At 70.5% G+C, this 230,686-nt stretch carries 197 protein-coding genes, 2 pseudogenes and 1 riboswitch (1 of these 200 cut by a window edge); of the genes and pseudogenes, 78 read left to right on the top strand and 121 right to left on the bottom strand.

The annotated features are described in order from the left end of the window. The 6 genes from ybeY to hrcA form a co-directional block, all read right to left on the bottom strand. Positions 1-109: the beginning of an rRNA maturation RNase YbeY gene (ybeY, locus tag HQQ88_RS00990; RefSeq protein ID WP_111085740.1), read on the bottom strand. Its footprint begins 353 nt before the window's first position; the window shows 109 of its 462 coding nt (coding positions 1-109); the start codon lies at positions 107-109; the stop codon falls past the left edge of the window. Then, on the bottom strand, positions 106-1,167 hold the full coding sequence (locus HQQ88_RS00985) for a PhoH family protein (RefSeq protein ID WP_228510585.1): 1,062 nt from the start codon (positions 1,165-1,167) through the stop codon (positions 106-108). The genes ybeY and HQQ88_RS00985 overlap by 4 nt, the downstream gene beginning before the upstream one ends. Positions 1,168-1,237: 70 nt before the next feature. Next, positions 1,238-1,591, bottom strand: a complete 354-nt coding sequence (locus tag HQQ88_RS00980; protein ID WP_123292550.1) for a histidine triad nucleotide-binding protein — start codon at positions 1,589-1,591, stop codon at positions 1,238-1,240. 40 nt (positions 1,592-1,631) lie between these two features. Then, positions 1,632-2,369 (bottom strand): 16S rRNA (uracil(1498)-N(3))-methyltransferase, encoded by a 738-nt coding sequence (locus tag HQQ88_RS00975; RefSeq protein ID WP_132100562.1) that lies wholly within the window; start codon positions 2,367-2,369, stop codon positions 1,632-1,634. Next, entirely contained in the window at positions 2,369-3,481 is a 1,113-nt protein-coding gene (gene dnaJ, locus HQQ88_RS00970) for a molecular chaperone DnaJ (protein ID WP_111085744.1), read from the bottom strand. Before dnaJ ends, HQQ88_RS00975 begins: the two co-directional genes overlap by 1 nt. Before the next feature lie 49 nt (positions 3,482-3,530). After that, entirely contained in the window at positions 3,531-4,553 is a 1,023-nt protein-coding gene (gene hrcA / locus HQQ88_RS00965; RefSeq protein ID WP_123340397.1) for a heat-inducible transcriptional repressor HrcA, read from the bottom strand. 88 nt (positions 4,554-4,641) lie between these two features. Here hrcA and HQQ88_RS00960 point away from each other — a divergent pair, with 88 nt between their 5' ends. Further along, positions 4,642-5,049 carry a DUF4870 domain-containing protein gene (locus HQQ88_RS00960; protein ID WP_254066817.1) on the top strand — a complete coding sequence of 136 codons (408 nt, stop codon included), beginning with the start codon at positions 4,642-4,644 and terminating at the stop codon, positions 5,047-5,049. Between the two features lie 9 nt (positions 5,050-5,058). Here HQQ88_RS00960 and hemW read toward each other — a convergent pair whose 3' ends face one another. Further along, the gene (hemW, locus tag HQQ88_RS00955; RefSeq protein WP_131920530.1) at positions 5,059-6,300 is read right to left on the bottom strand and encodes a radical SAM family heme chaperone HemW; all 1,242 of its coding nucleotides are present in this window, start codon (positions 6,298-6,300) and stop codon (positions 5,059-5,061) included. A gap of 28 nt (positions 6,301-6,328) precedes the next feature. On the opposite strand from hemW, the gene HQQ88_RS00950 reads away from it, so the two are divergent. After that, positions 6,329-7,021 (top strand): HAD family hydrolase, encoded by a 693-nt coding sequence (locus HQQ88_RS00950; RefSeq protein ID WP_173168389.1) that lies wholly within the window; start codon positions 6,329-6,331, stop codon positions 7,019-7,021. A 79-nt stretch (positions 7,022-7,100) separates the two neighbouring features. On the opposite strand, the gene HQQ88_RS00945 is transcribed toward HQQ88_RS00950, so the two are convergent. After that, positions 7,101-7,748: a DUF1990 family protein gene (locus HQQ88_RS00945; protein ID WP_111085748.1), complete on the bottom strand. Its 648-nt coding sequence runs from the start codon at positions 7,746-7,748 to the stop codon at positions 7,101-7,103. 168 nt (positions 7,749-7,916) lie between these two features. On the opposite strand from HQQ88_RS00945, the gene HQQ88_RS00940 reads away from it, so the two are divergent. Then, on the top strand, positions 7,917-8,417 hold the full coding sequence (locus HQQ88_RS00940; protein ID WP_173168388.1) for a hypothetical protein: 501 nt from the start codon (positions 7,917-7,919) through the stop codon (positions 8,415-8,417). A 128-nt stretch (positions 8,418-8,545) separates the two neighbouring features. Here the strand turns inward: HQQ88_RS00940 and lepA are convergent, their stop codons facing one another. Beyond that, positions 8,546-10,393, bottom strand: a complete 1,848-nt coding sequence (lepA, locus tag HQQ88_RS00935; protein ID WP_111085750.1) for a translation elongation factor 4 — start codon at positions 10,391-10,393, stop codon at positions 8,546-8,548. A gap of 267 nt (positions 10,394-10,660) precedes the next feature. Next, on the bottom strand, positions 10,661-11,827 hold the full coding sequence (locus tag HQQ88_RS00930; protein ID WP_123292543.1) for a pyridoxal phosphate-dependent aminotransferase: 1,167 nt from the start codon (positions 11,825-11,827) through the stop codon (positions 10,661-10,663). 200 nt (positions 11,828-12,027) lie between these two features. Here HQQ88_RS00930 and rpsT point away from each other — a divergent pair, with 200 nt between their 5' ends. Further along, positions 12,028-12,288: a 30S ribosomal protein S20 gene (rpsT, locus tag HQQ88_RS00925; RefSeq protein WP_111085752.1), complete on the top strand. Its 261-nt coding sequence runs from the start codon at positions 12,028-12,030 to the stop codon at positions 12,286-12,288. Positions 12,289-12,510: 222 nt separating this feature from the next. Here the strand turns inward: rpsT and holA are convergent, their stop codons facing one another. The 13 genes and pseudogenes from holA to HQQ88_RS19300 all read right to left on the bottom strand — a co-directional run bounded on the left by holA (position 12,511) and on the right by HQQ88_RS19300 (position 29,654). After that, the gene (gene holA, locus HQQ88_RS00920) at positions 12,511-13,530 is read right to left on the bottom strand and encodes a DNA polymerase III subunit delta (protein ID WP_173168387.1); all 1,020 of its coding nucleotides are present in this window, start codon (positions 13,528-13,530) and stop codon (positions 12,511-12,513) included. A 622-nt stretch (positions 13,531-14,152) separates the two neighbouring features. Next, positions 14,153-15,226, bottom strand: a pseudogene (locus tag HQQ88_RS20020) (ComEC/Rec2 family competence protein); the annotation flags it as partial. A 750-nt stretch (positions 15,227-15,976) separates the two neighbouring features. Further along, entirely contained in the window at positions 15,977-16,675 is a 699-nt protein-coding gene (locus HQQ88_RS00910) for a helix-hairpin-helix domain-containing protein (protein ID WP_367916958.1), read from the bottom strand. Positions 16,676-16,859: 184 nt separating this feature from the next. Then, positions 16,860-19,400, bottom strand: a complete 2,541-nt coding sequence (gene leuS, locus HQQ88_RS00905) for a leucine--tRNA ligase (protein ID WP_123938283.1) — start codon at positions 19,398-19,400, stop codon at positions 16,860-16,862. 50 nt (positions 19,401-19,450) lie between these two features. Beyond that, positions 19,451-21,157, bottom strand: coding sequence for a thiol reductant ABC exporter subunit CydC (gene cydC, locus HQQ88_RS00900; RefSeq protein WP_173168385.1), 1,707 nt, complete (start codon positions 21,155-21,157; stop codon positions 19,451-19,453). After that, positions 21,154-22,809, bottom strand: coding sequence for a thiol reductant ABC exporter subunit CydD (gene cydD / locus HQQ88_RS00895; RefSeq protein ID WP_367916957.1), 1,656 nt, complete (start codon positions 22,807-22,809; stop codon positions 21,154-21,156). Before cydD ends, cydC begins: the two co-directional genes overlap by 4 nt. A 10-nt stretch (positions 22,810-22,819) precedes the next feature. After that, positions 22,820-23,824, bottom strand: coding sequence for a cytochrome d ubiquinol oxidase subunit II (cydB, locus tag HQQ88_RS00890; RefSeq protein WP_123340389.1), 1,005 nt, complete (start codon positions 23,822-23,824; stop codon positions 22,820-22,822). A 1-nt stretch (position 23,825) separates the two neighbouring features. Beyond that, a complete protein-coding gene (locus tag HQQ88_RS00885) occupies positions 23,826-25,238 on the bottom strand; it encodes a cytochrome ubiquinol oxidase subunit I (RefSeq protein ID WP_123292497.1) in 1,413 nt (470 codons plus the stop codon). A 274-nt stretch (positions 25,239-25,512) separates the two neighbouring features. Then, on the bottom strand, positions 25,513-26,433 hold the full coding sequence (locus HQQ88_RS00880) for an ABC transporter substrate-binding protein (RefSeq protein WP_173168383.1): 921 nt from the start codon (positions 26,431-26,433) through the stop codon (positions 25,513-25,515). Further along, complete coding sequence (locus HQQ88_RS00875; RefSeq protein WP_111085762.1) at positions 26,430-27,158, bottom strand: ABC transporter permease; 729 nt, start codon at positions 27,156-27,158, stop codon at positions 26,430-26,432. Before HQQ88_RS00875 ends, HQQ88_RS00880 begins: the two co-directional genes overlap by 4 nt. Then, positions 27,155-27,871 (bottom strand): ABC transporter permease, encoded by a 717-nt coding sequence (locus HQQ88_RS00870; RefSeq protein WP_123292494.1) that lies wholly within the window; start codon positions 27,869-27,871, stop codon positions 27,155-27,157. The genes HQQ88_RS00875 and HQQ88_RS00870 overlap by 4 nt, the downstream gene beginning before the upstream one ends. Further along, entirely contained in the window at positions 27,868-28,791 is a 924-nt protein-coding gene (locus HQQ88_RS00865; RefSeq protein WP_123292493.1) for an ABC transporter ATP-binding protein, read from the bottom strand. Before HQQ88_RS00865 ends, HQQ88_RS00870 begins: the two co-directional genes overlap by 4 nt. A 215-nt stretch (positions 28,792-29,006) precedes the next feature. After that, entirely contained in the window at positions 29,007-29,654 is a 648-nt protein-coding gene (locus HQQ88_RS19300) for a TetR/AcrR family transcriptional regulator (RefSeq protein ID WP_185003108.1), read from the bottom strand. A gap of 139 nt (positions 29,655-29,793) precedes the next feature. Between HQQ88_RS19300 and HQQ88_RS00855 the strand changes: the two genes are divergently transcribed. Both HQQ88_RS00855 and HQQ88_RS00850 read left to right on the top strand, forming a co-directional pair. Continuing rightward, entirely contained in the window at positions 29,794-30,858 is a 1,065-nt protein-coding gene (locus tag HQQ88_RS00855; RefSeq protein ID WP_111085765.1) for an App1 family protein, read from the top strand. A gap of 97 nt (positions 30,859-30,955) precedes the next feature. Further along, entirely contained in the window at positions 30,956-32,887 is a 1,932-nt protein-coding gene (locus HQQ88_RS00850; RefSeq protein WP_173168382.1) for a glycoside hydrolase family 15 protein, read from the top strand. A 102-nt stretch (positions 32,888-32,989) separates the two neighbouring features. On the opposite strand, the gene HQQ88_RS00845 is transcribed toward HQQ88_RS00850, so the two are convergent. From HQQ88_RS00845 to HQQ88_RS00820, 6 genes are all read right to left on the bottom strand, one after another. Continuing rightward, positions 32,990-34,363 carry a glucose-6-phosphate dehydrogenase gene (locus HQQ88_RS00845; protein WP_123292491.1) on the bottom strand — a complete coding sequence of 458 codons (1,374 nt, stop codon included), beginning with the start codon at positions 34,361-34,363 and terminating at the stop codon, positions 32,990-32,992. Between the two features lie 233 nt (positions 34,364-34,596). Then, entirely contained in the window at positions 34,597-35,013 is a 417-nt protein-coding gene (locus HQQ88_RS00840; protein ID WP_111085768.1) for a cytochrome c oxidase subunit 4, read from the bottom strand. 4 nt (positions 35,014-35,017) lie between these two features. Further along, on the bottom strand, positions 35,018-36,754 hold the full coding sequence (ctaD, locus tag HQQ88_RS00835; RefSeq protein WP_173168381.1) for a cytochrome c oxidase subunit I: 1,737 nt from the start codon (positions 36,752-36,754) through the stop codon (positions 35,018-35,020). An 11-nt stretch (positions 36,755-36,765) separates the two neighbouring features. Beyond that, complete coding sequence (gene coxB / locus HQQ88_RS00830; RefSeq protein ID WP_111085770.1) at positions 36,766-37,668, bottom strand: cytochrome c oxidase subunit II; 903 nt, start codon at positions 37,666-37,668, stop codon at positions 36,766-36,768. Between the two features lie 268 nt (positions 37,669-37,936). Next, complete coding sequence (locus HQQ88_RS00825) at positions 37,937-38,308, bottom strand: iron-sulfur cluster assembly accessory protein (protein ID WP_111085771.1); 372 nt, start codon at positions 38,306-38,308, stop codon at positions 37,937-37,939. 58 nt (positions 38,309-38,366) lie between these two features. Beyond that, positions 38,367-39,794: a dipeptidase gene (locus tag HQQ88_RS00820; RefSeq protein WP_173168380.1), complete on the bottom strand. Its 1,428-nt coding sequence runs from the start codon at positions 39,792-39,794 to the stop codon at positions 38,367-38,369. A gap of 53 nt (positions 39,795-39,847) precedes the next feature. Between HQQ88_RS00820 and HQQ88_RS00815 the strand changes: the two genes are divergently transcribed. Continuing rightward, on the top strand, positions 39,848-40,423 hold the full coding sequence (locus HQQ88_RS00815) for a DUF3043 domain-containing protein (protein WP_235035956.1): 576 nt from the start codon (positions 39,848-39,850) through the stop codon (positions 40,421-40,423). Positions 40,424-40,823: 400 nt separating this feature from the next. Here HQQ88_RS00815 and HQQ88_RS00810 read toward each other — a convergent pair whose 3' ends face one another. The 3 genes from HQQ88_RS00810 to hisD are packed head-to-tail and all read right to left on the bottom strand — an operon-like array spanning position 40,824 to position 43,718. After that, positions 40,824-41,900 carry a quinone-dependent dihydroorotate dehydrogenase gene (locus tag HQQ88_RS00810; RefSeq protein WP_123292489.1) on the bottom strand — a complete coding sequence of 359 codons (1,077 nt, stop codon included), beginning with the start codon at positions 41,898-41,900 and terminating at the stop codon, positions 40,824-40,826. Continuing rightward, positions 41,897-42,397, bottom strand: coding sequence for a transcriptional regulator NrdR (nrdR, locus tag HQQ88_RS00805; RefSeq protein ID WP_132100573.1), 501 nt, complete (start codon positions 42,395-42,397; stop codon positions 41,897-41,899). Before nrdR ends, HQQ88_RS00810 begins: the two co-directional genes overlap by 4 nt. 13 nt (positions 42,398-42,410) lie before the next feature. Further along, a complete protein-coding gene (hisD, locus tag HQQ88_RS00800; protein ID WP_173168379.1) occupies positions 42,411-43,718 on the bottom strand; it encodes a histidinol dehydrogenase in 1,308 nt (435 codons plus the stop codon). A 52-nt stretch (positions 43,719-43,770) separates the two neighbouring features. Here hisD and HQQ88_RS00795 point away from each other — a divergent pair, with 52 nt between their 5' ends. From HQQ88_RS00795 to HQQ88_RS00780, 4 genes are all read left to right on the top strand, one after another. Next, on the top strand, positions 43,771-45,201 hold the full coding sequence (locus HQQ88_RS00795) for a hypothetical protein (protein WP_173168378.1): 1,431 nt from the start codon (positions 43,771-43,773) through the stop codon (positions 45,199-45,201). Further along, on the top strand, positions 45,198-46,667 hold the full coding sequence (locus HQQ88_RS00790; RefSeq protein WP_173168377.1) for a glycosyltransferase family 2 protein: 1,470 nt from the start codon (positions 45,198-45,200) through the stop codon (positions 46,665-46,667). Before HQQ88_RS00795 ends, HQQ88_RS00790 begins: the two co-directional genes overlap by 4 nt. Beyond that, entirely contained in the window at positions 46,667-49,297 is a 2,631-nt protein-coding gene (locus tag HQQ88_RS00785) for a glycosyltransferase (RefSeq protein WP_173168376.1), read from the top strand. The genes HQQ88_RS00790 and HQQ88_RS00785 overlap by 1 nt, the downstream gene beginning before the upstream one ends. Before the next feature lie 101 nt (positions 49,298-49,398). Next, positions 49,399-49,554 carry a hypothetical protein gene (locus HQQ88_RS00780; RefSeq protein ID WP_165918845.1) on the top strand — a complete coding sequence of 52 codons (156 nt, stop codon included), beginning with the start codon at positions 49,399-49,401 and terminating at the stop codon, positions 49,552-49,554. Positions 49,555-49,636: 82 nt separating this feature from the next. On the opposite strand, the gene HQQ88_RS00775 is transcribed toward HQQ88_RS00780, so the two are convergent. Both HQQ88_RS00775 and HQQ88_RS00770 read right to left on the bottom strand, forming a co-directional pair. After that, positions 49,637-50,206 carry an SGNH/GDSL hydrolase family protein gene (locus HQQ88_RS00775; protein ID WP_254066855.1) on the bottom strand — a complete coding sequence of 190 codons (570 nt, stop codon included), beginning with the start codon at positions 50,204-50,206 and terminating at the stop codon, positions 49,637-49,639. 102 nt (positions 50,207-50,308) lie between these two features. Beyond that, the gene (locus HQQ88_RS00770; RefSeq protein ID WP_173168374.1) at positions 50,309-50,989 is read right to left on the bottom strand and encodes an SGNH/GDSL hydrolase family protein; all 681 of its coding nucleotides are present in this window, start codon (positions 50,987-50,989) and stop codon (positions 50,309-50,311) included. Positions 50,990-51,060: 71 nt separating this feature from the next. Between HQQ88_RS00770 and HQQ88_RS20015 the strand changes: the two genes are divergently transcribed. Beyond that, positions 51,061-52,176: a glycosyltransferase gene (locus HQQ88_RS20015; RefSeq protein WP_173168373.1), complete on the top strand. Its 1,116-nt coding sequence runs from the start codon at positions 51,061-51,063 to the stop codon at positions 52,174-52,176. A gap of 43 nt (positions 52,177-52,219) precedes the next feature. Continuing rightward, positions 52,220-53,068 carry a DUF6270 domain-containing protein gene (locus tag HQQ88_RS00760; protein WP_131878979.1) on the top strand — a complete coding sequence of 283 codons (849 nt, stop codon included), beginning with the start codon at positions 52,220-52,222 and terminating at the stop codon, positions 53,066-53,068. Positions 53,069-53,088: 20 nt separating this feature from the next. Here the strand turns inward: HQQ88_RS00760 and HQQ88_RS00755 are convergent, their stop codons facing one another. Together HQQ88_RS00755 and HQQ88_RS00750 are read right to left on the bottom strand one after the other, a co-directional pair. After that, positions 53,089-54,792 carry a glycosyltransferase family 2 protein gene (locus tag HQQ88_RS00755; protein WP_173168372.1) on the bottom strand — a complete coding sequence of 568 codons (1,704 nt, stop codon included), beginning with the start codon at positions 54,790-54,792 and terminating at the stop codon, positions 53,089-53,091. Next, positions 54,789-56,321 (bottom strand): glycosyltransferase, encoded by a 1,533-nt coding sequence (locus HQQ88_RS00750; protein ID WP_173168371.1) that lies wholly within the window; start codon positions 56,319-56,321, stop codon positions 54,789-54,791. Before HQQ88_RS00750 ends, HQQ88_RS00755 begins: the two co-directional genes overlap by 4 nt. 153 nt (positions 56,322-56,474) lie before the next feature. On the opposite strand from HQQ88_RS00750, the gene HQQ88_RS00745 reads away from it, so the two are divergent. Further along, a complete protein-coding gene (locus tag HQQ88_RS00745) occupies positions 56,475-59,204 on the top strand; it encodes a CDP-glycerol glycerophosphotransferase family protein (protein ID WP_173168370.1) in 2,730 nt (909 codons plus the stop codon). Here the strand turns inward: HQQ88_RS00745 and HQQ88_RS20010 are convergent. From HQQ88_RS20010 to HQQ88_RS00730, 3 genes are read right to left on the bottom strand one after another with little or no spacing between them, the layout of a single operon-like run. After that, positions 59,138-59,836 carry an acyltransferase gene (locus tag HQQ88_RS20010; protein WP_173168369.1) on the bottom strand — a complete coding sequence of 233 codons (699 nt, stop codon included), beginning with the start codon at positions 59,834-59,836 and terminating at the stop codon, positions 59,138-59,140. The two genes, HQQ88_RS00745 and HQQ88_RS20010, sit on opposite strands and share 67 nt — an antisense overlap. Before the next feature lie 26 nt (positions 59,837-59,862). After that, positions 59,863-60,543, bottom strand: a complete 681-nt coding sequence (locus HQQ88_RS00735; protein WP_110892815.1) for an ABC transporter ATP-binding protein — start codon at positions 60,541-60,543, stop codon at positions 59,863-59,865. A 44-nt stretch (positions 60,544-60,587) separates the two neighbouring features. Then, positions 60,588-61,409: an ABC transporter permease gene (locus tag HQQ88_RS00730; protein ID WP_123292474.1), complete on the bottom strand. Its 822-nt coding sequence runs from the start codon at positions 61,407-61,409 to the stop codon at positions 60,588-60,590. Between the two features lie 168 nt (positions 61,410-61,577). Here HQQ88_RS00730 and HQQ88_RS20005 point away from each other — a divergent pair, with 168 nt between their 5' ends. Together HQQ88_RS20005 and HQQ88_RS00720 are read left to right on the top strand one after the other, a co-directional pair. Continuing rightward, positions 61,578-62,948 carry a glycosyltransferase family 4 protein gene (locus HQQ88_RS20005; protein WP_173168368.1) on the top strand — a complete coding sequence of 457 codons (1,371 nt, stop codon included), beginning with the start codon at positions 61,578-61,580 and terminating at the stop codon, positions 62,946-62,948. Beyond that, positions 62,945-64,399 carry a glycosyltransferase family 2 protein gene (locus tag HQQ88_RS00720; protein ID WP_173168367.1) on the top strand — a complete coding sequence of 485 codons (1,455 nt, stop codon included), beginning with the start codon at positions 62,945-62,947 and terminating at the stop codon, positions 64,397-64,399. Before HQQ88_RS20005 ends, HQQ88_RS00720 begins: the two co-directional genes overlap by 4 nt. Before the next feature lie 53 nt (positions 64,400-64,452). Here HQQ88_RS00720 and HQQ88_RS00715 read toward each other — a convergent pair whose 3' ends face one another. The 23 genes from HQQ88_RS00715 to HQQ88_RS00605 all read right to left on the bottom strand — a co-directional run bounded on the left by HQQ88_RS00715 (position 64,453) and on the right by HQQ88_RS00605 (position 91,166). Beyond that, positions 64,453-65,289 (bottom strand): phosphotransferase, encoded by an 837-nt coding sequence (locus tag HQQ88_RS00715; protein ID WP_173168366.1) that lies wholly within the window; start codon positions 65,287-65,289, stop codon positions 64,453-64,455. Then, positions 65,286-65,636, bottom strand: a complete 351-nt coding sequence (locus HQQ88_RS00710; RefSeq protein ID WP_173168365.1) for a DUF2200 domain-containing protein — start codon at positions 65,634-65,636, stop codon at positions 65,286-65,288. The genes HQQ88_RS00715 and HQQ88_RS00710 overlap by 4 nt, the downstream gene beginning before the upstream one ends. Before the next feature lie 13 nt (positions 65,637-65,649). Next, positions 65,650-69,183 (bottom strand): DNA polymerase III subunit alpha, encoded by a 3,534-nt coding sequence (gene dnaE, locus HQQ88_RS00705; RefSeq protein WP_159573274.1) that lies wholly within the window; start codon positions 69,181-69,183, stop codon positions 65,650-65,652. 460 nt (positions 69,184-69,643) lie between these two features. After that, positions 69,644-70,573, bottom strand: a complete 930-nt coding sequence (locus tag HQQ88_RS00700) for an RluA family pseudouridine synthase (RefSeq protein WP_123938308.1) — start codon at positions 70,571-70,573, stop codon at positions 69,644-69,646. Further along, positions 70,570-71,238 carry a signal peptidase II gene (gene lspA / locus HQQ88_RS00695; RefSeq protein ID WP_254066814.1) on the bottom strand — a complete coding sequence of 223 codons (669 nt, stop codon included), beginning with the start codon at positions 71,236-71,238 and terminating at the stop codon, positions 70,570-70,572. Before lspA ends, HQQ88_RS00700 begins: the two co-directional genes overlap by 4 nt. Positions 71,239-71,240: 2 nt before the next feature. Beyond that, positions 71,241-71,927 carry a DivIVA domain-containing protein gene (locus HQQ88_RS00690; protein ID WP_165900993.1) on the bottom strand — a complete coding sequence of 229 codons (687 nt, stop codon included), beginning with the start codon at positions 71,925-71,927 and terminating at the stop codon, positions 71,241-71,243. 198 nt (positions 71,928-72,125) lie between these two features. Further along, complete coding sequence (locus HQQ88_RS00685; protein WP_111085780.1) at positions 72,126-72,422, bottom strand: YggT family protein; 297 nt, start codon at positions 72,420-72,422, stop codon at positions 72,126-72,128. Positions 72,423-72,493: 71 nt separating this feature from the next. Continuing rightward, complete coding sequence (locus tag HQQ88_RS00680; protein ID WP_123292468.1) at positions 72,494-73,072, bottom strand: cell division protein SepF; 579 nt, start codon at positions 73,070-73,072, stop codon at positions 72,494-72,496. 43 nt (positions 73,073-73,115) lie between these two features. After that, the gene (locus HQQ88_RS00675; RefSeq protein WP_173168364.1) at positions 73,116-73,841 is read right to left on the bottom strand and encodes a YggS family pyridoxal phosphate-dependent enzyme; all 726 of its coding nucleotides are present in this window, start codon (positions 73,839-73,841) and stop codon (positions 73,116-73,118) included. A 7-nt stretch (positions 73,842-73,848) separates the two neighbouring features. Beyond that, entirely contained in the window at positions 73,849-75,009 is a 1,161-nt protein-coding gene (ftsZ, locus tag HQQ88_RS00670) for a cell division protein FtsZ (protein ID WP_111085783.1), read from the bottom strand. Between the two features lie 145 nt (positions 75,010-75,154). Continuing rightward, a complete protein-coding gene (locus HQQ88_RS20000; protein WP_173168363.1) occupies positions 75,155-76,417 on the bottom strand; it encodes an FtsQ-type POTRA domain-containing protein in 1,263 nt (420 codons plus the stop codon). Continuing rightward, the gene (gene murC, locus HQQ88_RS00660) at positions 76,414-77,817 is read right to left on the bottom strand and encodes a UDP-N-acetylmuramate--L-alanine ligase (RefSeq protein WP_123672599.1); all 1,404 of its coding nucleotides are present in this window, start codon (positions 77,815-77,817) and stop codon (positions 76,414-76,416) included. The genes HQQ88_RS20000 and murC overlap by 4 nt, the downstream gene beginning before the upstream one ends. Beyond that, positions 77,814-78,953: an undecaprenyldiphospho-muramoylpentapeptide beta-N-acetylglucosaminyltransferase gene (gene murG, locus HQQ88_RS00655; protein WP_243650002.1), complete on the bottom strand. Its 1,140-nt coding sequence runs from the start codon at positions 78,951-78,953 to the stop codon at positions 77,814-77,816. The genes murC and murG overlap by 4 nt, the downstream gene beginning before the upstream one ends. Continuing rightward, entirely contained in the window at positions 78,950-80,209 is a 1,260-nt protein-coding gene (gene ftsW / locus HQQ88_RS00650; protein ID WP_123938312.1) for a putative lipid II flippase FtsW, read from the bottom strand. The genes murG and ftsW overlap by 4 nt, the downstream gene beginning before the upstream one ends. Further along, a complete protein-coding gene (gene murD / locus HQQ88_RS00645) occupies positions 80,178-81,707 on the bottom strand; it encodes a UDP-N-acetylmuramoyl-L-alanine--D-glutamate ligase (protein WP_173168362.1) in 1,530 nt (509 codons plus the stop codon). The genes ftsW and murD overlap by 32 nt, the downstream gene beginning before the upstream one ends. Positions 81,708-81,711: 4 nt before the next feature. Further along, on the bottom strand, positions 81,712-82,815 hold the full coding sequence (gene mraY / locus HQQ88_RS00640; protein ID WP_173168361.1) for a phospho-N-acetylmuramoyl-pentapeptide-transferase: 1,104 nt from the start codon (positions 82,813-82,815) through the stop codon (positions 81,712-81,714). Beyond that, complete coding sequence (gene murF, locus HQQ88_RS00635) at positions 82,812-84,320, bottom strand: UDP-N-acetylmuramoyl-tripeptide--D-alanyl-D-alanine ligase (protein ID WP_123292462.1); 1,509 nt, start codon at positions 84,318-84,320, stop codon at positions 82,812-82,814. Before murF ends, mraY begins: the two co-directional genes overlap by 4 nt. Then, positions 84,317-85,975 carry a UDP-N-acetylmuramoyl-L-alanyl-D-glutamate--2,6-diaminopimelate ligase gene (locus HQQ88_RS00630; RefSeq protein WP_173168360.1) on the bottom strand — a complete coding sequence of 553 codons (1,659 nt, stop codon included), beginning with the start codon at positions 85,973-85,975 and terminating at the stop codon, positions 84,317-84,319. The genes murF and HQQ88_RS00630 overlap by 4 nt, the downstream gene beginning before the upstream one ends. Before the next feature lie 14 nt (positions 85,976-85,989). Further along, entirely contained in the window at positions 85,990-87,759 is a 1,770-nt protein-coding gene (locus HQQ88_RS00625) for a penicillin-binding protein 2 (RefSeq protein WP_123292460.1), read from the bottom strand. A gap of 49 nt (positions 87,760-87,808) precedes the next feature. Then, on the bottom strand, positions 87,809-88,525 hold the full coding sequence (locus HQQ88_RS00620; protein WP_173168359.1) for a hypothetical protein: 717 nt from the start codon (positions 88,523-88,525) through the stop codon (positions 87,809-87,811). Between the two features lies 1 nt (position 88,526). Continuing rightward, positions 88,527-89,492: a 16S rRNA (cytosine(1402)-N(4))-methyltransferase RsmH gene (gene rsmH, locus HQQ88_RS00615; protein WP_123292832.1), complete on the bottom strand. Its 966-nt coding sequence runs from the start codon at positions 89,490-89,492 to the stop codon at positions 88,527-88,529. 106 nt (positions 89,493-89,598) lie between these two features. After that, positions 89,599-90,030, bottom strand: coding sequence for a division/cell wall cluster transcriptional repressor MraZ (mraZ, locus tag HQQ88_RS00610; RefSeq protein WP_071254530.1), 432 nt, complete (start codon positions 90,028-90,030; stop codon positions 89,599-89,601). A gap of 734 nt (positions 90,031-90,764) precedes the next feature. Then, a complete protein-coding gene (locus HQQ88_RS00605; protein ID WP_123292458.1) occupies positions 90,765-91,166 on the bottom strand; it encodes a DUF3040 domain-containing protein in 402 nt (133 codons plus the stop codon). Positions 91,167-91,297: 131 nt separating this feature from the next. Here HQQ88_RS00605 and HQQ88_RS00600 point away from each other — a divergent pair, with 131 nt between their 5' ends. Then, complete coding sequence (locus HQQ88_RS00600) at positions 91,298-92,395, top strand: polyprenyl synthetase family protein (RefSeq protein ID WP_235036036.1); 1,098 nt, start codon at positions 91,298-91,300, stop codon at positions 92,393-92,395. Positions 92,396-92,465: 70 nt separating this feature from the next. Here the strand turns inward: HQQ88_RS00600 and HQQ88_RS00595 are convergent, their stop codons facing one another. Then, positions 92,466-92,822: an Rv2175c family DNA-binding protein gene (locus HQQ88_RS00595; RefSeq protein WP_111085815.1), complete on the bottom strand. Its 357-nt coding sequence runs from the start codon at positions 92,820-92,822 to the stop codon at positions 92,466-92,468. Between the two features lie 171 nt (positions 92,823-92,993). Here HQQ88_RS00595 and HQQ88_RS00590 point away from each other — a divergent pair, with 171 nt between their 5' ends. Both HQQ88_RS00590 and pknB read left to right on the top strand, forming a co-directional pair. Further along, positions 92,994-94,301: a LysM peptidoglycan-binding domain-containing protein gene (locus HQQ88_RS00590; protein WP_173168358.1), complete on the top strand. Its 1,308-nt coding sequence runs from the start codon at positions 92,994-92,996 to the stop codon at positions 94,299-94,301. 82 nt (positions 94,302-94,383) lie between these two features. Further along, positions 94,384-96,450: a Stk1 family PASTA domain-containing Ser/Thr kinase gene (gene pknB, locus HQQ88_RS00585; protein ID WP_173168357.1), complete on the top strand. Its 2,067-nt coding sequence runs from the start codon at positions 94,384-94,386 to the stop codon at positions 96,448-96,450. 308 nt (positions 96,451-96,758) lie between these two features. Here the strand turns inward: pknB and HQQ88_RS00580 are convergent, their stop codons facing one another. The 3 genes from HQQ88_RS00580 to HQQ88_RS00570 form a co-directional block, all read right to left on the bottom strand. Beyond that, positions 96,759-98,144 carry a class II 3-deoxy-7-phosphoheptulonate synthase gene (locus HQQ88_RS00580; protein WP_123340362.1) on the bottom strand — a complete coding sequence of 462 codons (1,386 nt, stop codon included), beginning with the start codon at positions 98,142-98,144 and terminating at the stop codon, positions 96,759-96,761. A 93-nt stretch (positions 98,145-98,237) separates the two neighbouring features. Then, on the bottom strand, positions 98,238-98,963 hold the full coding sequence (locus HQQ88_RS00575; RefSeq protein WP_123292455.1) for a 1-acyl-sn-glycerol-3-phosphate acyltransferase: 726 nt from the start codon (positions 98,961-98,963) through the stop codon (positions 98,238-98,240). 61 nt (positions 98,964-99,024) lie between these two features. After that, positions 99,025-99,978, bottom strand: a complete 954-nt coding sequence (locus HQQ88_RS00570) for an ROK family glucokinase (protein WP_111085799.1) — start codon at positions 99,976-99,978, stop codon at positions 99,025-99,027. A 122-nt stretch (positions 99,979-100,100) separates the two neighbouring features. On the opposite strand from HQQ88_RS00570, the gene HQQ88_RS00565 reads away from it, so the two are divergent. Further along, the gene (locus HQQ88_RS00565; RefSeq protein WP_367916956.1) at positions 100,101-101,996 is read left to right on the top strand and encodes a long-chain fatty acid--CoA ligase; all 1,896 of its coding nucleotides are present in this window, start codon (positions 100,101-100,103) and stop codon (positions 101,994-101,996) included. A gap of 110 nt (positions 101,997-102,106) precedes the next feature. Here the strand turns inward: HQQ88_RS00565 and HQQ88_RS19765 are convergent, their stop codons facing one another. The 3 genes from HQQ88_RS19765 to HQQ88_RS00555 form a co-directional block, all read right to left on the bottom strand. Beyond that, complete coding sequence (locus HQQ88_RS19765; protein WP_260095359.1) at positions 102,107-102,238, bottom strand: hypothetical protein; 132 nt, start codon at positions 102,236-102,238, stop codon at positions 102,107-102,109. A 125-nt stretch (positions 102,239-102,363) separates the two neighbouring features. Next, positions 102,364-102,867: a peptide deformylase gene (locus tag HQQ88_RS00560; RefSeq protein WP_123292453.1), complete on the bottom strand. Its 504-nt coding sequence runs from the start codon at positions 102,865-102,867 to the stop codon at positions 102,364-102,366. A gap of 1 nt (position 102,868) precedes the next feature. After that, positions 102,869-106,279 carry a pyruvate carboxylase gene (locus HQQ88_RS00555; protein ID WP_173168356.1) on the bottom strand — a complete coding sequence of 1,137 codons (3,411 nt, stop codon included), beginning with the start codon at positions 106,277-106,279 and terminating at the stop codon, positions 102,869-102,871. A 60-nt stretch (positions 106,280-106,339) separates the two neighbouring features. Here HQQ88_RS00555 and HQQ88_RS00550 point away from each other — a divergent pair, with 60 nt between their 5' ends. Continuing rightward, positions 106,340-107,161 (top strand): ParA family protein, encoded by an 822-nt coding sequence (locus HQQ88_RS00550; RefSeq protein WP_123292451.1) that lies wholly within the window; start codon positions 106,340-106,342, stop codon positions 107,159-107,161. A 329-nt stretch (positions 107,162-107,490) separates the two neighbouring features. Here HQQ88_RS00550 and HQQ88_RS00545 read toward each other — a convergent pair whose 3' ends face one another. The 5 genes from HQQ88_RS00545 to HQQ88_RS00525 all read right to left on the bottom strand — a co-directional run bounded on the left by HQQ88_RS00545 (position 107,491) and on the right by HQQ88_RS00525 (position 111,562). Then, positions 107,491-108,051 carry a MerR family transcriptional regulator gene (locus HQQ88_RS00545; protein WP_111085817.1) on the bottom strand — a complete coding sequence of 187 codons (561 nt, stop codon included), beginning with the start codon at positions 108,049-108,051 and terminating at the stop codon, positions 107,491-107,493. Between the two features lie 184 nt (positions 108,052-108,235). Further along, on the bottom strand, positions 108,236-108,940 hold the full coding sequence (locus HQQ88_RS00540; protein WP_123312968.1) for a MerR family transcriptional regulator: 705 nt from the start codon (positions 108,938-108,940) through the stop codon (positions 108,236-108,238). Then, positions 108,940-109,419, bottom strand: a complete 480-nt coding sequence (locus HQQ88_RS00535) for an FHA domain-containing protein (protein WP_123292449.1) — start codon at positions 109,417-109,419, stop codon at positions 108,940-108,942. The genes HQQ88_RS00540 and HQQ88_RS00535 overlap by 1 nt, the downstream gene beginning before the upstream one ends. Before the next feature lie 113 nt (positions 109,420-109,532). After that, positions 109,533-110,531 carry an iron ABC transporter permease gene (locus HQQ88_RS00530; RefSeq protein WP_173168355.1) on the bottom strand — a complete coding sequence of 333 codons (999 nt, stop codon included), beginning with the start codon at positions 110,529-110,531 and terminating at the stop codon, positions 109,533-109,535. Then, entirely contained in the window at positions 110,528-111,562 is a 1,035-nt protein-coding gene (locus HQQ88_RS00525; RefSeq protein WP_123939178.1) for an iron ABC transporter permease, read from the bottom strand. The genes HQQ88_RS00530 and HQQ88_RS00525 overlap by 4 nt, the downstream gene beginning before the upstream one ends. Before the next feature lie 160 nt (positions 111,563-111,722). Between HQQ88_RS00525 and HQQ88_RS00520 the strand changes: the two genes are divergently transcribed. Then, a complete protein-coding gene (locus HQQ88_RS00520) occupies positions 111,723-113,261 on the top strand; it encodes a S1C family serine protease (protein ID WP_243692476.1) in 1,539 nt (512 codons plus the stop codon). Here HQQ88_RS00520 and HQQ88_RS00515 read toward each other — a convergent pair. After that, positions 113,258-114,421, bottom strand: a complete 1,164-nt coding sequence (locus HQQ88_RS00515; protein ID WP_132100597.1) for a hypothetical protein — start codon at positions 114,419-114,421, stop codon at positions 113,258-113,260. The genes HQQ88_RS00520 and HQQ88_RS00515 overlap by 4 nt on opposite strands. 224 nt (positions 114,422-114,645) lie before the next feature. After that, entirely contained in the window at positions 114,646-114,903 is a 258-nt protein-coding gene (locus tag HQQ88_RS00510) for a hypothetical protein (RefSeq protein WP_367916955.1), read from the bottom strand. Positions 114,904-114,936: 33 nt separating this feature from the next. On the opposite strand from HQQ88_RS00510, the gene HQQ88_RS00505 reads away from it, so the two are divergent. Beyond that, the gene (locus HQQ88_RS00505; RefSeq protein WP_123292446.1) at positions 114,937-115,299 is read left to right on the top strand and encodes an RNA-binding S4 domain-containing protein; all 363 of its coding nucleotides are present in this window, start codon (positions 114,937-114,939) and stop codon (positions 115,297-115,299) included. Between the two features lie 9 nt (positions 115,300-115,308). Here HQQ88_RS00505 and HQQ88_RS00500 read toward each other — a convergent pair whose 3' ends face one another. The 3 genes from HQQ88_RS00500 to HQQ88_RS00490 all read right to left on the bottom strand — a co-directional run bounded on the left by HQQ88_RS00500 (position 115,309) and on the right by HQQ88_RS00490 (position 118,205). Beyond that, on the bottom strand, positions 115,309-116,274 hold the full coding sequence (locus HQQ88_RS00500) for a DnaJ domain-containing protein (RefSeq protein WP_123939180.1): 966 nt from the start codon (positions 116,272-116,274) through the stop codon (positions 115,309-115,311). Positions 116,275-116,370: 96 nt separating this feature from the next. Next, positions 116,371-117,462: a winged helix DNA-binding domain-containing protein gene (locus HQQ88_RS00495; protein ID WP_173168354.1), complete on the bottom strand. Its 1,092-nt coding sequence runs from the start codon at positions 117,460-117,462 to the stop codon at positions 116,371-116,373. Next, on the bottom strand, positions 117,459-118,205 hold the full coding sequence (locus tag HQQ88_RS00490) for a phosphotransferase enzyme family protein (protein WP_123292443.1): 747 nt from the start codon (positions 118,203-118,205) through the stop codon (positions 117,459-117,461). The genes HQQ88_RS00495 and HQQ88_RS00490 overlap by 4 nt, the downstream gene beginning before the upstream one ends. A gap of 139 nt (positions 118,206-118,344) precedes the next feature. Between HQQ88_RS00490 and HQQ88_RS19995 the strand changes: the two genes are divergently transcribed. After that, positions 118,345-118,986: a GntR family transcriptional regulator gene (locus HQQ88_RS19995; RefSeq protein ID WP_133938183.1), complete on the top strand. Its 642-nt coding sequence runs from the start codon at positions 118,345-118,347 to the stop codon at positions 118,984-118,986. Then, positions 118,983-120,236: an MFS transporter gene (locus tag HQQ88_RS00480; protein ID WP_216833879.1), complete on the top strand. Its 1,254-nt coding sequence runs from the start codon at positions 118,983-118,985 to the stop codon at positions 120,234-120,236. Before HQQ88_RS19995 ends, HQQ88_RS00480 begins: the two co-directional genes overlap by 4 nt. On the opposite strand, the gene HQQ88_RS00475 is transcribed toward HQQ88_RS00480, so the two are convergent. Then, entirely contained in the window at positions 120,233-121,171 is a 939-nt protein-coding gene (locus HQQ88_RS00475) for an NUDIX hydrolase (RefSeq protein ID WP_173168353.1), read from the bottom strand. The genes HQQ88_RS00480 and HQQ88_RS00475 overlap by 4 nt on opposite strands. Positions 121,172-121,281: 110 nt before the next feature. Continuing rightward, a riboswitch (TPP riboswitch) is annotated at positions 121,282-121,377 on the top strand. Between HQQ88_RS00475 and thiM the strand changes: the two genes are divergently transcribed. The 3 genes from thiM to thiD all read left to right on the top strand — a co-directional run bounded on the left by thiM (position 121,366) and on the right by thiD (position 124,522). Further along, the gene (thiM, locus tag HQQ88_RS00470) at positions 121,366-122,238 is read left to right on the top strand and encodes a hydroxyethylthiazole kinase (protein WP_173168352.1); all 873 of its coding nucleotides are present in this window, start codon (positions 121,366-121,368) and stop codon (positions 122,236-122,238) included. It overlaps the preceding riboswitch by 12 nt. After that, the gene (gene thiE / locus HQQ88_RS00465; protein ID WP_173168351.1) at positions 122,235-122,984 is read left to right on the top strand and encodes a thiamine phosphate synthase; all 750 of its coding nucleotides are present in this window, start codon (positions 122,235-122,237) and stop codon (positions 122,982-122,984) included. The genes thiM and thiE overlap by 4 nt, the downstream gene beginning before the upstream one ends. Then, positions 122,981-124,522, top strand: coding sequence for a bifunctional hydroxymethylpyrimidine kinase/phosphomethylpyrimidine kinase (gene thiD, locus HQQ88_RS00460; protein ID WP_173168350.1), 1,542 nt, complete (start codon positions 122,981-122,983; stop codon positions 124,520-124,522). The genes thiE and thiD overlap by 4 nt, the downstream gene beginning before the upstream one ends. Before the next feature lie 66 nt (positions 124,523-124,588). Here the strand turns inward: thiD and HQQ88_RS00455 are convergent, their stop codons facing one another. From HQQ88_RS00455 to HQQ88_RS00440, 4 genes are all read right to left on the bottom strand, one after another. Further along, positions 124,589-125,098, bottom strand: coding sequence for a YfcE family phosphodiesterase (locus HQQ88_RS00455; RefSeq protein WP_173168349.1), 510 nt, complete (start codon positions 125,096-125,098; stop codon positions 124,589-124,591). Continuing rightward, the gene (locus HQQ88_RS00450; RefSeq protein ID WP_123939187.1) at positions 125,095-125,565 is read right to left on the bottom strand and encodes a MarR family winged helix-turn-helix transcriptional regulator; all 471 of its coding nucleotides are present in this window, start codon (positions 125,563-125,565) and stop codon (positions 125,095-125,097) included. Before HQQ88_RS00450 ends, HQQ88_RS00455 begins: the two co-directional genes overlap by 4 nt. 82 nt (positions 125,566-125,647) lie before the next feature. Then, positions 125,648-126,109, bottom strand: coding sequence for a VOC family protein (locus HQQ88_RS00445; RefSeq protein ID WP_123292436.1), 462 nt, complete (start codon positions 126,107-126,109; stop codon positions 125,648-125,650). 22 nt (positions 126,110-126,131) lie between these two features. Further along, entirely contained in the window at positions 126,132-126,428 is a 297-nt protein-coding gene (locus HQQ88_RS00440) for a GNAT family N-acetyltransferase (protein ID WP_131879026.1), read from the bottom strand. 76 nt (positions 126,429-126,504) lie between these two features. Here HQQ88_RS00440 and HQQ88_RS00435 point away from each other — a divergent pair, with 76 nt between their 5' ends. Then, positions 126,505-127,140 carry an NAD(P)-binding domain-containing protein gene (locus tag HQQ88_RS00435; protein WP_173168348.1) on the top strand — a complete coding sequence of 212 codons (636 nt, stop codon included), beginning with the start codon at positions 126,505-126,507 and terminating at the stop codon, positions 127,138-127,140. 124 nt (positions 127,141-127,264) lie between these two features. Here HQQ88_RS00435 and HQQ88_RS00430 read toward each other — a convergent pair whose 3' ends face one another. Further along, positions 127,265-128,233, bottom strand: coding sequence for an aldo/keto reductase (locus HQQ88_RS00430; protein WP_131846278.1), 969 nt, complete (start codon positions 128,231-128,233; stop codon positions 127,265-127,267). A 155-nt stretch (positions 128,234-128,388) separates the two neighbouring features. Here HQQ88_RS00430 and HQQ88_RS00425 point away from each other — a divergent pair, with 155 nt between their 5' ends. After that, complete coding sequence (locus HQQ88_RS00425) at positions 128,389-129,489, top strand: hypothetical protein (protein ID WP_173168347.1); 1,101 nt, start codon at positions 128,389-128,391, stop codon at positions 129,487-129,489. A gap of 38 nt (positions 129,490-129,527) precedes the next feature. On the opposite strand, the gene HQQ88_RS00420 is transcribed toward HQQ88_RS00425, so the two are convergent. Beyond that, positions 129,528-130,385 (bottom strand): LysR substrate-binding domain-containing protein, encoded by an 858-nt coding sequence (locus HQQ88_RS00420; protein ID WP_123292823.1) that lies wholly within the window; start codon positions 130,383-130,385, stop codon positions 129,528-129,530. A gap of 135 nt (positions 130,386-130,520) precedes the next feature. On the opposite strand from HQQ88_RS00420, the gene HQQ88_RS00415 reads away from it, so the two are divergent. Then, positions 130,521-131,843, top strand: coding sequence for an MFS transporter (locus tag HQQ88_RS00415; RefSeq protein ID WP_173168346.1), 1,323 nt, complete (start codon positions 130,521-130,523; stop codon positions 131,841-131,843). 175 nt (positions 131,844-132,018) lie between these two features. Here the strand turns inward: HQQ88_RS00415 and HQQ88_RS00410 are convergent, their stop codons facing one another. Further along, a complete protein-coding gene (locus HQQ88_RS00410; protein ID WP_173168345.1) occupies positions 132,019-132,666 on the bottom strand; it encodes an NAD(P)-dependent oxidoreductase in 648 nt (215 codons plus the stop codon). 112 nt (positions 132,667-132,778) lie between these two features. Between HQQ88_RS00410 and HQQ88_RS00405 the strand changes: the two genes are divergently transcribed. Both HQQ88_RS00405 and HQQ88_RS00400 read left to right on the top strand, forming a co-directional pair. Then, a complete protein-coding gene (locus HQQ88_RS00405; RefSeq protein WP_173168344.1) occupies positions 132,779-133,141 on the top strand; it encodes a helix-turn-helix domain-containing protein in 363 nt (120 codons plus the stop codon). 158 nt (positions 133,142-133,299) lie between these two features. Continuing rightward, positions 133,300-134,331, top strand: coding sequence for an NADPH:quinone reductase (locus tag HQQ88_RS00400; protein ID WP_173168343.1), 1,032 nt, complete (start codon positions 133,300-133,302; stop codon positions 134,329-134,331). A gap of 70 nt (positions 134,332-134,401) precedes the next feature. Here HQQ88_RS00400 and HQQ88_RS00395 read toward each other — a convergent pair whose 3' ends face one another. Together HQQ88_RS00395 and HQQ88_RS00390 are read right to left on the bottom strand one after the other, a co-directional pair. Continuing rightward, positions 134,402-134,587: a hypothetical protein gene (locus HQQ88_RS00395; protein WP_123312988.1), complete on the bottom strand. Its 186-nt coding sequence runs from the start codon at positions 134,585-134,587 to the stop codon at positions 134,402-134,404. Positions 134,588-134,628: 41 nt separating this feature from the next. Continuing rightward, positions 134,629-135,438, bottom strand: coding sequence for a GAF domain-containing protein (locus HQQ88_RS00390; protein WP_123939195.1), 810 nt, complete (start codon positions 135,436-135,438; stop codon positions 134,629-134,631). Positions 135,439-135,551: 113 nt separating this feature from the next. Between HQQ88_RS00390 and HQQ88_RS00385 the strand changes: the two genes are divergently transcribed. Both HQQ88_RS00385 and HQQ88_RS00380 read left to right on the top strand, forming a co-directional pair. After that, positions 135,552-136,448 carry a patatin-like phospholipase family protein gene (locus HQQ88_RS00385; protein WP_131922578.1) on the top strand — a complete coding sequence of 299 codons (897 nt, stop codon included), beginning with the start codon at positions 135,552-135,554 and terminating at the stop codon, positions 136,446-136,448. Beyond that, positions 136,445-138,505 carry an alpha/beta fold hydrolase gene (locus HQQ88_RS00380; protein ID WP_173168342.1) on the top strand — a complete coding sequence of 687 codons (2,061 nt, stop codon included), beginning with the start codon at positions 136,445-136,447 and terminating at the stop codon, positions 138,503-138,505. Before HQQ88_RS00385 ends, HQQ88_RS00380 begins: the two co-directional genes overlap by 4 nt. Positions 138,506-138,617: 112 nt before the next feature. Here the strand turns inward: HQQ88_RS00380 and HQQ88_RS00375 are convergent, their stop codons facing one another. Further along, positions 138,618-139,811, bottom strand: coding sequence for an acyl-CoA dehydrogenase family protein (locus HQQ88_RS00375; RefSeq protein ID WP_173168341.1), 1,194 nt, complete (start codon positions 139,809-139,811; stop codon positions 138,618-138,620). A 47-nt stretch (positions 139,812-139,858) separates the two neighbouring features. Between HQQ88_RS00375 and HQQ88_RS00370 the strand changes: the two genes are divergently transcribed. Both HQQ88_RS00370 and HQQ88_RS00365 read left to right on the top strand, forming a co-directional pair. Next, positions 139,859-140,467, top strand: a complete 609-nt coding sequence (locus HQQ88_RS00370; RefSeq protein WP_123939198.1) for a QsdR family transcriptional regulator — start codon at positions 139,859-139,861, stop codon at positions 140,465-140,467. Continuing rightward, entirely contained in the window at positions 140,464-140,907 is a 444-nt protein-coding gene (locus HQQ88_RS00365) for a thioesterase family protein (RefSeq protein ID WP_123292423.1), read from the top strand. Before HQQ88_RS00370 ends, HQQ88_RS00365 begins: the two co-directional genes overlap by 4 nt. Positions 140,908-141,077: 170 nt before the next feature. Here HQQ88_RS00365 and HQQ88_RS00360 read toward each other — a convergent pair whose 3' ends face one another. From HQQ88_RS00360 to HQQ88_RS00350, 3 genes are all read right to left on the bottom strand, one after another. After that, a complete protein-coding gene (locus HQQ88_RS00360; RefSeq protein ID WP_173168340.1) occupies positions 141,078-141,227 on the bottom strand; it encodes a hypothetical protein in 150 nt (49 codons plus the stop codon). Between the two features lie 47 nt (positions 141,228-141,274). Continuing rightward, positions 141,275-141,715 carry a VOC family protein gene (locus HQQ88_RS00355; RefSeq protein WP_123292422.1) on the bottom strand — a complete coding sequence of 147 codons (441 nt, stop codon included), beginning with the start codon at positions 141,713-141,715 and terminating at the stop codon, positions 141,275-141,277. 157 nt (positions 141,716-141,872) lie between these two features. Then, on the bottom strand, positions 141,873-145,331 hold the full coding sequence (locus HQQ88_RS00350) for a bifunctional proline dehydrogenase/L-glutamate gamma-semialdehyde dehydrogenase (RefSeq protein ID WP_173168339.1): 3,459 nt from the start codon (positions 145,329-145,331) through the stop codon (positions 141,873-141,875). Positions 145,332-145,436: 105 nt separating this feature from the next. Between HQQ88_RS00350 and HQQ88_RS00345 the strand changes: the two genes are divergently transcribed. The 4 genes from HQQ88_RS00345 to HQQ88_RS00330 all read left to right on the top strand — a co-directional run bounded on the left by HQQ88_RS00345 (position 145,437) and on the right by HQQ88_RS00330 (position 150,968). Next, complete coding sequence (locus HQQ88_RS00345; protein ID WP_111086860.1) at positions 145,437-146,339, top strand: LysR substrate-binding domain-containing protein; 903 nt, start codon at positions 145,437-145,439, stop codon at positions 146,337-146,339. A gap of 136 nt (positions 146,340-146,475) precedes the next feature. Continuing rightward, on the top strand, positions 146,476-148,308 hold the full coding sequence (locus HQQ88_RS00340) for a hypothetical protein (RefSeq protein ID WP_173168338.1): 1,833 nt from the start codon (positions 146,476-146,478) through the stop codon (positions 148,306-148,308). Between the two features lie 221 nt (positions 148,309-148,529). After that, on the top strand, positions 148,530-150,176 hold the full coding sequence (locus tag HQQ88_RS00335) for a putative Ig domain-containing protein (protein WP_173168337.1): 1,647 nt from the start codon (positions 148,530-148,532) through the stop codon (positions 150,174-150,176). Between the two features lie 159 nt (positions 150,177-150,335). Beyond that, positions 150,336-150,968 carry an NAD(P)H-dependent oxidoreductase gene (locus HQQ88_RS00330; RefSeq protein ID WP_173168336.1) on the top strand — a complete coding sequence of 211 codons (633 nt, stop codon included), beginning with the start codon at positions 150,336-150,338 and terminating at the stop codon, positions 150,966-150,968. A 17-nt stretch (positions 150,969-150,985) separates the two neighbouring features. Here HQQ88_RS00330 and HQQ88_RS00325 read toward each other — a convergent pair whose 3' ends face one another. After that, positions 150,986-152,029 (bottom strand): MBL fold metallo-hydrolase, encoded by a 1,044-nt coding sequence (locus tag HQQ88_RS00325; RefSeq protein ID WP_173168335.1) that lies wholly within the window; start codon positions 152,027-152,029, stop codon positions 150,986-150,988. 169 nt (positions 152,030-152,198) lie between these two features. Here HQQ88_RS00325 and HQQ88_RS00320 point away from each other — a divergent pair, with 169 nt between their 5' ends. From HQQ88_RS00320 to HQQ88_RS00310, 3 genes are all read left to right on the top strand, one after another. Further along, positions 152,199-153,242 carry an ATP-dependent DNA ligase gene (locus tag HQQ88_RS00320; protein WP_123292418.1) on the top strand — a complete coding sequence of 348 codons (1,044 nt, stop codon included), beginning with the start codon at positions 152,199-152,201 and terminating at the stop codon, positions 153,240-153,242. A gap of 138 nt (positions 153,243-153,380) precedes the next feature. After that, complete coding sequence (locus HQQ88_RS00315) at positions 153,381-153,542, top strand: hypothetical protein (protein WP_159573681.1); 162 nt, start codon at positions 153,381-153,383, stop codon at positions 153,540-153,542. Then, positions 153,539-153,682 carry a hypothetical protein gene (locus HQQ88_RS00310; RefSeq protein WP_173168334.1) on the top strand — a complete coding sequence of 48 codons (144 nt, stop codon included), beginning with the start codon at positions 153,539-153,541 and terminating at the stop codon, positions 153,680-153,682. The genes HQQ88_RS00315 and HQQ88_RS00310 overlap by 4 nt, the downstream gene beginning before the upstream one ends. A 20-nt stretch (positions 153,683-153,702) precedes the next feature. Here HQQ88_RS00310 and ligD read toward each other — a convergent pair whose 3' ends face one another. Beyond that, the gene (gene ligD, locus HQQ88_RS00305) at positions 153,703-154,722 is read right to left on the bottom strand and encodes a non-homologous end-joining DNA ligase (RefSeq protein ID WP_173168333.1); all 1,020 of its coding nucleotides are present in this window, start codon (positions 154,720-154,722) and stop codon (positions 153,703-153,705) included. A 32-nt stretch (positions 154,723-154,754) separates the two neighbouring features. Between ligD and HQQ88_RS00300 the strand changes: the two genes are divergently transcribed. Next, on the top strand, positions 154,755-155,612 hold the full coding sequence (locus HQQ88_RS00300) for a DUF429 domain-containing protein (protein ID WP_173168332.1): 858 nt from the start codon (positions 154,755-154,757) through the stop codon (positions 155,610-155,612). On the opposite strand, the gene HQQ88_RS00295 is transcribed toward HQQ88_RS00300, so the two are convergent. Continuing rightward, complete coding sequence (locus HQQ88_RS00295; RefSeq protein ID WP_173168331.1) at positions 155,594-156,193, bottom strand: Fic family protein; 600 nt, start codon at positions 156,191-156,193, stop codon at positions 155,594-155,596. The two genes, HQQ88_RS00300 and HQQ88_RS00295, sit on opposite strands and share 19 nt — an antisense overlap. Continuing rightward, positions 156,190-156,381 (bottom strand): antitoxin VbhA family protein, encoded by a 192-nt coding sequence (locus tag HQQ88_RS00290; protein ID WP_131846296.1) that lies wholly within the window; start codon positions 156,379-156,381, stop codon positions 156,190-156,192. Before HQQ88_RS00290 ends, HQQ88_RS00295 begins: the two co-directional genes overlap by 4 nt. A gap of 76 nt (positions 156,382-156,457) precedes the next feature. On the opposite strand from HQQ88_RS00290, the gene HQQ88_RS00285 reads away from it, so the two are divergent. Continuing rightward, entirely contained in the window at positions 156,458-157,660 is a 1,203-nt protein-coding gene (locus HQQ88_RS00285) for a glycosyltransferase (RefSeq protein ID WP_123292415.1), read from the top strand. Further along, complete coding sequence (locus HQQ88_RS00280) at positions 157,657-158,283, top strand: uracil-DNA glycosylase (protein ID WP_173168330.1); 627 nt, start codon at positions 157,657-157,659, stop codon at positions 158,281-158,283. The genes HQQ88_RS00285 and HQQ88_RS00280 overlap by 4 nt, the downstream gene beginning before the upstream one ends. Positions 158,284-158,305: 22 nt before the next feature. On the opposite strand, the gene HQQ88_RS00275 is transcribed toward HQQ88_RS00280, so the two are convergent. Then, positions 158,306-158,734, bottom strand: a complete 429-nt coding sequence (locus tag HQQ88_RS00275; RefSeq protein WP_123292413.1) for a hypothetical protein — start codon at positions 158,732-158,734, stop codon at positions 158,306-158,308. Between the two features lie 98 nt (positions 158,735-158,832). Here HQQ88_RS00275 and HQQ88_RS00270 point away from each other — a divergent pair, with 98 nt between their 5' ends. Continuing rightward, complete coding sequence (locus HQQ88_RS00270; protein ID WP_123292412.1) at positions 158,833-160,287, top strand: APC family permease; 1,455 nt, start codon at positions 158,833-158,835, stop codon at positions 160,285-160,287. Between the two features lie 267 nt (positions 160,288-160,554). After that, positions 160,555-161,175: a hypothetical protein gene (locus HQQ88_RS00265; protein WP_123340324.1), complete on the top strand. Its 621-nt coding sequence runs from the start codon at positions 160,555-160,557 to the stop codon at positions 161,173-161,175. Positions 161,176-161,203: 28 nt separating this feature from the next. On the opposite strand, the gene HQQ88_RS00260 is transcribed toward HQQ88_RS00265, so the two are convergent. From HQQ88_RS00260 to HQQ88_RS00250, 3 genes and pseudogenes are all read right to left on the bottom strand, one after another. Beyond that, on the bottom strand, positions 161,204-161,641 hold the full coding sequence (locus HQQ88_RS00260; RefSeq protein ID WP_123292410.1) for a hypothetical protein: 438 nt from the start codon (positions 161,639-161,641) through the stop codon (positions 161,204-161,206). A 281-nt stretch (positions 161,642-161,922) separates the two neighbouring features. Beyond that, positions 161,923-162,441 (bottom strand): annotated as a pseudogene (locus HQQ88_RS19270) (DUF6264 family protein); the annotation flags it as partial. Next, positions 162,408-162,788: a hypothetical protein gene (locus tag HQQ88_RS00250; protein ID WP_123292408.1), complete on the bottom strand. Its 381-nt coding sequence runs from the start codon at positions 162,786-162,788 to the stop codon at positions 162,408-162,410. The pseudogene HQQ88_RS19270 and the gene HQQ88_RS00250, both read right to left, overlap by 34 nt. Positions 162,789-162,864: 76 nt before the next feature. Between HQQ88_RS00250 and HQQ88_RS00245 the strand changes: the two genes are divergently transcribed. After that, positions 162,865-163,200: a hypothetical protein gene (locus HQQ88_RS00245; RefSeq protein ID WP_173168329.1), complete on the top strand. Its 336-nt coding sequence runs from the start codon at positions 162,865-162,867 to the stop codon at positions 163,198-163,200. Between the two features lie 6 nt (positions 163,201-163,206). Here the strand turns inward: HQQ88_RS00245 and HQQ88_RS00240 are convergent, their stop codons facing one another. Beyond that, on the bottom strand, positions 163,207-163,698 hold the full coding sequence (locus HQQ88_RS00240; protein WP_123292406.1) for a DUF427 domain-containing protein: 492 nt from the start codon (positions 163,696-163,698) through the stop codon (positions 163,207-163,209). 81 nt (positions 163,699-163,779) lie between these two features. Here HQQ88_RS00240 and HQQ88_RS00235 point away from each other — a divergent pair, with 81 nt between their 5' ends. After that, positions 163,780-165,207 carry an amino acid permease gene (locus HQQ88_RS00235; protein ID WP_123292405.1) on the top strand — a complete coding sequence of 476 codons (1,428 nt, stop codon included), beginning with the start codon at positions 163,780-163,782 and terminating at the stop codon, positions 165,205-165,207. A 12-nt stretch (positions 165,208-165,219) separates the two neighbouring features. Here HQQ88_RS00235 and HQQ88_RS00230 read toward each other — a convergent pair whose 3' ends face one another. Continuing rightward, positions 165,220-165,417 (bottom strand): hypothetical protein, encoded by a 198-nt coding sequence (locus HQQ88_RS00230; RefSeq protein ID WP_123292404.1) that lies wholly within the window; start codon positions 165,415-165,417, stop codon positions 165,220-165,222. A 127-nt stretch (positions 165,418-165,544) separates the two neighbouring features. Here HQQ88_RS00230 and HQQ88_RS00225 point away from each other — a divergent pair, with 127 nt between their 5' ends. After that, on the top strand, positions 165,545-168,991 hold the full coding sequence (locus tag HQQ88_RS00225; RefSeq protein ID WP_173168328.1) for a DEAD/DEAH box helicase: 3,447 nt from the start codon (positions 165,545-165,547) through the stop codon (positions 168,989-168,991). 68 nt (positions 168,992-169,059) lie between these two features. On the opposite strand, the gene HQQ88_RS00220 is transcribed toward HQQ88_RS00225, so the two are convergent. Further along, a complete protein-coding gene (locus HQQ88_RS00220; RefSeq protein ID WP_216833873.1) occupies positions 169,060-169,839 on the bottom strand; it encodes an aldo/keto reductase in 780 nt (259 codons plus the stop codon). A 56-nt stretch (positions 169,840-169,895) separates the two neighbouring features. On the opposite strand from HQQ88_RS00220, the gene HQQ88_RS00215 reads away from it, so the two are divergent. From HQQ88_RS00215 to HQQ88_RS19265, 4 genes are all read left to right on the top strand, one after another. Further along, positions 169,896-170,810 carry an HNH endonuclease family protein gene (locus tag HQQ88_RS00215; RefSeq protein WP_254066812.1) on the top strand — a complete coding sequence of 305 codons (915 nt, stop codon included), beginning with the start codon at positions 169,896-169,898 and terminating at the stop codon, positions 170,808-170,810. Positions 170,811-170,886: 76 nt separating this feature from the next. Beyond that, the gene (locus tag HQQ88_RS00210) at positions 170,887-171,552 is read left to right on the top strand and encodes a GPP34 family phosphoprotein (RefSeq protein ID WP_173168327.1); all 666 of its coding nucleotides are present in this window, start codon (positions 170,887-170,889) and stop codon (positions 171,550-171,552) included. A 77-nt stretch (positions 171,553-171,629) separates the two neighbouring features. Further along, positions 171,630-172,433, top strand: coding sequence for a glucose 1-dehydrogenase (locus tag HQQ88_RS00205; RefSeq protein ID WP_173168326.1), 804 nt, complete (start codon positions 171,630-171,632; stop codon positions 172,431-172,433). 104 nt (positions 172,434-172,537) lie between these two features. Further along, positions 172,538-172,954 carry an SseB family protein gene (locus HQQ88_RS19265; RefSeq protein WP_173168325.1) on the top strand — a complete coding sequence of 139 codons (417 nt, stop codon included), beginning with the start codon at positions 172,538-172,540 and terminating at the stop codon, positions 172,952-172,954. Between the two features lie 106 nt (positions 172,955-173,060). Here HQQ88_RS19265 and HQQ88_RS00195 read toward each other — a convergent pair whose 3' ends face one another. Further along, a complete protein-coding gene (locus tag HQQ88_RS00195) occupies positions 173,061-173,924 on the bottom strand; it encodes a nuclease-related domain-containing protein (protein ID WP_173168324.1) in 864 nt (287 codons plus the stop codon). A 197-nt stretch (positions 173,925-174,121) separates the two neighbouring features. Beyond that, positions 174,122-177,616, bottom strand: coding sequence for a TM0106 family RecB-like putative nuclease (locus tag HQQ88_RS00190; RefSeq protein ID WP_173168323.1), 3,495 nt, complete (start codon positions 177,614-177,616; stop codon positions 174,122-174,124). Positions 177,617-177,845: 229 nt separating this feature from the next. Here HQQ88_RS00190 and HQQ88_RS00185 point away from each other — a divergent pair, with 229 nt between their 5' ends. The 3 genes from HQQ88_RS00185 to HQQ88_RS00175 are packed head-to-tail and all read left to right on the top strand — an operon-like array spanning position 177,846 to position 182,361. Then, positions 177,846-180,290, top strand: coding sequence for a phosphotransferase (locus HQQ88_RS00185; RefSeq protein ID WP_173168322.1), 2,445 nt, complete (start codon positions 177,846-177,848; stop codon positions 180,288-180,290). Beyond that, positions 180,287-181,000, top strand: a complete 714-nt coding sequence (locus HQQ88_RS00180; RefSeq protein ID WP_173168321.1) for an ATP-binding cassette domain-containing protein — start codon at positions 180,287-180,289, stop codon at positions 180,998-181,000. The genes HQQ88_RS00185 and HQQ88_RS00180 overlap by 4 nt, the downstream gene beginning before the upstream one ends. Further along, a complete protein-coding gene (locus tag HQQ88_RS00175; protein ID WP_173168320.1) occupies positions 180,997-182,361 on the top strand; it encodes a hypothetical protein in 1,365 nt (454 codons plus the stop codon). The genes HQQ88_RS00180 and HQQ88_RS00175 overlap by 4 nt, the downstream gene beginning before the upstream one ends. Here the strand turns inward: HQQ88_RS00175 and HQQ88_RS00170 are convergent. After that, the gene (locus tag HQQ88_RS00170; RefSeq protein WP_173168319.1) at positions 182,334-182,579 is read right to left on the bottom strand and encodes a DUF1653 domain-containing protein; all 246 of its coding nucleotides are present in this window, start codon (positions 182,577-182,579) and stop codon (positions 182,334-182,336) included. The two genes, HQQ88_RS00175 and HQQ88_RS00170, sit on opposite strands and share 28 nt — an antisense overlap. Before the next feature lie 47 nt (positions 182,580-182,626). On the opposite strand from HQQ88_RS00170, the gene HQQ88_RS00165 reads away from it, so the two are divergent. From HQQ88_RS00165 to HQQ88_RS00150, 4 genes are all read left to right on the top strand, one after another. After that, entirely contained in the window at positions 182,627-183,226 is a 600-nt protein-coding gene (locus HQQ88_RS00165) for a TMEM175 family protein (RefSeq protein ID WP_173168318.1), read from the top strand. An 18-nt stretch (positions 183,227-183,244) separates the two neighbouring features. Continuing rightward, positions 183,245-183,616, top strand: a complete 372-nt coding sequence (locus HQQ88_RS00160) for a hypothetical protein (RefSeq protein ID WP_131879074.1) — start codon at positions 183,245-183,247, stop codon at positions 183,614-183,616. Positions 183,617-183,946: 330 nt separating this feature from the next. Continuing rightward, a complete protein-coding gene (locus HQQ88_RS00155; protein WP_173168317.1) occupies positions 183,947-184,411 on the top strand; it encodes a thioredoxin family protein in 465 nt (154 codons plus the stop codon). Then, a complete protein-coding gene (locus tag HQQ88_RS00150) occupies positions 184,408-184,884 on the top strand; it encodes a DUF4395 domain-containing protein (protein ID WP_173168316.1) in 477 nt (158 codons plus the stop codon). The genes HQQ88_RS00155 and HQQ88_RS00150 overlap by 4 nt, the downstream gene beginning before the upstream one ends. A gap of 181 nt (positions 184,885-185,065) precedes the next feature. On the opposite strand, the gene HQQ88_RS00145 is transcribed toward HQQ88_RS00150, so the two are convergent. Continuing rightward, on the bottom strand, positions 185,066-186,007 hold the full coding sequence (locus HQQ88_RS00145) for an ADP-ribosylglycohydrolase family protein (RefSeq protein ID WP_173168315.1): 942 nt from the start codon (positions 186,005-186,007) through the stop codon (positions 185,066-185,068). Between the two features lie 91 nt (positions 186,008-186,098). Between HQQ88_RS00145 and HQQ88_RS00140 the strand changes: the two genes are divergently transcribed. From HQQ88_RS00140 to HQQ88_RS00120, 5 genes are all read left to right on the top strand, one after another. Continuing rightward, on the top strand, positions 186,099-186,743 hold the full coding sequence (locus tag HQQ88_RS00140; protein WP_173168314.1) for an NUDIX hydrolase: 645 nt from the start codon (positions 186,099-186,101) through the stop codon (positions 186,741-186,743). A gap of 123 nt (positions 186,744-186,866) precedes the next feature. After that, positions 186,867-187,454 carry a hypothetical protein gene (locus HQQ88_RS00135; protein ID WP_173168313.1) on the top strand — a complete coding sequence of 196 codons (588 nt, stop codon included), beginning with the start codon at positions 186,867-186,869 and terminating at the stop codon, positions 187,452-187,454. Between the two features lie 187 nt (positions 187,455-187,641). Further along, positions 187,642-188,538, top strand: a complete 897-nt coding sequence (locus tag HQQ88_RS00130; RefSeq protein WP_173168312.1) for a MurR/RpiR family transcriptional regulator — start codon at positions 187,642-187,644, stop codon at positions 188,536-188,538. Positions 188,539-188,546: 8 nt separating this feature from the next. Further along, on the top strand, positions 188,547-189,470 hold the full coding sequence (gene murQ / locus HQQ88_RS00125; RefSeq protein WP_173168311.1) for an N-acetylmuramic acid 6-phosphate etherase: 924 nt from the start codon (positions 188,547-188,549) through the stop codon (positions 189,468-189,470). A gap of 60 nt (positions 189,471-189,530) precedes the next feature. Then, positions 189,531-191,039 carry a PTS transporter subunit EIIC gene (locus HQQ88_RS00120; RefSeq protein WP_173168310.1) on the top strand — a complete coding sequence of 503 codons (1,509 nt, stop codon included), beginning with the start codon at positions 189,531-189,533 and terminating at the stop codon, positions 191,037-191,039. A gap of 824 nt (positions 191,040-191,863) precedes the next feature. Here HQQ88_RS00120 and HQQ88_RS00115 read toward each other — a convergent pair. Continuing rightward, positions 191,864-197,344, bottom strand: a complete 5,481-nt coding sequence (locus HQQ88_RS00115) for a DUF3320 domain-containing protein (protein ID WP_173168309.1) — start codon at positions 197,342-197,344, stop codon at positions 191,864-191,866. A gap of 451 nt (positions 197,345-197,795) precedes the next feature. Here HQQ88_RS00115 and HQQ88_RS00110 point away from each other — a divergent pair, with 451 nt between their 5' ends. Then, entirely contained in the window at positions 197,796-199,895 is a 2,100-nt protein-coding gene (locus HQQ88_RS00110) for a DUF262 and DUF1524 domain-containing protein (protein WP_173168308.1), read from the top strand. 30 nt (positions 199,896-199,925) lie between these two features. On the opposite strand, the gene HQQ88_RS00105 is transcribed toward HQQ88_RS00110, so the two are convergent. After that, positions 199,926-200,606 (bottom strand): hypothetical protein, encoded by a 681-nt coding sequence (locus HQQ88_RS00105; protein WP_173168307.1) that lies wholly within the window; start codon positions 200,604-200,606, stop codon positions 199,926-199,928. A 115-nt stretch (positions 200,607-200,721) separates the two neighbouring features. Continuing rightward, a complete protein-coding gene (locus HQQ88_RS00100) occupies positions 200,722-201,459 on the bottom strand; it encodes a hypothetical protein (RefSeq protein WP_216833870.1) in 738 nt (245 codons plus the stop codon). 128 nt (positions 201,460-201,587) lie between these two features. Between HQQ88_RS00100 and HQQ88_RS00095 the strand changes: the two genes are divergently transcribed. Genes HQQ88_RS00095 through HQQ88_RS00085 form a run of 3 tightly spaced genes read left to right on the top strand, consistent with a single transcriptional unit; the run spans position 201,588 to position 207,588 of the window. Then, on the top strand, positions 201,588-203,048 hold the full coding sequence (locus tag HQQ88_RS00095; RefSeq protein WP_173168306.1) for a class I SAM-dependent DNA methyltransferase: 1,461 nt from the start codon (positions 201,588-201,590) through the stop codon (positions 203,046-203,048). Further along, a complete protein-coding gene (locus tag HQQ88_RS00090; protein WP_254066811.1) occupies positions 203,045-204,211 on the top strand; it encodes a restriction endonuclease subunit S in 1,167 nt (388 codons plus the stop codon). The genes HQQ88_RS00095 and HQQ88_RS00090 overlap by 4 nt, the downstream gene beginning before the upstream one ends. Beyond that, positions 204,208-207,588: a DEAD/DEAH box helicase family protein gene (locus HQQ88_RS00085; RefSeq protein WP_173168304.1), complete on the top strand. Its 3,381-nt coding sequence runs from the start codon at positions 204,208-204,210 to the stop codon at positions 207,586-207,588. Before HQQ88_RS00090 ends, HQQ88_RS00085 begins: the two co-directional genes overlap by 4 nt. Positions 207,589-207,794: 206 nt before the next feature. Here the strand turns inward: HQQ88_RS00085 and HQQ88_RS00080 are convergent, their stop codons facing one another. Next, positions 207,795-208,730: an NADP-dependent oxidoreductase gene (locus HQQ88_RS00080; protein WP_173168303.1), complete on the bottom strand. Its 936-nt coding sequence runs from the start codon at positions 208,728-208,730 to the stop codon at positions 207,795-207,797. 290 nt (positions 208,731-209,020) lie between these two features. On the opposite strand from HQQ88_RS00080, the gene HQQ88_RS19255 reads away from it, so the two are divergent. From HQQ88_RS19255 to HQQ88_RS00055, 5 genes are all read left to right on the top strand, one after another. Then, entirely contained in the window at positions 209,021-209,860 is an 840-nt protein-coding gene (locus HQQ88_RS19255; RefSeq protein WP_173168302.1) for an ABC transporter ATP-binding protein, read from the top strand. Beyond that, complete coding sequence (locus tag HQQ88_RS00070) at positions 209,857-210,666, top strand: ABC transporter permease (RefSeq protein WP_173168301.1); 810 nt, start codon at positions 209,857-209,859, stop codon at positions 210,664-210,666. Before HQQ88_RS19255 ends, HQQ88_RS00070 begins: the two co-directional genes overlap by 4 nt. Positions 210,667-210,695: 29 nt before the next feature. After that, complete coding sequence (locus HQQ88_RS00065) at positions 210,696-211,898, top strand: sensor histidine kinase (protein ID WP_173168300.1); 1,203 nt, start codon at positions 210,696-210,698, stop codon at positions 211,896-211,898. Beyond that, positions 211,895-212,527, top strand: coding sequence for a response regulator transcription factor (locus HQQ88_RS00060; RefSeq protein WP_173168299.1), 633 nt, complete (start codon positions 211,895-211,897; stop codon positions 212,525-212,527). The genes HQQ88_RS00065 and HQQ88_RS00060 overlap by 4 nt, the downstream gene beginning before the upstream one ends. 76 nt (positions 212,528-212,603) lie before the next feature. Beyond that, positions 212,604-214,256, top strand: a complete 1,653-nt coding sequence (locus HQQ88_RS00055; RefSeq protein ID WP_173168298.1) for a DHA2 family efflux MFS transporter permease subunit — start codon at positions 212,604-212,606, stop codon at positions 214,254-214,256. A 204-nt stretch (positions 214,257-214,460) separates the two neighbouring features. On the opposite strand, the gene HQQ88_RS19990 is transcribed toward HQQ88_RS00055, so the two are convergent. The 6 genes from HQQ88_RS19990 to HQQ88_RS00025 are packed head-to-tail and all read right to left on the bottom strand — an operon-like array spanning position 214,461 to position 222,093. After that, complete coding sequence (locus tag HQQ88_RS19990; protein WP_173168297.1) at positions 214,461-216,581, bottom strand: glycoside hydrolase family 36 protein; 2,121 nt, start codon at positions 216,579-216,581, stop codon at positions 214,461-214,463. After that, entirely contained in the window at positions 216,578-217,471 is an 894-nt protein-coding gene (locus HQQ88_RS00045) for an ABC transporter ATP-binding protein (RefSeq protein WP_173168296.1), read from the bottom strand. The genes HQQ88_RS19990 and HQQ88_RS00045 overlap by 4 nt, the downstream gene beginning before the upstream one ends. Continuing rightward, positions 217,468-218,340: an ABC transporter ATP-binding protein gene (locus HQQ88_RS00040; protein ID WP_173168295.1), complete on the bottom strand. Its 873-nt coding sequence runs from the start codon at positions 218,338-218,340 to the stop codon at positions 217,468-217,470. The genes HQQ88_RS00045 and HQQ88_RS00040 overlap by 4 nt, the downstream gene beginning before the upstream one ends. After that, complete coding sequence (locus HQQ88_RS00035; RefSeq protein WP_159573964.1) at positions 218,337-219,371, bottom strand: ABC transporter permease; 1,035 nt, start codon at positions 219,369-219,371, stop codon at positions 218,337-218,339. The genes HQQ88_RS00040 and HQQ88_RS00035 overlap by 4 nt, the downstream gene beginning before the upstream one ends. A 12-nt stretch (positions 219,372-219,383) precedes the next feature. Next, complete coding sequence (locus HQQ88_RS00030; protein ID WP_111086984.1) at positions 219,384-220,373, bottom strand: ABC transporter permease; 990 nt, start codon at positions 220,371-220,373, stop codon at positions 219,384-219,386. A gap of 34 nt (positions 220,374-220,407) precedes the next feature. After that, complete coding sequence (locus tag HQQ88_RS00025) at positions 220,408-222,093, bottom strand: ABC transporter substrate-binding protein (protein WP_173168294.1); 1,686 nt, start codon at positions 222,091-222,093, stop codon at positions 220,408-220,410. Between the two features lie 117 nt (positions 222,094-222,210). Here HQQ88_RS00025 and HQQ88_RS00020 point away from each other — a divergent pair, with 117 nt between their 5' ends. After that, the gene (locus HQQ88_RS00020) at positions 222,211-224,859 is read left to right on the top strand and encodes a glycoside hydrolase family 2 protein (protein WP_173168293.1); all 2,649 of its coding nucleotides are present in this window, start codon (positions 222,211-222,213) and stop codon (positions 224,857-224,859) included. Between the two features lie 261 nt (positions 224,860-225,120). Here the strand turns inward: HQQ88_RS00020 and HQQ88_RS00015 are convergent, their stop codons facing one another. From HQQ88_RS00015 to HQQ88_RS00005, 3 genes are all read right to left on the bottom strand, one after another. Beyond that, entirely contained in the window at positions 225,121-227,283 is a 2,163-nt protein-coding gene (locus HQQ88_RS00015) for an alpha-galactosidase (RefSeq protein ID WP_367916954.1), read from the bottom strand. Then, positions 227,280-229,295 (bottom strand): beta-galactosidase, encoded by a 2,016-nt coding sequence (locus HQQ88_RS00010; protein WP_173168292.1) that lies wholly within the window; start codon positions 229,293-229,295, stop codon positions 227,280-227,282. The genes HQQ88_RS00015 and HQQ88_RS00010 overlap by 4 nt, the downstream gene beginning before the upstream one ends. Before the next feature lie 92 nt (positions 229,296-229,387). Next, entirely contained in the window at positions 229,388-230,518 is a 1,131-nt protein-coding gene (locus tag HQQ88_RS00005; protein ID WP_173168291.1) for an ROK family transcriptional regulator, read from the bottom strand. Between the last annotated feature and the right edge of the window lie 168 nt (positions 230,519-230,686).

The following is a 230,686-nucleotide window of genomic DNA, read 5'->3' as shown; positions in this document are numbered from 1 at the left end:
GTTCGGCGTCCGCGTGCACGTGCATCGCGTCGAGGGCGAACGCGGCGAGGCGCTGGATGGCTGCCTCGTCCACCTCGACCCCGGACTCGTTGTTGAGCTCGATGCTCACCGGTTGCCTCCTCGGGCGTCGTTCTGGGGGTACGGGGGTCGCTGGCGGTCCTGCGGCGGCCGTCCACGGCGCTCGGCACGGTTGGCGCCGTCGGGGTTGCCGACCGGCGCGGTGCCCCGGCCACCGGGACGGTGACCGGCCTGCTCGGCGAGGCGTTCCTCGTCGTAGACGGTGTAGGCGTCGACGATGCGACCGACGAGCGTGTGCCGCACGACGTCCTCGCTGCCGAGGCGGGCGAAGTGGATGTCCTCCACCGTCTCGAGGATCCGCGTCACGAGCCGGAGTCCGGAGACGTTGCCCGGCAGGTCGACCTGGGTGATGTCACCCGTCACGACCATCTTCGAGCCGAACCCGAGACGGGTCAGGAACATCTTCATCTGCTCGGGCGTCGTGTTCTGCGCCTCGTCGAGGACGACGAACGAGTCGTTGAGCGTCCGGCCGCGCATGTACGCGAGCGGCGCGACCTCGACCGTGCCCGCAGCCAGCAGCTTCGGGACCAGCTCGGGGTCCATCATCTCGTTCAGGGCGTCGTACAGCGGCCGCAGGTAGGGGTCGATCTTGTCGGTGAGCGTGCCCGGCAGGAACCCGAGCCGCTCGCCGGCCTCGACCGCGGGACGGGTCAGGATGATCCGGGTGACCTCGCGCCGCTGCAGGGCCTGGACGGCCTTCGCCATCGCCAGGTACGTCTTGCCGGTGCCGGCGGGGCCGATGCCGAACGTGATGGTGTGCTCGTCGATGGCGTCGACGTAGGCGCGCTGCCCGTCGGTCTTCGGCCGCACGGACTTGCCGCGGCTCGACACGATCGGCGTGCCGAAGGTGTCGGACGGCTTGCGGTCGTCGTCGAGGATCCGTGCCGACATCGGGATGTCCGACGGGCCGATGTCCTGCCCGCGCTTGACCATGCCGACGAGTTCGTCGACGAGCGCCTTCGCCCGCGCGACCTCGCGCTCGGGCCCGGTGAGCGTGACCTCGTTGCCGCGGACGACGACCTTGACGCCCGGGTACTGCCGTTCGACGGTCTTCAGCAGGCGGTCCTGGGGACCGAGGAGCTGGACCATGGCGATGCCGTCGACCTGGAGGGCGACGGAGACGACCTGGTCGTCGTCGGTGGTGGGCTGTGCTGGTTCGTTAGCCGGCAAGGGTGCCTTCCTGCAGTTCACCTGCGAGTACGTGCGCGTGCACGTGGAACACGGTCTGACCGGCGGCTTCGCCGGTGTTGAAGACGAGACGGAACTGGCCGCCGGCGCGCTCGTCGGCGATGCGCTGCGCGGTGGCGACCAGGTGGGCGAGGAGGTCGGGGTCACCGGCCGCGAGTTCGGCGACGTTCGCGTACTGCTCGGTCTTGGGGATGACCAGCACGTGGACGGGTGCCTTCGGGGCGATGTCCTCGATCGCGATCACGCGGTCGTCCTCGGCGACGACGGTCGCCGGGATCTCGCGCGCGATGATCTTGCTGAAGACGCTGGGCGTGCTGGTGCTCATGACTCCATCGTAGAACGCAGGACCGACCTCGGGCCTTCCCTCACCAGCGCCCGAGTCCGGCCTGCAGGATCGCGAGTGCCGCGGGGCCGGCGGTCGAGGTCCGCAGCACGCTGTCGCCGAGCCGGACCCTGATCGCTCCCGCGGCCTCGAGCCGCTCGAGCTCGGAGGCGTCGATGCCGCCCTCCGGCCCCACCACGAGGGCGATCTCGTCGAGGTCCGCCGTCGGTTCCCAGGTCGCGAGCCGCACGGTCGCGGTGGGGTCGAGCACGAGCACCGCAGCACCGGCACCGAGCGCGGGGACGAGCTGCGCCGTCGTGACGAGCGGCCCGACCTCGGGCACTCGCGACCGGATCGCCTGCTTCGCGGCCTCGTGCGCGATGGCCGTCCACCGCGATCGACCCTTCTCGACCTTCGGGCCCTCCCACCGGGAGACGCTGCGCGCGGCGGACCACGGCACGATCCGGTCGACGCCGATCTCCGTCGACGCCTGCACCGCCATCTCGTCGCGACCGCCCTTGGCGAGGGCCTGCACGAGCGTCAGCGACGGGACCGGCAGCGGGTCGACGGACAGCGATGCCACGGACAGCACCAGCGAGTCGCGGTCGACGGATTCCACCGCACCGGACACGACGGTTCCCCGTCCGTCCGAGAGCCGCAGCGTCTCACCGACCCGCACGCGCGAGACGGTCACGGCGTGCCGCCCCTCTGCCCCGTCGAGCGTCACGGAGCCACCGACGGCGACCCCGTCGAGCGACTCCACGACGTAGAGCGATGCCATCAGAAGTTGAAGAAGCGGTCGCGGAGCTTGCCGAACATGCCCTGCTGGAACCGTGCGAGCTGCGGCGCCGACGCCTTGTGCGACTTCGCGAGCTGCTCGACGAGCTGGCGTTCCTTGTGCGACAGCTTCGTCGGGGTGACGACCTGCACGCCGACCCGGAGGTCGCCGCGGCCGCTCCCGCGCAGCTTCGTGATGCCGCGGTCCTTGATCACCAGGACGTCCGCGCTCTGCACCCCCGGACGGATCTCGAGCTCGACGGGCCCGTCGAGTCCGTCGATCGTCGTGGTGGTGCCGAGCACGGCATCGGTCATCGCGACCTCGAGGGTGGCGAGCAGGTCGTCACCGTCGCGGCTGAAGACGTCGTCGTGCCGGACCCGGATCTCCAGGTACAGGTCGCCGGAGGGGCCACCGGCGGGGCCGACCTCGCCCTGGCCGGGCATCTGCAGGCGCAGGCCCGAGTCGACGCCGGCGGGGACGTCGACCGGCACGGTGCGACGGGCGCGGACGCGGCCCTGACCCTGGCAGGTCGGGCAGGGGCTCGGGATGACGGTGCCGTAGCCGCGGCAGGTGCCGCACGGGGCGCTCGTCACGACGTTGCCCAGCAGCGAACGCACCTGGCGCTGGATGTTGCCGGACCCGCCGCAGATGTCGCAGGTGCGCGGGCTGGTGCCGGGTGCGCAGCACGACCCGTGACAGGTCTCGCACAGGACGGCGGTGTCGACCTCGACGTCCTTGTGGGTGCCGAAGACGACCTCGTCGAGGTCGACGTCGATGCGGAGCAGGGCGTCCTGCCCGCGCTCGGCACGGCTGCGGGGACCACTGCCCCGGCCGCCACCACCACCACCACCGAAGAAGGCGTCGAAGATGTCGCTGAACCCGCCGGCGCCGCCACCGAAGGGGCTGTCGGCCTGGGGCCCGGCGTCGTACCGGCGCCGCTGCTCCGGGTCGCTCAGGACGTCGTACGCGTGCGTGACGTCCTTGAACCGCTCGGCTGCCTCTGGGGCAGGGTTCACGTCCGGGTGGAGCTCACGCGCCAGGCGGCGGTAGGCCTTCTTGATGTCGGCATCGGAGGCGTCTCGCTGGACGCCGAGGACGTCGTAGTGGTCTGCCACGTATCCCTCAGTCGGTTGTGTTCGGTCGGTCGGTCGGTGTTGCAGTCGATCAGTGTTCGCCCAGGAGCTTGGACAGGTACCGTGCGACGGCCCGGACGGCAGCCATGTTCGTGCCGTAGTCCATCCGGGTCGGTCCCAGGACACCCAGGCGTGCCACCTCGCCGCCACCGGCGAGGTACCCGCCGGCGACGATGCTCGTGGCGTCGAGCCCGTACTCGGCGTTCTCGACGCCGATGCTGGCCGCCACCGCGATGTCGTCCACCTGCATCTCCCCGAACAACCGGAGCAGGGTGACTTGTTCCTCGATCGCTTCGAGCACCGGGAAGAGGCCGCCGGAGAAGTCCTGCTCGCTCTTCGCCAGGTTGGCGGCGCCGGCCATCACCAGGCGGTCCTGACGGTTCGCCGCGACCTGCTCGATGAGGGTCGCCACGACGACCCCGCCGAGCGCCTGGGCGTCGGGCCGGAGCTGTTGCGGGACCGCACGGAGCGCGGTGGGCACGTCCTGCAGCAGGAGCCCCACGGCCGCGCCGTTCAGCACGGTGCGGAGTTCGGTCAGCAGCGGCTCGTCGAGCGCGACGTCGGTCTCGACGACGCGTTGTTCGACCCGGGCGGTGTCGGTGATGAGCACGACCATGAGCCGGGCGTCGCCGAGGCGCACCAGCTCGACGTGCTGCACCCGGGCGCGCACCATCGAGGGGTACTGCACCAGGGCGACCTGGTTCGTGAGCTGGCTGAGCAGGCGCACGGTGCGGCCGAGGACCTCGTCGAGGTCGTTCGGTGCCCCGAGGAAGGTCTCGATGGCGTGCCGCTGGGCGCTCGTCAGCGGCCGGGCTGCGGCGAGGTGGTCGACGAACAGCCGGTAGCCCTTGTCGGTCGGCACCCGGCCGGACGAGGTGTGCGGCGCGACGATGAGCTGCTCGTCCTCGAGCAGGGCCATGTCGTTGCGGATCGTGGCGGCACTGACGCCGAAGGCGTGCCGCTCGACGATCGTCTTGGAGCCGACCGGTTCGCGGGACGCCACGTAGTCGCGCACGATGGCCTTCAGGACCTCGAGGCTGCGTTCACTGACCACGAGCGCTCCTTCCTGGTCGACCTGGCACTCGGACGTGTCGACTGCTGATCCTACGCCCGCACGACTGCACCCCCGATACGCTTCCGGCATGACCCACGGACAGCAGCCCGGTGGCCCGCAGAACCCCAACGGGCCCCAGTACCCGGGCGGGTACACCCCGCCGCAGCCGATGAGCCCGGAGGACCAGCGCCTCTGGGCCACGCTGACCCACATCGGCGGGATCTTCTTCAACTTCGTCGCCCCGCTCGTGGCGTACCTGGTGCTGCGCGACCGCGGCGGCTTCATCCGCGAGCACACCCGGGTCGCACTGAACTTCCACATCACGATGGGCATCGCCTACGTGGTATCGGGGATCCTCACGCTCGCGCTGATCGGGGCACTGTTGCTCCCGATCATCGCGATCCTGACGATCGTCTTCGGCATCATGGCGGCGGTCGCCGCGAACCAGGGCCAGTTCTACCGCTACCCCCTGTCGATCGAGTTCATCAAGCAGTAGGGACGCCGGTCAGTCCAGCAGCTCCCGCACCACCGCGTCGGCCAGCAGGCGACCCTGCAGGGTCAGGTCGATGCGTCCCCGCACCGCGGCCGACCCGTCCACGAGACCCCGTGCGATGAGTCCCGCGACCCGGCCACGGGCCTCCTGGCGGATCTCGCTCGTCGCGAGCTCCCCGCGGACGCGTGCGGCGAGGAGCAGGCGCTCGACGTAGCGGGTCTCGTCGTCGATGACCTCGCGCCCGGCGGCCGGCGACTCGCCGGACAGCACCCGGTTCGCGTACGCGGCCGGGTGCTTCACGTTCCACCAGCGCGTGCCGGCGACCGCGGAGTGGGCGCCGGGGCCGACACCCCACCAGTCGTGGCCCTTCCAGTAGGACAAGTTGTGGCGACTCGCGTGCGCGTCGCCGCGCGCCCAGTTCGACACCTCGTACCAGGAGTACCCGGCGTCGCCGAGCACCTGGTCGGCGAGCTCGTACATGTCGGCGGCCAGGTCGTCGTCGGGGGCCGGGAGCTCCCCGCGCGCCACCATGCGGCCCATCGCGGTGCCGTCCTCGACGATGAGCGAGTACGCCGACACGTGGTCGGGCTCGCAGGCCAGCGCGGCGTCGAGCGAGGTGCGCCAGTCGTCGAGGGACTCCCCCGGTGTCGAGTAGATGAGGTCGAGTGAGACGTCGAGCCCCTGCTGCTTCGCGAGGTCGACGACGACCGGCACGCGGAGTGGGTCGTGCGTGCGGTCGAGGGTCGCGAGGACGTGCGGGACCGCGGACTGCATGCCGTAGCTGATCCGGTTGAAGCCACCCTCGCGCAGTGTCTGCAACGAGGACGCGTCGACCGAGTCCGGGTTCGCCTCGGTCGTGACCTCGGCACCGGGCAGGATCCCCCACGTGTCGTCGATGGCCCGCAGGATCATCGCCAGGTCGGACGCCGGCAGCATCGTCGGAGTCCCGCCGCCGAAGAACACGGTCGACACGGGCCGGCGCGGGACGCCGGAGCGGTCGAGCACGGTCGCGGCCCACTCGATCTCCCGCACGGCGTGGCCGGCGTAGTCGTCGCGGCGCACGCCGCGGAGCTCGGACGCCGTGTACGTGTTGAAGTCGCAGTAGCCGCAGCGCACCCGGCAGAACGGCACGTGGACGTAGACCCCGAACGGCACGGCCGCCGGGTCGGTACCGGCGGCGGAGCCCGCCGCGGCTCGCGGCACGATCAGTCCGTCAGCGGGTGCCGGATCGGCGATCGGGAGAGCACTCGGCATGGAGTCCATTGTCCGTCATGATGGACGCATGGAGCACCACCCCGTCCCCACCACGGTCCTGTGGGACATCGACGGCACCCTCGTGATGAACGCGTCGTCCCCGGGCAACCTCTACCACCTCGCGCTCGAGCGTGCGGTCGGCCGCGACCTCACCCTGCGCGTCGGGCACCAGCACGGTCGGACCGATGCCGGACTCATCGCCGAGCACGTCCGTGCCCACGCGTTCGAGGACACGATCATCCCGACGGTCAGCGGCCACCTGCGCGACCTCACCGCCGAGCGGCACGCCTCGGGCGACCACCGGTCCCCCGTCCCCGGTGCCACCGCGCTGCTCACCCGCTTCGCGGAGCTCGGGTGGCGGAACGGCCTGCTCACCGGCAACTCCGAGTACCGCGCCCGCGTCAAGCTGGCCGGTGCCGGGTTCGACGAGGGCCTGTTCGACTGGGACCACTCCTACTTCGGCGACACCGAGGTGGAGCGTGCGGACGTCACCACCCGCGCGGCGTCGGAGCTCGCCGGCACCCGTGCCGTGATCGTCGGCGACACCCCGCGTGACGGCGAGGCCGCGGACGCCGCCGGCATCCCCTTCCTGGCGGTCGCCACCGGGGTGTTCGACGTCGAGGCGCTGCGGGTCACCAACGCGGTCACGGTCGCGCGGGACTGCCGGGTCGACGCCGCGCTGATCGAGGACGCCATCGCGGCGTTGCCGCCACTGCGCTGACCCAGCGCGCGAGCGCACAAAGCGCACGCACGCACACGCAAGCACGCGCACGCAAGCGCTCGCAAGCACGCGCTCCCCGCTAGTCGCCCCGCAGCGCCGCCAGGTACTGCTCCGCCATCACCTTCTGCTGCCGACGCAGCAGCGGCGCGACGAACTGCCACTTCCGGCTCGACGGCTGCGAGAACTGCCGGATCTGCAGCCACACGGAACCGTCCGACGTGCGCTCGACGACGAACGACTCCTCGCCGGAGAGCGGGTGCCCCTCGAGCGTGCCGTACGCGAAGCCCTTGCGGTCGTGCTCGTCGATGATCGACACGACCCGCACGGGCGCCTGCACGGTCCGCCCGAAGGCGTGCATCGTGAGCGTCGCCGACGTGCCAGCGGTCACCAGCGGGGTGCCGTCCGGCGCGAACTTCTCGACCCGGGGCGTGCCGATCGAGGCCGGGGCGATCGGGACGCCGTCGTCGTCGAACGTCACCGGGTTGTACCGGACCTCGTCGTCGTCGGGCTGTTCCTCGACGCGCACACGGATGCCGCTGCGCTCCTGGATCTGCCACGTCAGGGCCTGCGTCACCGCGGTCTCGAACCGCTGGTCGCCATGCCCGATCCGGGCACGCGACTCGGTGGGGGTGAACCCCTCGGGCGGGTACGTCATGAGGTCCGACGCCTGGGTCGCCCCCACCGCGCCGTAGGTCAGGGCGGTCCGGTAGCTCCCGCGGATGCTCATGCCGTCAGCCTACTTGCGCCTGCCCCGTCGGATCGAACCGATCACCGCTCAGGTCGCGTCGGCCAGGTCGCGTCGGCCGGGTCGCGTCGTCCGGGTCGCGTCGTCCGGTTCGCGTGCACCCCGAACTGGAGGCCCGACACCCGCCTGCCCCGCCCCTATCGTTGCAGCGTGCCCCGCTCCACCCCCGCGCCCTGGCGGTCCGTCGACCGTCGGACCGCGACGCTCGCCGCGCTCACGCTCGTCGCCTTCGGCGCCGCCGCACTCGCGCGTGTCCTCGTCGACGCGACGACGGCGAGCATCGGCTCGTCGACGCGGTACGTCGCCGTGCCGGCCGCGCAGTGGGACGCCTTCGACACCGCCAACGTGATCGCTGGCGTCGGTGCGTGCTGCGCCGGGACGGGTGTCCTGCTGTTCGGGGCCACCCTGGTCGTGGCGGTCCGTCGGCACCGCGCGGCGCGACTGCCGCGCCTGCTCGCCGCCGTGACGCTCACGATGGTCGTCGGTGCCGTGCTCGCCGGGATCGCCGGGATCGCCGCGGGGGCGCAGGACGACTTCGCCGCGGCTGCGGGCTGGACCATCCTGCGGACCGCGCTGGCGGGACTGGCCGCCGCGAGCCTCCCGGCCCTCTGTCTGGCCGCCTTGCGGACCCGCGCCGCGCGCCTCCGCTGACGGCGCCCGACCGCGGCCGCCGGCGCCGACCGGCCCGGGCGAACCTTCGCGCCCAGCGACACTTCACGGCCGCCCCGGCGCGTGCGGTGTCGCTCAGCGCGAAATGTCGGAACCCGGCGCGACGCGCGCTACTTCTTCTTCTCTTCCACGTCGCCGGAGAGCGCGGCGATGAAGGCTTCCTGCGGGACCTCGACCCGGCCGATGGTCTTCATGCGCTTCTTGCCCTCCTTCTGCTTCTCGAGGAGCTTGCGCTTTCGGGTGATGTCACCGCCGTAGCACTTCGCCAGGACGTCCTTGCGCATCGCGCGGATGCTCTCGCGGGCGATGATCCGCGCGCCGATGGCCGCCTGGATCGGGACCTCGAACTGCTGGCGCGGGATGAGCTTGCGCAGCCGCTCGGTCATCAGCGTGCCGTAGGCGTAGGCCTTGTCGCGGTGCACGATCGCGCTGAACGCGTCGACCTGGTCGCCCTGCAGCAGGATGTCGACCTTGACGAGGTCGGCCGCCTGGTCGCCGATGGGCTCGTAGTCGAGCGAGGCGTAGCCCTGCGTCTTGCTCTTCAGCTGGTCGAAGAAGTCGAACACGATCTCGCCGAGGGGCATCTCGTAGCGGATCTCGACGCGGTCCTCGCCGAGGTACTCCATGCCGAGCAACGAGCCGCGACGCGACTGGCACAGCTCCATGATCGCGCCGACGTAGTCCTTCGGGGCGAGGATCGCCGCGCGGACCATGGGCTCGCGGACCTCGACGATGCGGCCGCCGGGGAACTCGGACGGGTTCGTGACCTCGGTCACGGAGTTGTCCTCGTTCGTGACCTCGTAGATCACGCTGGGCGCAGTCGTGATGAGGTCGAGGCCGAACTCGCGCGAGAGCCGCTCGGTGATGATCTCGAGGTGCAGCAGGCCGAGGAACCCGCAGCGGAAGCCGAAGCCGAGCGCCACGGACGTCTCGGGCTCGTAGACCAGCGCTGCGTCGGAGAGCTTGAGCTTGTCGAGCGCGTCACGGAGGTCCGGGTAGTCCGACCCGTCGATCGGGTACAGACCCGAGAACACCATCGGCTTCGGGTCCGTGTAGCCGGGCAGGGCGTCGGTCGCGGGCTTCTGCGCGCTCGTGACGGTGTCGCCGACCTTGGACTGGCGGACGTCCTTCACGCCGGTGATGAGGTACCCGACCTCGCCGACGGAGAGCCCCTTCGTCGGGATCGGCTCGGGGCTCGACACCCCGATCTCGAGGATCTCGTGCGTCGACTTGGTCGACATCATCTGGACCTTCTCGCGCGGCTTGATCGAGCCGTCGATCATCCGGATGTACGTGACCACGCCGCGGTAGCTGTCGTAGACCGAGTCGAAGATCATCGCGCGGGGCGCGGCCTCGACGTCGCCGACCGGTGCCGGCACACGCCGGACCACCAGGTCGAGGAGCTCGGGGACACCGACGCCGGTCTTGCCCGAGACGCGCAGGACGTCCTCCGGCTTGCCGCCGATGAGCTGCGCGAGCTCGGCCGCGTACTTCTCGGGTTCGGCTGCCGGCAGGTCGATCTTGTTGAGGACCGGGATGATCTCGAGGTCGTTCTCGAGCGCCAGGTACAGGTTCGCCAGCGTCTGCGCCTCGATGCCCTGGGCGGCGTCGACGAGCAGGATCGCGCCCTCGCACGCTGCCAGGGAACGCGAGACCTCGTACGAGAAGTCGACGTGCCCGGGGGTGTCGATCATGTTCAGGGCGAAGGTCTCGCCGTCGAGCTCCCACGGCATGCGGACGGCCTGCGACTTGATCGTGATGCCGCGCTCGCGCTCGATGTCCATGCGGTCGAGGTACTGCGCGCGCATCGCGCGCTCCTCGACGACGCCGGTCATCTGCAGCATGCGGTCGGCCAGCGTGGACTTGCCGTGGTCGATGTGCGCGATGATGCAGAAGTTGCGGATCGCGCCGGCCGGGGTCGCGGCGGGCTCGAGCGGAGCGGATGCTTGTGGGCTCACGGTTCCTCAGGTGGGTCGGACGGTCGGCCCAGTCTCCCATGCTTGCGTGCCGGAGTCGCGCAGCGCGGCTCGCACGGTGCGAGGTCGGTGCGAGTTCGTGCGCGCGGCGCACCGTGCGCCGCCGTTCCGTCGTGCGGTGTTCCGGATTCCGTGCGAGGGGCGGGACCTCGCACGGAATCCGGAACCGGGCACGGAAGGTGACCAGACCTCGCACGGTGCGATGCGTGGCGGACGCGGGGCGGGCCTCCCGGCCGCACGCGCCGAGCGTCAGACGGAAGCGTGCGCCGGTGCCGGCAACGCGCCCAGCCCGCGCCGCAGGTCGTCAGGGGTGGCGGCCAGGCAGACGCGGATCCAGCCCTCGCCGGTGCGGCCGAACGCGCTGCCGGGCGCGACCGCGACGGCCTCGCGCTGCAGGAGACCGAGCGCCCACGCCGCGACGTCGCCGTCCGAGGCGTGCGACACGTCGACCCAGAGGTAGAAGGCGCCGCGCGGGTCGAGGTACCGGATGCCGGCGGCGTCGAGGACCTCCTTCGCGACCTCGAGGTTCGCGCGGTAGTGCTCGCGGGCGTCGCGCACCGCGGAGTGGTCCCCCACGATCGCTGCCAGCGCCGCGTACTGGTCGGGTTCGGCGACGCAGCTGATCATCGCTTCCTGCGTGGTGCGCATCGTCGGCCCGAGGCCCTTCGGCGTGACGAGGTACCCGACCCGGACACCCGTCATGGCGTAGGTCTTGCTCAGCGAGAACGCGGAGAACACCCGGTCGTCCTCGTCGAGCGCAGCCAGGCTGACGTGGCGGGTGCCGTAGGTGAAGTACTCGTAGACCTCGTCGCTGATCACCCACAGGTCGTGCCGCTTCGCGAAGGAGAGCAGCGCGCGCAGGGTGTCCTCGCCGAACACCGAGCCGAGCGGGTTCGACGGCGAGTTCACCACGAGCACGCGGGTGCGCTCGGTGACGCTCGCCTCGAGTGCCTCGAGGTCGGGTTCGAACCCGTGCTGCGGTTCGAGCCGGTACGGCACCGGCGTGGCCCCGAGGATGTGCGCGTTCATCGTGAAGGTCGTGTAGCCGGGGTCCGGCACCAGGACCTCGTCGCCGGGGCTCAGCGTCAGCGTCATCGCCTGGAACAGGGCCTGCGTCGCACCGATCGTCATCCAGATCTGTTCGAGGTCGGCCTCGATGCGGTTCTCGCGGCGGAGCTTGTCGCGGATCGCCTCGCGCAGGGGTGCGATGCCGCCGTTCGGCGTGTAGTCGGTGCGGTCCTCGGTCCACGCGCGACGGGCCGCGTCACCGATGTGCGGCGCCACGGGCACGTCCGGTTCGCCGATCACGAGCATCGTGACCGGGGTGCCGGCGGACTGCAGCAGCGCTGCCTGCTCGAAGACCCTCCGGATGCCGGAGGCGGGCACGGTGTCGATCCGAGGGGCGAGGGATGGCATGCCCGACACCGTATCCGGTGCGTGTTGCCGCGAGATCACGCCGATCCAGCGGTGTTTCGTGCTTTGGTGGCGGGGCGTTCGCCTGGTAATGTTGGTGGCTGGCTTGCGCGTTCCCCGCCCACGGGTGGAACGCGATGCGACCGAGGGCCCCTCTACCCCGCGGTCGCGCCCACCCGTACGAGACGAAGCAGGAGCTACACATGGCGAACATCAAGTCGCAGATCAAGCGCATCAAGACCAACCTCAAGGCCACCGAGCGCAACAAGGCCTACAAGTCGGAGCTGAAGACGTTCATCCGTCACACCAACGACGCCGTTGCCGCTGGCGACAAGGACAAGGCCGTTGCTGCCCTGGCCACCGCGTCGAAGAAGCTCGACAAGGCCGTGAGCAAGGGTGTCATCCACCGCAACCAGGCCGCGAACCGCAAGTCGGCCATCGCGAAGAAGGTTGCGTCGCTCTGATCTCCTGAGCGCTGCACGAAGGCCCCGCACCGAACGGTGTGGGGCCTTCGTCGTGTGCGGGGGTGGGGCGTGGGCGGCGTGCGTCTGGGTGGTGGCGGCGGCGGGCCGCACGCTTCGTGAGCAGAAATGGTCGGGTGGCCGGTCGGCACTCGACCATTTCTGCTCACCAGGTGCGCGGGTGTGGGCGCGCGAGCGCGCGACGACCGGGAGGCGCGGGTCGCCTCAGCGCGCCTCGCCGCGTCGGGCGATGGTGCGGACCATGACCTCGAGTGCGTAGTGCGCGTCGCGCGAGCCGCCCTTCACCGCGGTGTCAGCCTCGGCGATGCTCGTGATCGCGTTCGCGAGACCCGTCTCACTCCACGAGGAGACGTCACGCTGCGCGCGCTGCACCTGCCACGGGGCCATGCCGAGCGCCGACGCCGCCTGACCGCTCGGCCCGCGGAACGCGCTGACCTTCGCCATCGTGCGGATCTTGCTCGCGAACGCTGCGACGATCGGCACCGGCGCTTCGCCCGTCGCCAGCGCGTGCCGCAACTCGACGATCGCCGGAGCGGACCGTCCGGCCAGGGCGATGTCGGCCACCTTGAACGCGTTGGTCTCGACGCGACCGCCGTAGTACTTGTCGACGACCTTGTCGGTGATCTCCTGCGCTTCGTCCGCCAGGAGCTGCCGGCACGCGGCGGCGAGCTCGGCGAGGTCGTCCGCGAAGGCGACCACGAGGGTGCGGACCGCCGACGGCGCGATCTTGCGTCGGGCGGCGCGGAACTCGGCGTTCACGAAGTCGATGCGGTCGGTCTCGCGCTTGAGTTCGTCGCACAGGACCTCGACCCCGCCGCCGACCCCGCTGCGGATCGTGTCGAGCAGCTTCTTGCCGCGCACCCCGCCGCCGTGCCGGAGCACCAGGGTGACGTCGTCGGCCGGGGCCTGCAGGTACGAGATGGTCTCGGTGATGAAGGCGTCGGTGCACTTCTCGACGTTGGTGACCCGCACGAGTCGCGGCTCGCCGAACAACGACGGGCTGGCGAGGGTCGCGAGCAGCCCGGGAGCGTACTGGTCGGCCTCGAGGTCGTGCACCTCGAGCGCCGGGTCCTCGCCCACGAGCAGGTCCTTGAGCACGCTGCTGGCCCGGTCCGCCAGGAACGCCTCGGGCCCGGTGACGAGCACGACCGGGGCCGGGCGGATCCCCGACCAGGGGACCTGGTCGATCTTCGCTGCGGCGCGCGCGGGCTTCTTGGCGGGCATGCGGTCCTTCCGGTGGTGCCGACCCGGACGGTGCCGGTGCGACGAGTGCTCCGACGATCCTACGGGCGGCCACCGACGGCGTGTGCTCCGTCCACACCCGCAGGTCGTCGGTGGCCGTCCGACCCGCCACGACGGTGCCGAGTTCATCGGTGCGGTACGTGGCGGTCCCGGACGATGCGAGCATCGACAGCGCCGACCGTGTCGGGTGGCCGTAGGTGTTGTCCGCGCCGACGCCGACGAGTCCGACGCGCGCTGCGAGCTGCCGGTACAGCAGGGGGTCCTGGTCGGCCGAACCGTGGTGCGAGACCTTCACGACGTCGACGGCGCCGTCGGGGAGTGCACTGCCGGAGCGGACCCGACGCTGGGCGGTCTCCCCCAGGTCACCGAGGAACACCCCGGACAGGCACGTCGGGCAGTCGGCACCTGGCGGCGGCTCGGTCACGAGCACGATGCTCGCGTCGTTGCCGGCGTCCGGGCTGCCCGCCCGCGGCCACACCACGCGCCAACCGAGCGGCCCGAGCACACCGGACACCCGGTCGTCGGCCTGCCGGACGTCGACGCCGCCGCGCTGCAGGTCCTGCACGACGCGGCTGTCCGACGCACGGCCGACGGGTCCGACGAGCGCCGTGTCGACGATGCCCGCGACCTCGTCGACCGCCCCGACGTGGTCGCGGTCGAAGTGCGTGAGGACGAGCAGGTCGATCCGGCGGACCCGCAGCAGGTCGAGGCAGGCCCGGAGGCGGTCCGGGTCGTCCCCGGTGTCGATCAGTGCCGTGCTGTCGCCGCCACGGACCAGCACGGCGTCACCCTGTCCGACGTCGCACGCCGCGACCGCCCAGTCGCGCGGGACGGTACCGCGCACGACCAGCACGGGTACCGCGACGGAGGCGACACCGACCACGACGACGACTCCCGCGACGAGCAGCAGGCGGCTCCGCGCCGTCGGAGTGCTCAGCACGGCGACCGCGAGGCACGCGCTGACGACCACGGCGCCGACCACCCCGACGGTCCCACCCGGCCACGGCGCCGACGCGTACGGCAGGAGCGCTGCGCCGTGGGCGATGCCCCCGACCGCCGACGCGGGGGCCCAGGCGACGGCGGCCAGCACCGACCCACCCCACGGCCAGACCGGCGCGAGCAGACACGCACCGAGGCCGACGACGGTGACGATCGGTGCCAGGGGCTCGGCCAGCAGGTTCGCCGGCACCGCGTAGGTCGGCAGCGCCGCGGACAGCGGGATCGTCACGGGCCAGCAGGCGACCTGTGCTGCCACCGGCACGGCGAGGGCGGCGGCCGCCGGGGTCCACAGCCGTCGGGCGAGGAGCGTGGTGAGCGGTGGCCCGAGCACCAGGATGCCGCTCGTGGCGAGCACCGACAGCGCGAACCCGAACGACCGCGCGAACCAGGGGTCGACCACCAGCATGCCGATCGCGGCCAGGGCGATGAGCGGCACGCCGCGCACGGGGCGGCCGGACAGGTGAACGACCAGCACGACGACCGCCATCACCGTGGCCCGGACGATCGACGGGTCTGGCCGTACGAGCACCACGAACGCGAGCAGCACGGCGACGGCAGACGCCGCCCGGAGCCCCCGAGGCATCCCGCAGAGTCGCCCGACCACCACGACGAGGCCGACGATCACCGCGCAGTTCGCCCCGGACACCGCGGTCAGGTGGGTCAGCGCCGAGGTCTCCATCGCCGCCTCGGTCGCGGCGCCGAGGCCGGACCGGTCGCCGATCGCCAGGCCTCGCAGGAGCGCGGCCCCGGGCTCGGGCAGGTCCGCCGTCGCACGGACGAAGGCCCGACGCGCGGTGTCGGTGGCCCCGAGCAGTCCCCCGGGTGGTTCGGTGGCGGGCACACCCCGGAGGAACAGCACGAACGCGGTCGCGGAACCGGGGACGTCGGCCTCGATCGTCCCGGTGCCGGTCACCCGCGTTCCCGCGGCCAGCACGCGGTCGTCATCGTCACCCGGCGGGACGAGCGCACCGTCGCCCGGCGGGACGAGCCGGACCGGTACCCGGAGCGCACGCTCCGTGTCGGCACGCTCGAGCGTCGCGAGGACGGAGCGGTCACCCGGGCCCAGGTCGCGCGACAGGACCGCGTCGAACGAGACGGTGCCCGACCCGGAGGCGAGGGGGCGGAGCACCTCCGGCGTCCGGCGGGTCTCACCCACGGTGACCGACACCGCGAGCAACGCGGTCAGCGCCGCCGCGACGAGCACCGGGCCGGCACAGGCGGTCACGGTGCGGCAGCGGCGGCCCGAGCAGCGACGACTCGCGACGATCGCACTCCCTCCGGCGAGCAGGGCCAGCACGGCGGCCACGATCCCGACCACGGGCGCTGCCGCCGGTCCCCCGACGAGCACGGTCGTCACGATCCAGGCGATCGCCACCGGCACCGCCACCCGCAGGTCCATCGCACTGGGTCGCAGCTGCACGGGCACGGCTCAGACCCGCACGCGGTCACGCAGCTCAGCGAACCGGACGTCGCCGATGCCGCTGACGTCGAGCAGGTCCTCGACCGCGGTGAACCGGCCGTGTTCGTCGCGCCAGGCGAGGATCCGGCCGGCCAACCCCGGGCCGATGCCGGGCAGGGTCTCGAGCGCAGCCTGGTCGGCGCTGTTCAGGTCGACGACGGGGTCAGCGCCGGTTCCCCAGGCATCCGCGGCACCCGTACTGCTGCCCCCGCTGCTGCCCGCCGCGGCCGCACCGCCGTCGACCGGATCGAGCGCCGCCGGGACCTCGTCCTCGCCCACGCGGGGCACGTACAGCCGCTCGCCGTCGATCAGGACCCGCGCCAGGTTCAGTCGGTCGAGGTCCGCGTCCGCCGTCACGCCGCCGGCCCGCTCGATCGCGTCGGTGACCCGGCTCGACGGCGGCAGGCGCACCACGCCGTCGCGCTCGACCGCTCCGAGCACGTGCACCACCACACGCGCCGCACCAGACCCAGCGGTCGGCGCGCCGGCGGTGGGCGCACCACTGACGACGACCCCGCCCGCCCCTGCACCACCACGCCCCGTCAGCGACCCGACCAGGACCACCACGAGCGCGACCACCACGACGACCCCGGCCAGCACCACCGCGGCCCGCGGCGACAGCACCAGTCGCGACCAGAGCACGCGTCCCGACGAAGGCGCGCCGTCCACTGACCGAGGGTCCGGTGACGAGGGCGACGACATGCCCCGAACGCTACGGAGCCCGGCCGATCGGCCGGGCTCCGGAGTGCTGGTCTGTGGACAGGTGCGTCGGACGCCCACCCTGTGGACGGCCAGACGCCCACCCTGTGGACGGCCAGACGCCCACCCCGTGGACGGCCGCGCCGCCCGAGGGCTACCCCTTGATGGCGATGTTCACGAGCTTCGGCGCCCGCACGATGACCTTCACGATCTCGCGGTCACCGATGTACCGCTGCACGTTCGCTGAGGCACGGGCGAGTGCCTCGAGCTCGGACGGCTCGATCGACTTCGACACCTCGAACGAGTCGCGCACCTTGCCGTTGACCTGCACGACGGCGGTGAGGGTCTCCTGCACCAGCAGCGTCGGGTCGGCCTTCCGCCAACCGTGCAGCGCGACGGTGGCCTCGTACCCGAGCTGCTCCCACATCTCCTCGCCGGTGTACGGCGCGAACACGGCGAGGCCGAGCGTGACGGTCTCGACGGCTTCGCGCACGGCGGGGTCGGCGGCACCGGGGCCGCTGTCGATCGCCTTGCGCGTCACGTTGACCAGGTCCATGAGCCGTGCGATCACGACGTTGAACTTGAACGACTCCATCAGGCCCGGCGCATCGGCCAGGAACCGGTGCGTCACCTGGCGCAGGGCGCGGTCGCCCTCGGCCCAGACGACGTCGGGGGTCGACGTGACGTCGGTCGCCAGGCGGTAGGCGCGGGCCAGGAAGCGTGCCGAGGCGGACGGCGAGACGTCCTCCCAGTTGATGTCGTCCTCGGGCGGGCCGGCGAAGCCCATCACCAGGCGGATCGCGTCGACGCCGTTCGCGTCGAGCTCGTCACCGAGCGAGACGCCGCCCTTGGACTTCGACATCTTCGAGCCGCCGGACAGCACCATGCCCTGGTTGAGCAGTGCCGAGAACGGCTCGGTGAAGTCGAGGTAACCGAGGTCGAAGAGCACCTTGGTGACGAAGCGCGCGTACAGCAGGTGCAGGATCGCGTGCTCGATCCCGCCGATGTACTGGTCGACCGGCGCCCACTTGCGGGCGACCGCGGGGTCGAACGCCTGGGTGTCGTCGTTCGCCGCCAGGAAGCGCAGGAAGTACCACGACGAGTCGACGAAGGTGTCCATCGTGTCGGTGTCACGGAGCGCGGGCGTACCGTCGACGGGGTTCGGGACGTTGACCCAGTCGGTCGCTCCGCCGAGCGGCGAGGTGCCCTTGGGCTTGAGGTCGAGCCCCTCGGTGTCGGGCAGCCGTACCGGCAGCTGGTCGAGCGGCACGGGGTGCTCGCTGCCGTCGGCGCCGTGGATGATCGGGATCGGCGTGCCCCAGAAGCGCTGGCGCGAGATGAGCCAGTCGCGCAGGCGGTAGGTCTTGGCGGCGCGACCGGTCCCGCGCTCCTCGAGCAGGGAGATCGCGGCGGTGATCGCGTGCTGCTTCGACATGCCGTCGAGGGGGCCGGAGTTCATCATCCGGCCCTGACCCGTCAGCGCCTCGCCCGTGGTGGCGGGGTTGAGGTCGGGCAGCTCGGTGTCCTCGGTGATCACCGGGATCGCTCCGGTGACCGCGGCGTTGGTGTCGACGACGACCTTCACCGGCAGGTCGAACGCCCGGGCGAAGTCGAGGTCGCGCTGGTCGTGCGCCGGCACGGCCATGACCGCCCCGTGGCCGTAGTCGGCGAGCACGTAGTCGGCGGCCCAGATCGGCAGGCGCTCCCCCGTCAGCGGGTGGATCGCGAAACGGCCGAGCGGCACACCGGTCTTCGGGCGGTCGGCGTTCTGCCGGTCGATCTCCGACGTCTTCTGCGTGGCGACGAGGTAGGCATCGAAGTCCGCACGGACGGAGGAGGACGCAGAAGCGACCAGCGACGCCGCCAGGTCCGAGTCCGGTGCGACGACGAGGAACGTCACGCCGTGGATCGTGTCGGGGCGCGTCGTGAACACCGTGACGGGCTCGTCACGGCCCTCGATGACGAAGTCGACGTCGGCGCCGACCGACCGGCCGATCCAGTTGCGCTGCTGCGCGATGACCTTGGCGGGCCACCGTCCCTCGAGCTGGTTGAGGTCGTCGAGCAGGCGGTCGGCGTACTCCGTGATCTTGAAGTACCACTGCGTGAGCTTCTTCTTGACGACGACGGCACCGGAGCGGTCCGAGGTGCCGTCGGGCAGGACCTGCTCGTTCGCGAGCACGGTCTGGTCCACCGGGTCCCAGTTGACCCAGCTGTCCTTGCGGTACGCCAGGCCCTTCTCGTACATCTTCAGGAACAGCCACTGGTTCCACTTGTAGTACTCGGGGTCCGAGGTGTGGATCTCGGTGCTCCAGTCGAACGACGGCGCGTAGCGCTTGAAGGACGCCTTCTGCTGCGCGATGTTCGCGTAGGTCCAGTCCTTCGGGTCCACCCCGCGCTTGATCGCGGCGTTCTCGGCGGGCAGGCCGAAGGAGTCCCAGCCGATGGGGTGCAGGACGTTGAAGCCCTGCTGGCGCCAGTAGCGCGCCACGAAGTCGCCGAGGGCCCAGTTCTCGGCGTGCCCCATGTGGAGGTCGCCGGACGGGTACGGGAACATCTCGAGGATGTACTTGCGCGGACGCGTGTCGTCCAGGTCGGTGGTGAAGAGCCCGAGCTCTTCCCAGCGGGGCTGCCACTTCTCCTGGATACGACGGAAGTCGTAGGCGTTCGGGTCCTCGGCGTGCTGCTCGGTGGTCACGGACGTCAACGATACAAGCCGGGAGGCCCGTCCAGCGTCCGCCTGTCGGGTCATCCGACGAGCAGGCGGCCGGCGACCATCCGCAGGGTGCGGTCGACCAGGTCCGCCCGGACCGGCACGTGCGACACGATCACGACCGTCCGGCCCGCTGCGCGCGCCGTCGTGACGAGGTCGTGCAGGACGGCGTCGCCGAGGTCCGGGTCGATGTCGGCCGTGGGTTCGTCGAGCACGAGCACCGGGAACGCGTGCAGGAGCGCGCGTGCCAGGGCGAGCCGGTGCGCCTGTCCGCCGGAGACGAGGCCACCGCGCTCCCCCACCGACGCATCGAGCCCGCCGCGACGTCCGACCCACTCGCCGAGGCCGACCCGGTCGAGCACGGCGAGCAGCTCGTCGTCGGTCGCGGTCTCGCGGGCGAACAGCAGGTTCTGTCGCACGGACTGGTCGAACACGAACGGGTCCTGCTCGATGAGCCCGATGCGGGCACGGACGGCGTCGGGGTGCATGTCCTTCGCCGAGACCCCGTCGAGCGTGTACGAGCCCTGGTGGTCGACGAACCGGACGAGCGCGTCGACGAGCGTGGACTTCCCCGCGCCGCTCGGCCCTTCGAGCACGACGACCTCGCCGGGGTGCAGGTCGAGCGAGACCCCGTCGACCGCCGGCGTCGTGGCTCCGGGCCACTGCACGGTCAGGTCGCGCACCGCCACGGTGACCGGACCGGACACCGTCAGTTCGGCCGGGTCGGCGTCCTGCTCGGGTTCGGGCACGATGCCCGCGGGCACCCGTGCCGGGACGACCTGCTCGACCCGCTCGGCTGCAGCGCGCACCCGGCGCAGCGTGAGGACGGCGAGCGGGACCCCGCCGACGACCTCGAACAGGGCGAGCGGCACGAACACGGTCAGTGCCCAGAGCGGTCCGTCGAGCGCCCCGGACACCACGGCGGGTGCACCGACGGCCAGGATCCCGATGACCGCGCCGCCGCCGACCAGCCCGACCAGGGCACCGACGAGCGCCTCGACCGTGCCACGGCGGCGCACCGCACGGGTGACGCCGGCGTCGAGACGGGCGATGTGCGCCAGGCGCTCGTCGAGGGTGCCGTAGGCCGCGAACACGTCGAGCGTCCGCACGGTGTCGAGCACGAGGTCGGCGACCCGACCACGGTCCGCCGCGGTCTCACGGTCGGAGCGCTCGGCGATCGACCGCGTCACGACCGACCCGAGCAGCGCCGCGACCGCCAGACCGAGCAGGAGCACGAGGGCGGCCGGCACCGACACGATCGCCACGGCGACGACGGACAGCACGGCGACGACCCCGGCGGACACCAGCGGCCCGACGACGCGGATGGGCAGGTCCTGCAGCCGGTCGGTGTCGGTGACCAGGCGGGTCATCAGGTCGCCACGGCCGGTGCTGCCGAGTCCTGCCGGTGCGACCGAGGCGAGCCGCCGGTACATCTCGGTGCGCACCACCGCGAGCTGCCGGAAGGACGCGTCGTGCCCGGCGAGCCGGTCGACGTAGCGCAGCGCCGCACGCCCGAGTGCGAACGCCCGCACGCCGACCATCACGAGGGTCAGGTAGAGGATCGGCGGGTGCTCCGCGGCACGGGTGATGAGGTAGCCGCTCGCGGCGAGGAGCGCCACGGCGCAGACCGCACTGAGCGCGCCGGCGGCGACCGCCTTCGCCCAACCCGACCCGTGCGGCATCGCGAGCCGCAGGACGGACGCTCCACGGGCCTCCCGGGACAGCACCCGCTGCCGGCTCATGCGCGCACCCCCGTCCGGACGGTGACCGACCCACCGGTGCCGATGTCGACCCGGACGTCGGCCGCGGCCACGACCGCCGGTCGGTGGCTGGCCACCACGACGACCGCGCCGTCGGCCGCCAGGCCGCGGATCGCGGCGACGACGTGGGCCTCGGCCTCGGCGTCGAGCGCCGACGTCGGTTCGTCGAGCAGGACCAACGGCGTGCCGACGCGGCGGGCGCGGTACAGCGCCCGCGCGACGGCGACGCGCTGCGCCTGGCCGCCGGACAGTCCGCTGCCGCCGGCACCGATCGGGAGGCCCGGGTCGCCCCCCAGCCCCGCGTCGCGCAACGCGGTCTGGACGTCCACGGCATCGGGGATCGCGCTGAGCGCGACGTTCTCGGCGACGGTCCCGCGCACGAGGCGGGGTCGCTGGTCGGCCCAGGTGGTGCGCTCGGCAGTGGTCGTACCGGCGGCGCCCGGGACGACCACGGTGCCGTCGTGCGGCAGGACGCCGCGGAGTGCGGCGATGACGCTCGACTTGCCCGAGCCGCTCGGGCCGGCGAGCACGACGACGGTGCCGGGGTCGGCGTGCAGGTCGAGCGGGCCGATCACCACGTCGGGCCGGCGGACGGTCAGACCGTGCACGGCCAACGCCGTGGCGGCCGGCGCGGTCGCCGCGGGGTCCGTGTCGTGGTGCGGCGCGGGCTCCGTGTCGTCGAGGACGTCGAGGACCGCTGCCGATGCCTCGACGCCGTCCTGGGCGGCGTGGAAGTCCGCGCCGACCTGGCGGATGGGGGCGAACGCCTCGGGGGCGAGGACCAGGACGAACATCGCGGCGCCGAGCCCGAGCGAGCCGTCGACCAGCCGGATGCCGATCGACACCGCGACGAGGGCGACGGACAGGCTCGCGGCGAGCTCGAGCGCGAACCCGCTGACGAACGACAGCCGGAGCACCCCGAGCGTGCCACGACGGTACTCGTCCGTGACGGCGCCGATGCGGCCGACCTGGCGCCGGGCGCGACCGAACACCTTGAGGGTGGCCAGGCCCTCGACGGCCTCGAGGAAGGCGCCGCCGAGCTTGGCGAGGGCGTCGGACTGCTTCCGCTGCAACGACTGGGTCGCGAGTCCGATCAGGATCATGAACACCGGGATGACCGGCAGGGCGAACAGGATGATCAGCCCGCTCGTCAGGTCACCGAGGCCGATCGCGACCAGCAGCAGCGGTGTGGCGATCGCGGTGAGTGCGAGCTGCGGCAGGTAGCGACCGAAGTAGGCGTCGAGCGCGTCGAGGCCCGGCCCGAGGGTGGTGGCGAACCCCGCGCTCGACCGGCCCGCCAGCCAGGACGGACCCCGCTCGGCGGCGCGGGCGAGCACCGTGGTGCGCATCTCGCTCTTCACCTTCGCCGCGGCGCGGGCCGCCAGGTCGTCGGTCGCCCAGGCCGCCACGGCACGGAGCACGAACGCGCCGCCCAGCAGCGCGAGCGCCTGCCCGAAGGCGCTCGGGACACGGCCGTCCTGGACCGCGTCGATGCCGAGGGTCACGGCGGCGGCGATCCCCCACGCGATCGCGATGGTCGCGACCGTGCGGAGGACGCCGGTGCCGGCAGCCGCGACGATGAAGCCGCGCGCCGTCCGCGACAGGCGCAGGAGTCGCGGGTCGAGCGGCTTCACCGTCGCCTGCCTAGTGCGCGGCCTGGGTGACCTGGGCCCGCGAGACACGCTTGCGGAACACCCAGTACGTCCAGGCCTGGTACGCGAACACGAGGGGCACGAAGATCAGCGCCACCCAGCTCATCACCGTCAGCGTGTACGAACCGCTCGAGGCGTTGTACACGTTCAGGCTGTTCGCCGGGTCGTTGGTGGCGGGCATGACGTCCGGGAAGATCGCCGTGAACATGGCGAGCACGATCGCGGCGATGGTGACGGCCATGAGCGTGAACGCCCGGCCCTCCTTGCCCCAGGCGTTGCACAGCACGGCCAGGACGAGCGCGAGTGCCGCGACCACCGAGAGCACGAGCGAGGCCGGGGTCGCCCGGACGAACGCCATCCAGACCAGGAACGCGGCGCCGACGACGATCGTCAGGATGCCGGCCCGGGTCGCCAGGCGCTTCGCCCGCTCGCGGATCTCGCCCTCGGTCTTCAGCGCCACGAACACGACGCCGTGCGTGAAGAACACCAGCAGCGTCGCCACGCCGGTCAGGAGCGCGAACGGGTTGAGCAGGTCGAAGAGCGTGCCCGTGTAGTTGTGCCCGGAGTCCATCGGGATCCCGCGGACGACGTTGCCGAACGCGACGCCCCAGAGGAACGACGGCAGGGCGGACCCGACGATGATCATCAGGTCGAAGCGACGCTTCCACTCGAGGTGCTTGTTCTGGTGGCGGTACTCGAACGAGACACCGCGCAGGATCAGCGCCGCGAGGATGAGCAGCAGCGCCAGGTAGAACCCGGAGAACATCGTGGCGTACCACTCGGGGAACGCCGCGAACAGGCAGGCACCGGCGACGATGACCCACGTCTCGTTGAGGTCCCAGACCGGGCCGATCGTGTTGATGAGCACCCGACGGTCGGTGTCGTCCTTGCCCAGGAAGGGCAGGGACATGCCGACCCCGAAGTCGAAGCCGTCGAGGACGAAGTAGCCGACGAAGAACACGCCGACGATCGCGAACCAGAGGACAGGCAGATCCATCTCAGTACACCGTCACTTCGTGCTTGACCTCGCCGGTCTCCTCGTCGACCTCTGCCGGAGCGGCAGGGCCCTCTTGCGCGACCTTCTTGATGAGCTTGAACTCGACCACCGCCAGCGAGCCGTAGATCACGGTGAACACGACGAGCGAGATGAGGACCTCGAGCCCGGTCACGTTCGGCGAGACGCCGTCGCTGGTCTTGAGCAACCCGAACACGAGCCACGGCTGGCGACCCATCTCGGTGAAGATCCAGCCGACGATCATCGCGGCCATCGGGAGCGGGACGGTCCAGGTGGCGACGCGCCAGATCCAGCGCTTCGTCGGGAACCGGCCCTTGCGGGTCAGCCAGAGGCCGGCGAGCGACACCATGACCGCACCGACGCCGAGCGCGATCATCCAGCGGAACGACCAGTAGGTCACCCAGATGATCGGCTTGTAGTCGCCGGGCCCGTACACCTGGGTGTACTGCGCCTGCAGGTCGTTGATGCCCTCGACCGTGCCGTTGAAGGTGTGCGTGGACAGGAACGACAGCAGGTAGGGCACCCGGATCGAGAACAGTTCGTGCACGCCGTCGGGGGTGCCGAGCGTGAAGATCGAGAACGAGGCGTCCTTGCCGGTCGCCGTGTTGTACAGCGCTTCGGCTGCGGCCATCTTCATCGGCTGGGTGTCGACCATGGTCAGGCCGAGCTGGTCGCCGGTGAGCACCGTCAGGGCCCCCGCAGCCACCATGGTCCACATGCCGAACTTGAGCGCCGGCATCATCGTCTCGAGGTTCTGGTTCCGCGCCAGGTGGTAGGCGGCGACCGAGATGATCACTGCTGCGGCGACCATGAAGCAGGCGAACAACGTGTGCGGGAAGGCGGCGAGGGCGACCTTGTTGCCGAGGACCGCCCAGATGTCGGTGAGCTCCGCGCGCCCCTTGGCCTCGTTCATCGAGAAGCCGACCGGGTGCTGCATGAACGCGTTCGCGGCGATGATGAAGTACGCCGACATGATCGTGCCGGCGCTGACGCACCAGATGCTCGCCAGGTGCAGTCCCTTCGGCAAGCGGTCCCAGCCGAAGATCCAGACGCCGATGAACGCGGCTTCGAAGAAGAAGGCCAGGATCCCCTCGAGCGCGAGCGGGGCGCCGAAGACGTCACCGACGAAGCGCGAGTAGTTCGACCAGTTCATGCCGAACTGGAACTCCTGCACGATGCCCGTCACGACGCCCATCGCGAAGTTGATCAGGAAGATGCGTCCGAAGAACCGGGTCAGCTGCAGGTAGTGCGCGCGCCCGGTCCGGTACCAGGCGGTCTGGAACACGGCCACCACGGCGGCCATGCCGATCGTCAGCGGGACGAAGAGGAAGTGGTAGATGGTCGTCAGACCGAACTGCCACCGCGACAGGATGAGCGGGTCGAGGAGGTCGGTCATGCGGCACTTCCCAGTCGGGTCGCCGCGCGCAGTCGGTGCACGTCAGTGTCTTCCTGTGGAACGGATACATCAGATGTCACAGCCGTTGGGACTCTTCAACGGTACCGCGTCACCACCGACTTCGACAACTTGTAGAAATGTTCCCTGCACGAACGTGCAAGGGTGCTGCACGGCACAACCGTGCGGCACGGATGTGCCGATCCCCGCTCCGCCGAACGACGACAGGCGCCGGGCAGTTGCCCGACGCCTGTCGTCTAACGCACGAGGACTGCTGTTACAGCAGGCCCTCGTCGGTCAGGAACTCCTTGGCGATGGTGGACGCCTTCTCCTTGTCCGCCGTGCTCTTGGTGTTGAGCTCGATCAGGGCCTCGGGCGTCAGCTTCTCGTTGACCGAGTCGATCGCCTCCGCGGCCTTGTCGTTCACCTTGTCGGAGACGACGGGGATGACGTTCTGCGGCAGGATCAGGTTCTCCGGGTCCTCGAGCGTGACGAAGTCGTTCGCCTTGATGCTCGGGTCGGCGCTGTAGATGTCGGCGAGCTGGACGGTGCCGTCCTTCAGCGCCTTGACCGTCAGGGCTCCGCCGGAGTCCTCGACCGCCTTGAAGTCGACGTCGACGCCGTAGACCGACTTCAGGCCCTTCGGACCGTACGGACGGGTCTGGAACTCGGAGTTCGCGCCGACGGTGAGCTTCGACGTGACGTCCTTCAGGTCGGCCAGGCTCGTCACGTCGTTGTCCTCGGAGAACTTCTTCGTGACGGTGTAGCTGTCCTGGTCGGTCGCCTCGGCCTCGTCGAGGACCCGGAGGCCCTTCGGCAGCGCCGTCTCGAGGCCGTCGTCGATCTGGTCGGCGGTCTTCGCCGTGGAGTCCTTGTCGAAGTACTGCAGCAGGTTGCCGCTGTACTCGGGCATGACGTCGATCGCGCCCTTCTCGAGCTGCGGGATGTAGACCTCGCGCTGCCCGATGTTGAAGTTGCGCTTGACCTCGAAGCCGTTCTTCTCGAGGACCTGTGCGTACAGCTCCGCGATGATCTCGTTCGAGTAGTACTGCTGCGAGCCGACGACGATCGTCTTGGAGTCGGACGACGCGCTGGAGCCGCTGTCGAGCGGGTCGCTCGACGCGCAGCCGGTCAGGGCGGCGGCGACGCCCAGTGCGAGCGCTGCTGCGACGCCCGCACGGATCTTTGCTGTGATCACGATGGATTTCCTTCCGGGATGGGATTGCGGGCTCGCTCGCGCGATCCCTGGCGCTGCCGGGCCGACGGGTCGGCGGTGCCCTTGGGCACCGACGCCCGCTGCAGCACGGCGAACACGATCTCGAACGCGATCGCGAGTGCGATCACGAGGATGGAGGCGCCGAGCATCTCGGCGTAGTCCTGGGTCTTCAGACCGAGGAAGAAGTAGCCGCCGAGGCCGCCGGCACCGACGTACGCGGCGAGCGTCGCCGTGGCCACGACCTGCAGGACGGCTGCGCGGAAGCCGCCGATGAGCAGGGGCAGGCCGAGTGGGACCTCGACCTTCCACAGGATCTGCCAGCCCGTCATGCCCTGGGCCTTGGCGGCGTCGACGGTCACGGGTTCGACCGACTCGATGCCCGAGTACGCACCGGCCAGCACCGAGGGGATGGCGAGCACGACGAGCGCCAGGAGCGGAGCCTGCAGGCCGATGCCGAGCAGGAGTCCGAACAGGGAGAGCACGCCGAGCGTCGGCAGTGCGCGGATCCCGCCGGACACGGCGATCGAGAAGCCCCGTGCGCGGCGCGTGTGGCCGATGGCGTACCCGATCGGCACGGCGATCACCGAGGCGATCACCACGGCGAGCAGCGTGATCCAGATGTGCTCCCAGAGGCGGCCGGGGATCGCGTTGTACCCGGAGTAGTTGGTGGGGTCGAAGACCCAGGCGAAGGCCTGTCCGATGATCACGAGGCGACCTCCGCTGCTTGCAGGACACGGCGGGTCCGGCGGCGCGACACCGAGGTCGTCCGGGTCCACGGCATGACGATCCGGCCGAGCAGCACCAGGATCCCGTCGAGCACGAACGCCAGGACGAGGACCATGACGATGCCGGAGATGATCTCCTCGTAGATCCCGCGCCCGAGGCCGTCCGTGAACAGCGACCCGAGGCTCTGGATGCCGAGGACGGCGCCGACGGTGGTCAGCGAGATCGTGGACACCGAGACCACCCGCAGCCCGGCGAGCAGCACCGGCCCGGCCAGCGGCAGCTCGACGCGGAAGAACCGCTGCGCCGACGAGTACCCCATCGCGGTCGAGGCCGACTTCGTCCCCGAGTCCACCGAGGTGAGCCCGTCGACGGTCGACCGGACCATGAGCGCGAGGCCGTACAGGGTCAACCCGATCACGACGTTGACCGGGCTCTGCAGCCCGGTGCCGATGATGCCCGGCAGCGCCACGAACAGCGCCAGGGAAGGGATCGCGTAGAGCAGCCCGGCGAACGTCACGATGCCGCTGCCGACACCCGAGGCGAACCGCGATCCACCGGGGCGCTGGAGGCGGACGACGAGCCAGCCGATGGGGATGGACAGCAGGAACGCGATGATGATCGGCGGGATGGCGATGGCCAGGTGCGCGACCGTGGCGTCACGGATCGTGTCGAGGTTCGCGAGGACCCACTTCACCGCGTGCCCTCACCCTGCGCCGGAGCACCCGGGGCGTCGAGCGACGCTCCGGCCTGGTTCGATGCGGGGTCGGCCTGCACCGCTGCGGCAGCGTCGACGACGTTGACCGGTCCGGTGAGGACACCGGCTGCACGCCCGTCGCCGTCCACGACGATGGGGCCGGTGGGGGTGTGCTCGACGCGCAGCGAGCGACGCCCGCGGCCGACGCCGATGAAGTTCGCGACGAAGTCGTCCGCCGGCTCGGCCAGGATCTCGGACGGCGTGCCCTGCTGGGCGATCTCGCCGCCCTTCTTCAGGATGACGACCTGGTCGCCGAGCTTGAACGCCTCGTCGATGTCGTGCGTCACGAACACGACGGTCTTGCCGAGTTCACGCTGCAGGCGGATGAGCTCGTCCTGCAGGTCGTTGCGGACCAGCGGGTCGACGGCACCGAAGGGCTCGTCCATGAGCAGGATGTTCGGGTCGACGGCGAGGCCGCGGGCCACGCCGACGCGCTGCTGCTGCCCGCCGGACAGCTGGGACGGGTACCGGTCGGCGAACGCCCGGTCGAGTCCCACGGTGTCCATGAGCTCGAGCGCACGCGTGCGGGCGTCGGCCTTCGACACCCCGGTGAGCAAGGGCACGGTCGCGATGTTGTCGACGACCTTGCGGTGCGGCAGCAGACCGGAGTTCTGCATGACGTACCCGATGCTCCGCCGGAGCTTCACGGGGTCGACGCCGGAGACGTCGGATCCGTCGATCTGCACGGAACCCGAGGTGGGGTCGACCATGCGGTTGATCATCCGGAGCAGCGTCGTCTTGCCGCAGCCGCTGGAGCCGACGAAGACGGTGGTGGTCCGGGACGGGATCACGAGGTCGAAGTCGTCGACCGCGGTGGTGCCGTCCGGGTAGGTCTTTCGTACCGAGCGGAACTCGATCATGGGTGCCCTTCTGTTCGGAGGTAGCCCGACTCCGGATGAGAGTACCCGTCGGGTCCGACAGCGGTTCACCCGTTCCGGCACGCGGCGCGTCCCGGACAGGTGCGCACCGCCGTGGACCGGACCGAGCGCACGACGGAACCAGCGCGGACGACGACGCCCGCGCCTCCTGTTCGGAAGCACGGGCGTCGTCGGATGGGTGCGGGACCCCGCGGCGGTCAGCCGGCGGCGACCACGGACTCCATGTGGGCACGGCTCATCGTGCGGTACTCGGCGATGAGCGCCGTGTCGGGGTGCTCGCGGTCGCGGTGGGCCCGCGCCAGCACGGCGTGGCCGGACTCGGCCAGCACCACCCAGGCACGTGCGATGCGCTCGTTGTCGGGCAGCCCGAACCGGTCGCGCATGATCTGCCCGACGGCGGCGCCGAGCGCCCCCATGCGGTCCTCGGCGTCACCGGTGCCGGTGTCCGCGGTGTCGCCGAAGCGGATCGCGCGGAAGCCGGGCTCGGTGCGGTACAGCTCGGCGGTCTCGTCGATCAGCGCGTCGCAGGCCTGCTGCCAGGTCTCCGCGCCGCTCGCGTCGAGCGCCGCGACGAAGCGCGCTGCGAGCCGCTGCGTGCAGCGGATGGCGAGGGCGTCGACCACGGCGATGCGGTCCGGGAAGTAGCGGTAGACGGTGCCGATGGACGCTCCGGCCCGCTCGGCGACCATCGCGGTCGTGAGTCGCTCGAACCCGATCTCGTCGATCACCGCGGCAGCAGCGTCGAGCAGACCCGCGAGGCGCGCCGAACTGCGGGCTTGGACCGGCTCGTTCCTGAGCAGTGATGATCCCCCCGGCAGAGCGTTCGTTACCTCGGTGACGAGCACGTGTTCTCCTCTTGCGCTCCAGCGCGGTTCGTTGGTGTGACGAGGACGATTTTCGCAGAGACCGGCTGGAACATGGCTGCGACTCACCACAGGTGCCGCGGGACGTGGACTTCCGGGTCCTGCATGGGATGATGGGGCGATGCCCGACCCGACGCCCCACGAGCCGTCGTTGGCCGAGCCGCTCCTGCACCGCGCGGCCCGCATCGAGGACGCCGTCCAGGAGTTCCGCGAGCACCGCGCCCGAAGCCGTGGCCTGGTCCCGACCGTCGTCCCCTACACCGGCTACGGCGCTCCCGGATGGGTCCGCATCCTCTGCCGCGTGCTGCTGACCCGCCGTGGCCTCGCCTCCGACGTCTCGTACGCGGGTGTCCGCGGGTGGAAGAGCTTCACGAGCGTCGCGGTCGACCACGCCGAGGTCACCGTCACCGCCGGTGGGGTCTCGCACGTCGTCGAGACCGACCGTGGCGGGGTCGTTGACACCATCGTGCCGATCGACCTCGAGCCGGGCTGGCGCACCGTCCGGTTGTCGGCCGGCGGCGGGCGCGACGTCGAGGCCGACGTGTTCGTCGTGCACCCCGACACTCGCTTCGGGCTGCTGTCCGACATCGACGACACCGTCATGGTGACCTCGCTCCCCCGTCCGATGCTGGCGGCGTGGAACTCCTTCGTCCTCACCGAGCACGCCCGCCGCCCCGTGCCGGGCATGTCCGTGCTGTACGAACGCGTGCAGGCACAGCACCCCGGCTCCCCGACGGTGTACCTGTCCACCGGTGCCTGGAACGTCGCGCCGACCCTGCAGCGCTTCCTGACCCGCAACATGTACCCGTCCGGCACGCTCCTGCTCACCGACTGGGGCCCCACGCACGACCGGTTCTTCCGGAGCGGGCAGCTGCACAAGCAGCAGAACCTGCGGCGCCTGGCGAAGGACTTCCCGGACGTGCAGTGGCTGCTCGTCGGCGACGACGGCCAGCACGACGAGTCGCTGTACGGCGAGTTCGCCCGCGAGCACCCGGAGAACGTCGCGGGCGTCGCCATCCGGCAGCTGTCCACGAGCGAGGCGGTCCTGGCCGGCGGACGCTCCCGGGCGCAGGAACGCTCCCGCGACACCTCGGCGCCGTGGGTCTACGCACCGGACGGTGCCGGGCTCTGGTCCGAACTCGCGCGGGTCGGGCTCGCCGAGGCGGACGCCTCCGACCCGGCCTGAGCGAGGCTTCAGGCACACCGACGGCACACGGCCGCCAGAGGGCCGGCGGCCCGTCCGCGCGGCCACGACGCTCGGCCTCCGGGTGTTCGATCGGGGCATGAGCACCGACACGGACCGGACCGCCGACACCGAGCGAGCACCCGCGCCCCCCGCGACTCCCCCGAACCTGATCGAGGACCACGCCGTCATCGGCGACACCTCGACCGCCGCACTCGTCGGCCGCGACGGCACGATCGACTGGGCGTGCCTGCCGCGGTTCGACAGCGCCGCCACGTTCGCCTCGCTGCTCGGCACCGAGGACCACGGGCACTGGACGCTCCGACCGACCGACCCCGCCGCGACGGCGCACCGGAAGTACCGAGGCGACACCCTCGTCCTGTCGACGGTCTGGACCACGGCGGACGGTGCCGTCGAGGTGACCGAGTTCATGCCCGTCGGCGCGCACCGGCCGTCCATCGTCCGCCGTGTCCGAGGACTGAGCGGCTCGGTCGAGGTGCAGCAGACCCTGCGGATCCGGTTCGACTACGCCCTCGCGCTGCCGTGGGTGCGCCAGATCGGCGGCGACGAGGACCCGGCACTGCTCGCCACCGCCGGCCCCGGGTCGGTCATCGTGCGCGGCCCGCGCTTCCGGGCCTCGGACCACCGGCACACGGCCACCGCGACGATCCACGACGGTGACGTGCTCGACACCGTCCTCACCTGGTACCCCTCGCACCGCGAGCCCCCGGAGCCCGTCGACGTCGACGCCGAGCTCCACCGCACCGTGACGTGGTGGACCGACTGGATGGCGACGGCGCGCACCGAGGGTCGCTACGCCGACGCCGCCCGCCGTTCGCTCTTGCTGCTCCGCGCGATGACCCACGGCGAGACCGGCGGCGTGGTGGCCGCCGTGACCACGAGCCTGCCGGAGGACCCGGGCGGGGAACGCAACTGGGACTACCGCTACGTCTGGCTCCGCGACGCCTCCCTCGCCCTCGCCTCGCTCATCGCGCACGGCTACCGCGACGAGGCGGCACACTGGCGCGGCTGGTTGCTCCGCGCCATCGCGGGCGACCCCGCCGACGTGCAGATCATGTACGGCATCGCCGGGGAGCGCGAACTGCCGGAACGGGAGCTCCCGCACCTGCCCGGGTACGCCGGCTCGACGCCCGTCCGGGTCGGCAACGGCGCGTACACGCAATACCAGGGCGACGTGTTCGGCGAGGTCCTGGCCGCCCTGCACGACGCCCGCGAGCTCGGGGTCGAGGAGAACGCCGACTCGTGGGCCCTGCAGCGCGCCCTGCTCGGCTACGTCGAGGAGCACTGGCAGGAGCCCGACAACGGCATCTGGGAGATGCGCGGCCCGCGACGGCACTTCACGCACTCGCGCGCGATGATCTGGGCCGCGTTCGACCGTGGGGTCGCCGCGGTCGAGGAGTTCGGTCTCGAAGGGCCCGTGGACCGCTGGCGCACCCTGCGCGACCAGGTCCGGGCCGAGATCGAGGAGCACGGCTGGAACGCTGCACGCGGCAGCTACCGGCAGCACTACGACACCGACGAGGTCGACGCGAGCCTGCTCGTCCTGCCGCAGATCGGCTACGTCTCCGCCCACGACGCCCGCATGACCGGCACCGTCGCCGCCATCGAGCAGGACCTGTCCACCGGCTCCGACGGTCTCGTGCTGCGGTACCGGACGTCGTCGGGGTTCGACGGGCTCGCCGGCGCGGAGCACCCGTTCCTGGCGTGCTCGTTCTGGCTGGTCGAGCAGTACGCGGCATCGGGCCGGATCGACGACGCCGAGCGCCTCATGGACGTGCTCGTCGGGTACGCGAACGACGTCGGCATGCTCTCCGAGGAGATCGACGTCGCCACCGGACACCACGTCGGCAACACCCCGCAGGTGCTGTCGCACCTGACGCTCGTGTCCGCGTCGGACGCGATCGCGCGGGCGCGGGGCGCGTCGACCGGGCACCGCACGCGGCTGCCCGTGCACGACGGCGGCACCCGCTCGTGGACCGGCGAGGGCGAGCGGGCGGGCACCCCCGCCTGATGCGGTGGTGCTGACCACGAAACGGACGGGAGGCACGGTGCCAGCTGGCACCGTGCCTCCCGTCCGCAGTTCCGCCCGTTCAGGGCGCGACGGTCACGTCCGTCAGGACGACGACTCCCAGTCCGCCGGGCCGCGCGAACCGGCGCGGTACTCCTCTAGCGGGACCTCGTCGGCCTTCCAGGCCTTGACGACCGGCTCGACGATCTCCCAGCAGCGCTCGGCCACGTCGCCGCGGATCGAGAGCAACGGGTCGTCGTGGAAGATGCCGTTCAGGACCTCGCCGTACGGGGTCAGCTCGCCGTCGCTGAATGACGACGACAGGGTGACCTGGCCCATCTCGAACGGGTTGCCACCGCCGTTGGCCGACACGGTCAGCTCGATCTCGTCCGGGTTCAGGACGATGCGGAGCGTGTCCGCCTTCGGGCGACCGCTCAGGCCGGAGGGCAGGCGCGTGACCGGCTTGAAGGTGATCAGGACCTCTTTCCGGCTGTTGCCGAGTGCCTTGCCGGACCGCAGCGTGAACGGGACGCCCTTCCAGCGGGCCGTGTCGACCTCGACCGAGATCTCGGCGAGCGTCTCGGTGCTCCGCGACTTGTCGACGCCGTCCTCGTCCTGGTACGACGGCAGCTCCTTGCCGTCGATCGTGCCGGCCGTGTAGACGGCGCGGCGCGACGCGATCTTCGCGTCGTCGCCCTTGAGCCGCGTCGAACGGAGCACCCGGGCCAGGGACGAGCGGAACTCGACCGCGTCGATGTCCGCCGGGGCGTCCATCGTCACGATGCCGAGGATCTGCAGCAGGTGCGACTGGATCATGTCGACCATCGCGCCGGCCTCGTCGTAGTACTGGGCGCGGTTCTCGAGACCGAGGGTCTCGTCGTAGAAGACGTCGACCTTCTCGATGTTGTCGGCGTTCCAGATCGGCTCGAACAGGCGGTTCGCGAAGCGCAGACCGATGATGTTCAGGACCGTGGTGCGTCCGAGGAAGTGGTCGGTGCGGTGCACGCGCTCTTCCGGGACCAGCTTCAGCACGGTCTCGTTGAGGGCCTGGGCGCTCGCGACGTCGGTGCCGAACGGCTTCTCGAAGGCGAGGGTGGTGCCGGCGGGGAGCTCGACCTGCTGCAGTGCCTCGCAGATGTCGGAGGCGATCTGCGGGGGCAGGGCGAAGTAGAGGATCGGCTCGGCCTCGGCCGCGTCGAGCAGTGCCGTGAGGTGCTCCGGGTCGGTGGGGTCGCCCTGGATGAACTGGGTCGACGCGAGCGTGGCGTCGACCTCGGGTCCCTTGACGTCCTGCGACGCGAAGGATTTCGTGACGATGTCCTTCCACTGCTCCTCGCTGCGGGCGCTGCGGCCCGTGCCGATGAGCTGGACGGGAACCGCTCGACCGCTCTGCAGGAACGTGCCGAGGCCCGGCAGCAGCAGGCGGGAGGCGAGGTCGCCCGTCGCGCCGAAGATGATGAGGGTGCGCTTGTCGGTCACCTGAGGTGACTCCTTTCGCTGTGGTGGGAGGTCCGCTCCAGTCAAGCCGCGGGCGGGCCCGTTTGTTCCGGATCGGGGACCGGAGATCGTGGGGCGCTGTGGTGTGCAACGCCGGGTCGTGCGCTGCGTTGGCAGCGCAGCGTCGTGTGCTGTGGTCGTGCAGCGCCTGGACGCACTTCGGGCGGCACCGGATGTGGTGCCGCCCGAAGTGTCAGGTGCGTTGCAGCGTCAGGTCAGTGCCCGAAGTTGCCGCGGTAGTACTCGTAGACCCAGCCGACCAGGGTGACCGCCACCAGGGCGAGTCCGATCGGGACGATCCACAGTCCGGCTGCGACACCGAGGAAGCAGACGGCGACCGCTGCGGCCAGCAGGATGGGCCACCACGACCACGGGCTGAAGTGCCCGAGCTCGGCGTCGCCGTCCTCGATGTTGGCGTCGGGGCGGTCCTCGGGCAGCACGCCGCCCTGGGACGCCATGACCTTGCCGAGGTAGAAGGCGATGAACGCGGACATGATGCCGGTCAGCCCGATCGCCACGGTGCCGACCCACTCCGGGTGGCCGTAGTAGAGCAGCGCCCAGATCGTGTACGCGGCGTCCGCGAGGATGAAGAACCCGAAGAGGATCCAGAACAGGTTGGTGTTCGCGCGCATCGGCTTACTTCACCTCGCCCTTCGCGGCGTCGTAGGTCGGGGCATCCGGGGCGTCCTTCGCGGGGCCGACACCGATCGGCACACCTGCCTCGGGGTGGTTCAGGTCGAAGGCCGGGGACTCGGAACGGATCCGCGGGATCGACGTGAAGTTGTGGCGGGGCGGCGGGCAGCTGGTGGCCCACTCGAGCGAGCGGCCGTAGCCCCACGGGTCGTTCACGGCGACCTTCGGTGCGTTCCGGGCCGTCACGTAGACGTTGAAGATGAACGGCAGGAACGAGATCGCGAGGATCATCGAGCCGATCGTCGACAGCTGGTTCATCCAGGTGAAGCCGTCGTTCGGCAGGTAGGTCGCGTAGCGACGCGGCATGCCGATGACGCCCAGCCAGTGCTGGATGAGGAACGTGGTGTGGAACCCGATGAACAGGAGCCAGAAGTGGATCTTGCCGAGACGCTCGTTGAGCATCTTGCCCGTCCACTTCGGCCACCAGAAGTAGAAGCCGGAGAACATCGCGAAGACGACGGTGCCGAAGACCACGTAGTGGAAGTGCGCCACGACGAAGTACGAGTCGGACACGTGGAAGTCGAGCGGCGGCGACGCCAGGATCACACCGGTGAGGCCACCGAACGTGAACGTGATGAGGAAGCCGACGGCCCAGAGCAGCGGGGTCTCGAAGGTCACCGAGCCGCGCCACATGGTGCCGACCCAGTTGAAGATCTTCACGCCGGTCGGGACCGCGATGAGCATCGTCATGAGCGAGAACCAAGGCAGCAGGACGCCACCCGTGACGTACATGTGGTGCGCCCAGACCGTGACCGACAGGGCCGCGATCGCGATGGTCGCGTAGACGAGGGTCTTGTACCCGAAGATCGGCTTGCGGCTGAAGACCGGGAAGACCTCGGACACGATGCCGAAGAACGGCAGCGCGATGATGTACACCTCGGGGTGCCCGAAGAACCAGAACAGGTGCTGCCAGAGCAGCGCCCCGCCGTTGGCCGGGTTGAAGATCTGCGCGTCGAACACCCGGTCGAGCCCGAGGCCGAACAGCGCGGTGGCGAGCACCGGGAAGGCCATCAGGACGAGCAGCGCCGTCACGAGGGTGTTCCACGTGAAGATCGACATGCGGAACATCGTCAGACCCGGGGCACGCATCGTGATGATGGTGGTGATGAAGTTCACCGCGCCGAGGATCGTCGAGAAGCCGGTCATGCCGAGTCCGAAGACCCAGAGTGTGCCGCCGAGCCCTGGTGTGAACGTCGTGTCACTCAGTGGCGCGTAGGCGAACCAGCCGAACGAGGCCGCACCCTGCGGGGTGAGGAAGCCGCCGACCGCGATGAGCGAGCCGAACAGGTAGAGCCAGAACGCGAAGCCGTTGAGTCGCGGGAAGGCGACATCGGGAGCACCGATCTGGAGCGGCATGATCGCGTTCGCGAAGCCCGAGAAGAGCGGCGTCGCGAACATCAGCAGCATGATCGTGCCGTGCATCGTGAAGAGCTGGTTGTACTGCTCCTTCGTCGCGACCACGTGCAGGCCGGGCTCGAACAGCTGGGCACGGATGACCAGGGCCATCACACCCGCGAGCAGGAAGAAGACGAAGGACGCGATCAGGTACATGTACCCGATGGTCTTGTGGTCGGTGGAGGTGATCCACCGGACGATGATGTTGCCCTTCCGGCCCACCTTCGACGCCTGGAAGTCCGGCGAAGCAGTCTGGGTCGGTTGGCCGACGAAAGACGTTGTCATCTGACGAGCCCCTACTTGTTCTCGCTGGACGCCTCGACCGGCGCCTTGTTGTTCGGTTCGTTCGTGTTGGTGTTGTACTCGTCGCCGAGGAGCCCGACCTTGCCCTGGTCCTTCAGGGTGTCGAGGTAGTCCTGGTACTGCGCCGGCGTGACGACCTTCACCTGGAAGAGCATCAGCGAGTGGTACTCACCGCAGAGCTCCGCGCACTTGCCCTGGTACGTCCCGAGCTTCTCCGGGATGAAGTACTCCCAGTTCGTCTTGCCGGGGAGCATGTCCTTCTTGTACAGGAAGTCGATGATCCAGAAGGAGTGGTCGACGTCGCGCGAGGAGAGCTCGATCGCGACCTTCTTGCCCTGCGGCAGGTAGAGGGTCGGCAGCTGCGACTCGTCGATGGCGCCCTTGGCGTTCTCTTCTTCCTGGGCCTGGATGCCCTGGTAGTAGACGCTGTCCTCGGGGTTGTCCTTGTTGATGTAGTTGAAGTCCCACGCCCAGCGCTTGCCGTACACGTGCACGGTGGCGTCGGGGTCGTCGAACGGCTTCTCGATCGCGGCCTGGTCCTTCGCGGTGAAGGCGAAGAAGCCCAGCACGAGGATGAGCGGCACGATCGTGTAGAAGATCTCGAGCGGCATGTTGTAGCGCATCTGCACGGGCAGGCCGGTCTGGCCCTTCCGGCGGCGGTACACGATGGCGGCCCAGATGATCAGGCCCCAGACGATGAGACCGACGGCGAGGAGCACCACCCAGCTGGTGGTCCACAGGCCGACGATGCGGCTCGTGTGGTTGGTGACGTCCTTCGTCTCCTCCGTGCCGGGGAGCCATCCGTTCATCTGCTGCTGCGTGCAGCCAGCCAGTGCGATGACCAGACCGACGGCCACCGGGACGGCCGCCCAACGTATACGGCGATTCGAACGCACTGTTACCTCTCGCAAAAGACGTGAGCCCGGAGCCGAACCCGCCGAGCCGCACGAAGGCGACACTTGGCTGGCTCCCAGCTTGATTGGAACACTCCTAGCTTACTCGCAGCTCGGTACCGCTCGCGCACACCCGACACGCTCATCGCCGCGATCCGCACTCCTGACCGGCCGTTTTCCCCGGTCACACTGCGACCGCACCCCGCGACGAACGCGAGCGGGGAGCGACCGTGTCGGTCGCTCCCCGCTCGCGTGTCGGATCGGCTGGTGATCAGTGGAAGCTGTCACCGCACGCGCAGCTGCCCTGCGCGTTCGGGTTGTCGATCGTGAAGCCCTGCTTCTGGATGGTGTCCTCGAAGTCGATCGTCGCGCCGTCGAGGTACGGGACGCTCATCTTGTCGACGACGACCTCGACCCCGTCGAACTCGGCGGTGACGTCACCGTCGAGCAGGCGCTCGTCGAAGTACAGCTGGTAGATCAGACCCGAGCAGCCCCCGGGCTGGACGGCGAGGCGCAGGCGCAGGTCGTCGCGGCCCTCCTGCTCGAGGAGACTCGCCACCTTGCCGGCCGCGGCGTCGCTCAGGAGGACGCCGTGCGAGGCCGCCTCGGTCACCGGTGCGTCGGTGGTGATGGTGTCGCTCATCGCGCGTCTCCCTCCGGGCGGTGCGGTTCACCGCGCCTCGCGTCGATTGTAAGCACCGTCAGCTGCGCGTCGCGAGCCTGGCGAGCAGGATCGCCTCGGACGCGATGGCCCGGTGCAGGACGCCGAGGTGCTGCGACTCGTTCGGGCTGTGGGCGCGGGTGTCCGGGTCCTCCACCCCGGTGACCAGGATCTGGGCCTCCGGGAACTCTGCCGCGAGGTCCGAGACGAACGGGATCGAGCCGCCGATGCCCTGCTCGACCGCCTCGGCACCCCAGCCCTCGCGCATGGCCGTGCGGGCCTCCTGGACGGCCCAGCCGGCCGTGTCGACGAGGAAGCCGTCGCCGCTGTCCGGCTCGGAGATCTCCAGGCGGGCGCCGAAGGGCACGTGTGCCCGAAGGTGCCGCTCGACGGCCGCGTACGCCTCCGTGGCGGGCTGGCCGGGCGCGACCCGCACCGACACGCGGGCGGAGACGGTCGGCAGCAGCGTGTTGGAGGCGTTCGCGACGCTCGGCACGTCCATGCCGGTCACGGTGATCGACGGCTGGAACCACATGCGCGACAGGACCTCGCCGGTGCCGATCGGTCGGACGCCCTCGACCAGGGCCGCGTCGACGGCGAGCTCGTCGTCGGTCCGTGCCGGGACGTCGGCCTCGTACGAGGTGAGCCCGTCGACGGCGACCGAACCGGCGTCGTCGTGCAGGGACGCGAGCAGCTTGACCATCGGGATCATGGCGTCCGGCGCCGCTCCCCCGAACATCCCGCTGTGGCTGGCGTGCTCGAGGGTCGTCAGGGTGAGCTTGAAGGTGACGTTGCCGCGGAGCGAGACCGTGATCGACGGCACGTCCACCGACCAGTTGTCGCTGTCGGCCACCACGATGACGTCGGCGGCCAGGTGCTCCTTCTGCTCACGCAGGAAGGTGCGGAACGACCGGGAGCCGAACTCTTCCTCACCCTCGACGAACAGGACAACACCGAGGTCGAGGTCGTCCCCGAACTGCGCGTGGATCGCCCGGAGCGACGCGATGTGGGTCATCACACCGGCCTTGTCGTCCGAGGCGCCGCGACCGTACAGCCGGTCACCGCGGAGGGTCGGCTCGAACGGCGGCGTCTCCCACAGGGCGTCGTCGCCCTGCGGCTGCACGTCGTGGTGGGCGTAGAGCATCACGGTCGGCTTGCCGTTCCGGGCCGGGCGGACGGCGAGCACCGCGGGCTGGCCGAGCTCGAGCGGTTCGTCGTCGCTGATCGCCGAACGGATGATCTCGACCTGGTCCTCGGCGAAGACCCCGGTGCTCAGCGCCAGGTCCGCCACGGCACGCGCGCTCGCGAGCACGTGCGACTCGTCGAACGCCGACCACGACACCGACGGGATCCGCACCAGCGCGGACAGATCGGCGATCGTCGTGGGCAGTGCACCCTGCACCTGTTCGCGCAGGGCGTCGAGGAGAGCGGGGTCGGTCGCGGAGCTGGGCTGTGCGGTGTCGGTCATGCCCGGTAATCTAGAGGACGATCCCGCACGCACAACGCCGTTAGGAACGCACCGTGGCGAAGGCAGCCCCCAAGACCAACACGACCGTGAACCCCACCGAGGAAGAACTCCTCGAGCAGGGCAAGGGCCGCCCGACGCCGTCCCGCCGTGAGCGCGAGGCAGCGAACCGCCGCCCCCTCGTCGGCAACACGCCGGTCGACAAGAAGGCCGCCCGCGCGCGTCTCAACTCCGACCGCGAGCGTGCCCGCGTCGGCATGGCCAACGGCGAGGAGCGCTACCTGCCGGCGAAGGACCGCGGTGAGCAGCGTCGCTTCGTCCGCAACTGGATCGACGCGCGCTGGAACGTCGGCGAGATCATGATGCCGGTGCTCGTGCTGTTCCTGATCGTCGGGTTCGCCGCTTCGCAGACCGCGATCGCCTCGTACTCGCTCCTGCTCGTGTGGGCGTTCGTGGCCCTGTTCGTGATCGACTGCGTGGTCCTCTGGCTGTCGATGCGTCGCAAGCTCACCACCAAGTTCGGCGAGATGCAGCGCGGCACGTTCCTCTACATCCTGACGCGGGCGTGGCAGCTGCGGTTCCTGCGTCTGCCGAAGCCCCAGGTCAAGCGCGGGCAGTACCCCGCCCTCTGACCCCAGCGTCGCCGTCCGAAGCGCCGTCCGGCCTGGCCGGGCGGCGCTTCGTCGTTCCGGCGTACGCGCGCTGCCGAGGTTCCACGACTCGCCGCGTGCGCGTCGCCGAGGTTCCACAGACGACCCGCCCGCGCGCCGAGGTTCCGAAATCTCGGACACTCGGCGGCCGCGGCGGGCGCGGCCACGCACCGGAGGACGGGAGGCCCGTGGCGGGACCGCACCGGGCCTCCCGTCCCAGGGGTGGACGGCGAGGTTCCACGACTCGCCGCGTGCACGCCGCCGAGGTTCCACAGACGGCCGCTGAGAGCCGCGAGATGCCGGGATTTCGGAACCTGGAGGGCGCCGGGAACGCCGGGCGGACGGGCGCGCGGGCGGGACGCGCGCCCGCCCGCGCCCGCGCTCAGCGCGCGGCGCGGCGCAGCCGCTTGCGACGCAAGCGGTTGATGCGCGTGGCCCAGCTCGGCCCCTCGTAGAGGAACGCCGTGTAGCCCTGCACCAGGGTGGCCCCGGCGTCGATGCGGTCCTGCACGTCCTGCTCGGTCGTCACCCCGCCGACGGCGATGACGCAGAACTCGGCGGGCACCGCGGCACGGACCCGACGCAGCACCTCGAGCGAACGCGCGGCGACCGGAGCGCCGGAGAGTCCCCCGGCACCCATGGCTTCGACGTCGGCCGGGTCCGCGGTGAGTCCCTCACGGGAGATCGTCGTGTTGTTGGCGATGATGCCCGACAGCCCGAGCGACACCGCGAGGCCGGCGATGGCGTCGACCTGCTCGTCGGTCAGGTCCGGCGCGATCTTCACCAGCACGGGCGTGTCGCCGGCGGCGTCGCGGACGGCGGACAGCAGCGGTCGGAGCTGGTCGAGTTCCTGCAGGCCGCGCAGGCCGGGCGTGTTCGGGGAGCTGACGTTGACCGCCAGGTAGTCGGCGAACGGCGCGAGGCGTCGTGTCGACTCCAGGTAGTCGTCGATGGCGTCCTCGACGGCGACGACCCGGCTCTTGCCGATGTTCACGCCGATGACCGGGCGACCTGGGTTGCGTCGGGCGCGCTCGAGCCGTCGGGCAGCGGCACCGGCGCCGTGGTTGTTGAAGCCCATCCGGTTGATGAGGGCGCGGTCCTCGATGAGACGGAACAGGCGCGGACGCTCGTTGCCGGGCTGGGGCTTCGCCGTGATCGTGCCGACCTCGACGTGACCGAAGCCGAGCAGGCCGAGGCCACCGATGCCGCGGGCGTCCTTGTCGAACCCGGCGGCGAGGCCGAAGCGCGACGGGAAGTGGATGCCCATCGTCGTGATGCCGTCAGCAGCTGCCGGGCGGGAGTACCGCTCGACCAGACCGCCGACGAACGGGACGTGGGGCAGCGCCTTGATGACGGCGAACGCCAGGTGATGGGCCCGCTCGGGGTCCATCTTGGCGAAGACCGACCGGAAGACGACGGCGTACCCGGACCGGACCAGGCCTTCCGCGACCCCGCTCACGCGCCGGCACCCGCCGGCGAGCCGGCGGCACCCGAAGGCGCGCCCGCAGCGTGGTGGTCACGGCGGAGCTGGCTGATGGCGTCCTCGAAGTCCTCGAGCGAGTCGAAGGCCTGGTAGACGCTGGCGAACCGCAGGTACGCGACCTCGTCGAGCTCACGGAGCGGCGCGAGGATCGCGAGGCCGATGTCGTTCGCGTCGATCTGGCTCGAACCGGACGACCGCACGGTCTCCTCGACGCGCTGCGCGAGCACGGCCAGGTCGCCGTCGGTGACCGGTCGCCCCTGGCAGGCCTTGCGCACGCCGGAGACGATCTTGTCGCGGCTGAACGGTTCGGTGACGCCGTTGCGCTTGACGACGTTGAGCGACGCGGTCTCGGTGGTCGAGAAGCGTCGTCCGCAGTTCGGGCACTGTCGACGGCGGCGGATGGAGGTTCCGTCGTCGCTCGTCCGTGAGTCGACGACGCGGGAGTCCGGGTGGCGGCAGAAAGGGCAGAACATGTCGTCGCCCAGGCTATCGGTTCGTGCGCTCCGTCACGGCGGCGCCGTGCGCGGGGAGCTGCTCCTCGGTCGACAGCGCGACGATGTGGGCGGCGACCTCGTCGAGCGCCGACGCCGAGTACCGGATGACCTGCTGCGGACGCAGGAACGTCGACGCGGACAGCCCGGAACCGAAGCGCGCCTGGCCGCCGGTGGGCAGCACGTGGTTCGACCCGGCCAGGTAGTCCCCCAGGCTGACGGGCGTGCTCGGCCCGACGAACACCGCTCCGGCGGCGTCGATGTCGGCGAGCACCGCGTCGTCGTCGGCCGTCTGGATCTCGAGGTGCTCCGGCCCGTACGCGTTGCTCACGGTCGCGGCGTCGGCGAGGGAGTCCACCAGCACGATCGCGGACTGCGGTCCGTCCAGGGCGGTCTGGAGGCGCGCAGCCGTCCCGAGCACCGCCGTGCGTTCCGGGATGGCGGCTTCGACCGCATCGGCGAACGTCGCCGACGTCGTCACCAGCACACTGCCGGCCTGCTCGTCGTGCTCGGCCTGGCTGATGAGGTCGGCGGCGACGAACCCGGGGTCGGCGGTCTCGTCGGCGATCACGAGGATCTCGGTGGCGCCGGCCTCGGCGTCGATGCCGACGACACCGCGCACCAGGCGCTTCGCGGCGGCGACGTAGTTGTTGCCAGGTCCGGTGACCAGGTCGACGGGCTCGAGGTCGATCGCGGGGACGCCGTACGCCAGTGCGCCGATCGCCCCGGCACCGCCCATCGCGTAGACCTCGTCGATGCCGAGCAGTCCGGCCGCGGCCAGGATCGTCGGGTGGACCGCACCGCCGTGGTCGCGCTGCGGCGGGGACACGAGCGCGATCGACCCGACCCCGGCGACCTGGGCGGGCACGACGTTCATGACGACGCTCGACGGGTAGACGGCCTTGCCACCGGGCACGTAGAGGCCGACGCGGCGCATCGGCTGCCAGCGCTGGTGCACCTCGGCGCCGTCGGCGAGCGTGGTGACGGAGCCGGCCGGCACCTGTGCGGCGCTGGCGGCTCGGACGCGGCGGATGGCTTCGTCGAGCGCTTCCCGCAGTTCGGGGGTCAGCCCGGCGACGGCTGCCGCGATCTCGGCGACCGGCACCCGGACGTTCGCCGGGGCGCCGCCGTCGAAGCGTTCGGCCTGGTCGTGCAGTGCGTCCGCTCCGCGGTGTCGGACGTCCTCGACCAGCTCGCGGGCGGCGTCGACCGCGTGCGAGACGTCACCCACGGCGCGCGGCATGAGTCGGAGGAGTTCGGCACGGGCGGGCAGGCCGCCACGGAGGTCGATTCGCTGCATCATCAGGGGACAAGCCTACCGAGGTGCTCCCCCACGCCCAGTAACGTGAGGGTCGATGAACTTCGAGAAGGCACGGCGCCTCGTCAGCGACCTCGTCCGGGTGAACGAGCGGTACGCGCGGGACGGCCACTACCGCAACGACGTCCGCGAACGACTCGGGCGCACGGTGTCCCGCGTGGACGTCGGCGTGGCCCGGCGCGAGCGTGACCGCGCACCACTGGCTGCCCGACCGTTCGAGGGGCTGGTCGAGACGAGCCTCGCCCTGGCGGGCATCCGGACGGTCGACCGGGAGCCCGAGGTGGTGCTCGTCGTCGACGAGCTCCGCGAGGGCGCGGCGTTCGCCGGGGTGCAGACGGCGCTGGCCGTCGCGATCGCGCTCGGCGCACGCCTGGGCCGGTCGGTCCGGGTCGTCATGGTCCGCTGGACCACGCCCGGCAACAGTGCGGCCGCGGCCGAGGCGCTCGTGGCGGACCGGTTCCCGGAGTCGCGGGTCGACGGCCGTCCGGGGGTCCGCGTGGTCCGACGCGAGGACGTCCTGGACAGCGAGTTCGGCCGCGACGACGTCTGGATCGCCACGCACTGGAAGACCGCCCACCCGATCGACGTCGCCGTGACCGCCGGGGTCGTCCCGCGCGACCGGGTGGTGTACCTGGTGCAGGACTACGAGCCCGGCTTCAGCCCGTGGTCGACCGAGTACGCCGTCGCCGCCTCGACCTACCGCGCCGGCTTCCGGGTGCTCGTCAACTCGGAGCCCCTGCGGAAGTACCTGGCCGACGTCGAGGACCTGGACGTGCCGGCGGAGCGGACCTTCGCACCGCACCTGGACGTCGAGCTGCTCGAGCGCGTCGCCACGGCCCGACGGCACGAGGACGTCGTTCGGGTGCTGTTCTACGGCCGCCCGAGCAAGCACCGCAACCTGTTCCGGCTCGGTGTCGCCGCCCTGCGCGTCGCGGTGCAGGAGCTCGCGGCCGACGGGATCCGGGTGGAGTTCCACTCCGCCGGCGAGCAGCACGGAGACGTCGAACTCGACGGCGGCACGGGCGACGTCAAGCTCGTGAGCCACGGCACGATGCCCTGGGACGACTACTTCCGCTTCATCGCCTCGACCAACGTCGTGCTCTCGCTCCAGCACAGTCCGCACCCGAGCCACCCACCGTTCGACGGTGCGATCTCCGGCGCCCGCGTGGTCACGAACGAGTTCCGCGGCACCCGTGCGCACCTGCACCACAACCTGACGGCCGTGCCCGCCGACGCCCGGTCGCTCGGCCTGGCCGTAGCAGACGCCGTCCGCCGCGCCGCGGCCGAGGGCCCCACCGGCTTCGCACCGCTCGCCGAGCACGCGCTCGGCGGTCCGCTCGACGCGGCCGTGAACGCACTCGCGAACGCGCTCGAGCACGACAGCCGCGACAGTCACGACAGTCACGACGAGCACGACGAGCACGACGAGCACGACGACCAGCACCACCACGAGGAGTCCACCCGATGACCCGCACCACCCTCGTCGTCGTCCCCGTCTACGGCGACCTCGAGTCCCTGCTGCGCTGCGTGGACGGGCTCGTCGAGCACCTCGACACATCCGTGCACCGGGTGCTGCTCGTCAGCGACTGCGGCCCCGACGCCGACGCGATCGAACGCGCGCTGCTCGAGCGGATCGACGGTCGACCGGGATTCCGGTACGAGCGCAACGACCGCAACCTCGGGTTCGTCGGCACGTGCAACCGCGCCGTCCTCGAGCTCGACCGCGGCACCGGCGGTACCGATGACGCCGACACCGCGGCAGAGGCCGTCCTGCTGCTCAACAGCGACGCCGTGCCCACCGCGGGGTTCCTGGACGCCATGCTCGACGTGCTCGACGAGGACCGCACCGGCGTCGTCACGGCACGGAGCGACAACGCCACGATCGCGAGCATCCCCTACCGCCTGACCAACCGGGGTGCCGCACGCACCGAGGAGCGTACGCGGGCCGTCTGGGGCGCGGTCGCCCCGCTGCTGCCGGTCTCGCAGGTCCTGCCCGTCGCGATGGGCTTCTGCTTCCTCACCCGCCGCGAGCTGATCACCGAGCACGGGTTGTTCGACGACGCCTTCGCCCCCGGGTACGGCGAGGAGAACGACTACTGCCTGCGCCTCGCCGAGCACGGCTGGACGTCGCGGATCGCCAACCGCGCGCTGGTCCTGCACGCCGGTGGCAAGAGCTTCTCCGGCAACCGCAACGCCCTCCGCGCTGCGCACCAGCGCGAACTCGAGCACCGCTACCCGTTCCTGCCGGACGCCGTCGCCGCCTACCAGCGGCACGGCTCGACGGCGACGGAGCGCTTCGCCGACGCCCTGGTCCCCGCGGGTCCCCCGCCCCGCCTCGCCGTCGACCTGCGGCACGTCGAGGACGCCGGTGGCCTGGTCCGCGAGATCGACGCGGCCTTCGCGGACGGCTTCGACCTGGAGGCCCGGCTCGCCCCCGGCACGTCGGCCCCCGTGGGGTGGACGGTCACCGCCGACGCCCCGAACCCGGACGACCTCGTCACCGTCACGGTCCTCGTGGACCCCACACCCGCCGAGGTCGTCGCCGCCAACCGACGGTCGCTCGAGCTCGTGGTCGTGCGGTCCGCGCCGACCGCCCTGCCGTGGTCGTCCCCGGCGCACCGAGCCGGAGCCGACCAGGTCGCCGTGCTGCTGGACCCGCACGTCGTCGCCACGACCCGCGGCGGACTCGTCGTGGCGCGCGAGCAGCTCGACCGTCGCCTGTCCGCACCGCTCGCGTCGCGCTCCGAGGCCCTCGAGGGCCGATGGGCAGCGCTGCTCCCGCTCGACCTCACCGCCGCCGAGGTGGCGGCGGCGAACGCCTCCGACGAGGTCACCCGGCTCCGCCGCGAGCTCGACGACCTGCGCGCGAGCCGCTCGTTCCGCACCGGCCAGGCGATCGCCAAGGTCGCCGCACGGCTGCCGGGTCGCCGCTGATGGCCGAGGCGAAGGGCCTCGGCCGCGTCGCGCGACGCCTGGCGCGCCCGTTCCGTGGCCCCGAGAAGCCGTTGACCGTCACTGACCGGCTCGACCGCTGGGCCCGGCGGATCGCCGAGTTCGGTGTGCTCGACCGCGCGTACTTCGAGGCCCAGACCGGACGGACGTTCGACAGCGACGCCGACGCCATCGCGTTCTACGTGCACAACGACGGGCAGCGAGGACTCTCGCTGCACCCGCTCATCGAGCACGAGTGGATGCGCGAGCACCAGCCCGTCCCGGCGATGTCCTGGTACGACGCCCTGCACCAGGAGGGCCCGGAGCTCTTCCAGACCGGACCGCTCTTCGACGCCGGCGTGTACGCCGCCTCGGTGCCGGAAGCCGACCGCCCGGCGTCCACGCTCGATGCGCTCCGCGACTTCCTGCGGAACGCGACCGACGCGACCACGCTCCCCGTGCCTCCCGGCCGCCGTGGCCACGCACCGACCTGGGGCGCCGCACGCGACGCAGCCGTCTCCGCTGCCCGCGCCTTCGCCGACGCGCAGCACCGGACCCGGCGCCGCTACCGGGCCACGTGGGACGGGCCCGACGTCGCCGAGGCGCTCGGCCGGTACCCGCGCGGTGTCGCGCGACGCGACGCGGAGCAACCGCTCGTGTCGATCGTGATGCCGGTGTACCGGCGCGCCGACGTCGTCGGTGCGGCGATCGCCTCGGTGCGCGCGCAGCAGCACGCGAACTGGGAGCTCCTCGTCGTCGACGACGGATCCGGTGACGAGACCGCCGAGGTCGTGCGCCGGATCGCCGCCGACGAACCGCGCGTCCGCCTGGTCGAGCGGGAGAACGGCGGGGCGGGAGCCGCGCGCAACACCGGACTCGCGGCGGTGCGCGGCGACTTCGTCGCGTTCCTCGACGCCGACAACACCTGGCGACCCGAGCACCTGTCCGCCGCACTCGCCGGGCTGCTCGAGACGGACGGCCCCGGCGTGCACACCGGCGTCCGGATGATCGGCGCGAACAACGCCGACGACTCCACCGCCCCCGCCGAGACGTACCGCGGCGAGGACGGCACGCTCGACGACCTGCTCGCCGGCAACTTCATCGACCTGAACGCGCTCGTCGTGCGTCGTGACGTCGCCGCTGCCGTCGGGCCGTTCGACGAGACCCTGCGCCGCTGGATCGACTGGGAGTGGCTGCTGCGCATCGGGAAGCGCTCCGGCGTGCCCGCGTACGTGCCCGTGATCGGTGTCGACTACGACAACGTCCGCGACCCCCGACGCGTCTCCTCCGCACAGCCCGCGTCGTGGCAGGAGGTCGCGCTCGCCCGCCACCGCATCGACTGGGACGCCCTTGCCGAGGCCGCACCGGCACGCGACGCCGGACTCGTCTCGGTCGTCGTGCCGGTGTTCCGCGACTGGACGATGACCCGGCGCGCCGTGGACGCCGTGCTGCACGCCGCCGACCACGAGGGCGACCGGGTCGAGGTCGTCCTGGTCGACAACGGCTCACCGCGCTCGGTCTCGGCCGTGCTCGGCACCTGGTTCGGCGACGAGCCGCGGGTCCTGCTGCAGCGCGAGGACCGCAACCGGAACTTCGGGCTGGGCAGCGACCTCGGCCTGGCCCGGTCCACCGGCGGCACCGTCGTCATGCTCAACAACGACACCGAGGTCACGACCGGGTGGCTGCGGCCGCTGGTCTCCGCGCTGGACGACCCGTCCGTGCTCGGCGCGCAACCGCTGCTCGTGTACCCGGACGGGGTCGTGCAGGCAGCCGGCACGGTGTTCGGCGGGGACAAGGTGCTGCCCTGGCACTTCCTCGGCGACCACCCCCGGTACGACGCTTCGCGGGCGTTGGCGGGTGCCGGGACCGCACGGCTGGGTGCTGCCGGTGGTCGCCGCTTCTCGGCGATCACTGCTGCTGCCGCTGCGTTCCGGGCCGCCGACCTGATCCGCTGGCACGGGTTCGACCCGGTGTTCGCGAACGGGCTCGAGGACGTCGACCTGTGTCTGCGGGCCCTCGCTGCGTCACCGGACGGCTCGGCCTTCGCCGTGGTGCCGTCGTCGGTCGTCGTGCACCACGAGAGCCGCACCCCCGGTCGCGACGACGCCCGGGTCGACAACCGGCGGGTGTTCGACGAGCGCTGGCGTGGGCGGTACCCGGCGGCGGACGCCGGAGCGCACTACGAAGCGGCCGGGCTGCGGTGGCTCGGTGTCGAGCCGGGGTTGCCGAAGGGGCACGCCGTGATGGTGCGGTCGTCGCGGCCGGTCGTCGTCTGGGACCTCGCCGGTGCTGCTGGCGCTGCCGGCGGTTCCGGCGCTGCCGGTCTTCGGGTCGCGGTCAAGCACGACGGGACTCGGGCGGCAGACGTCACCGCGCTGGTGACCTCGCTCGAGGCTGCCGGTCACGCCGTGCAGGTCGACCTGCCGACGTCCTGGTACCGGGGGTCGAGCGGACTCGACGAGGTCACGGTGCTGGTCAGCGGCCGCGCGGGATCGGACGTCTCGTCGTTCGTGCCGCAGCCGGGAGCGCGGAACGTCGTGTGGCTCGCGGCGGGGCAGGTCGTGGCGGACGGGGACTTCGCCGAGGTGGTGCCGGCCGGTGCCGGTGCCGATCAGGTCATCCGGACGCTCTGACCCGAGGCTTCGTCGCGTCCCAGGCGGATTCTTCGGGGTCGTTCACCCGCTTCCGAGGCGATCGCTCCCCGTTGTTCACCTTCGGCGCGCAGCATGGTCCCATGTCGCTCATCTCAGACGTCGTGCGGTCGACCTTCACGACCAAGTGCTCGGTGTGCGGTGCAGTCATCCTGAAGCGCGATGCGCTCGACCACGAGGGCCAGGCGTTCTGCTCGGTCCTGCACGAGGCCGAGTTCATCGTCGCCACGCTCGACTGACGCCGCAGACCACGAACGGCAGGTGCACTCCGCACCTGCCGTCACCCTCGCTCGATCCGTCACCGATCGTGCGCACGCGGGATCATCCGGCGTGCACAGGTGCCTCTCGTGCCTTCTGGTTGAGTCCGGACGTCGCCGCCGCCTGTCGGATGAACAGACGCATGCGAACGGCTGCCTCAGCGGAGACGTGCGGAAGCGGGTGTGTGCCGTCATCACTCGACCCCCCACCCCACGAGTTGTTCGATGCTCGGGCGAAGGCGAAGGGGTCCGCGACGACCCACCCTCGCCGCGCGCCGAGGTCGAAGAGGTGCCGGTTGGCCACGACGCCGTTCGCTCGCTGGTTCACCGGCCCGTCACTGTGGTTGCTCGGGGGAACCAGACACAAGAGTGCGGTCTGGCACTCGGCGAACCGGACGATCTTCTCGATGTTCGCCGTCATCTCCTCGAACGGGACGCTCTCGCGGACGTCGTTCATCCCGAGCATCACCACGAGGACGTCGGCCAACGATCGACGAACCTGCCCGAAAGCCCGTTCCGATGTCGCGCCGTCTTCCGCGAAGCCGCCCACCAACCGGAGACGGCGGTCTCCGAGCTGATCGCGCCACGAGTCCGGTCTGGCCGTCACGGAGTCTCCCGACACGGCGAAGGTCATCGATGAATCCGGGGTGATCTTGGCACGAGCTCTGAACATCCGACGATGCTATCCACCGCAGTGCCTCTGCGCCTTCCATAGACAGTGGAGACCGTCGCGCGATCACTCTGCGGCGAGCGTGATCGCCTCGTCGTCGTGCGCGCGCAGGATGAGTTCACGCATCGCGTCACCGAGCCGACGGTACTGGTCGGGCCCCGCCGGGTGCGTGCCGTCCGCACTGACCCCGTCGACCCAGGTGGACCCGTCGCGCGCGAACTTCCACGGGTCACCCCAGAGCCACCCCTCCGAGACCGCCAGCTCGCGCAGCGCTCGGTTGTACGCCGCAGCGGCATCGGGCTGCCAGTCGTACGGCGGGAGCGCCGCGATGAGTACGGAGTGCGGGCGGATGGAACGCACGATGTCGCGGTAGGCGTCAGCTTCCTCGGCAAGGGTTCGGTGCAGGCGAACTGCGTTCGTTCCCGCGAGGATCACCAGGACGTCGACGTCCGGAACCGGTTGCACGTGCCGGGACATCTGATCGGGCGTCGCCCCAGAGCGGGCCCAACCGCCCACGAACTCGATGTCGTCGCCCACCGCGGACGTGATCCACGTCCCGTCGTCGAGACCATTGCCGAGGTACCGGGATGTTCCGGCGCTGAGCGAGTCACCGACCACCGCGAGCCGGACCGGAGCAGACACCGCCGTCCCGACGGCCTGCGGCTGAGGGCCGTCGAGGGTCCGTGCCGACACCGCGAAGGCCGCGATCACGATCACCACGACCAAGAGGGCTCGAACCACACGCACACGTCCATCCTCCACGATCATTCGCCGACGACGTGTCCGAGGCCGACACGCAGCCCTCGTAGGATCGCTCTGTGGCAGCAACAGAGCGCTCGCGCCCTCGGGACGACGGGCGTGCCCCGCGACTCGCGGTCTTTCCCGTCTACCGCGACAACCCCTACGTGAACCTCATGCTCCTGGCGCCACGCGCCTCGGGGTGGGACGTGGTCGAGTCGGCGAGGCTCGAGCGCTTCGAGCGGGATCTCGAGCCCCTCGGCTCCGGCGACGTCGTGCACGTCCACTGGACTGCGCCGATCGTGCAACGGGCCGACGGGGTGGACGAGGCGGCCGAGCGACTCGATCGGTTCCGAGCAGCCGTGGACACGGCACGAGGGCGCGGAGCGAAGGTCGTCTGGACCGTCCACAACACGCTCCCCCACGACGTGCGACACGACGACCTGGAGATCACGCTCAACAGGTACCTGGCTTCGACGGCCGATGTGGTCCACGTGATGAACTCGAACACGAGCGACGTGGTCGCTCCGTACTACGACCTCTCCGGGCGATCCGTCTCGCACATCCCACACCCGAGCTACCGAGGCGTCTACGACGGAGTCGGCTCACGAGCGGAGGCACGGGCACGGTTCGGTCTCGGTGAGGACGATCTCGCGGTCCTCTTCTTCGGTCAGGTCCGCCCGTACAAGGGCGTCGACGTGCTGATCGAGGCCCTGCAACAGGCTGAACGACCGGAACGTTTCGTGTTGTTGCTCGCGGGCAAGACATCTGCGGAGGACGTTGCGACCATCGATCGGTTGGTGCCGCCCGGCCTGCGGACGGTCCGACACCACGGCTACGTGGACGACGCGGACGTCAAGTCGTGGTTCGACGCGGCTGACGTCTCGGTGCTCCCCTACCGGCGGATCCTCAACTCCGGGAGTCTCCACCTCGCCGCGACCTTCGACGTGCCGACTGTGCTCCCCGACGAACCGCACCTGCGGGGCGACTTCGGGCACGAGCCGTGGGTTCGTTGGTTCGAGCCGGGCAACCCCGCTGCACTCGCGCACGTCCTGTCCCAGCCGTTGCCAGCTCGAGGAGCAGCGCACGACTTCAGCGCCAGGCTCGCCCCGTTCGCCGTCTCCAGACGCTACGACGCACTCCTCAGCGCGATCTCGAGCCTGCCGGAGCGGGTCGGGTCCGATCCTGAGGCATAATCGATCCTCGTCGTGCGCCTCGCTCGACTGGACGGAGAACAAGGTGTCACGGATCAAGGTCGGGATCATCGGCTCGTGCGTCACGCGAGAGGCCTTCATCACCCGGAACAACCCGCAGTACAAGGACGTCTACGACCTCGGCCCGCTCGCTTGGCAGACGGGTCTCGTGAGCTTCCTGTCGAAGCCGGTCGCCGGTGACGTCGCGGAGTCCATCGAGCCCGGGGCGAAGGTCAACGAGCACGGCGCCCGAACCATGGCGCGCGACATCGCGAAGACCGATCGGGCGGACCTCGAGGCGTTCGCTCCCGATTACCTGCTCTTCGACCTGTACTCCGACGTACGGTACGGGCTTGCGCGCATCGGGGACGCGACCATCACGAACAACCCAAACAGCTTCCGCAAGACCGACTACTTCGCCGCAGGCGAGGGCTTCACAACACTGCACATGGCGAACGCGAGTGCGGAGTACGTGCCGCTCGTCGAAGCTGCTGTCGACGACCTGGTCGAGTGGCAACGACGAACGCTCCCGCAGACGACCCTCGTCCTGAACTGCTTCCGGTACAGCTCCTACTACCGGACGAGCACCGGCGACCTCAACTTCGTGAAGTACCGCGGGGATCAGAAGCGGGACGACCTCTACCGCCGCCTCCTCCGGGAGAACGACCGCTACGACTCGCTGTACCGCTCGATCACGGCCCGACACGATCTCCGGACGATCGACAACCGGGATCGCTCGTACCACTCAGACGGAGACCACCCCTACGGCATCTCCCCTTGGCACTTCGGTCGTCCCTTCTTCCAGGACTTCATGGCCGATCTCGACCGCATGGTCCTCGACGACACGGTGGTCGGGACCCGTGCCGCCGCGGCCCTCGCGAGCGTCGGCTCCTGAGCTGATCGATCGCCTGTCGGTCACCTGCCGAGAGTGGCTCGCGCCGCTCGCAGGAGGCGTCGCGCGACTGACGGGGTCGGCGCACGTCGGTCGATGAGGAAACGCCAGCCGTCACTTCGATCAGCCAGGGGCTGGAGCCGCACGTCCTCCGCGACGGGCGGCAACGGCATCCGCGCGGTCACCACTGTGAACTCGAGGCGTTGGTCGCGGAACGCGATCCGGAACGCCGTGTGGTGCCGACCCGCGTGCACGTCGTCGTCCTCGACGCGGAGCCACCACCGAGCGTCGTCGTGGTCGAGTCCGAGCAGGATTTCGTCTCCGTCAGGGCCGGTGAGCGCCAACTCGAGGGAGGCTCCGTCGGGCACCGTCGCCCCCAACGGCCCAGCCAACGTCAGCAGTCCGACTCCGGGATCTGCTCGGTCCACGACGAGGGGCGCCAGGTGGCGTGCTCCCGACACGAGTTTCACGCCCACCGGGTCAAGCGCACGCACGGCTCCGGACACCGCCCGGAGGACCTCCGAACGGCCCTCGACGCCGGCAACCAGACCGACGAGGTCCGTCACGGCGGAGTCGAGGACCATCACGTCAGTGTGTTCGGCACGGTTGGCCAGGAGGACCAGCGGCCCGTCGTTCACGAGCTTCTCGCGATCGAGCGCGAACTCGGCCTCCTGACCGAGTTCGACGACTGTGCGGATCACCTCCGACCAGGCACGAACGATCGGCAGTGGAACGGCGTGGTCGTTCCGGCCCTCGTGCATCGCCGAAGCGAACCGCACGGCGAGGTCCGCCGCTCCGTTCGCCAACAGGAACCAGAGTGCTCGACGTTCCGCGCGGACCGCCTCGCGATCGTCCCCTGGGATGACCCGCAACAAGCGACGCACCACGTCGATGACCGCGTCCAGCTCGTGCGCGGTCGGCTGCCCGCGGAGGAACCGATCGAGGTGGACGTACCCGTCGGCGCCGAGGACGACTTCGGCATGGGCACGGCGGACGTTCGGAGCGGCGTCCGCGAGCAGCGACGCCACCTCCATCTCCTGTCCGAAGTAGCTGATCACGCCGTCGACGCGCGACGCTCGTGCGGTCATGGAGGACGTCCCCGGCCGTTCCCGGTAGAGGTAGACGACCTCAGACACGACAGCGATCCGGTCCGCCGCGACGTAGGCGCGGACCATCGGGACGATGTCGTTCGAGCGTGCCACGTCGGGAAACCGGATCCCCTCCGCACGCAGGAAGTCGGTCCGGAACACACGGTTCCAGCACGCCCGGTTGGCCACGAGTCTCGGCGTGGACTCGAGATCCGTGACGCCGCCGTCGTGAACGTCGTACCACGACGCCATCGGTTCCCACGTCGCCCCCGAGCTGAACTTGAGGTGCCGCCCCAGTGCGATCGCCGCCCCGGTCGACTCGGCGGCTTCGACCATGCGCCGGTACGCGCCGTCGGGCACGAGGTCGTCGCCGTCTGCGAACACGAGGTAATCGCCGCGCGCGAGCTCGAGCCCCTGGTTGCGAGCGGCCCCGCCACCCGCCGACGTGGCCCGGTGGAGACGCACCCTCGTGTCACCGGACGCAACCCGTTCAACGATCGCGACCGTGTCATCGCTCGATCGATCGTCGATGATGATGACCTCGAGATCGACGTCCTGACGCAGGACGCAGTCGAGCTGCTCCTGGATCCACGGAGCGACGTCGTGCAACGGCATGATGACAGAGAGCTGGACGTTCATCGGCGCCGCCCACTCCGCGCTCGGATGGCGTTCCTGACCCGGGTGATCCCCGATGGGGCCGCTGCGACCTCGACACGGTGCCGTCGACCACCGCTCAACTCGAACTCGACGGACCACAGGTCACCGGGGCGGGCGGACGACGCGACGACCGTGTCGGAGGACAGCACTCCCTGGTGGACGACCGTGGTCACCCCGTCGCGATCGCGGAGGATGCGCCCCGGTGCGGAGCCCTCGAGGCCCTCGAAGCTGATCCTGAGTGCGCCGAGGCGGCGATCGGCGACTGGGTGGACACGCCGGTTCCGACGCAGGAACGCGACATCCTCCACTGCTCCGTCGCGCAGAGCCGAGAGGACCCGCTGTTCGTTGTCGTCCAACCTGCCACCCACAAACGCCTCCCAGAACTCCACGACGCTCTCAGGGCGGATCGGGAGCACCTCATTCCGCTGCGCCGCGTCCACGACCGGCCGGAACATTCGCTCACGCCAGAGGTCGGCAGCCAAGTCGCCACAGGATGCGATCGCGCGGCCGACTTCGGGGGCAAGGCGGCGCCATCGCTCGACGGCGTCGTCTGCGGGTTGGTCGAACGCCCTGACGAAAGGAGCGACGAGGTGGGTCTCGCGCTGCCGGAGCAGCGCGTACGCGGTCCCGGGGAAGGCGCTGAGCTGCTCGAACTCGTTCGGCTCTGCCCACGATCCGATCCAGGCCACGAAGTCAGCGAGCACCTGTGCATCCGATGGGCTGAGCGCATCGATCGCCCGGACCCGTGTCCAGGCTTCTCGGCGGATCAACCGCCTGCCCAGTGCAGCGCAGGCTTCGCGTGCACCGTGCGCTTCGTACGTCTCGACGGCTGCTCTGGTCTGCACGACCCAGTCGCTCAGGTCGTCACCACGACCGATGCCCGCCGTCACCGAAGCGTCGTGTCGACGATGGCGGTAGACGACCTCCGGAAAGACGTCGACCGTCGCGCGCACCACGAGCTGCGCCCACCACGAGACGTCTTCGCACGTGGTGCGTGTGGCGAACTCGACGCCGGTGTCGAGCAACCACGTCCGCTTGAAGACCTTGTTCCACGGCGTGTGGTCGAACGCGAGGACTGGAGTGTCCGACAGGCGGAGACCGTGTCCACCCGTGGCCCAGAGTGCGTCGTCGACCGTCCAGTAGGTCGTCTCCCGGCCGTCCGGGGTGAACTGCTCTGCCCGTCCACTCACCACGTCGGGGGCGGCCTGAGCGAAGGCGGTGAGCAGTCGCCGGTACGCGTCCGTCGGCACGACATCATCGGCGTCCGCGAACGCGACGTACTCGCCGGTCGCCGCGCGCAGCCCGACGTTGCGCGCGTTGCCCGCGCCGAGCCGTTCGTCGATCTCGACAACGACCACCCGAGGGTCACGGGCCGCGACGCCGTGAACGGTGGTCCGCGCCGCGAGGTCGAGCCCGTCGAGCACCAGGATGATCTCGAGCTGCGTGTGGGTCTGCGACCGCAGCGCCTCGAGCGCGAGGTCGAACCGGTTGTCGACTGTTCCCACAGGCACGACGACCGACAGCACTGGGAGGGGTCCGGTCACAGGTCTGTTCTCCAGGAGTTCAACACGTTCGAGTTGCAGAGTCCGCGACGAGCAGCCCTCGACTTCCGCCCTAAACTATCGCAGCACGTGCCTCACGAAGACAGGAAGCTGATCCACCCCATGGCCCCAGGGACCCGGACAACACCACTCATCTCCGTCGTCGTCGCTGCGTACGACGTCGAACGGTACCTGCCCACACTCCTCCGGTCGTTCGAACGACAGACAGTGGACCGGGACCTGCTGCAGTTCGTGTTCGTGGACGACGGTTCGACTGACTCGACGAGCGCGCTCCTGGACGAGTGGAGTCGGTCCTCCGGCTCCGACGTGACCGTGATCCACCAGAGCAACGCCTGGATCGCCGGCGCGAGGAACGTGGGACTGGCGCAGTCCACCGGACAGTGGGTCACCTTCGTCGACGCGGACGACGAGCTGGACGAGCGCTACTTCGAAGAGGTCGCCAAGTTCATCGACCTGCACGCCTCCGACGAGGTGGCCCTCCTCGCCGCCCACCTGCTCCTCCTGGACGACGATGGCAACGTGACCGACGGCCACCCGTCGCGCAAGCGTTTCGAGAAGGGCTCGCGCATCGTCGACATGCGCTTGGACCCGATCGTGCAGACCGGGGTGAACGCGGCGTTCATGCGTCGCGATCTCATCGAGGCATCTGGGCTCGAGTTCGACGAGCGGGTCCGCCCGACGTTCGAGGACGCGCACTTCGTGGCCCGTTACCTGCTGCGGAACCACCTGCACAAGATCGGCCTGATGGCCTCTGCGAAGTACCGGTACCGGCAGCGCGGTGACGGCAGCTCCACCATGCAGACGAGCCACGACGACCGCCGGAAGTACACCGACGTACTCCGACACGGTCACCTCGGGCTCCTCGAGGAGGCTTCGGCGATGGGGGCGGTCGATCGTTGGGTCGCCAACACGGTCCTCTACGACCTCGTCGGGTACTTCCGGCGCGAACGTGCGATCCGCTCCCCTTCTGCGCTTGCTCCGGTCGACGCCTTCGACGAGTTCCACGAACTGGCGGCAGCAGTCCTCGACCGAGTCGGATCCGAGGCGGTGCGCTCCTTCGACCTCCTCCCGGTCGAGTTCGCCGTCCGCCGCGCGATGCTCGTGGGGTACCGGACCGACGCCGATCGTCCGAGCACCGTCAACCTTGCCCAGGTCGACGAATCCCATCAGCTCGTCCAGCTGCAGTACTGGTTCACCCGGGACATCCCAGTCGAACGGATCATGGTCGACGGTCACGAGGTCACCCCCGAGTTCGAGACCGTCCAGGACTTCGTCTTCTACGGGCGCCCCTTGGTCCGCCGACGTGTCCTGTGGATCCCTCGCGGCTTCGTCACCGAGATGCACGTCGACGATCAGCAGGTCGTCTTCGCGCGGGGTGAGGTGCCGAACCACTACGCAACGCTGACCAGACGTCAGCTCGAACCCCAGATCCTCGCGCAGCGTCGAAGGGTGGTCGATCCGAACGAGGTGGAGCTGACGAACAAACAACACGTCTGGCGGGCCGTGCGCGAGCGCGCGATCAGCACCAGGAACTCCCTTCGGAAGACCGCCATCCGGAACGCCGTCGCGCCGGCACTCGCCCGCTCGCGGCGAGCCCGCGACAAGTTCGAAGGCGCGTGGGTGTTCATCGACCGGGACACGGATGCGAACGACAACGCGGAGCACGCGTACCGGTACGTGCGACGGCACCGTCCGGACATCAACGCCTTCTTCGTGCTGAACCGCGACTCCAGGGACTGGGACCGCCTGCAGCGCGAGGGGTTCCGGATGGTCGCGTTCCGCTCGCTCGAGTGGGTGCAGCTCATGCTCCACGCTGAACACGTCGCCTCGTCGCACATCGCGGACTTCGTCACGAAGCCCCTGCCGGTGTCGAAGTTCGGCCATCCTCGCTTCCACTTCACGTTCCTCCAGCACGGCGTGATCAACTACGACCTGTCGCGGTGGCTCAACTCGAAGCGACCGGACCTCTTCGTGGTCTCGACGCCGCAGGAGCGGGACGCGATCGCGGGCCACGGCCAGTGGATCTTCTCCGAGCACGAGGTCGTCCTCACCGGCTTGCCGCGCTTCGATGCCCTGCTCGAGAAGAGCCGGTCGAAGCACGAAGCCGAGCGCGATCTCATCCTCGTGATGCCGACGTGGCGCCACTACCTCGTCGGCGCGCAGGTCGCGGGTTCCGGCGCCTGGGAGCGTGACGACCGGTTCATGGAGAGCCGTTTCGCGAAGGAGTACACGGCGCTGATGTCGTCGCCAGAGCTCCGCGCGTTGGCGAAGCGGACCGGCAAGCGCCTCGCACTCATGCCGCACCCACTCCTCCGCCCGTACCTGACGGACTTCAACCTGCCCGACGACGTGGAGATCCTCGATTTCGCCGTGGACGGTGTCCAGGACGTCCTCGCGCGGAGCGCTGCCTTCGTGACCGACTTCTCGTCGCTGGCGTTCGACGCCGCCTTCATCGACGTCCCCGTCGTGTACTTCCACTTCGACCTCCGCGAGTTCTTCGGCGGCTCGCACAGCGGTCGTCGCGGCTACTTCGACTACGACGACGCCGGGTTCGGCGAGGTCACCGGCTCCGTGCAGGAGGTCGAACGTGCGATCGAGCGGATCGCCGAGGCAGACTTCCGTCCGTCGGCGACGTTCCGGGAGCGGGCACGGCGGACGTTCGTCACACGCGACGGCCGCAACTCCGAGCGCGTGATCCAGATGATGGAGTGGCTGACGGGGGGACCGCGGGCGGACGAGCCTCAGGCGGAGCCGATGGCCGACGCTCAGTCGTCGGGGTCCGTCAGGTCCCAGAACGGCGAACGCTCAACGGTCGACGCGTCCGGCTTGTAGAAGGGTTCCTTCAGCGACAGGTGCGGTCGCTCCCAGGCGACGTCCCGTCGGACGACCTTGGCCGGGGTTCCGACGGCGATGCAGTTGTTCGGGACCCGGCTGGTGACGATCGATCCGGTGCCGATGACCGATCCTCGTCCGATCGTGCTCCCGCCGAGGACCGTCACCCCGAGGGCGAGCCACACGTGGTCACCGATCTCGATCGACTTCGAGACGTTGACCCGCTTGCCCGTGCGCACGTCGAAGATCGGGTGCGCATCGTCCGCCCGGATCTGCACGTGCGAGGCGATCATGACGTCGTCGCCGATCCGCACGGTCGTCCCCTCGGTTGCCGAGATGACGCAGTTCGCGGTCGTCGAGGAGTTCGCCCCGACGAGCACGGACGAGTCCTGGCCGATCCGGATGTTCGCGACGAACGCCGGAGCGCCGTGGTTCTCAGCGATCTCGAACACGCCGTTGTCGCAGTCCATGCTCAGCACGATCCGCCCGAGGCGAGCACGTTCGTGGACCCTGATGACGTTGTTCGAGCCGCGGAACGTGATCTTCACGTTGCCCCGCTTCGGGCCGGTGTACTCGATCCGGTTGCCCCGCTCGTCCGAGTACGCCGACAGCTCCTCAACATCCGTTTGCACGGATCAACCTTAGGGGCAGCGCGGGGTCAGACTGTGGCTTCGTAGGCCGACACGACCTTCTTCGTCGGACCGATCATCTTGAGCTCGCCTTCGTTGAGCCAGGCGACTTGATCGCACATGTCTTTGACGGTTCCCATCGAGTGGGAGACGAGGATGACGGTGCGGCCCTCGTCCTTCATCTCCTTGAACTTCGTCTGGCACCGCTTGCGGAACGTCGCGTCGCCCACGGCCAGCACCTCGTCCACGACGAGGATGTCCGGGGTGACGGCGACGGCGACCGAGAACCCGAGGCGGACGTACATGCCCGACGAGTAGTTCTTCACCGGCTGGTCGATGAAGTTGCCGACACCGGAGAAGGACACGATGTCGTCGAACTTCCGCGCCACCTCCTTGCGGCTCATCCCGAGGATGGAGCCGTTCAGGAAGACGTTCTCGCGACCGGAGAGCTCGGGGTGGAACCCGGAACCGACCTCGAGCAGCGACGCCTGCTTGCCGCGGGCGGTGATCGAGCCCTCTTCGGGCCAGAGGATCTTGGCCAGGCACTTCAGCAGCGTGGACTTGCCGGACCCGTTCTTGCCGATGAGTCCGAACGTCGACCCGTGCGGGACCTCGAACGACACGTCCTTGAGCGCCCAGAAGTCCTCGTGCACGGACTTCTTGCCACGCATGACCATGCTCTTCAGCGAGTCGTTCCGCTCGTGGTACATGCGGAACCGCTTGGAGATGTGTTCGACAGAGACGGCAGCATCGGTCACAGCAGTTCAGCCAGTTTCTTCTCGTTGCGGGAGAACACGAAGTAGCCGAGTGCGAGCGACACGCATCCTGCGAGGGCGCACGCGACCAGGTCTGTCCAGTTCGGGAGACGGTTGTCGTACATGAGGTTCCGGAAGACCTCGGAGAACCGCTCGATCGGGTTGAGCTTGTAGACGTGGATGATCCACGGGTGTCCGGCCTTGTTCGCGGCGTCCTCGACGAGCGACAGCGGGTAGATGATCGGCGACAGGTACATCCACATCTGCAGGCCGATGCCGACGAGGTGCTGCATGTCGCGGAAGTGCACGTTGATGATCGACAGGATCAGCCCGAGGCCGGCGGCGAACATGGCGAGGAACACCATCGTCAGCGCGATCAGCGGCAGGTAGATCCAGAAGTTCGACCCCGCGATCGCGAGGGCGATCAACAGCACACCCATCTCGACGAGCCACGTGAAGCCGAACGACCCGACGGCCGCGAGCGGCAGCGTCATCCGCGGGAAGTAAACCTTCTTGATCAGCGAGCCGTTGGCCACGATCGAGGTCATCCCCGAGTTGATGACGTTGCGCGCGAAGATCCACGGCAGCAGGCCGCACATGAGCCACAGCGGGTAGATGTTCAGTCCGCTGGGGTCACCGACCTCGAGACGCGCCCGGAAGATGAACGAGTACACGATCGTGTAGATCAGCATCGTCGCGAGTGGGTTGATCAGGGACCACAGCTGCCCGAAGACCGTGCGGCGGTACTTGCCCTTGACCTCGCGCGCAGTGAGGTTCATCAGCAACTCGCGCGACGACATGAGCTCGTTCAGGTACGTCATGCTTCGGGTGCAGGCTCCTCCGGGGCGCAACGGAGCGCTCCTCACAGGGATTCAGGGACGAGGCATTCTCGCACACTGGTTGCACAACGCACGTTCGACGCGGTGACACGGGCGCGCGGCGAGTGGCCAGAGAGCAAACGCTTGGAAAATCATTAGTAGAGTTGATGGGTGATCGTCAGCTTCGCCAACCACTCGACGGCGCCCGTCAACCTCGGCGGCGCGGAGCGGTCCCTCCTCCGGTTCGTCGAGGACTGGCTGGCGATCGACCCGACGATGACCCCGACCTTCGTCACGAAGGCTCCGAAGGGCAAGTTCATCGAGGCGCTCGACGACCGCGGCTGGTCCTACGACGCCCTGCGGTTCCGCGGGTGGGCGCTGCCGAGCCCGCAGCCGGCTCCGGCCGCGGAACGTGCCGCGTTCGCCACCGTCGACTACGCCGCGGTGAACGCGATCATCCGTCTGTACGAGCGGCAGCGCCCGGACCTGGTGGTCACGAACACCCTCGTCGCACCGTGGGCGTCGTTCGCCGCCGCGGTCCTCGGGATCCCGCAGGCGTGGTTCGTCCGTGAGTACGGCGACCTCGACCACGGGCTGCAGTTCCAGACCGGGCGCGCGGGTGCCCTCGGCGACATCGGCCTGCTGTCCGGCGCCGTCGTCACCAACTCCGAGGCGATGCGCGAGCACCTGGCGCAGTACATCCCCGCCGACAAGCTCTCCGTCGCGTACCCGACGGTCGACACCGAGCGGCTCCTGGCGACGAAGGACGAGAAGCCGGCGGTCGCACCGTTCCCGCAGGCCGAGCCCGGACTCCGGATCACGGTCCTCGGTCGTGTCGAGGAGTCGAAGGGGCAGCACCGGGTCGTGGACGCCCTCGGCGCGCTGCACGAACGTGGCGTCGCCGCGAGCGTGTGCTTCGTCGGCAGCTGGAAGCACCCCGGCGAGGACCAGCGCCTGACCGAGCGCGCCCGCGCGCTCGGCGTCGCCGACCGTGTCGTGTTCGCGGGCGAGCAGCACACGCCCGCTCCGTACATCCAGGCGGCGGACGTCTGCATCACGCCGTCGACGATCGAGGCCTTCGGCCGCACGACAGCCGAGTACATGACCCTGGGCAAGGCGGTCGTCGCGACCCGCCAGGGCGGGAGCGCGGAGCTGGTCGACGACGGTGTCACCGGCGTGCTCGTGGACGCCGACGACGTCTCGGCCCTCGCGGACGCGCTCGCGTCGTACGCGACCGACCCGGACACGGCCAGGAGGCACGGTGCGGCCGCTCCGGATCGGCTCGCCTCGGTCACGGGCACAGGCCACGACAACGCGGCGGCGATCGCACGCCTCGTCGCGCTGGTCGGCACCGAGGGCTACCGACTCCCCCAGGCCGCGCGGTACTGGTTCGAGCTCCCGGGTGCGTACGCGTCGCTCGGTGCCACGAGTGCGCGCGCCGCGCTCGGCCTGCTCGCGAACCGGGTGCGCGCCCGCTCCGGAACGGTCGGCCGACTGCTCGCCCGACCGGGTGTGGTCGCACGGAAGCTGGTGCGACGATGAGCCGCGACCGACGTCCGGTGACGATCGTCGTCCCGATCTACGACGACCTCCCCGGCCTCGAGCGCTGCATCCAGGCGCTGCTGGAGACCGTCGACTTCTCGGTCGACCGGGTCCTGCTGGCCAACGACGTCGGGCCCCACGTCGACACGATCGAGGCCCGCGTCCTCGAACTCGTCGGCGAGCACCCCGGTTTCGAGTACACCCGCAACCCGCGCAACCTCGGGTTCGTCGGCAACTGCAACCGCGCCGTCCTCGAGCTCGACCGGACCGGCAACGACGTCCTGCTGCTCAACAGCGACACGGTGCCGATGCCCGGGTTCCTCGACGAGATGACCGCGGTGCTGGCGTCCGACGACGCGATCGGCGTCGTGTGTGCGCGGAGCGACAACGCGACCATCGCGTCGTTCCCGTACGCCCGGCGCAACCCGCGTGCGACGCTGCCGCCGCGCCGGACGCGCGAGCTGCACGGCCGCACGAAGTACCTGCTCCCCCGCTCGACCGTGTCGCCGGTGGCGATGGGGTTCTGCTTCCTGATCCGGCGCGAGATGGTCGACCGCTTCGGCCTGTTCGACGAGGTGTTCTCCCCCGGATACGGCGAGGAGAACGACTTCTGCCTGCGCATCAACGAGCACGGATACACGTCGGTCCTGGCGAACCGTGCGCTCGTCCTGCACACGGGTTCGACGAGCTTCAGCGGTGACCGCGGTCCGTCGCTCCGGCTGGAGCACGAGCGCGTCCTGCTCGAGCGGTACCCGTTCTACGCCGGCGCCGTCGCCCTGTTCCTCGCCCGCTACCGCGACGCCGTCGACGTGTTCGCCGACGCGTTCCTGCCCGACGACGACGTGGTCCGCGTCGCACTGCACGTGCCGGCAGACCTGACGAACGAAGTCGTCGCTCGAGTCCTCAACACCCTCGAAGCCGCTCCGGACGACGTGGTCGTGACGGTCATCGTCGCGAAGTCGCAGATCCGGACCGCGCGGCAGGCGTTCCCCGGGGCAGCCATCGCCGTGGGCGGTCGCCCGCGGCAGATCTTCGACGTCGCGATCGCCCTCGGCACCCTGACGACGTTCGCGCAGCTCTCGGCGCTCAACGCGAACGCCCCCCGCTGGATCCTCGTCGACCCGGTGTCGCAGGACGTGCGCTGGTCGCACGCCGTCGCGAACCACCGTGCCTCGGCGATCGACCGCATCCTGCGCCGCTTCGAGAACCAGAGCACGTCCTGGCGTGGCGGCGAGGGGCTCGTCGAGCTGATCCGGATGGCGGCCGCCACCGAGATCGACCCGGCGTCACTCCGTGCCCGGTGGCACGCCGTCTCCGACATCGCCGAGGCGACGGGTCTGCTCGTCCACCGGGCGACCGTGTCGCTCCGCCGGCTCACCGCGCTGAGCTTCGGGGCGCGCAACCCCCGCGTCGTCGCGCGGATCCGCGCGATCACCGGGCGCGGCGCCTGACACGACGCACCTGCTGACGGGAGGCCCGTGGCGGCCCCGCCACGGGCCTCCCGTCAGACGGCGACCACGTCGACCACCGGACGGTGGCGTGCGACGCACGTCGCGTCCCACGCACCCAGCTGGTGGAGCGTCGCGATGCGGAACACGAGCGCCCGGACCAGCAGCTGACGCCACTCCGGCTCGTCGGCGCCGAGCGCGTCGAGCCGACCGACCGGGACCCCGTGCCAGCACACCGCGTCGACGGCCCCGATCGCGGTGCCGAACCCCGCCGGGCGCCAGTACGGCGGCCAGTCGATGATCGTCGGTGGCTGCCCGTCGGCGAACAGCACGTTGCCGAGCAGGTCCCCGTGGACCAGCTGCGACGGTGCTCGGACCGGGCGGAACGCCGCGGCGAGCCGGTCGAGGGTCGGGTCCGACGGCAGCGGTTCCTCGCCCCACGCCATCCGGTCGGCACGTGCCCACGGGTCGGTGCCGGCGCTGGATGCGGTGCCGGGATCGGTGCCGACGAACGCGGGCCGTTCCAGACCGGCGATCGCGCGGTGGAAGGCACGACCCGCCCGGATCACGTCCTCGACGCGGGACTCGTCGGCCGCGCCAGGCACGAACTCCCACGCCTCCCAGTCCCCCGACCGCCAGCTGCCGTCGCGGGTGGCCACGGGTCGGGGTGTGCGGAACTCGGCCGGGTGCTCGGACTCCGCTGCGCGCTCGAGTTCCGACAGGACGCCGGCACGCCAGTCGGTCACCGCAACGCCGTCGTGGGGCCGGAGGACGATGCCCCCGGCACGCCAGGTCAGCCCGCGGCCACCCGCGAGCGGCACGGGCGTGGACCCGGCCACCCCGAATGCACGCAGCACCTCGGCGCCGGGAACGCTCCCGCCGGCTCCGGTCACGCGGTCCGCAACACCTTCGCCATCGGACGGCCCTTCGCGACCTCGTCGACGAGCTTGTCGAGGTACCGGATCTGCCGCATGAGCGGGTCGTCGATCTCCTCGATCCGGACGCCGCAGATCACGCCCGTGATCAGCGGCGCGTTCGGGTGCAGCTGCGCGGCGGCGAACAAGTCCTCGAACGTGGTCTCGTCCGCCAGGTGCCGTGCAAGCGCTGCATCGTCGAACCCGGTCAGCCACGTGATGACGGCGTCGAGCTCGCCCTTCGTGTGGCCCTTCCGCTCCACCTTCGCCAGGTAGTGCGGGTAGACCGCCGCGAAGGGCGTCCCGAAGATCCGGTGTCCGGCCACGGTCACATCCCCGCTACACCAGGCAGCGTGGCCCGAGCAGGCTTTTCAGCTCGCCGAACAGGTCGGGTGTCAGGTTCACCGGGAACGGCAACTCGAACGTGCGCGCGACGTCGTCCTTCAGCAGCTTCAGCCGGACCTCGGTCTCACCCTGGTGCCGTCCGAGCACGGCCGCGAGCTCCGTCACCGTGGACGTGGTGGCCTGCCGCTCCGGCAGCGACAACGTGAGCGGGCCGGAGCCCATCGCGTCGCCGATCGCCGGCTGGAACATGCTCACCGCGTGCAGGGCCTTGCCGTCGTCGCGGACGTTCACGCGACCGCGCAGGACCACGATCGAGTCGGCCACGAGCGACGGACCGAACTCCTGGTAGGTCTTGCCGAGGAACATCACGCCGATCTGGCCGCCGAAGTCCTCGATGTCGACGATGCCGTACGGGTTGCCGCTCGTCTTCGCCACCCGGTGTTGCACGCTCGTCAGCAGACCCGCGACCGTGACGGTCTCGCCCTCGACCGAGTCGTCGGCCGCGATGAGGTCGGCGATGGTGATCGACTGGTGCTTCGCGAGCTCGATCTCGAGCCCGGCGAGCGGGTGGTCGGAGACGTAGAGGCCGAGCATGTCGCGCTCGAACGCGAGCTTGTCGCGCTTGGACCACTCCGGACGGTCAGGCACCTGTGACACCGGACCGGTGGCCGGCGATTCCTCGGCGACCTCGGCGAACAGCGAGTCGAAGTCGAAGCCGACGTTGCCGTGGGCCTCGTCACGCTTGACCTTGACGGCGCCTTCGACCGCGCCCTCGTGGATCTCGACCAGGGCGCGGCGGGAGTCGCCGAACTCGTCGAAGGCACCCGCCTTGATGAGCGACTCGACGGTCCGCTTGTTCGCCGACGAGATCGGGATCTTGCGCAGGAAGTCGTGGAACGACTCGAACGCGCCCTTGTCGGTGCGGGCCTTCACGATGTCGTCGACGACGTTGAACCCGACGTTGCGGATCGCGCCCATGCCGAACCGGATGTCCTCACCGACAGCGGCGAAGAAGCCGATCGACTCGTTGACGTCCGGCGGCATGACCTTGATGCCCATGCGGCGGCACTCGTTCAGGTACAGCGCGAGCTTGTCGCGGGCGTCACCCACCGAGGTGAGCAGCGCCGCCATGTACTCGGCCGGGTAGTGCGCCTTCAGGTAGGCGGTCCAGAACGAGACCACGCCGTACGCGGCGGAGTGCGCCTTGTTGAACGCGTAGTCGGAGAACGGCAGCAGGATGTCCCACAGCATCTTGATCGCGGCGGCCGAGTAGCCGTTGTCCAGCATGCCCTTCTCGAAGCCCGCGTACTGCTTGTCGAGCTCGGACTTCTTCTTCTTGCCCATCGCGCGGCGGAGGATGTCCGCTTGGCCGAGGGAGAACCCCGCGACCTTCTGCGCGATGGCCATGACCTGCTCCTGGTAGATGATCAGGCCGTAGGTCCCGCCGAGGATCTCCGCAAGGGGCTCTTCGAGCTCCGGGTGGATCGGCGTGATCGCCTGCTCGCCGTTCTTGCGGAGCGCGTAGTTCGTGTGCGAGTTCGCACCCATGGGGCCCGGACGGTACAGGGCGATGAGCGCGGAGATGTCCTCGAAGTTGTCGGGCTTCATCAGGCGCAGCAGCCCACGCATCGGCCCGCCGTCGAGCTGGAAGACGCCGAGTGTGTCACCGCGCTGCAGGAGTGCGTACGCCTCGGGGTCCTCGAGTCCCATGGTCTCGAGGTCGAGCTCGATGCCACGGTTGTTCTTGATGTTGTCGAGGGCGTCACTGATGATCGTGAGGTTGCGGAGCCCCAGGAAGTCCATCTTGATCAGCCCGAGCGACTCCGCAGCCGGGTAGTCGAACTGCGTGACGACCTGGCCGTCCTGCTCCCGCTTCATGATCGGGATGATGTCGATGAGCGGGTCGCTCGACATGATGACGCCGGCCGCGTGCACGCCCCACTGGCGCTTCAGCCCCTCGAGCCCGAGCGCGGTGTCGAAGACGGTCTTCGCCTCGGGGTCGTTCTCGACCACGGTGCGGACGTCGACGGCTTCCTTGTAGCGCGGGTGGTCCTTGTCGAAGATCCCGGTGAGCGGGATGTCCTTGCCCATCACGGGCGGCGGCATCGCCTTGGTGAGCTTCTCGCCCATGCCGAACGGGAACCCGAGGACACGCGAGGAGTCCTTCAGTGCCTGCTTCGCCTTGATCGTGCCGTACGTGACGATCTGCGCGACGCGCTCCGACCCGTACTTCTCGGTGACGTACTTGATCGCCTCACCGCGGCGCCGGTCGTCGAAGTCGACGTCGAAGTCGGGCATCGAGACGCGGTCCGGGTTCAGGAACCGCTCGAAGATCAGGCCGTGCCGGATCGGGTCGAGGTCGGTGATCCGCATCGCGTACGCCACCATCGAGCCGGCACCGGAACCACGGCCGGGGCCGACGCGGATGCCGTTGTTCTTCGACCACAGGATGAAGTCGGAGACCACCAGGAAGTACCCCGGGAACCCCATCTGGTTGATGATGCCGACCTCGTAGTCGGCACGCTCCTGCACCTCGGCCGGGATGCCGTCCGGGTACCGGTAGTCCAGCCCCTTCGCGACCTCTTTCTCGAACCAGGAGTGCTCGGTCTCGCCCGCCGGCACCGGGAACTTCGGCATGTAGTTCGCCGAGGTGTCGAACTCGACGTTGCACCGCTCGGCGATGAGCAGCGTGTTGTCGCACGCCTCGGGGTTGTCGCGGAAGACGTGCCGCATCTGCTGCGGGGACTTCAGGTAGAACTCGTCGGCGTCGAACTTGAACCGGTTCGGGTCGTTCAGCGTCGAACCCGACTGCACGCACAGCAGGGCGGCGTGCGACTTGGCGTCGTGCGAGTGCGTGTAGTGCAGGTCGTTCGTGCCGACCAGCGGGATGTCGAGGTCCTTCGCCAGCCGGATCAGGTCGCTCATGATCCGACGCTCGATCTCGAGCCCGTGGTCCATGACCTCGGCGAAGTAGTTCTCCTTGCCGAAGATGTCGCGGTAGTCGGCGGCGGCCTTGACGGCTTCGTCGTACTGGCCGAGGCGCAGGCGCGTCTGGACCTCGCCCGACGGGCACCCCGTCGTGGCGATGATGCCCTCGTGGTACTCCTCGAGCAGTTCGATGTCCATGCGCGGCTTGAAGTAGTAGCCCTCGAGCGACGCCTTCGACGACAGCCGGAACAGGTTGTGCATGCCCGTCGTGTTCTCGGCGAACATCGTCATGTGCGTGTACGAACCGGCACCGGAGACGTCGTCCCCACCGCCGTCGCCCCACCGCACACGGGTCTTGTCCGTGCGGTGCGTCCGGGGCGTGATGTACGCCTCGGTCCCGATGATCGGCTTGACGCCGCCGGCCTTGGCGGCCTTCCAGAACTCGAAGGCGCCGAACATGTTGCCGTGGTCGGTCACCGCCACGGCCGGCATGCCCTGCGCAGCGGTCTCCTGCACGAGGTCGCCGAGCCTGGCCGCGCCGTCGAGCATCGAGTACTCGCTGTGCACGTGCAGGTGGACGAAGGAGTCGGAATCCGCCACGGAACCTCCGGTCGAACGAGCTGCTTGCGGGACGCGAACAGCCTAACCGCGACCGCGGACAAACCCGCGCGTGTCCGAGCGGTCCGACACCGAGGTCGCACGACACGCCGCGCGCAGCCCGGCGAGGGTGCAGGAACCGTCGGTCGGCGGGCCCGAAGCCTGCAGATCGTGTCCCCACGGCGGTGGAGCCCGCGCGTGTCGGCCGGGAGGCGCGGGGCGGCGGTGCCACGGGCCTCCCGGCCGGTTGTGGACGTGACGTACCCGACACGGCCATCGTTCGCCCGTCGCTCCCCCGCCTCTCCCCCGTCGAGGTTCCACAACACGCCGCGGGCGCTCCGCCGAGGTTCCACAGACCGAGGCACAGCGCGCCCAGATGCCGAGATTTCGGAACCTCGGCGGCGCGACGCGACCGGCACGACCGGCGCGACGACGCACGGCGCGACGACGACGCGCGCGCCCGTCAGGACGAAGCGGCTCGGATGCGGTCGAGCGCGAGGCGCAGGTCGTCGGGGTACTCCGCCTGGAACGACACCCACTCGCCGGTGCGCGGGTGGTCGAAACCGAGTCGCACGGCGTCGAGCCACTGGCGGGTCAGCCCGAGCTCCTGCGCCAGGACCGGGTCGGCGCCGTACATCGTGTCGCCGACCAGCGGGTGGCGGGTCGCGGCCATGTGCACGCGGATCTGGTGGGTGCGCCCGGTCTCGAGGTGCACCTCGAGCAGGGTCGCCGACCGGAACGCCTCGAGGGTCTCGTAGTGGGTGACGCTCGGCTTGCCGTCGGCGGTGACCGCGAACTTCCAGTCGCTCGACGGGTGCCGACCGATCGGGGCGTCGACGGTGCCGGAGGTCGGGTCGGGGTGCCCCTGCGCGAGTGCGTGGTAGACCTTCTCGACCGTGCGCTCCTTGAACGCCCGCTTGAGGTGGGTGTACGCGAGCTCGGTCTTCGCGACGACCATGAGTCCCGACGTGCCGACGTCGAGGCGGTGCACGATGCCCGCGCGCTCGGCGGCGCCCGAGGTCGCGATGGTGAACCCAGCTGCGGCGAGGCCCCCGGGCACAGTCGGGCCGTCCCAGCCGGGCGAGGGGTGTGCGGCGACGCCGATGGGCTTGTCGACCACGACGATGTCCTCGTCGTCGTGCACGATCGTCATCCCGGGCACGGCCGCCGGCACGATGCGCGGCGGCTCCTTCGGGGACCACTCGACCTCGAGCCACGAGTCGGCGTGCAGGCGGTCGGACTTGTCGACGGGGACGCCGTCGACCCGGACCCCACCGGCGGCGACCACGTCGGCCGCGAACGACCGGCTGAACCCGAGGAGCTTCGCGATGGCGGCGTCGACACGCTCGCCGGCGAGCCCGTCGGGGACGGGAAGGGAACGCGACTCGCTCACGTGGCGTCGTGCCCCAGCGCGTCGCGTCGGTCGCCGTCGTTCGGCCTGGAGGAGCGGGTCGGCTCGTCGACAGCAGCGTCAGCTGACGAGAACGCGGCCCCACCGTCGAGCGGCTCCGTCGTGTCCGCCTGCGCAGCGCGCTTCGCGGAGACCGTGCGGGAGCCGTCGAGGTTCATCCCGAGGATCACCAGCAGCACGAAGACCACCATGCTGATGCAGATGAACGAGTCGGCGACGTTGTAGATCGCCGGCATCATCCACGGCGTCGAGATGAAGTCGACCACGTGGCCGCGGCCGAAGCCGGGCTCACGGAAGAGTCGGTCGATCAGGTTGCCGAGCGCGCCGCCGAGCAGCATGCCGAGCACGACCGCCCACCACATCGACCGGATCCGACGCGAGTAGATGATGATCGCGACGACGACCGCCGCCGAGATGATCGAGAACACCCACGTCATGTTCACCGCGAAGGAGAACGCCGCCCCGGGGTTCCGGACGTACAGGAACTGGAGCGCCCCGCCCAGGATCGGGACGGGGGTGCCGTACGGCAGGTTCGCGACGACCAGTGCCTTCGCGACCTGGTCGAACGCCACCACCACGACAGCGGCGAAGGCCAGTGCCGCGATTGCGCGGACACTGACCTTCGCTCGTGATGCTGGTCGTGACAACGTCAGTTGCCGAAGCCCTGCGCCGATGCCGGCGCCGGGGTGAGACCGGACTGCTCATTCGAGGAGTCGAGCTCGGAGAGCTGCCCCTGGATGTAGCTCTTGAGCTGGGCGCGGTAGTCGCGCTCGAACGTCCGAAGCTCGTCGATCTTGCCCTCGAGCTGGCGCTGCTCCTGCTCGAGCACCTGGACACGCTGACGGTTCGTGTTCTCGGTGTCGGCGATGATCTGGCGCTGCTTGGCCTCGGCCTCGGAGACGAGACGCGCTGCCTGGGCGGTGCCCTCGGCGATGAGCGCGTCGCGCTTCTCGACGCCTTCGCGGACGTGCTCCTCGTGGAGACGACGCGCGAGCGTCAGGAGGTTCGTGGTGCCCTCGGTGTCCTCGTCCGCCGGGACCGTGGTCGCCGGGGCGGCCGCTGCGACCGGAGCGGGCTCGGGAGCCGCCTCGACCGGGGCCGGCACAGGCTCCGGCTCGGGTTCTGCCGCGGGAGCGGGCTGCTCGGCCTGCGCCGACTGCGGGGCCGACTCGGCCGCCTGCAGACGCTGGCGGAGCTCGTCGTTCTCCGCGGTCAGGCGACGCAGCTCGACCACGACCTCGTCGAGGAAGTCGTCGACCTCGTCCTGGTCGTAGCCCTCGCGGAACTTCGTCGGCTGGAACCGCTTGTTGACTACGTCTTCCGGCGTCAAAGCCATTGCCGTCACCTCAATAGAACTGCTGAACGTGTGGAACCACTTGCGTCGTGACCGAACTTACCAGTCACCACGTGTGGTGCGGATGCCGCGCCGGAGGCGAGCATCGATCCCGACCACCGTACACCGACGACGGGGAGGAACGACGACCGCTGCATCGGCGCGGCGCGTGTCGCGGACCTGGATCGACCCTGGATCGGGTCAGACCGCGACGGCGATGCCGTTGACGACGACCCGGGCGATGATCACGACGAGCATGACGATCGTCCAGCCGAAGTCGAGTGCCACCGGCCCCATGCGGAGCGGCGGCAGGACCCGCCGGACCGCGCGGATCGGCGGATCGGTGATCGTGTAGACGAACTCGGAGACCACGAGCAGTCCCCCGCGCGGCCGCCAGGACCGGTTGAAGTTCTGCACGAGGTCGAGCGCGAACCGCCCCCACATGACGAAGAAGTACAGCAGGAGGGCGAGGGAGATGATCCCTAGGATCACGGACACGATGGGGCTCGCTCGTCTCGGGCGAGTGCCGTCATGCGACGACGCTCACGGGCGGGTGGCCGGGGGACGGCTCAGGACTGGGCGAAGAAGTTCGCCTCGATGTCGGACTCTACCTCAGCCGGCTCACCGCTCACTGCGACGTGTGCGGGCGACAGCAGGAAGACCTTGTTGGTGACGCGCTCGATCTTGCCGTACAGGCCGAGCGACAGGCCGGAGGCGAAGTCGATCATGCGTCGGGCGTCGTTCTCGGTCATCTGCGAGAGGTTGATGATGACGGGGATCCCGTCGCGGAAGCTCTCGGCGATGGACTGGGCGTCCTTGTACTCGCGCGGGTGGACGGTGAGGATCTCGTTCATTTCCTGGACCGGGGTCGCCTTCTGTGCGGTCGTGTGCGAGCGGCGGAGCGGAGTGACCTGGGCGCCGCGCTGGTGGGTGTGCGTCTTCGCGGGAGCGGCGGCCGGGGCCGCTGCCGGAGCTGCGGCGGCCGCGGGAGCGTCCGCCGGGGCGGGGGCATCCTGCGGGGCTGCGGCCGGAGTGGCGGGAGCCTGCTGGCGCGCGGGCGCGGCCTGCTGCGGCTGCTCGTCCTCGTAGTCGAGTTCCTCGTCGGCGAGGCCGAGGTAGACCATCGTCTTCTTCAGCGGGTTGGCCATGGTTCCTCCGGAGGTTGGTGCACGTGGATGCCCTGCAACGAGGCTAGGGTGCCGCCGGCCGATTTCCCGTGATTGCGGTGCCGATCCGCAGGTGTGTCGCGCCCTCGAGCACGGCGTCGGCGTAGTCGCCGCTCATGCCGGCCGAGATGTCGGTGGCGCCGGGCTCGAGCGCCACGACCCGGTCCGAGATCGCCCGCAGCCGAGCGAACGCCGCACGGGGCTCCTCGTCCAGCGGCGCGACGGCCATGACCCCGCGCAACCGGATGGTGCCGGTCTCGAGCACGCGTGCGGCCATCGCCTCGACGTCGTCCGGTTGCACGCCGCCGCGGCCGGGGTCGTCGGTCAGGTTGACCTGCACGAACCCGTCGATCACCGGTGGCTCCGGCTCGGCCTCGGTCGGCGCGAAGGCATCCACGACCGACGTGCGGTCGAGGGACTGCACGACGTGCGCGTAGCGACGGACCTGCCGGGCCTTCTTCGACTGCAGCTGCCCGATGAAGTGCCAGGTCAGGTCGAGGTCGGCGAGTTCCGCGGCCTTGGCCTGTGCCTCTTGGTGGCGGTTCTCCCCCACGTCGGTGACGCCGAGTGACGCCAGCGCACGGACGAGGGACGCCGGGTGGTACTTCGTGACGACGATCAGCGTGAGGTCGTCGGCCGAGCGCCCTGCGGCGCGCGCCGCGTCGGCGATGCCGCTCCGGACGGACGCGAGACGCGCCTCCAGTCCGTCGTCTGATGACGAGGCGGACGGGAGGCGCGTGTCTGCTACCAAGGAGGGGTTACTTCAGGAAGTCGGGGACGTCGAGCTCGTCGTCGTCGTCGAACGCCGGGTCGGCGGCGCGCTGCACCGGCGGCTGGTGTTCCTGCGAGGCCCAGGAGGGGCTCGACGTGCTGGAGTCCTCGATCGCACCGGTCGAGGCGGCGACGGGGGCCGTCGCGCTCGACTCGGGGTCGACGTAGCTCGAGCGACGCTCCTTCTGCTGCTGCGCCGGCTCGCCGCCGTCGAAGCCCGCGGCGATGACGGTCACGCGGACCTCGTCACCGAGGGTGTCGTCGATGACCGCACCGAAGATGATGTTCGCCTCGGGGTGCACGGCTTCCTGCACCAGCCGCGCGGCGTCGTTGATCTCGAAGATGCCGAGGTTCGAGCCACCCTGGATCGAGAGCAGCACACCGTGCGCTCCGTCGATCGAGGCCTCGAGCAGCGGGGACGCGACGGCGAGCTCGGCGGCCTTGATGGCACGGTCGGCGCCGCGCGACGAGCCGATGCCCATGAGCGCGGAACCCGCACCCTGCATGACGGACTTGACGTCGGCGAAGTCGAGGTTGATGAGCCCCGGGGTGGTGATGAGGTCGGTGATGCCCTGCACGCCGGCGAGGAGCACCTGGTCGGCCGTGGCGAAGGCCTCGACCATCGAGATGCCGCGGTCGCTGATCTCGAGCAGGCGGTCGTTCGGCACGACGATGAGCGTGTCGACCTCATCCTTGAGCCCGGCGACACCGTTCTCGGCCTGCGACTGGCGACGCTTGCCCTCGAAGCTGAACGGCTTCGTGACGACACCGATGGTGAGGGCGCCGATCGACTTGGCGATGCGGGCGACGACGGGCGCACCACCCGTGCCGGTCCCACCGCCTTCACCGGCGGTGACGAAGACCATGTCGGCACCGGCGAGGGCCTCTTCGATCTCCTCGGCGTGGTCCTCGGCGGCACGACGGCCGACCTCGGGGTCCGCGCCGGCGCCGAGGCCGCGGGTGATCTCGCGGCCGACGTCGAGCTTGACGTCGGCGTCGCTGAGCAGCAGCGCCTGCGCGTCGGTGTTGATCGCGATGAACTCGACGCCACGGAGGCCGAGTTCGATCATCCGGTTGACGGCGTTGACGCCGCCGCCGCCGACACCGACGACCTTGATGACGGCGAGGTAGTTGTGGTTCGTGGTCACGTCAGTCAGGCCTCCGGTTGAACCCTCAACCTCTACTTGAAGTTCAGGGGCAATGCTGGTAGATGTGGTGCTGGCTTCGACGCTACGGGTGGGTTCCGCGCACTGTCGCCCCGCCACGCCGCGTGTCGCCGATCAGGTCGGCAATTCAGTCCTTCGCGCGGATCACGCCGTTGTCCGGTGCGGACACGTCGTACTCGACCACGACGCCCGGGTTCCGCGCCGCGTGGTCCTTTACCAGGGCGGCGAGCAGCGCGGCCTTCGCCTCGGAGTCGTCGGGGCTCCCCCACACGACGGTCGAGCCGTCCTTGAGCGTCAGGGTCACGTCGTCGGCGGTGGACCCGGCGACCCGCGTGACCTGCGACCGGACGGTCGACGGCAGCGCCAGCACGACCTCGGTCATCGTGCGGAAGCTCGAGGACCCGAGGCGCGCACGGGCGATGTCGGCGAGCGGCATGGTGGCCGGACGCTGCGGCGACGACTGCACGACGATGCCGGCCGGGTCGACGAGGTCGAACGAGCTGCCGGACTTCACGGCCACGACGGGCGTGCGCTCGGTCACCGTCACGACGAGGGTGTGCGGCGGGGCCTCTTCGGTCACGTAGCTCTCGATGAGCGGGAAGCCGGCGATGTCCTGCTTGATCTCGTCGAAGTCGAGCCGTGCGAGCGGGGTGCCGATCTGGTCGGACAGGGCCTGCCGCAGCGCGGTCTCGTCGACGCGGTTGGTGCCCTTGACCTCGATCGTCTGCAGGGCCATCAGCGGCGAGAACACCGCCACCAGGATCGAGACGCCGAGCACGAGCACGATGCCGGCCGCGGTGACCCACGCGGCGCGGCGGTGGCGGCTGCGCCGGGTGAACCGCCGCACCTCGGCCCGCTCGAGCAGGCGACGGCGACGCTTCGCGATGCGCGCCTCACGCGCGGTCTCGGCAGCGCGGACGCCGGCACCGATGGGTGCGTCGTCGTGCTGGACCGGCCGGGAGGCACTGCCCGCGTCGAGCACGTCGGTCACGGTCGCGTCATGGTCGACCCCACCGCCGGACGCACCGGGGCGCGTCCGGTCGCGGTCGTCGGGGTGGTCCTCGTTCGGCGTGTACTCACGCAGGCGGTCGGCCACCGTGGACAGGCCGGCGCCGAAGCGGCGCCCGGCGGCGCCGGCGAGGGCGCCGACGCGGTCACGGGGCGAACCGGACGCATCAGTGCTCGCCGTCGGGTCGGGGGTGGGCTCGGACGCCTCGTCGACCGCAGCGGACTCGTCGGGAGTGGGACGGGGCTCCCGGTCGTCGGGTGTGCGCCCACGGAAGGGGAGCCGCGGCATCGAGGGGCCACGACGCTGCCGGGGCGCGTCGGCGCCCTCGACCGGGGCGTCCCTGCGGGCGTCCCCCTCGTCGAACCCCTCGGGTCGCCTCACCGGCCCAACGCTCCCAGCACCTGCGGGATGATCCGGTACACGTCACCGCAGCTGAGCGTCATGATGATGTCGCCGTCGCGGGCGACCGCGGCGGCACGGGCGGCGGCCTCGTCCCAGTCCGGCAGGAACTCCACGCGGGACTGGTCGGCGAAGCGCTCCTGCACCAGGGCGCCGGTGACCCCGGGCTCCGGGTCCTCGCGCGCGCCGTAGACGTCGAGGACGACCGTGTGGTCGGCGAGCTCCTCGTAGACCCGCGCGAAGTCGCCGGCCATGAGACGGGTGCGCGAGTACAGGTGGGGCTGGTGGATGGCGATGATGCGGCCGTCGCCGACGACGTTGCGGGCGGCCTTGAGCGCCGCGGCGACCTCGGTCGGGTGGTGCGCGTAGTCGTCGTAGACCGACACCCCGCGCTCGACACCGTGCAGTTCGAAGCGGCGCTGGGTGCCGCCGAAGGCCTCGAGCCCGCGGATCGCGTCGGCGGCGCTCACGCCCAGACCGGTCAGGACCGCGAAGGCACCGACGGCGTTGATCGCGTTGTGCCGGCCCGGCACGCGCAGGGTCAGGTGGTGTGCCTCGCCGCCGGCGCGGAACGCGACCTCGACGCCCGCGGACTCGATGATCCGCTCGATGCGCACGTCGGCGTCGACGGCCTCGCCGAAGGTGACGACCTCGGGGGCGTCGGCACGCGCGCGGATGCCCGCCGTGACGGTCTTCGCGCCGGCGTCGTCGCTCGAGATGACGACGCGCTCGCTCGCCTTCGCGGCGAACTCGACGAACGCCTCGGTGAAGGCCTCCTCGCTGCCGTAGTGGTCGAGGTGGTCGGCGTCGACGTTCGTGATCAGGGCCACGGCGACGTCGTAGAGCAGGAACGAGCCGTCGGACTCGTCGGCCTCGACCACGAACAGGTCGCTCGAGCCCGGCGCCGAGCTCGTGCCGAGCGACTGGATGACGCCGCCGTTGACGAAGCTCGGGTCGAGGCCGAGCTCGACCATCGCGGTGACGATCATGCCGGTCGAGGTGGTCTTGCCGTGCGCGCCGGCGACCGCGACGAGGCGGTGCTCGGCGATGAGGGCGGCGAGGGCCTGGGACCGGTGCAGCACCGGCAGGCCGCGGCGCTGCGCCTCGAGCAGTTCGGGGTTGTCCGGCCACAGCGCGCTCGTGACGACGATCGTGTCCGCGTCACCGACGTTCGCGGCGTCGTGGCCGATGTGCACCGCGGCGCCGAGGTCGCGCATGATGCCCGTCGTCTCGGTCTCGCGGGAGTCGCTGCCCGTCACGCGGTGGCCGGCGGCGAGGAACATCCGGGCGATGCCGCTCATGCCGGCGCCGCCGATGCCGACGAAGTGCACGGTGCCGAGGTCGTCCGGGATCGGCTGCGTCAGGTCCGGCTTGATGGTCATGGTTCCTCCGTGGTGCTGGCGGCGCCGTTGCCTCGTGCGGTTCCTCGTGCGGCACCTCGTTCGGTGCCTCGTGCTGCGTCCAGGACGAGGTCGGTCATCCGGTCCGCGCCGTCGCGGTGTCCGACGCTGCCTGCCCGGACCGTCATGTCCGCGATGCGGGCCCGGTCCTGCAGGATCGTCAGGAGCTGGAACGTCACCCAGTCGGGGTCGAATTCCCCGTCCGCCACGAGCACTGCTCCCCCGGCGTCGACGACGTCCTTCGCGTTGTGCCGCTGCTCGCCGTTGCCGACAGGGTACGGCACGAGGACGCTCGGCAGGCCGACCGCGGTGAGCTCGCAGACCATGCCGGCGCCGGAGCGGGACACGACGAAGTCGCTCGCCGCGTACGCCAGGTCCATCCGGTCGCAGTAGGCGAGCACGTGGTAGCCGTCGAGGTCGCTCGGACCGATGTCCGACGCGGCACCGACGACGTGCAGGACCTGCCAGCCGGCGCCCACGATGGTCGCCGCCGACTTGTTGATCGTGCGGTTGATGCTGCGGGCGCCCGAGGAACCACCCGTGACGAGGAGCACCGGGCGAGCCGGGTCGAGCCCGAACTCGGCGAGGGCCTCGGCACGACTGGCACGGCGGTCGAGCGACTCGATCTCGCGCCGGAGCGGCATGCCGACGACCCGGCCGTGCCGCAGTCGGGTGTTCGAGAAGGTCAGGCCGACGTGCTCGGTGAGGAACGCGGCGAGGCGGTTCGCCAACCCCGGCTTCGCGTTCTGCTCGTGCACGACGATCGGGGTGCCGGTGCGCCGGGCCGCGATGTACGCCGGCGCCGCCGCGTAGCCGCCGACGCCGAGGACGACCTCGACCTCGTGCTCGCGGATGATCTGCTCGGTGCGCTTGACGGCCGCGGCGAAACGCTGCGGGAAGCGCAGGGCCGCGCCGTTCAGCTTCCGGGGGAACGGCAGGCGCGGGATCGTCAGGAGCTCGTAGCCGCGCATCGGCACCAGGCGGGACTCGAGCCCCTCGGCGGTGCCCAGGACGAGCACCTCGGCATCCGGCTCACGCTCGGTCAGCCGGTCGGCGACCGCGAGCAGGGGGTTGACGTGTCCGGCGGTGCCCCCGCCGGCGAAGAGGTACTTGCTCACCGGAGTCGTCCGTTCGTGGTGGTGCTGTCCAGGGGCGGGTTCGTGGTGCGCGGGTCGTTCTTCCCGGGCAGGTCGCGGGCGAACGACAGCACGACGCCGATCGCCACCAGGGTCATGATGAGCGCGGACCCGCCGGCCGAGATCAGCGGCAGTGGGACGCCGAGGACCGGCAGCAGGCCGAGCACCACGGCGATGTTCACGAGCGCCTGGCCGATGATCCACGCCAGGATGCCGCCCGTGACGGTCTTCACGAACGGGTCGCGGGACTGCCGGATGATCTTGATCATGCCGACGGCGAGCACGACGAACAGGGCGAGCACGACGACGGCGCCGATCAGGCCGAGCTCCTCGCCGATGATCGCGAAGATGTAGTCGTTGTCCGCCTCGGGCAGCCACGACCACTTCGCCTTGGAGTTGCCGAGTCCGACGCCGAACACGCCACCGGACGCCAGCGCCCACATGCCGTGCACGGGCTGCCAACACAGGTCGGCGTACTGGTTCGAGTCGGTGCAGCCGGACAGCCACGCGCTGATGCGCACCTGACGGGACGACGACGCCATCGTGACGAACGGCAGCATGACCGCCATCGCCGCCAGGCCGACGAGCAGGTGCCGGGCGCGGGCCCCGCCGACGTACAGCGCACCGAGGATCAGGATGAGCATGATCATCGCGGTGCCCTGGTCGCCACCGAGGATCACGAGGCCGAGCGACAGGAGCGAGGCGATCCCGATCGGGATGAACACCTCTTTCCAGTCGTCGAGCTTGTCGCGCTTGACGTACATGATCGCGCCGATGCCGAGCACCAGGCCGAGCTTGACGACCTCGGACGGCTGCGCGGTGAACGAGCCGATGCCGATCCAGTTCCGGTTGCCCTGGACGTCGATGCCGAGCGGTGTGTACACGAGCAGCTGCAGGACGAGGGCGGCACCGAGCAACCGCATCGCCCACTTCCGCCACAGCCGTGTCGGGATCCGGCTCGCAACGAGCATGAGCGGGACACCGAGGACCGCGTACAGACCCTGGCGGGACGCTGCACCGAAGAAGTCGTGCGTCGCGGCGTACTGCTCGACGCTCGACGACGACAGGACCATCACGACGCCGAAGACGACCAGGAAGAGCGTGACGCCGAGGATCGTGTAGAAGGTGCTGGACTCGGCGACGAAGACGTTCTTGACGGCGACGAGTGCACCGTTCGTGCGACGCGGGTTGCCCGTCGCCGGCGTGCTACGACTGTTCGGAAGATCCGTCGTCGCCATCGGCGTTGCCTCCCAGGTGCTCGTGGACCGCCGCCGCGAAACGACGCCCCCGGTCGGCGTAGGAGCCGAACTGGTCGAACGACGCAGCCGCCGGGGCGAGGAGGACCGTGTCGCCCGGCCTCGCGACCGATGCGGCATGCCGGACCGCCTCGGGCATGACCTGATCAGTGTCCGTCGTCTCCACCTGGAGCACCGGCACCCCGGACGCGTGTCGCGCGAATGCCTCCAGGACGGGGGTCCGGTCGCTGCCGATCACGACGACGGCACGGACCTCCGGGCCGAAGCGTGCGACGAGCCCGTCGACGTCGACGCCCTTGAACAGACCGCCGACGATCCACACCACGGTGTCGAACGAGGCGAGCGAGGCGGTGGCGGCGTGCGGGTTCGTGGCCTTCGAGTCGTCCACCCACGCGACGCCGGCCGACTCGGCCACGAGCTCCGTGCGGTGGTGGTCGGCGCGGAAGCCCCGGACGGCGGTCTGGATCGCACTCGGCTGGACGGTGCCGGCACGGGCGAGGGCCGCGGCGGCCAGGACGTTCATCGTCATGTGCGGGCTGGCGAGCCCGGCGACCTCGAGGTCGGCGAGGGTCGACAGCTCGAGCGCGCTGTTCCGACGGTCCTCGTTGAAGGCGCGGTCGCACAGGACGTCCTCGACGATGCCGACGTCTCCGGGCGCGGGCACCCCCGGCGTGAAGCCGACGGCACGGCAGCCCTCGACGACGTCGGCGTCCTGCACCATGTCGCGCGTGACGTCGTCGGCGGTGTTGTAGACGCACGCCATCACGGTGCGCTCGTAGACCTTGGCCTTCGCGGCGCGGTACGCCGCCGCCGAGCCGTGCCACTCGAGGTGGTCGTCGGCGATGTTCAGGCAGGCGCTCGCGAGCGGCACGACCGCGCCGTCGCCCGAGGTCGCCATGTAGTGCAGCTGGTGGCTGGAGAGCTCGACCACGAGCACGTCGTAGCCGTCCGGGTCGCGGACGACGTCGAGCACCGGCACGCCGATGTTGCCGCAGGCCACGGCACGCAGGCCGCCGGCCTCGTACATCGCGGTCGTGAGCTGCGTCGTGGTGGTCTTGCCGTTCGTGCCCGTGATAGTGATCCACGGCGCCGCGACCGGTCCGCGCACGACCTTGTCGCGCACGCGCCAGGCGAGCTCGATGTCGCCCCAGACCGTGCTGTTGTGGACGGACCACTCGACGGTCGCGTTGTGCGGCGGCAGACCGGGCGACACGATGACGACGTCCGGCGCCTGCTCCTGCAGCGCGGCCGGCACGGTGTCGAGCGGCGTCTGCACGAAGCGCGCGCCGATGACGTCGAGCAGGTCGACGTTGTCCGACGGCGCGTCGGACGAGTAGACCGTCACCGCACTGCCGAGCTCCACCAGGGTGTCGGCGACCGAGAACCCGGTCGCGCCGAGCCCGAGGACGGCGACGTTCAGGCCCTTCCACCCCTCGGAGTACCAGCTGTCGAGGGACTGGAGGCGGGAGGACGAGGACACCGGGTCAACCAACGCGTGCGATCCATTCGAGGTAGAAGAGGCCGACCCCCGCGGCGACGAAGAGCCCCGCGATGATCCAGAACCGGACGACGACCGTCACCTCGGCCCACCCCTTCAGCTCGAAGTGGTGGTGCAGCGGACTCATCCGGAAGATCCGCTTGCCGTGGGTGATCTTGAAGTACGCCCGCTGCAGGATGACCGAGCCGGTGACGATGAAGAACAGGCCACCGATCAGGATGAGCAGGAGCTCGGTGCGGCTGAGGATCGCGAGACCCGCCAGCGCCCCACCGAGGCCGAGCGAACCGGTGTCGCCGAGGAAGATCTGCGCCGGCGAGGTGTTGTACCAGAGGAACCCGATGAGCCCACCGCAGACCGCGGCCGCGACGACCGCCAGGTCGAGCGGGTTGCTCACGGTGTAGCAGGCGTGCTCCGTGCTCGCGTCGAGACGGGCGCCGCCGCAGATCTGGTTGGACTGCCAGAAGCCGATGATGACGTACGAGCCGATCGCCAGGATGCTCGAGCCGGTCGCGAGACCGTCGAGCCCGTCCGCGACGTTGACGCCGTTCGACGTCGACACCGTGAGCAGCACGATCCAGGCCAGGAACAGCACGGTGCCGATGACCGTGCCGAGCGCCATGAAGTCGAGCCACGGGATGTCCCGGATCGCCGAGATCATGGTCGACGCCGGGGGCTTGCCGTTCGACGTCGGCACCACCAGGGCGACCGTGGCGAAGATGACACCGACGATGACCTGGCCGAGGACCTTGGCCCATCCGCCGAGCCCGAGGCTCCGCTGGCGCCGGACCTTGAGGAAGTCGTCGATGAACCCGACGAAGCCCAGCCCCACCATGAGGAACAGCACGAGCAGGCCGGACAGGGTGATCGAGTCGCCTCCGATCAGGTGGCCGACGAAGTACCCGATCACGGCGCCGATGATGAGGACGATGCCGCCCATCGTCGCGGTGCCGCGCTTGGTGTGGTGCGACTGCGGACCGTCGTCACGGATGAACTGCCCCCACCCGAGACGGTGGAACAGCTTGATGAAGAACGGGGTGAGCAGCAACGTGAACACCAGCGACGTAGCGCCGGCGATGAGGAGCGCGATCATTCGGTGACACCTCCGAGGCGGTCGCCGAGGAATCGCAGTTCGGCCGACTTCGAGGACTTGACCAGGACCACGTCGCCGGGGCGGAGCATGTCCTGGAGTGACCGGACGGCGTCGTCGACGTCCTCGATGAACACCGATTCGCCGTCCCACGATCCCTCGAGGGTGGCTGCCTGGTGGATGGGCATCGCGCCGCGGCCGACGACCACGAGCTGTCCGATGCCGAGACGGACGACGAGCCGACCGATGCGGTCGTGCTCCTCGGTCGAGAACTCGCCGAGCTCGGCCATCTCGCCGAGCACGGCGACGGTCCGTTCCCCCGGGCGCACGATCTGCGCCAGGGTCCGCAGCGCCGCTGCGGTCGAGTCCGGCGACGCGTTGTAGGCGTCGTTGATGACGGTGACGCCCTCGGGGCCGCCCTGCAGCAGCTCCATGCGCCAGCGCTCGGCGCGCGTCATCGACGCGAGCGCCGCGGCGCCGTCGGCGAGCGGGACGCCCCAGCGGTGGGCGACCGTCAGGGCCGCGGCCGCGTTCATCGCGTGGTGCTCACCCAGGATCGCGAGGCGCACGTCGACGTGATCCGGGCCTCCAGGCTGGGTACCGTCCGTCGGACGGTCGCCTTCCTGATCGACGGGAGGCGCGGTGAGGGTGAAGCGGGTGCCGCTGCGGTCCGTCTCGATACCGGTGATGCGGTAGTCGGCATCCGCCGACGTGCCGAAGCCGACCACCTGGGCGGCCGTCAGGTCGCGCATCGACGCGACCCGGTCGTCGTCGACGTTGAGCAGTGCGGTCGCGGAGGCGGGCAGGTCGGTGACCATCTCGGACTTCGCGCGCTGCGTCGCCTCGATGCCGCCGAACTCGCCGGCGTGCGCCAGGCCCACCTTGAGCACGACACCGACGTCCGGCTCGGCGATGCGGACGAGTGCCGCGATGTGACCGACGCCGCTGGCCCCCATCTCGACGACCAGGAACCGGGTGTCGTACGTGACCCGGAGCATCGAGATCGGTGCCCCGACGTGGTTGTTGAAGGACCCCTGGGGCGCGACGGTCTCGCCGTGCTGCTCGAGGATCGTGCGGAGCATGTTCTTCGTGCTCGTCTTGCCGTTCGAGCCGGTGATGCCGACGACCTTGAGCGGTGCCGGACGCCCCTCGGCGTCGACGCGGTCGGCGGATGCCATCCGGACCCGGGTGACGACCTCGTGCGCGAGCGCGGCGAGGGCGGCGTAGCCGTCCGCGACGACGATCTGCGGCGCGGTGGTCTCGACGCGCTCGGGCGTGATGACCAGCGCGGCACCGGCCTCGGTCGCGGCGGGCACGAAGCGGCGCCCGTCCGTGACCTCGCCGGGCAGGGCGAAGAAGACACTGCCGGGGCGGACCAGGCGCGAGTCGGTCTCGACCGAGCCCTCCACCACCAGGTCGCCGGGCTCGGCGACGTCGGTCGCCTGGGCACCACCGATCAGCTCGCCGCCGACCGCGGTGGCGATCTCGGCGAGGGTGAGCGCGATCATCGGAGGTCCTCGGCCGGACCGGAGTTCGGCTCCCAACCGGCTTCGCGCAGGGCCTGACGGGCCTCGTCGCGTGCCGAGTAGGGGGTGCGGACACCGGCGATGTCGCGGTAGTCCTGGTGGCCAGGGCCGGCCCAGAGGATGGAGTCGCCCTCACCGAGCAGACCGACGGCCACGCGGATGGCGGCCTCGGGCGGGCTCACCTCGTGCAGCTCGTGGTCCGGGAACGCCTCGCGCGCGGCGTCGACCAGGGTCTTCCGGATCGACGCGGCGTCCTCGAAGCGGGGGTGGTGGTCGGTGACGACGAGGATGTCGCTGCCGGCCGCCGCGACGCGGGCCATGTCGCCGCGCTTCGTGGTGTCGCGGTCGCCGTCGGCGCCGAACAGCATGAGGACCTTGCCGGACGTGAACTGGCGGACGGCCGCGAGGGTGTTCTCGAACGCGTCGGCGCTGTGACCGAAGTCGACGTAGACGCTCGGGCCGTGCTCGCCCGAGACACGCTCGGTCCGGCCGGGCAGGTAGCACTCGATGGCGGAGACGCGGCGCACGGCGCGGTCGCTTCGGGCCTCGTGCTCGTCGCGGTCGTCTTCGTCCGGGTAGCGGCGGTGGTTGCTGTCGAGCGCATGCGCGATCGCACCGAGCTCGAAACCACCCTCGACCAGCATGACGATCGCCAGTGCGGCGTTCGCGGCCATGTGCCAGCCGATCAGGGGCACACGGGTGGTGAGCTCGCGGCCCTCGGGACCGGTCAGGCGGAACTCGGTGTACGCGGCGTGCGCCTCGACGATGTCGACGTGCCACTCGGCCTCGACGTCCGGGTGCACGGTGATCGTCGTGACCGGGATGCGGGAGTCCTGCACCACACGGTGGCCCCAGTCGGTGTCCAGCGAGACGACGCCGCGACGGGCGTGCTCGGGCTGGAACAGCGGGAGCTTCGCCTGGTAGTACTCCTCCATGTCGGCGTAGTCGTCGAGGTGGTCGTGCGACAGGTTCGTGAAGGCCGCGACGTCGAAGACGATGCCGTCGACCCGGTGGCGGCTGAGGGCCTGCGCGCTCACCTCGACGGCGACCGCGCGCACCTCGCTCTCGCGCATCCGGGCGAGGAGCGCGTGCATCTCGCTGGCCTCGGGCGTGGTGAGGCGGCTCGTCACGCTGAGCGTGCCGATGTGGCGCTCGGCGGTCGAGCTCAGGCCGGTGACCAGGCCGAGCTGCTTGAGGATCCCCTCGAGGATGTACGACGTGCTCGTCTTGCCGTTCGTGCCGGTGACGGCGAACAGCTGCGGCAGGTCGGTGGCCTCGTCCGGGTGGGTTCGGTAGACCCAGGCGGACACATCGCCCAGGGCAGCACGGGGGTCGTCCACGACGAGGACCGGCAGGCCGGCCGCTCGTGCGCTCTCCACGCCCGCGTCGTCGGTCAGGACGGCGACGGCACCGCGCTCGGCGGCCTCGGTGGAGAACTCCGCGCCGTGCCGGTTCGCACCGTGCACGCCGACGAAGACGTCACCCGGCTGCACCTCGGCGGCGCTCAGCGTGACACCGGTCGTCTCGACGGCGTCGAGGGAACCGACGACGCGGAGGCCGAACGCGTTCGCGAGTTCGGCGACCGCCCTCGGGGTCGGGTGTTCGGGCCGGAGGACCGGGGGGATCCGTGCGGACAAGTGTTCCTTCTTCCTCACCACGTGGACGGGTAGAGCTTCGCCTCGGACGCGGAGGGGGCTACTCGGTACTTCTCGAGCACCTGGGACATGAGCGTGCGGAACGCCGGAGCCGCTCCGCTCGACCACTTGTTGGTCTGCGGCTTCGTGAACGTCACCGTGACAACATACTGGGGGTCTTCGGCGGGTGCCATTCCGGCCACCGAGGTGATGCGCTGACCGCCGTAGCCCTTCGAGCCTTCGGCCACCTCGGCGGTACCGGTCTTCGCGGCGATGTTGTAGCCCGAGATCGGCTTCATGCCCACGAGCGTGCCGCCCGTGACCACGCTCTGGAGCATGTCGGTGACCTGGGTCGCAGCGTCGGCGGACACGACGCGCTGCTTCTGCACGTCGGGCGCGTCGATGGTCTTGCCGTCCGAGGTGGTGCAGCCCTTGACGAAGTGCAGCGGGATCCGGACACCGTCGTTCGCGATGGTCTGGAACACGCTGGCGACCTGGACCGCGGTCGTCGAGATGCCCTGGCCGAACATCGAGTTGATGTTCGTCTGCTGGTCCCAGTTCGGGCTCGAGCCGTAGTCCATCGACGGCTGGCCCGGGTAGTCGATCGCCGACTCCGGTTCGAACAGCCCGAACTTCTGCATGTAGTCGTACCGCTGCTGCGCGGTGAGGCGCGACCCGAGCTCGGTGATGCCGACGTTCGACGAGTTCTGCAGGATGCCGGTCAGCGTCAGGTTCTCGGTCTCGTGGAACTCGGAGTCGTGGATCGTGCCACCCCAGGGGAACGTGCGCGAGTACGGCACGACCGCCTGGTCGGTGGGACTCGACTTGCCCTGGTCGATCAGGGCCGCGGCGATGGCGGCCTTGATCGTCGATCCGGGCTCGTAGCTCGCCGTGAGCGCCCGGGAACCGTATGCCCCCTTGTCGGTGGTGGCGTCCACGTCGTTCGGGTCGACGGTGGGGTAGTCGGCGACCGCGAGCAGCTCACCCGTCTTGACGTTCGTGACCGTGGCCGTCGCGGACTCGGCCTGCAGGGTCTTCGAGGCAGAGGCGATGGTCTGCAACGCCATGTACTGCAGGTCGCTGTCGATCGTCGTGACGAGCGTGCCGCCGTCCTTGGCCTGCTTCTTCGTCACGGTGCTGCCCGGCAGCTGGACGCCGTCCTCACCGCGCTCGTACGTCTCCGAGCCGTTCGTGCCGGCGAGGCACTTGTTGTAGGCGTACTCCAGGCCGGCCTGTGCGCCGTCGGTGCCCATGAAGCCGGTGACGTTGCCCGTGGTCGCACCCGTCGGGTAGACCCGCGACGCCTGCTGCTCCTTGTAGATCCAGGGGATGCCGAGGTCGGTGACCGCCTCGTAGTGCTTCACGTCGAGGCCCTTGACCAGGTACGCGAAGTCCGACTTCGGGTTCGCGGCGATGTTCTTCCGCATTGTCGCGACGTCGCCACCCGAGGCCTTCGCCAGGGCGGTGAGCGCCGTCGACACGCTGATGTCCTTGACCCGGGTCCCGCCGAGCTTGCCCTTGAACTTCTTGACCAGGCGCGGGGCGGTGGTGATGTTGTACCGGGTGACGCTGTCGGCGAGTTCCGTGCCGTTGCGGTCGACGATCGACCCGCGGGTGCCGTAGATCGTCACCGGGATGCTGCGCTTCTGGGTCGACTGCTCGTTGAGGGCCGAGGCCTGCACGACCTGGATGTCGACGAGGCGGACCACGAAGACACCCACCAGGGCGATCACGGCGATCATCACGATGCTGTAGCGCAGTCGGCGGTTGCGGATCGTCTTCGTCACGCGGTGCGGTCCTTCCCGGATGGTGCTGAGGGTGGTTCAGACCCGCAGGTCACCGGGTGGAGGGCGCCTGGAGCTGGTTCGCGTCGGACTCTACGGAGGACTTCGAGGAACCCCCGTCCGACGCGCTGGCGCCGCTCGTCTTCTCAGACGCGGCGCTGCCGGCCGTGCTGCTCGTCGCGCTGTCGGCGGCGTCATCGGCCTTCGCGTCGGCGCTGCCGGCGGTGCTGGCGCTGCCGGTGGTCGAGCCCGTCTCCTTGCTCGTCGACGTGTCGCCCTGCTTCGCGGCGAGGGGGACGTCGTTCAGCAGGGAGTTCGGCACCTGGTTCTCCGTACTCGCCGTGGCCGGGTCGGCGACCGCGGGCGTCGGCGTGCCGTACACCCGGCCCGTCTTGGGGTCGAGGTACACCGGCGTGGAGTTCGCGATCATCCCGAGGGACTGCGCGTTGCGGGCCAGGTTCTGCGGCGAGTCGAGCACCCGGAGTTCCTCGGAGAGCGACTGCTGCGTGCGGGAGAGGTTCGTCTGCTCCGTGCCGAGCGCGCTCAGCGTGTAGGCCCCCTGGCTGAGCACCATGCTGATGCCGAGCTGGGCGAGCAGCAGGATGCCGAGCGCGACGACCGCGGTGACGGCGTAGCCGATGCGGGGCCGTGCACGGCGCTGGGCCGCGGTCGGTGTGACCTCGACGAGCTCCGGTCGGTTCTGGCGGTCCGGGCGCGGGGCGCGGGACGGGACGACGGCGGGGTCGACGAGTGCGAGGTTCGTGCTCATGTCACTTCCGGATCCGCTCGGCCGCGCGCAAACGCACGGGTGTTGCTCGGGGGTTGGCGGCGCGCTCGGCCTCGTCGGCCAGCTCGGCGCCCTTGACGATCAGGGAGAAGGTGGGGGCGTGCTCGGGGAGCTCGACCGGCAGCCCGGCGGGGGCACTCGACTTCGTGCGCGCCACCAGTGCCCGCTTGACGATGCGGTCCTCGAGCGACTGGTACGACTCGACGACGATGCGACCGCCGACCGCGATGGCGTCGAGCGCCGCCGGGATCGCGCGCTCGAGGACGCTGAGTTCGGCGTTCACCTCGATGCGCAGCGCTTGGAACACGCGCTTCGCGGGGTGGCCCTGGCGCTGGATCGCGACCGGGGTCGCGTCGTGGAGGACCTGCACCAGGTCGCCTGACATCTCGAACGGCACGCTCGCGCGGCGGTCGACGATGGCCCGGGCGTAGCGGCCGGCGAGCTTCTCCTCGCCGTAGCGCTGGAAGATGCGGCGCAGCTCGCCCTCGTCGTAGGTGGCCAGGACGTCGGCGGCGGTCTGCCCCTCGGTCCGGTCCATGCGCATGTCGAGCGGGGCGTCCTGGCTGTACGCGAAGCCGCGCTCGGCCCGGTCGAGCTGCAGCGAGCTGACCCCGAGGTCGAACAGCACGCCGTCGACCTGACGGAAGCCCTCGCCCTCGATCGCGTCGACGATGCCGTCGTACACGGTGTGCACCAGGCGGACGCGGTCGCCGAAGCGGGCCAGGCGCTCCCCCGCGATGCCGAGGGCGTCGGTGTCACGGTCGAGACCGATCAGCGTCAGGTCCGGGAACCGCTCGAGCAGCCCCTCGGAGTGTCCGCCCATGCCGAGCGTGGCGTCGACGACGACCTTGCCCGGTCCGTCGAGCGTCGGCGTGAACAGGTCGACGATGCGCTCGAGCATCACCGGCGTGTGCGGGAAGCGTGGTGTCCCGTTGTCGTTGTCGGCCATGTGCAGCCCCTCGTCTTCCGGGCCGCGGGTCCGGATCCCCATCCATGCGACCTGACATCGGGGAAGTGATGTCAGGGCTTCACGGCTGGGAGTCCCGATCCACGGATCAGAAGATCCCCGGGATCACCTCCTCGTCGTTGTCGGCGAACGCCTCTTCGGCTTCGGCGTAGTAGGCCTCCCACGCGGTGGTCGACCAGATCTCGGCACGGTCACCGCTGCCGATGACCGTCAGGTCCCGCTCGAGCCCCGCGTACTCACGGAGGTTCTGCGGGATCGTCACGCGGTTCTGCTTGTCGGGCTGTTCAGCGCTGGCCCCCGAGAGGAACAGGCGCATGTAGTCCCTGGTGCGCTTCGACGTCATCGGTGCGGTCCGGATGCGCTCGTGGAGTTCCTCGAACGTCCGGGCGCTGAAGACCACGACGCAGCGTTCCTGGCCGCGGGTCATCACGAGTCCCCCGGACAGTTCGTCCCGGAACTTGGCGGGGAGGATCACGCGACCCTTCTCGTCGAGCTTCGGGGCATGAGTACCGAGCAGCACGTCGGGCCTCCCCTCCGCTCCACCGGACCGTTGCAAGCCCCACTTTACTCCACTGCTCTCCCCCCGGCCAGGATTCCGCTCCCTTTTCGCCCCGTGGCACCCCTTTTGGGGCCGTTTCGGCAGCTTTAGGAGCCGCACAGCTGCGGCGGATGCCCGTCGTGCCGGGGATCCGGGCGGGTGTGGCGGCCGTGGAGGAAAGTGGAGGACTTTCGCAGCCAGTGGAGCGTCCCGTGGCGCGCCGAGGCTCACGGTCGGCTCCACCACGGCCAGCCGCCGGTCAGCGCACGGTCACGACGTACTGCCGCCGCGACGCCGAGTGGTCACGAACCGTCGCTCGCGCGGACCGCAGCCGACAGTTCGTGGCCCCCGGGCAACCACCGCGCGGCATGTCGTGACCACTCGCGCGCACACGCGGCGACGGTTCACCCCCGGCCTGGAGGCCCACCCCACCTCCGCCACGTTGCTCACGTGGGCCAGCGGTCGGCGCCACCACGGCAGGCCGCCGGTCAGCGCACGGTCACGACGCGCTGCCGCCCCGACGCCGAGTGGTCACGAACCGTCGCTCGCGCGGACCACATCCGACAGTTCGTGGCCCCCGGGCAACCACCGCGCGGCATGTCGTGACCACTCGCGCGCACACGAACCTGCCCCGCCCGATCCTGCCCGCCCCGGGAACGCGAAACGGGGCCAGCCCGAAGGCCGGCCCCGTCACGAGGGAGGAGTGTGGAGGGCTGCTACTGCCCCTGGTCGTTCCGCTTGTCCCAGCGGTCGTTCATGCGGTCCATGAAGGACCCGCCGCCACCGCCGCCGTTGGCCGGACGAGCCGAACCACCGGACGCCGGAGCACCCGGCCGAGCGGGCTTCGCCTTCGGGGCACGCATGCCCGGGCGCAACGCGAAGAGGACACCGGCGAGCATCACGACGAAGCCGAGGATGCCCAGCAGCGGGGCCTTGATCACGAGACCGACGATCACGATCGCGACGCCCGCGAGTGCACCGAGCACTCCGAGCGTGATGGCTGTGTACGTCGGACGACCCTGTCGACGTGTGACACGCGCCACGAAATCGGAATCGTTCTGGTAGAGGCTGCGCTCCATCTCTTCGAGAAGGCGCTGCTCCTGTTCCGAGAGCGGCATCTTGGTTCCCTCTGTTCCTGGGATCGACGCGGGGTTGAACAACCGGGCTGGAAAACACTCGGTTGAGTGGACCGATTCTATGTCCCAACCGCTCCACTAGGGTAGGGACTGTGGCTGAGAGTACGCGATTAGTGGACCTCGTATCGGCGCGTATCGACCGGGCACTCGACGAGCAGCGTGAACGGCTCCTCGCGATCAGCCCCGATCTCGCCCCGTTCGACCTGTACGCCCGAGATCTGCTGTCCGGCGGTAAGCGCTTCCGAGCGCTGTTCTGCTACTGGGGATGGCAGTCGGTGGCGGGCCGTTCGGGCTCGTTCGACCCGCTCGCGGAGGGCTCCCGCCAGACCACGGCCGAGGCGATCGTCACGGTCGCCGCAGCGCTCGAGGTCTTCCACGCAGCGGCGCTCGTGCACGACGACATCATGGACCGCTCGGACACCCGCCGTGGGCGTCCCGCAGCACACCGCCGGTTCGAGTCCCTCCACCAGGAGTCCGGCTTCGTCGGCGACCGCGGGCAGTACGGCACGAACTCGGCACTGCTGCTCGGCGACCTGCTGCTGTCCCTCAGCGACTCGGTGTTCGACGAGGGCCTCGCGCTCCTCGACCCGGTGCGCGCCCGCATCGTGCGCCAGGAGTTCCACGCGATGCGCCTCGACGTCACCGCGGGCCAGTACCTCGACGTGCACGAAGAGACCGCCTGGCCCGTCATCGACGAGTCCGAGCACCTGCTCCGCGCCCAGCGCGTCATCGTCTTCAAGTCCGCGAAGTACTCGATCGAGGCACCGCTCGTCATCGGCGCGCTGGTGGCCGGCGCGAGCGACTCGCAGCTCGAGGGTCTCCGCGCCTTCGGGCTCCCCCTCGGCGTCGCCTACCAGCTGCGCGACGACATGCTCGGCGTGTTCGGTGACCCCGAGGTCACCGGCAAGCCCGCCGGCGACGACCTGCGCGAGGGCAAGCGGACCGTGCTCATCGCCTCGGCGCGCAAGGCCCTGGCCAGTGGCCCGCGGCAGCTGCTCGACGAGCTCCTCGGCGACCCCGACCTCGACGAGGAGCAGGTGCAGATGCTCCGCGCCACCCTCACCGAGTCCGGTGCGGTCGCCGCGGTCGAGCGTTCCATCGACCGGCACGTGCAGCGTGCGAAGGCGGCGCTCGACGCGTCGCCGTTGACGCCGTCGGCACGCGAGCAGCTCGCGTCGCTGGCCGACACGGTCAGCCGCCGGTCGTCCTAGACGCGACACCAGGACAGACGGGAGGCCCGGTGCCAGCTGGCACCGGGCCTCCCGTCTGCTCGGAACGCGTCTAGAGCAGCGACTGGGCCACGCGACGCACCTCGGCCTTGCGACCGGCGCGCAGCGCCGCGATGGGCGAGACGCCCATCGAGTCGTCGACGGTGAGCATCCAGCGGACCGCCTCGTCGTCGGTGAAGCCGTTGTCGCTGAGCACGGTCAGGGTGCCGCGCAGCTCGGGCATGGGCTCGCGGTCCTCGAGGAACTCGCTCGGCACGCGCAGGACACCACCGACGCGGGCCGCCAGCAGGGTCTTCTCCTCGAACAGGCGGTGGATCCGGCCGGGGCTGGTGCTGAACAGGTCCACCAGTTCGGGGACGGTCAGCCAGCGCTCGGAGAGGGAGAGGTCGTCGACGGGTGCAGCACTCACACGCCCATGGTGCCAGAGCGGGGCACCGAGTGAGTACGCACCGTTCGTCACATTCGTCACACGCACCACATCCGGCTCTCTGGTTGACTTGGGAATCACACCATGCCAGCGTTGTGCCACCTGTGAGTGCGCGCATGCACGCGCACGGGACAGTCGAGATCAGGAGAAACCGTGGACAACGCTGCAGACGAAGCCGCCCGGCGCGCACGATCCGCCCGGTTCGCGACCATGCCCATCGTCCTCGCGGGCACGATCGCGGTGACCGCCGGCCTGACCGGCCCCATCGCGCACGCCGAACCGCGACACGACGACCCGGACTCGAACCACAAGCGTCACGTCGACCAGGACCGCAACGTCGGCAACCGTCCGGTCTTCGGCACCGCGGTCGCACGTCCGTCGCAGACCGTCGTCACGACGGTCGCCGCGACGACGAAGGCAGCCGCCCCCACGACCTACACCGTCCGTCAGGGCGACACGGTCTCGGGCATCGCCGCCCGGTTCGGCCTGTCGGCGCAGGAGGTCCTGGTACGGAACGGCCTCGGCTGGAACACGATCATCCACCCAGGGCAGACGCTGCACCTGGCGTCGACGCCCGCGGTGACCACGGCGCGCACGACCACGAGCGTCGGATCGACGTCCGGGTCGGGGTCGAGCACCTCGAGCTACCACGTGAAGTCGGGCGACACCGTGTCCGGCATCGCGTCGCGGGTCGGTGTGTCGACCACGGCGCTCCTCAGCGCCAACAAGCTCTCGCAGCGCAGCGTGATCTACCCCGGTCAGACGCTCCGGGTGCCGCACGGCTCGTCCGGTGGCGGCTCGGTGTCCACGGCCGCAGCGTCGTCCGGTTCGTCGGGCTCCTCGGGCTCGTCGAAGTCGAGTGTGAAGATCTCCTCGGGCGACACGATCGGCTCGATCGCTGCGTCCCACCACGTCTCCGTCGCCTCGCTGCTGTCGGCGAACGGCCTGACCTACACGAGCACGATCTACGCGGGCAAGACCCTCGTCATCCCGTCGTCGAGCACTGCTGCGACGACCGCCGCCGCGCCGTCGCGTGCCGCGGTGAGCGCCGCCGTCGGACTGAGTGCCGAGCAGCGCCAGAACGCGGCCACCATCGTCGCCGTCGGCCGCTCCCTCGGGGTGTCCGACCGCGGCATCGTGGTGGCGCTGGCCGCCGCGATGCAGGAGTCGAGCCTGCGCAACCTGCCCCACGGCGACCGCGACTCGGTCGGCCTGTTCCAGCAGCGGCCGAGCCAGGGCTGGGGCAGCGCGGCGAAGCTGCAGGACCCCGCGTACGCGACGAAGCTGTTCTTCGGCGGTCGCAGCAACCCGAACGTCGGCAAGACCCGCGGGCTGCTCGACGTGCCCGGGTGGTCGTCGATGAGCATCACCGACGCCGCCCAGGCCGTGCAGCTCTCCGCCTACCCCAAGGCCTACGCCAACTGGGCGAGCGCCGCCCAGGGCTGGCTGGCCACCCTCTGAGTCTCATCCGGAAGATCGAGATTGGGTCACGACCGGTGCGCCGGTGCGGTGTCGTGCAGTCTCGATTCGTAGAATGCCGCCGATGACCACCAACGCCGCCACGGATCCGATGATCGGTCGCATGATCGATCAGCGGTACCGCGTCCGCTCCCGCATCGCGCGCGGGGGCATGGCGACCGTGTACCTCGCGACCGACGTCCGCCTCGAGCGACGCGTCGCGATCAAGATCATGCACGGACACCTGGCCGACGACCAGGCCTTCCGTGAGCGCTTCATCCAAGAGGCGAGGTCCGCCGCGCGGCTGTCCCACCCGAACCTGGTCGGCGTCTACGACCAGGGCGCCGAGGACGACACCGCGTACATCGTCATGGAGTACATCCCGGGCATCACGCTGCGGGACCTGCTGCAGGAGCACCACGCCCTGACGCCCGAGCAGGCGACCGACATCCTGCGCGCGGTGTTGGCGGGCCTCGCGTCGGCTCACCGCGCCGGCATCGTGCACCGCGACCTGAAGCCCGAGAACGTCCTGCTCGCCGACGACGGCCGCATCAAGCTCGGCGACTTCGGCCTGGCCCGGGCGACGACGGCGAACACCGCGACCGGGGCCGCCCTGCTCGGCACGATCGCGTACCTCTCCCCCGAGCTCGTCACCCGTGGCGCCGCCGACTCGCGCAGCGACATCTACGCGCTCGGCATCATGCTCTACGAGATGCTCACCGGCGAGCAGCCCTACAAGGGCGAGCAGCCGATGCAGATCGCCTACCAGCACGCGAACGACACGGTGCCCGTCCCGAGTGCCGCGGTGTCCGGCGTCCCGCCCGAGCTCGACGAACTCGTCGCCTGGTCGACCGCCCGCGACCCCGAGGACCGCCCGCGCGATGCCCGCGAGATGCTCGACCACATGGCGGGCAACCAGCAGCGTGCCACGGGCCAGTACCGGACCGCCGTGCTGCGGCCCGAGAACGCGACCGCCATCCTGCCGTCCGGCGGCGGGACCGCTGCCGGTGTCGGTGCTGCTGCCGCTGGTGCCCGTGCTGCTGCCGCCGACGCACCGGCGGCCACCGATGCCACGGCGATCATCGACAGCCCCGACCGCGGGCGTCCCACGACCCGGAACCGCAACACCGGTCCGGGCCCGCGCCGGACGGGCGCGCAGCCCGGGGTGCTCTCACCCGCGGGACAGCGCCTGGCCGACCTCTCCGCGAAGCGTCGCAAGCGCGGCTGGATCGCACTGTCGGTCTTCGTCGTGCTCCTGCTCATCGGCGCGGGCTTCGGCTGGTACTTCGGGCCGGGGCCGGGTGGCAACGTGCGCATCCCCGAAGTGACGGGCAAGTCGGTCTCGCAGGCCCGGCAGCTGCTCGAAGCCCAGGGCCTGCACGCGGCGTCGAAGACCGGAACCCGGTTCGACGCCGTCGTCGCGAAGGGACAGGTGTCCATCACCAAGCCGGCCGCGAAGCGCGAGGTGCAGAAGGGCACGTCGGTGCAGCTCGTCGTGTCGAACGGGCCGAAGATGATCGCGCTGCCGACGATCGTCGGGCAGCCGATCTCCACCGTCACCGCCGCGCTCGACGACGACTTCGAGCTGCAGGACAACCGGTACGAGTTCTCGGCGGACGCCGCGAAGGACACCGTCATCGCGGCGACCGGCCGCGCGTCCGGCGGCAAGGCGCTCGACCTGACGTCGGTCAAGGCCTACGGCGAGACCGGCCCGGTCACGCTCACGGTGTCCCTCGGCGCCGTGCCGGACGTCGTCGGGAAGACCGTCGACCAGGCCTCCACGGAGCTCGACGCGGTCGGCCTCATCCTCGGAGCCCGCACCGAGGAGTTCAGCGAGGACGTTCCCTCCGGACAGATCGTCTCCGCAGAGGTGCAGGACTCCCCCGCCGTGCGCGGCACCGCGATCGACGTCGTCGTGTCGAAGGGCCCGACGCCGATCACCCTGCCCGAGGACGGCGTCGTCGGCTCGACCATCAACGAGGCCACCGCGACGCTCGAGGGCCTCGGGCTCAAGGTCTCCGTGCCCGACTGCACGAACATCCTGTGCGGGTTCTACGACTGGAAGTCGTCGCTGCCGGTGACCGGCACCGACCCGGGCCCCGGAGCCACGGTGTACCGCGGCGACACGGTGACGCTCTCCTACGACCAGTAGGCGGTCGCGCTCGCCCGGTCCGGTCCGGTCCGGTCCGGTCCGCCGAAGCGACACCTGTCCGCTCGGCGTCGCCGACGGTCCCGCGAAAGCGACAGTGTGCCGCCGAACATCGGCGGCACACTGTCGCTTTCGCGGACCGGCGCGGAGAACGCGTCGCGGGGCGCGGGGTGGACGCAACCGGCACGGCGGACGGGAGGCGCGGGGCAGGGCCGCCACGGGCCTCCCGTCCGGCACGCGGAAGCGACAGAACCCCGCGAACAGTTCGCGGGGTTCTGTCGCTCTGGCGGGACTGACCCGAGCGCTGCGCGCTACGCGCGCACGTGCGGGTGCGCGCCGAGCTCCTCGGCCACGAGGAACGCGAGCTCGAGCGACTGCATGTGGTTCAGCCGCGGGTCGCACAGCGACTCGTAGCGGGTGGCGAGGGTGGCCTCGTCGATGTGCTCCGACCCGCCGAGGCACTCCGTGACGTCGTCACCGGTGAGCTCGACGTGCATGCCGCCCGGGTAGGTGCCGACCTGCCGGTGCGCCTCGAAGAAGCCGAGGACCTCGTCCACGACGTCGTCGAACCGACGGGTCTTGTAGCCCGTGGGCGTGGTCAGGCCGTTGCCGTGCATCGGGTCGGTGACCCACAGCGGGTTGGCGTCCATGCCCTTGATCGCCTCGAGCAACTTGGGCAGCTCGTCGCGGATCTTGCCGGCACCCATGCGCGTGATGAACGTCAGGCGGCCGGGCTCGCGGTTCGGGTCGAGCTTGTCGACCAGGGCCTTCATGTCGTCGACGCTCGTGGTCGGGCCGAGCTTCACGCCGATCGGGTTCCGCACCCGCGACAGGAAGTCCACGTGGGCACCGTCGAGGTCACGCGTGCGCTCCCCGATCCAGATGAAGTGGCCGGACGTGTCGTAGGCCAGACCGGAGCGCGAGTCGATGCGGGTCATCGGGCGCTCGTAGTCCATGAGCAGACCCTCGTGCGACGCGTAGAACTCGACGTGCTTGAGCGCTTCGAAGTCGGCACCGCAGGCGTCCATGAAGCGGATCGCGCGGTCGATCTCCTTGGCGAGGTGCTCGTACCGGGCGTTCGCCGGGTTCGACGCGAAGCCCTTGTTCCACGAGTGCACCTGACGCAGGTCGGCGAAGCCACCCTGCGTGAAGGCGCGGACGAGGTTCAGCGTCGACGCGGCCGTGTGGTACCCCTGCACCAGGCGGCGCGGGTCGGCCGTCCGGCTCTCCGGCGTGAAGTCGTAGCCGTTCACGATGTCGCCGCGGTAGGCGGGCAGCGTGACGTCGCCGCGGGTCTCGAAGTCGCTCGAGCGCGGCTTGGCGAACTGCCCGGCCATGCGACCCATCTTGATGACGGGCATCGACGCACCGTAGGTCAGGACGACGGCCATCTGCAGGATCGTCTTGACGCGGTCGCGGATGGAGTCGGCGGTCGCGCCGGCGAAGGTCTCGGCGCAGTCACCGCCCTGCAGCAGGAACGCCTTGCCCTGTGCGGCGGCGGCGAGCCGCTCGCGGAGCTTGTCGACCTCGCCCGCGAAGACGAGGGGCGGCAGCGTGGCGATCTCGGCCGAGGCGGCCTCGGCCGCTGCGGCGTCGGGCCACGTGGGCTGCTGCTTGATGGGGAGGGTGCGCCAATAGTCGAGGCCCTCGATGACGTCCGGATCCTGCAGGGCGACGAAGTCGGTCGACTCGAACAAGGGCGTTACCTCGGTGTTCTGTGCGGGCGGCCCGCCTGGCCGCCGGAAGGCGGCAGAACGGGCGTCCTGGCGGAGTGCCGGGACCATCAGAGCCTAACGTGCGGGCGACGACTTCCGTTCCCGCATGACTGCCTCGCGTGCGGAGCTCGCGCGTTCCTTGACGCTCGTCGCGTAGACGTCGACGTACTCCTGACGGCTCAGCCCCGCGAGCTCGTGCATGACCTCGTCGGTGACGCTGCGCAGGATGAACCGGTCGGTCTCGAATCCCTGGAAGCGCGAGAAGTCGAGCGGCTTGCCGAACACCACGCCGACGCGCTTGATCTTCGGGAAGCGCTGCCCGATCTGCTGCACCTCACGCGTGCCGACCATGGCGACGGGGACGACGAGCACCCGGCCCTCGAGGATCATCCGCGCGATGCCGGTGCGACCGCGGTAGAGCTTGCCGTCGGGGCTGCGGGTGCCCTCCGGGTAGATGCCGAGCTGCTCGCCGCGGGCCAGGACCTGCAGGCCGGTGCGGAGCGACGCCTCGGACGCCTTGCCACCGGAGCGGTCGATCGGCAGCTGGCCGATGGCGTTGAAGAACGTCTTCGTCGCCCAGCCCTTGAGTCCACGCCCGGTGAAGTAGTCGCTCTTCGCCAGGAAGGACAGCCGCCGGTCGAGCACGGCCGGCAGGATCACCGAGTCGATGAAGGAGATGTGGTTGGACGCGAAGATGACCGGGCCCTTGGCGGGGACGTTCTCGCGGCCGACCACCCACGGGCGGAACAGGGTGAGGATGAGCGGGCCGAGCAGGAAGTTCTTCAGCAGCCAGTAGGTCATCGACGACTCCAGGTGGTGGGGTGGGCCTGAGCGACCCTACGCCGTGCGGGCCGGTACGCGGTTACGCCGTGCGGGCGTGGATGCGGGCCAGGTCGGCGGCGCCGACGACTCCGGCGTCGTTCACCAGCTCGGCGATCACGAAGTCCGGCTCGGGGTGGTAGCCACGGGCCGGCAGGTTGTTGAGGTACGCCTGCTTGATCGGGTCGAGCAGCCGGTCGCCCGCGCTGGCGACGCCGCCGCCGAACACGAACAGCTGCGGGTCGAGCACCGCGGACAGCGAGGCGCAGGCCTCACCGAGGTGACGGCCGAGGCGACGGAGCGCCGCGAGGGCACCCGGGTCGTCGGCCAGGATCAGGTCGCCCACGATGTGTCCGTCGAGCTCGCCGCCGTTGGCTTCGCGCGCGTCGGCCAGCGCGGATCCGATGCCGCCGGCGTCGGCGACGTCGTTCGCCATCCGCTGCAGGGCACGGCCGGAACCGTACTGCTCGATGCAGCCACGCGCGCCGCAGCCGCACGGCAGACCGTTCGGCACGATGCGCAGGTGACCGATCTCGCCGCCGGTGCCGAACCCACCGCGGAACAGGCGGTCCTCGGTCACGATGGCGCCGCCCACACCGGTGCCGATGGTCAGCATCGTCATGTCGGAGACGAGCCGGCCGGCGCCGAAGCGGAACTCGGCCCACCCGGCGGCGTTCGCGTCGTTGTCGACCGTGATGTGCAGGTCGCCGAGGCGCTGCTGCAGCTTCTGGCGCAGGGGCTCGTTCCGCCACCGGATGTTCGGCGTGTAGTAGACGATCGACTGCGAGGCGTCGATGAAGCCCGGGGCCGCGACGCCGACCGCGCCGACCTCGTGTCCTGAGCTGAGTCGCTCGACCATCGAGACGACGTCGTCGAGCATGGCGTTCGGGTCCGCAGCGTTGGTGGCCACGCGGTCCTCGGCGATGATCTCGCCGAGTTCCGTCACGACCGCTCCCGCGATCTTGGTGCCCCCGATGTCGATTCCGATGGCGTGCACGGTCCAAGAGCCTACCGGTTCACCGCGAACTCACGGAACGCCCGGTGACGCGTCCTATGCTGACTGTGTCGCCTCGCAGGATGAGGCGCCCTCGAATCGAACCGGCAGACAAGGGAGTCACCGTGAACGATCAGCGACCCGAACGCGCCAGTCAGGTCCCGACCGGGAGGCACGCCTCGCGTCCGACGAGCGGCCCCGTCGCTCCTGACCACGGCTCCGCAGCGCGGCTGCTCGGCGACCGCGCCCGTCTGACGCCGTCGCGTCCGATCCTGGCCCAGCGCCACGGCGACACGTGGACGACGATCACCGCCGGCGAGGTGCTCGCACGGGTCCGCGGCATCGCGAAGGGCTTCGTCGCCGCCGGCCTCGAGCCCGGCGCCCACGTCGCGATCCTGTCCCGCACCCGCCTGGAGTGGACCCTCGTCGACTTCGCGGTGTGGACGGCGGGCCTGGTCTCCGTGCCCGTCTACGAGACGAGCTCCCCCGACCAGGTCCGGTGGATCCTCTCCGACTCCGAGGCCGTCGCGATCGTCGTCGAGCAGGAGGAGCACGCGCGTCGGGTCGCCTCGATCGCCCCGGACCTGCCGCACCTCGGGCAGCACTGGACGATCGACGGCGGCGGACTCGACGACCTGACCCGGCTCGGCGAGGACGTCACCGACGACGAACTCGACGCGCGGACGGCATCGGTGCACGGCCACGACGACGCGACGATCATCTACACCTCCGGGTCGACCGGACGCCCGAAGGGGTGCGTCCTGCGGCACGACAACTTCACCGCGACGGTCGAGAACGCCAGTGTCGCGATGCCCGAGGTCGTCGCGGACGGCGCCTCGACCCTGCTCTTCATCCCGATGGCCCACGTGTTCGCCCGCTTCATCGCGGCGATGTCCGTGTCGGCCGGGGTACTGGTCGGCCACGAGCCGGACACGAAGGACCTCATGCACGCCGTGTCGTCGTTCAAGCCGTCCTTCCTGCTGGCGGTCCCCCGGGTGTTCGAGAAGATCTACAACGCCTCCGAGCAGAAGGCCGACCTCGGCGGCAAGGGGAAGGTCTTCCGGGCCGCGGCGGACACCGCGGTCGCCCACTCCGAGGCCTTGGCCGCCGGTCGGGTCCCGCTCGTGCTCGGCCTGAAGTTCAAGCTGTTCGACAAGCTCGTCTACGCAAAGCTGCGGAACGCCCTCGGTGGCCGCACGGAGTACGCGGTCAGTGGCTCGGCGCCGCTCTCGCCGCGGCTGTCGCACTTCTTCCGGTCGATCGGCGTGCTCATCCTCGAGGGCTACGGACTCACCGAGACGACGGCCCCCGCGACCGTGAACCGTGCGGCGGACCTGCGCATCGGGACGGTCGGCCCGGCACTCCCCGGGGTCGAGATCCGGATCGCCGACGACCAGGAGATCCTGATCCGCGGCGTCGACGTGTTCGACCGCTACTGGCGGAACGACGAGGCCACCGAGCGGGCGTTCACGGACGACGGCTGGTTCCGCACGGGCGACCTCGGACGGCTCGACAACGACGGCATCTTGACGGTGACCGGACGCGCCAAGGAACTCATCGTCACCGCGAGTGGCAAGAACGTCGCACCGGCACCGCTCGAGGACGGCGTCCGCGAACACCCGCTCATCGGGCAGGTCGTGGTCGTCGGCGAGGGCAAGCCCTTCATCGCTGCCCTCGTCACGCTCGACCGCGAGATGCTCCCGGGGTGGTGCGAGAGCCGCGGGATCACGCCGGCGCTCTCCGCGCACGAGGCTGCGTACGACGAACGCGTGCTCACCGCCGTGCAAGAGGCGATCGACACCGCGAACGGCCGGGTCTCACGAGCCGAGTCGGTCCGGTCGTTCACGATCCTGGACACCGAGCTGACGGAGGGGTCCGGACACCTGACGCCGAAGCTGACGATCAAGCGGTCGGTCATCCTGCGCGACTTCGCGGCCGACATCGACCACATCTACTCGGGGTCGAAGGTGCAGACGACCGCGACGCCCGTCATCGAGGAGCGTCGCGCGCGCCGCGCGTAGCGCCCCATCGTCTCGGCGTACCGAGGCGTTTCGGGCGTACCAGGTCGTTTCTTCCGACCAGGTATGCCCGATTCCGCCAGGTGCGCGCGGGGTGCAGGTGCGCGCGGGGCTCAGGCCTCCGGCGACTGCTCCGTCGCGGGGGCGTCGAGGACAGCGGTCGAACCGGTGGCGACCGTGGTGTCGGCCGGACGACGGTTGGTGCGGGTGCGGTGCGAGCTGAGCTCGTCAGTCTGACTGGTCATGCGGGAGTCCTGGGGGGATGGGATGGTCGTCGGTGGGAGGCCGACGCGGATACGGTACCTCTTCGTCAGGACAAAGCGACAATCCCCCGTGGGGGTGTCATGAGCAGGCGCTCATGACCTGCGGATCAGTGGAACCACTCCTGCGCCCGGATGTCCCGCAGCGCCTGCCGTCGGACCTCTGGTTCGAGCGTCATCACGTAGACGGTGCCGTCCAGGTGGTCGACCTCGTGCTGCAGCGCCTCGGCCATCAGCCCGGTGCCCTCGAGCACCACCTCGGCGCCGTCGACGTCGACGCCACGGACCTTGGCGTACGGGTGCCGCCGGGTCGGGTAGCCGAGCCCAGGAACGGACAGGCACCCTTCCTCCATGAGTTCGGGCTCCCCCGAGACCTCGACGACCTCGGGGTTCAGGACGTACCCGACCTCGCCGTCGACGTTGTACGAGAACGCGCGGAGTCCGACACCGATCTGCGGCGCGGCCACACCGGCGCGGCCGGGCTCCTTGACGGTGTCGATCAGGTCCTGCACGAGGTCGCGGACCCCGCTCGACCCGAGTGCCGCCGGAGCGATCGGGTCCGCAGGCGAACGGAGGACGGGGTCGCCGAACAGGCGGATGGGACGGACGGTCAATTTACTGCAGCACCACCAGGAGGTCGCCGGCGTCCACCTGCTGGGTCGCCGGGATCGCGAGACGGCCGACGGTGCCCGCCACGGGCGCCGTGATGGCCGCTTCCATCTTCATCGCCTCGATGCTCGCCACGGCCGCTCCGGCCTCGACGACGTCACCGACGGCGACCTTGAGCGTCACCACACCGGAGAACGGCGCGGCGACGTGCTTCGGGTCGGACTTGTCGGCCTGCTCGGCGACCTTCGTCTCGACCTCGATCGACCGGTCGCGGACCGAGACCGGGCGGAGCTGCCCGTTCATCGTGGCCATGACCGTTCGGATGCCCTTGTCGTCGACCTCGCCGATGGCCTCGAGCCCGACGAACAGGTTGACGCCCTTGCCGAGCGGCACGACGTGCTCCTGCCCGGGGCGCAGCCCGTACAGGTAGTCGACGGTCGGCACCACGGACAGGTCGCCGTACTGCTCGCGCACCCGCTCGAACTGGGCCGTGGGCTGCGGGAACAGCAGCCGGTTCAACGCCTGCTGGCGCTCGGGCCCCGCGGCGTCGAGGTGCGCGCGCTCGGCGTCCGGCACCGGGGTGATCTCGAGGCGGACGTCGCGGCCCGCCAGGACCTTCGTCCGGAACGGCTCCGGCCAGCCACCCGGCAGGTCACCGAGCTCGCCGGCCATGAACCCGACGACGGAGTCCGGGATGTCGTACTTGTCCGGGTTCTGCTCGAAGTCGACCGGGTCGGCGTTCACCGCGGCGAGCTGCAGCGCGAGGTCACCGACCACCTTCGACGACGGCGTGACCTTCGTCGGGCGTCCGAGGATCCGGTTCGCCGCGGCGTACCAGTCCTCGACCTGCTCGAACCGGTCGCCCAGGCCGAGGGCGATCGCCTGCTGGCGGAGGTTCGACAGCTGACCACCGGGGATCTCGTGCTTGTAGACCCGACCCGTCGGACCGGGCAGCCCGGACTCGAACGGGGCGTAGGCCCGACGGACCGCCTCCCAGTAGGGCTCGAGGTCGCCGACCGCGTCGAGGGACAGTCCGGTGTCGCGCTCCGTGTGGGCCAGGGCGGCGACCAGCGCGGACATGCTCGGTTGGCTCGTCGTGCCGGCCATCGGCGCCGAGGCGACGTCCACCGCGTCCGCACCGGCACGCGCGGCGGCGAGGAGCGTCGCGAGCTGCCCACCGGCGGTGTCGTGCGTGTGCACGTGCACGGGCTGGTCGAAGCGCTCGCGCAGCGCGCCGACGAGCTTCTCGGCGGCGCCGGCGCGGAGCAGGCCGGCCATGTCCTTGATGCCGATGACGTGCGCGCCGGCCTCGACCATCTGCTCCGCCAGGCGGAGGTAGTAGTCCAACGTGTACAGGTCCTCGGCAGGATCGAGGAGGTCGGCGGTGTAGCAGAGCGCCGCTTCGGCGACGGCCGTGCCGGTCGCGAGCACTGCCTCCAGGGCCGGTCGCAACTGGCTGACGTCGTTGAGCGCGTCGAACACGCGGAAGACGTCGACGCCCGTGGCGGCGGCCTCGGCGACGAACGCGTCCGTCACCTCGGTCGGGTACGGGGTGTAGCCGACCGTGTTGCGGCCGCGCAGCAGCATCTGGATCGGGATGTTCGGCATCGCCTCGCGCAGCGAGGCCAGGCGCTCCCACGGGTCCTCTCCGAGGAACCGGAGGGCGACGTCGTACGTCGCTCCGCCCCAGGCCTCGACGCTCAGCAGCTGCGGCGTGAGCCGCGCGACGTACGGTGCGACGGCGACGAGGTCCTTCGTGCGGACACGGGTGGCGAGCAGCGACTGGTGCGCGTCCCGCATCGTCGTCTCCGTCACGGCGAGCCGGGTCTGGGCACGGAGTGCCTTCGCCCACTCGGCCGGACCCTGCGCCAGCAGCAGGTCGCGCTGGCCCTCGGGCACCGGGGCGCTGAGGTCGAGGGCGGGGAGCTTGGCGCTCGGGTCGGTGACCAGCGGCGACCGGTCACCGTTCGGCTTGTTCACCGTGACGTCGGCCAGCCAGTTCAGGACCTTGGTGCCGCGGTCCTTCGACACGTGGCCGCTGAACAGCTGCGGACGCTCCTCGATGAACTTCGTCGAGACGTCGCCGCGGGCGAAGTCCGGGTCCTCGAGCACGGCCTGCAGGAACGGGATGTTCGTGCTGACGCCACGGATCCGGAACTCGGCGAGGGCGCGCTTCGCACGGGCGACGGCCGTCGGGAAGTCGCGTCCGCGGCACGTCATCTTGGCGAGCATCGAGTCGAAGTGCGGGCTGATCTGCGCACCGGTGGCGACCGTGCCGCCGTCCAGGCGCACGCCGGCGCCGCCCGGGCTGCGGTACGTGGTGATGCGGCCGGTGTCCGGCCGGAAGCCCTGCGTGGGGTCTTCGGTCGTGATGCGGGTCTGCAGCGCGGCCCCGTGCACGGAGACGGTGTCCTGCGACAGGCCGAGGTCGGCGAGCGACTCGCCCGAGGCGATGCGCATCTGCGACTGCACCAGGTCGACGTCGGTGACCTCTTCGGTGACGGTGTGCTCGACCTGGATGCGCGGGTTCATCTCGATGAAGACGTGCTGACCCTCGCGCTCGCCCTCGGTGTCGAGCAGGAACTCGACGGTGCCGGCGTTCACGTAGCCGATCGACCGGGCGAAGGCGACCGCGTCGCGGTGCAGCGCCCGGGCGATGGCGGGGTCGAGGTTCGGCGCCGGGGCGATCTCGACGACCTTCTGGTTGCGGCGCTGCACGGAGCAGTCCCGCTCGAACAGGTGGATCGTCCCCGCTTCGGTACCCGTCGCGTCGGCGAGGATCTGCACCTCGATGTGCCGCGGCCGGATCACCGCCTGCTCGAGGAACATCGTCGGGTCGCCGAACGCACTGTCGGCCTCGCGCATCGCTGCTTCGAGCGCTGCACGGAGTTCGGGCTTGGTCTCGACCCGGCGCATGCCACGGCCGCCACCGCCGGCGACGGCCTTGGCGAACACCGGGAACCCGATGGCGTCGGAGCCGGCGATGAGCTCCTCGATGTCGCGACTCGCCGGGGTGCTCGCGAGGACCGGGACGCCGGCCGCGATCGCGTGCTCCTTCGCGGTCACCTTGTTGCCGGCCATCTCGAGCACGTGTTCGCCCGGACCGATGAAGGTGATGCCGGCTGCGGCGGCCGCGGCGGCGAGCTCCGGGTTCTCGGACAGGAAGCCGTAGCCCGGGTAGATCGCGTCGGCGCCCGACTCGCGCGCCACGCGGATGATCTCGGAGACGTCCAGGTACGCCCGGACCGGGTGGCCCCGCTCACCGATCAGGTAGGCCTCGTCGGCCTTCAGGCGGTGCAGGGAGTTCCGGTCTTCGTAGGGGTAGACGGCGACGGTGCGCGCCCCCAGTTCGTACGCGGCACGGAATGCGCGGATGGCGATCTCACCACGGTTCGCCACGAGGATCTTGCTGAACACGACGTCCCTTTCAGCCCGGGTTGAGGTGAGACAACCCTAGTGGCGGTAACGTTGCTGATCGTGCATGTACTCAGCGTGAGCTCCCTCAAGGGCGGTGTCGGCAAGACGACGGTGACGCTCGGCCTGACTTCGGCCGCCTTCGCCAAGGGACTGCGCACGCTGGTGGTGGATCTCGACCCGCAGTCCGACGTCTCCACCGGCCTCGACATCAACCTCGCCGGACACCTCAACGTGGCCGACGTCCTCGAGAACCCGAAGGAGAAGATCGTCCGTCAGGCGATCGCCCCCTCCGGGTGGACGAAGGGCTCGCAGGGCAAGATCGACGTCATGGTCGGGTCGCCCTCGGCGATCAACTTCGACGGGCCGCACCCCTCCATCCGCGACATCTGGAAGCTCGAAGAGGCCCTGGCCAACGTCGAGCAGGACTACGAGCTCGTGCTCATCGACTGCGCGCCGTCGCTGAACGCGCTGACCCGCACCGCGTGGGCAGCGTCCGACCGCGTCACCGTCGTCACCGAGCCCGGCCTGTTCTCCGTCGCCGCCGCCGACCGCGCGCTGCGAGCCATCGAGGAGATCCGCCGCGGACTCTCGCCCCGCCTGCAGCCGCTCGGCATCATCGTGAACCGTGCCCGCGTCCAGTCGCTCGAGCACCAGTTCCGCATCAAGGAACTCCGCGACATGTTCGGGCCGCTCGTCCTGTCGCCGCAGCTGCCCGAGCGCACCTCGCTGCAGCAGGCGCAGGGTGCCGCGAAGCCCCTGCACGTGTGGCCCGGCGAGTCCGCGCAGGAGATGGCGAAGAACTTCGACCAGCTGCTCGAGCGCATCATGCGGACCGGCAAGATCGGCCCCTACGCCGACGGTTCGGGTGCCGTAGGCGCGTAGGGCGCTGCCGCGCGGGCGCGACGCGCTGCTCACGTCCGCCGAGCGGTCACCAACTGTCGGCCGGCGGCCGCGCGGACGACGGTTCGTGACCACTCGGCGACGCGCACACGACGGTTCGTGACCACGCGCCGACTGCCAGGAGGCCCGTCTCTGCCCCGGCAGACACGCCCGGCCCCGGCTCGCCCAGCGGTCACAACATCCCGCTCACGTCCGCCGAGCGGTCACCAACTGTGGGCCGGCGGCCGCGCGGACGACGGTTCGTGACCACTCGGCGACGCGCACACGACGGTGCGTGACCACTCGGGGCGATCCGCGGGACGAGAACGTGGTCAGGAAGCGCGGGAAGCGCGACGCGCGGCGAGCTCGTCGGACGGGTCGGCCGCCGCGGAGGCGTCGAGCTCGACCAAGGAGGTCTCGACCTCGCGCAGGACCTTGCCGACCGCGATGCCGAAGACACCCTGACCGCGGGACACCAGGTCGATGACCTCGTCGTCCGAGGTGCACAGGTAGACCGAAGCGCCGTCGGACATCAGGGTGGTCTGGGCGAGGTCGGACACGCCCGACTCGCGGAGCTGGTTCACGGCGGTGCGGATCTGCTGCAGCGAGATGCCGGTGTCGAGCAGGCGCTTCACGAGCTTGAGCACGAGGATGTCACGGAAGCCGTACAGACGCTGGGAACCGGAGCCGGCAGCGCCGCGGATGGTGGGCTGCACGAGTTCGGTGCGTGCCCAGTAGTCGAGCTGGCGGTACGAGATGCCAGCTGCACGTGCGGCGACGGTGCCGCGGTAGCCGTTCTGCTCGTCGTGCTCGGGGAGGCCGTCGGTGAAGAGCAGCCCGAGGTCGTACCGCGTCGTGTCCGACTCGGTGCCTGGGGTGTCGTTCCCACTCATGCGCTTGCCTTCCACGACGATCGAGCTCCCACCCGAAGGTTCAACGACGGGTTGAGAGTTGTTCCGAGGTCAACGGTAGCGACTCCGACCGCTCCCGCGCGGGACATCCGACTCGGCGCGTCCGGCGTGTCGAGGATACGCCCCACCCACTGACGCACAAGCCCCCGCGGAGCACCCGAACGGATCATGCGTCGAGACGACCGATCGCCGCGCGGATGAGGCTCGAGCGGATGACCTCGAGCTGGACGGCGATCTCGCGCGCGAGTTCCGTGGCCTTCGCCCGTGACGTCGCATCGCCCCGGCGGGACACGGGCATGAGCGCGGATTCGATGAGTCCGACCTCGCGCTCGGCGGTGCTGCGGAGCGTGCGCAGGTGCCGCGGCTCGATGCCGGTCCGCTGTAGCTCGACGAGTGCCTTGAGGACGGACACGCTGTCCTCGCCGTAGGTCTCGGTGGCGGGGAGCAGGGATGCGGAGACCGCGTCGGCCAGGAGCATCGGGGACGCGCCGGCCGCTCGGGCCGTCTCGTCGCGGGTGTACCGGCGCTCGCGCCCGAGGATCGAGGGACGTGGGGCGTCCCCACCACCGGGCAGTACGGGCTCGCGCCCGGCGTCGAGGTCGGCGAGGTAGTCCTTGATGACCTTGAGCGGCAGGTAGTGGTCGCGCTGCAGACCGAGGATCACCCGGAGGCGGTCGACGTCGGCCGCCGAGAACTTGCGGTACCCGCTGGCCGTGCGGATCGGCGTGACGAGCTCACGCTCTTCGAGGAAGCGCAGCTTGGAACTCGACAGGTCCGCGAACTCGGGCTTGAGGCGAGCGAGGACCTGCCCGATCGTGAGCAGGTCCGGTGCCGCTGACCCCGCCCGGGCCGCAGCGGACCGTGCGGCCACTACGCGTTCGCCAGGCGCGCCAGGTCGACCCGGGACGCGTAGAACGTCAGACGGAACTTGCCGACCTGGACCTCTGCCCCGTCGGTGAGCGGTGCTTCGTCGATGCGGTCACCGTCGAAGTACGTGCCGTTGAGCGAACCGTTGTCCTTGACGGTGAACGCCGTGCCGTGGCGCAGGAACTGCGCGTGCTTGCGCGACACCGTGACGTCGTCGAGGAAGATGTCGGCGTCGGGGTGTCGGCCGGCGGTCGTGACGTCGGAGTCGAGGAGGAACCGCGCACCTACGTTCGGACCGCGGCGCACGACGAGCAGCGCCGATCCGGACGGCAGGGCGTTGACCGCCTCGCGCTCTTCCGCTGAGACACCGGACTCGGCGGTGAGCGCCGCGCCCATGTCCATGCTGAAGGTCAACGTGGTGTCGACCAGCCGCTGCTCCGGGGTCTTCTGACCGTCCGGCTGCGGGACCACTGGATCTGGCATCGGTGGACCTCCTCCTCTTGGCCCACCAGCGTATCGGAAAGGAGGGCTCCAGCGGCAGCCCCGAACTGGGCCTGTGGACGATCGTCCGCGGTGCGCGAACGCGCGGTCCGGGTTCAGCGACCGCGCGCGAGCAACCAGAGCAGGTACGGGGCGCCGACGACACCCGTCACGACGCCGACGGGCAGGGCGTTGCCGGGGATCGCGAACTGGGCGATGAGGTCGCTGCCGAGGGTGATCGCCGCTCCCACCGCGGCGGCCGGCCCGAGGGCGACGCGGCCGCCGCCGACGAGTCGACGGGCGATCGGCGCCGCCATCAGTGCGACGAACGACACCGGCCCCGCCGTGGCGACCGCAGCGGCGGTCAGGCACACCGCGGTGAGGAGCAGCAGCACCTTCGCGCGGTCCGGCCGGAGCCCGAGGGCCGCCGAGACCTCGTCGCCGAGCGTCAGGACGGTCAGGCGCGACGACTGCAGCAGGGCGAGCAGGAACAGCACGACGAACGCGACGCCGAGCACGCCGACCAGGTTCCGGTCGACGGCGTTCAGGCTGCCGGACAACCACAGCAACGCGGTGCCGGCCTGGGTGACGGTGCCGCTGGTGAGCATCCACCCCGTGATGCTCAGGCAGATCGCCGAGACGCCGATCCCGACGAGCACGACCCGGTTGCCGGTGATCCCCCGCCGCCAGGCCAGTCCGGCGATCACGATCGACACCACGACCGCGCCGACGAGCACGACCGAGAACAGGGTGCCGCCGGACGCCCCGAACAGCACGATCGCGGTGAGACCCGCAGCACTGGCACCCGAGGTGATGCCGATGACGTCCGGGCTCGCGATCGGGTTGCGGACGACGCTCTGCACGATGGCGCCCGCGACCCCCAGGCTGGCGCCGACCAGGATCGCACCGAGCACCCGGGGGCCGCGCAGCTGTCCGATGACGAAGTCCGAGATGCGGTCGCCCTGACCGAACAGCGCGCCGACCACCTGCGCCGGGGTGAGCGGGATCGAGCCGATCCCGAGTCCGATGAGCACCAGCGCGACGAGCACGACGACGACGACCGCCAGGACCACGAGCTCATGCCGGACACCGACCGACCGGCGCACACCACTCACAGGCCCCGCACCGCCCTCGACCGCACGAGCGCGATGAACACCGGCGCACCGATGAGGGCCGTGACGATGCCGACCTGCAGCTCCCCCGGGTACGCCACGACGCGACCGATGACGTCGGCCACCAGCAGCAGCGCTGGCGCGACGATCGCGGACAGCAGGATGGTCCACCGGTGGTCGGGGCCGCTCAGCCGACGGACGGCGTGCGGGACGGCGAGCCCGACGAAGGCGATCGGCCCCGCTGCGGCCACGGCCGAGCCGGCGAGCAGCACGGTCACGAGCCCGCCGACGGCCCGGACGAGCACCACGCGTTGCCCGAGCGACGCCGCGAGCTCGTCGCCGAGGGCGAGGGTGTTCAGCGAGCGGCCCAGGCCGAACGCGATCGCGAGACCGATCAGCACCGGCGCCGTGATGATGCCGGCGGTGCCGAGGTCCTTGCCGGCGAGGGCGCCCACCTGCCAGAACCGCAGCTGGTCGAGCAGGCTCGCGTTCGTGACGAGCACCGCCGTCGTGATCGACGACAGCGCGGCGGCGACCACGGCACCGGACAGCGCGAGGCCGACCGGCGACAGTCCGCGCCGGGCCACGGCGGCGATCCCGTAGACGAGCAGTGCGGCCAGGGCAGCACCGAGGAATGCGAACGGCAGGTAGGCGGCCGTGCCGCTCACCCCGAAGAGCGCGATGCCGGCGACCACGGCGAGGGCCGCCCCGGAGTTGATGCCGAGGACGCTCGGGTCGGCGAGCGGGTTGCGGGTCACGCCCTGCATCACCGCGCCGGCGACACCGAGGGCGGCACCCGCGAGGAGCCCGACGACGGTTCGCGGGACACGGTTGCCGAGCACGATCAGCCCGATCTCGTCGTTCCGCCCCGGGTGCAGGACGGTGTCGAGCACGGTGTGGAGCGGGATCGGCCGGGATCCGTAGGCGATCGACAGCGCGCACGCCACGGCGAGGACGACGACGGCCAGCACGGTCGCCCCGACCAGACGGGAGACGGAGGCGGGCGCCGGTGGCGCGGACGTGGAGGAGCGCATGGGAAGTAAGGCAACCCTAACGCCCGAACCCCACTCGGCGTCCCCCGAGCAAGCCCGGAGCAGTCGCTGGGTCCGTTCATAGGCTCGTCATTGGATCGCCGCCTGTACTGGTCTCCATCGACACCCGCCCGGGTCGTCGAGGGACGACCGGAGAGCACCGATGAACGAGACCCCGAACCCCGCCGCCGACGCCGACCGCGAGCACGACGAGCAGGGCACCGCCCGGACCGACGGCACGCAGCAGCAGCGGCAGCAGCAGGCGTACGGGATGAGCTGGGAGGCACCCCACGCCGACCCCGCCACCCTCCGTCCGGCCTACGCCTTCGACGGCTCCGGCCCGTACCTGTACGGCCCGGACGGCTCCGGCCCCTACGCGTACTCCCCCGACGGCCGCGGCCCGTACCTGATCGGCAGCCCGGCGCTCACCGGCACCCACCACGCCTGGGCGCACACCGCGGCGACGGCGAACCACCCGGGAGCGGGCACGAAGCGCCCGCGTCGCCTCGGGCTGATGATCGGCTCCGGCATCGCGGCCCTCGCGATCGTCGGCGCCGCCGGCGGCACGGCCCTCGGCCTGTCCTCGCAGAGCACGACCACGACGTCGAGCCAGTCGCAGGGCACCACGACGCTGCCCGACACCGGCAGCGGCACGGGCAGCAGCGACGGCACGAACGGCTTCACCGTCCCCGGAGACGGCAGCGGCACCGGCAACGGCACCGACGGCAGCGGCACCACGGGCAACGGCACCGACGGCAGCACCGGCACGAGCACCGAGTCCGCCGCCACCGCAGCGACCGCCGCCCAGAAGAAGGGCGTCGTGACGATCAACACCGTCCTGAACTACGACGAGTCCTCGCAGGCGGCCGGCACCGGCATGATCCTCAGCTCGAACGGCACGGTCCTGACGAACAACCACGTCATCCAGGGCGCCACGAGCATCACCGTCACCGACGAGACCACCGGCAAGGAGTACAAGGCGGACGTGGTCGGTACCGACGCCACGAACGACGTCGCCGTCCTGAAGCTCGAGGACGCCTCCGGCCTGTCCACCGTCACGCTCGACGACGACGGCGAGCCGAGCACCGGTGACACCGTCACCGACGTCGGCAACGCCGAGGGCACGGGCAACCTCGTCGCCGCAGAGGGCACCGTCACGGCCACCGACCAGGACATCCAGGTGCAGAGCGAGTCCGGCACCGGGACCGAGTCGCTGTCCGGTCTGATCGAGATCGCGGCGAACATCGTCTCCGGCGACTCCGGCGGCCCCGTCGTCGACAGCGAGGGCGAGGTCGTCGGCATGGCGACCGCAGCGTCCTCGGGCACCGCGGACGTCACCGGCTACGCCATCCCGATCACCACCGCGAAGGCGATCGCCGAGAAGATCCTGGCCGGGGAATCCTCGAGCACGATCACCATCGGTCTGCCGGCCTTCCTCGGCGTCCAGGTCAGCAGCACCGCGAGCACCACTGGCGGCGTCGCTGTCGCCGGCACGGTCGAGGGTTCCGGTGCCGCGAGCGCCGGCCTGGCCGAGGGCGACACGATCACGAGCCTCGGCGGCAAGACGGTCACGACCTCGGACGAGCTCACCGCGGCCGTGCAGTCGCACTCCGTCGGCGACAAGGTCGTGGTCGGCTACACCGACAGCACCGGCGCCGCCAAGACCGTCACCGTCACCCTGACCGCCGGCCCGGCCGCCTAAGCGGAAGGAAGCAGCGCCCGCACCACCGACCGGTACACGTTGGCCGGGGAGTCCGTCTGGAAGACGGTCTCCCCGGCTTCCGTCTTGCCCACGCGGGCGAAGCCGATCCCCTCGGCGCGAACGATCGTCACGGGCTTCGGCTTGCCCGGCCGACGCAGGTACGACACCGTCCACGGCGCGGCCCAGAAGCGCGCGAGCCGCGGGTCCGCCTCGACGAGGGCCTCCGGCAGGTCCGGTGCGTCGGAGCCGCCTGCCAGCCGGCGGCCGAGCAGGTGCCCTGGGAGCGACCCCGTGCGGAACGGGAAGGTCCACGTCGGGCCGATGCCGAGCCTCCCGGCCGTCAGCGCGACCGCGCGGTCCGGCGTGACGGACGCGACCACCGCGCCCGCCTCGGCGGTCCCGTCCACGACGGTCTGCGACCAGGCCTGGAGGCGCGACTCGCCACCGCCCTGCAGGTGCTGTTCCAGCGTGACCGGCTGGGCATCGCCCTGCCACGGCTCGAGCAGGGTCTGGGTCGACTCCGGCAGCGTGCCGAGTCGGCCGACGAGGCCCGCTTCGATGAGTTCGCGGCCCGCCGCGGTGCGGAGGAGCGTCGGGTTCCACCGGCGTCCGGCGAGGCTCTTGAGCGTGCCGACCGCGTCGGCGCTCAGGCGGGGGCCGTCGAGCTGCGGGCCGGGCGCCGGTGTGGGCAGCGGCTCGAGGTCGCGCTCGGGGCGGACCGGGGACGGCTCGGCGGCGCGGACGCTCTCGAGGACCGCGAACACGAGCTCGTCGGTCTCGAGCAGGCGTGCCAGGGGGCGTTCGATCGTCAGGTCGACGCGGTGCCGCCCGGTGACGAAGAGCAGGTGCGCACCCGCGACGTCGCCGTGTTCGTCGGGCCGGACGTACTCGACCAGGCGCGCGGGAGCCCCGGCGGCGGTCCAGGTGTCGCACCCGACGAGCAGCAGCCCCTCGACGGAACCGGGCAGTCTCGCGAGGAGCCCCGTGTTCTCGTCGCCGATCGCGCGGTCGCTGGGTCGGGATCGGACGGTGAGGACGATGTCGTCGCCGGTGACGCGCAGGTCCGCCTGGGCAGAGTCCTCGCGGCGCCACTGGTCGGGGCGGCGGAGGGTGAGGCGGGCGGTGCGGTCCTCGGTGCCGAGCGGGACGGGGACTGCCATGGCACGAGGCTACGTCGGGTGCGGGCTGCGGAGGGGTGCGGCTCGCCGTGCGCGCACGGGCGGGTGCGTGCGCCTCGCACGGTGCGTCCGCCGCCAACCGGTGCGAGGTTGGCGGCTCCGTGCAGCGCAGCAAGCTCGCACCGAGCAACCTCGCTCGCACGGCCTGACGAACCCCGCACCGTGCGAGCGCGACCAACGGCGCACGAACCTCGCACGGTGCGAGGTCAGCGGCGGGGCGCGCGCGCGGGTGGGGGCGGTGGGACGGGCTTCGCGGCGACGACGTCGGCGAGCCGGACCTCGACCCGGCCGCGGCGGGTGGCGATCGTCACGGTGTCGGGGGTGCGGGCGACGAGGTCCCCGAGGGCGTCCTGTGCACCGTCGCCGTGGTGCGCCCGGACCACGAGCCGGTCCCCGATCGCGGCGTCGAGCAGCACGCCGAGCGCTCGGGCCCGCGCGATCGCCGCCTGCTCCCCGGTGCTCACCCTTCCAGCGTAGGGGCCGCCTAGAGTGAGGGGATGGCCAAGGCTCGGGTGGACAGCTGGATCTGGGCGGTGCGGATCACCAAGACCCGCTCCGCTGCGACCGCCGCGTGCAAGGCCGGGCACGTCCGGGTGAACGGGGAGCGCGCGAAGCCCGCGCAGCCGATCGGCCCCGGCGACGAGGTCCGGGTCCGCCAGAACGGCTTCGACCGGATCGTCGTCGTCACCGGCATCATCCTGAAGCGGACGAGTGCTCCAGAGGCCGCGAAGCACTTCGAGGACAAGACCCCGCCGCGGCTGTCCAAGGAAGAGGCGGGGTTCGTGCCGATGCGCGACCGCGGTGCCGGACGCCCGAGCAAGCGGGAGCGCCGCGACCTCGAGAAGCTCCGCGGCTACTGACGCCCGTCGCTAGACGAAGCGGACGGTCTGCTGCAGTCGGTCGCGGATCTCGAACACGTCGACCGATCCGGGCGGGGACCACACGCCGTTCAGCACCTGCCCGAGCGCGCTGCGGCGCACGACGAGTGCGGTCGGCTTCTTCGGGGAGCCGACGAGCTGCACGTCGACCTCGACCGCGGAGTCCGGCACGACGAGCAACCGGCCGGTGAACCGCACCCGGGTCTGCTTCTGCACGGCACGGGCGGCGCGGACGAGTTCCTTCACCGGACGCTCGCCGGGCGCCAGGGTCTCCCCGACGATGTCGCCGTGCTCGACCCGGACGGGGGCTCCCCAATCGATCGACTCCACGGCCCAGAGCCCGCTCGGGGTCAGGACGGCATGGTCGAGCTTGCCCTCGGCCCCGGCGTCGAGGTCGTGCCAGACGGTGACGCCGATGCCCATGTCCGAGACGATCGAGGCGGTGGCCTCTTCGGCGAGCGCTTCACCGAGCAGCCGTCGGATGTGCCGGGGCGCGGAACGGATGAGGGTGGGGTCGTAGGGGTCCTCGATGGGGTCGCCGAGTCCGACCCATTCGCGTTCTGCCTGCAGGAAGACCTCGCGGGAGCGTCCGCCGGGGTGTCCGTGGGACCGGGCGCGGGGGCGGGTGTCGCGACGGGCTGACGGGGGTGCGTAGGCGTCGCGACCGGTGTCGGGCCTCCCGGTCGACGAACCGGACGCACCGGACGTGCTGAACGGACCGGCGCCGCTGCTGCTGAACGAGCCGCGCGAGCCGGCGTCGTAGGCGCGGCGCGCTGCGGGCGTGCCGATGCGCTCCCAGGCGAGCTGGACGCGGCGGAAGTGCTGGGCGTCGCCGCCGAGGTCGGGGTGGGATTCGCGGGCGGCGCGCCGGTAGGCGCGGCGGAGCGCGTCGTCGTCGGCGGTCGCGGGGACGCCGAGGACTTCGTACGGGGTGGCGTCGGCCGGGCTGTCGGTCATGGCCCTGCGACATTACCCGAGGCAGGGTACGAGTCCGCCGCGTGGTTGCTGGGGACGGCCTGGAGGAACGGATGGACTCGACCCCACCGGCTGCGGTCAGCGGCTGGTCGCCTCCACCACCCCGAACGCGACGGGCGCGTCGAGGAACCGCGCGTATCGGGCGGCGGCCGCCTCGAGCGCGCGCACCGATGCCGTGTCGAGTGCCGCGAAGGGTGTGACGGTGACGGCCACCCCGCTGGCGCGCTCGGTCCGCTTCCAGGTGCCGACGACCCGCCCGCGGACGACGGCCATCGGCAGGAACATGCCGTTGGAGCCCAGGACGACCCGGTCGGCGTGTGCGGGGTCGAGCTGGGCGGAGCGGTCGGCGTACCCGAGCAGGTACTCGTCGAACCCGGGCAGCAGGTGGCCGGTGGGTGTGCCACTGGTGGTGGGACGGTCGGCGAGCGCGAGGAGCCCGTCGCCGAGGTCCTCGACGGTGTCGCCGGCGGCGGCTCGGGCGCGGCGGAGGTCACCCAGCGGGAGCTTCGTCCAGCTGGCGGCGTCGGCCTCGGTGGCGGGGCCCCGTCCGCGCAGGTACCCGAGCAGGACCCGGCGGAGTGCCTCCTCGGGGTCGGGGACCTCGGTGAGCGCCGGTGCCCACTCGTCGAGGAGCACGAGTCCCTGGCCGACGCGGGCGGTGGGGCCCCAGGCGACGAGTCCCTCTTGCGAGAGCTGCAGCAGCAGGTGGTAGCCACGGCCGGCGGTGGGGTCGATGCCGGCGGCGCGGTACTCGTCGAAGAGTTCGTCGCGGACGAGGGCGCGGCCGCCGGACAGTGCGCCGACGGTGGTGTCCCGTGCTCGGTCGAGCAGGGGCTGGTCGATGCCGAGTTCAGTGGCGCGTCGGGCGATGCTGCGCAGGGTCCGTTCGGCGGTCAGGGAGAGCAGGAGTCGGAGGTCGTCGGGGCGCATGGCGTGCAGGGTTCCCCGCATCGGCCAGGAGCGGACGAGCTCGCCGCGGTCGAAGGCGGCGCGGACGTCGTCACGGGTGGCCCCGGGTGTGCGGACCCCGATGGCCCAGAGGACCTGGCCGAGGTCCTGCCCCTGCACGGCGGTCATCCGTTCGACCGCACCGGTGGGGCTGAGGCCGGGGAGGGCGATCCCCTGCGCGGCGAGCCGCAGCGTGCGGAGCTGCGCAGGGGTCGGGGTCACGCGACGGCGGCGGCGATGGCGTCCGCGTGCTGCTCGATGTAGGCGACGTCGGCCCGGTACAGGTCGGCGTGCCCGTGCGCCAGGTCGCTGACGAACTTCGGGTTGCCGGCGGCGGCCTCGGTCTCCATGGTGGTGACCATCGCGACGAGGGACGCGGCCATCGTCTCGGCGAGGACGCTGCGGGAGCGGTCGTCGAGGTCGTAGGCGCGGCAGAACTCGGCTGCGCGGGCGAGCCGGTCGTCGAGGTCCGGGGCGGTCATGCCCTCGACGGCGCCGGTGGTGAACGGGGCGAACCGGTACACGGCACTCGCGACGTCCCAGACCCGGGGGCCGGGGTGTGCGGTGTCGAAGTCGATGAGCCCCACGGCCTGGATGCCGTCGTAGACGCAGTTGTAGGGGGCGAAGTCGCCGTGCACGATCGTCTCGACGGGGGTGCGTTCGGCCTGTGACCAGCAGTCGCGCGCCCCGTCACGCGGGAACGTGGTCGCGGCGTCGTGGAAGTGCCGGAGCAGTCGTGCGCTCGTGACGAGGGCGGCTTCGCTCGCGACGTCCTCGGTCCACGGGTACTCCCCGGCGACCCCGGGGACGAACGACACCGTCTCGAGGGTGTCGCCGTGCTCGATCGGTTCCGGTGCCGCGACGAACCCCTGTTCGTGCAGGTGTGCGAGCAGCCGGTGGACGGTCGGTGTCCACGGTCCGGCCGGGCGGTGGACTCGGTCGTCGGCCCTGGTGATCCGCTCCATGGGGAACCTCCTGTGTGTGCGTCTCCGTTGACGTCCGGCCAGCGTATCGACGTGCGCCGCCGCGTGTGACCCGGTGGTGTGAACAACACGTCACGTGACGGCATGCAGCGTTGCATGCAAGGGCGTACGATCGTGCACCGTGGAGCAGCACACGACGACCCAGGCCGCATCCGACCGCGCGTACGACCACGTCAAGCGGGCGATCATCCGCGGCGACCTCCCCGGTGGGACCGCGATCAGCGAGAACGCCCTGTGCCAGGAGATCGGGGTGTCCCGCACCCCCGTGCACGAGGCCTTCCTGCGCCTGGCCGCCGAGGACCTGCTCACCCTGGAGTCCCGCAAGGGTGCGGTGGTGCGCCCGATGTCCCCGAACGAGGCGGCGGACGTACTGGAGATGCGCGAGGCGATCGAGGCCACGGCGGCGACCCGCGTCGTGACCGACGGCCGCGTGGCGGACGTCACCCCGGGCCTCCAGGCCATGCTGGCGGAGCAGGAGCAGGCGGTCGCGACGGGTGACGTCGACCGGTTCATCGAGGTCGACGCCGCGTTCCACGGTGCGGTGATCGGCGCGTCGCGGAACGCGATCGCGGTGCGCTTCGCCCAGACGCTCCGTGACCGGCAGAACCGGCTCCGACACCAGCTGATGCGGGTGCAGCCGTCGCAGCTGCAGGCCTCGCTCGACGACCACCGAGCCCTCGCGGCAGCCCTGGCAGCGGGCGACGCGGCCCGCTACGCCGAGGTCTTGCACGCCCACGTCGCCTCGCACCGGGGTGCCCTGTGAGCGCGACGGGGAGCATCCCCACCACCGGCTCGCTGTCCGTCCCCTCGGCGCGCGTGATGCCCTGGGTCGCCGTGTGGGGCGCGGTGTTCGTCTGCTCGTGGGGCGGCAACCAGTTCTCGCCCCTGCTGCTCATGTACGAGGGCCGCGAGCACTACTCGTCGGTCGTCGTCAACGTCTTCCTGGGCGTCTACGTGCTCGGCCTCGCGCCGGCGCTGCTCGTTGCCGGGTCGCTGTCCGACCGGCACGGCCGCAAGCCCCTCATGCTCGCCGCCATCGTGTCCGCCGTCGTCGGCAGCGGACTGCTCGCGCTCGGACCGCTCGGCCCCGGGTTCCTGGCGGCCGGGCGGCTGTTCTCCGGCATCACCGTCGGCATCGCGATGGCCGTCGGCAACAGCTGGGTGAAGGAGCTGTCGCAGGGACGCTTCGACCCATCCGCCGACGCCGGGTCCGGTGCCCGCCGGGCCTCGCTGGCGTTCACGCTCGGTTCGGCCTCCGGCGCGCTGGTGGCCGGACTCATCGCACAGTGGGGCCCGATCCCCGAGGTGCTGCCCTTCCTGGTCCACATCGTCGTCGCACTGCCCTTCGCCGTCGTCGTCTGGCGCACCCCCGAGACCAACCGCTCCGGCGGGGTCCCCGGTCCGTGGTGGCGCCAGCTGCGGGTGCCGAGCGCCGGGCACCGACGGTTCACCCGCGTGGTGCTCGTCACCGCGCCGTGGATCTTCGGCTCGGCGGCGATCGGGTACGGCTACCTGCCGACCCGGCTCACCGGAGCCACCGGCGCGTGGGGCCTGCTGTTCGCCACCGCCGCGACCGTCGTCGCCCTCGGGGTGTCCAGTGCGGTCCAACCGCTCGCGCGGCGCGTGCACTCGCTGACCTCTGCCCGCGGGCTCACGACGGCCCTCGCGTGCATGACCGCCGGCATCGCCGTGGTCGTCGTCGCGATCGAGCTGCAGTCCGTCGTGGTCGGACTCGTCGCGAACGTCGTCATCGGCGTCGGGATCGGGCTCGCCCTGGTGTCGTCGCTGCTCGAGGTGCAGCGGATCGCGGGGTCCCGCGACCTGGCCGGCCTCACCGGGGTGTTCTACGCGGCGGCGTACGCGGGGTTCCTGGCGCCAGCCGTGATCGCGGCGATCGCGAACGTCGTGGCGCTGCCGGTCGTCCTCTGGGTGATCGTCGGACTCGGTGTCGTGTCGTGGTGCGCGGTGCTCGTGTCGTCGCGGCGGTACCTGCCGACGGCGTACCGCCGCTAGAACTGGTCGCGCAGCCAGGACGGCCCGTGCACCACGGCACCGAGCGCCTCGACGCGGGCACGGAGCTCCCGGTCCGCCGTGACGACCACGACGGGACCGTCGCCGGCGTCCACCGCGGCACGAGCGGCGTCCACGATGGCGTCGTCCCCCGAACCCGGCGCTGCGACGACGTCGAGTGCACGGGGCAGTGCACGGGGCAGTGCGCCGTGCAGTGCAGCGTCCGACGACCCGGAGGCGCCTCGGGCCTCGCGGGCCTCGCCCTCGAGCACCACGGTCCAGCGCGGCCACCAGCGGGCGAACGGCAGCGCCAGCACGTCGGCGGTCACCCCGGAATCGGCGAGCGCCGTCACCGACGACAGCAGGCGTGCAGCGGCTCCCGCCCGGTCCTTCCACCAGCCGTCGGGCACGCTGCCGACGACGTTCGCTGCATCGACGACGACGTGCGGGGTGGTGGTGAGCGACGCGCGGAGCGCCGGCCACGACCTCCCGAACCCGGGGTGGAGCGGCAGGTCGTCGACCTCGTCGACGGGGATCCAGGACAGGGCGAGGCTCTCGCGGTCCGCGATCACCGGTTCGAACGGCCGAGCGGCACGCCCCACCACGGTCGTGTAGGTCCAGAACCCCAGGTCGAGGAGTGCCGTGTGGCGCAGGTCGACGCCGTCGTGCGGCACACCGGCTTCCTCGGCGGACTCGCGGAGCGCACCGGTGACTGCCTCCTCGCCCTGGTGGCGTGCGCCCCCGGGGATGCCCCAGGTGCCGCCGTGGTGGCTCCACTCGACGCGGTGCTGCAGGAGCACGCGTCCGGCGCCGTCGTCGACGAGCAGCCCTGCCGCGCCGAAGAGTCCCCAGGCCTTGGTGCCGTCGGGACCGACCGCCCAGGCATCGCCGGGGTCGCGGGGGCCCGGTGGCGGTCCGGGAGGCGTGGAGTCTGGCACACACCAACCCTGTCACACGGTGCAGGGCATGTGACCGGAGACGACGGGCCGGAGACGACGAGCCGGAGACGACGAGCCGTGGCCCGGCGCAACTGCTCGTGTACGGTGTCGATCGAGACACGGGGTGCCGCAACCAGCGGCTGAGATCACACCCGTCGAACCTGCTCGAGCTCGTACTCGCGAAGGGATCGTCCATGGAAACCGCTGCGCCCTCCCCTGCCTGGGCCCACCGAACCGCCGAACTGCTCGAGGCCGTCCGGGCCCGGAGCCCGTTGGTGCAGTGCATCACGAACACCGTGGTGCAGAACGTCACCGCGAACGTGCTGCTCGCCCTCGGGGCCTCGCCCGCGATGGTCGACGTGGCGACCGAGGCGGGACCGTTCGCCCGGGTCGCCGACGCCCTGCTGGTGAACACCGGCACCCCGCACGCCGAACCCCGGATCGCTTCGCTCGAGGCCGTGCACGCCGCCCGCGACACCGGTACCCCCTGGGTGCTCGACCCCGTCGCGGTCGGCTCGTTGCCGGTGCGCACCGCCCTGGCCCGCGAGCTGCTCGCGCTGCACCCGACGGTGCTGCGCGGCAACGCGTCCGAGGTCCTCGCCCTGCTCGGCACGTCGGCCGGTGGCCGCGGTGTCGACAGCACGGTGGGCACCGAGGACGCCCGTGCGGCTGCGGTCGACGCCGTGTCCGGTCAGGCGGCCGGGAGGCTCGTGGCCGCGGTGGCCGTGTCGGGTCCCGTCGACCTGCTGGTCGCGCCGGGCACCGGTGTGGTCCGGGTCGCGAACGGCACCGAGCTGTTGACGCGGATCACCGGGGGCGGGTGCGCCCTCGGCGCGGTCGTCGCCGCGTTCACGTCGGTCGCGCCCGACGACGCCGGTGCGGCCGCCGTCGCGGCGACCGCGGTGCACACGATCGCCGCGGAGCTCGCCGCCCGCGAGGCCGGCGGCCCCGGCACCTTCCAGCCGCTGTTCCTGGACCGGTTGGCGTCGCTCACCCCCGAGGACGTCGTCCGCGAGGCCCGGATCACGGTCGAGGCCGAGCCTGCGTCCCTGGTGGTGCCGGCATGAGCGGGCTGCCGGAGGACTTCGGCGTGTACCTGGTCACCGACGGTGCCCTGGCCGACCGGCACGGTGTCGGTGTGCTCGGGGTGGTCCGCGCCGCGGTGCACGCCGCGGTCCGGATCGTGCAGGTGCGGGACAAGGACGCCTCGGCTCGGGACCTGCTGGCCCTGAGCGCTGCCGTGGCCGACGCCGTGGGAGACCGCGCCGCCGTGGTGGTCGACGACCGGCTAGACGTCGCCCTCGCCGCTCGGCACGCGGGACACCGGGTAGCGGGGGTGCACCTCGGCCAGTCGGACGTCCCCGTGACCGCTGCTCGTGCCCTGCTCGGGCGGGACGCGCACGTCGGGTTGACCGCGAACACCCCGGAGCACCTGGCGGTCGTCACCCGCCTGCCCCGCGGCACCGTGGACCTGCTCGGCGTCGGGGTCGTGCACCCCACCACGACGAAGGCCGACCACCCGCCGGCGCTCGGGCACGACGGCTTCGCCCGGCTCGCGGCAGCGACGGACGTGCCGTGCGTGGCGATCGGCGGGGTGACCCTCGACGACGTCGCGCCGCTCCGGGCAGCGGGCGCAGCCGGGGTCGCGATCGTGTCGGGCATCTGCGCCGCGGCCGATCCCGGGTCCGCAGCGGCCGCGTACGTGGCCGCGTGGAGCTCTGGACCCGGCCACGGGGCGGAGCCGGGGCGGCTCGCGGCGGGCGATCCGTTCCTCCTGTCGGGGGCTTCGTCGCACCACAGGGCGGAGTCGTGAGCGTCCCGCGCGTCCTGGCCATCGCCGGGACCGACCCGACGGGCGGTGCTGGGTTGCAGGCCGACCTCAAGGCGATCGCGGCGCACGACGGGTACGGCATGGGCGTGGTCACCGCCCTCGTCGCGCAGAACACGCACGGGGTGCGGTCGGTGCACGTGCCGGACGTCGCGTTCCTGCGGGAGCAGCTCGACGCGGTGTCGGACGACGTCACGATCGACGCCGTGAAGATCGGGATGCTCGGCACAGCACCGGTCGTCCGCGTCGTGACGGACTGGTTGCGGGAGCACCGGCCGCCCGTGGTCGTCGTGGACCCGGTGATGGTGGCGACGAGTGGTGACCGGTTGCTCGACGAGGACGCCGCCGCGGCGATGGGGGCGCTGTTCGGGCTGGCCGACCTGGTGACACCGAACCGGGCCGAGTTGCAGGTGTTGGCGGGGCTGGCCGGGGCGGGTGCGGCTGCTGGTGCGGCGCCTGCGTCGCTGTCGTCGCTGTCGTCGCTGGACGCTGCGCGGCTCGTGGCGTCGACGTGGGACGTGCTCGTGCTGGCGAAGGGCGGGCACGACGAGGGGCCGACCTCCGACGACGTGCTCGTGTCGCCGTCGGGGTCCGCTCGGCGGTTCACCGCTCCCCGCGTCGCGACGGCCAACACGCACGGCACCGGGTGCTCGCTGTCGAGCGCCATCGCGACGCTCGCTGCGCGGCACGGGGACTGGGAACTCGCGGTCGGGGTGGCGAAGCCCTGGCTGACGGCAGCCCTGCGGGGAGCCGATGCCCTGGAGGTCGGGTCCGGCAACGGGCCCATCGACCACGGCGCCGTGATCCGCGCGTTGCTGCCCGAGGTCCGGTTCACCGACGTGTGGTGGTCCGACGTCGACTCCGTGCTGCAGGCCACGATCGAGTGCGGGTTCCTGGTCGGGCTGCGCGACGGGACGCTCGACGCGGACGTCTTCGCCGGGTACCTCGCGCAGGACGTGCACTACCTGCGGGCCTACGAGCAGCACCTGGCGGCGTTGGCGGCGAGCGCTGCTGGCGCGGGCGCTGGCGCTGGCCCTGGCGCTGCGGCTGCCGGCGCTGGTCGTGGTCCTGCGGCTGCGGCCTTCTGGGCTGCGGCGGCCGAGGGGTGCGCCGCCGAGGCCCGCGACCTGCACCACCGACGCCTCGCCGGCACCCACGCCGACGACCCCGTCCACCCGACGTGCGCCGGGTACCTCGCACACCTGCAGGAGGCGGCGGACTCCGGGTCGGCGGCCGTGCTCGCCGCGGCGGTGCTCCCCTGCTTCCGGGTCTACGCCTGGGTGGGGGCGCAGCTCGGCGCGGCTCCGGACGGGCACGCGTTCGCGGACTGGATCACGGCGTACGGCGACCCGGGCTTCGCGGCGTCGAGTGCCGAGGCGACCCGTCTGGTCGAGGAGATGGCGGCAGCAGCGACCCCGATCGAGCGGGGGCGGATGGCGCGCGCGTTCCGCCGCTCGACCGAGTGGGAGCTGGCGTTCTTCGCGATGCCGCTGGTGGGGGCCGCTGGCGAGTTCACGTGCTGACCGACACCTCACGGGTTCGTCGACCCGCGAGGTGTCGTCTGGCGCGAAACGTCGGCGCGGGTGGCCTCAGCGGGCGGGCGGCGGCAGGCGCACCAGCTCGACGGCCAGGTCGGCGCCGGTCACGGTTCCGCGCATCCACGTGAAGTCCGGCTGCCGACGGCGATCGGTCGGCGAGCCGGGGTTGAGCAGTCGCAGCCCGGACGGTGCGACGGTGTCCCACGGGATGTGCGAATGCCCGAAGACGAGCACGTCGGCGTCCGGGTACTCGGCGGCCGCCCGGCGCTCCCGGCCCGTCGCGGCACCGGTCTCGTGCACGAGCGCGAACCGCAGGTCCTCGACCGCGAAGTGCGCGACGAGCGGCAGCCGGTCGTCGAACTCGGGGCCGTCGTTGTTGCCGCGCACGCCCTCGAACCGGCGGGATCGGGCCTGCACGGCGTCGAGGGTGGCGAGGTCGACCCAGTCCCCCGCGTGCACGACGAGGTCGGCGGCGTCGACGTCCGCCCAGAGCGCCGCGGGCAGGTCCTTCGCCCGCTTCGGCAGGTGCGTGTCGGAGAGCAGGACGAACGACGTGGTCACGTCGAGGATCGTCCGGGCATCGGCAGTCCGGCCTCGTCCGAGGCGCCGAGCCGTTCGAGCAGTCCGGCGAGCAGGGCGATGTCGTCGTCGGACCAGCCGGCGAGCCGTTCCTCCAGCGCATCCCGGTGCAGCTGCACGGAGCGTTCGAGCGCGGTGCGACCGGCGTCCGTCGCCACGAGGGGCTTCGCGTTGCCGGTACCGCCGTCGGTCGTCTCGATCAGCTTCGTGGCGAGGAGCCCGGACAGCTGCCGCGAGATCGTCGAGCGGTTCAGGCGCAGGTACCGGGCGATGTCGATGGCCATGCATCCGGGGTGCTGCACCACGAAGTCGACGAGGGACTGGTCGACCACGCTCAGTGCCTGGTCGGACCCGCGGGCACGGATGCTCGCACGTCGGGTGATCCGGGCGAGCTCGGTGTACGCCCGGCCGATCTCGCTGTTCCGGATCCCGGAGCTCGGGTGGTCCATCGTGGCTCCAGCCTTTCGGTGCCGGCGCCGGCCGGCGGTCTTCTGTGCCGACACCATACCGGTCGGTACGCGATATTCGGGCTCAGTGACCTGCAGCTGCGGCCCGGAGCGCGGGGATGTCGAGCTTCTGCATCGTCATCATCGCCTGGAAGACACGGGCGTTCGCCTCGGGGTCGCCCGACCCGGTCATGAGCTCACCCATCATCGACGGGGTCACCTGCCAGGCGACACCCCAGCGGTCGAACAACCAGCCGCACATGCTCGGCTTCCCGCCGTCGGCGAGCAGGGCGTCCCAGATGCGGTCGAGTTCGTCCTGCGTGTCGACGTCGACCTGGAACGAGACGGCATCGGTGTGCGGGTGTCCCGGGCCGCCGTTCATCGCCCGGTACGGCTGCCCGAGCAACGTGAACTCGACGACCAGGGTCGCGCCGTCCGGGGTCTTCGCCACACTGTCGATCGAACTACCGGGGAACAGGTCGACGTAGTACCGGGCGGCCTGCTCGGCTTGGTCGTCGTACCAGAGGAAGGGGGTGATGGTGGGCATGGGGCGCTCTTCTCGCGTCGGCTCAGTCCGCGGCACTGCGGATGAGCAGGTCTGACTTCTCGGGGTGCTCGTCGAACCACTTGCCGACGAACCAGCACATCGGCACGACCCGCTTCGTCGAGTTCGTCTCGACGTCGGCGACCGCGTACTCGACGAGCTCGGCCGCGTAGCCGTGCCCGCGGTGCTTCGGCACCGTGTACGTGTGCGGGAACGCGATCGCGTCGCCGTTCTCGCGGTAGTCGAGCACGCTCACGAGCTCGCCGCCGACGTACATCGCGTAGCGGTCCTGGTCGATCTCGTCGCGGAACTCGTGGTCCATGCCGCCATCATGCTCCGCCCGGGGCGCACGTGCCCCACCGGGAATGCTCGTGGCCGCCGAGCGTTGGATGGACACCATGACAACGATCGGCATCATCGGCGCAGGCAACATCGGATCCCAACTGGCACGGCTCGCGGTACAGCACGGCCACCAGGTCGTGATCGCGAACTCCCGCGGCCCCGAGACCCTGGCCGACCTCGTGGCCGAACTCGGCGACCAGGCCCGCGCGGCCACCCGTGACGAGGCCGCCGTCGCGGGCGAGGTCGTCGTCGTGACGGTGCCGCTCGCCGCCATCGAGACGATCCCGGCGGAGCCGCTCGTCGGCAAGGTCGTCATCGACACGAACAACTACTACTGGGAGCGCGACGGCCACATCCCTGCGCTCGACGACCAGTCGACGACGACGGCCGAGCTGCTGCAGGACCACCTGCCCGGTGCCCGGGTCGTCAAGGCGTTCAACCACATCGGCGCCGCAGACCTCACCGGTCACGCCACCCCGGCCCGTACCCCGGACCGTCGCGCACTCGTGGTCGCGGGCGACGACGCCGAGGCGAAGCAGGTCACCGCGGACCTCATCGACGAGTTCGGCTTCGACGTCGTCGACGCCGGACCCCTCGCCGAGGGCTGGCGCATCCAGCGGGACACCCCCGGCTACGGCCCGCGCCTGACCGCCGACCAGCTGCGCGAAGCACTGCAGGCAGCCACCCGCTGACGCCCCCGAGTCTCGGCCCCGCCGCCGCGAGACTCGGGCTGGGCGACAGTCCTCGGGCCGACAGCCACGAGAACTGTCGCTCACGCCGAGACTCGGCCCCGTGGGCGGCGGGCCCGCCGCCCGCCTACGCTCGGTCGAAGATGACCGTCATGTCGGCGATGTCGTCCTCGGTCGGCTCCCACGTGGTGCCGGCCTCGACGTTCTGCGTGATCTGCTCCGGCTTCGTCGCCCCCGCGATGACGCTGGACAGCCCCGGCTGCGCGAGCAACCACGCGAAGGTCGCCTGCAGCATCGTGACGCCGCGGTGGTCGCAGAAGCGCTGGTAGTCGTCGAGCACGTCCCACGGGGCGTCCTCGAGCAGCTGCGGCTTCGACGTCGACAGACGCCCGTCGGCCGGACCCCCGGCCTTGGTGTACTTGCCGGTCAGCAGCCCGTTGTAGAGCGGGAAGAACGGCAGGAACCCGAGGGCGTAGGCGCGGACGGCCGGCAGCACCTCGGCCTCGGCGGCACGGGCGAGCGGGCTGTACTCGTTCTGCGCGGACACGAACGCCGTGGTGCCGGCGATCGACGCGGTCAGCTCGGCCTCGGCGATCTGCCAGCCCGCGAAGTTCGAGTGCCCGATGTAGCGGATCTTGCCCTCGCGGACCAGGTCGTCGAGGACCGACAGCGTCTCCTCGATCGGGGTCACGTCGTCGGGACGGTGCATCTGGTACAGGTCGATCCAGTCCGTGCCGAGGCGACGCAGCGACGACTCGACGGCCAACCGGACGTACCGCCGCGACCCGCGCACACCCCAGTCCGGGCCGTTCGCGCCCTGCATGTCCATGCCGAACTTCGTCGCGAGCACGATCTCGTCACGCCGTCCCGCGATCGACCGGCCGAGCATCTCCTCGGACATGCCGGGCCGGCCGCCGTAGATGTCGGCCGTGTCGAAGAGCGTGACCCCGGCGTCGAGTGCCGCCCGCACGACGGCGTCGGTGCCCTCCTGCGACTCGGAGGCGGTCCCCGGCCGCCCGAAGTTGTTGCAGCCGAGGCCGACGGTGGAGACGACGAGCCCCGAGGGACCCAGTGGACGGTGTTCGATTCCGGTCATGCCCCGAACGTACCGGCGACCCCGGAACTGGGGCTGCGACATCCGCGACCGTTGCCGCTAGAACTGACGATGGATCAGTCGACGAAGGGAGCACCGCAGTGGCGTCGCATCGCATGCAGGATTCGGAACGGCCGCGCCGTCCCGTGCCGTCCTGGGTGACCGCACCGGTCGTCGAACCGGCCGCGTCCGCCGGGCGGGTCGCGTCCGACTCCGCAGCGAGCACCGGCCAGGAGGCCCGTCCCACCCCCGCCACGTCGCGCGCCGCCCACGGTGCGCCGGCTCCCACCACCGTGCTCGGCTCCGCCCCGCAGCCGACGGCCACGCTCGACCCGACGGCAGCGCCGACGCCGGAGCCCGCGTCCATCGCCACCCTGGTCGAGGACGACGTCACGGTCCCCGACTACCCGCCGCAGCAGGACCTCCTGCCACCGGCCCCGACATCACCGACCGTGCACACCGTGCCGTTCGACACCGCCGCCGTGGCCTCCGCACCGGCCCCGGTCTCACCGATCGACGCCGCTCCCCGCACCGCACCGGCCCCCGCACCGTCGCCCGTGCCCTCCGCCGGACAGCCCCGGTTCTCGGTGCCCGGCCTGGAGCACGTCGTCGTCGAGGGCACCGAGCCCGAACCCGTCGGCCCGATCGGCTTCCGCACGCCCCGCCGCTTCGCCCACCAGCAGGCCGCCGCCACCGCCGTGACCCCGGCACCGACGCCGGCGTCCGCCCACGTGCGCTCCTTCGACGCGGTCCTGCAGGCGCCGGTGTCCGCGGCTGCACCCGCGGCCACGAACGCCACCGTGCCCTCGAACGCCACCGTGCCCTCGACCGCACCCGTGGCGGAGGCGAGCGCGTCCGTCGGGGCCGAGCCGGGCCTCCCGACCGAACTGCTCGACCAGCCCGTGGCCGCAGCCGCCCAGCCGGAGCCGCGCCGTGCACTCGGTGCGACGCCCGGGGCGGTCCTGGGCGCCGTGGGGGGCATCGCGACGCTCGGACTCGCGGCGTGGTGGTTCACCGCGCCGGCGACCGTGCACGGTGTCGGCGTCGTGCTCGGACTCCTCGCGCTGGTGGTGTCGCTCGTGACGCTGCGCGACCGTGCGGCGACGTGGCAGCGGCCGGTCGCGCTGCTCGGCGCCGTGCTCGGTGGCGTCGGCACGCTCGTGCTGCTGTGGGCCGTCGCGTCGGCGCTGCTGCCGCTCGCCGGGGTGACGCTGCCCGACCTGACCGGGACCGGGACGACCCCGACCCTCGCGCCGTAGCGGGCTCGGTCTCCGGTTCGGCTCCTCGGCTGGCGCGGTCAGACCGCGCGGACGACCCCGCGCGACAGGATCGCGTTCGTCAGGGCATCGATCGGCTCGCGTTGCACCGTCGGGTTCGCGATGAGGACGTAGTCGACCGCCGGCAGGTCCGGCAGCCCGAGCCGCTGCGACACCTTCACCAGGTCCGCCGGGATGAGCGAGTGCGGGAACACCGCCACGCCGATCCCCGCGCGCACCGCCGCCAGCACGCCGTTCACGTCGCGGGTGTTGCAGGTGATCCGCCAGGTGCGGCCCGCGGCCTCGAGGGCGTCGATCGCCATCTGCCGGCTGATGCTCGGTGCTTGGTAGGCGATGAGCGGCACGGGCTCGTCGCGTTCGACCGCGATGCCGTCCTGCGCCATCCACACCATCTGGTCGGTCGCGACCCGGGTCCCCTCGGCGGACTCCCCCGCGGTCTGCTTGATGAACACGAGGTCGAGCTGGCCGGCGTGCACCCGGCGCAGGAGCGGTGATGACTGGTTCACCGTCAGCTCGAGGTTCACCTGCGGGTGCAGCCGCCGGAAGTCCCGGAGGATGCGCGGCAACTGCGTGATCGCGAGGTCGTCGGCCGCACCGAACCGGAGGCGCCCACGGGTCGCCGACCCCGAGAAGTACGCGTCCGCGGTGGCGTGCGCCGCGAGGATCGTCCGGGCGAAGCCGGCCATCGCGTCGCCGTTGTCGGTGAGGGTGACGCCACGGGTGTCGCGGGCGACGAGCGTGCGGGACACGGCGGTCTCGAGCCGCCGGACGTGCTGGGAGACGGTGGGCTGGCTGATGCCGAGGCGGGCTCCGGCCTGCGTGAAGCTCTGCGTCTCGGCGACGGCCAGGAAGGTCTGCAGCAGGACCGGATCGAGCACGGGCACCTCGTTCGTTCGCGCGGTCATTCGACATCGCAATGGATTGATAGCCACCATAGGGGTGTCGAATGGCGTCCGGCCACGTAGTTTCGTTGGGGTACCAGATCCGCAACGACGTCCGGAGAACCCCTCACCGTGAGTGCGTCATCGACGACCCTCCCCCCGCCCACCGAACCGCTCCCGATCCAGGCGACCCGCCCGCCCTGGCGCCACACCCTCATCGCCCTGTCCGTGCCGAACTTCCGGCTGTTCACGGCCACCAACCTCGTCGCGATGACCGCCGGGTGGATGCAGCGCATCGCCCAGGACTGGCTCGTCCTGCAGCTGACCGGCTCGGTCGCGCAGGTCGGCATCACCGTCGCCTGCCAGTTCGCGCCGATGCTGCTGTTCGGGCTGCTCGGCGGCGTGCTCGTCGACCGGTTCTCGAAGCGCGCGCTGATGATGATCACGCAGGGTGCCTTCGCGGTGCTGTCCGCGCTGCTCGCCGTGCTGACGCTCGCCGGAGTGGTCGAGGCCTGGCACATCTGGGTGATCGCGTTCCTGGTCGGCATGGTCACCGTGATCGACAACCCGGCTCGCCAGGTGTTCGTCACCGAGATCGTCGGCCACCAGCACCTCCGCAACGCGATCAGCGTGAACTCGTCGGTGTTCCAGCTGGGCGGCATGATCGGCCCGGCGCTCTCCGGCGCACTGCTCGTCGCCGTCGGGGCCGGCTGGTCGTTCGGCGTGAACGCGATCGCCTGCGTCGCCGTCGTCGTGACGCTCGGGTTCCTGAAGGTCTCGGAGCTGCACCGGACGCCCCCGGCACCCCGCGGCAAGGGGCAGCTGATCGAGGGGCTCCGGTACGCCGTGAACAAGCCGACCATCATCGTGCCGGTGATCCTCGTCGCGTTCTTCTCGGTGTTCGCGCTGACGATGCCCGTGCTGCTGTCGGCCTTCGCGTCCCAGGTGTACGACGTCGGCGCCGCCGGGTACGGCGTCTTCAACTCGGCCGTGGCGATCGGTGCGCTCGTCGGCGCCCTGCTCTCCACACGTCGAGCGGTCGTGCGCCTCCGGACCATCGTCGGCGGGGTGTTCTGGACCGGGGTGCTGCTCGTGGTCTCCGGGTCCATCCCCGTGATCGCGCCGTTCACCGTGGCGCTCGTCGCCGTCGGGATGTCGCAGCTGCTGTTCCAGACCGCGTCGAACTCACTCGTGCAGCTGTCGTCGAACGTGGCGATCCGCGGCCGGGTGATGTCGCTCTACGTGCTCGTGCTGCTCGGCGGCCAGGCGATCGGTGGGCCGCTGATGGGCCAGGTCGTCGACCACTTCGGGGCGCACGTCGGGATGATGGTCGCCGGTGGGGTGCCCGCGGCGGCCGCGGCCACGATCGCGCTCGTCCTCGCCCGCCGAGGTGGCCTGCACCTGGCCGTGCGCATGCGCCACCACGTGCCACTGCCGGCGATCGTCGCCCACTGACCGGGGCGGTGGGCGCACCCGACCGACGGACGGGAGGCCCGTGGCGGCCCCGCCCCGCGCCTCCCGTCCGCCGCCTGGTCGCGCCGGACGCGCGCCGCACAACCAAAGTCACCCGGAACCACGCCGTTGCGCGGTTCCGGGTGACCTTGGTTGTGCGAAGCGGAAGCGAACCGCCTCAGTACGCCACGCCGAAACGGGCCTGGTGGTGCGCCGGGTTCGCGATCTCGTCGACGAAGGCCAGGCCGAAGTCGTCGCCGGAGATGTCCGAGTTGCCCTCGGCGTCGGTCAGCAGGACCTCGTCGGTCGTGCGGTAGGTGCCACGACGCTCGCCCGGGTTGTAGCTGCCGTAACCGGCGGCCGGGCTGACGTAGAACCAGTCGACGTCGGTGTCCGAGGCACGGAGCGCGTCGAGGATCTGCGCGTGGCTCTTCGCCTCGCCCTTGAACGCGTCCGGGAACTCGGCCGAGTCGAACAGGCGCGGTCCACCGTCGGCGACGAGCAGCGAACCGGCGCCGCCGACGATGCCCAGGCGCGCACCGGCGCTGGCCGCAGCGTCGACGAAGTGCTGGAACTCGTCCTTGAGCTCACTGCCGTCCGACTGGACCGCGTGCAGTGCGACGACGATGACGTCGGCGTCCTTCGTGACCTCGGCCACGAAGTCTGCGTCGAAGGCATCGCCCTGCGCCAGGGTCAGGCCCTCGGCGGCGTCGAGCTTGCTCGTGTCGCGCGCGACGGCGGTGACGGCGATGCCACGGGAGAGGGCTTCGCGGGTGATGGCGGAGCCGGCGTAGCCGGTGCCTCCGAAGACGACGATGCTGGTCATGCTGTTCCTTTCGTGGGGCTGGTGCTGCACACCGTACAAGAGTTACTCTCTTTGAGTAAGTAGGCACCTCACGGTGCGTAACGGAGTTCGTTCGTCACGGAGGCCACGCCGGATGTCAGCACTCGAGTACAGCCCCTACGCGGCGGACTGCCCCAGCCGGCAGCTGCTCGACCGCATCGGCGACCGGTGGAGCGTGCTGACGATCGGCACCCTCGCCGACGGGCCGCAACGGTACTCGGCGATCGCGAACCGGGTGCAGGGCGTGTCGCAGAAGATGCTCACGCAGACCCTCCGGGCACTCGAGCGGGACGGACTCGTCACCCGCACGGTGTTCCCCGAGATCCCGCCGCACGTGGAGTACGAACTCACCGATCGCGGGCGGTCGCTCCGCCGGGTGCTCGAGCCGCTCGAGGCGTGGGCGACGTCGCACATGGACGACGTCGCGATATCGCGCGTGGAGTACGACGCGCGCTGACGTGGCGCGGGCGGGCGGGGCGGGCGCGGGCGGGGCGGGGGGCGCTTCGTGAGCAGAAATGGTCGGGTCCGCCGAACGCACCCGACCATTTGTGCTCACGAAGTGCCGCCACGCCCACACTCGGAATCCCCGACGGCGGCGAGTGGTTGCCTGGGGACATGCGATCGATCGTCTACACGAAGCCCGGTGACAGCAGCGTCCTCGAACTCGTCGAGCGGGACGTCCCCGAACCCGGCGCCGGCGAGGTCCGCGTCCGCGTCGTCGTCTCCGGCGTGAACCCGACGGACTGGAAGGCCCGGGCGGGCGGTACCTACGGCGACGGCCTGCCCTTCCCCGAGATCACCCCGAACCAGGACGGCGCCGGTGTCGTCGACGCGGTCGGCCCGGGTGTCGAGGACCTCGCCGTCGGTGACCGCGTGTGGCTCTTCATGGCCGCCGCCTCGCGCCCGACCGGCACCGCACAGGAGTACACCGTCGTGCCGGAGAGCCGAGCGGTCCGCCTGCCCGACGAGACGAGCTTCGACGTCGGTGCTTCGCTCGGTGTCCCGGCGATGACCGCGCACCGCGCCCTCACGACGCACGCGGACGGTCCCGCACGACTGGGCCCCGGTGCGCTCGACGGCGTCACGGTGCTCGTCGCCGGTGGTGCCGGAGCGGTGGGGCACGCGGCCATCCAGCTCGCCCGTTGGGCCGGCGCGACGGTGATCACGACGATCAGCTCGGACGACAAGGCCGCTCTCGCCACCGCGGCGGGTGCCCACCACGTCGTGAACTACCGGCAGGACGACGCCGCGGCCCGCATCCGCGAGGTCGCGCCCGACGGTGTCGACATCGTCGTCGAGGTGTCGATCCCCCAGAACGCCGAACTGGTCGCCGACGTCCTCGCGAACCACGGCGTCGTGTCGATCTACGCGAACAACGGCGGCGACGAGGCCACGCTGCCGATCCGCCCGAACATGAGCGTGAACGCGCGCTACCAGTTCCTGCTGCTCTACACGATCGGCGACGAGGCCCTGGCCGCAGCAGCCGAGGACGTCACCGAGGCGCTGCACGACGGCGTGCTGCCGGTCGGCGCGGACGCGGGACTGCCGCTCACCCGCTTCGACCTCGCCCGCACCGCCGACGCGCACGACGCCGTCGAGCAGGACACCGTCGGCAAGGTGCTGATCGACGTGCCCCAGGCGCAGTAGCCCCGATGCCCAGACGACGAACGGCTCCCACACCCGTGGGAGCCGTTCGTGGTGGACGATGCGGGAAGGGTCAGCGACCCAGGCGCGCGGCGATGGCTGCGGCGACCCGGATCCGGGCTGCTTCGCGCTCGCGCTCGATGTTGGCGGCGATGACGTCGAGGTCCTCGTAGTCGGCGTCGGTGGTGGTGTCGTTCCAGTTCGGCGATGAGATCCGGGCACGCCCGAACGACGGCGGAGCAGGGTTCACGGTCGTCATGAGGGCATCGTACGTCGAGCGTCCGACAGAGCGTGTGAGCATCACGGGCCTTTCCTTGGATTGCGGTCGCGCTCGGGGAACGAGTAGGTCAACGAGAACGCCACGGCCATGAACGACGCCATCATCGCGATGTTCTTGGCGTCGAGTTCGGTGAAGGCGTCGGGGACCGGGGAGTCGACGGTGAGCATGCCGAACGAGTACTGGTCGGACCGGATCACCACCGAGACGTACGACGAGTAGCGCGGTTCGAAGCCCGGCACGTCCTGGTCCACGTCGACGTCGGCCGAGCGGTCGCCGACGATCCGGGGTGATCCCCCGACCAGCACCCACTCGAGGTTGCGGTCGCCGTAGGGCGTGCCCGCGCGGAAGACCCCGGCGGTGTCGCCGGCACCCCCGTGACCGATCGGCTCGAGCGCACGCAGATCGGTGGACAGCTGGTACACGTTTGCCCGGACGTCGGGCACCTTCGGCAGCAGGTAGAACGCCAGGGCCACGGCGACCCGGTCGGCGACGACGGAGAGTTCGCCGTGGCGCTCGGAACGGGGCAGTTCGGTGAACCGGACGAGCCGGGTGGCGATCTGGCCGAACGCGTACCGGACCGCCGTCGACTGTTCGAGTTCGGCCCCGGTCGCGTTCTCCTCGGCCACCGCCCGCGCAGCGTCGCTGCGTCGGGTCCGGACCACCTGCACCGCCACGGCACCGGCCAGCACGACGAGCCCGAACACGACGAGCGACAGTCGCACAGCCGGGGTGACGAACAGGTTCGGCAGCTGGAACGCCGCAGTGGGCGCGGCCGCCACCACGATCGGCCACCCGACCGTGCCGACCCGTCCTGAACGCTGTTGCCCCATGACCACGACGCTAGGTCACGCCACCGACGCAGACGGAGTTGTCCACAGGTCGGTTCTCCACAGGATCCGTCGGGCTCCACCGGCCCGTCGCACGCAGCTGGTAAGCAAGACCCATGACCGATGCCAGCACGCCCGTTCCCGGATCCAGAGCCCTCGTCCTGGGGGGCGGAGGTGTCGCCGGCATCGCCTGGGAGGTCGGCGTCCTCACCGCCCTGCAGGACGCCGGCGTCGACCTCGATGCCGCAGACCTGGTCGTCGGCACGAGCGCCGGCAGCGTCGTCGGCGCCTTCGTCCGGAACGGCGCGGTGCAGCAGGCGTACGACCAGCAGCACACCCCCGCGCCGACGACCTACGTCGAGCCGCCGGCCATCGACACCGACGCCGTCCAACAGCGGATCGGTGCCGCGCTCGAGGGCGCGACCGGTGAGCAGGACGCCCGCGCCCGCCTCGGCCTCGCCGCCCAGCAGGTCACCGACGGACAGTCCGACGACGAGCGCGTGGCGACCTTCACCGAGACCCTGCCGTCCACCGACTGGCCGGCGAAGCCGCTCGCGATCACCGCGGTCGACGCCACCGACGGCACGTTCCGACTGCTGACCGCGGCCGACGGCGTCCCGCTCCCCCGTGCGGTCGCCGCGAGCTGCTCCGTGCCCTTCGTGTGGTCGCCCGTCGGCATCGAGGGCCGACCGTACGTCGACGGCGGGGTCCGCTCCGGCACGAACGCCGACGCCGCCGCCGGACACGAGCGTGTCCTCGTCATCGCCTGCGGTCCCGAGGGTCCGTCGCCGGTCGGCCCGTGGCTCGACGTCGCGGTCGAGTCGCTCCGCGCCGGCGGCAGCTCGGTCGAGGTCGTCGTGGCGGACAGCACCGCGCAGGAAGCCTTCGGCACGAACTCGCTCTCGCTGGCCACCCAGGCCCCCTCGGCCGAAGCCGGCCGCGCCCAGGGGACGGCGGTCGCCGAGCAGATCGCCGCCTTCTGGGCCGATGACCTGGTGAGCGTGGTCGCATGACGACGCCGTTCTCCGACCTCGACCAGTACATCGCGCTCCCCCGGGTCGACGGGATCGCGATCAGCCCCGACGGTGAGCGCGTCGCCCTGACGGTCAGTGTGCTCGACCCGGACCGCACCGGGTACCGGCGCTCGATCTGGCAGGTGCCCGCGACCCCGACCGTCGACGCGGACGGACCCACCGCACGCCCGGTCCGCCTCACCCGTTCCGCCAAGGGCGAGGGCGGCATCGCCTTCACCCGCACCGGCGAACTCCTCTTCGTCTCCGCCCGCCCCGACGCCGACGCCGCCGACGTCGACGCCGCCCAGCTCTGGGTCCTCCCGGCGGCCGGTGGTGAAGCCCGCCCCCTCACGCTGCTCACCGGCGGGGTCGGCGGCGTCCTGGCGACCGCTGCGGCCGCCGACACCGTCGCGCTCACCGCCGACCTGCTGCCGGGTGCCGGCTCTGACCCGGCGACCGTGATCGACACCGACGCCGAGCTCCGCAAGGCCCGAACGGGCAAGAAGGTCCGCGCGATCCTGCACGAGACGTACCCGGTCCGGTACTGGGACCACGACCTCGGCCCCGACCAGACGCACGTCCTCACGCTCGACCTGGCCGAGGGCCAGACCGAAGACCACGCCGAGGACGCAACCGCGCTCCCCCGCCTCACCGACCGCACGCCGGCTCCCGGCCGGTCGCTGGCCCACGTCGCCGGGGCACTCACGCCCGACGGTTCCGTCCTGTTGGCAGCTGTGGGTGTCCGGGAGGCCCGTGGGGACCGCTCGACGCTCGTCACGATCGACTGCACCAGCGGCCACCGCACGGTGCTGTTCGACGACGCCGACGTCGACCACGAGATGCCCGCGCTGAGCCACGACGGTCGCACGATCGCGTGGGTCCGGACGGTGCGCTCCACCCCCGCCGGTGCGAACCAGCAAGAGGTCTGGACGGCCGGCATCGACGGGTCGGACCCGCACCGCATCGCCACCGACTGGGACCGCTGGCCGAGCGAACTCGTGTTCGAGCACGGCGACCGCGCACTGCTCGCCGTGGCCGACCAGGACGGCCGGGCGCCCGTGTTCCGCATCCCGCTCGACGGCGCAGCCGTCGAGCAGCTGACCCACGACGACTGGGCGTACTCGAGCCTGCGCGTGGCGGAGGCGACGGGCGCGGTCGTGGCGCTCCGGGCCTCCTGGGCGGCACCACTGCACCCCGTGCGGATCGCGACGGACGGCGAGGTGACCCCGCTCGCGACGCCCGCGCCCTTGCCCGAGGTCCCCGCGCACCTGGAAGAGGTCGAGACGACCGCGGCCGACGGCGCGCGCGTGCGCGGCTGGCTGGTCGTGCCGGACGGTGACGGGCCGCACCCGCTGCTGCTCTGGATCCACGGCGGACCGCTCAACTCGTGGAACCAGTGGTCGTGGCGGTGGAACCCGATGCTCCTGGCGGCGCGCGGGTACGCCGTGCTGCTGCCGGACCCCGCACTGTCGACCGGCTACGGGCTCGACTTCGTGAACCGTGGATGGAACGCGTGGGGGCAGGCGCCGTACACCGACCTGCTGGCGATCACGGACGCGGTCGAGGCCCGAGCGGACATCGACGAGACCCGTACGGCGGCGATGGGCGGCTCGTTCGGCGGCTACATGGCGAACTGGGTCGCCGGGCACACCGACCGCTTCCGCGCGATCGTCACGCACGCGAGCCTGTGGGCGCTCGACCAGTTCAACGGCACCACGGACTCGTCGCAGTACTGGTCGTCGATCTTCGACGCCGCCGGCATCGAGGCCAACGACCCGCACCGGTTCGTGGCGGACATCACGTCACCGATGCTCGTGGTCCACGGCGACAAGGACTACCGGGTGCCGATCGGCGAGGGGCTGCGACTGTGGTCCGAGCTCGCCGAGCACCACGCGGCAGACGACGGCACGATGCCGCACCGGTTCCTGTACTTCCCGGACGAGAACCACTGGGTGCTCTCGCCGCAGCACGCCGTGGTCTGGTACGAGACGGTGTTCGCGTTCCTCGGGCAGCACGTGCTCGACCAGGAGTGGGAGCGGCCGGAGCTGCTCGGGTAGCGCGGGCGTGGCGGTCGACCCGGAACGTCACGATCGACGTCGCACGACATCGAGAACGTCGTTCCGGGTCGGATCCACCCGATCGACCCGACCCGGCCCGAGTCGGCCCGCGCTAGACGAACGCGGCCTGTCCGGTGATCGCCCGCCCGACGATGAGCGTGTTCACCTCGCGCGTGCCCTCGTACGAGTAGATCGCCTCAGCGTCCGCGAAGAACCGGGCGACGCCCTTGTCGAGCACGATGCCGTTGCCGCCCTGCACCTCGCGGCACCAGCCGACGGTCTCACGCATCTTCGCGGTCGCGAACGCCTTCGCCAGGGCGGAGTGCTCGTCGCCCCCGACGCCGGCGTCCTGCATGGCCGAGGCCTGCGTGCAGAGCGCGATCGAGGCCGTGATGTTCGACAGCGACTTCACGAGCAGGTCCTGCACGAGCTGGTGCGCGGCGATGGGCTTACCGAACTGGATCCGCTCGCGGGCGTACGCGAGCGCCGCGTCGTAGGCGCCGACCGCGATGCCGACGGCCTGCCAGGCCACCTCGGTGCGGGTCAGACGGAGCACCTCGGCCGTCGACCGGAACGAGTCGGCGCGCTGGAGCCGACGCGATTCCGGCACGCGCACGCCCTGCATGACGATGTCGGCGTTCTGCACCCCGCGCAGCGCGATCTTGTCCTCGATCTTGGTGGCGGTGAAGCCGGGGGTGTCCGTGGTGACCAGGAAGCCCTTCACCTGCTCGTCCGCGACGTCCTTCGCCCAGATGACGACGACGTCGGCGAAGGTGGCGTTGCCGATCCAACGCTTCTCACCGTCGAGCACCCACGTGTCGCCGTCGCGGCGGGCGGTGGTGCGCAGGCCACGGGCGGAGTCGCTGCCGGACAGCGGTTCGGTCAGGCCGAACGCACCGATGAGCTCGCCGGCCGCCATGCGCGGCAGCCACTCGCGCTGCTGTTCCTCGCTGCCGGCGACGGCGATCGAGTTCATCGCCAGACCCGACTGCACGCCGATGAACGTCGCGACGCTGGCGTCGACGCGTCCGAGCTCGAGCGCCGCCCACCCGCGGTACACGGCCGAGTTCTCGAACTGGCGCACGAGCGGGATCCCCGGCCCGTACATGCCCAGCTCGGCGAGGGGCGCGATCACCTGCATCGGGAACTCGGCGCGTGCCCAGTACCCGTCGGCGATGGGCGCGACATCGCGCTCGAGGTACTCGCGGAGTCGCCCGATCGACGCGCGCTCCGGCTCGGTCAGCTGCTGTTGGAAGCCGTAGAAGTCCGATTCGAGGAGGCCCGTCGTGGGCGTCAGCGTTGACATGGAACCAACGATGCATCATTCTCGAAAACGTTGCAAGGGAGGCTCGCGTGTACACATCGGATTCTGCGCTGCGCGCCTTCCGGGAGGCCCGCCACACGTTCATCGACGGCGCACGGATCGACATGGGCGCGTTGGCTGCCGCACTCGGCGTGGACCGTACGTCACTGTTCCGGTGGGTGGGCAACCGTGACCGGTTGCTGTCCGAGATCCTGTGGTCCCTCGCAGTCCCGACGCTCGACCGGGCGTCCCGTGCTGCCGACACGATCGGGTCGTCCGGAGCGGCGCGCATCGTCGACGTGCTCGACCGGTTCACCGCCGACCTCATCGAGGCCACCTACTTCCGCGCCTTCCTGACCCGCGAACCCGCGCGGGCGATGCGCCTGCTGACCACCTCGGAGAGCGACGTCCAGAGCCGGTTCGTCGAGCGGGTCACCGCGCTCGTGGTCGAGGAGCAGTCGTCCGGCGAGTTCGATCCGGCCCCGCTGTCCGCCGAGGAGCTCGCCCGGCTGCTCGTCCGGATCTCAGAGTCGTTCACCTACGCTGAGTTCATCTCCGGTGAGGCCCCCGACCCCGTCCGGGCACGCGCCGCGTTCGAGTACGTGCTGCGCCCCGCCGCCGATCACGCCACACCCGCACCTCCGATCGGAGACCGATGACCATCGACGAGTACCCGTTCCGCCGCCTCTACCCCACACGGTGGAACGACAACGACATGTTCGGGCACGTCAACAACACGATCTACTACTCGGCGATGGACAACGCGTCGACGTACTGGTTCCGCGAGGAAGCGGGCCTGGACCCGTTCACGTCGGAGTGGATCGCAGTGCTGGTGTCGTCGAGCTGCCGCTTCGTCGAGTCCGCCGTGTGGCCGGACGTCATCGAGGTCGGGATGCGGTCCAAGCACCTCGGCAACACGAGCCTGTCGTGGGAGTTCGGCCTGTTCCGGCAGTCCGACGGCGCACTGCTCGCCACCGGTGAGTTCGCGCACGTCATCATCGACCGCGAGGGCGCCCGCCGACCGATCCCCCTGCCGGAGTCGCTGCGCGCGCTCGTGACCGGCACGATGGTCGCGCAGGAGCCCGCCGTCGCCGACTGACCGCGGGGACGCGCCCGGCGCCGACGCTGCGCCGCCGCTCGGGCGCCGACCCTGCCCACCCCGGCGCACAACCAAAGTGCCCTCGAACCGCGCAATCGCGTGGTTCGAGGACACTTTGGTTGTGCAGGCCGGATCGGGACCAGGCTCCGGTGGCTGGCGCAGCGAGCAGGTCAGGGGCGGTAGTCGTCGCGGCTCGGCTGGTTCAGCCGCGCGGCGAGGTCGTCGCCCGCTGGCTTCGCGCCGTTCAGGGTGCCGAGCACCTTCGCGATGGTCGACAACACGAAGCCGGTCCCCCGGCCGATGGCTCGCACGAAGCGCATGACGTCCCCTCTCGTCACCCCATGCTAGCCCGCGGCCCGAGGCCTGCTCAGGACTTGAGGGCAGCGAGCTCGAGGTTGATGTCGTCGGGGTCCTGCACGGACAGGATCACCATGCCGGCGTCGCCGAGGTCGGTGACCTCGCCGTGCTCGACCCCTGCGGCGTCGAGGCGTGCAGCCGCCTGGTGCAGCTCGTCGACCGACCCCACGACGAAGCTCACGTGGTCGAGCCCGACGGTGTCCGGGTCGAACGTCTGCCCCGCCGGGGCGACCGGGCGGAGACCGAAGACCTGGTCGCCGAGCCGGAACACGGAGCCGCCGTAGAAGCGCTCACGGTCCTCGCGCACGCCGGGCTCGTCGACCTGGTCGCTGAAGTCGATCGCCGGGTCGGTGCCGAGCAGCTGCTGGTAGAACGCCTTGCTGCGGTGGATGTCGGTCACGGTGACGCGGACGTGGGCGAGGGCGGTCGGGCGTGCGAACGGTTCGGTCATGGTGGAGCTCCTCCGGGTTCGACCCGACGCAGGGCCGTCGGGTGCGCGCCGTGGCTGCGACGCGCACCCGAGGCAACCCCTGCCGCCTCGGTGCAGCCCGACAGCGTGCGGCGACCGGACAGCGGCGCTGGACCCGAACGCCAGCGCCGCGTTCCGGTCAGATGAGGTCGTCGGTCAGGTGGTTCGGCGTGCCGAAGCGGTGCGCCGTGATCGAGACCGCTTGCTCGCGGACGAACGGCAGGATCTCGAGCCGACCGGCTTCGGTCACCGGGCCGCCGTACACCGCGACGTCGGGACGCCCACCGATCGCCGAGTACAGCGCCGAGGTGTCGCCGCCGATGAGGCGGACACGGGTCGACGGACCCGCCCCGATCGACGACGCGAAGGACTCGTCGGAGACCGACTGCGACACGGAGCGCACGTTGGGCAACGATCGGATCGCCGCGGCGACGGACGACGGCAGTGCCGCGACCGCCGACACCTCGATCGTCGTGCCGGCCCGGAGCGCAGCCGCGACGACGCGGACGAGGTCAGGAACAGCATCCTCGTCACCAGAAGCCAGGCGCACCTGCACCGACGGGAACGGCAGGTACCGCGCGATGTTCCGCTCGGCGCTCAGGGCCGAGACGTCGGTCGCGGTGCCGAACAGCGTCGACCAGGCCTGCTCGTCGGACGCCAGCGACCGGTCGAGCACCTCCGAGGTCACACCGGCAGCCCGGACGAAGGCGCTGACCGGAGCAGAAGGAACGGACGCAGCAGTCGACAGAGCAGGCACCCACGACCCGAGCCCGAGCAGGTAGTTCAGCCCGCCGGCCTTCGTGCCCGCGCCGACGGCCGACTTCTTCCAGCCACCGAACGGCTGCCGACGGACGATGGCGCCCGTGATGCCGCGGTTGACGTAGAGGTTGCCCGCCTGGATCCGCCCGAGCCAGGTGCCGATCTCGGCCGGGTCGAGCGAGTGCAGGCCCGAGGTCAGGCCGTAGTCGACCTCGTTGACGATGTCGATCGCTTCGTCGAGGGTGTCGGCGGTCATCATGCCGAGGATCGGACCGAAGTACTCGGTGCGGTGGAACTCCGAGCCGCGGCGGACGCCCTGGCGGACACCCGGGCTCCAGAGCTTGCCGGTCTCGTCGAGCTGCTTCGGCTCGACGGCCCAGGTCTCCCCCGCGCCGAGCGTCGTCAGGCCGGCGAGCAGCTTGCCCGAGGCCGGCTCGATGATCGGACCCATCTGGGTGGTGGGGTCGGTCGGGGAACCGACGGTGAGCGAGGACACGGCGTCGAGCAGCTGGTTGCGGAAGCGCTTCGACTTCGCGACCGAGCCGACCATCACCACGAGCGACGCGGCCGAGCACTTCTGGCCGGCGTGCCCGAAGGCCGAGGCGACGACGTCCTTCACCGCGAGGTCGAGGTCCGACGACGGGGTGACGATCACGGCGTTCTTGCCCGAGGTCTCGGCGAGCAGCGGCAGGTCCGGGCGGAACGAGCGGAACAGCTCGGCGGTCTCGTAGGCACCGGTGAGGATCACCTGGTCGACCATCGGCGAGGCGATGAGCTGCTGGCCGAGCTCGTTCTCGGACACCTGCAGGAACGCGAGCACGTCGGCCGGGGCGCCGTGGGCGTCGAGCGCGGTCTCGATGATCGAGGCGAGGACGGCTCCGGAGCGCTCGGCGGGGGGCGCCGGCTTGAGGACGACGGCGGACCCGGCAGCGAGTGCGGCCAGGGTCGAGCCGGCGGGGATCGCGACCGGGAAGTTCCACGGCGGCGCGACGAGGGTCAGCGTGGCCGGGGTGAAGGTCGCACCGTCGAGGTCGTCGAGCTGCGACGCGAGCGAGCCGTAGAAGTGTGCGAAGTCGATCGCTTCGGACACCTCGGGGTCGGCCTGGTCGATGGTCTTGCCGGTCTCCGCGGCCATGACCTCGATGAGTGCTGCGCGGTTCGCCTCGAGTGCGTCGCCGACGGCGTGCAGCACGGCGCCACGAGCGGCACCGGACCAGGTCCCCCAGACCGCACCGGCGGCCTGGACGCGAGCGAGCGCCGAGTCGAGCGACGCGGCGGAGTCGACCCGGGCCTCCTGGACGGCGCGGACGCCGAGCGTCGACGACGCGATCCGGTCCGTGATCGCCGACCCCCACTGGCGCACCGACGCGACCGACGGGTCGCTGTCCGGCGTGTTCTCGAACCGGCCGGGTCCGGGGCGCCCAACGGCCGCGTAGCGGTCGGCGACGCGGTGGGACGCGGGAGCGGCGAGGCCCTCGGGTGTGGCGAGCGGCACGAGCGAGGCGCGGAAGCGTTCTTCTTCGCGGGCGAACAGCGGCGGCGACGACACCAGCGAGAAGACCGCGGACATGAAGTTGTCCTGCGAGGCGCCTTCTTCGAGGCGGCGGATCAGGTACGCGATCGCGACGTCGAACTCGCCGGGGTGGACGACCGGCGTGTAGAGCAGGAGGGAACCGACTGTGTTCTTCACTGCCGACGCCTGGCCCTGCGCCATGCCGAGCAGCATCTCGAACTCGATGCCGTCCCGCACGCCCCGTTCGCCGGCGAGCAGCCAGGCGTGCGCGACGTCGAACAGGTTGTGCCCGGCGACACCGACGCGGACGTTCTCGACGCGCGACGGGGTGAGCGCCCAGTCGAGCACGCGCTTGTAGTTGGTGTCGGAGTCCTGCTTGGTGTGCCAGGTGGCGAGCGGCCAGCCGTGCACCGAGGCCTCGACCTGCTCCATGGGCAGGTTCGCGCCCTTGACCAGGCGGACCTTGATGCCGGCACCACCTCGGGCGCGGCGGGCCGCGGACCACTCCTGCAGCTGCTCCATCGCGGCGAGCGCGTCAGGCAGGTACGCCTGCAGCACGATGCCGGCTTCGAGCCCGAGGAACGCGGGCTCGTCGAGGAGCTTCGTGAAGACCGCGATCGTCAGGTCGAGGTCCTTGTACTCCTCCATGTCGAGGTTGATGAACTTCGCCGGGGTCGAGGCCGCGGCGCGCTCGAACAGCGGGCGGAGCTGCTCGACGATGTCGTCGACGGCGTGGTCGAACGCCCACGGCGAGTGCGGGTGCACGGTCGACGAGACCTTGATCGACACGTAGTCGACGTCGTCGCGTGCCAGGAGCTTGTGCGTGCCCTCGAGCCGGCGCGCGGCCTCGCGCTCGCCCAGCACGGCCTCGCCGAGCAGGTTCACGTTGAGGCGGACGCCGTCCCGCTTGATCTTCGCGATCGCCGGGCCGAGCTTCGAGTCGGTCGCGTCGACGATGAGGTGGCCGACCATGCCCCGCAGCACTCGGCGAGCGATGGGCACGACGACGCCCGGAAGCACCGGTGTCATGCCGCCACCGAGGCGCACGAGTCCGCGCATCGCGGCGGGCAGGAACCCGGGGGCACCGGGCGCGATCTGCCGGAGCTTGCGCGCGGCGACGGCGAGGTCTTCCGGGCGGACGACGCCGTCCACGAAGCCGACCGCGAAGTCCAGACCTGCGGGGTCGGCGAGCACCCCGGCGAGCTGCTTGGCGGAGCCGTCCACCGGGAACGACTCGGCCTCGGCCAGCCACTGTCGGACGAGTGCGACGGACTGGTCCGCCAGCGCGTCGTGGTCGGTGGCGGGGTGCTCCTGCAGGGTCGTCATGGGATCAGTGTGGAGGCCCGGGATACGGTAGCGGAAGCGACCGTTCCTGATGGGTACCGTTCACTTGCACTACCGAATCAGCCGCGACCCCGCTACCGTCAAACCATGCTCGACGTCCGCCGCCTGGTCCTGCTCCGCGAGCTGTCGATCCGCGGCACCATCGCGGCCGTCGCCGAGGCCATGAACTTCACGCCGTCGGCGGTCTCGCAGCAGCTCAGCGCCCTGGAACGCGAGGCAGGGGTGCAGCTCCTCCGCAAGGCGGGTCGACGGTTGCAGCTCACCCCGCAGGCCGAGGTGCTCGTCGCCGCCGCCGGCCACGTGCAGGACGTGCTCGAGCAGGCCCAGGCGCAGGTCGAGGACACCCTGCCGTCGGTCCAGGGGCGAGTGCGCGTCGCCGTGTTCCAGTCCGCCGCCCTCGCGCTGATGCCCAACGCCCTGCACGAGATGGCCACCGAGCACCCCGACGTCCGCGTCGAGATGGTGCAGCGCGAGCCGGAGACCGCCCTGAACGAGACCTGGGCGCGGGACTTCGACATGGTCATCGCCGAGCAGTACCCGGCGCACGCCGCCCCGCACCTGTCCGGGCTCGACCGCTCGGACCTGACCACCGATGCGGTCCGGCTGGCGCTGCCGCCGCTCGACACGGCACTGTTACCGGTCTCGAGCCTCGAGGACGCCGAGGCCCTGCCGTGGGTGATGGAACCCCGCGGGACGGCGTCGCGACACTTCGCGGAGCAGGTGTGCCGACGCTGGGGCTTCGAGCCGGACGTCCGCTACGAGACCGCCGACCTGCAGACCCAGATCCGACTGGTCGAGTCCGGCAACGCCGTCAGCCTGATGCCGGACCTGATGTGGACCGGACGCACGACGACCTGCCGGCTGCTCGAACTGCCCGAGCAGCCCCGCCGCACGATCTTCACCGTCGTGCGCGCCGCCGGGGCGTCCTCGCCCGCGGTCCGTGCGCTGCGCGCAGCCCTCGAACGCGCCGCGGCGGCCGTCGGCGACTGACGGGACCCGTCCCCGACCCGGCTGACTGCACCGAGACCGAACCGAGACCTGACGGGCCGTCAGGATCGCGGGGTCGACGACATCTCCTTGGTGAGGGCACTTCTCGGTGCCCCGTCCGGTATCCGAGGGGGATCCCATGAGTCAGCCCTGCACGTCCACCACGCGTCGCGTCGCCGCGATCGGCGCCGCCGTCGCCATCGTCGCCGCCTCGTCGGCCCTCGGCATCGGCGCCACGACCGCCGTCGCCGCCGAGGAACCGACCGCGACCAGCACCGTGACACCGGCGGCGACGAGCGCCGCGACACCCGCTGCGTCCGCCTCGCCCGAGACGCCCGAGACGCCCGTCCCGACCGACACCCCCGACGAGCAGCCGGGAGGCACGACTCCCGATCCGACGCCGGCTCCCGCCGACGAATCGGAGACCCCACTGCCCGCTGCGCCCGCCGCCGACGACGGCAGCGACCTCGCGTTCACGGAGCCGTCGACCGCGGACGCCCCGCTCGTCCTCACCGCGACCGCCGGCACCCCGTTCTCGCACACCTTCGAGACCACCGGCGGCAACGGCACCGTGGGCTACGCCATCCAGGACGCCCCGTCAGCGGCGTACAGCGTCAACGTGGAGACCGGTGTCCTGAGCGGCACCCCGACAGAGGCCGGCACGTTCGACTTCGAGGTCGTCGCGTTGAGCGGCTCGACCCAGATCACCGAGTACGTGGAGCTCACCGTCTCCCCCGGTGCCCCCGTGGGCGTGACGTTCGGGGTCGCGACGCCGGACTACGACGGCCTCTGGCAGGTCGAAGCCGACGGCACGATCTGGGAGCAGGCCGCCGGGCAGGGCCGAGTCCGCATCGTGCCGGACATCCCCGTCGCCGAGGACACCCCGCTCACCCTCGCCGGGCTCGCCGTCGACGCCTACGGCAACCGGACCACCCCCGGCGGTGACGACGACTACCCGCGGTCGACGGTCACCAGCACGGACGACTCCGACGTGGCGACGTGGAACGACGGAGACTCCTCGACGACCGTGACCTTCGGCGGGATCGGTACCCGGACCGTGACGGTCTCGGAGGGCGGCGTCTCCACGGCGTTCGACGTGGTGGTCGGGGTCGAGGGCACCGGCGAACCCGCGGCTCCGGACACCATCACGTTCGACGAGCAGTCGACGCCGGAGTCCCCGATCCGCATCGAGACGATCGCAGGCGAGCAGGTCGAACGCACCTTCACCGCCACCGGGTCCTCGAGCGAGCTCCACTACGTCCTGCTGACCGGTGCGACCGCGTTCCCCGTCCCGGGCAACGAAGCCCCGACCGCGCCGCTCGGGCTCTCCGTCGGTGACACGAGCGGGGTCCTGAGCGGCGCCCCGACGGTGGCCGGTGAGTACGACTTCCAGGTCATGGCGATGAACGGCTCCCGGGCGGCCACGCAGTACGTCCACCTGTCCATCCGTCCGGCCGCGACCGAGGAACTCAGCCTGCTCGTCGGGACGATCGGGTCCCCCAGGGGCTGGCTCCGCGACGGCCGGGGGCTGCGCGAGGTCTTCGCTGAGAGCGGGGAGTCGATCCCGTTCGACGCGGTCCCGGTGGCCCAGGGGTCGACGATGGCCATCCGCGTGACGGCGCTCGACGCGTTCGGGAACAGCACGCGGGAGTCGGACGGCGCGCAGCCCGTCGTGACGAGCACGGTGTCGAGCGACGAGGTCTCGCTCCCCCACGGCCCGTGGGAGCCCCGCGTCGCCTTCCCGCACACGTCGCCGCACACGATCACGGTCGCACTCGGTGACGTCTCGACCTCGTTCGACGTGGACGTGCAGCCCGCGGCCGCCACCGTCGGCACCACGACCCCGACGGCCGGTACCGGCACCCTCGCGTTCACGGGCGCGGAGACGTCCGGCCCGCTCGCCTGGGCGCTCGGCCTGCTGGCCGCCGGCGGCGGCCTGCTCGTCCACCGCCTGCGCCGCCGACGCGCCTGACGCGGTGCACCGCACCGGATGACGGACGGGAGGCCCGTGGCGGATCCGCCACGGGCCTCCCGTCCGACGCGGGTTCCCGCACGGACCCCCCAACCATGGTCACATTCCGGTCACCGACGCCTGAACGGCCACGCAGCCCCGCTACGATCCGAGCAGGCCGAAACTCTCGGCAGATTCTTACGATCCGGCCACCCAGCCGGACCTGAACATGGGGGGAACCCGTGCACCGCAGCACCTCCGCCGTTCGTCGCGCTTGCGCCGTCGGCACCACCGTCGCACTCGTCGGTCTGACCACCGGTCTCGGCATCATGTCGGCGACCGCCGCCAGCGCCGTCGAGCCGACCGACTCGACGCAGCCCGTCACCTCGAACGAGACCACTGCGCCCGTCGCGACGGAGACGCCCGCACCGACCGACGAGCCGTCGGTCCCCGCGGACGAGACCACGGAGACCCCGGCCCCGGCACCCGCCGAGGAGACCCCGGCCCCCACCCCGACCGACGACGCGACCACCCCGACCGACGAGCCGACCACCCCCGCGACGACGGCTCCCGCCGCCGAGACCCCGGCTCCGACCGCGACGCCGACCCCGGACGTCACCACGAAGGCCGCCGACGCGACCGTCACCATCGACGGTGCGGCCAAGGTCGGCACCCTCCTGAGCGCCGTCGTCACCGGCTTCGACGAGGACTCCTCGTACAAGTACGTGTGGGCTGACCAGGACCGCAACGTCCTGTCGAAGACCGCCACCTACCGCATCGACCCCACCGACGTGCGCAAGACGATCACCGTCACGGTGACCGGCACGCTGCCCGGCGCGACCGAGACGACCTCGGTGACTTCCGACGCGACCGCGCCCGTCACGCAGACCCCCGCCTTCCTCGGCGAGGACGGCAAGCCGACGAAGGCCGGCGCCGACGAGGACCACCCGCTCGAGCTGAGCACCACCGCCGGTGACGCGTTCTCGCACACCTTCCGCGCGCAGGGCTTCCCGGAGCCGAAGTACGCGCTCGCCTGGTTCTCGGAGTTCGACGAGGAGCTGTACTCGGACGACGACGAGGCCGGCACGCCCGACGACCAGCTCCCGGACGGCATCACGTTCGACGCCTCCACCGGTGAGCTCAGCGGCGTCTCGACGGAAGCGTCCGACTGGACCTTCGCGGTCACCGCGACGAGCGGCACCGAGACCGTCACGCAGTACGTCGACCTGACCGTCGAGGCCGCAGCGCCGCTCGGCATCATCGTCTTCACGACCGACCGTGCCGGTGCGTTCGACCTCGGCGAGGACGAGGACGACACGAGCACCCGGACCAGCTGGATCATCGACCCGGAGGGCACCGTCTACACGTTCACCATCACGGGCGACGGTGAGGGCGGCTACACCGGCAACGAGGTCGAGGGCGGCCGGCCGACCATCAAGCAGGGCGGGACGCTCGTCGTGTCCGGCGGCCTGGTCGACGTGTTCGGCAACGAGATCACCGACGAGAACGAGGAGTCGATCGTCCCGACCGTCACCTCGGACGTGGCGAGCGACGTCATCGCGCCGGACCCCGACCTGGGCTTCTTCGGTCTCGTGAACGTCACGTTCCCGCACGCGTCGATCCACAACCTGTCCGTCTCGGCCGGTGACTTCACCACCTCGTTCGCGGTGGATGTCCAGCCGACCGCCGTCCCGGCCGTCCCCGGCGTGGCCACTCCGGTCACCCCGGTCCCCGCGGCCGCACCGGTCACCCCGACGAACCGTGGCGGCCAGCTCGCCTACACGGGTTCGGACGCCACCGGCGCCCTGCCCTGGGCCCTCGGCCTGCTCGTCGCCGGTGCCGGCCTGATCGGCGCCCGCACCCTGCGCCGTCGCCGCGCACAGCGCTGACGGACGACCAGCGCTGACGTACGACCAGCACTGACGGTCCCCGTCGTCTCCCGTCCGTCGCGTGCCCGCGTGACGGACGGGAGGCCCGGCTCGGCCCCGCCTGTCCCCTCCCCGGGGCGGCGGGGCCGTTTCCGTCCCACCGTCGGTAGCGTGGGCACCATGCCCACGCTGCTGCACATCGACTCCTCGGCCGACCTCTCCCACTCCCGTTCGCGCGCGCTGACCGCCGCGTTCGCCGATGCCTGGCGCGCACGCGGCCCGGAGTACACGGTGGTCCGCCGCGACCTGCACGTCGACCAGCTCCCGCACCTCGAGACCTCGGCGCTGCACTGGGCGGCAGCGGACCGCACCGCGGACGAGTCCGTCGCTCCCGAGGCCGAGGCACTACGCCAGGAGGTCATCGACGAACTCCTCGCCGCCGACGTCGTGGTCGTCGGGTCGCCGCTGTACAACTACACGGTGCCGTCGACGCTCAAGGCCTGGATCGACCGCATCCACATCCCCGGGGTCCTGGCGGGCGACGTGCAGCCCCTGGCCGGCCGGCCGGTCGTGACCGTGGTCAGCCGCGGTGCGACCTACGACGCCGGCACCCCGACCGAGGACTGGGACCACGGCTCGCCGGTCCTGCACCTCATCCTCGGCACAGCGCTCGGCATGAAGCTCTACCCGATCACGGTCAGTGCGACCCTGGCCGACCGGCTGCCCGACCTCGCCCCGCTCGCCGAGCACGCGTCTGCCGAGCTCGCCGACGCGAAGACGACCATCGAGCGCCTGGCCATCACGCTCGGCTGACGTCAGGACGCGAGCGGTCAGGCGGGGCGGACCTCGCCGGACCGGCCGAGCAGCTCGGCGTGGAACGCCGTCTGCGTCAGCGCGCTCGCGAGCAGGAACCCGGTCATCGACTCGATCCCGCCGCTGAACGGCACGCGGGCGGCGACCTCGAACAGCGTGGGCCGGTCGAGCAGGTCGAGCGCCTCGACGACGTGCCGCGACCGCTCCTCGCGGTGTCGAGCCAACGTCTGCGCGCGTGCGACGACGTCGGTGAACCGGTACTCGTGGCCCGGGCAGACCTCGAGCCCGGCGTACACGTCGAGTCGGCCGAGCGACGCCAGGTAGTCGCCGAGCGGGTTCGTGGCGGTCCGACCACCGAGGCCGATCCCGGAGTTGATCCGCGGCAGCACGTGGTCACCGGTGAACAGCAGCCCGTCTGCCTCGTCGACGAAGCACACGTGCCCGGCGGTGTGCCCGGGCGTCCAGAGCGTCCGGATGGTGCGCCCCGGGATCGGCAGCACCTCGCCGTCGGCCAGCAGCAGGTCGGCGTACGGCGCCTCGCTCCGCCCGAGTCCGATCCGTCGTCCGCTCCCCCAGGCTGCGACGACGCCGTCGTGCAGCTCGGGCGGCAGGCCCCACGTGGCGATGTCGGCGTCGTTCCGCACCGCGTCGGTGCGCTCGCGCTCCAGCGCGTCGACCTCGAGCCCGTGCATCGCGACCCGCGCACCGGTCGCTCGGCGGATCGCGGCGGCGGCACCGAGGTGGTCGGCGTGCAGGTGCGTCACGGCTATGAGGGACACGTCGTCGAGCGACCGGCCGATCGCCGACAGGGCGGCGCGGACCTCGTCGAGCCCGCCGTCGGCCGACCACCCGGGATCGATCAGCGCGAGGGATCCGTCCGACCCCTCCACCACGTAGACCAGGGTCGCATCGGGCACCCCGAACCGGAACGGCACCGCGAAGGTCCAGATCCCCGGCCGGACCTGTTCGACGGGCGGCAGGACGCCGTCGCGGAGCGCGGCGGCCTGCACGGGGCTGATCGGTTCCGGAGCCGGCGCTGCCGACGGGGGCACGGTCGTCACCCGCACCACAGTACTGACGCGAGCCGACCTGCCCCGGGTGATCCGGGCCTCCCGGCCGCACTTCGTGAGCAGAAGATGTCGAGTCGTCGCGCCGGACCCGACCATTTCTGCTCACGAAGCCCGCAGCGCCGCGCAGCGCTGCCCACCGGCGCCCGAGTAGACACGACGCATGGAGATCGCACCGATGCTGGCCAAGGCCGTCGCCGACGTCCCGGAACCCGACAGCGTGACCGGTGGCCTGCGGTACGAACCGAAGTGGGACGGCTTCCGCGGCATCGTGACGATCGACGGCGACGACGTCGAGATCGGCAGCCGCGGGGCGAAGCCGCTCACGCGCTACTTCCCCGAACTCGTCGAGGCCTTCCGCGCGCAGTTCGGCGGCTGCGACCACCCGGTGGTGCTCGACGGCGAGGTGATCCTGCGCTCCGGCGAGCCCGGAGCCGAGCGCCTCGACTGGGAGGCGCTGTCGCAGCGCATCCACCCGGCGGCCTCGCGGATCGCGAAGCTCAGTGCCGAGACGCCCGCGCAGTTCGTCGCGTTCGACCTGCTCGCGGCGGACGGCGACGAGCTGGTCGACCTGCCGTTCGACGAGCGACGTGACCGGCTGGAACAGCTCGCGAGCGGCATGTCCGACCCACTGTTCGTCACGCGCACCACACTCGACGTCGACCAGGCACGCGAGTGGCTCACCACCTTCGAGGGCGCCGGACTCGACGGCGTGGTCGCCAAGCGCCGGGCCAAGCCGTACGAACCGGGCAAGCGGACCATGCTCAAGATCAAGCACCACCGGACGGCCGACGTCGTCGCGATCGGGTACCGCGTGCACAAGAGCGGCTCGGGCGTCGGGTCGCTGCTCGTCGGGCTGTACGGCGACGACGGTGAGCTCCGCCAGGTCGGCGGCGTCTCAGCCTTCTCCGACAAGCGCCGGCTCGCCCTGGTCGACGAGCTCGAGCCGGTCGTGCTCCGCGATGCGGACGGGAGGCCCGTCACCGGTGACGGGGAACGGTCGCGTTTCTCGTCGGGTCGCGACACGTCGTTCGTCCGGCTGACGCCGGAGGTCGTGCTCGAGGTCCGTTACGACCAGATGGAGGGCGACCGGTTCCGGCACACGGTGCAGTTCGAACGGTGGCGTCCGGACCGCGACGCGGAGTCGTGCGGGTTCGACCAGCTCGAGGTGCCGTCGGCGTACGACCTGCGGGATGTCCTGTCCTGACGCGTGGTTGTCCGTTTTTCGTCGTCTTGCCGGTGATCGCAGGAAAGTAGTTAGCCGAACTAGCGAAACGCTGCCACGATGGAGACCAGCAGCAGGAGGCACCCATCCCGGGAGCCCCAGGACCGAAAGCGGATCGACATGAGCACCAGCACGCTTGTCCGCCACTCGCAGCGGAACCCCTTCACCGAGGTGCGCGAGGCACGCCGCCAGCGCACCCTGCAGCTCAGTGCGGTCATCAGCGCCATCGCCGGCGTGACCGCCACCGCGCTCGCACTCGTCACGATCGGCCTGGGCTCGTGATCGTCGACGGCATCAGCGACGCGCACCGCGGCACCTGGTCGCGCCTGACCCGCCTGCACACCGCGAGCGTCGGACTGCCGATGCAGACGTCCCGCGTCGACGACCCCGACCGCTCGACGAACACACTGCCCGCCGTCTGACGGTCCCCGCTGGCTCCGGGTCAGGACTTCTTCGCTCGGGACGGTTGCACGCGCGGCGGTTCGCCGGGCATCTTCGGGAAGTCCGGCGGGAACGGTAGTTCGCCCTCGCCGTTCTCCAGGTCCCGATCCCACCACGCCAGCAACGGCGCGATGCTCGCCGGGTCGTCGTGCATCGCCTGCCACGGGTCACCGATCGTCGCCAGGCGCTCGGGGACGGTCCGGATCGTGAACGCCGCCGGGTCCGCCGTCGGCAGCTCGTCCCACGTGATCGGCGTCGACACCGAGGCGTGCGCCAGGGCCCGTGGACTGTAAGCACCGGCCATCGTGCGGTCACGGTTCGCCTGGTTGAAGTCGACGAAGACCCGCTGCCCGCGCTCCTCCTTCCACCACGCCGTCGTGACCCGGTCGGGCATCCGCCGTTCGAGTTCCCGGGCGGCCGCGATCACGGCGTGCCGGACGTCGAGGAACTCGTGCTCGGGCGCGATCGGGGCGAACACGTGCAGACCGCGGTTGCCGCTCGTCTTGATCCACGCCGTCAGACCCGCTTCGTCCAGGACCTTCCGGAGTTCCTGCGCCACGGGCACCGTGTCCGAGAAGTCCGTGCCGGGCTGCGGGTCGAGGTCGATGCGGAGCTGGTCCGGGTGGTCGCTGTCCTCGGCGCGCGAGGCCCACGGGTGGAAGACCACGGTGTTCATCTGCGCGGCCCACACCGCGACGGCCGGCTCGTCGATCACGAGCTGCGGGTGCTTCCGGCCGCTCGGGTACGTCACCGTGACCGACCGCACGTAGTCGGGGGCACCCTTCGGCGGGTTCTTCGAGAAGAACTGCTCGCCGTCGACGCCGCCCGGGAACCGCTGCAGCGAGATCGGTCGGTCGCCGTTCGCGCGGACGAAGGCGTCGCCCACCGTCACCAGGTACTCGGCGAGGTCGAGCTTCGTGATCCCGGCGTCCGGCCAGAGCACACGCGATGGACTGCTGATCCGGACCTCGCGGTCCCCGTCCGGACCGGGCACCCGCACCGTCGTCGCTTCGCTCGCCATGCAGCGGAAGGTACTCGGTGCACGATGGACGGGTGAGCGCGTACCTCGGAGTGGACCTGGCGTGGGGACTCGGCACCGCGGGCCGCGCGCCCAACGAGACCGGGCTGGTCGCGATGGAAGCCGACGGCACGATCACCGACGCCGGATGGGCCCGCGGGGTCGACGACGTCACGACTTGGATCGCGGAGCGCCTCGGACCGCGGTCGCTCATCGCCGTCGACGCCTCGCTCGTCGTGACGAACCCGACCGGCATCCGCGAGTCCGAACGGCAGGTCGGACAGCGCTACGGCCGGTGGAAGGTGGCGGCGAACCCGACGAACCAGGCCTCTGCGGCGAGCGCCGGCGCCCAGCTGCTCGGCCGGCTCACCGCACTCGGCGTCGGGTACGTGTCCGACACGGCATCCATGCACGCCAGGACCCGGCCGGCGATGTTCGAGTGCTACCCGTACACGACCCTGGTCGGCGTGGAGGAGCTCGGGTACGACGTCGAGCGGCCCCGGTACAAGCGCCTGGACCTCAGGGTGCCGGCAGCCGAGGCCCGGGCACGCCGCGCCGAGGCGTTCGACGAGCTCGTCCGGCGCGTGCGCGAGACCCCGCTCGACCCGCCGTTGCAGCTCGACTCGCATCCGCTGACTGCGGGGCTCGCCGACCCGTCAGTGCTGCACGGCCCGACCCACAAGCACCGCGAGGACCTGCTCGACGGTGCCCTGTGTGCCTGGACGGCGGCGTTCTGGGAGCGGCATGGCGACCAGCGCGTGCAGATCCTGGGAGGCGATCCGGGCCTCCCGTCCGACCCGGTGGACGAGGCGGGCCGCCAGCCGGTCGTGGTGGCGCCCGCGCGCCCGTCGCAGCGGAGGCCGCCGGAGATTGTTCAGTCGTGCTCGCGCTGAGCGTCTGAAGCGATCACCTTTGCGAGCAGGTCGCGCAGTGGACCGAGATCGCCCAGCATCGAGCGGCGCGCTGCAGAGTGGTTTTCGGACTTCGTCGCCTGCTGCCAGTCGAGCGTGACGTCGTGCTCAGCCGCGTACTGTCGCCAGAACTCTCGCTGCGTTCGACCGTTGCCCTCCATGAAGGGGTGGATGTAGTTGAGCGTCGCGAACTGCTCCGTGAGGAAGTCGAGCGGCCGCTTCAGCATCTCTCCCCCGCCAGCCAACTCGCCGTCGAGCTGGGCCATCCGCGGAGCGATGAGTTGGGGAGGCAGGAAAGGTTCGTCCGGGTTCTTCGCGATGCCGTCGAGACGGTACTCGCCAGCCCACTCGTAGACGTCCTGGAAGAGGTGGGCGTGGATTCGTCGAATCCGCTGCGATGGTCGAAGACCGCGGAGACCGCCGACCTCGCCGAGCAGCAAGTCGAGTTCGCGGTCTTGCACCTCAGGCACTTCGAGTGCCGCGAGTGCGGCTCTGCTCGTCGCTCCGAACTTGTTCCGCAGAACGAAGTGCTCGTCGTGGTAACCGCCGACCGGTCGACTCACCGGCGGTGTGCGAAGGCCCGGAGCTCCTCGCGGCTGATCTCACCCCGTGCGAAGCGGCTCATGTACTGAATCCACTCGGGGTTGTCCTCGAACCCTTCGAGTCGGCCGGAGTGGATGACCGCCGCCACGGCGTGCGACCGCTTGGCGCGCTCGGCGCCACTGACGGTTCGAACGACTCGCTTGGCCATGAGACCGATTCTACGCGGTCGAGCCCTTGCACTCCAGAGCCGGGTGGACGCACCGACGCGCGGCTAGGGTTGACCGGTGAGCACGACGAGCGAACCCCTGCACATCGGGCTGGTGTCGCTGCACACCTCCCCCGGAGACGAACCCGGCTCGGGCGAGGTCGGCGGCATGAACGTCGTCGTCCGGCACCAGGCCGAGGCGCTGGCCGATCGTGGCCACCACGTCGACATCATCACGCGGCGTTCGGCGCCGACGCAGCCGGACTCGGTGTCGCTCGTGCCGGGGGTGTGCCTGCGGTTCCTGTCAGCAGGTCCGGCGGAGCCGGTGCCGAAGGGCGAGCACGACGCGTTCATCGAGCCGTTCCGCCACGAGCTCGAGCAGCTCGGGCCGTTCGACGTCCTGCACTCGCACCACTGGTTCTCCGGTGCCGCTGCCCTGCCGGTCGCCCGTCAGCGCGGCATCCCCCACGTGCAGTCGTTCCACTCGATCGCCGCCGACCCCGAGACGCCGCTGTCCGAGGGTGAGCGGCCCGAGTCCGCCGGGCGCATCACGGGCGAGCAGCAGCTGGCGCGCGAGTCCGATGCGGTCGTCGTGGTGTCCGAAGCCGAGGCGTCGACCGTCCGGACGCGGCTCGGCGGTGCCGACGCGCGGATCTGGATCGTGCCGCCCGGGGTCGACGGGTCGGTCTTCCGTCCGGCGGCCGCCGGTGCGCGCCGGGCCGCCACCCCCTACGTCGTCGCGGCGGCTCGCGTGCAGCCGTTGAAGGGGCTCGACCTGGCAATCGAGGCGATCGCGGGCATCAGCCAGGAGGCCCGTCCCACCTTGGTCATCGCCGGAGACGCCTCGAGCGAGGCGGGTGACTACGTGGACGAACTGCGTCGGCTCGCCGCCGCGCGTGGCATCGCCGACCGCGTCACCTTCATCGGGCCGCAGTCGCGTGCCGACCTGGCGTTCCTGTTCCGTGGCGCGGCAGCCGTGCTGGTGCCGTCGCACTCCGAGACGTACGGCCTCGTGGCGCTGGAGGGCTCGGCGTCCGGGGTGCCGGTCGTGGCCGCGGCTGCCGGGGGGCTGCGCGAGGCCGTGGTCGACGGTGAGACGGGTGTCGTGCTCGAGTCCCGTGAGCCGTCGGTGTGGGCTGCCGAGATCGAGCGGATCCTGACCGACTCCGGGTACGCGGCCGCGCTGTCCTCGGCCGGCCGGGAGCACGCGGAGCGTCTGAGCTGGGAACGATCGGCTTCGGGGCTTGAGGACGTGTACCGCCGGGTGCTCGGCCGCTCGTGAGTCGCTTCGACGCGTCGGGGTTCTGGGCGGCGCTCGACGCCGTGCCCGTGGAGGCGGACGCCGAGGCGCTCTACGACCTCGGTTCGGCCGAGGGGCGGTTGCGGCGATCGAACCTGCAGCGGTACCTGGAGCAGTTCGGGCCGGCGGCGGACACCCTGCTCGTGGCCGAGGCGCCCGGGTGGCGCGGCATGACGAACACCGGCATCCCGTTCGCGAGCCTGCGCGAGCTCGAGACGGACCGGTTCAGCGACGACTACCTGGTGCCGCCGGAGCCGACCGCTCCGTGGGAGGCATCATCGCGCGTGGTGCAGGCGGCACTGTCCGACTGGGCCGGGCCGCTCCCCGTGGCGTGGGCGATCTTCCCGCACCACCCGTTCGTCGCCCCGGAACGGTTGACGAACCGCACGCCCCGTCCGGCCGAGGTGCGGTCGGGAGCGCCCGTCGCCCTCGCGCTGCTCGAGGCGCTCGGTGGCGTCGACCGGGTCCGGGTGGTCGCGGTGGGGCGGAAGGCCCAGGGTGCGCTCGCGTTGGCCGGCATCGAGGCGATCGCCGTCCGGCACCCCGCGCAGGGCGGCGCGAAGCAGTTCACGGAACAGCTGCGAGCGTTGGACCGCTCGCTGTAGTTCCCTGCGCCGGTTCCTCCGGTCAGGCTGAGCGGACCTCGACGCCCTTCGCGGCCAGGGCCTCGGCGACGTGGGCGGGCAGCGGCGCAGCTGCGTACACGGTGCGGAGTGCCGGCAGGTCGAGGACGTCGTCCCAGTTCTGCGGGTCGAAGCGGTCGTCGGAGCCCTCCCACCCGGGGTGCACGTCCTGGAGCACCTCGAGCTCGGTGTCGACGGTGATCTCCGTGACGAGGGACAGGTGCGACGGCAGGAGTTCCAGGTCGTCGTAGTACTCACGGGCCCGGTCGTCCTGGCCGTCGACGTCGAGGTCCTCGTCCGTCTCGTCGGCCGTTTCCGGGTCGTAGGGGTCGAGCACGTCGAGGTCGTAGCAGAGGACGTCGAGCACCAGCAGCTTCGCGTTGAAGTCGGCGAACTCGACAGGCTCTTCGGTGGTGTTCGACTCGTGGTCCATGGCCCGGAGAGTATCCGTCGCCGAGCGACCGTGTTGCGATCGCGAGAAACCTTCCTGTGGGACTAGACAGCAAGGCGTCTCGCGCGCAAGGGTGACGCATGGCCACCACCAAGACGGACCGACCACAGCAGGAGCAGCCCGAGCTCCGCAGGGTCATCGGTCCCAAGCTCCTGCTGCTGTTCATCGTCGGCGACATCCTGGGAACGGGTGTCTACGCGCTCACCGGTCAGGTCGCGGCGGAGGTCGGAGGAGCAGCGTGGCTCCCCTTCCTCATCGCCTTCGCGGTCGCCTTGCTGACGGCGTTCTCGTACCTGGAACTCGTGACGAAGTACCCGCAGACCGCGGGCGCTGCGCTCTACGTGCACAAGGCGTTCGGCGTCCACTTCATCACCTTCATCGTGACCTTCATCGTGATGTGTTCCGGCATCACCTCGGCGTCGACGGCGTCGCGGGCGTTCGCCGCCAACCTCGGCGTCGGGTTCGGCCTCGAGTTGCCGAACGCCGTCGTGATGCTCATCGCCATGGGCTTCATGCTCGCGGTGATGGCGATCAACTTCCGCGGTGTCAGTGAGAGCGTGAAGACGAACGTGGTCCTCACCCTGGTCGAGCTGTCCGGTCTCGTCATGGTGATCCTGATCGGCTTCTGGGCGATCGCGGGTGGCAACGCGGACTTCTCGCGGGTGGTGATGTTCGAGACCCCGGAGGACAAGACCCTGCTCATGTCGATCTCCACGGCGACGTCGCTGGCGTTCTTCGCGATGGTCGGCTTCGAGGACTCGGTGAACATGGCCGAGGAGACCAAGGACCCCTCGCGCATCTTCCCGAAGGTGATGCTCACCGGCCTCGGCATCACGGCCGTGATCTACACGCTCGTGTCGATCTGCGCCGTGGCCGTCGTGCCGATCGGTGAGCTCGCCGGCAACGAGACCCCGCTCGTGACCGTCGTGCAGACCGCCGCCCCGGACTTCCCGATCGCCGACCTGCTGCCGTTCATCTCGATGTTCGCCGTGGCCAACACCGCCCTGATCAACATGATGATGGCGTCGCGACTGCTGTACGGCATGAGCAAGCAGGGCGTGCTGCCGGGCTTCCTGGCCCGCATCTCCCCCGCTCGTCGCACCCCGTCGAACGCGATCGTCTTCACCACCGCGATCTCCCTGCTGCTCATCGGCTGGGTCTCGCTCGACCCGGACTCCCCGATCGTGGTGGTCCTCGGTGGCACGACCTCGCTCCTGCTGCTCACCGTGTTCGCCGTCGTGAACCTGACGGTGCTCGTGCTCCGCCGCGACAAGGTCGACCACAAGCACTTCCGAGCCGGCGTGATCATCCCCGTCATCGGCATCATCACGTGTCTGTGGCTCGTGCTGCCGTTCTCGTCCGGCCGTGACCCGCAGCAGTACCAGATCGCCGGTGCACTGCTGGCCCTGGGTGTGCTGCTGTGGATCCTGACCTGGTTCACGCACGGTCGCAAGCAGCCCGAGAAGGCCCCGACCGGCCTGGTGACCGAACCGACGAAGGTGCAGCACCCGCCGCACGACCACCGCGACGTCTGATGGACGCGACCGCCGTCATCTGGACGATCGTCATCGCCGCCATCGCGCTCATCTCCCTGTCCGCCGGCGGATGGGGTCGGAGCAGGTCGCGCCGACGCCGACGCTGACGTCGGGGCTGACGGTCCTGGTGCACGAACCCCGTGTTCGGCGCACCAGGACCGTCAGTGCGTCACAGCGGCCCCCGATCGGGCGGGTGCGGTTCCCAGGCGGCGCCCGTACGCTCGTCGTGCTCCGCCTGCCCCGCCCCGTCCGTCGAGAGGTCCCGTCATGCGTCGTGTCGGCATCACGCTCGCGTCGGTGTTCGGCGCCGGCATCGTGGTCGTCGGGATCGGGGTCGTGGTGCTCGTCGTGATCGCGGTCAACTCGATCGCCGGCATCGCGAAGTCCAGCGCCGCCGACGCCACCCCCACGTGCCCGAAGGTCGCCTCCAAGACCGTCGGCGGCATGGTCGTCCCCGCCGGCCCCATCGCGGGCTTCTGCCAGGACCGCCTGGTGAACGCCGCGTCGGTGATCCAGGCCGCGAAGGCGGTCGGCATCGGGCCGCACACCCAGGCCGTCGGGGTCATGACGGCGATCGGCGAGTCGAGCCTGGTGAACCTGGACCACGGCGATGCCGCGGGACCGGACAGCCGCGGCCTGTTCCAGCAGCGCGACAACGGCGCCTGGGGCACGTACGAGCAGCGGATGGACCCGTACACGGCGGCGTCGATGTTCTACGCGAAGCTCGTCAAGGTCCCCGGCTGGAAGACGATGACGCCGACGCAGATGGCGCACGCGGTGCAGATCAACTCGGACCCCGAGCACTACGCGAAGTCCTGGCCCGCGGCGAAGGCCGTCGTCGAGGGGCTGACGGGCGAGACCGTGCCGGACACCGCCCCGCAGGGCTGACCGGGCACGAGACCGCCGGGCCCGTCGGTCACGCGACGTCCTGGTCCTGGTCGTGCTCGTCGAGTTCGACCATCGCGGCACCGCCGTCGTGGACGATGACCTGCGCGCGCAGCCGGATCGCGTGCTCGTCGAGGGCGCAGGCGCACGCGTCGACCCACTCCCAGTCGACCGGGTGCACGCGGTCGACACCGGGCCGCTCCCACGCGAGGACGACGTCGACCGCGCCGAGCTGTCCGACGATCTCGGAGATCAACGACGCGAAGTCACTGACGTGCTCGTCCGGTTGGTAGGGCAGGTCCGCGATGGGCAGCAGGAACGGGATCGACATCCCGAGCTCGTCGAGGAACACCACCCAGCACTGCCGGCGCACCGGGCGGTCGACCAGGGCGGCGACGAGTTGGACGACGTCGTCGTCGGTACGGACAGGGGTTCGGATGAGGCGGTCGAGGGTGTCGGTGTCAGGCATGACTCCAGCGTCGCGAACCCGGCCCGCACACTGACGGCCGCCGTGTGCATCTGTGGACAACCTGGCCGCCGCAGCCACCTGTGGAGGATGACTTGAGGCCGCGAGCCGTCCGACTTCGGCGATCCCGACGCCCCCGCGGTCGCTGGACGGGCCTCCAGTCCGAACCTGACCGGGTCGGCGAGGTTCCACGACGTGCCGCACGCTGATCACCGAGGTTCCAGACCTCGACGAACAGGGCGCCGACATGCCGAGATTTCGGAACCTCGGGACGGCAGCGCCCCTCAGATGCCGTGCGTCACCGAGCTCTCGATGAGCAACAGCGCCGCGAAGAACACCGCGACGACGGCGGCCATCCCGACGAGCACGACCGGCCACGCCAGCCGACGCCGCACCAGCCGCAGGATGCACACCACGATCGAGGCGACCAGCACCAGCGCGATCAGGATCGGCCCGACCGTCACGACCGAGTCCCCGAGCCCCACGTTGCAGGTGTTCCCCGGGGCAGCGCACGACACGAACGCCAACGACATGAGCTTGATGCCCCACCCCGCTGCCAACGCTTCGAGCGTGAGCACCACGAGCAGGGCGATGGAGGCGACCATGTCCGCGACGCGGCGGCGCCCTGCCAGGGGGTGACGGGCCTCCCGTCCGAACCGTGCCGGAGCCGACCCGAGCGGATCGAGACGCGCCCCCGGAACCGACTCCGGACCCGAGCCGGGAGCCGAACCGGCGTCGGCCGGACCGGACGACCGGGCGGGCGCGTCCATCAGGACCGCCGGCCGCGCGTGGACCAGAGGGCCGCGGCGATGAGCAGCGGCTGCCCGAAGAGGCGCGCGACGCGCTTCTCGTCGGTGTCCAGGCCGAACGCGTCGCGGCGGTTGACCCACTGCGACAGGTTGCCGGGGAAGATCACCGTGAAGAACAGTGCAGCGACGGAGCCGACGAAGCGCCGGGCCGGCTTCGGCGCGAGCACGAGGGCAGAACCGAGGGTGATCTCGGCGACACCGGAGGCCAGCACGGTCGCGTCCTCGGAGAGCGGCACGAACTCCGGGACCTGGGCCGTGAACTCCTTGCGCGCGAAGGTGAGGTGACTCGTGCCGGCGAACACGAGCGCCAGGCCGAGCAGGACGCGGAGGAAGGAACGCATGCCTCCATCGTGCCTGCTCCCGGGCGACGGTGCTCGCACGTGTACGGAACCCGACCGGCTCGGTACATTCAGACGTATGGGAGCACCCTCTCGGGATCACGAACCGCCAGCAGCCCCAGCGACCTTCGCCGTGCTGCTCGGTCCGGTCGCGTTCTACCTCGGCATCATCGTGCCGGCGCAGGGCACGGTCCGGCACGTCCTGCTGGGTGCGGCGTTCGGCGTCGTCTGCGTGCTGAGCGGCTGGCGTGCGATCGTCATCGCCGGTCGCCGTCGCCGGGCGGTGCAGGTCTGGGCATGGATCGGCATCGTGATCGGCGCGGCCGGGCTGGCCATGATCGTCTGGCAGCTGCTCGTCATCGTGACCGCCGGGGCGTTCCCGCCGCCGTTCTGGTCGCCCTACGCGAACCGCTGACGCGGGTCACCAGCCGAGCGTGCCCGGCGCTCCCTTGAACGGGCCGACGACGTCCGACGTGATCCAGCCGCCGTAGAAGTCGCCGTCCTGCGACTGCACGACCTCGCCGCCGACCTCGCACGAGTCCATCGCCGACGGGTAGATCGCGACGCGGTCCCGGAGCGACTCGTACCCCGGCTCGGGCGTCGGGTAGTTCCACGCGGCGCGGCTCGCGACGGTGCCGTCCCCGCCGACCACGTCGAAGTACCGCGCCCGGCCCTTGAACTCGCACATGCTCGACCCCTGGGCGGGGCGGAGGTCGAGGTCGGCCATCGGCAGGTAGTACACCGGAGGGTGCGAGGTCTCGAGGACCCGCACGGCATCGGTGGTGTCGGCCACGACGGTGCCACCGAACCGGACGACGACGCGGGCGGTGACGGGCTCGACGGCGGGCGGGCGGGGGTAGTCCCAGACCGATTCCTGTCCGGGGCCGGGTTCGATCCGTGTGGGATGGCGCATGGGATCGTGTCTACGCCGAACGGCTGCGGTCCGGCGGGCGGGTGGGGTGCACTGCGCCGCCGCAAGGTGCACCATGGGCGGGTGACGACGACGACACGCACGCTCTTCCGACGGAAGCCCATCGAGACGATCGATGACGACACCGGAGCCGAGGGTGGCCTGAAACGGCACCTCGGCCTCTGGCAGCTCACCGCGATCGGCATCGGCGGCATCATCGGCGCGGGGATCTTCACCCTCGCCGGCACCGTGGCGAACGGCGTCGCCGGTCCCGCGGTCCTCATCAGCTTCCTGGTCGCCGGCGTCGCGAGTGCTGCCGCAGCGCTGTCGTACGCCGAGTTCGCCGGCCTCATCCCGAAGGCCGGCAGCGCGTACACGTACGGCTACGCGGTCCTCGGCGAGATCGTCGGGTGGTTCATCGGGTGGGACCTGCTGCTCGAGTACACCGCGATCGTGGCGGTGGTCGCGATCGGTATCTCCGGCTACGTCGGGTTCCTGGTCGGCCAGTTCGGCATCGACCTGCCCGCGTGGATGCTCGGCGCGCCCGGCACCGGCGACGGCCACGTGATCGACGTCTTCGCGATCATCCTGTGCCTGGTCACCGCGTTCGTGCTCACCCGCGGCATCCGCAGTGCCGCCCGGTTCGAGTTCGTCGCCGTCGGCATCAAGGTCGCACTCGTCGTCCTCATCGTCGTGCTCGGCGTGTTCCACATCAACAGCGCGAACTACTCCCCGTACTTCCCGTTCGGCTTCGGCGGTGTGATGACCGGTGCCGCGACGGTGTTCTTCGCGGTGTTCGGCTACGACGCCATGTCCACCGCGGCCGAGGAGTCCGTCGACGCCCGCAAGCACATGCCGAAGGCGATCCTGCTGTCCCTCGGCATCTCGATGGTCCTGTACGTGCTGGCGACCCTGGTGCTGACCGGGATGCAGAAGTACACCGACATCGACCCGGCCTCGGGCTTCTCGTCGGCGTTCGCGTCCGTCGGCCTCGGTGGTGTCGCGAACGTCATCGCGATCGGTGCCATCGTCGGCATCGTCACGGTGCTCGTGACGTTCATGCTCGGTGCCAGCCGCGTCTGGTTCTCGATGAGCCGTGACGGCCTGATGCCGAAGTGGTTCTCGAAGACCGACCCGAAGCGCCACGTCCCGACCCGCGTGACGTGGATCCTCGGCATCGCATCGGCGATCCTGGCGGGCGTCCTACCCATCGGCGTCGTCGCCGAACTCACGAACATCGGGATCCTGCTCGCGTTCGTGGTGGTCTGCTCCGCGGTGATCGTGCTCCGCTACCGCCAGCCCGACCTCGACCGCCAGTTCCGGCTGCCGTTCATGCCGGTCATCCCGATCATCGGCGTCATCGCGTCGCTGTGGCTCGTGACGTTCCTGCAGTGGGAGACGTGGGTGCGGTTCGCGGTCTGGTTCGCGATCGGCCTGGGCGTGTACTTCGGCTACTCGCGGAAGCACAGCAAGTTGGCGGCCGGCGAGCCGACCGACGCGACGAAGCCGTAGCGAGCAGGCGCCCTAGCGTCCGCTCCAGCGCACCCAGCCCTGCACCTGTGCCGCAGCGCTCTCGAGCGAGGAGTGCGCCCCGTTGATCGAGTGGTCCGGCGAGTCCACCGTGAACTGGTCCGTCCGGGTGACGTCGCAGACGACCTCGGAGCCGAGCCACACGTTCCAGTGGTCTGCGGAGTCGTGCACCCACCGCAAGCGGTCCGGCATGAGCGTGTCCAATCGAGTGGAGAGCGACGAACAGTCGTCGCCCGTCCACGCAGACGGTAGCCCTGCTCGATGTGTGCCGTTCGGGTCGGCGGCTCCGCGCGTCGGTGGCACCTGGCACGATTGACCCGTGCCAGCAGCCCCGATGATCGACGCCGTCGACGTCATCCGTTTCGTCGGGCCGCAGACCTTCGGTCGCGCACGCGACGTCGTGCGTGCCGGTCTGGTCGACGATGCCGTCTGGAACGCCGACGACGGCACCGTCACGGCGACCGTCTCCGGCACCGCCGACGACCCGTACGAGTGCCGCATCGACATGACCGTGGCGCGCGGCGACTTCATCCGCCCGGTCCGCAGCACGTGCAGCTGCCCCCTCGGCGGCGACTGCAAGCACGTCGCCGCCGCACTGCTCACCATCAACGCGCGTGCCCTGGCCGCCAACGCCGGCCCGCGTCCGGAAGCGCCGGCTCCGCCGCCCTCGGACTGGAGGCACGACCTCGCCCGCCTCGCCGGCGACGACGAGCAGGCGGTCGCCCCGCAGGGCACCCGGATGGGTCTGCAGTTCGAGTTGCGTGACGCGGTCCCCGCCGCCCTCGCGGCCCGCGCCCGGGCCGCCGGCCGAGCCCTGCCGGCGCCGTCCCGCACGGTCCGGCTCGGGGCCCGGCCGGTGACCCGGAGCGACGCCGGCAACTGGGTGCGCGGGCAGCTCACCTGGGGCACGCTCCCCTACTCGCAGAACCGCCTGGGCCTCGGCCCCGAGCAGCACGGGTGGTTCATGCAGCTCGCGGCCCTGCACCGTGCCGGCCAGCTCGCGGGGTTGCCCGGCGAGAGCGATTGGCTGCACCTCGACGACTTCCGCAGCCCGCTGCTTTGGCCGTTGCTCCGGCAGGCGTCGGCGCTCGACATCGCCTTCGTGACCGGCAAGCGCGAGGGCGGAGTGGTCCTCGGCGAGCAGGCCCAGGTGCTGCTCGATGTCTCCCGGCCCGGTGTCGCCCGGCACGACGACGCCGTGGTGATCGGCGCGAGCGCTGTGCTCGACGGCCGCCCGGTGGTCCCCGGTGCAGCGCGGATGGTCGGCGACCACGGCGTGTACGTGTTCCGCGAGAGCCCCGAGTTCACCGTCGGGCTCGCACCGACCCCGGCGCCCGTGCCCGAGGACCAACGGCGCATGCTCCTCGAGGGCACCCGCATCACGGTGCCGACGGCCGAGGTCGACGAGTTCCTGGCCGACTGGTCGCCCCGGCTGCGCGGTGCCCTCGGGCTCGTCAGCTCCGACGGATCGGTCGAGCTGCCCGAGCGCACCCCGCCCGAACTCGTGCTGACGGCGACGTTCGAGCCGGCCCGGGCGCCCCGCACCGACGACCGGGTGCACCTGCACTGGCGCTGGCACGTCGACGGCCGCAAGGACCCGGTCTCGCTGTACGGTCCGCTCCCCGACCTGTCCGGGCTCCGCGCCGCGGACGATCCAGCCAGCACCGACGACTCCGCGAGCGCCGAGGCGGCGACCGCCGACGCCGACGCGCCCGCGGCCCTGGAACCCGTCACGTCGACAACGCGAGCCGACGACGCGACGTCGGGCGAGCCTCCCGTCCGCCCTGCCAGACCCGGTGGCGGACTGGACTGGTTCCAGGACGGCACCATCGACGGGGCCGACGTCGCGGTGTTCGCGAACGAGTTCCTGCCGGAGTTGCCGGCGCTCGGCGTCCGCACGGTGGTGCAGGGTGAGCGCCTCGACTACGAGCGGTTGAGCGGGCGGCCGCACATCCGCGTCACGACGATGCCGTCGGACAAGCACGACTGGTTCGACCTCGGCATCATCGTGAGCGTGAACGGCAAGCAGATCCCGTTCACCCCGCTGCTCACCGCGCTGGCCGGTCGGCAGCGGCGACTCAAGCTCGTGGACAACTCGTACCTGTCGCTCGCCGACCCCGCGTTCGACCGACTCAAGGAACTCATCGACGAGGCCCGCGACCTCGACGAGTGGCAGCCCGACCAGCCGATCCAGGTGACGCCGCTGCAGGCCGGGCTGTGGACCGAGTTCGACCTGCTCGCCGACGAGACCTCGCACGACGAACGCTGGCAGGCGATCACCGCGGGGCTGATGGGGGCGACTCCCCCGGGTGACGTCCCGGTGCCGGACACCGTGCACGCTGAACTGCGGCCGTACCAGCACGCCGGGTTCGCCTGGCTGTCGTTCCTGGCGGCGCACGGCATCGGCGGGGTGCTCGCCGATGACATGGGCCTCGGCAAGACCCTGCAGGTGCTCGCGATGGTCGCCGCCCGTCGAGCCGCCGAGCCCGACGGGGCGCCGTTCCTCGTCGTCGCGCCGACCTCGGTCGTCGGCAACTGGGTGGCCGAGGCGGCGAAGTTCACGCCGTCACTGCGGGTGGCCGCCGTCACCTCGACATCGCTGAAGGACCCCGGTCTCGTCGCCCGCACGGCCTCGCAGGCCGACGTCGTCGTCACCTCGTACGCGCTGCTCCGGCTCGACTCGCAGGCGTGGACCGACCTGCCGTGGTCGGCGCTCGTGCTCGACGAAGCGCAGTTCGTGAAGAACCCGCAGTCGCAGACCCACCGAGTGGCATCCGAGCTGCAGGCGCCCGTGAAGTTCGCCATCACCGGCACCCCGCTCGAGAACGGGCTCACCGACCTGTGGGCGCTGTTCCACATCGTCGCGCCCGGGCTGCTGTCGACGTGGACCCGGTTCGGCGACGACTACGTGAAGCCGCTCGCTTCCCCCGAGCTCCGGGGCGAAGCGCGCCAACAGCTCACCGCGAAGCTCCGGCGGCGGATCCGGCCGCTCATGCTCCGCCGGACGAAGCAGGCCGTCGCCGCCGACCTGCCGCCGAAGCAGGAACAGGTCGTCCGGGTCACGCTCGACCCCGCGCACCGCGAGCTGTACGAGCGCACGCTCAACCGCGAGCGACTGAAGGTCCTCGACCTGATCGACGACCTGTCGAAGAACCGGATGATCGTGTTCCGGTCGTTGACGCTGCTGCGGATGCTCGCGCTGTCGCCGGCGTTGGTCTCGAACGGGTCGGACTCGCCCCTGTCGCCGTCGACGCCGATCCCCTCCGCCAAGCTCGACCTGCTGCTCGACGAACTCGAACAGCTCGCGGCAGAGGGCCGACGCGCCCTGGTGTTCAGCCAGTTCACGTCGTTCCTGCGGATGGTGTCCGATGCCCTCGACGAACGGGGCGTCGGCTACGAGTACCTCGACGGCTCGACCCGCAAACGGCCCGAGGTGATCGAGCGCTTCCGGCAGGGCACCGCGCCCGCGTTCCTCATCTCGCTGAAGGCCGGCGGCTTCGGACTCACCCTGACCGAGGCCGACACCGTGTTCGTACTCGACCCGTGGTGGAACCCCGCAGCCGAGTCCCAGGCCGTCGACCGGACCCACCGCATCGGGCAGACCCGGTCGGTGAGCGTACAGCGCTTCATCGCCGAGGACACCATCGAGGAGAAGGTCCTGGCCCTCGCCGCGCGCAAGGCCGAGCTGTTCGCCACGATGATCGACGACGACGCCCTGTTCGCCGACGACCTGACCGCCGACGACATCCGCTCGTTGCTCGCCTGACGCGCGGGAGCGGTCAGGCGAGCGCGAGCACGGGTGTCAGCGGGCGCGGGCGTCGGCGGGCGGGCGCGTCAGCGTGCGAGCGCGTCGATCGCCGCGACCTCGTCCGCCGAGAGCTCGATGCGGGCACCGGCGGCGTTCGACCGGATGCGCTCCGGGTTCGACGACTTCGGGATGACGACGAAGCCGTGCGCGACGTGCCACGCGACGATGACCTGGGCGCTGTCGGCGTCGTGCTCGCCCGCGATGTCGAGCAGCGTCGGGTCCTGCAGGTTGCTCGCCTTGAAGGGGCTGTAGCCCTCGAGCACGACCCCGCGCTCGGACAGCCCGTCAGCGATCGTCTGGTCGTACTCGACCGGGCTCCACTTGATCTGGTTCACGGCCGGGGTGGTGCCGGTCGCGGTGACGAGCTCGTCGATCTGGTCGAGCGAGTAGTTGCTCACACCCACGGCTCGGGTCAGTCCGTCGACCTGCGCCTGGACGACCTGCTCCCACACGTCCGGGCGGGCCTCGCCGTTCGGCGGCCAGTGCACGAGCCAGAGGTCCAGGTGGTCGAGGCCGAGCTGGTCGAGGCTCTCCTCGATCGTCTCGCGCACGCGGTCGGCGTTGTCCGGCGGCAGCTTCGTCGTCACGAACACGTCGTCGCGGGCCAGGCCGGACCCGGCGAGGGCCTTGCCGACACCGCGCTGGTTGCTGTAGCCGGTGGCGGTGTCGATGTGGCGGTACCCGGCCGCCAGTGCTTCGCCGACGGCGGCGGGGGCCTCGCCGTCGGGGATCTGCCAGGTGCCGAAGCCCAGGAGCGGCATCGACCCACCGGTGACGGACACGGACGGATTCGCGTAATCGGTCATGCGGACCTGTCTACGCCGTGGTCGTTCGGCCGCTCAGAGCGTGGCGGTCCGCAGCCATGTCCGAGGTCTCCGCCATGATCGTCGAGGCCACCCGGCCGGTCCCACCGCACCACTGCACCACCGCACCGCCGCACCACCAGGAGTTCCACGCACCCATGACGTCCCGCCGACGCCGCCGTACCCGCATCAGCCTCACCTCCGTCCTCGTCGTCCTGGCCCTCGCGGTCGGCGGCTACGCGCTCGACGCCACCGGCGTCCTCGGACCGAACGCCGACGCGGCCGCCGGGCCCACGGCGGTCGCCACGGCCACGGTCGGCACCGAGAGCGACGCACCGGAGCCGAGCCGGGCCTCCAGTCCGACGAATCCGACGGATGCGACGGATCCGACGGATCCGACCGTCAGCACGTCGACCGACACCGACGCTGCGGACGCCCGCGCGCTCCTCGCCACGCTGCCCGTCAAGGGCAAGGCCGCCGGCACCGGCTACGACCGCACCGGCGAGTTCGGCAGCGCGTGGATCGACGTCGACCACAACGGCTGCGACACCCGGAACGACGTGCTCGCGCGCGACCTCAGCGGCATCGTGCGCCAGGGGCCGTGCAAGGTGGTGACCGGCACGCTCGTCTCGCCGTACACCGGCGCGACGATCGACTTCGTGCGCGGCAACACGACCTCGACCCTCGTGCAGATCGACCACGTCGTCGCGCTCGAGAACGCCTGGCGCACCGGTGCCCAGCAGCTGAGCCAGTCGGAGCGTGAGGCCCTGGCGAACGACCCGTCGAACCTGTTCGCCGTCGACGGCCGGTCGAACTCGCAGAAGCGCTCGGGTGACGCCGCGACCTGGCTGCCCGCGAACAAGGCCTTCCGCTGCACCTACATCGAGCACCAGGTGTCCGTGAAGGCCGAGTACCGTCTGTGGGTCGCGCCGGCCGAGCGCGATGCGATGGAGCGGGTGCTCGGCGCCTGCTGACGTCGGGCGGTCTGCCGCCGCTGAGTGTCGACCTGGAGGCCCGGCGCACCTCCGCCCCGCGTGGCAGGCTGCGGACATGGCTGAGCAACTCACGGTCCCGCAGGCGTTCGCGCTCCTCCAGGTCGACCCCGACGGCCGCAAGTCCCTCGACGGGCAGACGCTGGACACCGGTCTCGCGGGAGCGGTCCTCGCCGACCTGGCGCTCCGCGTTGCCGTCTCGCTGCAGAACAGCCTGGTCACCGTCGTCGACGGCGCCGCCACGGGCGACCCGGTGCTCGACGGTGTCGTCGGCTCGATCGCGGCGTCCGGCGCGCCGCGCAAGGCGAAGTGGTGGGTGAGCCGGCTCGGGAAGCAGCGGCTCCGCGACGACGTCTTCGCCGGACTCGTCGAGCGAGGGATCATCCGCGTCGAGCAGGGCAAGGTGCTCGGGCTCTTCCCCACCACGAAGCACCCGGAGCGCGACGGAGCGCCGGAGGCGCTGCTGCGATCGGGCATCGCGGACGTCCTGGCTCGGCGGGCGACCCCGACACCGTTCTCTGCTGCGGTCATCGGGCTGCTCGACGCGACGAACACGCTCCGCAAGCAGTTCGGCGCGGTCGACAAGGGACTGGTGCAGGAGATCACCTCGGGCACCTGGGCGAGCCCCGCGGTGAAGGCCGTGCTCGAGGAGATCCAGGCCGCGGCGATGATCGTCATCATGGCGGCGACCACCGCGACGACAACCACGGTCATCACGAGCTGACGTCGCCAGCACACCCTGCAAAACGACAGGTGTAGCCTAAAGGGAATTCATCGTCGAAGACCTCAGGAGGCCTCCCCATGCCCGAAACCAGCACCAGCACGTCCCGCTTCGCCGACCGCGTCGTCCTCATCACCGGCGGCGGCTCCGGCCTCGGTCGCGCCACCGCCATCCGTCTGGCCGCCGAGGGTGCCGCTCTCTCCCTCGTCGACGTCTCCGAGCAGGGACTCGAGTCCTCGAAGGCCGCCGTGCTCGAGGCCACCCCCGACGCCCAGGTCCTGACCACCGTTGCCGACGTCTCCGACGAGGCCCAGGTCGACGCCTACGTCGCAGCCACCACCGAGCGCTTCGGCCGCATCGACGGCTTCTTCAACAACGCCGGCATCGAGGGCAAGCAGAACCCCACCGAGTCGTTCACCGCCGCCGAGTTCGACAAGGTCGTGTCGATCAACCTGCGTGGCGTGTTCCTCGGCCTCGAGAAGGTCCTCAAGGTCATGCGTGAGCAGGGCTCCGGCATGGTCGTGAACACCGCGAGCGTCGGCGGCATCCGCGGCATCGGCAACCAGTCCGGGTACGCCGCCGCCAAGCACGGCGTCGTCGGCCTGACCCGCAACTCCGCCGTCGAGTACGGCCGCTACGGCATCCGCATCAACGCCATCGCCCCCGGAGCCATCTGGACGCCGATGGTCGAGAACTCGATGAAGCAGCTCGACGCGGAGAACCCCCGCAAGGCCGCCGAGGAGTTCATCCAGGTCAACCCGACGAAGCGCTACGGCGAAGCCTCCGAGATCGCCGCCGTCGTCGCGTTCCTGCTGTCCGACGACGCGTCCTACGTCAACGCGACGGTCGTCCCGATCGACGGCGGGCAGTCGGCCGCGTACTGAGCCGCACCGGTCCGACGCCCGGCGCACCTCCTCGTGCGCCGGGTGACGACCTGGAGGCCCGGCTCGGCCCCGCCGTGTCCGTCCAGCGTGACAGCATGGTCGGCGTGAGCAACGACGAGACGAACGGATCCGCCTTCGGCCGAGGCGTCGACAAGGCCCCGCCGACCGCGGCCGCCGAACTCCGCCGCCGGATGGCAGCCTCGCCGGCGGGCTTCCTGCGCAGCGCGGCATGGGTCCCTTGGAAGCCGGCGGGCACTCCGGAGGCCGGCAGCGTCGCGCACGTCATGATCCGTGACAAGCCGTTCGTGCCCGTCTTCACCGACCCCGCCGAACTCGCCGCTGGCCTGCCCGACGCCGAGGGGCGTCCGGTTCCGATGTCCGAGCTCGTGACCGCCCTGCCCGAGGAGTTCGGCATCGTGGTCGACCCGACGAGTGCCGAGGCGGCGAACTTCCTGCACGCCGACGTCCTCGCCCAGATGCGGGTCCAGATGCAGGGTGGCGTCCCGACGGTCGACGGCTGAGGCCCCTTCCGAGCGGGTGCGGGGCAGGCGCCGGCGGCAGGCCGTCGTCATTCGACGAACGCTAGAATAGGCATACCAATCTAGCGCCGGGCAGGTCGGCCGCTGCTCAGCTGCTCGCGGTCAAAGCGGCTCCGGCGATCGCCCACCAGTAGCCCAGCAGCGCTCCTGCCGGGACTGCAAGTACGGCGACCGCGACGGCGCGACGCATCAGCCGTTTCCGAGCTGCCGCCTGGGCGATCTCCCGCTCGAGCCGTTCGAATCGCTGGACGTGGCGAAGGGTGTCGTTCACCACGACAGCCTCGACGTGCCAGGTTCCGCGTTCCTCGGCCAGCATCGACAGGAACCGGGCGGCTTCGTCGGAGTGGACTCGCGGCAGATCCCTGATCCAGGCGCCGATCTGACGGGGCTCGACCGTCACGACGGCCGGTGCCGTCTTCCCGAACCGCAGCGAATCCGCTGCGATGACCAGGATTGGCTGCACCGGGATCGGTCCGCCGGCCGCGGCGGACAACAGGCGAGTCGCTCGTTCCCCCTCGGCGAGGGCGCGGTGCACGTGCGGTGTCCGCTGCCCGTTCACGGTCAGCATCCGGCCGCCGACCCACACCTTCTGCCCCGAATGGTTCTTGGTGTTGATCGAGAACACGCCGGTGGGTCCGACGACGACGTGGTCGATGTCCGTCGTGCTCTTCCCGACCGGTACCGCGTGCAGCACCGTGAACTCGGGGCCGAGCTCATCGAGCTGGGCAGCGACCTGCCGTTCTCCGATAGCGCCCTTGAACCACGAGCGGGCCTCGTCACGAAGCGGGTCGTGCCCCCAGAAGCGCTGCCAGCCGGTTCGCGCCGGCCCCTCAGCCTGGATGGCCAGGCACTCCTGCATGACCGCGTACCCGGGCTTCCGTGCACGGAGCGTCAGCGCGGCCCCGCCCCTCGGAGTCGGGCGGTGGTCGGCGACAGCGGTGTTCTCCCCCATGTGTCCACCGTCCCAGGACGACAGGTGTCGGGACCAGCCCTCGTTCTGGCGTCACAGCCGCGGCGGTGCGGCTCGGCGCTCTGGCACGCTGACGGTTCTGGTTCACGATCGCCGGACTTCCTGAACCAGGACCGTCACTCGCCTGGCAGCACGCCCGGCTCCGCCACCGAGCGGCGGCGGAGCGGCCGGCGCGGTCGTCAGCGAGCGGGCTGGACGAGCTCGATGAAGCGGGACAGCAGCGACAGCCCGGCGATCGAGGGCGGCAGCCCCGTGGTGAGCGCCGGCGAGTGCACGAGGTACGCCGCCCACTTCGCCCGCGAGATCGCCACGTTCAGCCGGTTCGGCATGAGCAGGAAGTCCAGCCCGCGCGGGATGTCGGCTGCACTCGACGCTGCCAGGGACACGATCGACACCACTGCCTCGCGGCCCTGGAACAGGTCGACCGTGCCGACCTGGGTACCGGTGAAGCCTGCACGGTCGAGCTCCTGACGGATCAGGGCACCCTGCGCGTTGTACGGGGCGACGACGATGACGTCCTCGTCGGTCAGGGCGCGAGCGTCCGAGCCGTCGGTCCAGGTCCGCCCGACGACATCGCCGACGAGGGCCACCACGCGGGCGGCTTCCTCCGGTGACGAGGTCGTGTTGCCCGCGTGCACGACCGGCACGGGGTGCACGCCCGCGTCGATGCCGTCGAGGTGCCGACCGGACACCATCGACGCGAGCTGCCCGTCGTAGGACAACGCCGACACGGACTCGGTCAGCGCCGGCTCCATGCGCCGGGTGCGGGCCAGGAAGTACCCGAACTCCGGCGGCAGGACGTGCTCGCCGTCCGCCAGCCAGCCCAGCGCGGACTCGTCGACGGGCTCCGGGTGCGAGCCCTGCGAGACCTGCGGGAGCTGCTGCGGGTCCCCGAGCAGCAGGAGTCGGGTCGCGGCGATCGAGGACGCGATGGTCGGCGCGAGCGAGAACTGCCCGGCCTCGTCGACGACGAGCAGGTCGAGGGAGCGGCGCTCGATCGTCGACGCGTTCGCGAACGTCCACGCGGTCCCGCCGACGACGCCGCCGGTGCCGGAGGCCTCGCACGAGGACAGGAACGCGGCGACGGCAGCACCGTTCTTCACGGGCGTCCACGCGGCGGCGTCGAGTTCGTCCTCGGTCGCACCGGACTTCGGCACCTTCACGACCCGGTCCGCGGGGACACCGGCGTTCACGACCGAGGACAGGAAGTTCTCCGACGTCGCATGGGACTGCCCGACGACGCCGACCCGCCAGCCGTACTCGCGGACGAGCCGTGCGACGACGTTCGACCCGACGTACGTCTTGCCCGTGCCGGGAGGCCCCTGGATCGCCAGGTACGAGCGGTCGAGGCCGAGCAGCGTCGCCACCACGGCGGACACCGTGTCGTCACCCTGCACGGGCACGATCGCTCCGCGCGGCGGCACCCGGCGCAGCAGGTCGAAGGCCGGGTCCGCCACCATCGAGGGCAGCTCGTCGAGGACCTGCTGCCCCCACTCGGCGATCGCCTCGGGCTGCGGCTTCGCGCGGGGTGGTGCCGACGGCGCGAGCGCGACCGGGAAGTCGTGGTGGGGCTCGCCGCCGACGGGCAGCCGCTCGATCAGCAGCACCTCGATCGCGTCGCCGTTGTCGCGCACGTCCACGATGCTCGCGCGAGCCGACGCGCCTTTCGACCCGGGGCCCGGAGACACGACCGACGGCGGGAGCGGGTCGTCGTAGACGAGGTGGGGCGTGCCTCCAGGCCGGAGCCGCGAGCCGGGCGCGAGCGTCCCCGACAACCGGAGTTCCCGCGACTGCGAGCGGGCACGCGGCAGCGTGTCCCAGTCCCGCTCGACGGACGCACGCTCCACGACGAGCACGTCGCGGGTGTCGGCCCAGTCGTCGACCGGGTTGCGCAGGCGGTCGAAGTGGTCCTGCCAGAAGGTCTTCGCCTCGCGCCGGTGGTAGTCGATCGCAGCTGCGGCGAGCGCCAACGCGGTCTCGTCGGGTGTGCGGTCGAGGGCGTCGACGTCCTCCAGGTGCGACGCGAGCGCGACGTACACCGGGTTCGGTTCGCGCTCGACGGGGATCGGCGGGACGTCGAGTTCGAGTGCCGGATCCGCTGCGTCCGGGTCGTCGGTGCGCAGCGACCGGAGCCAATCGCGCAGGCGCAGGGTCGAGCGGCAGTCGTAGGCGTTGTAGTCCGCGACTTCGTCGAGCATGTGCTGACCGGCGGCGGGGTCCCCGTTGCGGAGTTCCTCGATCGCGTCGACGTAGGCGGTGATGCTGTCGGCGGCGTTCGTGACGTCGCTCTCGCGCAGGTCGTCGCCCATGTACAGCGGCTCGAGCTTCTTGATCGAGTAGCTGTGGCTGCCGACGACCAGGGCCTTGCGGACGATCGGGTACAGGTCGACCAGGACGCCCGCGCGCAGCAGGTCGTCGACGGCCTCTTCACCGACGCCGTGCCGGGCGGCGAGCGACAGCAGGTGCGTCCGCTCGTATGCGGCGTAGTGGTAGATGTGCATGCCCGGGTACTGCTGCCGCCGAGCCTCGATGAACGCGAGGAACTGCTCCAGCGCAACTCGCTCGTCGCGGATCGTGTGCGCCCAGAACGCGGTGAACTCCGCGCGGTCGTCGACCAGGCCGAACAGGTAGTCGAGGCCCCAGTGCACGCCGTCCTCGGTGTGCAGCGGGTCGCCTTCGAAGTCGAAGAAGACGTCGCCGGCGTCGGGTGTCGGGATCGCATCGAGCGCGCGGGCATCGAGGACCTCGAAGCGCGGCTTCACGGGCTGGTCCGGCCCGTCGGCGCCGTTCCGTCGGGCGGTCTCCGTGTCGATCTGGAGGCTCGCCTGGCGCATCAGCCGATCCTGCGTCGCGCGGGACAAGCCCGGCACTGCCCGGGTGCGGACCGCCAGGTCGTCGATCGTCCGCACCTCGTGCTTGATGAGCTTCGCCCGCTGGTCCAGGCGCATGCCCGCGACGAGGACGAGGTCGCGGTGCTCGGCCACCTGGGTCGAGCAGATGGCGCAGCGCCCGCAGCTGGAGTAGCGCGGGTCGCCCCACTGCAGTTCGGCGTCGGCAGTGATCCGCTCGGCGATCACGCGCTGCAGTTCGGCGCGCTGCGTGCGGTACACCGGCGCGATGTCGGCGAGGTCGTGCGTGGTCGTCGTCCGGTCGCCGAGCACCAGGTGCACCTGGGCACCGGTAGGGATGTCGTGTGCCTGCATCTGCTCGGCGTAGGCGGCGAGCTGCAGCAGGGCGCTGATCTTGGCGTGCCGGGCGAGCTTGGTGTCGTAGACCTCGTACTCGCCCTGGTCGTTGCGGATGATGAAGTCCGCGAAGCCGATGAAGCCCGGGCTGCCCGCCGTGGGCGCCGCGTGGAACGTCGGCTGGTACAGGACGTCGGCGCCGTCGGCGAAGGCCTGTCGCGCTTCGGCTGCGGCGCGTGCGTAGTCCGGCGGGGCGGGGCGGTCGAACTCGACGACGTTCCGCGTGTCCTTCAGGATCGCGAGGTAGTCGAGCTCGTGCTGGTCCCCCAGCCGGGCGGTGCGCTCGAGCATGTCGTCGTGCGCCTCGGGCAGGGGTTCCCCGCGACCGAGTTTGACGTCGAGCCGGCGCAGGAACGCCCACTCGCAGGCCGACCACGTGCTGAGGTCACTCGGGCTGAGCAGCACGTGCCCGTCGACGCCGATCTGCATGCGTTTCCCCTTGTTCTCTGGTGCGTTGAAAGCCTAGGGGCGAGCGCCGACACGGAACGAGAACGGGTCGGACTCCTTGTCAGGAGTCCGACCCGTTTCGCTGTGTACTCGAGCTACCAGCAGATGTAGAGGCTGATCGAGGAGAGCAAGATGTGGCTGCCGTCCTCGGGAGTGTCGGCCTCGACGGCCTGCAGATCGTGGGTGTTCATGATCGGTCATCCTTTCGTCGTTGATCGAACACTGCGAACGTACACACGTAGTGTTTGACATGTCAACACTCCGGTGCCACGATCTCGGGATGGAAACCGGGTGGGCACGGCTGGGCGGCGACTGGACAGGGTGGCGGACGGCGAGTGACCTCGACTGGACTCACCATCGACAGCCCGAGGGGGGACCGCCCGACCAGGGCTGGAAGATCCACTTGTCGGCTCGGCTGCAGGACGCCGAGCGGGTTCGATCGCTGGCTGCCGTTTTCTGCAGGACCGCGGAGTGGTCGTTCAAGTACCTGACGACCAGGACGGTCCTCGAACGAGCCAACGCCAAGGATGCGCCTCGCACGAGCAGCGGGAAGTTCGTGACGATCTACCCTCCGGCGTCCGCGGTCGACGAAGCGCTGCTCGACCATCTGGCTGCGATCTTCGGCGACTGTCGCGGGCCACGGATCCTCGGCGACCTCCAGTGGCGGAAGTCCGTGGTGCACGTTCGCTACGGAGCGTTCCGTTCGCTCTCCGACTGGGACGGCAAGCCTGCCATCCGAGATCCGAGCGGTGCCCTCGTGCCGGACCGCCGAGGGGTCGTGTTCGACCCGCCCGACTGGGTCGAGCTGCCGAACTGGCTCGAGGCCGAACGGCTTCGATCAGGTGGAGTCGACGAGCCGCTCTCACGGACGCGCGTCTCCGGCGCGTACTCGTTCTCCAACGCTGGCGGCGTGTACCGAGCGTTGCACGACGCGCACGGCGAAGTGGTCATCAAGGAGGGGCGCGAGTACGTCGGAGAACAGGCTGGCCGCGACGCTGCCGGTCGTGTGGAAGACGAGTACGAGACCCTTCGACACCTGGAAGGTTCAGGGGTGGCACCGCGGGTCCACGGAACGTTCCGCTCCGGAGGCTCGGCGTTCATGATGAGCGAACCCGTGCCGGGCACTCCGTTCAACCGCGCAGTCATGTCGCAGAACCCGCTCACCGCCGCCGAGGCTGACCGCACGACGCTCGACGAACACGCAGCGAGCGTCCGACAGGCCGTGCGCGCGATCGAGCGTCAAGTCGAGCGACTGCACGCGCTCGGTGCCGTCCACGGTGACATCTCACCGCGGAACGTGCTCGTGGAGTCTCCGACGGCCGCGCGGCTGATCGATTTCGAATCGTGCACAGTCGGGGAACCTTCTGGGACGGTCGGGCCAACGACACCGGGCTTCAGCGCGCCGAACGCGGTCCGTGGGCCAGACCGAGATCTGTTCGCGATCGCATGCCTGCACCTCGCCGCACTCGTTCCCCTCACGACGCTCTTCCCACTGGACCCCGGGAAGATCGATGAAGTACTCGCCGCGGCCCGGGTCTGGTTCCCGACCGCGCCAGTGGACGCGCTGCGGAGCGTCATCGGCCGGTGCGTTGCCCTGCCGGACGGGAACACTGCGCGGATGACGCCACCCAGTGTTGCCGAGCTCCGGGACGCGATCAGATCGCGGAGGGAAGCGCCCGGGTCTGCGCACCGGCCCGGCCTCGAGCGCGGAGCGGACGGCCTCGCACTTGCGCTGCAACGGTCTGAGCCCGACACGAGAACTCCCCCGGGTCCGCTCTCGAGCGAAGCGCCCTCAGGCGCGGGCCTGTTCTCCGGCCGGGCTTCTGAGGTACTCCTGGGCAGGACGACGCCGGCGTTCCTCGCCCGACTGCGGGACGAGGTCCGCGGCATGCTGCGCGTCGACCTCGAGGACGGGCTCGCGGGGATCGGCCTCGCGCTCCTCAGTGCTCCGACGCGGAGCGTCCACCGGGACACCGTGGACGTGATCGCGGAACGTCTCACGGAGTTCAGCCACGACGACAACCGTGCGCTGCGCCTGCCTGCCGGCCTCCGCAACGGACCGTCCGGCATCGCGTTGTTCCTGGCGCTGCACGGACGCCTGCACGATGATGCTGCGGCCGTCGAGGCCTCCCGACGCATGCTGGAGATCGACCTGCACCGCCTGGAGCACCGACAGGGGTGGGGCCGGCAGCTCCGCCACAGCGGCCGACTCGTGCCCTTCCTCGGGTCCGGCTCCGCCGGCGTCGGGGTCGCGCTCGTGCAGGTGTTCCGCGCGACGACCGACCAGGACCTCCTGCCGGTGCTCCACAGCGTGGCCGAAGCAGCGTCGCCGGAGTTCACCGCGCATTCGGGCCTGCTCGACGGACGCGCGGGACTCATCCACTTCCTCGTGGACGTCGGCGAGATCGGGATCGCACCGTTCGATGCCGAGTCCGTCGCCACGCGCTTGGACGAGCACCGCCGGCGTCTCGCGCTGCACCGGCTCCAGACTCCCGACGGGGTTGCCTACCCAGACCAGCATCTCCGAGCAGTCGACGACGGTTGGGGCCATGGCGGAGCGGGTGTCCTCACCGCCCTGGCCGCGATCGAGGACTTCGAACGTTGTCGCGGCCTGCAACACGATGTCCCGTCGTTCCTCCGCGGCGGACACGGATGATCGCGCTCTCCGTCCTCGGGATCTCGTCACGCTCGATCCGTCCAGACGGCCGCAGGATCATCAGCGACGTGCGCTTCCGCGCCGAGCCCGGCAGCCTGACCGCCATAGTCGGACCGTCCGGAGCCGGCAAGTCGACCCTGCTCGACCTGGTGACGGGCATCGAGGTGCCAGCGACCGGCTCGGTCCTGCTCGGCGACACGCGCATGCACCCTGCCACGGACTCCGGCAGAGCACGGTTGCGAGCGCGGGTGTTCGCCGCAGCACGACAAGGTGACGACCTCATCGATGCGCTGTCGGTCGACGACAACGTCCTGCTCGGTCAACGTCTCGCTCGCAGGATCGACCGATCGTTCGCGGAACGGGTGTGCGCGGCGCTCAACCTCGACCGTGACGTTCGGCGAACGCCGGTCCAGCACCTGTCGGGCGGGCAGCGGAGGCGAGTCGCCCTCGCGCGAGCGTGCGCAGCCGGTACGGCGATGCTGGCCTGCGACGAACCGACCACGGCGCTGGATGACTCGAATGCCGGGCTCGTCCGTGGAGTCCTCCGGAGCGCGGCGACCTCGGGCAGGACAGTGGTCGCCGTCACCCACGACTTCCAGCTGGCAGCGGACGCCGACCGGATCGTTCAGCTGGTCGACGGCCGGACGACAGCGCTGCTCGATCGTCCGACCGAGCAGCAGGTCCGCCGCCTCATGACGGTGCCCTCGTGATCGCTCTCCTCGCTCTGGCTCGCACGGTTCGCGCTGATCTCCGTCCGGCGCTCGGGTTCGTGATCACGGTGGTCGCCGCCGTGATCGGGCTCGGAGTGGTGGTCGGCGGCGGGCTCGATCTCGCGGGCGCCCACCCGGACACCGCACGAGCACTCGAAGCGGTCATGCAGCTCACGGCGCTCAGTTCGACAGTCGCTTCGTTCATGTCGGCCCGGGGGTTCGCGATCTCGCTGCTTCCGGAGACGCGGTGCCTTCGAGCACTGGGCACGAGCTGGATGACGTTCTGGACGTTCGGAGCCGTGGTCGTCTCCTCCGCAGCGGTCGTCGCCGTGCTGTTCGCTGTCGCGGTCGAACAACGGCTCCGGACGAGCTGGGTCGTCGGTCTGGCGGAGGTCCTCGGCGTGACGGCTCCTCGTTCAGGCGGCGTCCCGAGCGGTGTGATCACGTGTCTGCTCGCGGTCGTCTGTGCAGCAGGTTGGTGGAGTGGGCTCCGATCTGGCCGGTTCGCCGTCGTCCGGTCCGGTCGCGCCTGGAGGGCGGTCGGTGCGTTCACGGTGGCAGCGTTGTTCGTGGCGCCCTCGGTGCTCGCGGTTGCGTTCGCGCCGCACCTGATGAGCATGGCGAGCGGCGCCGGAGACGAGACAGCTGCCAGCCGCCTGACCGTGCTCGACTCGTCCGACGGTCCGCTCATCGTGATGTCCGCCGCTGGCTTCGGGCTCGTCGGCGCGGCAGCCATCGTCGCCTCGGACGCATCCCAGACCATGGTCGGGATCGCCGCTCGCCTCCTGCGTTCCGGTCCGCTCTCGCCGTTCATCGGACTCTGCCTGGCCCGAGCCCGAATCGGGTTGTTCGGTGCGCTCACGACGCTCGTCGCAGCCGGGGTCGGTTTGACGGTCACGAGGACCATGACCGCAACCGTCGCGAGCAGCCTGGCGAGCGAACGGGCCGGAGCGGGCCTGGTCGAACTCGGGCTCACACTCGGTCCGGCGCTCTGCATCGCTGCCGCAGCATCGGTGGGTTCGGCGCTCGCACAGAGCCGCGGGACCGGCAGCGACCTCACCACGCTCAGGCACGTCGGTTCCACCCAGGGCGGCACGATCACCACGCTCTCCGTGGCAGCTGTCGCGATCGGCGCAAGCGGGTCCCTGATCGGGCTCGGTGCGGCCCTCGGTGTGGCCCTGGTCGCGTTCGCGAGCGGCGTGGATGCCTCGTGGATCGCGGCCGTGGACCCGACCGTGCCACTCGTCTCCGCTCTCACGGCGACGCTCGGCACTGCGGCGGTGTTCGTGTGCAGCGAGCTCGTCGGAGTCGTTCTCCGCCACCGCCGTCGCCATCATCGCGGAGGTGTCGAACGCACCTGACCGTCGCCGACGGGCACGAACCGCGGCCCGTCGTACCCGTCGCGGGTCACGTGCGCCGTGAAGTCCGCGAGCGTCCGAACCCAGTGCCCCCGCTCGCCGTACAGCGCCTGGTAGACGACCACCGGCTCCTCGGTCTCGACGTCACGGGCGACGAGCAGCACCTCGTAGTCGTTGCCCTTGAAGTGGCGGTACCGGCCAGGAGTCACGTCGTCGCTCACACCCGCGATGCTAGGGCCGGGTGGCAGAGCGCTCCTACACTCGGGCCATGACCGAGCACGCTCGAACGGACCGCGGCCTCGACCGACTCGTCAACTTCTCGGACGCCACGGTCGCCATCGCGATCACGCTCCTGATCCTGCCGCTGGTCGACATCGCCAGTGACCTGCGCGACGGCGAGGGCGCGGGCGACCTGCTCAGAGCCCACTGGCCCGCCCTGCTCGAGTTCCTCATCACGTTCTGGTTGATCTCGCGGTTCTGGATCCTGCACCACCAGGTCTTCGAGCACGTCCGCTCCTACAACGCCCGGGTCATGCAGCTGAACTTCGTGTGGCTCATCAGCATCGTGTTCCTGCCCTTCGCCGCGAACCTGCTCAACAGCGGCGAGAACGACGACCGTGTGGCCCACGCGCTGTACCTCGGCAGCATGGTCGTGACGAGCCTGGCGCTCACCGGCATCGAACTCGTGCTCCGACGGAACCCCGCGTTGCTCTCCACGCCGCTGGGCGACTCGGCGCGGGGGCTCATCGCCGCCGGACTGCTGTCGCTCGCCCTGGTCCTGTCGGTGGTGTTCCCGAGCATCGGCCTGCTCTGGGCGTTGCTCCTCGTGCTGCAGGGCACCGTCGCTCGGCTGCTGCGCCGCGTCTGAGCGCGGTACGGTCAGCGCATGGGCCTGGGGGACGCGGAGACCGTACTGGCACGCAAGAACGCGAACTTCGTCATCGACGAAGCGGCAGCGGAGGCCGGCCTCGTCCGTTCGATCGCAGCACCCGGCCGGTTCGGGATGCGCCGCCACGAAGCCGCGGGAGGCCGACTCACCCTGACCCCCGCGGTCCTCTGGTTCCGAGCGCATCCGTTCAACTTCGTCCGGCCGACGTTCGGCATCCCGCTCGACTCCATCGCGGAGCTCCACGACACCTCACGCAACGTCTCGCGGCAGATGCAGGTCGTGCTGCAGGACGGGCAGCGCCTGACCTTCGTCATCTGGGGCGTTCGAGCGTTCATCGAGCGGATCGACCGGGCGCGCGCCGCGCTCTGACGACACGCGAACCCGCCCGCGTCACGTCGCCGGTCCACCGCGGCCGGCGACCGCCGCGCGCCGCCATGTGCGTCGGTCCAGGTGTTGGTCCCGGTCCCGGTCCCGGCGCCTTGAATAGTATGCCTATACTAGGCGCCGGCGACCGGCCGACCGGCCGCCCGGCCGACCGGCCGACCGGCCGCCCGGCCGACCGGCCGCCCGGCCGGCCGGTCGGTCGGACCTCCGGACGCGAGCCCCTCCATGATCGTCCGACCGCTCCGAGACCGTCACGTTCGGTCACGTTCGGTCACGTTCGCCCCCGGACGCACCAGAACGACGTACCGTCACGGCATGACCGTCATCGTGGCCGTCGCCGTCCTGGCGGGAGTCCTCGCCCTCGCCACCGTGATCGGCCTGCTCCTGCGCACGAGGACGGGCCGAGCGGTCCCCCAGACCGGCCGCGCGCGCAACACGCCAGCCAGCCCCGACAGCAGCGTCGCCGACATCGCTCCCCCGACCGCCTTCGGCACCCGCGCCACCCTCGTCCAGTTCTCCACGCCGACCTGCGCCCGCTGCCCGGCGACGGCCCGCCAGCTCGACGCCCTCGCAGCGCAGCACGCCGGCGTCGAACGGCTCGAGATCGGCCTCGCCGAGCACCCGTACCTCGCCACGCGCTTCAACGTCCTGCAGACCCCCACGGTCCTGCTCGTCGACGGTGCCCATGCCGTCCGCACCCGCTTCGGAGGCCCACCCCGCCCACCCGAACTCACCGCAGCCCTCGACACCGTCCTCACCGGCCCACAGGAGTCCCGATGACCACCGCCCCCGACAAAGCAGGCATCGACCCGCGCTCCCCGCGCTTCGGTGCCGCGATCACCACGGTCCTGCTCGCCCTGACGATCGTCCTGACGCTGATCCCCGCAACGTGGGTCGCCGGCATCGTGCTGCTCGCGGTCATCGTGGCGCTCTTCGCGATCGGCGGCATCGCCGGCATCCGCCGCCACCCGTACGGCGCGCTCTTCCGTCGCTTCGTCCGGCCGAGGCTCGCCCCGCCCGCCGAGCTCGAGGCGCCCGAACCGCCGACCTTCGCCCAGCAGGTCGGCCTGTTCGTCACCGCCGTGGCGCTGCTCCTCGCCCTGCTCGGCGTGCCGTACGCAGCCCCCATCGGCGCCGCCGTCGCCCTGATCGCCGCGTTCCTCAACGCCGTGTTCGACGTCTGCATCGGCTGCCTGCTCTACGTGTGGCTGGTCCGTGCAGGCGCCTTCCGTCCGCGACGCGGCATCGCCTGACGGCGGTCGACCGGGAGGCCCGGCTCACCTCCGCCCCGCCACCCGCGCTGCCAGCGTGGTCGCGTCCACCGCCCGGCGAACAACCAAAGTCACCCCGCGCCGCGCGATCCCGCGGTTCGAGGTGACTTCGGTTGTGCGGCGCCGGAGGCTCCCCCCACAGCAGCCTCCGACGCCGGCCCGGTCAGACGGCGAGCGCCTGCTCACTGAGCGCGACGAGGTCGTCGGCGCGCAGGTTCGGCCAGCCGTGCAGCAGCTCCCGCCACTGGGCCGGCAACGACGACGCCCCATACAGCGCACCGGCAAGGCCACCGGCGATCGCAGCGACCGTGTCGGTGTCGTTGCCGGTGCGCACCGCGCGGACCAGGGCGTCCTCGAGCGAGGAGCTCTGCTTGACCGCGGCGTAGGCGGCCTGCAGCGCGGACACCACCCACCCGTTCGACTCCGTGTAGTCCACCGGCTGCGAGTGCTCGGCCGTGACGATCCGGTCCACCCACGCTCTGCGCCGGTCGAGGTCGAGGAGGTCGATGCCACGCAGGAGGTCGAGCTCGCCGGTCAGCACCGCGTGCCGGATCGCCACGCACCAGAGCACGCACGCGTCCCCCGCGTCGGACTCGTAGTGCGTCAGGTCGCTGATCGCGCGAGCCGCCGCTGCGAGGCGTTCCTCTTCGCCGATGTCACCGCGCAGGTAGGCGAGCACCAACGGTGCGGTGCGCATGAGCGACCCGTTGCCGGCGGAGCGGCCCTTGTACTCGTGCTCCTGCCGGGCCGAAGCCCGCGCGACGGAGGCGATCCGTGCCTCCAGACCGGTCAACACGTTGCGCGTCTGGATGCCGACGTCGGGCGCGTTGACCGACCACGCTGCCCAGGCGGCCACCAGGCCGTCGAGGGCTGGCTCCGACGCTGGGTCGCCGCCGCGGGCGACCGTGCGGAGGATCGGAACGGCCATGCTCGTGTCGTCGGTCCACTCCCCGGGCGCCCAGCCGAAGGAGCCGCCGCCGGTCATCGTGATCGGGGTCGGCTCGGGCACTGCCGGTCGGAACTCGTACCCGGCGCCGAGGGCGTCGCCGGCGGCGGAGCCGAGGACGGCACCGACTGCTCGGTCGTGGATCTGCGGGGTGGTCATGTGGACCTCCGGATCGGGTTTGCGCGAGATTGCGTAAAACCGATCCTGCACTACTCGCCACGTTTGCGCAAGTGTGCGTAAACTCACCGGCATGACCGACGAGTACCGCGACGCGAGCGGCCGACGCCTGACGGACTACCCGCGACCCTCCGTCGCCGTGGACACCGCGGTGCTGACCGTCCCCGCGGGCGGACCACCGTCCGTCGTGCAGGTCCGCGATGCCACCGAGGGCGACTGGCGACTCCCGGGGACGTTCGTGCACGAGGGTGAGCGGCTGGCTTCGGCCGTCTTGCGGTCGCTCTCCACGAAGGCGGGCGTGACGGGGCTCGCGCCGGAGCAGCTGCACGTGTTCGACGATCCGGCGCGGGACGACCGTGGGTGGGTGCTGTCGGTGGCGCACCTCGACGTGGTGCCAGCTCGTGCTCTGGACCTGGACGAGCCCCAGGTGCGACTCACGCCGGTGTTCGAGGCGCGCGGGATGGTGCACGGGCACGACGAGATCCTCGAGTTCGCGGTCGCTCGGCTCCGTTCCGTCTACAGCGACGCCCCGGATCCACACGGGCTGCTCGACGAACCGTTCACGATTTCGGCGTTGCGGCAGCTGCACGAGGCGGTCCTCGGCGAGCGCCTGCTTCCGGACTCGTTCCGGCGAGCAATGCTGCCGAAGCTGGTTGCAACGGACACGAAGCGGGCGGACGGGCCGGGGAAGCCAGCGACGCGGTACCGGCGGGGGTGACGGGACCGGTCGGCCGCCGAGGGTGCGCGCGAACACCGAACTCACCTACTGGCTGTTCGTCGCACCGATCGTCATCGTCGCGACAGTCGTCACCGTCGGGCGATCCGCTCGTAGGGTGGGGACATGGGGGAACTCGAACTGACAGCACGGCGCGCTTGGCGACGAACGACCCTGCTCGCGCTGATCGGAGCCGTCGTCGGCGCCGTCATCGGCGGGCTGCTGGCCACGACCGAGTCGGGCGCCGTCGCAGTCCTCACCGTCGTCGGCTTCGGCGCGGCCGTTGGTGGCCTGACCGGTACCTTCTCGATCCTCGCCACGACCATCGGGATGTCGACCGCGATGCAAGCCACCACGGCGGGGCTCTCCCCTGCGGGCAAGCGCATGGTGACGCAAGCGATCAAGACCGGCAGCCCGATCCAGCCGCCCGAGTCCGGCCTCGCCCTCCGAGCACGCGAGCACGCACGACTGCTCTCCACCTACCAGCCGCTCGCCCTCGCCCAGTTCCTCCTGCTCTACCTCGGCATCGCTGGCGCCCAGTTCCCGATGCTCGCTGACGAGGACGTCTCCGGCTCGGCGTTCCCCCGGTTCCTCTGCGCAGCACTGCTCATCACCGCACTGATCATGACGCCGATCCTGCTGCGAGCGGTTCGTCGGTCGCGGCGGTACCTGCGGGCGGCGACCGTCGTGGCATCCCCGGCCCCGCAAGCCTGACGAGCACGACCGCCCGCACAACCAAAGCGCATCCGAGCCGCGCGATCCCGCGGCGCGAGCTGACTTTGGTTGTGCGAAACGGAACTGCACCGCGCCTCGCCGCCGCACCCGGCACGCCCACCTCGACGTAACACGCAATTTACTTTCACCCCTGGCGCTCGCGCACGAAAGACGCTTTCATAGCGGGATGACGATCACCGAGCGGCCCGACCGGGTCGAGCGCGCCGACGCCTTCGCCCTCGTCCGCACCCAGTCGGCCACGATGCCGTCGAGCATGCGCGCCATCGCCGACGCCGTCCTCGAGGACCCGGCAGCCGCAGCCACCACGAACGCCGCCGAGCTCGCCGGCCGCGCGGGCGTCTCCCCCGCCACCGTCTCCCGCTTCGCCCAGCACCTGGGCTTCGCGAACTTCGCCGGCCTGCAGCGCAGCATGACCCGGGCCGTCGAGCGGGGCATCCACGAGCGCGAGCACACCGAGATCCACGCCGGGGTCGCCGTCGACGACGACGTGGCCACCGTCATCGCGAAGGTCACCGAGGACGTCCGCGCCGTGATGGCCGACACCCGCGCCGCGCTCGACCCGCATGCCCTCGAGGCAGCGGCCGCAGCCGTGAGCAGTGCCCGCCGCGTCGTCCTGTACGGCGTCGGCGCGAGCGGCATCGTCGCGCGGGACCTGCACCTCAAGCTCGAGCGCATCGGCATCGTGACCTCGATCGCCGACGACCCGCACAACGTCCTGACCCTGGCGAGCGTCATCGGCGAGCACGACGTCCTGGTGCTCGTCAGCCACTCGGGCTCCACCGTCGAGACCCTCGAGGTCGCCCACGCCGCCGCAGCCCAGCGCTCGACGATCGTCGCCATCACCGGCCACGCGAACGCGCCGCTCGCCACCGCGGCCCACCACGTCCTGCTCGGCGTCGCCGGTGCCGAGAGCGCCCTCCGCCCCGCCGCCATGGGCAGTCGCATGAGCCAACTCGCCATCGTCGACGCCCTCTTCATCGTCGTCGCGCAGCGCACCGACGAGCGGTCCCAGCCGCTCCTCGCCCGCAGCCGCGACGCCGTCCGCACCCACCACCGGAACTGAGCACCACCATGACCACGAAGCACGACAGCCACGACGCCCTCCGCGACGAACTCGCCGCCCTCACGACCGAGGCGATCGACCACTCACTGGACGACATCGACACGATCTCCACGCTGGAAGCTGCCCAGCGCATGAACGCCCGAGACCGCAGCGTGCCTGCGGCACTCGAGCCGTGCCTCCCGGCCATCGCCTTGGCGGCAGACTCGATCGCCGCAGCGTTCGCGCGCGGCGGCAGACTCGTCTACGTCGGCGCCGGCACGCCGGGCCGGCTCGGCGTCCTCGACGCCAGCGAGTGCCCGCCCACCTTCGGCACCGACCCGAGCCAAGTGGTCGGCGTGATCGCCGGCGGCGACGTCGCCCTGACCACCGCCGTCGAGGGCGCGGAGGACGACGAAGCAGCGGCCGTCCGCGACCTCGACGCGCTCGGCCTGACGGCCGACGACGTGGTCGTCGGGATCAGCGCGTCCGGCAGGACGCCCTACGTGATCGCAGCCATCCTGGAGGCCCGGCGCCGCTCCGCCCTGTCGGTCTCCGTCGCGTGCAACCCCGACTCGGCCGCGGGGCGGGAGGCGGACATCGCCATCGACGTCGTCGTCGGCCCCGAGTTCATCGCCGGGTCGACCCGCCTGAAGGCGGGCACCGCGCAGAAGCTGGTGCTGAACATGCTCACCACGCTCGCGATGGTGCGCAGCAACAAGACGTACGGCAACCGCATGGTCGACGTGCGGGCGACGAACGCGAAGCTCGTCGCGCGGGCGTTCTCGCTCGTGCAGGACGTCACCGGCGCTGCTTCCGCCGAAGTCCAGACGGCGCTCGATGCCTCGGACGGCGAGGTGAAGACGGCCATCGCCGTGATCCTGACCGGCGCCTCCGCTGCCGATGCCCGCGAGCGCCTCGATGCTGCTGCCGGCTCGTTGCGCGCCGTGCTGTAGACCCCGTTCCCCTTTCTCCGCTTTCCTTCCGCTCGATTCCTTCCCCCGAGGAGCACAGCAATGCCCGATGCACAGCAACTCGCCCAGCAGATCCTCGACTCCGTCGGTGGCTCCGTGAACATCGCCGACGTCGAGAACTGCATGACCCGACTCCGGGTCGAGGTTTCGTCTCCCGCGTCGGTCGACCTGCCTGCGCTGCAAGCCACCGACGGCGTCATTGCCGCCATCGCGGCCGGCTCGAACCTGCAGATCGTGCTCGGCCCGGGTCTCGTCGACCGCGTGGCCGACGACCTGGAGGCCCTGCGCGCGTCCGCCCCGTCCGCTGCGGCTGGTGGGTCCGGTGCGTCGCCTGAGGAGCTCGCCGCTCGCGGCGCGTCGATCAAGGCGTCCGCCCGGTCGCGGGCCGACGGCCGCACCATGCGCGCGATCCGGAAGATCTCCGCGATCTTCGTCCCGCTCATCCCCGCACTGATCGCCTGTGGTCTGATCGCCGGGATCAACGGCATCCTGACGAACCTCGGCTGGGTGCCCGGCGTGACGCCGTTCCTCGGGGTGCTCTCGTCCGGCTTCCTCTCGCTGCTCGCCGTGTTCGTCGGGATGAACGCCGCGAAGGAGTTCGGCGGCACGCCCATCCTCGGCGGCGCGGTCGGCGGCATCATCGTCGCGGCCGGTGTCGCGAACGTGACCGTGTTCGGGGAGACCCTCGCTCCCGGGCAGGGCGGCGTGCTCGGCGCCATGGCCGGCGGCATCCTCGCCGCCTACGTCGAGCGCTTCATGCGCCGGGTCACGCCGGACGTCATCGCGCTCATCGTCGTGCCGACCGTGACCGTGCTCGTCGCCGGTTCGGTGACGCTGGGGATCCTGATGTCCGTCGCCGGTGTCGTGTCGGTCGCGATCGGGACCGCGGCGACCTGGCTGCTCGCGAACGGCGGGGCCTTCGCCGGCTTCGTGCTCGGAGGGCTCTTCCTGCCGCTCGTCATGACCGGCATGCACCAGGGGCTCATCCCGATCCACACCACCCTGATCGACCAGACCGGGTGGACCGTGCTGCTGCCCGTCCTGGCGATGGGTGGTGCCGGACAGATCGGTGCTTGCATCGCGCTGTGGGTGCGGTTCCGCTCGAACGCGTCGCTGGTGCGAACCATCCGCGGTGCGCTGCCCGCCGGGTTCCTCGGTGTCGGTGAGCCCCTGATCTACGGCGTGACGCTCCCCCTCGGGCGGCCGTTCATCACGGCGTGCATCGGTGGAGCGTTCGGCGGCGGTGTCGTGGGACTGTTCGACCAGCTTGGGCACTCCGTCGGGGCGATCGCGATCGGTGCCTCGGACCTGTCGCTCATCCCGCTGCTGAACGGGTCGTCCGGGTACGGGTGGGCGTTGCTCGGGTACGGGTCGGGGCTCGTGGTGGCGTACGTCGTGGGGTTCGTGGCGACGCTGCTGTTCGGGGTGTCTGAGTCGGTGCGGGCTGACCTCGAGGCGCAGTCGTCTGCACCAGCCGGCGACCCCGCCGCTCCGGATGCGCCGCTCGACGTGCAGGTCACGCCCGCTGACTCCGTGGGAGCTGCACGCTGATGCGGTTGGGCGCGAGCGCGTACCTGGCGCACGGTCCGCTGGCTGGTCCGACCTTCGAGGCCGCCGCGGCCGCGGATGCGACGCTCGCGTTCAACTCGTTGCACATCCCGGAGGACTCCCCTTCGAGCGGTGGCCTGAGCGGCCACCGTTGTGACCGCCATCGACAGCGGTCCGATCAACACGAATGCGGGTACCCACCAGTAGAGCCGCGTTGACGCGACCGCGCCGATGAAACTCGTCCCTAGAAGTGTCGTTCCGAGGGCTGCTGTCAGCCCGCCAGACCACCAGGCCGCATCAAATCAGCGACGATTCCCCGCATGCGCGGCATCCGCTACGGCGGACCAGCGATGGCCGTAACTGCGGCTGAAGACGCGCTCCTTCCGAGACGCCCAACGACGTACATCCCGCAACTGAGCCGAATTTTGGGACGGCGCGCCGATAAGCGGTGTTCGATCTATTCGCAGATGCCAGCAGCGGCGCGGATCGCGGATCCCAGCAACGACGGGCCTTCCACGACACTCGGGATTCTGTTCCACGCAGCCGAGTCCGACCCGGCGCCCTCGACGTCACTACGACAGTGCGTTCGCGAGACCCACGCTCCGCGACTCCGCTTGAAGGATTCGTGTGGGGCAACGCAGGAGCGCCCAGCCACGTGTCTCGTCGTCGGTCACCGGCGCAATTACCAACTCACGACCTCAACGCCCGTGTGGACCGCATGCACGGTCTTGAATAGAGTCGGTCGAAGTACGGCGCTGAACTACTCCCCCGGCTCGCAGTCGCGGATGGGGGAGCAACGAGCCCGGGGGTAGACAACGGGTGGCGTCTCAACGAGCAGAATCCGGCGCTGTCTCTCGTCCTCGCTTGATGCCGTCGTTGGTCTCTTCCAATCGACCGTCGCGCAGGAGAGCGGAGATGACGCCGAGAAGCCGTCCCCGAATGTCCGCTCCGACCCGTTTCCAGCCATACAGCCCAGCGACGCCCGTGACCAGCGCGTCTTTGGTGGCCACAACCGCGTCCTGCGTCAGAAGTTCAAGCGCTCGGCTCAGCTCGTCGTCCGGGATTTGGTCCACGGACCGAACGAACGCCCCACCACTTCTGACAACGGCGCTGTGTTCGCGTTGCCTCCGCACGAAAACCCCGTCGGTCTCGAGGCCGGCTTGCCGGACGGCGAGCATCAGTGTTCCTCGGATGCGAGAGCCGATCCGACCGTAGTCGGAGTGCTCACGTAGCCGTTGCGCAAGTACGTCCATGTGCAACGGCGCCTCCGTTCCTGCGATGGCCTGTACGAATGGAATCAGTGCAGGAGCGTTCAGCGGATGGCTCAGATCGACGTTCGGGACACGGGTTGTGCGCCCGATCTGGTACTCCGACACCCAGCTCGGCGTCGCATCCAGCGGCGCTTCCACGACCTCCACGACGACAGGTGCCGCGGCTCGCGGCGTTTCGGCGACGACTCGTCCGAGAACGGGTTGGGCTGCGAGACGTTCCAGGATCTGCCGTAGCCGCTCTTTCTCCCGGTCGGGATGCCGGTACCAGGCGGTGCCCCAGATGTGGTGCAGATTCCATCCGAGACCTTCGAGGATCTGGTGCCGGAGACGATCGCGATCTCGCGCGGCGCGACTCGAGTGGTACATCGCGCCGTCGCATTCGACCCCGATCATGAACGCTCCAGGCTGATTCGGATGCTTCACGCCGATGTCGATCCGGTAGCCGGATACGCCGACCTGCGGTTGGACCTCGAAGCCGAGGCTACGGACGAAGTCCACGACCGCGTCTTCGAAGGGCGATTCCGTGTCGAGCCCAGACGGGCTGAGTTCCATCGCAAGCGCCGACGGCCCTCGCTCCGCGAAGTCGAGGTATCGCCGCAAGTGCCGAGTGCCGGCGGCGCTGACTTCGCCGATGTCGCCAGCGCTCATCGATGTGACGAGCTCCACGAGTTCCTTCGCGCGCGTGATGGCCACGTTCAATCGTCGTTCCCCGCCTGCACGCCCAACGGGACCGAACTGCCGGTACACCTTTCCGTGTTCGTCGGGTCCGTATCCGGTGGAGAAGATGATCACGTCGCGTTCGTCGCCCTGCACCGACTCCAGGCTCTTGACGAAGAACCCGGACACGCGGTCATCGTCGAAATGCGCGTCGAGGTCCGGCCGGTCGGATCGGGCCAGCTCGACGGCTGCTTCGATGGCGTCGCGTTGCGCAGTGGAAAACGCGACGACCCCGAGGCTCTTGTCGGGTCGCGTCGTGTAGTGATGCAACACACGGTCGGCGACGTGCCGCGCTTCGATTGGGTTGTCGCGCCCGGCCGATCTCCGATAGACGCCGTCGACCTTGAAGTAGCGGACGCCGGCGTCGGCGCTCTCGGCAACGGCGCCCGGGAAGGTAACGAGCCGGGAGTCGTAGAAGGAGGCGTTTGAATACGCGATCAGGTGCTCGTGCCTGCTGCGGTAGTGCCAGCGGAGGCTTTGCGCGGTGAACGCGCCACTGGACTTCATCAGGTCGAGGATCGACTCGAAGTCGTTGGCGAGGTCCTCTTCGCCGTCCTCATCCCCGTCGTCGACGTTCGCTTCAAAGAACGAGGTCGGCGGCAGCTGCTTCTGGTCTCCCGCCGCGATGAGTGCGGCTCCCCGATAGACGCAGTTGATCGCGTCACCCGGCAGCACCTGGCTCGCCTCGTCGAAGATGACGACGTCGAACAGCTGTTCAGCAGGAAGGTACTGCGACACCGCCAGCGGACTCATCATGAAGCAGGGATGCAGCGCGAGGACGACGTCCTTTGTCTGCGCAATGAGTTCCCGGACTGCGATGTGCTTGCGCTTCTTCTCCGCTTCGCGTCGAATGATCGCGGCTTGCCCGCTCGCCGACCGCGGCCGACGGGCGGACGCGGACTCGACGATCCTGGTGACGGCGGTATCGGCGAGTTCTGAGTCAAGCTCCCGGAACTGGGCGACGAGTTCATCGCGATCGACTCCGGCTCCTGCGGCCAATCGGGGGTCGGACTTGAGTTGCGCGTCGATCCAGCCGCGGAGAACCGTCTCGGTCAGGAACGCCGCGACCGACGTCTCCTGCAGATCTTCCGCAAGCGCGTGTTGGACGGAGGGGCCAAGGCCGTGGCTTTCGAGCTTCAAGATCGAGCGCTGCAGGTCGAACCACGCGTCCACCCCGTCGAGGTCCGCCCGCAGTCGGGCGACCGATTCGGCGGCGTTACCGAGGTCGGCGAACGCTCGCCGGAGTTCGTCGCGTCGTGGCTGATCGAACTTGTCGAACAGTCCTTCGCGGGCCAGCTGGTATTCGTCCGCCACGCCCTTAATGTCGATGTGCGACTGCGTGCGCCGGAGCAGATTGATCTGTGAACTCTCGAGTCGGCGGAGGTTCGGCGCTGTCGTGGCGGCGTCGAGGAGACGTCGTGCCCACTGAATGTGCCTGCGGATCGCGGCCGGTGCGACGTCCGACGATGTCCCAGTATCCGATCCGTTCGGAGCCGTTACGAGCACGTCGCTCCAAGAGCGCGCCGCGGCGGCGGCGGCGGATTCAAGTTGGATGTGCAGCCGAGCGGCGTGCATGTGGCGATCTATGCTCGCGTTCGGACCGAGCACGTCTGCTTGCAGTGCGACGAACTCCAGCAGAGGCTGCAGGCGCCGTAGCTGCTCCTCCAATTCGGCGGCGACCTCGACGTATGGCTTGCGGTCGTCGCTGAGGATGGAGTGCCAGCGTTTGAGGTCGTCTTCGAGCCGGTCGGCGAGGGCGCCGATTTCACGGCGATGGACGGGGTCGGTGGTGGCGCGTCGTGTCTGTGGTTCGTCGACGAACGGGACGTCCGATAGCGCGTGCAGGTTGCGGAAGCGGCGGTCGATCAGCTCCCAGTCGACCGCGTGGTTCGGGTCGACATCGTCGCCGATGCCCGTCCTGGCTTCGTCGAATGCTGAGCGGTATGCATTCCACGCGTCCGCCCAGCGACGAGCTCGTGGGAGCGCAACGACGGCATCCTTCCAAGGCACGTGCGAGATCGTCGCCAGGGCCTCGCGAAGGGCCTTGTGCCCTGCCCCGAATCGTCTCGCAAAGCTGGTGTGCTCGGCTGCGAGGCGTTCGAGCTCATCGAGGTCCGCCGTGAGCACGGCGGCGTTGAAGTGAGGGCTCGCCTCGCGTTCCGCCGCCACGAGTCGCTGCTGCGCATCGCGCAGGCGATCGGCGGTGGCGCGAGCGGCCAGGGCAAGCGAGTTGTCGTAGAGCCACGTGCTCAGCGGCGGATGCGGGTCGAGCAGATGCGGCAACGCGTCGACAAGCATTCGCGTCTCAGCCGGGTTCGACGGTCCAAAGGCTCCTGCTCCGCGGGCAAGCGCTTGCGCATCCCGCTCCAACGACCGAAGCGCGCTTGCACGATCTTCTACGTCACGCCGAGCGGCATCAAGGTCGGCGGAGGTCGACGTCGATGTGACCCCGGGCAGTCCAGCGACCAGGCTCGGTTCGGGGATCCGGTCCTCCGGGACGGGCTTCAGGCGCCGCCACTGGTCCCCCACTAACGCTGTCAGGTCATGTTCGACCCATTGCAGGTCACTGGCACAGCTCTCGTACCCGGCGAGCGTGTTCTCGATCTGCTTCAGAATCTCTTCGTCCAGCCAAGGCTGCTCGTGGAATTCAGGAGCTTCAAACCACACGTCGAGGAGCGTCGCGATGCCGTTCAGCTCGTTGGAGGCCCGGGCACCGAAGGCTTCTCGTAACTCGCGGGTGCTGTCGACAACTGGGCGAAGCCGCTCGATGGCCCGGGCCAGTCGCTGTAACGGGTAGGCCAGGTCAACGCTGCCCTCGACGAGCCCATACCAAGTGGCTTGCCGGCCCTGCTTGGCGATCCGCCAGTTGCGCTGGAGGCCAGCGGCGGCACGCTCGACGGCGTCGAGCTCTTGGGCGGTCAGTCCTGCCCCAGGTGCACCCCACGGCGGTCCGACCTGGTCGGTGCGGTCTCGTTCGAGTCGGCCGAGGATGTCGTGGAAGGTGGCGTCCAGAGGTTGGCGGATCTCGTTGGCCGCCTCGGCGTAGTCGCTGAGATCCCTCCGCGCTTGTTCGAGCTGCCCGAGCTTTACCGCGCTCATGCCGGCAGGCGGGACCGGCGTAGCTCCGAGTGCATCGCCGAGTCGTCGGGCGACGTCTTTCCGAACGGCTTTGCTGCTGTGTAGTTCGAACAGGAATGCGCCGAGGCCCCTGTCGGCGAGGCGGTTGCGGACGACGTCCAGGGCCACCGCCTTCTCGGACACGAACAGCACGCTTCTACCTTCAGCGATGAGAGCGCCGATGATGTTTGCAATGGTCTGGCTCTTGCCCGTGCCGGGTGGCCCGTCGAGCGTGAAGCTCTTCCCCGCGACCGCGGCGTGAATCGCCGCTCGTTGGCTTGCATCGGCGTCGAGGACCAGTGGCGTGGTCTCTGGTGGGGCAACGACGTCGATGATGTCGTCGCCGGCAGGGTCGAACACGAAGTCGGACTGCTCGGGCGGGATGGCGCCTGAGAGGGCACGAACGAGTTCGGAGTTCGCGACAGCGTCGGCGTTGTCGAGCAGGTCGCGGTACATGGCCTCTTTGGCGAACATGAACGCGGCCAAAGCAGCGAAGTCGTGCACTTCCCAGCCGTCGGGCCAGTTCATCGATGCCAGACGATTCAGTACTGCTTGGACCCCGTCGGCTTCGAGTTCCACTTCGAGGTCGTCGGCGGACGGAAGCTCGATGCCGTACTCCTGCGCAAGAAGCAGCGACAGCGCCGGATTCACTGCGAAGTCGTCGTCGGAGAATCGGACGAACGTTCGTTCCCTGGGTCCAGGCGCGGCGAGCTCGGCGGGCACGAGCAGGAGCGGACTGCGGCGGGTATCGCCCGCGGCGTCGACCCAACGCAGTTCGCCGAGCGCCACGTACAGGATGCGCAGACCCTTGTCGATGAACTCCCGCTTCGACGCTGCTGCGAGGTTGCGGAGCGCACGATCGACATCCCGCTGCGTCTTGTCGGCGAACAGGTGTCCGGGGTGTTGCTCAAAGTCGAACTCGCGGAGCTGCTCGAGCACGGCGCCCTCGACATCGGACGTCGCCAGTTCCTCGTCGTCGCGAACCACCTCGGCGTTGCGCTCGTCCGCCCGTGTGCCCAGCGTGAACGTGAGGCTCTCGGCTGCTATCAAGTCGAACACCTCCGCAGCGGAGTGCTTCGAATACTCGATCGTCGACGATCGAGTCGGACGGTAGTTCAGCAACCGATTTCGGCCCGAGAGGTTCAGGAGGGAGTCGCGCCATTGCGCGATCGCTCGGTCCGCTTTGCCCGTTCCCAACTCCAACGCCAACGCTCCTACCTCTTGAACGACCACTCGCCCCTCGTCGACGCCCGAACAGGACGCCTGACGCCGCTCGACGATCCGGCCTTGCAAGGGCTGGGTCAGCTCGGTCAGCAGCTTCGAGCGATTCTCCTATTCTGACCGAGGCGCACGACAACCGCACGCGTCCTGATCGGGGGACGTGCTCGACAGCGCAAGACAGGACGGCGACAAAGGGTCAGGCTTGCCAGGGACTACTGCAGGTTCGGTTAAATCTGACAGCCAGGGGCGGGGTTCCCGCGGCCGACGAGCGCAGTCAGGCGGCGTGTTCAGCCCGACCTCTAGCTGCCTCGCGAGTCCACGGGCAGCTCCCTCCCTTCGCGCACCGAAGTTCATTCAGGTCCGCCCTCTTCCAGTTATCAACACCAGGTCAGCCCACGAAAGCCCGCGGGCCAGAGCAGCTAGGTTAAGTCCCGTGAAGGCTGTCGACGCGAATCTCCTCGATCTACTCAAGGTGACGAGTCAATTCGAGGTCCCCATCTATCAACGGGCGTACGCATGGGGCCGTGCCGAGTGTGAGCAGCTCTGGAAGGACATCCTTCGGGCTGGCGGCAACGAAGAGCTCGGCGCTCACTTCACGGGATCCGTCGTGTACGTGGAGAAAGCCGCGGGCACGCAGACCAACCAGGCGCCGAGCCTCATCATCGACGGTCAACAACGCGTCACAACCGTCAGCCTGATCCTCGCAGCGCTCGTCTCCCACCTGGAGGGTCCAGCCGCCGAGGATCGCGAACCACTCGAAGGCTTCTCCGCTGAGGAGATCCGCGACTCCTACCTCACGAATCGGTTCAAGATCGACGAACGGCGATACAAACTCCTGCTCTCCCAGGACGATCGGGGCGCACTGAAATCGGTCATCGATGGCACCGAGCCTGCGGCAGGGTCGACTAGCCGCGTGTTCGACAACTTCGAGTTCTTCCGTGCCCAGATCAGGGCGTCGTCCACCGATCTGGCGACGGTGTGCCGCGGGTTGGCGAAGTTGCAGGTGGTCGACGTGCACCTGCAGCTCGGGATCGATCACCCGCAGCTCGTGTTCGAGGCGATGAACTCAACCGGCAAGCGGCTCTCGCAGGCGGATCTCATCCGCAACTTTGTGCTGATGGGGCTGACGACGAACGCGCAGGAACGGCTTTGGACGGGTTACTGGCGGCCAATGGAGCTTGATTTCACCGGCGCCGGTTCCGAGTCGGCGTTCGATGACTTCGTACGGCACTACCTCGCCACCGTCACCGGCAGCATCCCGCGACTCGGGGACATCTACGACGCGTTCAAGGACTACGCAGCCATCCGGATGCAGCGCGGCGAATCGATCGATGTCCTCGTCCTCGAGCTGCGCGAGTACTCCCGCCGGTACAGCGCCATCGCGCTCGGCCGCGAACCCGACAAAGCACTGCGGGCAGCGTTCGACGATCTCGTCCAGATCCGCGCGGACGTGGTCTACCCCTTCCTCCTCGAGGCGTACACGGACTACGACTTCGAGGTGACCAACAAGGACGAGCTGCTCGAGATCGTCCACATGGTGACCTCGTACGTCGTGCGACGCGCCGTCACCGGCTGGGCCACGAACTCGCTGACCACCACGTTCCAGAGCCTGGCGCGCGCCCTCCGGAAGGACCGCTACGTCGAAAGCGTCAAAGCACACTTCCTGCGCCTGCAGGGATACCGGACGTTCCCGACCGACGCCGAGTTCGAGGAGAAGCTGCAGTCGTTCGACGCGTACCACTTCAAGCGGCGCTCATACTTCTTCCGGTCGTTGGAGAACCACGGCCGGAAGGAACCCGTCCCGACGGACGAGTACACAATCGAGCACATCCTTCCGCAGAACGAGTCACTCCGTCCGGAGTGGCGAGCCGACCTCGGCGAGCGATGGCAGGAGATCCAGTCGGCGTACCTGCACACCCTCGGCAATCTCACACTGACCGGGTACAACTCCGAATACTCAGACCGGCCGTTCCGTGAGAAGCGGGACATGGAAGGTGGCTTTAGGGAGAGCCCGCTTCGCCTCAATCAGGGCATCGGGCAGCTCGACATCTGGGACGAGTCCGCCATCCAGAATCGCGCCGTTCGGCTGGCTCAGCAGGCGCTGCGAATCTGGCCTCGGCCCGCGCTTCCGCTCGAGGTGCTCGCGACGTACCAGGAGAGCCGGACAGAGTCGCAGTACACGATTGCAGACCACCCGAATCTGTTCCGGCCGGAGCGCCGTAGGGACTTCGAGCGGCTTCGCAACGAGGTCATGTCGTTCGATCCTTCCGTCAGCCTTGATTTCCTGAAGGTGCGCGTGGCCTTCCGGACGGAGACGACGTTCCTCGACGTCGTCCCGCAGGCGTCGCGGCTGCTCCTCGTGCTGAACATCCCGATTACAGCGCTGCGCGACGAGCGCCGACTCGCCCGTGACGTCAGCGGGATCGGGCACTGGGGAGTCGGTAACACACAGGTTCCTCTCGACGACACAACCGACTTCAACTACGTTCTCGGCCTCGTCCGGCAGGCGTACGAATACCAGGTTCTCGCGTAAAGAATTGTCCGCGTCTGCATGCTTTCCGGGCTAGGAGGCAGTCGCACCCAGAATAATGTTGACCGGGTCCTCGAGTGACCGGGCTCTCCGGTACAAGGGCATCAGCGAGGTCGGGCTATCGTCGGCTGCGTACAGGGTGGCGTTGTCAGCGAGCACCGCTGACGGCTGATCGCCCCGACGGATCATCCAGAAGTGTCGTAACGGCAGGCCAGCTTCGTCCGGGCATGCCCGGACAGCCGACTCGAGGCCCTCGAACTCGCTGACCCACGCCGGCATCGCCTCAGGGGTGAAGTACGACGCGCCATACGAGTGCGTGCCAACAGTGAGTCTGATTCGGTCGTTGATCGTGCGGCCCAAGACGGCGGCGATGATTCGATAGGTCAGAGATCGAGGTGTAGTGGGGTCGGCAGAGGCCGTCGTCCATCCCACCGCGGTTTCAATGAGCTTCACCACCTCGTGGGGATCCTCAGCCTCGAAGATTGCCTGCCAGCCGATGCCATCGACGGCTCGGTGGTCTCCGCGCGTCAGGTGAATGCTGCCGTTGAAGTTCATGAACACCGAGCTGCCCGAACGCGGGTCAAAGGTTTCAAGACCATGGTAGAAGCCATCCATTGGCCACGTTTCGGCGATTTTGAAGTGGCTGTGCCGGCGAGCGAGCTCGCTGGACACCCACCACGCCTGGGTGAGTTTGAATCGTTCCGCGATCTGCATCAAGGCTCCATGTCGAAGGTCGTTGTCGGGGTTGCTTGACGGTGCCGCTTCAGACGCCCAAGCCTCTTCTGCAGGCGTCCAATTCACGGGTCCCGGCGGAGTCTCGACGCCCAGGTCACTCTTCGCCCATGGGATCGACCCCGGAATCGGACGACGTGTCGTACGAGCCCGGCCAGGCGGTGGGTGCCGGCCCGAAAGCGCGTCGAGCTGCGCGGACCGTCAACTCGGCCATGCCCAGGTTCGCACCGCCACCGATGACTGCGCCAATTCCGAACGGGACAACGTTGCCGAGCACGATGATGCCCTGCTTCGTGCCCCATTTCGTCACAAAGTTCTGGCCGAGGACCTTATTGATCTGCTTGAGTTGCGACACGGGGATGGCGTTGACGATGGCTTTCGCCCAGTGCGGTCCGGTCCGCCCCGCGACCTTCTCGATCGTCTGCGAAGCGCCGCCGCCGAGGACAACGCCTAGAACTAGCGTGCGACGGCGCTCAAGCTCGTCGACACGGACGCCATGCACTTCCGCGACGGAGAGCGCAAACAGCGCGCTCAGTTCCAGTGAAGATAGAACCTCCCCGCCCGCGAGAGCCAGTCCCGCGGCAGTACCGACTCCGGGGGCGGCCGCGACGGCGCCGACGGCGGCGCCGGTTCCAGCCAGGGCGGTGCGATACATGCTCTCAAGCGTGTGCACGACTTGCTGCGGAGTCGCTTCCGGGTTGCGTTGCCGGGCACGGGCAATATTCCCTGCGACCACGGCGCCCTGCACGCTGAGCGCTTTGTCCAGCGCCGCGGTGATGAGATTGCGTCGGTGCTCTGGCGTCAAGTCGTCTTCTCCAAGCGGCATGCTGGTCACCTGCACAGACTAGAGCGAGCCTTACTCGTGTCGCGAGGGGACACCAACCCGACCGTCCACTCGCCCAGCAGCAACGTGCCACGAAACTGGGAAGTGGCGACGGCGCGGGCAGCCGATATCGTGAGACAGTGATAGCCGGGGAACTCAAGAGCAAGATCGACCGAGTCTGGGACGCGTTCTGGTCCGGAGGCATCTCGAACCCGCTGGAGGTGATCGAGCAGATCACGTACCTGCTGTTCGTCCGCCGGCTCGACGACCTCCAGACACTCGCGGAAAAGAAGGCGCGCGTCACCGGCGGCAGCATCGACCGACAGATCTACGGGCCCGGCCAGGAGCAGTTGCGGTGGAGCCGGTTCAAGAACGATGAGCCTGAGACCATGTGGCGGATCGTCGGAGAAGGGGTCTTCCCGTTCCTCCGTGCTCTTGGCGGTGATGGGTCTACGTACGGCGAGCACATGCGCGACGCCCGGTTCACCATCCCGACGCCCGCGTTGCTATCGCGGGTCGTCGACATGCTCGACGAGATCCCCATGGCCGAGCGCGACACCAACGGCGATCTGTACGAGTACCTGCTGTCGAAGATCGCCTCCGCTGGAGTGAATGGTCAGTTCCGTACGCCCCGCCACATCATCGACCTCATGGTCGCCATGATGGCCCCGCAACCAGCAGACGAGATCTGTGATCCCGCAGCCGGTACCGCAGGGTTTCTCGTGGCTGCGTCGGAGTACGTGCGACGCGAGCACCCGGCCGTTCTGACCAACGCTGCACAGCGCTCGCACTTCCACACGAGCATGTTCCACGGGTTCGACTTCGATTCGACCATGCTCCGCATCGGCAGCATGAACATGCTCCTGCACGGCATCGAAGCACCCGACATCCGCTACCGCGACTCTCTCTCCGAAGGCGCCAGCGACGATGCCGAGCGATACACGCTGATCCTTGCCAACCCGCCCTTTGCCGGCTCTCTCGACTACGAGTCGACGTCGAAGGACCTGCAGCGCGTCGTGAAGACCAAGAAGACCGAGCTTCTCTTTCTTGCCCTCTTCCTGAAGCTGCTGAAGCCCGGCGGCCGCGCGGCCGTCATCGTGCCCGACGGGGTGCTGTTCGGCTCGTCAAGCGCGCACAAGACACTGCGGCGCATGCTCGTGGAAGACCAGAAGCTCGACGCGGTCGTCAAGCTACCCTCCGGCGTCTTCCGCCCCTACGCAGGAGTATCGACAGCAATCCTGTTCTTCACCAGAACGAACTCCGGCGGCACCGAAGACGTCTGGTTCTACGACGTGCATGCCGACGGCTTCTCCCTCGACGACAAACGGAACCCGATCGAGGCAAGCGATCTCCCAGACGTCTTGGCCCGCTGGGCGAACCGCGGCACGAGCGAGCGAGCCCGGAGCCGAACCGACCAGTCCTTCACGGTGCCGAAGGCGGACATCGCCGCGCAGGGCTACGACCTCTCTCTGAACCGCTATAAGGAAATCGTCCAAGACGAGGTCGAGCACCGACCGCCTCTCGACATCATTGCCGACATCGAGGTACTCGAGGCAGAATTGGCTGACGAGCTCGCGACCTTGAAGGCAATGCTCGCATGAGAATCGTACGTTTGTCTGACGTTGCCACAGTGAATCCGAGAGGAGATCGAGTTCGTCCAGAACAGAGCGTTTCGTTCGTCGGGATGGCTCAGCTTGATCAGGTGACGGCAGAAGCAACTCCGCTCGACTCGCGGAAATTCTCCGCCGTTTCCAAGGGGTACACGGTTTTCCGGAATAGGGATCTGCTCGTGGCGAAGATCACGCCCTGCTTTGAAAATGGGAAGATCGGCCGTGCCATTCTCGATGAAGAAATCGGGGTCGGTTCAACCGAATTTCATATTGTGCGCCCGGGACCCGACGTGGACGATGCATACCTTCTCCATTTCCTCCGTCGCCGAGAAATTCGTCGATCAGGCGAGTTACGCATGACCGGAAGTGGAGGTCAGCGCCGCGTTCCGGCGGATTTCATGCGGATGCTTGAAGTTCCGCTCCCGCCGCTCGACGAGCAGCAGCGGATCGCCGCGATCCTCGACCAGGCCGAAACTCTGCGCGCGAAGCGCCGCCGAATTCTCGACCACCTTGAATCGGTACGAAAGGCTCTATTGGACGAGCTCGTTGCGAGCAGAGAAGATGGGAAGTCTATACGTCTCGGAGACTTGGCGGAGGTGTCGTCAGGGATCACGAAGGGGCGTGTCGCGAAAGCTCCCATTGCGGGCTCGGTGCCCTACTTGGCGGTTGCCAACGTTCAGGACGGCCGGCTGGAGCTCGCTTCGGTGAAGAGCATTGATGTGACTGATGCTGAGATGCGGCGCTTTCGTGTCCTTAAAGGCGATTTGTTGCTAACAGAAGGCGGCGACCCGGACAAACTCGGACGTGGTGCTCTATGGAATGACGAACTCCCTCTCGCGTTACACCAGAACCACATCTTCCGTGTGCGGCTCGCGAACGAGTCTGTGGTTCTCCGCAAATACTTGAGCGCATACATCTCGTCAAACGTCGCCAGGGCGTATTTCTTACGCTCTGCAAAGCAAACAACCGGCATCGCGTCTATCAATATGACTCAATTACGTGACCTGCAGGTTTGGATTCCCTCCATGGAGCGCCAACGCCAGTATGTTGCGCGCCTTGACGCACTTTCGAAAGTGGCGCAATATACGGCGCTACGCTCGATGGACGAGTTGTTCGAGTCACTCGTGTCTCGCGCGTTCCGAGGCGAACTGTGAGCTTCAACTTCAATTTCGTGCGGCACGCATGGCCGGATGTGTTCGAAGATGCGTCCCGGGCAGAGTCGTACCTCTCAGGTGACCCGCGCTCCGCGTGCTTTTATAGCCGTCGGGCGGTGGAGCAGCTCGTCGGCCACCTCTACGATGTCCTCGCCCTGCCGGTCCCGTATCAAGACGACCTCGCGGCGCGCATCAATGACGTTGGTTTCGCGCGCGTCGCGGGGGTCGGGATCAGGCAGAAGCTGAACTTGATACGGAAGCTTGGCAATCAGGCGGTGCACGCGCAGCAGCCGGTGCGTCCTGATATCGCGTTGGCCGCGCTACGCGAGCTGCATCACGTGCTGGTGTGGGCGATGTTCCGGCATTCGGCGCATCCCGAGGGCGTGCCCACCGGTGCGACATTCGATCCCAAGCTCGCAGCCAGTGCTGCCCCACTCACACGGGAGGACGTGCAGCGGCTCGCGGCGAAGTTCGCCGCGCAGGACGAAGCCCACGCCAAAGCACTCGCGGACCGTGACGAGGTCGCGGCGGCGCAAGCTGCTGAGATCGGGCAGTTGCGCGCGCAGGTAGCTGCGGCGCAAGCTGCGAACCACATCTCCGATGACCACGACTACTCCGAAGCCCAGACACGCGACCTGTTCATCGACGTGCTTCTTGCCGAAGCCGGCTGGCCGCTCGCCGATCGGCGTGATCGCGAGTTCGAGGTCACCGGCATGCCGAACGCCGCTGGCGTCGGCTTCGTCGACTACGTGCTGTGGGGAGCGGACGGGCTGCCGCTCGCCGTCGTCGAGGCCAAGCGCACGACGAAGAGCCCCCTCATCGGGCAGCAGCAGGCGAAGCTGTACGCCGACTGTCTCGAGGCGATGTTCGGACGTCGACCGGTCGTGTTCTACACCAACGGATACGAGCACTGGCTTTGGGACGATGCGGCCGGGTACCCGCCGCGGCAAGTCGCGGGGTTCTTCACCCGCAGCGAACTAGACCTCATGATCCAGCGTCGCACCTCCCGACAGCCGCTGTCCGACGCCCCCGTCAGCACAGACGTCGCCGGTCGGCACTACCAGGTACGGGCCATCAGGGCTGTCGGGGACACGTTCGATCGACGGCAACGGCAAGCACTCCTGGTGATGGCGACCGGCTCGGGAAAGACCCGCACCGTCATCGCGTTGGCCGATCAGTTGATGAAGGCGAACTGGGCGAAACGCATCCTGTTCCTCGCCGACCGCACCGCGCTCGTGAAGCAGGCAGCGAACGCGTTCAAGACGCATCTGCCGAGCGTCACCACAGTGAACCTGGTCACCGAACGCTCCGCCGAAGGACGCGTCTATGTCTCGACCTACCCAACGATGATGAACCTCATCAACCAGACCGACGACGGCGGCGACGGGCCGACGCGCCAGTTCGGGCCGGGATACTTCGACCTCATCGTGGTCGACGAAGCGCACCGGTCGATCTACCAAAAGTACGGGGCGATCTTCGACTGGTTCGACGCGATGCTCGTCGGCCTGACTGCCACGCCGAAGGACGAAGTCGACCACAACACCTACCGACGATTCCACCTCGAGGACGGCGTGCCCACCGACGCATACGGCTTGGACGAAGCCGTCGCCGAGGGGTTCCTCGTCCCACCGTACGGCGTGTCGGTCGGCACCCGTTTCCTGCGTCAGGGCATCCGCTACGACGACCTCAGCGAGGCCGAGAAGGACGACTGGGACGCTCTCGACTGGGGCGAGGGCGGCACCCCCACCGCCATCGACGCCGAGGAATTGAACCGGTTCCTGTTCAACGAGGACACCGTCGACAAGGTGCTGGCGACCTTGATGACGGATGGGTACAAAGTCGCCGGCGGTGACCGCCTCGGCAAAACGATCGTGTTTGCGAAGAACAAGGACCACGCCGAGTTCATTCAGCGCCGTTTCGACGAGCAGTACCCCGAACACGCAGGACACTTCGCGCGCGTCATCACCCACGGCACCCCGTACGCGCAGAACCTCATCGATGAGTTCTCCATCGCCGACCACGCGCCGCACATCGCGATCTCCGTCGACATGCTCGACACCGGCATCGACGTCCCCGAAGTCGTCAACCTTGTGTTCTTCAAGACCGTTCGGTCGAAGTCGAAGTTCTGGCAGATGATCGGCCGCGGCACCCGCCTCAGCCCCGACCTGTTCGGAGAAGGGCGGTCGAAACAGGACTTCCTCGTCTTCGACTTCTGCGGCAACCTTGAATTCTTCAGCCAAGACCTTCCTGGCTCCGAGGGCTCGACGCAGAAGTCACTCACCCAACGGCTGTTTGAAGCCCGGCTCGGTCTGATCACCGCCCTCGACCGAACGCAGATCGATGCTGACCTTCGCGCCTCTGCCGCAGGCACCCTGCACGAGGTCGTCGCAGGTATGAACCTCGACAACTTCCTCGTCCGGCCCCAGCGACGCTGGGTCGAGCAATACGCCGACCAGGCAGCGTGGGACGCACTCACACCTCAAGATGCATCGGATGCGCTTGAGCACCTCGCAGGTCTTCCATCGAGCGTGGTGGACGATGACACCGACGCGAAGCGCTTCGACCTACTGATTCTGCGCCGACAGCTCGCGCAACTTGACGGCGACCTCACCGCAGCAGAACGGGTCCGTCAAACGGTGCAGGCCATCGCGACGGCGCTGCTGGCGAAGACCGCGATCCCGTCCGTCGCGGAACAGGTCGTGCTCCTTGAGGAGGTCGCCAGCGACGACTGGTGGATCGACGTGCCCCTGGGCATGCTTGAAGTCGCGCGCGTTCGCATTCGCGCGCTGGCACGGTTCGTACCGAACGTCACCCGCCCTCGTGTGTACACCGACTTCATCGACGAACTCGGCGACGCCACTGAAATCGTGCTGCAGCACACAACGCCGGGGACGGACCTTGAACGGTTCCGCGCGAAGGCGACCGCGTATCTGCGACAGCATGAGGACCACCTCGCGCTGCAGCGACTCCGCCGCAACCGTCAGCTCACGGCAGACGACCTGGAAGCCCTCGAGCAGATGCTGCTGGCGAGCGGGGCAGGGTCACAGGCCGACATTCAGTTGGCGGCCGAGCAGGCGCATGGGCTTGGATCGTTCATCCGGTCGCTCGTCGGCCTCGACCGAGATGCGGCTCTCGAGTCGTTCGCACGCTTCCTCGACGGCTCACGCTTTTCCGTCGACCAGATCCGATTCGTCCATCTCATCGTCGACGAACTCACCGCCAACGGTCTGATGGACGCTGGACGCCTGTACGAATCGCCGTACACAGACCGGGCCCCAAGCGGCGTCGACTACCTTTTCGATGACGACGACGTTGCAGCTATCGTGCAGATCCTTCGCGATGTGCACAAACATGCCCAACCCCGAACCGTGGCCTGAGAGAGGCGCGCTGACGCGCGGTCGCGGCACGATCGAGTGCCCGGTAGGCAAGTCGAAATCGGCAATTTCTCGCCACGAGGGCACTTTGCCGATAACGCTCAATATGGATTCGAACCTGGATCTCACGGTGTTGAGCCGTGGCTTGGATCGACTGTGGCAACCTTGATCGACAGCTCGGCTCGCGGGCTTCCTCTCGTGCGCTGGGTCTATCCCCACGTCAACACGAACCGCCCCCGCGTCCCGCCGGCCTCCAACCGCTCATGCGCCTCCACAGCCCGCGCCGCCGGCAGCACCTCAGCGACCCGCGGCGTCAACGTCCCACTCTCCACCGCGTGCCGCAGCTGCTCGAGCTTGTCGAACGACCGGTACTCCGAGAACACCATGATCTGCACGAACTCGATCCCCCGAGCCCCCTTGCCCTGCCACCCCCGCACGTCGAAGAAGACTCCCCCGTCACGAACGGCGTCGACGACCTCGTCGCGCTGCACGGCAGCATCGGCGAGCGCATCGACCCCGTCCGGCACGAGGTCACGGACAGCGGAGGCGAAGGAAGCTCCTCGCGGCACCACGTGGTCCGGCCCGAGCGACCGGACGAGTGCTTCGTCCGCCGGAGCAGCATCCGCGATCACGGTCAGCCCGGCGGCCTTCGCCAGCTGCACCACGTAGTTCCCGAGCAGCCCAGCGGCCCCGGTGACGGCGAGCGTCTGCCCCGGCGCGAGCGAAGCGTGCGACAGGATTTGCAACGCCGTCAGCCCGTTCATGGGCACCGTGGACGCAGCTTCGATCGACGTCCCCCGAGGGATCCGCGTGAACGACCCCACCGGCGCCACGAGCTCCTGCACGTACGCCCCACCGTGGGCGCTGAGCGGCAGCGCGATCGCCATGACCTCGTCGCCGACCGCCCACCCGGTGACGTCGGGCCCGACCTCGTCGATGACCCCGGCGGCGTCCATCCCCGGCACGTACGGCGGCGAGGCCTGCGAGCTGTCCCGCTGCCCGGCACGCACCCCCGTGTCGGTCGGGTTCACGGCGAACGCCTGCACCCGGATCCGCACGGATCCCGCACCGGCGTGCGGCTCCTGCACCTCGTGGACGGCGAGGGCCTCGGGCCCTCCGAACTGTTCGACTCCGACGACCTGCATCCTCCCGGTCTACGCGGACGTTGCTTGACGCAACCTGACGCGACCCACCATCGGACGGGAGGCACAGTGCCAGCCCGCCACGGGCCTCCAGACCGAAGACGGTGGCGTCCACCGCCCAGCGCACCATGCAGGAAGCGCGATATCGCAATACGCGATCCGGGAGAAAACAGAAACATGCCCTCCCCGTGTGCGAGCACCCGACAGGGAAACCACGCCATCCCCCGATCGGAGGATGCAGCACCACCGCCCCCACCGATCCCCCGCGGCGCCCCACCGGCCAGGCTGGACCCATGCCCGAGTCCCCCGCCATCGAGGTCCAGCACCTCAGCAAGCAGTACGCCACCGGCAAGGTCGCCGTCGACGACGTGAGCTTCACCATCCAGCCCGGCGAGACCTTCGCCCTCCTCGGCCCGAACGGCGCCGGCAAGTCCACGACGGTCGAGATCCTCGAGGGCTACCGGTCCCGCACCGCCGGCGAGGTCCGCGTCCTCGGTCACGACCCCGCACGGACGAGCCGCAGCCACAACGCACGCATCGGCATCGTCCTGCAGACCAGCGCCGAGTCCCCGAACGTCACCGTCGCCGAGCAGCTGAACCACTTCGCGACGCTGTACCCGAAGCACCGCACCACCGAGGAACTCCTCGCAGCGACCGGCCTCGAGCAGCAGCGCAACACCCGCATCGCTCGCTTGAGTGGCGGCCAGCGCCGCCGCGTCGACGTCGCCCTCGGCATCATCGGCCGCCCCGAGGTGCTGTTCCTCGACGAACCGACCACGGGCTTCGATCCCGAGGCCCGCCGCCAGTTCTGGGACCTCCTGCGCCAGGTGCAGTCCGAGAGCACGACGATCCTGCTCACCACGCACTACCTCGACGAGGCTGCACAGCTCGCCGACCGGGCAGCGGTGATCGCCGACGGGAAGCTGCTCGACATCGCCCCGATCGACGAGATCGGCGGAGCCGAAGCCCGCACACCACGAGTCCGCTGGCGCGACGATGCCGGCGAACACCACGACGAACGCACGACCGACCCGACCGCACTCGTCCGCAGCAGCACCACGGCCATGCACGACCTCGAAGTCATCCGCCCGTCCCTCGAGGACGTCTACCTCGGAATGGTGGGCCAGAAGTGAACACCGCGACCAGCCGCATCTCGTACGAGATCCGCTCCTACTTCCGCGCACCCGACGCCGTCTTCTTCACGTTCCTCTTCCCCATCATCATGCTGGCGCTGTTCTCGGTGGCCTTCGCGGACGCCGACCCGATCCGCGCCGTCGCCGGCAACGGCCGACCGATCAGCGTCGACTACGCCACCTACTACCTGCCCGGCCTCGTCGCGACGGGCATCCTGCTCTCCGGCACCCAGTCCCTCGGCGTCGACATCGCGACCGAGCGCAGCGACGGCACGCTGAAGCGCCTCGGCGGCACGCCACTGCCGGTCCTGAGCTACTTCGTCGGCAAGATCGGCATGGTCCTCGTCACGACCATCGTGCAGACGGCGCTGCTGCTCGGGATCGCGAGCCTGGTGTTCGGCGTCGACCTGCCGACCGACGCGAGCAACTGGGGCGTCTTCGCGGGCGTGATGGTCCTCGGCATCGCCACCAGCTGCGTCCTCGGCATCGCGATCTCGGCGCTCCCCCGCGAGGGCCGCCGCGCCACGGCGACGATCGTCCCCATCGTCCTGGTGCTGCAGTTCATCTCGGGCGTCTACCTGCCCTTCACGCAGCTGCCCGACTGGCTGCAGAACGTCGCGTCCGTCTTCCCCCTGCGCTGGATGGCGTCCGGCATGCGGTCCGTCTTCCTGCCCGACGCGTTCGCGTCCGCCGAGCCGGGAGGCGCGTGGCACCTCGCCCTCGGAACGCTCGTGTTGGTCGCGTGGCTGGTCGGGGGCACGATGGCCTGCGCCCTCACCTTCCGCTGGAACCGCAAGGACTCCTGATGGCGCCGGGCAGGTGGGATGCTGTCGTGATGAGCGGCGAGACGTGGGTACGCAACCGGTGGTTGCACGTCTTCTTCGCGGGCACGATGCTCCTCACCGCCGTGATCACCGCGCTGGGCTGGTCCCCGTGGTCGACCCGCTGGCCGGCTTACCTGGCGGTGGTGGGCCTCGTCTTGGCGTACATCGCGTACGGGCACCGCGGCTACGACAGCCCCCGAGCCGCCGCCGCGTTCCTGCCGCTCGTCATCGTCGCCGCCCTGGTGCTGCCAGCCGTCGTCCCGAGCACCGCGTTCGTGCAGTGCATCGTGTTCCCGCTCGTGTGGGTGCAGACGGAGCGCGTCCGCACCGCGGTCCTGCTGTCCATCGCCGTCGGGCTCGCGAGCGGCATCGGCCTGCAACTGTCGAGCGGCCCGGACGCGCTGGTCAGCACCCTGCTCATCGAGGGCATCAGCGTGATCGGCGCCTGTGCGATGGGCGTGTGGATCTCGAGCGTCGCCGGCCTGTCCGAGGAGCGCCGCCAGCTCGTCGAGGAACTCCGCGCCACCCAGCAGTCCCTCGCCGACGCGAACCGCACGGCGGGCGTCGCGAGCGAACGGGAGCGTCTGGCCCGAGAGATCCACGACACCGTCGCGCAGAACCTCGCCGGGATCGTCATGCTCACCGAACGGGCCCGCGGCGACCTGGCGAACGACCGCTCCGACGCGCTGGAAGAACGACTCACCGTCCTCGAGGAGTCCGCCCGCGCCGCCCTCGAGGAATCCCGCACCCTCGTCGCAGCCGGAGCCGCCGGCATGACCCGCGACAGCCTCGCCGGCGCCCTCCACCGCCTCGCCGAACGGCACACCCGCGAAACGGGGACGCTGGTCACGGTCGACGCGTCCGACTGCGCACTGGATCGCGACGCGCAGGTGGTCCTGCTCCGCGTCGCGCAAGAGGCCCTCTCCAACGTCCGCGCGCACGCCGGCTCCACCTCCGTGCAGGTCCGTCTGTTCCCCGACGAAGGGCACACCGTGCTGCGGGTCACCGACGACGGCGCCGGGTTCGACCCCGAGCAGCCCACGGCCGGGCACGGCCTGCGCGGGCTGCGGGAGCGCCTCGCCCTCGCTGGCGGCACCTGCACGATCACGAGCGCCCTGGGCCGGGGCACCGTCGTCGAGGCGACCCTGCCCACCGGAGCCGAACCGGGCCTCCCGTCCGCCGTTCGCCACCCCGTGGCGGAGGTGACCCGGTGATCCGCGTCGTGGTCGCCGACGACCACCCGATCGTCCGCTCGGGCATCGTCGCGCTGCTCCAGGACGCCGACGACATCGACGTGGTGGGCCAGGCCAGCGATGGCCGTGCCGCGGTGTCCGTCGTGCTGGCGGAGCGCCCCGACGTCGTGCTGATGGACCTCCGGATGCCGGAACTCGACGGTGATGCGGCGACGGCGGAGATCCTCGCGGCCGAGCCGGGCGTCCGCGTCCTGATCCTGACGACGTACGAGTCCGACGACCAGATCCTCGCGGCGATCGAGGCCGGGGCCACCGGCTACCTGCTCAAGGCGGCCCCGGAGTCCGAGATCCTCGCTGGGGTTCGAGCGACCGCGCGCGGAGAGACGGCGCTGGCCCCCTCGGCTGCCGCTGCGCTGGTCCGACGAGCAACGGGTTCGTCGGCCGTGTCTGCCGGCCCCTCGCTGACCCCGCGCGAACTCGAGGTCCTGCGGCTCGTCGCCCAGGGCAACTCGAACCCGGCGATCGGCCGCGCCCTGTTCCTCAGCGAGACAACGGTGAAGACGCACCTCGGCCACGTGTTCGAGAAGCTCGGCGTGAACGACCGCACCCGTGCCGTGACCCGCGCGATGGAACTCCGCCTGCTCCCCTGAGCCCCGGTGCGCCGGTCATCGGGAGCGGGTGTACCGTCAGGTAGTCAGCATGCTGATCATTTGAGAGGACACGCACATGAGCGCCGCAGCCGCAGCTCCCACCACCACCCCGGATCGCCGTCGGTGGATCGGTCTGGTCGTGATCAGCCTGGCGGTCGCGCTCATCATCGTCGACTCCACGATCGTGAACGTGGCGATCCCGAGCATCGTCGCCGACCTCGACATCGGTTCGACGCTCGTGCAGTGGGTGCAGGAGAGCTACACGCTGGTCTTCGCCGCGCTGCTGCTCGTCTTCGGTGCCGTCGCCGACCGCTTCGGTCGCCGACGACTGCTGACCATCGGCGTGATCCTGTTCGCGGTGGCGTCGGTCCTGGCGGCGCTGTCCCCGACGGGCGAACTGCTCGTGGCGTCCCGCGTGCTGCAGGGTGTCGGTGGCGCGATGGTCCTGCCCACCACGCTGTCGATCCTCAACGCGACGTTCACCGGCCGGGAGCGCGGCATCGCCTTCGCGGTGTGGGGCTCCACGATCGGCGGGATGGTGGCGGTCGGTCCGCTGCTCGGCGGCTGGCTGACGACAGACTTCTCGTGGCGGTGGGCCTTCGGCATCAACGTCCCGATCGTGGCGGTCATCCTGGTCGGCCTCGCGGTCGCCGTGCGGGAGTCGCGCGACGCCGAGCACACCGGCCGCATCGACCTCGTCGGCGCCCTGCTGTCCGTGATCGCGAGCGCTGCGCTGGTCTTCGGGCTGATCGAGGGCCGCACCTACGGCTGGTGGACTCCGTCGTCGACACCGTTCACGATCGGCTCGTGGTCGTGGGACGGCCCGGTCTCGCCGATCCCCGTCGCGTTCGTGATCGCGATCGCTGCCGGGGTGGCCTTCGTCGTCCGCTCCCGGCGCCGGCAGCGTACGGGCCGGTCGACGCTCATCGCCCTCGACCTGTTCGGCATCGGCTCGTTCCGGAACGGCTCGATCGCGGCGCTCATCGTGTCGCTCGGCGAGTTCGGCATCATCCTGTCGCTGCCCCTCTGGCTGCAGAACGTCCTCGGCTACTCGGCGCTGCAGACCGGCTTCGTGCTGCTGGCCCTGGCGATCGGGTCGTTCGTCGCGAGCGGGTTCGCGGCCACGGTCGGACAGCGGATCGGGGCGCTGCCGATCGTGCGGATGGGCATCGGCGCCGAGATCGTCGGGGTCGCCGCGATCGGGTTCGTCGTGACCTCGTCGACCCCGTGGTGGGCGATCGTCCCGTGCCTGTTCGTCTACGGCTTCGGCGTCGGACTCGCGACGGCCCAGCTCACCGGCGTCGTGCTGCAGGACGTCCCCGTGGAGCGCAGCGGCGAGGCCTCGGGTGCCCAGAGCACCGCGCGCCAGATCGGTTCGGCGCTCGGCATCGCAGTCCTCGGGACGGTGCTGTTCACCTCGACGGGCAGCATCCTGGAGCACCGCCTGCAGGACGCCGGCGTCTCGACCGCCCAGTCCGAGCAGATCGCCGACACCGTGGTGCAGTCCTCGGGCGGAGCGATCGCCGGCCTCGAGGGGCAGACCCGCGCCGACGCCGCCGAGGCGTTCTCCGACGGCACCCGCGCCGCCGCGTTCTCGGCCGCCGGCTTCCTGGTCATCGGCCTCGGTGCGACCCTGCGGCTCCGCGCCCCGCGCCGCCCCGACGACGACTCAGAAGCCGACGCCGACGCCGAAACCGACGCCGACGCCGACCACGAGACCCGCGCCTGACCGGGGGCCTCCCTGCACCGCTGCTGACGGTTCTGGTTCACGATCCCCGAGGATCCTGAACCAGAAACGTCACCGGCCGGACGCGAACCCGCGTCCCCCGTGCCGTGGACGCGACCACCGACGGGACGGGAGGCACGGCGCCTGCCTGCACCGTGCCTCCCGTCCGCTCCGACGCGCGCCCTGCCATCGCGACGCGCGCCCCGCTCAGTGCTCCGCGCCCGCCCCCTCCGGTCGGACGCGCAGCACCCGCGCTGTGGGGGTCGCCCCGCCGTTGGCGACCTCGAGCGAACCCGAGAGGGCGTCCCACGTCACGGACCACGACCCGAGCGCCGTCGGGAACAGCGGCTCGACGACGACTCCCCGCCCGGCGAACGCCGGCAGCGGCAACGACACCGACGAGCCAGCCCCGGGCAGCGCCCAGACCGACAGGTACAGATCGCCCGACGCAGCGCGCAGGCCGAGCGCGAGCCACGGGTCCTCCCAGGCCGGCAGCCCGAGCGGCCACACCGGCACCGACGACTCGATGACCTCGAGCACTGCCCGGTGGGCCTCGATCGCAGAACGCACGACCGCCCGCTGCGATGTGCTCATCGAATTCAGGTAGCCCGACAGGTACATCCGCCCGAGCACCCCGTTCACGAGCGACAGGTCGAACAGGTCGGGCGACATCGACGGCGCCGGGTAGGCCCAGTTCCCGGCCTGCTCGGGCAGCATCGCGGCGGGGGCAGCGGCTGCGATCGACGCCGACAGCACCGGGTCCTGCTGGTCCGAGGTCGACTGCATGTGCAACCGGGACAGCATCGCGGAGTCGGCGCGCATCGCTCCCGAGGCGCAGTTCTCGATGAGCAGTGCCGGGTACCGATCCTGCACCGCGTCGATCCAGTCGAGCAGCGCACGCTGGTGGTCGAGCATCCCGGCGAACGGCCCGGTCATCGTGTTGTTGTCCATCTTGAAGAACGTCACGCCGAGCGACCCGACCAGTCGATCGACGACGGAGTCCAGGTGCGCCCGCGCGGCCGGTGATCGGAGGTCGAGCAGGTGCCGTCCGTGCTCGGCGACCCGCACGCCGTGGTGGTGCACGAAGGCGTCGTCCGGCAGGGTCGCGGCCAGCGGCGAGTGGATGCCGATGACCTCGGGCTCGAGCCACAGCCCGGCCTGCATCCCCCGCGACCGGATGTGGTCGATGACGAGCCCGAGGCCGGTCGGGAACCGCGAAGCAGCTTCCTCCCAGGCTCCGACGGTGTCCCACCAGTGCCCCTCGGCGTACCAGCCGGCGTCGATGCAGAACAGGTCCGCTCCGGCATCGGCAGCGGCGTCGATCAACGGCAGCAGCTTCTCGGTGGTCGGGTCGCCCATGAGCGTGTTCATGTAGTCGTTGAACACGAGTGGCAGGGCTCGATCGGCCTCGCGCACGTGCCGGAACGCCCGACGCTGCGCCGTGAGCACCTCGAACGCCCCGCCGACCGAGCCGGCGATCCCCACCGACACCGGCACGGACACGAACGGCTGCCCCGGGGCCACGACCGCCGTCCACTGGTGCTCCTGGTCGGTCGGCCCGCTCAGCAGCACGTACGCGTGCCGTCGGGTCTCGCCGAGCTCGTACAGCCACGGCCCGTTGTGCTCGACCTGCCAGACGAGCGCGTAGGGCGCAGCGCCAGCGGTCGGAGCAGGCGTCAGCACCCCGATCGGCAGTGCCTCACCGGTCGACCACGACCCTCGGTTCTGCACGACGGCGCGGCTGCGGGGCGGGTGGTGCTGCGCCTCGCGGTCGATCGCTGCGAGTCCGATCGACCGCAGCGGATCGGTCCGCCACCGGCTCTCGGCGGCCCAGTCGTTGTCCGCGTGCACGAGGGCCAGGTCGTCGACGCCGACCCCGGAGTCGGTCAGGAACGCCCCGGTCGCGAACGACGACACGAAGTCCACGACGTGCTCACCGTCGTCGGCGGACACCTCGGTCCACGTCTGGAAGCCCGCGACGCCGGCGCGCGCCCGGAACACCGACTCGACCTGGAGGCCCGTGGCCACGTCCGCCTGCACGATCCGGAACCACGGATCGGTCGCGTCGTCGGACGCACGCCACGACACGGGGCGCAGTCGCGCCCCGATCGTGGAGTCCACGTGCCGGTACCCGCCCGGGAACCGGCCGTGTCCGATCGTCGTCAGCTCCACCAGGGGCTGCGGATCGTCGGGTCCGTCGGCGAGCGCCCCGTCGGCACGCGCTCCGCCGCTCGCCACGAACGACACGAGGGCGGCGGGCTGGTCGTCGCCGATCCGGAACCGTGCCGAGAACCCGGGCGTGACCCAGTCGGCGAAGACTCCGCTCACCGTGCGCCGACCGGAGCGGGCTCGCTCGACACCCACGCCCCGACGCCGTGGTCGTAGCAGGTGGTGTTGTCGATCTTCGAGCGGTCGAGGGCGCTGCCCGAGGTCACCTTGCGGTCGGTGCGCTCCGGATCGGGGGCGGCCTCGGCGAGCAGTCGGGTGTAGTCGTGCTGCGGGTCGAGGATGACGGCGTCGGACGGCCCGCGTTCGACGACCCGGCCGCGGTAGAGCACCAGGATCTCGTCGGAGAAGTGGCGTGCGGTCGCCAGGTCGTGCGTGATGTAGAGCACGGCGAGGTGGTCCTCGCGCTGCAGGCGGCCCATCAGGTTGAGCACGCTGAGCCGGATCGACACGTCGAGCATCGACACCGGTTCGTCGGCGATGAGCACCTGGGCCCCGGGGGCCAGTGCACGGGCGATGGCGACGCGCTGCCGTTGCCCGCCGGAGAGCTCGTGCGGTCGGCGGCTCGCGAAGTCCTCGTCGAGGTTGACGCGGCCGAGCAGTTCCCGCACCTTCTCGGCGGTCTCGTCGGCACCCCGGGCTCGGTGGTGCAGCTGGAGCGGCCGGGCGATGTGGTGCTCGATCGAGTGGAACGGGTTGAGCGACGCGAAGGGGTCCTGGAACACCATCTGCACGTGCCGGCGGTACATGCTGCCGACGACGGGTGTGCCGTCCTCGAGCCGCACGTCGATCGAGCCGCGGGTGGTGTTCTCGAGCTTGGCGAGCATCCGGGCGATGGTGGACTTGCCCGAGCCGGACTCGCCCACCAACGCCACGGTCTTCCCGGGCAGCAGCTCGAACGACACGTCGTCGACGGCGTGCAGGGTGGTGCGCTTCAGGCCCTTGCGGGTGTGGAAGTCCTTGCCGAGGTGGCTGACGGTCACGCTGGTCATCGGATCTCCTCGTGGACGGCGGCAGCGTGGTCGTCGACGCCGGAGCGGATGAACGCGCCGCGCTCCCCCGACAGGCTCGGGAACGACTGCAGCAGCTTCTGCGTGTACGGGTGCTTCGGGTCGTGCTGGATGACCGAGGCCCGGTCGCACTCGACGACCTCGCCGCGCAGCATGATCGCGATGCGGTCGCTGATCTCGAGCAGCAGCGGCAGGTCGTGGGTGATGAACACGACAGCGAACCCGAGCTCGTCGCGCAGTCGGACGATCTCACGGAGGATCTCGCGCTGCACCACGACGTCGAGGGCGGTGGTGGGCTCGTCCATGATCATGATCTGCGGTTCGAGCAGCATGGCCATCGCGATCATGACGCGCTGCCGCATGCCGCCGGACAGCTCGTGCGGGTACGCGGTGATGCGGGACGGGTCGACGCCGACGCGGCTCAGGGCGTCCTCGGCGATCGCGCGCCGTTCCTTGCGGGACAGGTCGCGCCGGTGTTCCCTCAGGGCGTCGTCGAGCTGCGCCCGGATGGTGGTGACGGGGTTGAGGGCGTTCATCGCGCCCTGGAACACCATCGACAGCTTCGACCAGCGCACGGCCCGCAGCTGCTCGTGCGGCAGCCCGAGCAGGTCGATGTCGGTGCCGTCGCGGTCGTGGAACGTGATGCTGCCCGAGGCGACCTTCGCCGGCGGTCGGTGCAGCCGGGTGATGGCGTAGGCCAGGGTCGTCTTGCCGCAGCCGGACTCCCCCGCGAGCCCGAGGATCTCGCCGGGCGCCAGGGTGAGCGACACGTCCTTGACGGCGTGCACGGGGTGTTCGGTCTCGTAGACGACGTCGAGGTGGTCGATCGTCAGCACGGCTTCGGCACTCATCGGACGAACTCCTTCGTGGTGCGCGCGGAACGCGAGGCGCGGGCGGCACGCTTGGCGCGACGTTCGCGACGCCGCTGGGCACGTACGTTCGCGAGTCGCGGGTTGATGACCTCGTCGATCGAGAAGTTCACCAGGGACAGGCCCATGCCGAGCAGGGCGATGAGCAGGCCGGGCGGCACGAACCACCACCAGGCGCCGTTCGCCAGCGCGAAGCCGTTCTGGGCGTAGAAGAGCATGGTGCCGAGCGTCGACGAGTTCGACGCCCCGAGGCCGAGGAACGACAGCCCCGCTTCCCCGAGGATCGCGGCGATCACCGCGAACACGAACTGCGACGCCAGGACGGGCAGCAGGTTCGGCAGGATCTCGACGGCGATGACCCGCCAGGGTCGTTCACCGGCGACACGGGCGGCGGAGACGTAGTCGCGGTTGCGGATCGACATCGTCTGCGCCCGCAGGACCCGGGCGGACCCGGCCCACGAGGTGATCGCGAGGACGACGGCGATGGTCCAGAGCCCGCGGGCCTCGCGCGGGACCAGGCCCGAGATGACGATGACGAGCGGCAGGCCGGGGATGACGAGGAACACGTTCGAGAACAGCGAGAACGCCTCGTCCATGATCCCGCCCAGGTAGGCGCCCAGGATCCCGAAGAACGCGGACAGCACCGTGGCGAGGACGCCGACGATCAGGCCGATCTGCAGGCTGCCGCGGGTGGCGTAGGCGAGCTGGGCGAGCACGTCCTGCCCGGTCTGGGTCGTCCCGAGCAGGTTCTCGCCGCTCGGTCCCTGCAGTCCGGAGTCGCGGATGGTGGTCGGGTCGCCGACGAGCAGCGGCCCGACGACGCCGAACAACGTGACGCCGGCGACGAGCGCGATGCCCGTGATGAGCCACGGGGTCAGGGTCGGCAGGAATCGGCGGATGCCGCCCTTCGGTCGTGACGCTCGGGCCGTGGCGATGCTCCGCGTCGACCCGGCGTCGGCTTCCTCGGCGAGTGCGCCGATGGTGGGTTCGGTGTCCTGCTGGATGTTGGTCATGGCGTGTCCTCCCTAGCTCCGCGCCCGCGTCCGCGGGTCGATGAGCCCGTACAGCAGGTCGACGACGAGGTTCGCGCCGAGGACCGCCAGGGTGATGAACAGGAAGATCCCCTGCATGAGCGCGTAGTCGTTGTTGGTCACGGCGGACAGCAGCTTCGACCCGATGCCCGGGTACGAGAACACCTGCTCGGTGACGACGGAGCCGGACACGATGAACCCGAGGGAGATCGCGAAGCCGGCGACGGAGGGCAGCACGGCGTTCCGGGCAGCGTAGTTCCGCAGGATCTTGCCGTCGGACAGCCCCTTGGCCTGGGCGGTGGTGATGTAGTCCTCGGACAGCGTCGACACCATCATGTTGCGCATGCCGAGCAACCAGCCGCCCAGCGATGCGAGCACGATCGTCACCGCGGGCAGCACCCCGTACTGGATCGCCGAGGCGATGAAGTCCCAGTTGAACCCCGGCGTCAGGATGACGTCGTAGCCGCCCTGCGCCGGGAACAGGTGGATGCCGGTGGCGAAGAAGTACACCAGGATCAGCGCGAGCCAGAAGTACGGCACCGCGGCGAGCAGGGTGGTGGCCGGCACGAAGGAGTCGAGCCAGGTGCCCGGACGCCAGCCGACGAAGGCGCCGAGGCCGACGCCGATGATGGCGGCCAGGATGGTGGCGATGCCGACCAGGGCGATGGTCCACGGCAGCGAGCTCGCGATGACCTCGGTGACGGGGGCCGGGAAGTAGCTGACGGACACCCCGAGGTCACCGCGGAACACGTTGACCAGGTAGTGGCCGTACTGGGAGATCAGCGGCTCCGAGGAATCGCCACCGAGGAGCAGCTCGTACGCCTGCCGTGTTGCCGGGGTCACCTGCCCGCCGCGCTGCTGGAGCTTGGCGAGCAGGATGTCCACCGGGTTCCCGGGCAGCAGCCGCGGGATGATGAAGTTCAGCGTCAGTGCCGCCCACAGCGCGACGATGTAGAAGCCGATCTTGCGCAGGAAGTAGGTCATCGTCGAGTGCTCCTCGGTCGCGATCCCATCGTGGTCAGCCCTTCGCCGGCTTCAGTGCCTTGAAGATCTCGGCGTTGTCCGGGCTCGCCCAGACGGCCGGGAAGGCGTAGAGGTCGTCCTTCGTCGGCCAGCCGGTGAACTTCGCGGCGTGGAACTCGCTCGTCGTGCCGCCGGTCATGACGGGGATGTACGGCAGGTCCTCGACGATGTGCTGCTGGATGGTGTCGAGCTCCGGCTGGGTGGCGGCGGTGTCCTCGGGGTCGATCGTGGCGAGCTTCGCGATGGCCTTGTCGACGTCGGGGTTGCTGTACCGGGAGATGTTCATCGGGGCTGCTGCACCGACCTTCGCGGTGTTCGCCGTCGTGAAGTAGTTGTTGTACAGGTAGTACGGGTTCGCCGTCGGGCCCTGGCCGAGCGAGTCGATCGCGAGTTCGAAGTTGCCCTTGGTCTTCTTGTCGGTCCACTCGTTCCACGACGACTGCTGCGCCTTGAGCTCGATGCCCGCGGCCTTGAGCTGCTGCGTCATGGTGTCGATCGCGGTGATGTAGTCGGTCCAACCGGTGACGACCTCGACGGTCAGGGACAGCTTCTTGCCGTCCTTGGCGTAGATGCCGTCGGCGCCCTTCTTCCACCCGGCGCCCTCGAGCGACGACGCGGCGGCGGCCTTGTCGGCGGTCTCGGGCATCACGGCCGGCTCGATGTCCTTCGAGATGGTGTCCTTCTGCGTCGTGGTGAGCGCGAAGGTCGGCGAGATCTCGCTCGCGGTGTTCTCGAACGCCAGCGAGTTGAGCTGCTTGCGGTTGATCGCGTCGGCGATGGCGTGCCGGACGGCCGGGTCGGTCTGCGGGCCGGTGCAGCCGAGGTCGGTGTTCGCGCAGGTGAGCAGCGCCATCTGGTTCTGGCCGACGGTGATGCCGTCGTAGCCGTTGTAGTTGCCGGCGATGTCGTCCATGTTCGGCACCGGGCCGGTCTGCCAGTCGATCGAGCCCTGCTTGAGCGCGTCGGCGCCGGCGGTGTTGCCGGAGAGCGACAGGTAGCGGATGGTCTTCACGGCCGGGGCGCCGTCCCAGTACTTCTTGTTCGCCTCGAGGGTGAAGGCCTGCGCCTTGAAGGTGCCGAGCGTGTACGGACCGGTGCCGACGGGCTCGCGCACGACGTCGGTGGTCGGGTCGATGTCCTTCCACAGGTGCTCGGGCACGATCCAGGTCTTGCCGAGCAGGTTCGGGCCGAGCACGAACGACGGCTTGTCGAACGTGACGACGACCTTGTCATCGCCGTCGGCCTTCGCGGTGCCGTCGTAGCCGATCGAGTTGAGGGCCTTCTGCTTCTTGAGCATGTCGAGCGTGAACACGACGTCCTTCGAGGTGAAGGGTTCACCGTCGCTCCAGGTCGCCCCGTCGCGCAGCGTGATGGTGAGCTGCGTGCCGTCGGTGTTCCACTCGTACGACTTGCCGAGCAGCGGCTTCGGGTCGTTCGTGTTGACGTTGGTGATGAAGAACAGCGACTCGTAGATCGTGCCGACGCCGCCGATGTTGGACGGCGACCACGGGTTGAAGTTGATCTGGTAGTCGCCGGACTGTCCGGTGTAGGCGACCAGGGTCGAGGCGGCGTCGTCCTTCGTGCTGGCGTTGCCGCTCGCGCTGCAGCCGCTCAGCGCGAGGCCGGCGGCGAGGAGGACGGCGGCGCCGATGGCGAGCCGTGAACGGGTTGGGTTGAACATCGTTGTCCTCTCGGTCTGCGTCGTCGCAGGATCCACGTTGTGAGCGTGATTGTTACACGCGTAAACTAAGGCGGTCAAGGGGTCGGGTCACGGCCCCGTCACAATTGAGGAGACGCAATGGAGCGGACCACCCTGGACGGCACGTGGACGGTCGAGGCGGTGCACGGCCCGGCGCAGGCCGATGCGCACCGGGAGCCGGTCGCCGCGATCGTCCCCGGCTGCGTGCACACCGACCTGCTGCGGGCGGGCCGGATCCCCGACCCGTTCGACGGCGACAACGAGGCCGCGACCCAGTGGATCGGCGACACGGTGTGGCGGTACCGCCGCACCTTCGCGTGGTCGGGCGAGACCGGCACGGGCCCGACCACGCACGCCCGCCACGACCTGGTCGCCGACGGGCTCGACACCCTCGCGACGATCGAGCTGAACGGCATCGTCGTCGCCAGCACCGCGAACCAGCACCGCGCGTACCGGTTCCCCGTCGGGCACCTGCTGCGCCCCGGCACGAACGAGCTCGTGATCACCTTCGACGCCCCGGTCCCCGCGGCCGAGCGATTGTCCGCCCTGCACGGCGGCGAACTCCCCCACGTCAACCACCACCCGTACAACGCGCTCCGCAAGAACGCGTCGAACTTCGGCTGGGACTGGGGCATCGACGTCGCCACGAGCGGCATCTGGAAGTCGATCGGCATCGAGTCGTGGAGCGGCGCCCGCATCGCGGCCGTCCGCCCCCTCGTCGACATCGACGGCACCACCGGCGTGCTCACCGCGCACGTCGACGTCGAGTCCGCAGGTTCCACCGGCGCCTTCTCCCAGCACATCGGGTCGGCTCCGGTCGCAGGGGTGTCCGGTCGGGCCGGCCTGGAGGCGCGGGTCACCCTGACCCCGCACGTCACCCCCGGCGGGGCCGACGGCCACGGCGCCGCCCTGGCCGAGCAGAGCACGTCCGCCCCCGGCGCGAGCGGCACCGAGGCGGCGGCGACGTCCGTCGGGTCCGGCACCGTGCCTCCCGGCCGCCCGTCCGCGCCGGGCGCGACGTCCGTCACCAGCGTGCGCGCCGTCGTCGACGGCACCGCCGTCGTGCGGCTCGAGGTCCCCGACGTCGGCGTCTGGTGGCCGCGCGGCGAGGGCGAGCAGCCGTTGTACGACGTCCGGGTCGAGGTCGGCGACGACGTCTGGACCGGCCGCGTCGGGTTCCGCACCGTGACGCTCGACACCGCCGCCGACGCCGGTGGAGCCCCGTTCCTGCTCCGGGTGAACGACCGGCCCGTGATCGTGCGGGGCGCGAACTGGATCCCCGACCACGCGTACCTGACCGAGATGACGCCCGAGCGCTACGCCGAACGGATCGACGACGCGATCGACGCGAACGTCAACCTGCTCCGCATCTGGGGCGGCGGGATCTACGAGTCCGACGACCTGTACGACCGGTGCGACGAGCTCGGCGTGCTCGTCTGGCAGGACTTCCTGTTCGCCTGTGCCGCCTACGCCGAGGAGCCCTGGCTCGCCGACGAGGTCGAGCCCGAGGTCCGCGAAGCCGTCACCTGGCTCAGCCCGCACCCGTCGCTCGTGGTGTGGAACGGCAACAACGAGAACCTCGTCGCCTACGCCGAGTGGGGCTGGCGGCCGTCGCTCGTCGGCCGGACCTGGGGCAACGGCTACTACCGCTCGCTGCTGCCCGCGATCGTCGCCGAGCTCGACCCGACCCGTCCGTACACGCCGGGCAGCCCGTTCTCGTTCGACGAGTACCTGACGCCGAACGACGAGCGGAACGGCAGCGTGCACATCTGGGACGTCTGGAACCGGCTCGACTACCGCGCCTACGCCGACTGGAACCCGCGGTTCGTGGCGGAGTTCGGGTTCCAGGGGCCGCCCGCCTGGTCGACCCTGACCGCGGTGGTGCACGACGAGCCGCTCGACCCCGACGGCCACGAGATGCTCGTGCACCAGAAGGCCGACCAGGGCAACCGGAAGCTCGCCGACGGCATGCGCGGGCACCTGCCGACGCCGACGAGCATCGAGGACTGGCACTGGGCCGCGCAGCTCAACCAGGCGCACGCGATCCGCTTCGGCATGGAGTGGTTCCGGTCCCGCACGCCCGACAACACCGGGATGATCGTCTGGCAGCTCAACGACGACTGGCCCGTGGTGTCCTGGGCGCTCGTCGACCACGCGGGGATCCGGAAGCCGGTCTGGTACGCGGTGCGGCAGGCCTACCAGCCGGTGTTGCTCACGGTGCAGCCGTCTGGTGAGAGTGGGCTCGAAGTCGTGCTCGTGAACGCGTCCGGGGCGCCGGTCACCGACGAGGTCACGGTCGCCCGCGTCGCGTTCGACGGCACGGTGCTCGACTCGTCGTCGTTCTCGCTCGCCGCCGCACCCGCCGACGCCGACCGGGTCCCGCTGCCGGCCTCGGTCGCGGTGCCCGGGGACGCCGGGTCCGAGGTGCTCGTCGCCACCGGAGCCGGAACCCGCATGGTGTTCGACTTCGCCGAGGTCGTCGACCAGGTGCTCGCCCGCTCGCCGCTGTCCACGTCGGTCACGGCGACGGACGACGGGGCGGTCGTCACGGTGACGGCGACGTCCTACGCGCGGGACGTCTCGCTGTTCCCGGACCGCGTCGACCCGGCCGCGAGGGTCGACGACGGGCTGGTGTCCCTGCTCGCCGGCGAGTCGGTGACCTTCACGGTGACGGGTGCGCCGGGCATCGACCCCGAGGCGCTCGTCGGCCCGCTCGTCCTCCGTCACGCGGGCTCGCTCCTCCCCTGACGCGGGCCGCGCCCGGGCGGGGACGGGTTCCGCCAACGGCGTGACGGTTCTGGTTCACGATCCTGCGAGATCGCGAACCAGAACCGTCAGCGCACCAGTACGGCCGCGCCGTCCCGCCGAGCGGGCGAAACACCCGCGTGCGCACGTCACGAACCGGGATGTTCCGCCCGCTCGCCGGCCGCGCCTGCCCGACCACGGCCGACGGCCGACGCCAGCCGGCCGACGGCGGCAGGCAGGCCGACGGCGGCCGGCAGGGTCGCGTCAGTCGAGGGCGTGCAGCTCGAGCACGATCGCGGTCGCGGGGGCCAGCAGCGGCAGCCGCGCCCCGACGTCCTCGAGCACCGCGCCCGAGAGCTCCAGGTGCCCGCGCACGAGCCACGTCGGCGGCACCATGTCGAGGCCGTGCGGCACCCGCAGCCCCGTGACGGGGGCGAGCCGGTAGCGCCGCGCCCGGTCGAGCCCCCGCATCCGCAACGGCACCGGCAGCGACTGCGGCCCGGTCTCGGTCCGTGCGACCCGCACCAGCGCCCGCGACCGGTCGACGGCCACGACCGAGGTCGCCACGAGCCCGGGGTCGCCGAGCTCCAGGTGCCGCAGCCGCCCGGTGTGCAGCAGCCCACGCTCCCGCTTGTACAACGCCGTCCACGCCCGCAGCCGGTCGAGCTCCGTCGGGGACAGCCGGGTGACGTCGGTCTCGATGCCGGCGGACCCGAACAGCGACACCGCCATCCGGAAGTCCAGGTCGAGGTGCCGACCGGTGGTGTGCGAGACCTCGGGGCCGACGTGCGAGCCGATCAGCTCGAGCGGCAGCAGTGCCTCGGTCCACCGCTGGATCGGCAGGCGTTCGAACGCGTCGTTCGAGTCCGACGGCCACACCCGGTCGGTGCGCTCCAGCACGCCGAGGTCCACGCGGGCGCCGCCGCTCGCGCACGCCTCGATCTCGAGCCACGGGTGCCGGGCGCGCAGGGCGTCCATCAGCGTCCAGACCCCGCGGGTGTGTGCGTCGATGCCGGCACGTCCGGCGTGGACCGCGTGCACGATGTCGCGGTTCTGGTCCCACTTCACGAAGTCGACGTGGTGCGCCCCGATGACGGCGGACATCGCCTCGAGCACGTGCGCCCGCGCGAGCGGGTTCGCCATGTCGAGCACGTACTGGTTCCGCCAGGTGCGGACGTCGTCCTCGGGGCGCTGCAGCAGCCACTCGGGGTGCGCCGCCGCGAGCTCGGAGACCGGGCTCACCATCTCGGGCTCGAACCACAGCCCGAACTCCATGCCGAGACCGCGGACCCGGTCGACGAGCGGCCCGAGGCCGTCCGGCCACACCGTCGGGTCGACGCGCCAGTCCCCCAGCGACGTCGAGTCCGAGCGCCGCCCGAGGAACCATCCGTCGTCGAGCACGAACCGCTCGACGCCGATGTCCGCTGCGGTCTCGGCCAGTGCGACCAGGGGCGCGAGGCCCTGCCGGTAGTAGACGGCCTCCCACGTGTTGAGCACCACCGGCCGGGGGCGCTTCGGGTGACCGGGGCGGCTGCGGAGCGAGTCGTGCAGCCGGTCGGACAGGCCGTCGAGCCCGGCGTCGCTCCAGACGAAGACGGCGTCCGGCGAGGCGAAGGACTCCCCCTGCCCGAGGACCACCTCGCCGGCGCGCAGGAGTTCCCCGGCACCGAGCAGTGGGCGCGCCTCGGCGAGCAGGTCGTACCGGTGCACCGAGTCGGCGCTCCAGGCCAGGTGCACGCCCCAGACCTCACCGGAAGCGTCCGAGAACCCCTGCGTCCCGAGCACGAGCAGCGTCGGGGCGTCGTGGCCGGTGCGACCGCGGCGGCTCTCCCGCGCGTGGCTGCCGGCGGTCAGGGCCCGGCGCTGCGGGGTGCGCTCCCGGGTCCAGCGTCCGGCCAGGTCGAGCACCTCGCCGACCCGTTCGCCCACGGGCAGCGTCGCCTCGAGCGCCTGCAGGTGGACGGGCGCGGCGGCCCCGTTCGTCACGGTGTGCCCGACGCGCAGCACGCCCGCGGCGTCGAGCCGGAAGGCACTCCGCAGCAGCAGTTCGTCCGACACCGCGGTCACGACCAGCGCGCCGGACTCCGCGATCACCTCGACGTCGCGCCACCGCGGCACGAGCGGCAGCCCGTCGACGTGCCCGGCGATCGCGGGTCGCCCCTCCCACCCGTCGCGTTCGGTCGGCAGCACGGTCAGCGGCCAGGCCGCGTCGAGGGCGCTCGGTCCGAGCGGCCGTCCGAGCGCGAGCAGCAGTTCGGCGCCGTCGCCGTCCGTCACGGGTCCGACGTCGCGGCCCCAGTGCAGCACCTCGGGCAGCCCGTCGTCGGCGGTCGCCAGCACGAGCGACACCCCGCCGCCGCGCAGGACCTGCACCTGCCGTCCGTCGAGTGCGCGCGCCGGCGCCGGACCGCGTTCCACGACGGTCACGACGCACGCTCCTCGCGCAGGACGCGGACGCGACCGGCGGGCACGACGGTCTCCGGCCCGTGGCCGGAGCCGTCGAGCAGGTCCGTACCGGACGCGACGACCGTGACGTCGGCAGCGCGGTGGTTGACGAGGAACAGGAACACGGAACCGTCGTCGTGGACGCGGCGCACCGCCTCCAGGCCGGGAGGCGCGGTGACTGTCCGCGGGAGCGCGCGCTCCTCGATGACCCGGTCCACGAGCCGCTGGGCGCTCTGGGCAGGCAGCATCGCGGACACGTACCAGGCGCCGCCGCCGACGGCGCGGCGGGTGACCGCTGCGCGGTCCGCGAGCGATCCGTCCGTGTAGCGGAGCACGACGTCGGCGTCGTCGACCACGACGGCCTCGGCCCAGTCGGTGACGGTGCCGCCGTCGTCGAGCGTGCGGGTCTCGTCGCGTTGCAGCGGGGTGAACTCCTCGCTCCAGGCACCGAGCACCTGCCGGAACGCGCCCGGGTAGCCGCCGGCACGGATGCGGGCGGTCTCGTCGGCGACGCCGGACAGGTAGGTGACGATGAGGGTCGCGCCGCGGTCGACCACTGCGGCGATCCGTGCGGCGGTGGCGTCGTCGACGATGAGCATCGTGGGGACGACCACCACGTCGTAGCCGTCGAGGTCGGCGTCCGAGGGCACGACGTCGGTGAGCACCTGCCGGTCGTGGAACGCGGCGTACCAGGCACGGAGCTCCCGCGAGTACCGCAGTCCCCGGTGCGGCTTCAGCCCGGACTGCAGCGCCCAGCCGGACGGCTCGTCGACGACGATCGCGACCCGGGCGGGCTCGACGCGGCTGCCCTGCACGGGGGCGAGGTCGCGGAGTGCGCGGCCGAGCGCGACGACCTCGCGCCAGATCCGGGTGCGGGTACCGGCGTGCGGGACCATCGCGGAGTGGAACTGCTCGGCCCCCGCGGTGGACGCCCGCCACTGGAAGAACAGTGCGCCGTCGGACCCGCGGGCCACGTGCACGAGCGAGTTGCGCAGGATCTCGCCCGGTTCCTTCGCCCGGTTGCGCTGCTGCCAGCTCGGGCCGCCCGTCGAGTGCTCCATGAGCAACCACGGGGTGCGGCCGGCGGTGATGCCGCGCATCCGGTCCGCAGCGAGGGCGAGGTCCTGCTCGCGGTGTGAGTCGTCGACGAGCGTGTAGTGGTCGTTCGCCGGGATCGCGACGTGCTTCGCCCACTCGGCGTAGTCGACGACCTGCGATCCCGCACCGACCATGAAGTTCGTCGTGACGGGGACGTCCGAGTGCTGCTCGATGACGGCCTTCTCGGCGTCGAAGTGCCGGAGCAGCGCGTCGGACGAGTACCGCTCGAAGTCCAGGAAGAGGCCGGGGTTCGGTGCGCCGCCGACGCCACGCGGGGGTGAGACCTCGTCGAAGGACGTGTAGGTGTGCCCCCAGAAGGCCGTTCCCCACGCGGCGTTCGCGGTGTCGACGTCCCCGTACCGGTCGGCGAGCCAGCGTCGGAAGTCCGCTGCCGACTCCTCGCAGTAGCAGCGGCCGTTCCCGCCACCGAGCTCGTTGCTCACGTGCCACAGCCGCACCGCGGGGTGGTGGCCGTACCGTTCGGCCAGGGCGCCGACGATCCGCAGGGCGTGCTCGCGGAAGACCGTCGACGCCGCACACCACCCGAGGCGTCCACCCGGACGCTCCCGGCGCTCGGTGGCGTCCACCGGCAGCACGTCGGGGTGGGCGGTCAGCAGCCAGTTCGGCGGCGCGGCGGTCGGCGTCGCGAGGTCCACCGCGATGCCGTTGTCGTGCAGCAGCGCGATGACGTCGTCGAGCCAGTCGAAGGTGTACTCCCCCGGCGACCGCTCGAGCAACGCCCACGAGAAGACCCCGACCGTGACCAGGTTCACCCCCGCCTCGCGCATCAGGCGGACGTCCTCGAGCCAGACCTCGCGCGGCCACTGTTCAGGGCTGTAGTCGCCGCCGAACGACAGGCCGTCGGTCGGCCACGGGACGGTGGGGGCAGCGGTCACGGCATCTCCTTCGATGGGTGGACCGCACCAGCCTCCCGTCTCCGGCAGTGTTTGTCAACGTGTGTAACTAACGCGCTGTCAGTGGTGCCGCATCAGGTCTCGAGCAGCTGCCGGATCGCGAGGACCGCCCCCGCTCGCGCCCACTCCGAGAACTCGAACGGCTGCACCTCGACGGTCACCGGCTGCCGGTACGGCGCCAGAGCAGCACGGAGCGACTCGTCCACCGTGGTCCGCGCCAGGTCGTACACCGGCAGCCCGTCGCCGGTCAGGACGATCGCGGCAGGGTCGGCGATGTGCACCGCGGTGGCCAGGACGACACCGAGTGCTCGTCCGGCGTCCTCGAACGCCGCCACGGCCTGCTCGTCACCGTTCCGCGCGAGCTCGACGACCTGCTCGTACGACGATCCCTCGCGCCCGGCGTTCCGCACGATCACCGGACTCGGCAGGTAGCTCGAGGCACACCCCGCGTGCCCGATGCCGCAGTCGGGCCCACCACCGAGGACCGGTAGGTGCCCGATCCGACCGAGCCGCCCGTGCTCGCCGGTGGAGACCTGCCCGTTCACGATGAGTCCGAGGCCGAGCCCCTCACCCACGGTGACCAGGGCCATCGACCCACGGCCGGCGCCGGCACCGAACCAGTGCTCCTTGACGGTCAGGGCGTGGACGTCGTTCGCCGTGAAGGCTGCGAGCCCCGTTCGCTCCCGGACCATCCGTGCGAACGGGACGTCGGTCCACCCGAGGAACGGCGACGACGCGACAACGGCCTCTCCGCCCCGGATGAGGACGTCACCGGGCAGGGACACCCCGACGGCGCAGATCGCAGGGTGCACGGCACGGAGGCGCTCGTGCACGGTGCTGATCTGGTCGGCCAGGTCTTCTGGCGCGGTCGACGGGACGGTCTCCTCGTGCAGGGCGAGTACCCGCCCGCCCAGGTCGGTCACCGCGGCGTACAGGCGCTCCCGGGTCAGCTTGACGCCGAGGAACTCCCACTGCCCCGAACTCGACTGCAGCAGCTCCGACGGCCGACCGGTGGCCCCACGCACGTCGGTGCCGACCTCGACCACGAGCCGGTGTGCCACGAGGATCCGCATCGCCCGGGTCAAGCTCGCGCGCGACAGCCCGAGCGACCGCGCGATCTCCGCTCGCGAGAGCGTGCCGTGGATGAGGATCTCCCGCAGTGCCAAGCGGGAACCCTCGGGCAGTGCCGGCCAGGCTTCGGTCATCGTTCCTCCGTCGTCGGCTGATCCTACGGCTCAGCCCGGAAACGCAGAAAACCCCTGACCAGTGCTGGTCAGGGGTTCCCTGGTCTTACCTACGTTAAGTCCGGCGGCGTCCTACTCTCCCACAAGGTCCCCCTTGCAGTACCATCGGCGCTGAGAGGCTTAGCTTCC

The organism is Curtobacterium sp. VKM Ac-2861 (genome assembly GCF_013204965.1).
Taxonomy (GTDB): domain Bacteria; phylum Actinomycetota; class Actinomycetes; order Actinomycetales; family Microbacteriaceae; genus Curtobacterium.
The sequence above is the reverse complement of the archived record's forward strand: the minus strand, read 5'-3'. Positions and strand labels throughout refer to the sequence as shown.

Coding starts and splice junctions, on each gene's coding strand:
- HQQ88_RS00130 (WP_173168312.1), top strand. CDS start 187,642: ATGACGATCACCGAGCGGCCCGACCGGGTCGAGCGCGCCGACGCCTTC.
- HQQ88_RS00390 (WP_123939195.1), bottom strand. CDS start 135,438: ATGGGGCAACAGCGTTCAGGACGGGTCGGCACGGTCGGGTGGCCGATC.
- cydB (WP_123340389.1), bottom strand. CDS start 23,824: ATGGATCTGCCTGTCCTCTGGTTCGCGATCGTCGGCGTGTTCTTCGTC.
- rpsT (WP_111085752.1), top strand. CDS start 12,028: ATGGCGAACATCAAGTCGCAGATCAAGCGCATCAAGACCAACCTCAAG.
- HQQ88_RS00040 (WP_173168295.1), bottom strand. CDS start 218,340: ATGAGTGCCGAAGCCGTGCTGACGATCGACCACCTCGACGTCGTCTAC.
- HQQ88_RS00215 (WP_254066812.1), top strand. CDS start 169,896: ATGTCCGAGGTCTCCGCCATGATCGTCGAGGCCACCCGGCCGGTCCCA.
- HQQ88_RS00210 (WP_173168327.1), top strand. CDS start 170,887: ATGGCTGAGCAACTCACGGTCCCGCAGGCGTTCGCGCTCCTCCAGGTC.
- HQQ88_RS00140 (WP_173168314.1), top strand. CDS start 186,099: ATGACCGACGAGTACCGCGACGCGAGCGGCCGACGCCTGACGGACTAC.
- HQQ88_RS00380 (WP_173168342.1), top strand. CDS start 136,445: ATGACGACGCCGTTCTCCGACCTCGACCAGTACATCGCGCTCCCCCGG.
- HQQ88_RS00535 (WP_123292449.1), bottom strand. CDS start 109,419: ATGCCAGATCCAGTGGTCCCGCAGCCGGACGGTCAGAAGACCCCGGAG.
- HQQ88_RS00190 (WP_173168323.1), bottom strand. CDS start 177,616: ATGCAGATCGGCGTCGACGGGCACGTGCTGCTCAGCCCGAGTGACCTC.
- HQQ88_RS00780 (WP_165918845.1), top strand. CDS start 49,399: ATGTCGCTCATCTCAGACGTCGTGCGGTCGACCTTCACGACCAAGTGC.
- HQQ88_RS00025 (WP_173168294.1), bottom strand. CDS start 222,093: ATGTTCAACCCAACCCGTTCACGGCTCGCCATCGGCGCCGCCGTCCTC.
- HQQ88_RS00520 (WP_243692476.1), top strand. CDS start 111,723: ATGAACGAGACCCCGAACCCCGCCGCCGACGCCGACCGCGAGCACGAC.
- HQQ88_RS00505 (WP_123292446.1), top strand. CDS start 114,937: ATGGCCAAGGCTCGGGTGGACAGCTGGATCTGGGCGGTGCGGATCACC.
- HQQ88_RS00885 (WP_123292497.1), bottom strand. CDS start 25,238: ATGACCGACCTCCTCGACCCGCTCATCCTGTCGCGGTGGCAGTTCGGT.
- HQQ88_RS00090 (WP_254066811.1), top strand. CDS start 203,045: ATGAGAATCGTACGTTTGTCTGACGTTGCCACAGTGAATCCGAGAGGA.
- HQQ88_RS00975 (WP_132100562.1), bottom strand. CDS start 2,369: ATGGCATCGCTCTACGTCGTGGAGTCGCTCGACGGGGTCGCCGTCGGT.
- HQQ88_RS00345 (WP_111086860.1), top strand. CDS start 145,437: ATGCTCGACGTCCGCCGCCTGGTCCTGCTCCGCGAGCTGTCGATCCGC.
- HQQ88_RS00265 (WP_123340324.1), top strand. CDS start 160,555: ATGCGTCGTGTCGGCATCACGCTCGCGTCGGTGTTCGGCGCCGGCATC.
- HQQ88_RS00005 (WP_173168291.1), bottom strand. CDS start 230,518: ATGACCGAAGCCTGGCCGGCACTGCCCGAGGGTTCCCGCTTGGCACTG.
- HQQ88_RS00355 (WP_123292422.1), bottom strand. CDS start 141,715: ATGACCGAACCGTTCGCACGCCCGACCGCCCTCGCCCACGTCCGCGTC.
- murQ (WP_173168311.1), top strand. CDS start 188,547: ATGACCACGAAGCACGACAGCCACGACGCCCTCCGCGACGAACTCGCC.
- HQQ88_RS00375 (WP_173168341.1), bottom strand. CDS start 139,811: ATGTCAACGCTGACGCCCACGACGGGCCTCCTCGAATCGGACTTCTAC.
- HQQ88_RS00360 (WP_173168340.1), bottom strand. CDS start 141,227: ATGCGCTTCGTGCGAGCCATCGGCCGGGGGACCGGCTTCGTGTTGTCG.
- HQQ88_RS00980 (WP_123292550.1), bottom strand. CDS start 1,591: ATGAGCACCAGCACGCCCAGCGTCTTCAGCAAGATCATCGCGCGCGAG.
- murF (WP_123292462.1), bottom strand. CDS start 84,320: ATGATCGCGCTCACCCTCGCCGAGATCGCCACCGCGGTCGGCGGCGAG.
- HQQ88_RS00745 (WP_173168370.1), top strand. CDS start 56,475: ATGGCCCCAGGGACCCGGACAACACCACTCATCTCCGTCGTCGTCGCT.
- pknB (WP_173168357.1), top strand. CDS start 94,384: ATGACCACCAACGCCGCCACGGATCCGATGATCGGTCGCATGATCGAT.
- HQQ88_RS00270 (WP_123292412.1), top strand. CDS start 158,833: ATGGCCACCACCAAGACGGACCGACCACAGCAGGAGCAGCCCGAGCTC.
- HQQ88_RS00960 (WP_254066817.1), top strand. CDS start 4,642: ATGACCCACGGACAGCAGCCCGGTGGCCCGCAGAACCCCAACGGGCCC.
- HQQ88_RS00065 (WP_173168300.1), top strand. CDS start 210,696: ATGAGCGGCGAGACGTGGGTACGCAACCGGTGGTTGCACGTCTTCTTC.
- HQQ88_RS00080 (WP_173168303.1), bottom strand. CDS start 208,730: ATGCAGGTCGTCGGAGTCGAACAGTTCGGAGGGCCCGAGGCCCTCGCC.
- HQQ88_RS00260 (WP_123292410.1), bottom strand. CDS start 161,641: ATGCCTGACACCGACACCCTCGACCGCCTCATCCGAACCCCTGTCCGT.
- HQQ88_RS00365 (WP_123292423.1), top strand. CDS start 140,464: ATGACCATCGACGAGTACCCGTTCCGCCGCCTCTACCCCACACGGTGG.
- HQQ88_RS00775 (WP_254066855.1), bottom strand. CDS start 50,206: ATGACCTTCGCCGTGTCGGGAGACTCCGTGACGGCCAGACCGGACTCG.
- HQQ88_RS00865 (WP_123292493.1), bottom strand. CDS start 28,791: ATGATCGAGTTCCGCTCGGTACGAAAGACCTACCCGGACGGCACCACC.
- HQQ88_RS00435 (WP_173168348.1), top strand. CDS start 126,505: ATGACAACGATCGGCATCATCGGCGCAGGCAACATCGGATCCCAACTG.
- HQQ88_RS00330 (WP_173168336.1), top strand. CDS start 150,336: ATGCCCACGCTGCTGCACATCGACTCCTCGGCCGACCTCTCCCACTCC.
- HQQ88_RS00945 (WP_111085748.1), bottom strand. CDS start 7,748: ATGAGCATCCGCGGGAGCTACCGGACCGCCCTGACCTACGGCGCGGTG.
- HQQ88_RS00720 (WP_173168367.1), top strand. CDS start 62,945: ATGAGCCGCGACCGACGTCCGGTGACGATCGTCGTCCCGATCTACGAC.
- HQQ88_RS00160 (WP_131879074.1), top strand. CDS start 183,245: ATGGGCCTGGGGGACGCGGAGACCGTACTGGCACGCAAGAACGCGAAC.
- HQQ88_RS00195 (WP_173168324.1), bottom strand. CDS start 173,924: ATGGGGGAGAACACCGCTGTCGCCGACCACCGCCCGACTCCGAGGGGC.
- HQQ88_RS00500 (WP_123939180.1), bottom strand. CDS start 116,274: ATGACCGACAGCCCGGCCGACGCCACCCCGTACGAAGTCCTCGGCGTC.
- cydC (WP_173168385.1), bottom strand. CDS start 21,157: ATGAGCCGGCAGCGGGTGCTGTCCCGGGAGGCCCGTGGAGCGTCCGTC.
- HQQ88_RS00220 (WP_216833873.1), bottom strand. CDS start 169,839: ATGACCGATTACGCGAATCCGTCCGTGTCCGTCACCGGTGGGTCGATG.
- HQQ88_RS00730 (WP_123292474.1), bottom strand. CDS start 61,409: ATGACGTACCTGAACGAGCTCATGTCGTCGCGCGAGTTGCTGATGAAC.
- HQQ88_RS00785 (WP_173168376.1), top strand. CDS start 46,667: ATGGCCGAGGCGAAGGGCCTCGGCCGCGTCGCGCGACGCCTGGCGCGC.
- ctaD (WP_173168381.1), bottom strand. CDS start 36,754: ATGACAACGTCTTTCGTCGGCCAACCGACCCAGACTGCTTCGCCGGAC.
- HQQ88_RS00755 (WP_173168372.1), bottom strand. CDS start 54,792: ATGAACGTCCAGCTCTCTGTCATCATGCCGTTGCACGACGTCGCTCCG.
- HQQ88_RS00105 (WP_173168307.1), bottom strand. CDS start 200,606: ATGCAGATCGCGGAACGATTCAAACTCACCCAGGCGTGGTGGGTGTCC.
- HQQ88_RS00795 (WP_173168378.1), top strand. CDS start 43,771: ATGAACTTCGAGAAGGCACGGCGCCTCGTCAGCGACCTCGTCCGGGTG.
- HQQ88_RS00950 (WP_173168389.1), top strand. CDS start 6,329: ATGGAGCACCACCCCGTCCCCACCACGGTCCTGTGGGACATCGACGGC.
- HQQ88_RS00515 (WP_132100597.1), bottom strand. CDS start 114,421: ATGGCAGTCCCCGTCCCGCTCGGCACCGAGGACCGCACCGCCCGCCTC.
- HQQ88_RS00135 (WP_173168313.1), top strand. CDS start 186,867: ATGGGGGAACTCGAACTGACAGCACGGCGCGCTTGGCGACGAACGACC.
- HQQ88_RS00445 (WP_123292436.1), bottom strand. CDS start 126,109: ATGCCCACCATCACCCCCTTCCTCTGGTACGACGACCAAGCCGAGCAG.
- HQQ88_RS00490 (WP_123292443.1), bottom strand. CDS start 118,205: ATGGAGCGGATCACCAGGGCCGACGACCGAGTCCACCGCCCGGCCGGA.
- HQQ88_RS00400 (WP_173168343.1), top strand. CDS start 133,300: ATGCGATCGATCGTCTACACGAAGCCCGGTGACAGCAGCGTCCTCGAA.
- mraY (WP_173168361.1), bottom strand. CDS start 82,815: ATGATCGCGCTCCTCATCGCCGGCGCTACGTCGCTGGTGTTCACGTTG.
- thiM (WP_173168352.1), top strand. CDS start 121,366: ATGGAAACCGCTGCGCCCTCCCCTGCCTGGGCCCACCGAACCGCCGAA.
- HQQ88_RS00155 (WP_173168317.1), top strand. CDS start 183,947: ATGACCGTCATCGTGGCCGTCGCCGTCCTGGCGGGAGTCCTCGCCCTC.
- holA (WP_173168387.1), bottom strand. CDS start 13,530: ATGCCCGCCAAGAAGCCCGCGCGCGCCGCAGCGAAGATCGACCAGGTC.
- HQQ88_RS00385 (WP_131922578.1), top strand. CDS start 135,552: ATGACCGATGCCAGCACGCCCGTTCCCGGATCCAGAGCCCTCGTCCTG.
- HQQ88_RS00150 (WP_173168316.1), top strand. CDS start 184,408: ATGACCACCGCCCCCGACAAAGCAGGCATCGACCCGCGCTCCCCGCGC.
- HQQ88_RS00855 (WP_111085765.1), top strand. CDS start 29,794: ATGCCCGACCCGACGCCCCACGAGCCGTCGTTGGCCGAGCCGCTCCTG.
- hisD (WP_173168379.1), bottom strand. CDS start 43,718: ATGATGCAGCGAATCGACCTCCGTGGCGGCCTGCCCGCCCGTGCCGAA.
- HQQ88_RS00525 (WP_123939178.1), bottom strand. CDS start 111,562: ATGCGCTCCTCCACGTCCGCGCCACCGGCGCCCGCCTCCGTCTCCCGT.
- HQQ88_RS00180 (WP_173168321.1), top strand. CDS start 180,287: ATGATCGCGCTCTCCGTCCTCGGGATCTCGTCACGCTCGATCCGTCCA.
- HQQ88_RS00820 (WP_173168380.1), bottom strand. CDS start 39,794: ATGACCGACACCGCACAGCCCAGCTCCGCGACCGACCCCGCTCTCCTC.
- HQQ88_RS00410 (WP_173168345.1), bottom strand. CDS start 132,666: ATGACCAGCATCGTCGTCTTCGGAGGCACCGGCTACGCCGGCTCCGCC.
- HQQ88_RS00120 (WP_173168310.1), top strand. CDS start 189,531: ATGCCCGATGCACAGCAACTCGCCCAGCAGATCCTCGACTCCGTCGGT.
- HQQ88_RS00545 (WP_111085817.1), bottom strand. CDS start 108,051: ATGAGTGGGAACGACACCCCAGGCACCGAGTCGGACACGACGCGGTAC.
- HQQ88_RS00930 (WP_123292543.1), bottom strand. CDS start 11,827: ATGCCATCCCTCGCCCCTCGGATCGACACCGTGCCCGCCTCCGGCATC.
- HQQ88_RS00690 (WP_165900993.1), bottom strand. CDS start 71,927: ATGGCTTTGACGCCGGAAGACGTAGTCAACAAGCGGTTCCAGCCGACG.
- hemW (WP_131920530.1), bottom strand. CDS start 6,300: ATGCCGAGTGCTCTCCCGATCGCCGATCCGGCACCCGCTGACGGACTG.
- HQQ88_RS00030 (WP_111086984.1), bottom strand. CDS start 220,373: ATGACCTACTTCCTGCGCAAGATCGGCTTCTACATCGTCGCGCTGTGG.
- HQQ88_RS00840 (WP_111085768.1), bottom strand. CDS start 35,013: ATGCGCGCGAACACCAACCTGTTCTGGATCCTCTTCGGGTTCTTCATC.
- HQQ88_RS00165 (WP_173168318.1), top strand. CDS start 182,627: ATGACCGAGCACGCTCGAACGGACCGCGGCCTCGACCGACTCGTCAAC.
- HQQ88_RS00275 (WP_123292413.1), bottom strand. CDS start 158,734: ATGGACCACGAGTCGAACACCACCGAAGAGCCTGTCGAGTTCGCCGAC.
- HQQ88_RS00045 (WP_173168296.1), bottom strand. CDS start 217,471: ATGACCAGCGTGACCGTCAGCCACCTCGGCAAGGACTTCCACACCCGC.
- HQQ88_RS00315 (WP_159573681.1), top strand. CDS start 153,381: ATGAGCACCAGCACGCTTGTCCGCCACTCGCAGCGGAACCCCTTCACC.
- HQQ88_RS00240 (WP_123292406.1), bottom strand. CDS start 163,698: ATGCGCCATCCCACACGGATCGAACCCGGCCCCGGACAGGAATCGGTC.
- HQQ88_RS00145 (WP_173168315.1), bottom strand. CDS start 186,007: ATGACCACCCCGCAGATCCACGACCGAGCAGTCGGTGCCGTCCTCGGC.
- HQQ88_RS00850 (WP_173168382.1), top strand. CDS start 30,956: ATGAGCACCGACACGGACCGGACCGCCGACACCGAGCGAGCACCCGCG.
- HQQ88_RS00020 (WP_173168293.1), top strand. CDS start 222,211: ATGGAGCGGACCACCCTGGACGGCACGTGGACGGTCGAGGCGGTGCAC.
- HQQ88_RS00250 (WP_123292408.1), bottom strand. CDS start 162,788: ATGCGTTCCTTCCTCCGCGTCCTGCTCGGCCTGGCGCTCGTGTTCGCC.
- HQQ88_RS00430 (WP_131846278.1), bottom strand. CDS start 128,233: ATGACCGGAATCGAACACCGTCCACTGGGTCCCTCGGGGCTCGTCGTC.
- HQQ88_RS00985 (WP_228510585.1), bottom strand. CDS start 1,167: ATGGTCCAGCTCCTCGGTCCCCAGGACCGCCTGCTGAAGACCGTCGAA.
- HQQ88_RS00395 (WP_123312988.1), bottom strand. CDS start 134,587: ATGACGACCGTGAACCCTGCTCCGCCGTCGTTCGGGCGTGCCCGGATC.
- HQQ88_RS00450 (WP_123939187.1), bottom strand. CDS start 125,565: ATGGACCACCCGAGCTCCGGGATCCGGAACAGCGAGATCGGCCGGGCG.
- HQQ88_RS00245 (WP_173168329.1), top strand. CDS start 162,865: ATGGGAGCACCCTCTCGGGATCACGAACCGCCAGCAGCCCCAGCGACC.
- HQQ88_RS19765 (WP_260095359.1), bottom strand. CDS start 102,238: ATGACCAGTCAGACTGACGAGCTCAGCTCGCACCGCACCCGCACCAAC.
- HQQ88_RS00035 (WP_159573964.1), bottom strand. CDS start 219,371: ATGACCAACATCCAGCAGGACACCGAACCCACCATCGGCGCACTCGCC.
- murC (WP_123672599.1), bottom strand. CDS start 77,817: ATGACCATCAAGCCGGACCTGACGCAGCCGATCCCGGACGACCTCGGC.
- HQQ88_RS00055 (WP_173168298.1), top strand. CDS start 212,604: ATGAGCGCCGCAGCCGCAGCTCCCACCACCACCCCGGATCGCCGTCGG.
- HQQ88_RS00320 (WP_123292418.1), top strand. CDS start 152,199: ATGGAGATCGCACCGATGCTGGCCAAGGCCGTCGCCGACGTCCCGGAA.
- HQQ88_RS00680 (WP_123292468.1), bottom strand. CDS start 73,072: ATGGCCAACCCGCTGAAGAAGACGATGGTCTACCTCGGCCTCGCCGAC.
- HQQ88_RS00340 (WP_173168338.1), top strand. CDS start 146,476: ATGAGTCAGCCCTGCACGTCCACCACGCGTCGCGTCGCCGCGATCGGC.
- HQQ88_RS00350 (WP_173168339.1), bottom strand. CDS start 145,331: ATGACGACCCTGCAGGAGCACCCCGCCACCGACCACGACGCGCTGGCG.
- HQQ88_RS00735 (WP_110892815.1), bottom strand. CDS start 60,543: ATGTACCACGAGCGGAACGACTCGCTGAAGAGCATGGTCATGCGTGGC.
- rsmH (WP_123292832.1), bottom strand. CDS start 89,492: ATGGCCGACAACGACAACGGGACACCACGCTTCCCGCACACGCCGGTG.
- HQQ88_RS19255 (WP_173168302.1), top strand. CDS start 209,021: ATGCCCGAGTCCCCCGCCATCGAGGTCCAGCACCTCAGCAAGCAGTAC.
- HQQ88_RS00575 (WP_123292455.1), bottom strand. CDS start 98,963: ATGACCTACTGGCTGCTGAAGAACTTCCTGCTCGGCCCGCTCATCCTC.
- ligD (WP_173168333.1), bottom strand. CDS start 154,722: ATGGCGAGCGAAGCGACGACGGTGCGGGTGCCCGGTCCGGACGGGGAC.
- ftsW (WP_123938312.1), bottom strand. CDS start 80,209: ATGGCGACGACGGATCTTCCGAACAGTCGTAGCACGCCGGCGACGGGC.
- HQQ88_RS00825 (WP_111085771.1), bottom strand. CDS start 38,308: ATGAGCGACACCATCACCACCGACGCACCGGTGACCGAGGCGGCCTCG.
- HQQ88_RS00440 (WP_131879026.1), bottom strand. CDS start 126,428: ATGGACCACGAGTTCCGCGACGAGATCGACCAGGACCGCTACGCGATG.
- HQQ88_RS00290 (WP_131846296.1), bottom strand. CDS start 156,381: ATGGCCAAGCGAGTCGTTCGAACCGTCAGTGGCGCCGAGCGCGCCAAG.
- HQQ88_RS00620 (WP_173168359.1), bottom strand. CDS start 88,525: ATGAGCACGAACCTCGCACTCGTCGACCCCGCCGTCGTCCCGTCCCGC.
- thiE (WP_173168351.1), top strand. CDS start 122,235: ATGAGCGGGCTGCCGGAGGACTTCGGCGTGTACCTGGTCACCGACGGT.
- HQQ88_RS00230 (WP_123292404.1), bottom strand. CDS start 165,417: ATGCCGGACCGCTTGCGGTGGGTGCACGACTCCGCAGACCACTGGAAC.
- nrdR (WP_132100573.1), bottom strand. CDS start 42,397: ATGTTCTGCCCTTTCTGCCGCCACCCGGACTCCCGCGTCGTCGACTCA.
- HQQ88_RS00605 (WP_123292458.1), bottom strand. CDS start 91,166: ATGCCGCTCTCGGAACAGGAGCAGCGCCTTCTCGAAGAGATGGAGCGC.
- HQQ88_RS00405 (WP_173168344.1), top strand. CDS start 132,779: ATGTCAGCACTCGAGTACAGCCCCTACGCGGCGGACTGCCCCAGCCGG.
- HQQ88_RS00790 (WP_173168377.1), top strand. CDS start 45,198: ATGACCCGCACCACCCTCGTCGTCGTCCCCGTCTACGGCGACCTCGAG.
- HQQ88_RS00205 (WP_173168326.1), top strand. CDS start 171,630: ATGCCCGAAACCAGCACCAGCACGTCCCGCTTCGCCGACCGCGTCGTC.